We start from the raw sequence: 230686 nt of genomic DNA, 5'->3' as shown, positions 1-230686 counted from the left end.
GGTTGCCGCATGAATCAATGCAGAAACCGGAGTAGGACCTTCCATCGCATCGGCAAGCCATGTATGGAGTGGAAACTGCGCCGATTTACCCATCGCCCCGATAAAGAGGAAAATACCGATCCATGTTGTAACCACTAATGGAAGGTTTCCAATTTCAGCAAATACGACATCGTATTGGAGTGAGCCGGTATTCCAGTACAACAAGAAAATACCGATTAACATCCCAAGGTCAGCGATACGGTTCATAATAAACGCTTCATTCGCTGCCCACGTAGCCGACTCTTTGTGGTACCAAAAGCCGATGAGTCCCCATGAGCAAAGACCAACACCTTCCCATCCGATAAAGAGACCTGCAAAGTTATCACTCATAACCAGTACCATCATCGAGAAAACGAATGCTGAAAGCCATGAGAAGAAGCGGTTAAACCCTTTATCGTGATCCATATATCCAATAGAGTAGATATGAACAACGGTTGAAACGATGGTAACAACCATCATCATAACAACACTTACTTGATCGACCACAAATCCAAACGGGATATAAAGATCACCTGTCGCCATCCATGTCATCATTTCGGTATGAACAATATGTCCGCTCAAAACGTAAGAGAGCAAAATCGCACTACTCACAAAAGAGGTAAAGAGTAATCCCGATGCCACGATACCGACATGCTGCGATTTAGGTGATGCACTGAAAAGAGCCGCATAAAGCGACCCTACCAGTGGAGCAAAGAGTGCAATATATAAATAAAGTTCCATAGCCTATCCTCGCATTGAATTCATTTGATCTAGGTCGATCTTACCGGTACGTTTGTACCATACGATGAGCAGACCAAGCCCGATCGCTACTTCCGATGCCGCAATCGCGATAATGAAAAATGCAAACATTTGCCCGCTCAAATCACCGATATAGTGAGAAATCGCCGCAAATGCGATGTTGGTTGCATTAAGTAAAATCTCGGTTGCAAAAAAGAGCATCAAAAGATTTTTACGGCGCATGACCCCGATCAAACCGATTGCAAACAAAATAGTGGATAAAACAAGATAATGGGTGAGTGTAACTTCCATTAGTGGTGTCCCCCTGCTTGTATTTCTTCAAAACCATCGTCAATTGAACCGATATCTTCTTCTTTCATCAACGTTAATGATTTATCCATTTTTTTACCGGCCAAAACAATCCCGCCGATCATTGAAACCAACAACATAACCGCTGCAAGTTCAAACGGAACAAGATATTTCGTAAAGAGAATCATACCGACGGCTTGAGAATTACCGACACCTTCTTGGATCGGGTAAAGGGCTTGAATATTATTGGAAACGATCGGTGCTACGAAAATCGCTACCACCATGACTGCCGCTAACGTACCCAAAACAAATACGATTTGCGGATTAGTCCGTTTTTCAACCACATTACGAGTAGTGTCAAAAAACATCATACCAAATGCATACAACGCCATAACCGCTCCGGTATAAACAATAATTTGGATCGCACCCAAAAAGTCGGCACCCAAAATAAAGAAAAATGCCGAGATGAAAATCATCCCCGCCGCCATTGCGGTAATCGCATAAAGCGCTTGGCTCGTCATAACCGTGATGGTAAACATCACGATCGTGAGGGCCGCAAACAGATAAAAAGCGATTGCTTCAAACATACATTGACTCCTTAATACGCCAACGGGGTCTTTTTGACCGACGCGTCGCTTCCTGGGATGATGGCTCCGAAGCCTGGGTATTCTGCTTGTTCACCTGCTTTTAGCAAATCAAGCGGGGTTAACATATCGTCTTTGATAACGAAATGGGCGCGTTGTTCAGAGGCATTCTCATAACGCCCGCCATGAACGATAGCCAGCTCAGGACACACTTCAGCGCAATAACCGCAGAAAATACAACGACCGAGGTTGATGCTGTATTCGGTTACCTCTTTACGGCTGTTCTCATCGATACGGGTGTCCATACGGATACAATCGGAGATACAGATTTTTTCACACAATCCGCATCCGATACAACGCTCATATCCAGATTCCCACAAACGTAACAGTTTATGAACCGCACGGTAACGCGGTCCGATAGGGAGCTTTTCAAGTGGATATTGGAGCGTATGGATGTCAAATTTGATCATCTCGCGCAGTACTACCCAAAGACCTACGAAAAGCTCTCCGTTAAACGTACGTTTGACTACTTGTTTAAATTTATCCCATCCTGAAGTCGGATAGGTTTCGATATCAACATAATAATAAGCCGATGACTCGCTCACATTACGATTCGTAAATGGTTCTTCATGATGCATAACCCAACCTCCTTAGAACATCATCACGATACCGGTGACAACAATGTTGAGCACCGCGATCGGCATTAATACTTTCCAACACAACCACATCAATTGGTCAGGTCGAACATCCGGCCATGCAGCACGGGTCCAAAGGAAAAAGAAAAAGAAAAACGCTACTTTCATCAAGAGCTGAATTGCCCCTGCGATAGTCCCATCACCAAAACCGCCCAAGAAGATGATTGCAATTACAAACGAGATAAAGAACATATTCGCATATTCACCGATGAAGAAAAGACCCCAACGCATACCCGAATACTCCGTACCGAAACCGTCGATAATTTCATGGTCGTTTGCAACAAGGTGAAACGGAGTACGTCCTGTCTCAGCAAATGCGGCAATCCAAAAAAGGATAAACGCGACCGGCTGCGACCATACGATCCAGTGGGTGATCCCTCCTGCTTGATAGTTATTGATGTCGATTAATGACAATGAACCCACCATCATCAACGGTGCCAATAACGATAATCCCGAAATAACCTCATACGAAATGAAGATCGCGGCACTACGTGCTGCAGAGATCAATGACCATTTGTTCGCTGATGCCATCCCCCCAAGGAGCGGTCCGTACAATCCGATGGCCATAACCCCTAAAACGTAAAGAATACCGACATTGATATCGGCAACGATCGGATGCACTGTGTATCCAAATACCGTAAACTGCGGCCAAAACGGAATTGCCGCAGAAGCCATAAATGCCGTTGCCGCCGTAATAACCGGAGCGATTTTAAAAATCGGCTTAACGACATTTTGAGGGATAATATCCTCTTTGGTAAAGAGTTTGATCCCATCCGCTGCAACTTGAAGCAATCCGAACGGTCCGACGTGCATCGGTCCAAGTCGGCGTTGCATGAACGCCAGCACTTTACGCTCAAAATAGGTCCCAAGACCTGCGAGCGCTGAGAAGATCAACAAGATTACGACGATTTTAACAATCGTTTCGATGATAAATGCTACATCCATGCTTTACACCTTTTGAATTGATACGCACGTAAAACGGTAACCGTCAAACAGTGCCTCAGAATTGATAGCGGCATCAAATGTCGGAAGATAAGCGATATCTCCCTCGATTTTACCGTCTTTAATGATGCTAACGCTTAATTCACCGCGCGCGGTTTTAACGCTCACCGAGTCCCCTTCATTCCAGCCATTGGCTTCCATTGCCGAAGCGGATACATATAAACCTCCGCTTGCTTGAAGTTGATGCGATACTGCCGTGAACGGTGAAAATTGAAGTACCGGATTCGCCAAATAGACCACTTTATCGGTGATCGCTGCATTCGAATCAAATCCTTTAACACTTTCATCACCGCTTGTCGCACTATTTTGAACATCAAGGCAATAACCTCGAACCTCTTCACCGCTATTGGTATAGTGATTCGGAAGGGTATCGAAATCGATTCCTTTAAAACCAGCAGTAACCGGAAGCTGAGCCGTGTAATCGACCGTCAATTTTGCACTAACGCCTAAAGAAGAGGCAATATCATTAAGAACGTATCCACCGTATCCGAGAGCCGCATTGGTTGGATTGACCCGTTTGTCGATGCCGGTCAATGTCCCCTCTTGCTGATTCAGTGATGGCATATCCAAATCACCGTTACCTAATGCACTCAAGATAAAATCACCCGCTGTGTTATAACCGATAGTAAAACTACCGCGTGTACTGTCAAGATCACAAATCAGCGCTGCCCCGAGGGTATTGGAGAGATTCGGGATCATCGTTACACTGAAAGCTGTGTATTTTTCAATCAACGCAACAAGACGAGCACAATTATCACTGTGTGGATGGGTATAAAGGTCAGGTCCTACCATCAGGCTGAACGTCTCTTTTTTTGCCAAATATTTGGTCAAAGTATCACTAAATCCTGCCGGGGCATTCAAAAGAGCAAAGAGGGCATTCTCATCCACTTCCACCTCTTTCGAGACTTTTTTCTTGATCGTTTTGGTGACCTCTTCGCTCACCTCTTCTTCGATTCCACTCTCTTCGTTAAGCACTTTTTTCACAACGGTTTCGGTCACTTTTTCATCGACTGTCTCTTCCACTGTAATAGTTTTCGTCGAATGGAAACTTGCCAAATACTTCGTAATGGCTGCGGGTAATGAGTCTTTATCTCCGAAAAGATCGAGCATCAAATACAGTGCCGCCTCTTCCATCATCGGTGCGTGGTTGAACTGCGTGACGTTTTTGGACATATCGGCGATAACAGGATCGTTGATCGGGTGGAAATACAATCCCGCCCCTTTGTTCATCGACAATGCGTTGTTCATCGCGAAACGGGCATTCGGATTATCGGTTTTGAGCGCACTTCCGATCGAAACGACAAAATCGGATTCATGAACTTGTTTTAAATCTCCGCCGTAAAGCGATTTACCGCTCACACCGCTGTAGCTAGTCAAAAAGTTTTTGAGCGCTAACGCTTCGTTATTCACCAAGCGATAGCCGTACTTCTCGCTCAAACGTTGAAGGATCATCGCCTCTTCGTTCGTGATCGTCGACGTAAAGGCAATGGTGTCCGCTTTTTTGAATGCTTCGATTGCGGCATCAAAGGCTGGTTTATTTTTCACAACATCACGATTTTCAAAATCGTACCCGTAGCGTCCCGCACCGCAGAGAGAGACATAGTTCCACTCATTTTTGACACGGTAAATTTTAGCCTCCGGGTTTTCGATAGAGGTGTGTTTAATATCATAGCTGAGCTGACATCCCGCCGAACAGTGTGCACACGTCGCCGGAATCTGCTTATGTTCCCATGCGTTTGAGGTATACTGATAATCACTGCTCACAAGTGCACCGACCGGACATACCGATGAACACTCACCGCAATCGGTACAATCAAGGGTGTCACCGCCGTTTGGAGCGATCAACGATTTGTTGAGCTTGTTCCACATCGCATACGCGTCTTTCGGCATCGATTCTTTGAATTCAGCCTCAATCGCATCACTTCCGCGAGCTACCGTGGAGAGTGCCGCATCCCCGATCATGTCTTTACAAACGGTAATACAACGCTCACACATAATACACAATGCCGGGTCATAGTGAATCAATCCCCAATTCTGTGCCGGCTTATGGGTATCTTTGATCGAATACGTTTGTGAATCGACACCCACTTCCAATGTATAATTTTGAAGCTCGCACTCACCCGATTGGTCACACACGCCGCACTCTAACGGATGATTCACATCGTAAACTTCCATAATGGCTCTGCGCTCTGCCAAAATATTCGGAGTGGTAGTGGTAATCTCCATCCCGCTCTTAGCTTTTGCATTGCACGCATAAACTTGTTTGCCGTCGGCTTCAACCAAACAGATACGGCACGCCAATGTCGGCGAACATCGTGTAAGATAACAAATAGCCGGAATAAAGATCCCATTAGCACGTGCCGCATTGAGGATGTATTCACCCTCTTGCGTTTGGACCGCTCTACCGTCTATGGTTATCGTGATTTCATTCATGATCCACTCCCCATCTTCATAATTTTCACCTTTTCAAAACGATATTGTTCATTCAATGCACCAAATGCCGTATCATACGCCGGAACCAAAGCAATGGTCCCTTTGAGAAGCGAATCAAGTTTAAAGATGCGCTCTTGTGTCTCACCGGCAAATTCAATGCGAATTTTATCACCATCACCGATTTTTGCAGCAGCGGCAAACTGTGCTGAACCGCGCAATGCTGCCTCTTTTTCGAGCTGTGATGTACGGGCCGTGTAAGCGTTAAACTGGTTTACCGGATTACAGCGATAGACAACCGTGCCGTTAAATTCCGGCAAATCCTCAATCTCTTCCAAAGTACCGTCAGCTTCAACATCACAGGTTTCAAGCATATAGCCGCGATAATCTTCACCCAACGCGCCGAAAAAGTTTCCTAAATCATCGAATGATTTTTCGGCAAATCCCTTTGAAGCAGGGAGTTTAGCCGTATAATCAATGGTATTTTCTGCACGTAATCCAAGAGCATTCGCTAAATCATTCAGGGTATATCCCCCAAACGCTACCGCAACATTGGTTGGCAATACTTGATGATTGATACTGACAAATGTCCCCTCTTGGCTGTTGAGAGACGGCAGTGTAAGATTAACATCTCCAAGAGAACCCATCGTGTATGAACCCGAAGCATTGTAACCGACAACACTCTCACCGCCGTTATCAACATCCAGATCACAGATCAAAGAAACTCCGATTGTATTAACACTTGAAGCAACAACCACAACCGAGAACTCAGTATAAGTCTCAATCATCGCGCACAAGCGGGCGATGTTCTCTGCGCGCTTATGATTCAGGACATCGCTTCCGATTACGAGTGTTTTTCGTTTCGCTCTGGCAAATGATTTTGCGATGCGCGCATACTCTTCATCGCCTACATTGCTTTCGGCGCACAAATACCCCTCATCCAATCCATCAAAGAAGTTGCGGGTTTCATCACTCACATCAGCACTCTCAAGAAGGGTTTTTGCGAGCATTGCCACAACTCCCTCTTCCGTTCCCACTTCGTATTTCACAAACTGAGTTACAACATTTTGAAGCAATTCATCTTCGATCGGGTGCATATAAACAACTTTTGCCCCTTTATGACGAGCTGCCGTTGTCATAGCATAACGAACAGAGGGATTGTCAGTCGTAATGCGTCCGCCAAGTACAATGATCCCATCACTTTGAGCAATTGCATCGAGGCTTCCACCAAACGCTGTTTTGCCGCTGATCGAACTGTAAGCCGCCATAAAATTCTGATATGCACGTGCTTCTTCGTTGTAGAGTTTTAGCCCCATTTTTTCTTTGAGTTGCTGAAGAATCAGGGCCTCTTCGTTGGTAATCAGTGAATTAAAACGAATCGCACTGCCATTTGATAATGCACCGATTGCTTTAGCAAATTCGGATTCGTCTTTAGTTGCTTGAACCGCAAAGTCAAATCCAAATCGCCCTGCTCCGCAGAGAGTCGTGTGTTCAAAATCGTTTGTTACACGATAAATCTTCGGCGCAGCACCAATCGAATTTGACGTGTGACGCACTTCATACATCAATGAACATCCTGCCGAGCAATGAGCACATGTAGCGGGAATTTGTGTAAGTTCCCAAGCATTTGCACTGTATTGAAAATCACGACTCACCAGTGCACCAACCGGACATACCGCAATACACTCACCGCAGAACGTACAATCGAGTTGTTCAGAATTTTTTGGGATTACCGCCGATTTGTATCCGCCAAATTGGAGTTCAATCGCATCGTCTCCGATAATCTCATTACAAACATGAACACATTTTTCGCACAAGATACAAAGGGAAGGATCATAATTGATCAATCCCCAATGCTCGATCTTGCGGTGCTGATCTTTGGCGCTGAAATGTTGTGCAGAAACCCCAAATTCCAACGTTTTATTTTGGAGATCACATGCACCTGATTTGTCGCACACACCGCACTCTAACGGATGGTTGACATCATACAGACGCATGATATTGGTCCGTTCCTGCTTCAAACGATCCGAATCGACCGTAACGGCGAGCCCTTCGGTAGGAGGGGTTTGACAGCTAAGAATCAATCCATCCGTTTTGTCCGTTTCAACCACACACAAACGACATGATGCGCACGGAGTCGTTTTTTCCAAGTAACACATCGTCGGGATATAAAATCCCGCTTTACGTGCCGCTTGGAGGATACTCTCCCCTTTTTGCGCCGTAACGGGTTGATTGTTAATCGTAAAGTTAATCATCCATCCCCCCTTAATGTGCGACCATCGCAATGTAGTAACAGCGCATACAGCGCTCCGCCTCTGCGAGTGCCTCTTCTTGTGTAAAGCCGTATTTCACTTCACGGTTATTATCGCGTCGCTCATCCACGGTCAGAACTTCACTGTGTTGACGCGGCAAGCCCGGAAGCCATCCTTGGATCTTCTCTTTTTTATCATAGACTTTGAGTTTACGGAGGTGATCTTCCATAATCTCATCATCGGTGAGGCTAATCTCACCATTTACCACATAGCGTGACATCACCGATGCGGCACGTTTAGCTTGACCGACTGCATTGACGATCGTCATCGGACCGTATTCGCAGTCCCCTGCGGCAAAAATCCCTTTGCGTGAGGTCATGTAATCTTTTCCGTTGGTTTTGATCGTCGCCCATGAGGTACGCTCAATCTCCCACTCTTGCGGAAGAAGTTTCAAATCGGCGCTTTGGGAAACGGCAGGGATAAGATAATCACACTCCATCTCAAAACTTGCCCCTTCGATTTTCTCCAAATTCGGACGTCCGCCGTTTGGATCAGGGACCAGCTCATAACGATCGATGATCAACGATTTTAAAACATCGTTTTCATCTTTCATCTCCGCAACCGCCGAGTGGAAAATAAACTCTACACCCTCTTCGACCGCTTCGTGATACTCTTCATAGGTTGTATTTTTAATGATTGTTTTCTCATCACGGCGATACAACATCACTACTTTTTTAGCGTTTGCACGGATTGCACAGCGGACAACGTCCATTGAGGTAAATCCGCCCCCGACGCACACCAGCGTTTTGCCGGTCAAATCAACAAAGTCTGTCGATAACATATGACGTTTTTGATCGGCTTCAGGGACCATAATGTCGTATTTAACTTGGAGGTTGACCTTGTCCAAAAAGTCGATCGCTCCCCAGTATCCTTGAATCTCGGCACGTTCGTTATCACAATAAACTTTTTTCGAAATACGGGTTCCGGTAGCTACCAATGTTGCGTCGTACTCGTTTTCAAATGAACGCATCATGTCAGCGGTGACTTTGCTATTCGTGATAAAGTTCACCCCCAAAGAGCGAACCGCTTCGATATCTTGATTGTATTTATCAATCGGCATACGGTATTCAGGAACCCCGACTGCTACCTCACCGCCAAGAACCGGAAGTTCTTCGTAGACATCGACATCGATTCCGTCCAGTGCAAGGTAATACGCACCGGTAAGCCCCGCTGGACCGGCACCGATTACGGCTACTTTTTTACCTATTGAGGCTTTTTGCTCGCTCGGATGGAAGAACCCGAAACCGTGATCAGTCTCATAGTCGGCACCCAGACGTTTAAGCTCCATGATCGAAATCGGCTCATCCAGATTGCTGCGGCGGCACTCGGTCTCACACGGATGTGGACAAACACGTCCACAGGTATGGGCAAGCGGCATCGTTTGACGGGTCGCCATCAGTGAATCATCAAAACGCAAATCGCGAACACCCTCGATGTATGCTGGAATATCGACATGTGCCGGACAGGCATCCATACACGGAGCAGTGATTTTCGCGATATAGCTGGTATCTTCCAAATGATAATGTTTGGAAGGTTTTTGGTTCTCGATACACGCCATAAACTCCGACTCGAAGTGAGTCATAAGATCAAGCAGCGGATTCGGAACGGTTTTACCGATCTCACATTTGGAAGTCTCCTGCATTGTGCGAGAAACTTCTTTGAGATGCTCCATATCGGCAATTGAGCCCTCACCGCGAGCGATTTTATCGAGCAAATCGTATAAAATACGTCCACCCCATCGTCCCGGTGCACAGCGTCCGCACGCTTCAGAATAGACCTGATACTGCGCCGCGTATTCCGTTGCTAAACGAACGACATCGACATCAGGATTGAAAAGCGCCACACCGTCCCAGCCGATAAATGCTTTGGAATGGGCATGTTCGTTGTATTCCAACGGAAGGTTATAAGCAGAATTTTCCCAAGCATCGTCAGCTTTGCCGATGTTATTGATCTGCTCACCCCGCCACGTGGAGAAATAGACTTTACTCACAAGCATTCCTTATTTTTTGACCACAATGGTCCAGTCAGCTTCGTTGAATTTCAACGAGTTCATGAGCTCACACCCAAGTTCTTTAACCAAATCAGCGGACTGCTGTACGGGTGTAAAATCACCGATTTCAAATAAGAAAATCAACACTTCACCCTGTGCTGCTTCATTTTTGATAATTTCGGACATGCGGCCTGCAAAGTTCTCTTTCAAATGACGTAAATCGTAACGTTTCACTGCATGCTCCTTTTAGCGGTCAACTTCACCGAAGACGATGTTAGTCGTCCCGATGATAGATACAACGTCCGGGATATAGTGACCCGGCAATAAGTCGGTCAAAATTCCGGTGTGCCAGAATGACGGCGCACGAAGTTTTAGACGGTACGGATAAGCTCCGCCTTGAGAATTGATGTAATACCCAAGCTCACCTTTAGGCGATTCGGTCGCAACATAGACTTCTCCTACCGGAGGGCGCATCCCCTGTGTCACAAGGACAAAGTGTTGCATTAACGAGTAGTTTTGGGTCATAATATCGATTTTTGGTGCTGAAATGTATTGCGGTGCATGGGCCATCAGTGCCGGCTCAGTCCCCTCATACATATCGATCACTTGGTACAAGATTTTTGCCGATTCACGCATCTCTGCCATGTAGAGTTTATAACGGGCATAGTTGTCCCCTTTATCGGAAACCGGAACGTTGAACTCAACTTCGTCATACAGCTCATACGGCTCTTCTTTACGGATATCCCACTCGACGCCAGACGCACGGAGCATTACCCCTGAACATCCCCAACTCTGAGCCATCTCTTTAGAGATAACCCCGACATTTTCCATACGCATCAACCAGATACGGTTGCTGTCGAGAAGGTCTTCGTAGTCTTTGATGTTTTCCGGCAATTTATCGAGGAATTTACGCAAATCGGCGATAAAGTTATCCGGCAAATCAAGCGGTACACCACCGATGCGGATCGCTGCATGGGTTAATCGCGCCCCACAGTAATCCTCAATCAAGTCCATCAAATACTCACGCTCGCGGAATGCAAACAAGAACACCGTCATCGCACCGATATCGAGTGCTGTCGTCGCCAACCAGAAAAGGTGAGACATCAAACGGTTCGTCTCAAGAAGCATCATACGGATCACTTTTGCACGGCGCGGAACATCAAGCCCGATTAGCTCTTCTACTGCCAATGCAAATCCGTAGTTGTTTGAACTTGAAGCGATATAGTCCATACGGTCCGTTGTCGGCATGAACTCATTGTAGATCATGTTCTCCGCCATTTTTTCCATACCACGGTGGAGGTATCCGATATCCGGATGCGCTTTTGTGATCTGCTCTTGCTGCAAATGGAGCATCAAACGGAGCTGTCCGTGAGCGGAAGGATGCTGAGGCCCGAAGTTTAGGATCAGTTCATTATCGTGCCGGTCAAATGTAATGTTTTCGAAAAAGGGTCTAAGTCTATTGGATTGCTGCATACATGATCCTTAACGGTCGCGATCAGAGATCACGACACTTTTTTCTGCGTCAAATTTTTGGATGAGGAATACTCCCTCATTCTCTTGATAACATAACGGCGTATCCGGTTCACCTTGGCTGATGTCGGCACCGTGCGGTACTTCGTGACCCAAACGGGAAAAACGTTCGGTGTCGTAGCGATCCACACGGGCAGGATCACGGTTTTCAGGCCCGATAATCTCTCGTGCTTCTTTACCGAAAATTTTATCGACTTCATACCATTGAGCAAACTCATCCCCTTGGAGCGGATAGGTTTTACGAAGTGGGAATCCTTCCCAGTCATCCGGCATCAAGATACGTTTCATAAACGGATGGTTATTGACCACTACGCCGAACATGTCGTACATCTCACGCTCTGACCAGTCAGCTGAACGGAAAAGGGATGAAACACTTTGAATCGATTCTTTTTCAGAAATTTTACATTTGATACGAATACGTTTGCGTTTTGACATACTGAGCATTTGATAGAAAATCTCAAATTTCCCCTCTTGTGCCAACCAGTCGATCGCAGACATCTCCGAGAGTTGATTGTAACCCAACTCATTTTTAAGTAGTTCAATTACACTGTGGTTGTCTGCTGCATTAATCACGACAACCATTTGTTTGACTTGGATATACGCATCCAAAACGTCGAACGAAGCTTTAATCGCTTCGAGATCGTGAGCAAATACTGCATCTTCACTGACATCACTTTTCGCTACTTGAGGGGCAACCCAGTAACGGTCGGTGTAATAAGGTTTTTTCTGTACGTCGTCTTTAGGGGTGTAAGCTCTCATTACATCAACCTTTTTGGTTTTTGAGCGCGAGATGCACTCTCACGTCGGATTTTTTGCTGTAACAGCAATACGGCATATTGCAATGTCTCAGGACGAGGCGCACAGCCGGGAAGATACAAATCGACCGGAATAACACGATCAACCCCTTGAACCGTTGCATAGGTATTAAACATACCGCCCGTGTTGGCGCATGAACCCATTGAGATAACCCATTTAGGTTCCGTCATTTGATCGTACAAACGGCGAATAAACTCCGCATGTTTTTTCGTCAATGTTCCTGCAACGACCATCAGCTCTGCTTGACGCGGAGAAGCACGGAAAATCGTACCGAAACGGTCGAAGTCATAGCGTGATGCCCCTGAAGCCATCATCTCGATACCGCAACAGGCCAAACCGTAGGTCAATGCCCAGATAGAATTTGATCGACCCCAGTTGACTACTTTGTCGATTGTCGTCAATGCGACGGGAAGTCCACCGTCTTTGAGATAATTTACTTGATGTTGTGCCATTCGAGAGCCCCTTTCTTCCACGCATAAACAAAACCGATAGCCAGTAATAAGATGAACATCATCATCTCAACGAATCCGAACCACCCTAAAAGTTTAAAATCAATTGCCCATGGAAACATGAAAACGATTTCCACATCAAACAATAAAAACAACAACGCAAACAGATAAAACTGCGTTGAAATACGGTTCGGCTGCTTTGTCACTTCAGGTCCACATTCGTAAACCGAGAGTTTAATCTTTTCAGTATCTTTAGCCGCTAGCGCGCGACTCGCTAAGCGTGCAATGACTGTTGTGGCATAAAATGCACCAAACGTTAACACAAACAGTACAAATACCCCAAAATAGGGATTTGCTACGTTGTAATGCTCCATAGTTCCGACCTTCTTGTGGTTGATGGCATATCCCGCAGCAGAGGAATTCTCCGCCACGCTATACGGTTTTTATAAAAACAGTTATTGCACTATAACAAAAAGAGAATTAAACAAACCCTTATCAATCCCACATTTATATGGGTCTGTCACTATAAGAAACATTAGCATATTGGGTTTTGGAGATAAATGTTAAATTACGTAACACTTTTAGGAGATTATTCTAATTTCGTGTCAAATCGGAACAATCTAACGAATGCAAGTCAAAAAATTTGCATTTTTCCTAAAACTTTTTGTGCTACTTATTGAAGCAATGTTAATTTTTCTCTTGAAGCATACGATCCAATGTCGCAAATACGCCATCACTGGCGTGTTCCATCTCTTCAAACACTTTTACAAAGTGTTCTGAGCCGATCCCCTCTGTTTTCATCAAATCAAAAATCTTATGGGTTGAATTATGCACAATCGCATGCGGGCTCTCCAGTGACGAATAGCTGGCAGTTTTTTTGAAAAAATTGGCACCTTCTCCTTCATAATACCATTTACCCAAACGACAGTTATGATGATCGACGAACGCAAACTGCTCTTTATGCGTAATAGCGGAGAGATACGTATTTACTTTCCAGATAATATGATCAAGCTTTGCCAAACTCATAAATACGCGTTCCGCCGTATGCTCGGTACTGCTAAAAGTTTCACGCATCATCTGTGCGTTGCGATCCATATTGGCATTGAAACTTGTAATCGATTCATTCGATTCTTGAATGCTTTCTTGAACCTGCTCAAACTTCTCACCGATCGTGGTAACATCCTGCTTCATCGACTGCAATGAGATATTGATCTCACTGATCGCTTTGTCCGTTCTATCAGCAAGTTTACGTACTTCATCGGCAACTACAGCGAACCCTCGTCCGTGCTCGCCGGCACGAGCCGCTTCAATAGCTGCATTAAGGGCAAGTAAGTTGGTTTGATCGGAGATATCTTTTATCAGTACCAAAATGCTGGCAACATCCTGCGCCCGTTCTGATAACGCCCCTACTGTTTCCATCGATTCAAGGGCTAGATGGTTTAATCCCTCTAACGTATTGGATATGCTTGATGCTTTATGCCCTAGATCAACGATATTTTCCAACAATGCAGTGGATTGGGCAATATTATCTTTGGATGAAGAGACCGATGTGGCCATATTTCCCTGAACATCGATCAGATTTCTTTTGAGCTGTTCGTTTTGATAGGTCATCATTATCGATGCATTCTCACATTTGTTTTGATCATTTTGTTGTTGGAAAAGGAGTTCTTGTTCGCGTAAACGCTCTTCTAAGCGTCGGTTCTCCTCCTGAAGAGTAGTATTGTCTTGTTTAACACGTTCTAACTCATTTTTTAATGCAGTATCTTCACCAAACCAACCCACAGTATGCTCCCGTAATCACGCTTTTTTTTACTAGTCGTTGATTATACTCTGAGTGATGCAAAAATACAACATTTATGTAAAAATTAACAATGATAGTGATTATTTTTTGATAATTTTAATGATTGATGAATCCCATCGATTTTTCCCCTTCGAAACTGCCGGAACGCTCTTTCTTAATTTCGCCAATGAAATCTTCAAGTTTAAAGCTCCCCTCTTTGCGTGCAGCAACCTGATAGGCAGTATTTTTGACGATCAGATTGATCTGCCCGCCCGTAAGAGGATAAGAGGCGAGTTTCTCCACATCAAACCCTTCCTCATACGGTGCATTTTTCGGAAGCATCATCTTCCACAGTGTGACACGCTGTTTCTGATCCGGTTTTTTAAATTCGATTTTATAATTGAATCGGCGCGAAAAGGCCTGATCGATGTTTTCGAGGAGGTTGGTCGTCGCGATCAAAATCCCCTGAAACTTTTCGATTTGCTCCAAAAAGATATTTTGCATCTGATTGTGCATCTGATCGGCAGATGTCCCCGCACCTTGCGAACGTGATGAAAGAAACTGATCGGCTTCATTCAGGAGCAAAATCGGTTCTGTTTTCGTTTGCTTCGTGAGATCCGCATAGGTATCAAAAATCTTTCTCACATTTTTTTCCGACTCACCGACGTACATCGAGAGGATTTTGGAGCAGTCAAAACTCAAAACCTGCCGCTTCAATGAGCGTGACAGCGAGTGTGCCGTAAGGGTTTTCCCCGTACCCGGAGGGCCATAGAAAATAATCCGTGCATCGATCCCCGCTTTTTTATCTTTGACTCCCCACTCATGGAGGCGCGCGATCACTTCACGATCGAGCTGACGCATCAGGTTTTGAAGCGTCTGTTCGGTCGATGGGTTGAGAACAACATTTTCTAACGACGTTGTCGGCTCAATCAGCTCAAAAATCTCCTGCTCTTTGATTAGCATATCGAGTTTGAGCTTACGCACTTTTTTCTTTTTCTGCGGATGCATAATCGACTGAAGCACCTCATCGACGATGTAAAAAGCGCGGGAAATACCGCCGAACGGGTTGAGCATCTCCTCATAATCGATCACCTCTTCGTTGATGAGACGGGCACCGTCTTCAAGAAGTGCACGGTTTTTGATCCGCTCATAATCATCGAAACTGATCAGATCGATGAGGGTATTCATCTCTCGCAGATTTCCCTCGGTTGCACTGTACTCTTCTTTGAGAAGTGCGAGAAAAATGACCTGCTCTTTGGGTTCGAGTTTCTTTTGTTTGAAAAAACGATCGAGTACGACATCGAGCGAAGTTTGGGCAATCCGCTCATCAATCCGCTTTTCGAGAAGATCGAGTTTGTTTTGGATACGGTTGATCCCCAAAGAGTGTTCATTGCCGTTGTGACGGATAATCGACATCTTTTGATAAAGTTCGATACGAAAAAATTGGTCTTGAAGATATTCCAAATGATCGGCGTAGGGTTTAATGTCGGGGAGAGTCATCTCCAACGACCCCTCTTCGAGGAGCTTCATAAAGATCGACGTAAGTGCCACAGGCGTGTTATACAGTTCCAAATGAGAAAGTTCACTGATTTTAAGCGGGGTAAACGAGTGATGGGTCATCCATCCCAGTTCCAGTAATGTCTTCACTTCTCCGAAATGGCTGAGATACGTATAATCATCGGCTCCGTACAGTTCTTGCAGTAATTCTGCCACAATCACATCTTCTTGAGACTGCAAAAATTTACGGGTGAGAAGCTGTAAAATCTTCGCCTCTTCAACCGTACATTTGAGCTGCGAAAAAATATGGGTGGTTTCTATCGTTTTATTGTCTAAAAAATCAACTAAGTATTTCAATTCAATCCTTGTTTAAGAACCCGCTTGAGAACTTTGCCGGTTGCGGTTTTCGGTAATGATTCTACCACGGTTATGGTTTTAGGGATTTTAAATGCAGCCAAATGCTCTTTGAGCTGTGATTTGATAAAGGCTTGGGTCGTATCTTCATATCCCTCTTCCAGCTCAACAAAAGCGATAGGAACTTCCCCGCTGTGCGGATCATTCATGCCAATTACCGCAGCTAATTTAATCTGCGGCAACAGCATCATCTGCTCTTCGATCTGACGAGGATAAATGTTAATCCCTTTGGAAATAATCAAATCTTTGATCCGATCGACAATATAGATATACCCCTCTTTATCGACTTTGGCAATATCTCCGGTGCGAAGCCAGCCATTTTGAATCGTCTCTGCCGTCGCGTCTGGATTATTCAAATATCCCTGCATGACACAATCCCCTCGCACGATCAACTCACCTGCTTCACCGATCGGAAGTTCCAGCATCTCATCATTAACGATTTTTACCTCATACCCATAAAGCGGCAATCCGACCGAAAGGGTTTTTTGTTTCTCAAGGAGATTGATTGCTACGGCAGGGGAACATTCACTGAGTCCATACCCCTCTAGCATTGTAGCACGCTTGAAGGTGGAGCGGAATCGATTCAACGTGTCTTCGCTCAGTGCAGAACCGCCTGAAATAAAACAGCGGATAGAGTTAAACCATAAAAAATACCACGGCAATTTGGCACGAATCAAGGCGTTATATATATCAGGAACTCCCATAAAAATCGTTACCCGTTTCAGAAGCGTTTGTTTGATGATATTGCTAAAGGGTAAGATGGAGGGGATAATCACAAACGATGAACGGGTAAAAAACGGCAACATAACCATAATGGAAAAAGTAAACGAGTGAAACATCGGTAAATAGACGATAAAACGGTCACTCGAACATAAATCAAAACGCTCTTTGGCTCCAACGAGGTTAGAGAAAAGGTTGCGGTTACTGATCATCGCCCCTTTGGGGTGTCCCGTCGTACCGGAGGTGTAAAAAATAACGGCGGTATCGTCCAGCTTTGCGGGTGATGGTCTATGCGTATGCAAATGATCGGATAAAATCTCATCCAGTACCAAATGTTGCGAATCCTCAATCGGAGCCTGATCGATCCAAATGGTGTGTTCGATTGTCTCTACCGTTTCACTCAGATTACCCACCTCTTTGGCAAACTTAGAAGCCGTAATCAATATTTTTGCACCGCAATCGCCGAGAATATAGCGATACTCTTCATTTTTGAGCATCGTATTGAGCGGTACCGTAATGGCCCCGAGTTTACTGATCGCAAAAACACTTTGGACAAACTCGATACCGTTAGGACAAATCAGCGCAATACGCTCACCCTTGCTGATTCCGATAAGTTCCAATGCCCGTGCGAAACGGTCAACACTTTCTAAAAAACTCTGATAGCTAAAACTTTTGTCATCGATAAAAATCACTCTTTTCGAAGGATTTTCCTCTGTAACGCGCTCAAGCATCGCATAAAAATTCTCATACGGGTAGTGAATCAAAAGCGATACTCAATTCCGGCAGTCACTAAATAAGCACGGGCGTTGGAAAACTCACCGTTAATCGATGCATTGTGTACTTCACGCGATTTTTTAATATCCACCAAACCGGCTAAACCGATATTCCATTGATCATTGAGCTGATAACGTCCGCCCAGTGAGATAATCCATGCATCCGAATCGGGAAGTTCATATCCGAGTGTCGATTCCGGCACCGGAGATTCATCGTACGCTGCGCCTGCCATGGCTGTCCACTTATCGTATTTTTGGGTCAAACCAAGACGGTACGTATTTGAATCTTTATAATTTTTTGCAATTGCAGTACCAAAAGCAACTGTTGCCGCATTTGGTGTTCCACTGTAATCAAAATCCAATTTTTGATAAGCCGACCAAAAAGTTTTTTCAAATACAGCCTCAACCGTTGTTCCTGATCCAAATGTATAAGCAGCCGCTAGATTCAAAGCCGCAGGAACAGGAACAGTTACACTGGCTGGACCGTTATAAGTTGTCCCCAGATAATTTAAAGCTGCGTGACCTTCAACCGTTAAATCAATTTTTGAACGATACGTTGCCGCTAATGATACATTCGGATTTGGACGGTAGTTTAATGCTAAGTTATACCCAAAATCTATAGAATCACCTGTCAAATCTCTTGAAACCGGAGTAGGTGTAGCGTTACTCTTAACCACCCCGTCAGTTCGGACGATTCTAAAACCGACCCCCATACTTACTGTATCACTTAAGGGGACAGCCATAGAAGGATTCAGTTCGATTGTTTGAAGCGTAAACTCTTCTGCGCTTGATTTCGCCGGTTGATTATCCCATCGTTTTGAAAGCCCAGCCGGTGCTACAATACTCAGCCCGACACGCGCACCATTTTCACCCAATTTTTTAGAAGCAAAATGGAGAGTCGGAACCAAAAAATTCTCTTTTTTAGAACTGTAATCACTCGTTCCGTCAAAATCTATCGCACTAAGGCCGATATACGTCGCATCGACTTCGAGCAAATTCGCATCATCGTTATAGACCATCGCCGCAGGATTGTAATACGCCGCATCGGCTCCATGAGAAGCAGCCACATACGCCGCACTCAGCGCCATACCATTAATCGAACTCTCCGGGATTTTATATCCCCCTGCCATAAGTGTTGCTGATGCGATAATCGATAGTGTTAAAATTCTCATTTTTGCTCCATTCCATACAAAAGTTCAATCTCCTGAGCCCAAATCGTCTCATCGATTGTTTCAAGCACCAACGGGATATCATCCATGCGCGGATCGTTCATAATAAATCCAAATGCATCCAGCCCGATTTTTCCTTTTCCCAGTGAATCATGCCGGTCGACATGGCTCCCTAAATCGGGTTTGGAATCGTTGATGTGCATCCCTTTGAGATAGTTAAACCCGACTATTCTATCAAACTCTCCCCAAGTTGCATCATACGCCGCGCGGGTTCGGATATCGTAACCTGCGGTAAACATATGACACGTATCGATACAGACACCGACGCGCGATTTGTCCTCTATACGCTCTATGATGGCTCTCAGATGCTCAAATCTCCATCCCAGATTGGACCCCTGCCCCGCTGTATTTTCAATGACAAGAGTGACACCTTCGGTAACACTTATCGCTTCATTCATGCTTGAAGCGATACGGTCGATACACTCTTCCTCGCTGATTTGTTTCAAATGGCTCCCCGGATGAAAGTTCAAACGATCCAGTCCGAGCTGAGTGCAGCGATTCACCTCATCGATAAACGCTTCAAGCGATTTTTGCCGTTTATCCTCTTCGGGATGACCGAGATTGATCAGGTATGAATCGTGAGGTAGAATGTGTTTCGGGAGAATCCCGCTTTTGGCTAGGTTCTCTTTAAAAAGGGCAATTGTTTCCTCATCGAGAGGCTTTGCCGCCCACTGTTTTTGATTTTTAGTAAAAAGAGCAAATGCTTTAGCTCCGATTTTCATCGCGTTTAGGGGAGCATTAAAAACACCGCCCGAAGCGGAGACATGGGCTCCTACAAATTTAGACATATTAATTTCCTTGTGTATTTTTTAATATTTGAACTATTTCCAAAATGGAACTAACTTAGGCAATTATTGGGAAATTCCGAATAGTTCGATTTACGGAAAAAAGCGATACACTTCTTTGCGATGCAAAAATCGGGACAATACAACTGCATCGTCAACCAATGCAATCCCCATACGATACTGCCCTATACGAATTCGATAATAATTGTTATAGCCTTTGAGTTTTTTGAGATTTGAGAGTTCTTGTAACGAAGCAGAAGTTTCCAACAGTTCAATAATACGCACTATCTCTATTTTTATATTTTTAGGAACATTCTCAATGTCTTTTAAAAATTGCTTTTTGATTTCAAGACGCATTTAACGCCTTTAAAAGCTCCTCTTTACTGACATTTTCACTTTTTAGTCCCTGCTCGATTGCATGAGCGAACGCAAAATCTTCTTCATCTTCATCGATAATTGAAATCTCAACAGTTTTTTGTTTAAACAATGTTTTAATAGATTCCAAAAAATCGATTGTCAAATCATCGGTATTCAAATGATACGTGGCTTGCATCTCGTACCCTTTCCATAGAAATTCATAAGTTATGTATTATATCACAGTCGTCGAATTCTCTCCGCTATCCTCTTTTGCAGTAACCATACACTCTAATTTCGACTTTTACATCGCTATTGGGTGTTGTATAGAGTAGAAATTCGGTGAGGGAGTCTTTAATTGTTAGCTTGTTTATTCATTTATTTTCTTTTATCAGTTTTTCAATCACTGTATTATTATTGAGCCTAGCTTTTTGCATTGCATCTTCACAAATGGAAGAAAACGTACATAATCCATGGTCTACTAACAGTTTCATACCATCTATTTCATTCGTTGCAGCGTAATATCGAACCAGGTTTAAAAGACCGTGTTGATCCAAATCATTCAATGATTTTGCATCTAATATTGCGCTCAAATACTTCATATTATTTTCATGAATTGCTCTGTACGTTTTACTTTGTATAATTGCTTTTGTTTGACTAGACAAAGGTGTTTTTAAAAGGGCTTTAATGAACATGTATTTTTCTATTTCAAGACCGTAAGTTCCTACAATATTTTCTAAAAGGTCATATTCTCCAATGTTCACTAACGCGCCATGATCTAACAATGTTTTAAAAACTTCAAAATTATTGTATGTGTAACTGATCAAAAGTGCAGGATAGCTAGTCTCATCATCTTTTTTACTGCAATAATTGACATCTGCACCATGATCAAGCAATAATTCTGTGATCAAGCTTCCATTTTTTATATCATTACTCAATGCTATTGTCTGAAGTGGACTTAAATTCTTGTAATAGGGAAGTTGATAGTTTAATTCCGGCTGATACTCTAAAAAATACTTCAATAGATCGATTCGAACTACTTTTCCGAACAAAGACGCGTCTACAGCTCTCGCACCGTTTCTATCCGTTTTATTGATAAGACTTCGATCCTGTTCCAAATAGAATTTGACTTTCTTTGTATCCCCATCTTGTACAGCAGTGAGAAAATCATCCATCAACAGATTTGTTGCCTCTTTATCCCCTTTAGCAACATCTTTTTTTATCTCAGTATAAAATGCCTGATAATTACCGGAATCTGCTAATTGCTTTGCAGATGTGTAATCCTTATGAATCAACTGTTTTGCTGTCATCAAAACACCGAAGATTAATACAATACCTATGAGCACTTTTTTCATATTTTTTCTTTTTTAATCAAGTATCATATTATATCACAGTAGTCGAATTCTCTCCACCGCCTCTTCGAGTACATCCATGGGTTTAGAGTAGCAAAAGCGGACCATGTTTTTTCCGCTATCGTCGTGATAAAACGCCCGTCCCGGAACCGAAGCAACCCCTGTTTTTTCCAGTATCGCCATCGCTTTCTCAAAATCATCATTTCCCGCCACACTGCTGACATCGGTCATAACGTAATACGCTCCGCTAGGGATACTCGGGTTCAATCCCGCATCGCGTAGCGCATCGCAAAAAAGGTCACGCTTAACCTGATGGAGTCGGGCAAGTTCTATGTAATACTCATCCCCCAAACTCTCCAGCCCGACCGCCGCACCGATCTGAAGTGGTGCAGGGGCGCAGACGTAGATGAGATCGTTGAGCTGTGCCATCGCCTCGATAACGCTTACAGGAGCTATCGCGTATCCCAATCGCCATCCGGTGATGCTGAACACTTTTGAAAATCCGCTCAATACGACACATCGATCACGCAGACTCGGAATGCTGAGTGCCGTGATATGGATCGCATCGCCGTACACAAAGTGCTCGTACATCTCATCGGCAAATACGATCAAATCGTGTTTCTCGGCAAATGAACCAATCGCTTCGAGTTCCGTACGGGTATAAACTTTACCGCTCGGATTGGCAGGGTTACAGATTACCATCGCTCTCGTTTTCGGGGTCACAACCGCTTCGAGTGCTTCAATATCCAGTTTCCACTCCGGTGCTTCGAGACGAACAAACGTCGGCACGGCACCCAGTGATGTGAGGGTAGAGCGGTGATATCCATAATAAGGCTCGAACACTATCACCTCATCGAGCGGATTAAGGAGTGCCATACACGCCGTATAAAACGCCCCCGTAGCACCATCGCTGACCAATACCTGTTCAGGAACCATATCAACCTCGTAAAACCGTTTCATCTTATCGGCTATCGCTTGGCGCAAGCGGGGCAATCCCTCGGTAGGAGTGTAGATGTTAATCCCCTCATTCATCGCCCCATACGCCCCCTCGATCACGGCACGTGGGACTTCGAGATCACAGACCCCTTGCGCCATATTGATTCCGTTTATTGCGTTACACGCTCTCGTCATAGAGCGGATATGGGATTGTTCAATCGTACCGCTGCGTTGGCTCAGTTTCATATGTTATAGCTCCCTAATAAAGAGGGAATTATAACTTATCGCGCAAAAGCTTGATAAGAATTGCCAGTAAAACAATCCCCGACCCTGCCAAAAGGGCTGTTCCTATTTTCCACAGCACTGCATTCGCTAATCCTATCGCAATCGCTATGGCAACCAATCCGCTCACGGCCAACCCCCACTGCACACTTGCCCATTGCGTTGGTAGAAGCTGATGAAGCATCGGTACTTCTCGCTCATCGATGTAGGGGGCGTAGCGTTCAAACCATACCAAAAAGGGGACGATCTTATACAGGTGTGCCGTGATTAAAAAACCGAGAAATCCAGCCGTCAAAAACCAAAAGGAGAGGAGAACCGCTTTTTCGCTTCCTACTATAATCCCATAAACACCTAACCCCATTGAGATAACCAGAGCGATAAACGCCACTGCGAGTGAACGTTCCCAAATATCGGTATAGCCCCGTTTTTTCGAGGTGAATATCCGGTACACCTGCACCATATAAAAGCCAACCGATCCCATCCCAAAAAGGAGAGCAACCTTCTCTAGCCACTCTAGCTGTAATGCCGATGCGAGGATCATCCCGATAACTGAAACGATCATCGTAGTAAAACTGATGGTATGCTCTCGATCCGAGGGGCGGTTGCACGCGCCGAACATGGGAAGCAATACCGTACTCACCCCCATAATATTGAGCATCACATATCCGCCGAACACAGCAAAAATATGCCCCATCCGCCACTGCGTCGGATCGATAGGGATCATTCCTCCATACCCTAACGCCATCATCAGACCGATTCCCAATCCTACGCTTAAAAAAAGGGTACTCCACTGCATAGAGAGGGTAACACTGGTTCGGCGACGACTGCGGTGAAGCGTCATAAACAGATTAAACACAAAAAGACTCAATGCACCGAGGATAAAACCTCCCCCTACCCCGAGCAAAGAAGGATTACGAATAAATCCCATAGCCAAAAGGGCCGTCCCGATCATTAAAAGAGGCCAAATCCATCCGAACACTCTAGGGTAGCGATGATGCACCTCGCCGACAACCACGGAAAGCTGTCCTATCGCCCCGATAATCACCATCATCACAAAGCCGATCATGTAAAGATGGACCCACCCGATCACTCGGAAATCACGCAGTGTAATATCAGAGGGCAAAAAAAATAAGAAACTCATCGAGACGATATAAAAAATCACTGCCACTATAAAATAGGGGGCAATCCATCTGAGCGGAAGGGAAAAATCGGGGGAGACGTTCATAGAAACTCTTTTTAATAGCGATTGTAACTTAGAACATCACGGGATAGATTGATTGTTATCAAGATCCTCAATCTTGATAATCAGGCTATTGAGTCGATCTTTAAAATAGATCTCCCCTTTGCCACGCCGATAGACGATATCCATTTCATCATTTCGGATAAACTGCAAAAGCCTCCCGTCGCACATCTCCTCTTTCCCACGCCCTGCAAAGATATCTTTGCCCAGTAAAACATTGCGCATCGTGTCACGCGGATAATCAGGGTTGAGATACTCTTTGACAAACGCCTCTTCGCTCATACATCCCACACTCACACATACCTGATCGTCAATCGCAATTTTCTCAACCGCAACTCCGGCGGTAAAAAGCTCCACTTCGACCGAAGTATCATCATGGCGAATATAACCCGTATCGGCAAATTTGAGTTTCGGAGTTTTAAGGGTAATAATTTTGGGTTCACTGAGAGTGTAATGCTTGGTTGAACACCCTGTGATTAGAAAGAGAAGGATACTAACCCATAGGATAAAGAATTGCAGCATGTACCTCATCCAGTTTTTGGAGTATTTCTTTGCTCAGCGTCATATCCATTGCCGCCAAGCTCGCATCGAGCTGTTCTGGCGTTGTTGCACCGATAATCGTAGAGGCGACAAAATCAAACTGTTTGCTCCACGCAATTGCCATCGTTACCGGATTCAGCCCCGCTTCGGCTGCGATACCAAGATATCTCTGTGTCGACGCCAATGTTTTATCGTTCATAAAGCGTGCTGCCATCAGACGTTGACGCTTATTGGACGATTTGACGTAATCACTGAACCGTCCGTGTGCGTTGATATCTTGGTTGTATTTTCCGCTCAGCACCCCTCCGCCCAACGGCGAATAGGGGAGCAGTGATATTTTCTCTTCGCGGCACAGGGCACCAATCTCGGTCAAATCACGACGGTTTAGGAGCGAAAAGTTGTTTTGGATCGACTCGAAACGGGCTAACTTTTCGTATTTGGAAACCATCAGCGATTTCATTGTCCCCCGCGCACTGTCGTTGGAGGTTCCGATATAGCGTACTTTACCGCTTTGCACCAGCGCATCAAACGCCCTCATCGATTCCTCTATGGGGACAATCGTATCGGGCCAATGCATCTGATAAAGATCGATATAATCGGTACCGAGCCTTTTCAAAGAACCCTCAACTGCCCGCTCGATGTGAAACCGGTCAATCGCCGTCAATCCGTGACGGATAGGGGGGACAAACCATCCTGACGCCGCACCCGCTACTTTTGTCGCCAAAATAATACTTTCACGAGGTTTGGTTTTGAGCCATCGCCCGACCATCTCCTCGGTCACTCCGGCAAGGCTCTCTTCGGGAGGGACAGGATAGAGTTCTGCAGTATCGAAAAAATTCACCCCTGCTTCATAGGCTTTGTCCATAATCGCAAACGCATTTTTCTCATCACACTGACTTCCGAACGTCATCGTCCCCAACGTAATCGGCGATACGCGCAGCCCACTGCGCCCGATATAGCGATACTCCATAAATTCTCTTTTTAGTGTAATCAATTTGTTACGCTATTCTACCGTTTTTTGCGATACAATTAAGACAATACAATTCAAACGGGAGAGAACAATGGTAGATATTCTTCGTGAAGCACAAGGTCAATTTCAACAGGTTCATCAACTGCTCGATGAAAAAAATGTCCGAGACGGGAATTATTTCACACAACTCAGTATTGCAACCGAAGAGGCCTATGTCCTGATGAACGAAGGGATGTGCGCCAATACCTCCGTATGCCATGAATGTGCCGATCACCGCGATTTTATCCGCTCAATGCTGGATGTTCTGGGTGAGCTTGAAGTCAACGCATCTGCTGCCAATAACTATACCGATAAATTTGCCCAATATGCAGAACGTATCAACAAAATCTTAACCAATATAAAAACCGTTCTCGCTTCATAAGCCACTCTGTTACTATTTACCACAGTAGCGTACGAGTCAGTTATGCGTTATAATCTATCCAATGGATAGAAATCTTTTACACAATTTTTTTCAGCGCAATCTACCTCAGGATATGGAACAGTGCATAGAACTGTTCTCTATTTTCGGGGGATACGATGTATCGATCGATACCGATGAAAGGGTTGAATCGCTCATCACTCGCCACATACTCGAACACTTCGAAATCCATCGGGAGCATCTCCTCTCACCGCTTCATGACGATCCGCTCTATCTCAATCTTCTGCATGCGGTAGCCGTTGGTGATCGACGTCAAGGATCAGCCTATCGTCGTGCCCGTATCGGCAAAGAGCGAGGAGCCGAGGCCTTTGAATTTTTACGCTATAGCGGTTATCTCACACTGGAGCGTTCACGCGAAATGCCGCTGGAACGCGCCCATCCGAAACAGCGGTTTAAAAAAGAGATCGAGCATCATCGGATTTCTCATAAATACCGGTTTACTTCTCCGTTTTTACGTTTTTGGTTCGCTTTTGTAGAACCTTTCGCACCCTCAATCCGTGAAGGGAATTTTGAACGTTTTCTGGATCATTTTCAAGAACACTTCAATGCCTTTGTCGGCTTTACCTTTGAAGAATTATGCGATTTGTATATTCGCGAAATTTTGGCTCCTTCATTTCAAAACACTCTTCTCGATTCGGGAAGCTATTGGAATCGTGAAGTAGAGATTGATCTGTTTTGTGAAACGATGGAAGGGGAGATCTGGGTCGGAGAGTGTAAATGGACAAACCACAAAGTGAACAAAAAAGAGTTTCATAAACTCGAAGAAAAATGTACCAAACTCTCCATCACACCCGATAAAATTTTATTCTTTACCAAACGGGGCTTTTCAAATGAACTGCGGGATATGAAAGACAAACGGCTTTACCGTTTTTGTGCCGAGGATCTATTACCTTTAACTAACCGCTTGTAATGCACCGTATGCTTCTTGGAGAAGTTGGAATTTCTCGGTATATTTGTTGATAATATTAGGGCTTTTCTTTTGTACACGGTCGGGATGATACCGTTTTGCCAATGCGCGATACCGTTTTTTCAAATCTTCTAGGGGTGAACCCATCGGAATCTCGAAAATAGCATGGTAGCGAATCATTTTATCGATCGCATCGTTACCGTACCCCCATCCAGAGTAATTTCCGTACAACCTGCTCATAAACGCATCATCATAGCGATAATTGATTTGAAAATGGAGTACTTCACGACGATTGAGGGTTTTTTCAAGCCGTGCTTTGGCAACAGAGGTAGTAACATCGATGTACAAATCCGTTGCGGTTGCACTAACAACCAAAGAAGAGAGCTGTTGCTTAAGATAGCGCATCACCCATCGATTTTGTGTTCCAAAAGAGAGTTTAACCCGATCCGGACCATACGCATAAAGTGCAACATTGACGATTTCACTTTTACGATAGGGGACTTCGATACGAACGGCAGCGCTTTTGCATCGTTTCAATGATCGGCTGTAAAATGAGCCGGAAAGCTCATTCATTTTTGTATACCGCACACTTAGATTTTCTAAAAAATCCTCTTTTTGATCCGATGAATTTTCATTATTGAGTACCAGCACCCCATTATCGAGGAAAAGGGTGTTTTGAATATGATGGTCGAAAAACTCTTCCATCCACGGCTCTTCGAGGGTATTTGAGCTCCCTTGAACGAAGATAGCGTTATGGCGCAAAACAACTCTCACAGATACCCCCTGCTTAGCGATTATTACATTCACTAAAGCAAAATGGGTTCCAATTTATTCTTTAACGATTATTCCGTAACACTCCGGTCTGCGGTCTCGGATCAGTCCCCAGTAGTGGCGGTGTTCGCGGATAGATACCGGATCGAATTCGCTGTAGAGGATCTCCTCACGGTCGCGTGAGGCTTCAGCTACTTTTGCACCCGTGTGGTCAGTGATAAACGAGCTTCCATAAAACGTGAGACTACAACTCTCCCCTGCTTCCTCTCCGATACGATTCGCGGCAATGACAGGGACGATGTTCGCGGCAGAGTGCCCCATCTGTACCCGCTGCCAGTGGGATGCCGAATCGACACCGATCTCCGGCTCGCTTCCGATCGCAGTCGGATAAAAAATCATATCCGCACCCATGAGGGTTAGACTACGCGCCGTTTCGGGAAACCACTGATCCCAGCAGATACCGACCCCGACATTGCCGAATCTGGTTTGCCACACTTTGAATCCCGTGTCACCGGGAGCAAAATAAAACTTCTCTTCGTATCCGGGACCGTCAGGAATATGAGTCTTTCGGTAGTTTTCCATTACGGTGCCGTCCGCATCGATCATCACAAGAGAATTAAAATAGCGCTCACCCGAGCGCTCAAAATAGCTGATCGGCAATACAACACCGAGTTCTTTGGCCAAAGCGCTAAAGTGCGCGATGAGGGGGTTATCTTCGAGAGGTTGTGCCCAATCGAAATATTTTTTGTCCATATCCTTGCAAAAATAGTACCCCTCAAACAGTTCAGGGATCAAAATGATATTAGCTCCATTACGCGCCGCCTCACGCACCATCGATTCTGCTTTGAGAATATTAGAAGCTTTATCTTCACTCATCTGCATCTGTATTGCTGCTACTTTAACCATTCTCATTTCCTTACACCGTTCACAATGGCGAAATTATAGCATTGCTCCATTACACTTCTAACCAAATCTAGCCCAAAAATATTATTAACTTTTAATCTGTTCAGTGATATTCTGACTCTATGAGAGATTAAAAAGGGGATAAAATGAAATTAGATACCCAATTCAATCCGCTTCCTCAGATGACTTCTGAGATGAATAAGCGTGATAAAACACTCGAAAAAATAGCCGCAGCCGTAGAGTTAGGGATGCAAGATAGCGCTTCACGCTCAATCTCAGACATGCTGCAAAGTGAGATTTCTACCATGTCACAGGGGCTGATGAATGCCAATGACGGCGTTGCCATGATGCAAATTGCCGGAGGGACACTCAATTCTCTCAGTGATCAAACCCAAACTTTGAATGATCTCAGTGTCCGCTACAACAGCGCATCATTGAATTCATCTCAAAAACAAGAGTTGCAAGGTGAATTTAACCGTACCGTAGAATCGATGCAGCAAAGCATCGAGAGCAGTAGCTTTAACGGCAAAACTCTGTTTGGGAATAGTTCAACCCTCTCATTGGGAGAGAGTACGATCAGCGCATCACTCCCTGAACTATCCACGGTTTCACTGAGTATCGACAGCCAAGAGAGCATCGAGTCTTACAGAAATTCACTGATACAAGCAAATTCGACAGTCGGTTCCACGACCAACGGCTTAATCAGTGCTTCTAATACTCTGCTCGATCAAATCACAGCAACCTCAGCGGCAAAAAGTCAAATCGCCGATACCGACATGGCAAATGCAATCAAAGATTTTCAACAAAGCAATTTAAAATTGGATGTGGCTCAGATTGCGATGGCACATCGAAACGATATGCTTCAACAAAATGTTACGAGATTGTTGGGGTAAGATCGGATTTACATCCGATCTTTAGCTTGGATTCCGAGTAATGAAAGTCCTGTTTTGATGGAGAGGGCAACAACAAGTAGAAGTTTGAGTAGTTTCGCCTCATCTTCGGTGCCGATAATACGGGTATCGTAATAAAATTTATGCAAACGTCCCGCTAATACTTTTAGATAATCGGGAAGCTTTTGCGCTTGGCGCGATTCGAATGCATCCTCGATGATTTCCGGCAACAAAAGTGCTTCAAACAACAATCCGTCCGCATCGGCACTCAACCCGTGTAAATGGGAGAGCATAATCTCTTCAACCGTTTTTTCGCTTTTGGCAATCAATGTCTGAATACGGGCATGAGCGTATTGGATATAGTAGATCGGGTTAGAGCTGTCTTGACGCTTGAGCTCTTCGATATCAAATTCGAGTGCGGTATCACACTTTTTAGAGGCGAACATAAAGCGCAGTGCTTCCGCACCGATCTCTTCGACGACATCGCTCATGAGGATGACAGTTCCGGCACGTTTGGACATCTTGAACGGTTCACCCTCTTTGAGCAGACTTACCATTTGAGAGAGGAGTACTTCGAGCTTAGAGGAATCGTAACCCAAAAAGGTAATCGCCGCTTTGACACGGGCGATGTAACCGTGATGATCCGCTCCCCAGATGTTGATATAATCCTCGAATCCGCGCTCGAACTTTTGGTTATGGTAGATGATATCACCCGCAAGATACGTTGGACGACCGTCTTCACGAACCACTACTCGGTCATGATCATCGCCAAATTCGGAAGATCGGATAAAGGTTTTGCCTTCGTTGAGATAAACACCTTCACCCATTTTTGCCATAACACGATCCCACTCATTATAGAGGGACGCTTCCCCGACAAAGGTGTCAAAATGGACGTTAATCGCTGCCAAATCTTCCACGATAAGGGCTAAAATTTTATCTTTTGCCCAAAGAGCCAGCTCTTTTTGAGCGCTCTCATCACGAAGTGCCTCTTGACCGAAAAGCTCTACCGCCTCTTTAGCCAAATCGCTGAGATATTCGCCTCGATAGTATTTTTCCGGCCATTCTACCTCTTCGCCGAGCAGACTAGAACGCCCTTCAAGCTGCAAAGAGACCCCGAGAAGATCAATTTGATTGCCCGCGTCGTTGACGTAATATTCTGCCGTAATATCGTAGCCCAAATGACGACCTAGACGGAGCATTGTGTCACCGTAAACGGCTCCACGCGCATGTCCGATATGAAGCGGTCCGGTAGGGTTGGCACTGACAAATTCCAAAAGGATAGAACCTTGCTTATCGCCACTGCCAAACTCTTCGCCATGACTCAATGCCCACGAAGCGTATTCATCTAAAAACGACTCGGAGAGGCGGAAGTTGATATACCCCTTGACTGATTCAACGGCACCGAACATATCGTGATCGCTGAACGATGTTGCGATCTCTTCGGCAATCGCCATGGGTGATTTTCGAAGTTCTTTGGCAAGGGAAAAAGCGATAGGGGTAGCGAAGTGTCCGAAAGAGCGATCTTTCGGTTTTTCGAGGATAACATCACAATTGAATTTATCGCGCAACAGCGCACTGACTCGCTGTTTCAAGAATTACGCTTGTGTAGTAGTTTTAGGAGCTTCTACCGTTGTAGATGCTGTTGCATCGACTTGTTTTGGAGCTTCTGTCGGAGTAGTTGTTGCTACAGTCTCATCGTCTTTCATCTCTTTTTTGAAATTACGGATACCTTGTCCAATCCCTTTTGCAAGGTCAGGAATTTTTTTCGCACCGAATAACAAAATAACAATCCCGAAAATCAATAATAATTCGGTTCCGCTTGGCATACTCATGATTAGAGTCCCTTCTGTAGAAAATTAAGTGGGGAAGTATAACGTATTTCGATGAATACACCAAAAGTTTTTATTACGACGCTTCCCAAGTTTGGACAAATTCGTTGATTTGTAACGTCGGTATTTTCATCCGTGCCGCTTTAGCGATCGAAATTAAAATTTCAGATGCGTCTTCCAGTTTGTCGTTTACTACTAAAAAATCGTATTCGCTGATCCTCTGAACTTCTCTCTTTGCCATTTCAATGCGTCCGACGATCACCTCTTCACTATCGGTAGAGCGGTTATGTAAACGCCGTTTTAGCTCTTTGAGAGAAGGGGTTGTAATAAACACCGATGTCGTAATATCACTAAGCCGATTTTGAACCGCATCATGTCCTTGAACATCAATATCAAAAATAACGAGTTTTCCCTCTTTAAGCGCTTTTTTAACCGGGCCCAACGACGTTCCGTAATAGTTGCCGTGCACCACTGCGTATTCCAAAAACATCTCTTGCTCGATTTCACATTTAAACTCATCAACGCTGACGAAATGATAATGAACTCCATCCACTTCTCCCTCGCGTATGGGGCGTGTTGTTGTTGAAATCGAAAAATAGGTAGGACCGATATGATCGGTTATTTTATTAATCAAAGAACTCTTACCGGCACCGCTGGGACCGGATAAAACTAAAATTGCACCACTTCGACGATTCACTGTTCATTCCCGAAATTAATATTAATACTGATGTTAAGACCTTTTAGCGACTTGGCTACTTCTTCGTTTGAAAGTGCTTTTAGCAATGCTTGCAATGCTTCTACCCCTTCGGCATGAGAGGGTGTATGCGGCTGCGATACCTCCGCATTTTCTGCTTCATACACTACCGGCTCTTCGAAATCTTCACTCAATAATTCAACATCCGCAAAAGAGTCATCTTCCGTATCATCTGCTTCAGATTCTTCTTCCACCTCTTCTCCGATGGCAAGTTTTAGTTCGCGTTCATCAAGCATATCCAACTCATCAAATCCTTCAAGATCATCGCCATCAATCATCTCTTTCTCATCCAAATCCATTTCTTCGGATAAGGTATCGTCAAAATCGAGTTTAAAATCATCCAAATCTAACTCTTTATCGAGAGTTTCCGATTCTAGATCGTTCACCGCATCTTGGATCTGAGTTTCCAAATCGCCTAATTCGTCGTCGTCCAAAAGCATCTCATCGTCCAAATTCGGTAAAAGCATCTCATTATCGAGGTCAAAATCCAAATCACCGAGTTCAGATTCTTCTTCCGCTGAACCGACAGTTTCTTCGGTTTTAGCCTCAAAAGATTCTATCTCTCCAAACGGCTCTTCTTCTAACAAAAATTCATCGCTCAGTTCTTCTGCACTCTCTACAACCGGTTCATCGGCTACATTCAAAGCATCGTCTTCATGGATATCAGGTTCATCAATCCCTTTGATAATAATTTCCTCTTCCACATTCCAATCATCACTTTCGGTATCATCTAAAAGATTTTGAACCTCTTGAACCTCTTCCTTATCCAAAATAGCGGTTGGGAGGACGGCATCATCAAAATCTTCCAAAGAATCTATTTCATCACTAATATTTAGTGTCTCTCCCAGATCGATCTCATCATCCAAATCACCGAAATCAAACGAATCCATCTCGCCCGCTTCTTTCATATCCGGCAACGTTTCATCGAGATGAATGGCAAATGGAACTTCAGTTTTAACGAAAGGTTCTTCACTTCTGACACGCTCAGGAGCAATGGAAACCGACATGGTTTTTTTATCGATTTTGATAAACATATCAACCAAGTCGGTAGGGAGAAACGGCTTATTGATGACATTGTCAAATCCTGCCGGAACCGCTTTTCCACGGGTTGCCATGAGTAAAGTAGCTTTAAACGAAACCAACTCTTTCAGAGATTGAAACAGTTCGTCACTGTAAAGTGCATCATCGATAATCAACAAATCGTAATCGCTCTCTTGGATCTCATCTACGGACCAAATAACAATCAAATCATCTTTGGTTTTTTGTGCGCTGAGAGCTACCAGTTTTCGTACGACCGGATTATCGTTAAAAAGCAAAATTTTCATTGCTACCCCTCTTTAAATGCCCTTGTTCTATCAAAAGCTTCGTGGTATCATTGTAACTAAAAAAAAATTAAATGATAAAACTTCTTACCCTACTTTCTCTCTTTCTCCCCCTTTTTGGTGAAGAAAGAGTTTATCAGCTCCCCGATCATCACACACTTTTGACGTATGAATTAAACCGGCTGTGCAAAAAAAGTTCACATATTCATATCATTACTTCCTCTTTCAATCATTCCGTATTAAAAAAAGGGATTCTGAACGGTGCGCATAAAGGCTCTCTGGTCACATTAGTGGTAAATGATCCGAATGGAGATCCCCTCTCGATGGTTCAATATGAACGGGTCAATCTTTATACCTACCCTCACCCTTTAACGCAGAGTATTGTTATGATCGATGATTCGCTTGTCTGTACTTTGGATGGAGCTTTTGAAGAAGAAATCCTTACGTCCCAAAAACATCTCATTCGATGCAGTGACAATCAGCAGACAATCCGAGTACTTAAGCAATCGCAGTTGGCGATTTTCAAGCAGGCCAAACCCTATTTAGAATAATTTTTCGAGGAAGTTATACGCATTTTGTGTTTGTGAAGTGACGATCATCAACGTCGCGCCCAGTGTTACCATTAACACCACAAGCGATATACCGATTTTAATCGGCATCCCGATGACTAAAAGGTTAAATTGTGGCATGGTTTTCATCAACATGCCGAAAATGACATCGGCGAGCATCGTTAATGCCGTAATCGGAAAGGCGATCATAAATCCGACCACAAACATGTTGGTCATGGCGTGCATAATATACTGAAACAAAGAGGGAGTCATCATAAATCCCCCCAGTGGAACCGATGCAATCGATTCGGATGCGTAGAGCAGTATCCAGTGATGAAGATCAAAAACCAACAAGATCATGAGTGCTAACAATGCTAAAAACTGACTGATAATCGGCATTGATACACCCGATTGCGGATCGATCGCCGAGGCCAGTGAAAACCCCATCATAAATGAGATTTGTCCCCCTGCAAAGGTGATGACATGATAGGCTAGCTGCAAGACGATCCCCACTGCCAGTCCAAATAGCATTTCCCCTAAAATCGCGACCGTTAAACTAAGCGCATCGGTGGGGATATTAAGCGGCGGTACTGCACCAAAAAAGAATACCGTAAAGAAAAAAGCCATTGCCGCTTTAATCGAGATGGGAATATTCGCATGAGAAAAGATAGGTACCGCCATAAAAAGTGCGCTAAAGCGGGTGAAGAGTAATATAAAAGCGATGGTCCGGCCTTCGCTAAATATCTCTGCCAAATCCATAATTTAACCCTCGCTCAAACTACCGTTTTTCATACGATAGATATGATTACATCGTGCGGCTAACGACTCATCATGGGTAACCAAGACCATTGCCGCGCTGTGCTCAGCCAAATAGTCCTCAAAAATATCCATTACTTCAAGTGCCGTTGCGTGATCGAGATTACCGGTTGGCTCATCCGCGAAAATCAGACGAGGTTTTTTGGATAATACACGGGCAATCGATACCCTCTGCTGCTGCCCGCCTGAGAGTTCCGTCACTTTTTGGCGGATTACATTCTCAATCCCCAAACGCTCTAATAAATGCGGATCAATAGATTCACGAGCTAAAATTGCCGCTACTTCGAGATTCTCATAAGCGCTAAATCCTTTAAAGAGATAGTGACTTTGATAAATCATCCCTAAATCATTGCGGCGTAATTTAACAAGGGCTTTGTCATCCATTGCGTAAAGATCTTTTCCAAACAATTCGATCTTCCCATGATTTGGGCGAAGAAGTGAAGAGAGAATATGCATCAGCGTCGATTTCCCGCTGCCGCTTACACCGACAATGGCTATCGATTCTCCCGCATTAAGAGTGAGTGAAATATCCTCAAATAACGGATAATCAAAGGCATGAGATAAAGAGGTGGCTTGTAATAGTGTCATAGGGGAATTATAAAGGAAATTAAGTTAAAAAGAGCAGATTGAGGATCAAGTCCGCAATGACGAAACTTTTATCGTCATCCTGAACTTGATTCAGGACCTAAGGGTTACCCCTTACGCCATTTGAGCAGCGACTTCTTCGGCGAAGTTGTCAACTTTTTTCTCTAAACCTTCACCGACTTCGTATTTAACGAATTCAACGATTTCAGCAGTACCGCCAAATTTGGCAGCCTCTTTAGTAACCGCTTCGGCAACTGTCATAGAATCATCCATAACGTAGTTTTGATCCAAAAGTGCAAGCTCTTTATCCAACGTCGTGTTGTCCGCTACGAAGCGAGCCAATGATCCAGGGATGATGTTAGCCCAGATTTTTTCCGGTTTACCATCAGCAAGCAATTTCGCTTTGATCGCTTCTTCAGCAGCAGCCATAACTTCAGGAGTTAATTGTGATGCAGAGATGTACTGAGGAACGTTTTTCAACGGTTTTTTCAAACGCGCTAACTCTTCGTTCTCAGTTTTGATCGCTTCGATACGACCGATAGTTTCCGCTTCTACGAATGCAGGATCGAAATCTTTAGAGGTCAATGTTGTCGGTTTCATTGCCGCAGCGTGCATTGCAACGTTTTTAAGCATCGGAGCAAGTGCTTCCGCTACTTTCGCATCCGAACATGTTGCCGCAACAAGAACACCGACACGTCCGTTTGAGTGAACGTAACCGTTAACACATCCGTTTGCAGCCGCATTAAGGGTTGCAAAACGACGTACCACGATTTTTTCACCGATACGTGCTACTTGAGACGTAAAGTACTCTGAAAAAGTAGCCGTTTCGTATGATGTTTCGTTCAACTCTTCAACACTGCTTACACCCGTAGTAAATACGTGTGCCGCTGTATTGCCGACAAGGTTGATGAAACCGTCGTTTTTAGCAACGAAATCGGTTTCAGAGTTAACTTCTACCAAAGACGCTGATGCGAATGTTTCAGAAACTTTAAGACCCAAAAGTCCTTCAGCCGCTACGCGATCCGCTTTTTTAGCGGTTTGCGCCATACCACGGTCACGCAAAAATTCTTTTGCTTTTTCCATGTCGCCATCACATTCAGTGAGGGCTTTTTTACAATCCATCATCGGCGCATCAGTCGCTGCGCGGAGATCTTTTACCATCGCTGCTGTAACTTCTGCCATGATTACGCTTCCTCTGCTACTACTGCTACTTCTTCGCTAGCCGCTTCTGCTACTGCTTCCGCTGCAACTTCTTCATCTGCTACCGCTTCGTCGTTTCCGCCGTTGCGAAGTGCTTTACCTTCGTTGATCGCTTCTGCCATTTCTTTACAAAAAAGTTGGATAGAACGGATCGCATCGTCATTTCCAGGGATTGGAATGTCGATAACGTCCGGATCACAGTTGGTATCAAGAGGAGCAACAACTTGGATTCCAAGGTTACGCGCTTCTTGAACCGCGATGTGTTCTTTTACCGCATCGATAACGAACATCAAATCAGGCAAAGTTTTCATATGACGGATACCGCCGAGGTATGCAATCAATTTTTCTTTTTGACGATTCATCATCAACGCTTCTTTTTTAGTCAAAAGGTTGATTTGTCCGTTTGCTTGCATCTCTTCGATGATGTCAAGTTTACGGATTGATTTTTGGATCGTCGGGAAGTTTGTCAACATTCCACCCAACCAGCGGTTGTCAACGTATGGCATTCCACATTTTTCAGCTGCATCACGGATCGCAACACGAGCTTGTTTTTTAGTTCCTACGAAAAGGACAGTTTTGCCCTCAGCCGCAGCATCAACCACTTGTTGATACGCATTACGGAAATAACGCAATGTTTTTTGAAGATCGATGATGTAAATGTTTTTACGAACACCGAAAATGTATTTTTTCATTTTCGGATTCCAACGACGTGTTTGGTGACCGAAGTGTACACCGCATTCGAGAAGGTCTTTCATTGTTACCATAGTGATAACTCCTGTATAAAATATAGTTTGTTCTTCGTTGTCTTGGGCGAATGCTAACAGAGCCGATGAGACATCGGGTGCACGAGAACTGCGTGATCGCTTGCGAATTTTTTCCCACGTCTGCAAATAGAGGAGAGAAAATCGGGCGGATTATACTGAAATAGCTCTTAAATTTAGCTGTATTTAATATTACTCGCACCGTCACCTTTTTATCACACAAAATAGCCTTATTCAAATTACTTTTATATAATTTTTGTTAATATCAGTTCCAACAATGCACAGGCATTAAAAATAAGGAGAAATGATGACACAACGAATCCTAGGTTCTGTTGTCGCTGCCGCACTGCTCACTACGAGCGCATTCGCAGACGACGCATTGATGCAACGGTTTGAAAAGATGGAAAAAGAGATGGCAGCACTCAAAGCTGAGCTCAATGCCATCCGAGCCGAAAACTCTAAATTGAGTACTCAACTCTCTTCCCCTGTTGCTGTTGATGACAAAAAAGAGGTCGCAAGTGCCGGTAAACTTAACGAAACACTCGAAGAGATCCAAGATCAACTCGACGATTTAAACAAAAAAACCAATGGCAACAACCTCAAATTCGGAGTTGATTTCCGTACCAGCGTGGATAATCTCCACTACAAAATGGCCGATGGAAGCAAACAAGAAAACGATGCTCTACTCTCGAATCGCCTATGGTTAAATATGAACTATGCAGCTACCAAAAATCTTAGTTTTACAGGGCAACTTGCTTATAACAAAACATTCGGTCAGCGTTCTATGGTTGATTCCAATACGGCAGGAATGGAAGGTTTTGACTGGATCAGCAGCGAAGCGGCATACGATGACACCCTTCGTGTACGATCTGCCTATTTCTTTTACCAAGACGATGAGTTTATGGGAGCCGATGTTCCATGGACCGTCAGTATCGGTCGCCGTCCATCTACCGAGGGGCATCTCGTCAATTTGCGGGATGATGTAAAAGCTTCTTCTCCACTTGCGCACACCGTCAATGTCGAATTTGACGGTGCCAGTGCAAAATTCGGTACCGAAGAGCTGATCGGGCTGGATGGCTCCTACTTTAAACTCTGTCTTGGCCGAGGGATGAGCAATGCTGAACCGCGATTTGGGTCTTCACCTTACAGCGGAAATGATGCGACAACCAATGATGTTGATATGGCTGGAATTATTGTGGTTCCATACGACGATAAACAATACAGTACGGGATTCCAATATACCTATGCCAATAATTTAATTGATCAAATAACTGCCAGTACAACAGACTTTAGAATGAAAACCGTTGGAGGCCTCCACACAGCGACTGCTTTTGCGATGGTGAATGGAATCGGTGACGGTATTAATGATTTCTTGGATGAGACAATTTTCTTTGTCAGTGGTGCGATGTCAAAAACTGATCCTTATGAAGGCAAAGGGGGTATGCTGGGATCAACCGACAGTCAAACCGGATACAGCTACTGGATCGGTACTCAATTTCCATCACTCCTCACCGATGAGGGACGATGGGGAGCTGAGTTTAACCACGGTTCGAACTACTGGCGTCCGATTACGTACGGAGAAGACACTTTGATCGGATCTAAAATCGCCGCTCGCGGGGATGCCTATGAGCTTTATTTCACAGAACCGTTGGTTGATGACATCCTCACATTCCAACTCCGCTATACGTATATCGATTATGATTATGCCGGAAGTAACGGTTTCTTCGGAAGTACAACAGGAACTCCGATGAGTATGAGTGAAGCCATTGGAGCAGGTGCCGGCTCTATGGTTGTCGATAAAGCTCAAGATATTCGAGCTTATATTCGCTACAAATTCTAAATCTCTCGTCATCCTGAACTTGATTCAGGATCTAAGATTGCGGATCAAGTCCGCAATGACAGAAGTTATCCTACCAGTTTCGCCAATTCCTCTTTAACTTGTGCCACATGATCTTTTACTTTGACATTTGTCCATGCTGCTTTGATTATCCCTTTTGGATCAATGATGTACGTTGATCGGACAATCCCCATGTACTCTTTGCCGTAGTTCTTTTTCATTGCCCATACACCGTAATCTTGCATCATCTGCGTGGTCGGATCGCTAAGGAGGGTAATATCGAGGCTTTGTTTCTCGATAAAATTACGATGAGATTTCGTGCTGTCCGCACTCACCCCGAGGATAATCGCCCCCATATCATCATACGTATCCTGTGCAGCACTAAATTCACATGCTTCGGTAGTACAACCCGGAGTTGAGTCTTTCGGGTAAAAATAGAGGACAATCCATTTCCCGCGTAAATCGCGTGAGCAAATTTCTACATCGTCTTGGTTACTTAAACAAAAATCGGGGGCTACAGTTTCTAGTTCTAACATCATTACTACCTTTTTATAAAATTACTATGGATTTAATTTCGCTAAACTCTTCGATAGCAAACCGAGGTCCCTCACGTCCGACACCGCTCAGTTTCACACCGCCGTAGGGTTGAATGTCAAAACGTAACGTCGGCATATCATTGATCACCACACCCCCTGCTTCGAGTTCATCGATTGCTTGGGTCGCATGAGAGAGATTATTGGTGAAAACCGAGAATTGCAATCCGTACGGAGAATTATTCATCCGCTCTATTGCATCGCGGATTCCATCCACCCGTACCAGACTGACTATGGGAGCGAATACCTCTTCGCATACGATCTGCATCGACTCATGTACGTCTGCCATCACACACGGATAAAAAATCCGTCCTTCACGGTGTGGGGGAGTTAGCGGGCTCGCCCCCTCTTCCATCGCATTTTCTACCCAACTCATTGCACGTTCTGCCGCTTCATCGTTAATTAATGGACCTAAAAATGTATCCTCATTATACGGTGAACCGACAATAAGTTTCGTCGTTGCCTCTGCCATTTTGAGAGCAAATTCATTGTAGATAGAGCTATTTACGTAAATACGCTGGAGCGAAATACACACTTGCCCCGAGTTGACAAATGCCCCGATAGCACAACGCTCTGCCGCATAGTCGAGGTCGGCACTGGTATCGATGTACGTTGCCGCATTGCCGCCAAGTTCAAGCGAGACTTTTTTGATCCCCGCAGTGCGGGTAATGATATTGCCAACCCCCACCGATCCCGTAAAACTGATAACACGGGGAATATCACTGCCGACCAGCGCGCTTCCCACTTCCGCATCGCCGTACACGACACTCAGGGCATCAGGGATGGCATAAGGACTTTCGATAAAAAGTTTTGCCAGTTTATACGCACATAACGGCGCTTCGGGAGTTGGTTTGAGGACAACTGCATTTCCCGCAACCAGAGCAGGTGCCAGTTTATGGGCAACGAGATTGAGAGGAAAATTAAACGGAGTAATCGCTACGATAACGCCAACCGCTTCTCTGCGCCAATACGCGTGAGCCTTACGTCCGCTACTCATCGCGTCGGTGTTGATTGTCTCCCCATGCATGGTTCGCATCGTCTCGGCGGAGAGGGTGATCGTCTCGATACATCGATCCACTTCGATTCGGGCATACGTGATCGGTTTACCTACTTCGTCACACAATACTTTGGCAAACTCCTCACGCTGTTCACGGAGTTTAGAGGCAACATCCAACAGCCATGCGCATCGCTGATGGAGTGGAATTTTTTTAGCTTGTTTTGCCGCTTTTTGAGCAATCTTCAAAGCCTCGTTTGCATCTTCGGCACTGCACTGCGCCGCACGCGAAACGACACGCCCGTCATACGGGCTAAGACGCTCGGTGTAACTTTGCGGTACAACTTGACGTGATCCCATCCAAACGTGTGCATCCATCCTTCACTCCATTTAAAAAATATTGGAAATTATACAAATCATGACATAAAAAGCTTAGGTGTTATTTTTTCTTACTTCGAACCTTAGAGACCCTTTTAGGATTCGCTTTGTATTTTTTATCCTTGAGCTTTTCGACAATACCGACGGCTACGTTATGCATATCTTCAATAATTCCATCATTATTCTGTTCAAAAAAACCTCTATTGGTTTCAAATTTATCGATTAAGAGCGCAAAATCGATCTCTTTCAAAAACGGATAGTGATGTATCGATTTTTCCTCTTCAAGTATCCAATGACTTAAAATACAAATCACTAAAAATTCAGGGATAAAGGAAGGTTTGTCCGAAAAATGGCTCACCACTTTTTTCGCCATAGCATTGTAATAATCTTTCAACGGCTCTTCGAATTTGGCTAATTTTTTGAGGTGCGGATATTTATCGCCATATTTAGCCAAAGTCAACAAATAATCGACATTCACAACACTCTCTTGAAGTTTGTCTCTCAACTCTCTTAAGGTATCATAAACATACTCTGTATCGACCTTTGTTCCAACCGATAGCTCGCACGCACTCTCTTCAACTTGATAAAAATATCTCTCCAGCGCCGTTCGGGCAAAAACAAGTAATGCTTCTGTTTTTACATCTCTTAAAATCGTAGGCTTTACTCTGTTTGTGCAGTTCTCTTTCAAAAAAAGGTCAATTGAAAGAGCATTATCTTCAACCATTGAAAAATCTTGCAGCATACTCTTTCCTTGGTTTATGGTATTTTTATCTCGAAACTTTCATCTCTATATTAGAGTCTAGTTTCTATTCCTAACGAATCCGTCTCAACTTGTTGCGCTTTCGCAACTCTGTCTTCAAGAAGTTTTTGATGCAGTTCTTCATTTTGAAGCGCTAAAATTTGAATGGCCAAATAAGCTGAATTTATCGCTCCGGCTTTTCCGATAGCAACTGTGGCAACCGGCATTCCAGCAGGCATTTGTACTGTCGAAAGAAGAGCATCAATACCACTAAGTGCCGATGCACTCATCGGTACGCCGATAATAGGTTTAGTCGTTTTAGATGCCAATACTCCAGCCAAATGGGCTGCCATTCCGGCTGCTGCGATAAAAACCTGTGACCCTTTTTTTTCGGCATCTTCGATGTAATTCTTGGTTCGCTCAGGCGAGCGGTGAGCTGATGAAATAATCAATTCATAAGGAACACCGAAAGATTCCAAAGTTTCAGCACACGATTTCATCACTTCATAGTCACTCTTACTGCCCATAACAATCGAAACAAATTTCATTTTTACCCTTTATTTTTGGTTTTCACTTTTTTATTGATGATACTCTGATTACCTGTACTATACCATGCGCGGTACTTGAGAAGAGTGATGCTGCATAATTGGTCTTGACTTAGAAATATCTACAATATAACTAAACCGAGCTTCAAAATTCAGCATCTCTCCCTCAACATCAAAACGCCAGTTATAGATACCGCTCAATGCATACACACTCTCATTGATACGTTGAACGTGCAATGTTTTTTCATGCAGCGCAATACTTAACCCCTCACGACTTCCTAATTTTTCAAAATATTCACGAAGCTTATCCGGTGTATTCGGCAATTTATTGGAAAACGTCGGAATTAAAACAGCATGTTCATCATATAAAGACAAAAGAGCCTCAATGTCACCATGATTAACGGCATCCATCCATTCCGTAAGAATCTCTTTTGGAGTTCTCATCATCCTTCTCCCTTGTGTATAATTAAGTTATGCTATAATTTGGAAATTCAAAACTTTTGAAATTATGTTTCAATTATACTTATTATTACTAAAATAAATATCATAAAGATGTTTTTAAGCATTCTTTTTCCTCAATATCTTTAAAATATGTCCCAAAATTACACAGAGGATATCTTACATGGAACTTAAAATTACCGACGGTGTTTTAGGGGTACGCCCTCCCGTCACCAAACCCCACCCGGGATTCTACTTCCAAGTCGGCGAAGAGCGTTTTCGCCGCCTCATTGATGATCACTACGAGATGATCCGCAACAGTGATATCGCATTTTTATTTCCCGTTAACGATGATGAAGATTTTGAAGCTGCCAAAAAACACGCCGCCGACTTTCTCATCCAAATCTGCGGAGGACCCGACTTTTTTGCCCAAAGCCGTGGGGAACCTCGTATGGTAGGTCGCCACGCACCGTTTCGTATCGATGAGCACGGACGCCGCCGATGGCTTGAGTTTTATGCTGAACTCCTCCCTCCGCTCGAAGCAGAAGGGGTGAATCCTGAATACATCCAATCGTTTTGGGATTATCTCGATGTTTTCTCTATTTGGATGATCAATACACCCTCACATTAAATGCTTCCCGCGATTGCGGGAACTCCTCGCTCTTAATATACCTTAAATCACAACTGCGCTAAAATCTCCCAATTTTTCTTTTGGAGATCTTCCCTATGAATGAAGCCAAATATATTTGGATGAACGGCAAAATGCTTCCGTGGAGTGAAGCAAAGATTCACGTCCTTTCCCACACACTGCACTACGGTAACGGCGCAATCGAGGGGACCAAAGCGTATAAAACCCCAAAAGGGTATGCCATTTTTCGTCTGAACGACCACACAAAACGTCTGATCGAATCGGCAAAAATGACCCTTATTACGGTCCCTTACACTGTAGAGGAACTCAATGCGGCGCAAATCGAACTCTTGCGTGCCAACGAATTTACCGGAGAAAATGTCTATCTTCGTCCTATCGTTTACCTCGGTTACGGTGTTATGGGTGTCTATCACAAAGAAGCTCCGGTCGAAGTATCGGTTGCCGCATGGGAATGGGGCGCTTACCTCGGTGAAGAGGGGATGAAACGGGGAATCCGTTTGAAAATCTCATCGTTCAGCCGTCCGAATAACAAATCGAACATGGGTAAAGCCAAAGCGGTCGGAAACTACCTCAACTCTCAAATGGCGAAATTCGAAGCGGTTGAAGCAGGGTATGATGAAGCGTTGCTCCTCGATGATGAGGGATACGTTGCCGAAGCGAGCGGGGCATCGTTTTTCTTGATCAAAGACGGTGAACTAATCACCCCTCCAAATGACAACTCGCTCGTGTCGATTACCCAAAAAACCGTTATTGAGATGGCGGAAAACATGGGGATCAAAGTTACGCGCAGAAAAATCACCCGTGAAGAGATTTACGTAGCCGATGAAGCATTCCTCACCGGAACGGCGGCTGAGATTACTCCGATTCGCGAAGTCGATGCACGTGTACTCGGAGCAGGCGGACGCGGGCCATTGACCGAAAAAATCCAAAGCGCTTATTTCGACATCGTATGCGGTCGAAACCCAGATTACGATCACTATTTAACCTATATAAATTAAAAAAACACTGGGCTTACTGCCGAAGTAAACCCAGTGTTAACGTAGCTAATCGGGATGTATTCCGATAGCGTATAAATCATAGCAAAAGGAAAATCATGGCAAGTGATATGAACGACTATTTCAATAAAAAGAAAAAAGAAGAACAACGAGGGGGGGGCTTTCAGGCTCCAAAACCGCCAAAATTCGATTTTAATCTAAACAGCCAAAAAGCGGGAATGTTATGGGTTATCGGCGGATTTATTTTGCTCCTCGTTTTAGCCAAACCGTTCATCATTATCACCGAGGGGGAACGCGGTATCCTCTCCACCAACGGTAAATATGAAGATCAGGCACTCATGCCGGGGCTCCATTTCCTCATTCCTATGATCCAAAAAGTGTACGTTGTCGATACCAAAGTTCGTATCATCAACTATGCCGATAAAATTGATCGTGCTTCAACTGCAGGGGATGGAATCGTCCTCAAACCGGCGATTACCGTTTTGGATAAACGGGGACTTCCTGTCTCTATCGATATCACCGTCCAATATCGCTTAAACGCACAACTCGCGGCACAAACCATCTCCAACTGGGGCTTTAGCTGGGAAGATAAAATTATCGATCCGGTAGCCCGCGATGTCGTCCGTAACGTTGTCGGCCAATATGAAGCAGAAAATCTCCCGATTATGCGTAATGCTATTGCGACACAAATCGAAGCAGGGATTCGTAAAAATGTTGAAGGACAGAAAAATGCTCCGGCACAGCTTGAATCGATTCAACTGCGTGAAATTGGTCTTCCTCAAAAAGTAAAAGATCAAATTGAGCGGGTTCAAGTCGCGAAACAAGAAGTAGAGCGTGCACAGCAAGATGTTGAACGTGCGAAACAAGAGGCGTTCAAAAAAGAGACCGAAGCTCAAGGTACTGCGAACGCTATTACGATCCAAGCACAAGCACAAGCCAAAGCCAACCATCTTATCGGTGCTTCTCTAACCCCTGGCCTTTTAAAATTGGAGCAAATCCAAGTTCAAGGTAAATTTAACGAAGCCCTGAAAGAAAACAAAGACGCTAAAATTTTCCTCACCCCAGGGGGATCAACACCCAATATTTGGCTCGATACCAAAAGTGGCGACAACCAAAAAATAAGTTCTACAGGGAAATAACCAATGAATCTTGATCAAATCGACTGGGCAAAGGCAGAGCTTCTTCCCGTCATCGTCCAAGACTCGACTACTCTTGAAGTGCTTATGATGGCGTACGTGAACCGTGAAGCATTGGAGCTCTCCCTCTCGACGCGAATCGCCCACTATTATTCTCGATCCAAACAGCGCCTTTGGAAAAAAGGGGAGTCCAGCGGTCACCTACAGCACATCGATCGATTTTTGCTTGACTGTGATAACGATACGCTCCTCCTCCTCGTGCGTCAAGAGGGTGTGGCATGTCATACCGGACGTAAATCCTGTTTCTTTACCGATATCGAATTGGGTGAGTCTGTTAGTGAACCGCAAATCGATACAACCGCAACCTACGGCATTATTGATGAACTCTATCATACGATCCTAAGCCGAAAAAACGCTGACCCTGAAACTTCATGGACGGCTAAATTGTTGAGCAAAGGGGATAATACCATCCTCAAAAAAGTGGTCGAAGAGGCTGGAGAGTTTAGTTTTGCTATCAAAGACGGCAATGAAGATGAAATTATTTACGAATGTGCCGATTTAGTGTATCACGTCCTCGTTGCACTTGGGCATAAAAACATCTCTCCCGATCGTGTCAAACAAGAGCTTGCCCGCAGATTCGGGATGAGCGGGATTGCGGAGAAAAACGCTAGGAACAAATGAAAGCACGCATTCAAGATTTTATTCAACATCTGATTATTTACGATTACTTCCTCTTTGGAGGGGTGATTATCCTCTTTATTCTCCTTCTTATCATCGCTATCGTTTTACGTCATAAATTAGGTCTTGCCATATTCTTCGTTTTCATTGCCTTTGGGGTTTTAACAGCTGGACCTGTTGGGGGATATATCGCATTACATCACTATCTCTTTAAAAATAAAATTATTCTTCATGAGGTGAAAGCGCTTGAATTCACCGAAGCTCTCCTCATTAAAGGTGATATTAACAATACATCCAAACGCCCCTTTAGCGAATGTGCGATTCATGTCGGAGTTCATAAAGTGAGCCATAACCAATACCTTGATCGTCTTTATCCTTATATCCCTTTCAAAAAAAGTTCTCTACGGATAGAAGAGTCCATTTCACCCGGAGAATCAACCCCTTTTAAATTATTTGTCGAACCGTTCCGATATAGTAAAGATTACAATATTACCATTAAGGCAGATTGCAGATGAGTCCTTTAACTTCATGGCATTATTTTCTCATTACCGCTTTGGCGATTTTATTTGTATTGGGAACGATACTGGCCTTACGCTCGACATCTAAATTCTCAGTATTTACCACGATTACCTTGATTCTCGTTTTATTGGGGCTCTTCATATGGCCTCTCATAAACGAAACGGTTTACCAAGTTGAAGTTACCGATTTGGAAGATGAACGTTTTTATCAAACAGAACAAATCATGATTAAAGGGGTAGTTCGAAATATCGGAAAATATCCTGTAGCCAATGTTGTAGCAACCGTAAAAATGGTTAATATAAAAGGTTCAAGTCAATCAAAAGCGAGCCAGTTCGCACAACCAACGGCATTTGCAGAATTATTTGAAGGAGACAACCCCGACTTCAAGCGACAAAATGTTGTCGAGCAGCAAGTCGTTGCGGATTATATCAATCCGGGAAAGTCCAAAACCTTTAGCATCATGTTGAAGTATCCGCCGTATTTTAAAAATGCCTCTTACGACGTTACAGCAAAAGCCAATTAGTATTTTAGTCCTACCGCTTTCAGGGTCGCGTTAATAGTGCGTAGTTGAGCATTTTTGTCTTTGCACCACAAAGGGGCGATTAACGTCTCATCGTCAGTTCCTGCACTGATACGCTGTACACTGACATGTTTGGGCTTCAATAATATCGCTTCTTTAAGAACCTCTACATAAAGTTCTTCACTTATGGGATCAAAGTCGCCTCTGGCATATTCGTTGGCGAGTGCCGTGCGTTTTACGACATAGAGCGGATGGTATTTCACCGAATCAATCCCCAACGCATACGCCTCGTTCACCGTACCGAGCATCATCTCTTTGGTCTCCCCGGGAAGACCAAAAATCAGATGACCGCAAACCTTGAGTCCATACGATTTTGCTTTGAGTATTGCCTCTTTGACATTGGCACTGTCATGTCCGCGATTAATCCGCTCCAGTGTCTCATCGTAAATCGACTGAATACCGAACTCAATCCAAATCTCTGTTTTTTCTGAAAGGTGTGCAAGATACTCGAATGTTTCATCACTGATACTGTCCGAGCGTGTTCCGATGCTAAGACCGACCACGTTGTCAAAGGACAAAGCTTTTTCGTATAGAGATTTGAGTGTTTCGAATGGGGCATAGGTGTTGGTAAAGCTTTGAAAATAGACCATAAACTTCTCAGCACCGTGTGCCGCCTGCAAACGATTAGAAAGTGCATTAAACTGCCACTCTAACTGCTGAAGCTGTTTGTCTAAATGGGGGTTGCTTGAGGAGTTTAGGTTAAGGAAAAAACCTTTAAGCTCGCGGGCATGATCAAGGCTTGGGCTGAAAGAGTCATTTTCACAAAACGTACATCCCCCCTTGGCCACCGTTCCGTCAATATTGGGGCAGGTAAACCCGGAGATTGAGACGGGAACTTTAGAAATTTTTACCCCAAATTTATGGTGTAAATATTGCCCAAAGGTAAAAATCTGTTCCCGCATACAGCTCTCTTAGATAATATACTTGCCGGTGAAGCAAGCTGTACAATAATTCTCTTCTTTGCCGTTTACACTATCAAGCAATGCCTCATTACTCAAATACCCCAGCGAATCGGCTTCGATAAAGGCACAAATCTCCGCGTTGGTCATATTGGCCGCGATGAGTTTCTCTTTATCGGGAGTATCGACTCCGTAATAACACGGGTCGGTTGTCGGTGGGCTGGAGATACGCATATGCACCTCTGCTGCTCCGGCGGCTTTCAGCATCCGGACAATTTGGCGGCTGGTGGTTCCGCGAACGATTGAATCATCAACGACAATCAGACGTTTTCCGCGAATGAGATCATAGATCGGAGAAAGTTTCATTTTTACTTTTAAATCACGCATCTCTTGGGTTGGCTCAATAAACGTACGCCCAATGTAATGGTTACGCATAATCGCCATCTCGAAAGGGATACCGCTCTCTTGCGAATATCCGATCGCAGCAGGCACACCGCCATCAGGAACCGGAACAACCATATCGGCAACAACGGGCTGCTCACGTGCCAATGCTTTTCCCATCGCTTTACGCATTTCATAAACATTTTGTTTGTACACATTTGAATCAGGACGGGCAAAATAGACGTATTCAAAGATACAGTGTTTTGGTGTCGGTTCAAACACCTTTATTGATTTTGGCGCTTTCCCTTTTTCGAAAATCAGCAATTCTCCCGGTTCTACATCACGGATATACTCTGCGCCGATAAGATCAAACGCACAGGTTTCTGAAGCAACGACATAACCATCTCCAACCCGTCCGAGGCTCAAAGGACGGAAACCGTGCGGATCACGCATCGCAAACATTTTAGAACGGCTTAGGAATACGAGAGAATAAGCCCCTTCGATCTTTTTCACCGCATCGATGATACGGTCCGTCAAATGGTGCTGATCGCTTTTTGCGATCAGATGGATCAGATTCTCCGTATCCATAAACGTTTGAAAAATCGCCCCTTTTTTGATCAAAGCGTCACGAACTTCTTTGGCATTGGTCAAGTTACCGTTATGGACAATTGACATCTCTCCGAGATCATAACGGGCAAATACCGGCTGTGCATCGAGAATCGAATCATCTCCCGCCGTAGAGTATCGGGTATGTCCGATTGCCATATGCCCTTTGAGCGTATTGAGTTTTTGGGGATCAAATACTTGCGTTACTAAACCCCGATCTTTGATCGTATAGAGTTTTTCTCCATCGCTGGTACTGATTCCGGCCGCTTCTTGACCACGATGCTGCAGGGCATGAAGGGAGAAATAAGCAAGTTTTGACGCTTCTGGATGGTCGAAAATACCGACTACTGCACATTTTTCATTTAAGCTACGCACTTTTGTTTCCTTATGCTAGTTCTAAACAGTCTTGAATACTGTACAGACCGTTTGGTTTTCCGGCCAGCCATTTTGCGGCACGAATGGCACCTTTGGAGAAGGTATTGCGACTGGTTGCGGTATGGTGAAGTTCGATGAATTCACCCTCATTATAAAACCCGACCGTATGACGACCGACGATATCTCCGCCGCGCAATGCCATTACGGCGATTTCATCTTTGGTTCGCTCACCGATATTGCCGTTACGCCCGCTGACACGTACCGCATCGAGATCAAGATTTCGCCCCGCTGCTGCCGAGTGGGCAAGGGTGAGAGCCGTACCGCTCGGAGCATCTTTTTTATGACGATGATGCTGTTCGACGATTTCAATATCAAATCCGTCAAGAGTTTTAGCCGCCATGTGAACCAGTTGATTGAGCAGAGCAACGCCGAGTGACATATTGGTCGCATACAAAATCGGCATCGATTCACTCGCCGTTTTGAGGAGATTCATCTGATGCGTATCTAAACCCGTCGTTCCGATCACCAAAGGCTTAGGATGCTCAATCGCGCGCTCCAATAAAACCTGTGTCGCTTCGGGCAATGAAAAATCGATAATGACATCTGAGCTTTTGAGCAACGTCGCCATATCGTTCGTCACCATTACCGAAGGATCGATTGAGAAATTGAGTTCATTACGGACATACACCGCCCCTAGTGAAATCTCGTTCTCGTGGCGCAAATCTTCAATCAATAGCTTACCGACACGTCCGCCAGCGCCAAATACACCTGCTCTAATCATATGTAGCATCCCTATTCAAACATTAATAAGGATATTTTACCCTCTTCGTCTTTAAAAAGGGCGTAAACGCCATCATTAAAAAATGTTACTGGTGTCCATCCACATACGCGATGGCTTGCAACGCGGCTACGGCACCGTCACCTGCCGCACAAACCACTTGTTTCGGAGCTTCTGCGCGCATATCCCCTGCTGCATAAAGACCCGGAATGGATGTTTTCATGCTCAAATCAACTTTTACTTCACCCCAGGGGGTCATGTCACATAAAAACGAGCCGTCTTCTTGCATCAAAACTTGATTGTTGACATTGTTGCCAACGAATACGAAAACGCCCGGAACATCGATTTGACGAGATGAACCGTCTTGGAGTTTGACGCGGATACCATCGACACCCATTGAACCTCCGAATACCTCTTCGGGGATAGCGTTCAACACCAATTCGATATTAGCGGTCTCTTTCACTCTCGCAATCGTGTTGGGAGCAGAACGGAAGCTGTCACGACGGTGAATAAGGTACACTTTAGAGCAGATTTTTGCCAAATACAGAGCTTCTTCCAAAGCCGTATCACCCCCACCGATCACGGCGACCTCTTTGTTTTTGTAGAAAAACCCGTCACACGTCGCACATGTACTCACACCGCGCCCAAAAAATGTATCTTCACCCGTAAATCCGGCGCGTTTTGGTGTTGATCCCGTACACACGATAACGCTTTTCGCCTCATCGGATGAACCGTCTGATTTTTGGATTATAAACACACCCGCTTCACCTCGTGTGACTCGCGTCACTTCGGACATCTCATGTTTTAGACCAAAACGTTGGCATTGTTCCGGCCACGGGATCATCAGATCCATCCCTGTGATGTGACCGGTCACCCCCGGATAGTTTTCAATCTCCGAACTCATCGTAATCTGACCGCCCGGCATCCCTTTCTCATACATGATGACATTGTCCAACCCGCCACGCGTGGTGTATAAACCGGCAGTAAGCCCTGCCGGTCCCCCTCCAATGATCGCACAATCCAACATTCATAACTCCTGTTTTTTTCAAAAAAATTATTATGGAAGTATCATACTCTCTTGTAAATAAAGGGGTACTTTGGAGGGATGAGGGGGGGAATAATTAAGGTTCTATTTATAATAAAAATAAATTTATAGAATACCAAATAGAAGGCTGATTCTGGCCCGATAGGGTCTAGCTTCAGTGCTATATTTCGGCGAGTGCAGATGAGGAGATTTCCCCATCGTTTAAATTATAGCAACGCGTTTAGTTTGTCAGCGAATGCTTGTTTAGAAGCTGCGCCTACCATTTGCTCAACGACTTCACCGTTTTTAAAGAAAAGAATAGTAGGGATAGAACGGATACCGTATTTAACGGCGATATCTTGCTCTTCATCGGTATTAACTTTACAGATATTCGCTTTTCCTTCATATTCAGCCGCCAACTCTTCGATAACCGGAGCGATCATACGGCATGGTCCACACCAAGGAGCCCAAAAATCTACCAAAGAGACACCCTCTTTGGTTACTTCATCAAAATTTGAAACGGTTAATTCTACGTATTTAGCCATTGTAATTCCTTGCATTGCAATTGTTTGTGATGAGTCATTATAACGCCCCAATCTTTAAAATGACTTATTACAGAATACTCACATTTTTTCTCAGAACTCTTACGTTACTTTAAACAAATTTAGGACAAAATAGAACTAACAAGGATTCACAGATAAAAGAAGGGCAATGAAATTTATTCTCTATTTTTTTGCTATTGTCACTGCTTTAACACATGGGGCAGAGCCTATTGCCCCGATACCGGAAAGTATCCCTTATGACGCGGCAAAAGCAGCAGTGGGAGAAAAGCTTTTTTTCGATCCGATCCTCTCTCGCGATTACACTATTAGCTGTGCCACTTGCCATGATTTTTCCAAAGGTGGGGCTGATGCACGCAATGTATCCACCGGTATTCACCACCAAAAAGGTTCAATGAATGCCCCTACGGTTTTAAATTCCATTTTTAATTTCACCCAATTCTGGAACGGCAGAGCCAAAAATCTCACAGAGCAGGCCCTCGGCCCCATCCACAATCCTATCGAAATGGGGCTTACCCCCGCCGAATCGACGTTACGTCTCAAAGGCGATCCGGCATACAGCAATGCATTTGAAAAGATTACCGGTCGACGCACGATAACCGCTAACGATATCGCTATCATGATTGCCGAGTATGAAAAAACACTTATTACCCCCAATGGAAGATTTGATCTCTATTTACGCGGGGAAAAATCCCTTTCACCAAAAGAGATGGAAGGGTATCAGCTCTTTAAAACATTGGGCTGTATCAGTTGCCACAATGGTGTCAATGTAGGGGGAAACTCTTATCAAAAAATGGGAGCCATTCTTTCTATTGAGCGAAAAGCTAAAACCGATGACCGATATGCCATCACCCACCGCGAACGCGACAAGAACGTCTTTAAGGTGCCGACATTACGCAATATTGCCCTCACCGCACCCTATTTTCATGATGGGAGTGCCGCGACATTGCGCGAAGCCATCAATAAAATGTCCTATCATAATCTCGGCATTAAACTCTCCGAAAAAGAGATCGATTCCCTCCTCACTTTTTTAAATACCCTTACCGGTAAACTCGCCGGAAAAGAGCTGCGTCCATGAAGCTCTCAACCAAACTTCTTTTAACCGCTTTACTCGGTATTAGTGCCCTTATCGCACTCTTTTATTTCAAATCTGCTTCCAACGACTATTACACCCATCGTAATGCGATTGAACTTGCCTTTAAAGAACTGGATTCATCCCAACAAAAACTTAACCATGCTATCTTGACCAATGCTTTTTTTCTTTATACCAATCAAGATGATATTATCCAAGCCATTGAACATGTTCACTCTCATCTGAATCCTCTGTTAGAGAATCAACATTTTGTTCAAGAACACACAGAAACCTACCAAATATTACTTGAATACCAAAAAGCATTTGAGTCCAACACCAATGCTATTTATGATTTTCAAACCACCAATACCGTCATTAAAAATTCGACGGCGGCAATCCCCCGCTTACAAGAACAATTACTGACTTCAACTGAACCTCTGAGTGAAAACCAACGAAACGGTTTACGAAAAATCGCTCATCTTAGCGGCGCGCTTTTGGTTGCAAAAAATGCGATGGATACCCAGTTGATTGAATCTTTTCGTAACGATATTGATTCACTCGCATCCCTTCACTTCACGAATAAAGGGCAGGAAGAAGCCTTAAAACAGCTGATCTCACATTTCAATGTCATCCTTAACGCATTCCCCTTTTATTCCGAAGCACTCAACCAAATCCATAATCCTGCACTTAATCAACTGCTTGAAAAAGGGAAAAGCAGATTTATACAAGAATCGATAAACGAGTTGATGTTTGTTACCTATTTTTCGTATTTTTTAATGGCACTCTTTATTGCCAGTATTCTCCTTATCTCATTCTTTTTAATCCACAGCGAACAGGAAGCTCGAACCGATCGTTTAACCGGCTTGCAAAATCGCAAAGGGTATGAAGAGCGGATTAAACACGCAAAAGCAGATTTAGGGTTAGTCCTCATCAATATCCGAAAATTTAAACATTACAACGATTTTTACGGTGTATCCTCAGGAGACAGGCTCCTCATCGAAACGGCACATCGTATTCGAAACATCCCTTTTTTAGGGGTAAAACCCACCTATTATCGTTTGGGTGCCGATGATTTCGGTATCCTCTTCGAATTCTCCTCAAAACAACCTCTTGAAGTATTAGCCAAAGAGGTCTTGAGCGAATTTTCCAAAACCCCTATCATTATCGACACAGAAATACGAACCCCCTCTATCGTGGTTGCCGCATCAACCTTTAAACCTCTGCTGGAAACCGCAGATATGGCGCTTAAAAGCAATGCCCATACAAACCCTGTTATCTATCACGAAGGGCTCAATCTCCGACAGGTTATTCATGATAATGTCACAAAAGCAAAAGAACTCAAAGAAGCGCTTAATGAAGAGCGTGTCGTCCCTTATTTTCAGCCTATTGTCGATCTTTCAACGTGTAAAGCCGTTAAACATGAGGTACTTGCCCGAATCATTATGAAAAATGCTCAAGTACGTTCCATTTTCCCCTATCTTACTATCGCAAAAGAATCCAATCTCTATCCTCAGATCACCCGCACGATCATTGCCCAAAGCTTTATGATCATCGCAGAACACGCCGGAGATTTTTCCATTAATCTCTCAATCGAGGATATTGGTAATCATGAGACCGTTGAAATGTTAGAAATGATGCTGGAAAAGTATCCAAACATCGGAAAACGGATTATTTTTGAAATTTTAGAGTCCGAAGCAATCGAAGAGTATGAAGGGATTGTTAATTTCATTCTAAGAATGCGCCGCCATGGATGCCGCATTGCAATCGATGATTTCGGAAGCGGCTATTCTAATTTCTCACGTATTCTTAATCTCACCATCGATATTATCAAAATTGACGGTTCACTGATTCGACACCTCGATACCGATGATAAAGCGGTCACAATCGTACAAACGATTGTCAACTTTACCAAAAGTGCTTCAATCGAAACCGTCGCCGAATTCGTCCATAATAAAGCTATCGCCCATATTGTCTCAGAACTGGGAATCGACGCGGCACAAGGGTTTTACTTTTATGAACCGGCACCGCATCCGGTCGCGGTCATTTAACGCATCAGTGATAGCTAAAGCGTAATATTTTCAATCAATTCTAAAACGTCATCAGTGACAATCAATGCATCGATGCAGTAATCACGGTTCAATTTTTTCTTCTGAAGATAAAACTGGATGGTTCGACCCAGCTTTTGGAGTTTTGCGCGGGTAATGTTATTAACGGCTTGCTCATAGCTTTGGGCACTCTTGACTTCCACAAAATGGATGACATCCCCACGTACGGCAATAATATCGATCTCTCCGAACCGGTTGTAGACATTTCGATCGATAATTCGGTACCCACTATTGCGGAGGTATTCACACCCGCGCTCTTCGGCGATATTTCCCCGAGCGCGCGTGTTCACGACTTTTAATCCAAATAGTCGGGTTTAATCACCTCGACTTTGATCGATTTGAAACGTGCTGTTTTGATCAGCTCATCATGTTCATCGCCAAACAAAAAGTTAATATTGCTTTTGGCATGGTGGAAAGTTGAAAACAATGTCCCTTTTTTCACGGTCGAACTCACCTTGACCCGCAACGGTGCACTTTGCCCGTATTCACTGCGCAAGACAACAAAATCTTTAAATTCAAAAAACTCCTCATCCTCAACGCTGACTAAAAGAATATCTTCGCTGTGAGAACGGTGAAGCTTATCACACGCATTTGTCTGCGCCGCGTTGTTATAATGAACCAATACCCGTCCAGTCGTAAGGTAATAGCCGTCATGCGTTTGATTCTCAAGCAATTCGGCAACCTGTCCTCGCGATGAATATTGGTGATAATGAAACGTCCCGAATCCGTCTTTGGTTCGGAAAGTATCGATGTGCAATATCGGTAAATCTTCTTCCTGTACCGGCCATTGCAATCCGCGTAGACGATTAGCTTCGAGCTTTTCATAACTCGCCCCGCCAAAGCGGATCGGAGCGTCCACACGTACTCTTTCCCAAACATCACGGGAGTTTTTGAATCCGAAATCTGTTCCGTAGCGTTTGGAGATTTCGGCGATCACTTCCCAGTCATCGGGCATCATCACATTGATAAGAGGCTGAGAGAGGTGGAGACGCCGCTCCGCATTGACATAGACACCCGTTTTCTCATAGGCACTTTTTACCCCGAAGATTATGTCGGCAAATTTGGTAATCTCATTGTCGAACAGTTCATTGACCACTAAAAGGTCGAGATTGCCCAATGCGGCATGGATTTTGTTTTGATTCGGGTGGATATGGGCGATATCTTCGCTGATGTTGTAAAGGGCCTTGATTTTCCCATCAACCATTGCATTGATCAAATCAGGGGTCATCATCCCCACCTCTTTGGGCGGTTGATAATCAGGTGCGTAATACGGCAGCATCCCGACATCACATGTCCCTTGAACATTGTTCTGTCCCCGAAGCGGCATCAATCCAGCACCCCGTTTGCCAATGTTTCCGGTCAACATTGAGAGATGGGTAATCGCCATCACGGCATACGAACCATCTAGATGTTCAGTGATCCCTAATCCCCAGAAAAAGAGACTTTTACGCGTTGCGTATTTACGCGCAACCGTTCGAACTTCCTCTACCAGTGATTCATACCCAGGTATTTGAAGCAGATATTCAGGATTCGCATACGGATCATTGAGGATAGAATTTTTATACTCCTCATACCCTTTGGTACGGCTGTTCACAAAGTCTGTATTGACCAGATTTTCAGAGAGGATAACATAGGCCATCATGTTGAGAATCATCAGATTGGCTTCGTACGGGATGCTTAGATGATTGGTTGCCGATTTCGAGAGCTGTATACGGCGAACATCGAGTACAGCGAGTTCAATACCGTCATTTTTGATCACATCGAGTATACGGTTGGCGACGATGGGATGCCCTTCGGTTGTATTGGACCCCATCACCACGATGTACTCAGTCTCATAAATATCATCAAACGGGTTCGTCATTGCCCCCTCGCCGATCGTAGTACGCATCCCTTTGAGTGAAGGGGAGTGACACACACGGGCGCAGTTATCGACGTGCGGAGATCCTACTACATGACGGGTAAAGTGTTGAAAAAGATACGATCCCTCACAGCTGGTTCGTGCTCCGCCGATCGCCGCAAAACTGTGCGAACCGTGTTCATCCGTAATCGATCGAAGTTTACGGGCAACGAGCTCGTACGCACTCTCATAACTGATCTCGTAAAAATCGTGATCCACCGGTTCGAGATAGTCCATATCCAAATCGGCGAACAATGCACTGTTTTTAGCTAAAAAAGCTTTACGGACACGGGCATTGCGTAGACGTTTTGGGTGAGTCAGAAAATCCCATCCCTGTTTTCCTTTGATACACAAGCGCCCTTGAGAGACAAGACCCTCTTCTTTTGCAAAGATTTTTTGGATTTTGTTATCTTCCACCTCAGCGGAAATATCACATCCTACACCGCAATAGGTACAAACGCTGTCGATAACCATAGGATATTTCCTTGATAGTACGGGTTATGCACCCTTTTTAAAATTAGTGAAGTGTACAATTTTGTCTCTTAAGGACTGCGGAAGTAGCAAGACAATTCGAATCATTAAGGTGAATCTAAAAGGAAAAGCGTAACGTATTTTTTTCCGTTCAATCGCATGGGTGATCCGCGCTATTCCCTCCTCTGTTTTCATCAAGAATGGCATTTTAAAGCGATTCTTCTGCGTCATTTCCGATTTGATAAATCCGGGCATAATTGTCATAACAGTGATACCGTGCGGTTTTAACTGATAATAAAGCCCTTCAGCATAGGCGTTTAGCGCCCGTTTGGAACTGCTGTAGGCAATCGACGTCGGCATCGTAAAGAGCGAGGCGAGAGAAGAGATAAAAACGATCTCACCCGATTTTTGTGTCATTAGTTTAGGAATGATAGGTTCCAAAAGGGCATGAACACTCAAAAAATTGGTTTTAAAAACTCTCTCAAAATCTTCGAACGGCGTTACACCTGCGCTATGACCGACCGAAACTCCTGCATTGAGAATGATACGATCGATAGGATTTTCACACAGATGTTTGCCAATCTCTCTCATCCGCTCAAAATCATTGACATCAGCGATGATCGTCTCTACCTCGGCACCCTTCACTCGGCATCGAACCGCTACATCAGTTAAGCGATCTTCCCTGCGTGCGATCAATACAAGTTGATTTTTGTCTGACGCATAATATAGCGCAAGAGCTTCTCCTAAACCGCTGCTGGCTCCTGTGATAATTATACGCTTTTTCGTCATTTCAATCTCCCCAAAATCTCCAACGCATCCATCTCGAATTTCGAAAACGCAAACCATTTTTTACCCAAATCTTTAAGACTTGCTCCGATGTGATACATCTCCACCCCATCTAGTATGATAAATCTGTCGTGAGCGCTTTTGAACTCTAATAGTTCCATGTTTTGGTATTGCGCTTGGTATTTTTGATAGTCTAGTGAGAGTTGCTTGGTGATAATTTGAGTATAGATTTTTATTTTGAGATTGGGATATTTACTAAAAAGGGTAAAAACTGTGTCGTCTATGTAGTTGTCGATCAGCACTACTTCACTTTTTGCACTTTTAAGCAAATCATTTATAAAAACATACGCATCATAAATCTGTCCGTCGAAAAATATTCCTTCTTTTGTCTTAAGAGTGTCAACATTGACAAGCGCCTTAAACTCCCCCATTTGAGATTTAAGTGTTGCTACATCACTTTCCAAAGATACAAATCGCTCATTTGTGATTTTATCGCCATTAATAGCATAACCATTTTGGATGTAGCTTTTGAGTACCGATGTTGCCCATTGTCTGAATTTTATTGCTTTAGATGAATTTGTTCTGTATCCTACGGCTAAGACAATATCTAAACTGTAGAAATTTACAGGTTTATCTGAATTTGCAGTATGCATTTTTTGCATATTGCTTTTTTCATCCACCTCATTATCTTTAAAAATATTCTTAATATGTCTACTGATAACACTTTGATCTTTTTCAAAAATATCACTTAACTGCATTTGAGTGAGCCAAAGAGTATCTTCTGTAACTGAAATATTGAGTTCTATCTCACCGTCGTTATAAATGACTATATCTGAACCATTAACTTTGTTCATGATTTATTTCCTGCTCTCACTTTTCATTGCTTATAATTCCCAACTTGATTTATAGAGAAAATTCAATAACCTATTCTTTATACCCTTGAACACATTTCTTTTTGAAAAAATTATATTTTTCTCCATCCCATCTCCATACAGATGAACAATACCCAGGAATAGTCAAATCAATGTCAGGATATCCCTTAAATTTGTTTTTTAGAATGGAATAAGCTGTTACAGGATAATCGATATTTTTATTAAATTTTTTATTTTTGCCTTTGATCAGTAATATTAAATTCCCTTCCGCATTACCATATGCACCCGAATAATTATTTAATATCACAAATACCTCATCAATACCATCTCCATTTAAATCAACACGTTTTATGTTTGGCTCAACCTCAATATCTGTATTGTCTAAAAGATGAAATTTATCATTCTTTTTTTCAATCCCTGATGATTCATAAATTATTTCCATCTCAGATTGAGAAGTTTTATTTTTTTCTCCTGCCGCTACACTACTTGCCGCAATCATCAACATTAAACAAACTAACATCATTTTTTTCATTTATACTCCAAATTTTATTTACGATTTCATCATCCATTAATCCATTCTCTCTAATGCTGGATTCCCGATCAAGTCGGGGATGACGAAAAATCATAAAATTATACTGTTTTTAATTATACCAAAGTGTCACTTTTATATCTAACATCTCTGTCATTCCCAACTCGATTGGGAATCCATCCCCTGTATTTAGAACCACTGGATCCCCGATCAGGTCGGGGATAACGGGCGTAGCCAAAACCCGCTATAATTCCATCATGAATGAAACACTAAAAATCGGGGAAATTAATATCCTCACAATTGATCGCGATACCGTGCCGGGACTATTCTTGCGTGCACTGGATGAGAGCGATATATTACTGCCCAACCAATACGTCACCGACAAAATGCACATCGGTGATACCATCGATGTATTTGTCTATACCGACAGCGAAGATCGCCCCGTTGCTACGACGGCAATGCCTAAAGCGATGGTGAATGAAATCGCATTTGTCGAAGTGGTCGATACCACCCCTATCGGTGCGTTTGTAAACTGGGGGCTTCCTAAAGACCTTTTTATCCCCCGTGCGCTTCAAAAACGCCCGTTCGCCGTCGGTGAAAAGCGGCTCGTGCGAGTTATCTTGGACGAGCAAACCAACCGTCTGGTAGGAACGGAAAAAATCAGCGGTGCATTAGAGATGCCGCCGAAGAGTTTTTACCCCAACACTCCCGTAGCGTTTATGATTATCGCCAAAACCCCTATGGGGTATAAAGTGATCGTGGATCATAAATTTGAGGGGATGATTTACGCCAACGAGATTTTTGAAGAGGTTCGTGTCGGACAAATCAAAAACGGATTCGTAAAAGTTCTCCGTCCTGATGGTAAACTCGATCTCTCTCTTCAGATGGTCGGAAAAGCCAAAGCTTCCGGTGCCGCTGATAAAATCCTCTCGATGATAAAAGCCAATGGCGGGATGTTGCCGTACAACTACAAAAGTGATCCCGATTTGATTCAAAAAACCTTTGGACTCAGTAAAAAGAATTTTAAAAGTGCATTAACACAGCTCGTCGATAGTAAAAAAATAACAGTTCAGGAGAACGGAATTTATGGGATATAGACCACGTAAAAGCCCTTTTAGTCACCTAAAAGCGCGTAACCTCGTTTACAGTGAAAACGATCAGACGTTTACCCTCATCAGTTTTAACCGAGAGACGATGCTCTTAGAAGTTCATATCAAAGATGGGGATGTAACGAAGATTGTCACCGATTTTCCTTTCGCCCACTTGCCTAAAAAGATCAAGCAAGAACTCAATCCGCTATAATTGCACCATTATTTTTAGGAGAAATCTATGTCACAATTTACCAACGTCACCGCAGACAAAAAAGCGAATATCTATTTTGACGGTAAAGTTACCAGCCGTACCCTTCATTTTGCAGACGGCAGTATTAAAACTCTTGGGATCATGCTTCCGGGTGAATACACGTTTAACACCGGCGATAAAGAGATTATGGAGATTATGAGCGGAGAGATGGAGGTTCAGCTTCCGGGTTCAGAAGAGTGGATTATCGTTCAAGGACCGCAAAGCTTCGATGTACCTGCCAACAGTGCATTTCATTTAAAAGTTAAAATCGTGAGCGATTACTGCTGTAGTTTTATAAAATAACTCATTGTGCGGAGCTTAATCTCTCTGCACATCCTTTTCATGAATCCACCCCTCGCCGATATACGGCTGCCATCCGTTTTTCCCGCCAATACCGCTCACTTTATATCGTGAACCGCTTTTTATTTTAGATGTTATAGTCGTATTCGCTTTATAGCTTTTACAGGCCCCTTCCAACGAACAAATCTGTCCCCCTTCTATTGTTTTAAAACGAACGGGTGTGATTGTCTCAATCAGAGGAGACGCAATTTTTGCGTTTGCGTCTTTGGGCTTATCCCTGTCTAATTTTCCGTCTATTATTTCCAACAAAAGGGCTCTTGCCTCTTTATCCCCTTGTTTTGCTGCTTTCGTAAGCCATATCATCGCCCAATCAAGGTTTTTTTCTACTCCGCGCCCTGATGCATATAAGAGTGCAAGATTATACTGCGCATCCACATACCCTTGATGCGCTGCTTTTTCATACCATAGAGCCGCATGCGTTTGATTGACTTCTACACCGATACCGCGCTCGTAAATAACACCGGTTTGAAACTGTGCTATCTTATCTCCGCGCAATGCCGAGGTATAGGTATCCCAAAACGATTTTCGTTGTGTATCCTCTTTCAATCCATCTGCATTAAGCGCGTTTAACCATCCGATTATTAGAAATACTAGTATCCATTTCATATTCATCTCACAATGTATTGAAGGCTCGATCACCTGCATCGCCCAATCCAGGGACAATGAACTTATTTTCATCCAGCCGCTCATCAATCTGTGCTATTACAATTGTCACTTCGGGATATACCGATTCTACAGCCTTGATCCCTTCAGGCGAGGCAATGATATTCAGCGAAATCACTTTTGTTGCCCCTTTCTTCCGGACAATTTCAATAGCATCACATAAAGATCCTCCTGTTGCCACCATTGGATCGACCAAAATAACCGTTTTGCCGGTACACTCACCGACACGATCATAATAGAGATGACTTTTATGGGTCTCTTCATCTCTTTTTATCCCTAGAAAACCGGATATCGAATGATTTAACGTCTCAATAACCGCATCGTGCATCGGCAATGCAGCGCGAAGTACCGATACAACCATAATCTGCGACTCGTCAATACACTCAACGCTCTGTTCTCCTTGCCAAGAGATAATTTTTTTAGAGGATACCGGAATATTTTTAAGGGATTCATAGAGCAAAATTTTAGTAATCTCTTTCATGGTATGACGAAAAACCAAAGGGGAAAGTGTCGTATCACGAAGGGTATTAACTAAAGATTGGAGAAGGGGATGGGTTGGATGTATGTACATAATTTTTCTTTCAAAAAAGATATACCATTATAATACATAATGGGTGCCGACTGCCTAAGCAGCAGCACTCATTTATAGCGATAGGTAATTCGCCCTTTATCCAAGCTGTAGGGAGTCAGTTCGATTTTCACCGTATCACCCGGGAGAATTTTGATGTAGTGCATGCGCATTTTACCTGCGATATGACACAAAATAACATGACCATTCGGCAACTCAACACGAAACGTTGCATTGGGTAGTGCCTCAATAATCTTTCCGTCTACTTCAATGACATCATCTTTTGCCATATATATTCCTTTACGCGATTGATAATATTTCAGCTCTACCGTTGATAATCGCAACCGTATGCTCGTAATGAGAGCCTCTCAGCCCATCCGTACTCACCACATCCCAGCCATTTGCCAAAATTTTGGAGGTTCCCTCTTTGTGGCAAATCATTGGTTCCAGACAAAAAACCATTCCGTTTTTAATTTTTGGTCCTGCTTTCGCATTGGTTCCATCCATATAATTCGGGATTTCCGGTTCTTCATGCGGCTTTTTACCGATTCCATGACCGCAGAATCCACGCAAAGGGACAAATCCCCGACCGTGAATAAACTGCTCTATCTCATACGAAAGCTCTTTAAAGCGCATTCCGTCTTTGATAATGTCGATGGCAAAGTAAAGGGCATCTTTAGAACATGCAATCAATGCTTCGTCTTCAGGAGTGATCTTTCCGACTCCAAGCGAGATTGCTGCATCACCAAAATACCCCCCTTTTTTTGTCCCTACGTCAAATCCGACAATATCACCCTCACGCAAAGCGTAATCGGTTGGGATACCATGGATGATCACTTCATTAACAGAGGTACAAACGGCACTTGGAAAACCGTAAAGCCCTTTAAAAGAGGGAATGGCACCTTGGCTGCGGATATACTCCTCACCAATGGCATCAAGCTCTTTTAGGGTAATTCCCGGTTTAGTATGAGAAGCTAATAATTCCAACGTCGCACCTACGATTTGATTCGCAGCACGAAGTGAAGCTATTTCATCATTTTTGCGTAGCGCAATCGCCATTGTTACAGACCAACCGCGCTAAGGGTTTGATATTTTGACATATAAACCTGTGCTTCAATACGACGCATTGTGTCCAGAGCAACCTGAACCACGATCAATACTGCTGTCCCTCCAAAGAAGAACGGCACACCCATCGCTTTAACAATAACCCATGGCAAAGTTGCTACAAGCCCGAGATAGATGGCACCCGTAATGGTCAATCGTCCCGCCGTATCATTCAAAAACTCTTTGGTTGATTCGCCCGGACGAACACCCGGAATAAATCCACCCTGACGTTTGAGGTTATCGGAGATATCTTTTGCATTAAATACGATAGACGCATAAAAAAATGCAAAGAACACAACAAATACAAAGGTCAAAAAGTTAAAGAAATAGTGATTTGGATTAAGTACGTCCGCGATTGCTTGAACCGTCGGATTGGTACTCGATGACATAACCGTCATCGGGAACATTAAAATTGCCGAAGCAAAAATAACCGGAATAACCCCGGAGAGATTCACTTTAACCGGAATGTAATTCATAACCCGTTTGTTTTGATTTTGCATCATTGTCTTTTTCGCATAGGTAACCGGAATACGGCGTTCCCCCAGCTCAACATAAATAATGACCAAAATCGTCGCAATAATGAGGGCAATAATACCTACAAGGGATAAGAATCCCATCGCTCCGGTATTGACCATCGTTACTGCTTGAGAAATCGCACTCGGAATTGCCGAAACAATGCCGGCGAAGATGATCAAAGAGACACCGTTACCGATACCGCTTTGAGTAATCTGTTCACCGATCCACATCAACAACATAGTACCCGCCAACATCGAAACAACCGCAAGGAGCATAAAGGTTGAGTGATCAACCAAAATAGCACTGCTGCCGTCTTTTCCGGTCATACCTTGCAATCCGACACTCACACCGATCGCTTGTACAATCGTAATCGCAATAGTGGCATATCGGATAATTTGCATGTATTTCACCATACCGTCACGCTCTTTTTTCATTTGCGCTAAGTTCGGGAAAGTGGCTGCTAGGAGTTCCATAATAATTGAGGCTGTAATGTAGGGCATAATGCCAAGAGAGATAATAGATAAACGTTCTACGGCATTTCCGCTGAACATATTGAATAGACCTAACGCATCTGCCGCGTGATCATCAAAAAACGAAGCGATGACAGCTGTGTCAACACCCGGCACCGGCACGTATGCCAGTAGTCGGAAGATAAAGAGAAAACCGATCGTAATTAAGATCTTGTTTACAAGTTGTTGGTTCATTAGTTACCAGTTGTTGTAACGTTTTCGTCTTTAATTTTAGATGCTAAATCTTTAGCGCTCGCGCCAACAAGTTTAACACTTGTAACCGATTTAGCCAATCGGTGTACGCTACGGATTGTTTCCATTGTAATCTCTGAAAGTTCAGCAATTACATTTGTTTTTTCAACATTAATAATCGTTGGTTTTACAACACGTGATGTAAAACCGATTTTTGGCAAACGGCGAGCAAGTGGTTGTTGTCCACCCTCAAAGTTACGTTTTTCATTGTAACCTTTACGCGCTTTTTGACCTTTGTGACCTTTACCGGCTGTTTTACCTTGGCCACTTCCTTGGCCGCGACCAAGACGTTTTGTGCTGTGGGTTGATCCCTCAGCTGGGGTAAGATTTTCGAGTGCCATACCTTATCCTTTGATACGTGATAGTGCATCGATTGTTGCACGTACCACGGTGTTTGGATTGTTAGAACCCAAAGACTTCGTCAAGATGTCTTGGATACCAGCAAGCTCAAGTACCGGACGGGTAGCGCCACCGGCGATAACCCCTGTACCTTCAGATGCAGGTTTAAGCAAGATACGACTCGCGTTGTATTTAACTTCGATATCGTGAGCAATGGTAGTACCTTTGATCTTCACGTTAGTCAAGTTTTTGAACGCTTCGTCAACCGCTTTACGGATAGCATCGGGAACCTCTTTGGCTTTACCGACTCCGTAACCTACGGTTCCTTTTTTATTTCCTACAACTACGAGAGCAGTAAAACGAAAACGTCTACCACCCTTTACAACTTTAGTTACACGACCGATGTTTACAATCGCTTCTGAAAATTCTTCTCTATTAATCGGATTCATCCATCAGCCCTTAAAACTTGATTTCATTTGCACGAAGAGCTTCGGCAAACGCTTTTACAACACCGTGATACAAAAATCCGTTACGATCGAACGTAACTTCATTGATCCCAGCATCTTTTAGGGTTTTTGCGAATACTGCCGCTGCTTTTTCAGCATCAGCTTTATTTGCTTTAAGACCCAAAGTTTTTGAGTGAACCGCCGCCAACGTTACCGCTGATTCATCATTAATCGCTTGTGCGCTGATGTAGCGGTTTGAACGAAAAATTGAGACACGTGGCAAAGTCGCGCATCCTGAAATTTTAGAGCGAATACGGCGCTTACGTTGAATACGTTTAGCCGTTTTAATTTTAAGTGTTTTACCTGTCATATCATCGCTCCTTATTTCTTAGATGTCTTACCGGCTTTACGCAGGATAGTCTCATCAGAATATTTAACACCTTTACCTTTGTACGGCTCAGGTGGACGGAATGAACGGATTACAGCTGCAATTTGTCCAATTTGTTGTTTATCGACACCTTTGATGCTGATAACGTTTTTCTCAACTGCAATGGTAACACCCGCTGGAATATCGAAATTGATATCATGGCTGTAACCAAGTTGAAGATTCAAAACATCGCCTTGAACTGCTGCACGATAACCAACACCGTTGATCTCTAGTTTTTTCTCAAAACCAGTTACCAAACCTGTAATGATGTTTGCTGCTAGTGCACGGTAAGTACCCCAGAATGCACGATCAGCGCGTTGGTCAGAGTTTGTACTAAACGTCAAAGTGTTATCTTCAAGTACTACACCACAGTTACCAAGAGTATCCAAGGTTTGAGTTGTTGCACCTTTCGTAAACGTCAATAACGTTCCATCGAGTGTCGCTGTTACATCAGCTGGGATAGAAATAGGAAGTTTTCCAATACGTGACATCTTATCTCCTTACCAAATTGTACAAAGGACTTCTCCGCCTACGCCAAGCTCGAATGCTTTATCGTTAGGAAGAACCCCTTTTGAACTACTGACAATGATGGTACCGTAACCGTTTTTGAAACGTTTAAGTTCATCTTTACCTTTGTAAATACGACGTCCCGGTTTAGAGACACGTTTTACTTCATTGATAACTGTACGACCTTTTTCGTCGTATTTTAATACTACATTGATGGTTTTTTTAACGCCGTCTTCAACAACGTTAAAGCTCTCGATGTAGCCTTTATCAGCCAAAATTGCAACAACTGCTTCTACTACTTTTGAGTGAACCAATGTTGTTACATCTAATCTACGCATAGCCGCGTTACGGATACGAGTCAACGAATCCGCGATCAAATCATTAATCATTTATATTTCCTTATCTTAGTCGTAAGTAGTATCAGGCTGGGATTACCAGCTTGACTTTCTAACGCCTGGGATTAACCCTTCGTTTGCCATTTTACGGAAGCAAACGCGACAAATTCCAAAATCACTGATGACAGAGTGTGGACGACCACAAATCTGACAACGAGTATAAGCACGAACCGCATATTTAGGTGTACGCGCCGCTTTAGCGATCATTGACTTCTTAGCCATTATTCTCTCCCTTTAGCAAACGGCATACCGATCATTTCAAGAAGCTTGAAAGCATCCTTGTCTGCAGTAGCACTTGTTACCACGGTGATGTTCATCCCGTGGATTTGCATGATTGAATCGTAATCAACTTCCGGGAAAATCAATTGCTCTGTCAAACCGAAGTTATAGTTTCCGCGACCGTCAAAACCGTTACGTGGAATACCACGGAAGTCTTTAACACGTGGAAGTGATACAGAGATCAATTTATCCATGAAATCGTACATTTGAGCACCGCGTAGTGTAACTTTAACACCAACCGGCATCCCTTCACGTACTTTAAATCCTGCAACCGATTTACGCGCAACAACTACTGAAGCACGTTGACCAGCGATGTTGCTGATTGTATCTTGGATACTTTGGATCAATTTGTTGTCTTTCATAGCAAAACCACAACCGACAGAGATCACAACTTTTTCAAGTTTAGGGATCTGCATAGCGTTAGCAATGCCAAGAGCTGATTGAAGCTCAGGCTTAAGAGCCAAATATTTATCTTTTAGTCGTGCCATGATTACGCCTCAACTTTACGGACATTTGATGCATCTACAGGCATCTCTTTGCTCAAGAATCCGCCTTGTGGATTTTGCTCGCTTGGTTTGATCGCTTTTTTAGCAACACGAACACCCTTAACGATTACTTTGTTTTTCTTAGGCATAACTTGAAGCAATTCTGCTTTAGTACCTTTGTCATCACCGGCGATCACTTCAACAATGTCGCCTTTTTTGAAATTAAATTTTGCCATCATACAACCTCTGGAGCAAGTGATACGATTTTCATGAAACCTGCGTAACGAACTTCACGGCTTACTGGTCCGAAAATACGTGTACCGATTGGCTCACGTTTTTTATCAAGGATAACTGCTGCATTTTCGTCGAAACGGATCAAAGAACCGTTTTCACGGTGAACTTCTTTTTTCGTACGAACAACAACTGCTGTAACCACTTGACCTTTTTTGACCTTACCGGTTGGAGCCGCTTTTTTAACTGAAGCGATGATAACATCACCAACAGTTGCATAACGACGCTTTGAACCGCCAAGAACCTTAATACACATGATCTCTTTAGCCCCTGTGTTATCGGCTACTGCTAGACGAGTAAAACTTTGAATCATGCGTTCACCCCTTTAACAAGAGTTTTAAGACGGAACGATTTGCTTTTAGAAAGTGGACGACACTCGATCGCGATCACTTCATCACCAATGTTTAGTTGGTTGTTCTCATCATGAATCATGTATTTTTTGAAACGTTTTACCGTTTTGTGGTAACGTGGGTGCATAACACGGCGCTCAACAACGATAGTTGCTGTTTTTTCGCCGGCTTTTGTAACTACGATACCTTGAATTTCACGTTTATGTGTCATAGCTCTGCCCTTACTTCACTGCGTTCATAGCAGTGTTAATGCGTGCAATGTCTTTTTTCGCCGTGCGAAGTTCGCTCGTGTTAGTCAATTGCATCATTTTTTGCTTAATTTTCAAAGTGAAAAGCTCAATTTTTTTCTCTTTGAGCATACCTTGAAGTTCAGCAGCTGTTTTGTCGTTCAAATCAGTATATTTCATTGCTCATCTCCGCAGTTACAATTTTGGTTTTGAACGGAAGTTTTTGCATCGCAAGCGCTAATGCTTCACGTGCAAGAGTCTCTTCAACACCACCCATTTCAAAAATGATACGGCCTGGTTTGATGTTCATTACCCATTGGTCAACAGAACCTTTACCTTTACCCATACGCACTTCAAGTGGTTTGGCAGTCAATGGTTTAGCCGGGAACACGCGGATCCAGATTTTACCTTGACGTTTGATATGACGGTTTGCTGCAATACGAGCCGCTTCGATTTGGCGAGAGTTAATACGTCCCGCTTCCGTTGCTTTGAATCCGATAGAACCGAAATCAAGTTTGTTGGCATTCGTAGCGTAACCACGGTTACGCCCTTTCATCATTTTACGATATTTCGTACGTTTAGGCATCAACATGATTAGTTAGCCTTTCGTCGTGGACGACGTTGTTGATCTTCGCCACGCTCTTCTTTAGATTCTTTAGCTTCTGGTTGAATTCCTTTAGTGAGAACCTCACCTTTGAAAATCCAAACTTTGATACCGATTACACCGTAAGTGGTGTGCGCTTCTGCAAAACCGTAATCGATTTTTGCACGAAGAGTATGCAACGGTACGCGACCTTCAAGGTACCACTCAGTACGAGCGATCTCAGCACCGCCAAGACGACCTGCTACTGAAACTTTAATACCTTTAGCTCCTGCACGTTGTGCATTTTGCATAACTTTTTTCATCGCACGGCGGAAAGCAACACGTTTTTCAAGTTGAGTAGCCACGTTTTCTGCAACGAGTTGTGCAGAAGCTTGTGCTTTTTTCTCTTCTTTGATGTTAACGGCTACCGGTTTACCGATAAGGGTTTGAAGAGATTCTTTGATTTTTTCAATGTCAGAACCTTTCTTACCGATGATGATACCAGGACGAGCCGCGATGATAGTAACGCGAAGACGTTTCGCAGTACGCTCGATCACGATGTTGCTCACACCTGCGTAGTAGAGTTCTTTTTTCAAATAGGTACGGATTTTATGATCTTCACCAAGTGAAACCGCAGCTGTTTTAAAGTTAGGGAACCAACGAGATTCCCAGTTGCGGTTAATACCAAGACGAAGTCCGATAGGATTAACTTTATGACCCATAATTATTTACCCTCTACTTCTACCAAAATGTGTGCTGTCGGTTTACGGATACCAGAAGCGGTACCACGTGCACGTTGAGTGAAACGTTTCAAAACCGGACCGTTATCAACGCGGCATGATTTGATAATACAATCTTCCGCTTCGATACCGCTGTTAGCTACTGCTGACGCAACCACTTTAGCGATGATTTTTGCCGCTTTATTTGGAGTGAACTCCAACGCAGCCATTGCTTGCTCTGCATTCATTCCTTGAACTTCGCGAGCGATCAAACGAGATTTAGTCGGAGATACGCGAACGAATTTTAATAGTGCTCTTGCCATATCTCTTCCTTATTTCCCGATTTTCTTTTGTACAGAACCTTTATGGCCCTTAAACGTACGTGTTGGTGAAAATTCACCAAGTTTGTAACCAACATGGTTTTCCGTTACGAAAACCGGTACAAACTGACGGCCATTGTGGACGGTAAACGTTAAACCGATCATATCTGGCAAGATCACACTACGGCGTGACCAAGTTTTGATAGGTTTGTTGCTTTTCGTCTCTTTGGCAGCAATCACTTTTTTCATTAGGTGTCCATCAACAAATGGTCCTTTTTTTACTGATCTAGCCATTATCTACCTCTTCGGATTGGATTTACGGCGAGTAATAATAAGTCTATCACTTGCTTTCTTCTTACGTGTTTTAGCACCTTTAGTCGGTTTACCCCATGGAGTAACCGGGTGACGTCCTGAATTCGTTTTACCTTCACCACCACCATGCGGGTGATCGATAGGGTTCATCGCAGAACCACGCGTTTGAGGACGGATACCCATATGACGTGTACGACCTGCTTTACCAAGAACGATGTTGATGTACTCTTCGTTACCGACAGTACCGACAGTCGCCATACATTCACCCAAAACATAACGCATTTCACTTGATGGAAGACGTACAGATACATACTTACCTTCACGACCCATGATTTGCGCAGATGTTCCGGCTGAACGGACGATTTGTCCACCTTTACCCGGTTTAAGCTCGATATTGTGAACAGTTGTTCCCACAGGGATGTTCATCAATTTCATCGCATTTCCGACTTTAATATCCAAACCGCTCTCTGCAGCAGAGATAACATCACCTACTACCAAACCTTTAGGTTGGAGGATGTAACGTTTGTCACCGTCTACGTAGTTGATAAGAGCGATACGACAGTTACGGTACGGATCGTATTCGATTGCAGCAACAGTACCCGGAACACCGAATTTGTTACGTTTGAAATCGATAATACGGTAAAGCTTTTTAGCTCCCGCTTCTTTATGACGTGATGTGATACGACCGTTGTTGTTACGTCCCGCAGCTGCAGGGATTTTAATCAACAAAGAACGAACAGACGCTTTTGCCGTGATGTCCGAGTTATCAACGTTGGTATAGAAACGTCGGCTCGGGGTGGTTGGTTTATACGTTTTGATCGCCATATTACACCGCCAAACTATCGATTTGTGCGCCTTCTGGCAATTTCACATAAAACTTTTTAAAGTCATTTTGTTTGCCAGCAAGACCACGGAAACGTTTAACTTTTCCGCTTTGGTTTAGTGAGTTTACGCGAGCCGGAACGATTCCGAAATACTCTCTAAACACCTCTTTAAGAGCGTTCTTTGTCATACGTGGAGACGTTTGAACAACGATAACACCCTCTTCTTGAAGACCAAGGGTCTTCTCTGTATACAGGATTGATTTGATATCAGTAATATCTGCCATCTTAGCTCTCTTTAGTCAGATTTTCCCATACCGCTTTTTCGATAACCACCGAACGGTATGTCGCAGCCAAAAAGGCGTTGAGTTCATTCTCTTCTACAACATAAGTAGAAGCAATGTTACGGAATGCAAGATAGGTATTCTCATCGAGAATCTTTTTCACCAACAACGCATCACGAACATTCAATGCATTGAACAACGCCAATGCGTCTTTTGTTTTACCAGTTGGAACTTCAATCGAATCAACGATGAAAAGTTTTCCAGCTGTTGCCAAAGCATCCAACGCACATTTAAGCGCTAGTTTCTTTTGCTTTTTATTGATCTTCTGATCGTAGTTACGACCTGTGTTTGGACCATGTGCAACAGCACCGCCAACGAAGATCGGTGAACGACGTGAACCGGCACGTGCTCCACCTTTACCTTTTTGAGCCCATGGTTTTTTACCACCACCATTAATTGTCGAGCGAGTTTTAGCCGATGCAGTATCTGCACGGAGGCTCGCTTGATACGATTTAACGTACAAATAGAGGTTATGGGTATTGATACCGCTGAAGCTCTCAGGCAATGCCAATTCAGAGGCTTTTTCAAATTTTTCATTTAAGACAATAGCACTCATTGTTTAACAACCTTTACTCGACCTAATGCACCGTTTGCACCTGGGACAGCGCCCACGACAACCAATACACCGTTTTGTGCGTCAAAAGACATCACTTCGTTTTTAACAGTAACTAATTCGTTACCGTATTGACCAGACATTTTACGCCCTTTTTGGACTTTACCTGGCCATTCGCGGTTACCGATAGATCCACCAGTACGGTGAAAACGGTGACCGTGTGCGCCTGGTCCGCCGGCAAAATTCCAACGTTTCATAACGCCGGTAAAACCGCGACCTTTGGTTTTGAATGCACTTTTAACTTTTTTAGCATCCGCTAAAGGTGTCATGTCCAAATCACCGGCTTCGGTGTTAGCAACTTCCAATGTAGCGAATTTATTGAATTCAGCAGAAAGGTTATATTTCTTTTGCTGACCCTCAATCGGCTTATTGCGTGCTTTTCCTTGGCTATATGCTACGAGAGCAGTGCCATCTACTACTTCGCAAACTTTCACTTCTTTTACTTTTAAAAGAGTTACCGCTTTACTTGGTACGCCAATCGTTCGGCTCATGCCGATCTTTTCTACAATGTATTCCACACCCTACTCCTTACTTGTCCATAGAGCGAACTTCTACGTCCACTTCCGGAGCCAAGTCAAGCTTCATCAACGAATCAACTGTATCTGGCGTAGCCGACACGATGTCGATCAAACGTGCGTGCATACGGATCTCAAATTGCTCACGTGAGTCTTTATTGACGTGCGGAGATTTAAGAACCGTATATTTACGAATCTTGGTTGGCAAAGGGATCGGTCCGCGGATTTCCGCACCCGTTCGCTTTACAGCTTCAACGATAGAGGCAACTGAACGATCAAGTACACGATGATCGTACGCTCTAAGTTTTAAACGAATTTTTTCCATAATGTTTTCCTTAGATAAAAGAACTCGTCAGATCTTGTCTGACTATATAAGGCGGCGAAATTATACTGACATATCCCCTCTGGGTCAAGGATTTTAGGGGTAAAAATTGCTTTATCAGTAAAATTTACTTCCTTATAAGAAGGAAGCTATATTTTTTAGGGTATGATTTTAGGTATGAAAACTTTATTAGATGAGTACTATCGATACGATTTACATAATGTCGCCTTTATCGAACGTAAGCAATCAATCGGCGAAGAAAGTACCCTGATTTATGGGATTACCCAGTCAGGGAAAACCGCATTGATCAAAAATTATCTCCTTTCTCATAAAAAATCAACCTATCTGTATATTGATTGCAGAGACCTACGGCTGGATATTCATGAGTTGAACAGCTCCTTGGAACTATTTTGCCGCGAAAACAAGATTTCCATTTTGGCATTGGACAATTATAATGACGCTATCAAGCTCTTTGAGATCGACCAGATTATCCTCTCATCGGAGGCTTCACTTGAGCTTCCTTATTATCACATACATCTCGAGTTGCTCGACTATGAAGAGTTTTTAGCCTTTGAAAGCAAATATGACTCTACGGCATTGAACCATTTTTTTCAGCTCGGCGGATTTCCCTCTATGCACCGTATCGCCAGTGAAGATCGGGTTCTTTATTTGCAAAGCACTCTTATCCATGCATTGGAGCCGATCGAATTTTCGATCCTTTCCCAAGCCTCCAAGATGGTGACACAAAAGGTCTCTGCCTTCAACCTCTACGAACGGCTCAAAGGGGAACGGAAAATTTCCAAAGACAAACTCTATTTCCATCTGCAATCGATGTATGAGCGAGGCTATCTCAAAAGCTTATCCAAGTTTAATCACCCCAGCGCCGTCAAGAAACTCTATTTATGCGACATTGCGATCAAACATGCCCTCGTTGTCCAAAAACATTTCGGACGTCTTTTCGAGAATCTTGTTTTCTCGGAGTTGGATAAACACCATATCGAATGCTATTATGACGAGGGGATCGATTTTTATCTCCCGCAGCGGGGTCAAATCATCATCGCTTCACCGTTTGCGAATGAGCATGCCTTGTTTAAAAAAGTAGAAGCGCTGGAGGGATTTATCGTCTCAAACCGCGTTCGTGAGGTTATCGCAGTAACGATGAATCTGGAGAGTACCCTCTCTCACCCGATCTCCCGTATCGAGATGATCCCGTTTGAGAGATGGGCTTTAGGGGATGATACTTAGAAGCGGTAGTTAAAACCGACAAACGGTCCTTTAAAAGTAACATTGGTTTTGGTATCAAAACGGTCTTTGATATCGAGTGATTCATATCGATACCCTGCTTGAGCTCCTAAGCCGGCAGCAATTTTCCATAAAACTTTAATTCGGGCATCGGTTAGCGAATCTCCGTTATATCCGATGTATTTGACACTGCCCTCTATACTCAGCGGGGAGAGCGGAGGAGTCAGGGCCATCCCCAAATACCCCATCGGAATCACTTCGCTAAAACTATCATTGATCGCACCTTCGATCGTGGCATCGATAATTTTAAAACTGACCCCAAGATCAATATCAACAACATTATCAAGAATTTCATAATACGGAGTAATATCTGTCTGCTCAAATGAAACTTTATTTATACCGCCGAGCCCATCTGAACCGCTAAAGCTCGTATCCGGTGTGAAATCAACACGTACATTCGGAAGCAAAGGGATAGGATGTTCTAAATACAGCCCCACTTGGTATCCCGACTCGTCATCACTGTTAAAACGGGTCTGGGTATTTTTATAATCAAAATCTCCGCTTGCACTCGGTGTGTAGTAATCTGCCTCGGCACCGAATCCTAAAATTGTTGCCGCTGATGCGCTGGCGGACATCAAACATACGGCCAAAATGGCTGATCTAAACATATAAAGTCCTTTTTTCTAGAATGATACCCTATTTCCTATGAACGCTTGCGCTACAATATCAATCATTTTAACTATGGATAAACAATGCATCTTTGCGGAATCGATGAAGCGGGACGGGGACCTTTGGCCGGACCGCTGACTATTGCAGGAGTTATTTTACATCAACCGATATCGGGTCTAAACGACTCTAAAAAACTCACCGAAAAAAAGCGTGAAGCCCTCTTTGATATCATTTGCGAAAACTCGGCTTACCATATCGCCCGCTTTAGCGCGGCACAAATCGATGAACTGGGACTATCGGCATGTTTGGCGGCTGGATTGCGTGAAATCATGGCAGCGTTGGGGGAAGCCGATTATCTCTACGACGGAAACTCAAAATTTGGAGTCAGCGGACTGCGAACGATGGTCAAAGCCGATGCGACGATCCCTGAGGTGAGTGCCGCCTCTATCTTAGCGAAAGTGACACGGGACCGTGAGATGGTAGAACTCGCATCACTCTACCCGCAGTATGGGTTTGAAGGACATAAAGGGTATGGGAGTGCCGCTCATGTCGAAGCGATCCGCCAATACGGACATTGTGAAATTCATCGTAAAAGTTTTAAATTAAAATCGCTTCAGCCCTCGTTGTTTTAGAACCTCATCGTTATAATGTCTGGAAAAAGAGAATATTATGGTTTCACTCACCCACATAGAGGCGGCGCTCGCAGCCGTCGATGCTGAAGTTAAAGCGTTGCTGTACAATCAATCGATCTCCCTGAGCGAGAAAGACGAAAAGATGCTGCCGTTATTGCGGGAGAGCAAGGTGTTAAAACAGACGTATGAAGATTTATGCTATTTGAGAGACAATCCGCCGAGCAGCCCAAGCGGGTGCAAAGCGGGAAGTTATAGGGAAGAATAAGATGCATTCATGGTTCGACGCGCTCACCACGAACGGCGAGAATTAGGCGGCGGCGAGAATTTTTTCGACCGCTTCATCAAAGAGGTTTTGATTCATTCCGTACTCTTCGATAAGATCATGCGCATTTTTGAGAGTATCCTCGGTGATTTTGCCATCGAGCGTAATCGCTTCTTTGGCGACTTTGAGGAATTTTGCCATCTCTTGGGTTTCAGGATCAGACGCATCTTCAGGCTCGTTAGCAAAACGGATCAAATGAACCAAATCAGGATCAAAATTCCAACGGAAAAACAATGTTGCCGTAACGTCTTCAGATTTGCTGCCACAGGCTACAATCTCTGCTTGCTTGATCGAAATTCCTTTTTCTAGATTTCCGCTCAACAATGCACTTTGATTGGATTCAATCAAATAGCGGCTAATGACGACCTTACCCAGTTCCAATAAAAACGATGCCAATGAGAGATGGGCTAGTAATGTTCGATCTACTTTTGATACCCAGCGGCTGACGAGGGCATTTTGAAGTTGTGAACGTGCTAAATAAGTTTCTTTGCTCATGCCATATGGAGAAAGATCTAGTTCCATGCAGGAGTTTGCCGCTGATGCAATGGTGAAAGTACGAACCGCTTCTCTCCCCAATAATGAAACCGCCGTCGCAATATCATTTACCGTTCGACTCAAACCATATATGGGAGAGTTGGCTGTTTTAAGGATGTATGCCGTAATAATCGGGTCATTTTTAATTGCATTTGCCATATCGGCAACCGTAGCGTTCGAATCATTAAATACCGCTTCTACTTTTTGAACGGTTTCCGGTAACATCGGAACATGTTCAATCTGTTCCATTAATTCAATTCTCATCGCAATTCTCCAAAAATTATCTCTGTATCTGAAAAGATTATAGAGTATTGTAGATTAAATTTATTCTTTAAGTCGGTGTTTTAAGAGTAATTTGATAAATATGTGATAAAAAGGGGAAATAGAGGGACTCCCCCAGATACCTGCGGCACAAAACACGTCTAGGTGTGCTGCTGTATTCCTACCCTGACACGATGTCTAAACGCACCCTTGCACAGGTCTAGAGGAGAGGTGGAATTATAGCTAACTCTGGTTGTAAATGCAAGATGGTGTAATATCTGCAGGAACCGCTTCCTCCCTGCTCTCTATACTAACGTCAGATCGTTGCTTGGGTGTTACCGACTCAAACGGAACTTTTTTTGCTTTATCTCCAAAACTAAAGATTTGACCGATTTGGTCGATATGTATTCTTAAGAATTAAAGTAAAAGGGTTTGTGATGGCAGTTAGTTCACTTGGAGCAGGGTCGGGGGTACTTACATCAACTGTTATTGAACAGCTTAAAGCTGCGGATACAGCCGCAATAATTACTCCGCTTGACAATAAAATTTCTTTACAAAAACAAAAAGATAGTGCGCTAAGCCTTCTAAGCAGTCTTCTAACAACTTTTAAAACCAGTGCAAACAGTTTGGGGGATAGTGCTCTTTATCAAAAACGCAGTGTTAGTGGAAGTACTGCTTCGGTAAGTGTTACAGCAAATGCGGGGGTGGCAATACAATCGTTTTCGGTTTCCAATACTATCATGGCACTTAAGACCGTTAAAGAATCAGGACAGTTTAGTGCGACGACCAACAGTGTCGCTACCGGATCAGGAACGATGACTCTCACTGTTGGCGGTGTAGCATATGCCATTAACTACACATCATCAACTACACTGGAAGATCTTAAAGATTCGATCAATGATGCGGCCGAAAGCAGTGTGAAAGCATCTACTTTACAAGTAGGAACAAATGATTATCGTCTTGTTTTAACATCCGCACAAACAGGAGCGGCTCAGACTATTAGCCTGACCGATTCCGTTGGCGGGTCTCTCGATACCAAATTACTCGCCTATAATGCAACAACCAATCCGACCGGCATGCAAGAGATACAAGCCGCACGTGATGCATCGTTTAAATTCAATGGCATCAGTATGATTAGAAGCACCAATACAATTACCGATATTGTTTCCGGTATGACACTCAATCTACTGCAGGAGAGTGGAAGTGCAAATATTTCTATTGCTCAAGATACTCAAGCCATTAGTGACAACATGACTTCTTTTGTCGAAAATTACAACACCTTGACGTCTCAATTGACGAGTATGACGACAACCGATCTAACGGCCGGAAAAGTTGGTATTTTTAATGGAGACAATTCCATTAATGCTATCACACGTGAAATTAATCAACTCGTCACCTCTCTAAGTGATAGCGGTCTTTCATTACCTCAATTCGGAATCGATCTGAGTGAAAAAGGGACGATGAGTTTTAATTCCAGTACTTTTCTTACAAAATTTAATGCTGAATCCTCTGCTGCGGAAACTTTTTTTGCAGGAAGTACAACCGTAGATGGCTTATTTACATCAATCAATACTTTGCTCGCCAGATATACTGATAATAATGGTATTATGAGCACACTAACGAATGGATCAACAACCGATCTTAAAGCACTCAATACTAATAAAATCCGATCTCAAGCGTTATTAGATGCACGTTATGATGCTATGACCGCACGGTTTATTCAATATGATGCAATTATGACTAAACTAACCAATCAATTTGCTTCATTGAAAACGCAAATAAACATGGCAATCAACGGCACAAATACTTAAACTTGGTATTAATTTTGCTTTATCCTATCATCTAGGTTGATAGGATAAAGCATATGCTAAATGGAAAAAACATTCTTATAACCGGTGGGACCGGAAGTTTCGGCAAGCAATTTGTCAAAACGATTTTAAAACACTACAAACCGAACAAAATCATTATTTATTCCCGTGACGAACTCAAACAATACGAGATGGCTCAGCGGTTTAACGATCCGTGTATGCGTTATTTTATCGGTGATGTGCGTGATTTACCTCGTTTGGAAAATGCAATGAACGGTGTCGATTATGTGGTTCATGCAGCAGCTCTCAAACATGTTCCTATCGCAGAATACAATCCGATGGAATGTATTAAAACCAATATCAATGGGGCTCAAAATGTGATTGATGCCGCATTGCATTGCGGTGTAAGCCGTGTTATCGCCCTATCAACCGATAAAGCCGCCAGCCCTATCAACCTCTATGGTGCGACCAAGTTGGCAAGCGATAAGCTCTTTGTTGCCGCCAATAATATTCGAGGTGGACAAGACATCCGTTTCGCAGTTGTCCGCTACGGAAATGTTTTAGGTTCACGCGGTTCCGTTGTCCCTTTTTTCCAAAAGCTCATTTCCAAAGGAGCAACGGAGTTACCGATTACCGATGAACGGATGACGCGATTTTGGATTACCCTACAAGAGGGAGTTGATTTTGTCCTTAAAAACTTTCAACGTATGCATGGGGGGGAGACATTTATCCCTAAAATCCCTTCCATGAAAGTGGTAGATGTTGCCCATGCCATCGCTCCGCATCTCTCTCATAAAAATGTCGGTATTCGTCCGGGTGAAAAAATGCATGAAGTGATGTGTCCGCGTGATGACTCCCACCTCACATTAGAGTTTCACGACCATTATGTCATTAAACCGACCATTCAATTTACCGAAGCCGCCGATTTTTCGAAAAACAATTGCGGTGAAATAGGAAAAGCTGTCGAATACGGTTTTAAATACAGTTCTGAAACCAATACGGAATGGCTCACTCCCGAAGCGTTGCTCGAAAAAATTGCCCTAACTCAAGGCGAAGAGAAATGATTCCCTATTCGACTCAGTTTATTGAAGAGGATGATATTGCCGCCGTTGTTAAAATCCTAAAAAGTTCTCATTTGACGCAAGGAGCTAAAGTCGAGGAGTTCGAGGAATCCATTGCTCGATATGTGGGTGCTGCATATTGTGTCTCTTTCAACTCGGCAACGTCCGCTTTATTGGGTGCATATGCTGCCATCGGACTCACAGAAAACGATGAGATCATCACCACTCCCATCAGTTTTGTCGCAACCTCAAATATGGCAGTCGCACTGGGAGCAAAACCGATTTTTTGCGATATTAAAATGGACGGAAATATCGATGAATCTTTGATCGAATCGCTCATCACTCCACGAACCCGTGCACTCGTCCCTGTCGATTTTGCCGGAAAACCGGTCGCTATCGAAGCGATCAAAACCATCGCTAAAAAACACAATCTTCTCGTAATCGAAGATGCTTCCCACGCATTGGGAAGTGCCATCAACGATCATAAAATCGGCTCGTTTGCCGACATGAGTGTTTTTAGTTTTCATGCGATCAAGCCGATCACGACCGGAGAGGGGGGTGCGGTGGTGACGAACGACGAAGAGTTAGCAAAACGGCTAAAACTCTTTCGCTCTCACGGTATCATCAAAAAACAGCTGTGGAACTCCGATATGGTGAGTCTGGGGCATAATTTTCGTCTCACCGAGTTTGCCGCCGCACTGGGGCTGTCTCAGCTTCATAAACTGAATCGTTTTCTCCAAACGCGCAATGCAATTGCCAGTTATTACGATGAACGTTTTTCAGGGCATAAACTTTTTTCTACTATCGCAATCAATTCTAACGAACAAAGTGCGCGACATCTCTACCCCCTTTTACTCAATCCGACATTGCATTGTGCCAAAGAGGATATTTTCAGTGAACTGCAATCACGCGGTCTTGGGGTACAGGTTCACTATAAACCGATTTATCAAAATAGTTTTTACAAAGAGCGTTTTGGAGAAATCAGACTTCCCACTAGCGAACTGTTCTACAAAAGCGAGCTCTCTATTCCCTGCCATCAAAAGATGTCTCTGGAAGACGCAAAAATAGTTGCCGATACACTTCTCGAAGTGATTGAAAAATATTCTTATCGAGGATGCAGTTTCTAATGCGAATAGCAATAATCCCAGCCCGTGGCGGCAGCAAACGGATCCCACGCAAAAACATCAAACTTTTCGCAGGTCTGCCGATCATCGCATACAGTATCAAAGCGGCTCAGGAATCAGGATTGTTTGATCGGATTATTGTTACCACCGATGATGAAGAGATCGCTGATATCGCAAGGGCATTTGGCGCGGAAACTCCCTTTATGCGCCCAAAAGAACTGAGCGACGATCATACCGCCACCATCCCCGTCATCGCCCATGCCATCAAAACGATAGAACAAGAGGGGATCAAAATCGATGCTGCTTGCTGTATCTATGCTACCGCTCCGTTTGTCCGTGCCGAGGATATTAAAAGTGCGTATGATGCGATGATCTCCCATCATAAAAGCTATGCTTTCCCCGTTACCACATTTGGGTTTCCAATTTTTCGAGGGGTAAAGCGCAATGAAGAGGGAAGTATTGAGATGTTTTGGCCGGAGCATTTTTTGACCCGTTCTCAGGATTTACCCGAGGCGTATCATGATGTCGGACAATTCTATTGGGGTACACCACAAGCGTGGTTGAGCAGTACGCCGATCTTCTCAAATACAGCAACAACAATCGTCCTTCCTCGACATTTGGTGCAGGATATCGATACACCGGAAGACTGGATGCGTGCCGAGCTGATGTACAAAGTTCTCCAAGAGCTATGAACCTTTTGATTCGTACCGACGCTTCAAGCAGTATCGGATTAGGTCATATTATGCGTGATCTTGTCCTCGCGCAACACTATCCCGACGCGACAATCACGTTTGCTTGCCAAAATTTGATCGGCACTATCATGGATACTATCCCCTATCCCGTTCATTTCCTCACTTCAAACGATCCTGAAGAGCTGATTGATCTTATCCGCACCTGTTCTATTGATTTACTTATCATTGACCATTATGATATTGATGCAACCATCGAGAAGCAAATCAAAGAGCAAACAGGTGTTAGCCTTTTGTGTTTGGATGATACCTACGAAAAACACCACTGTGATATTCTCCTAAACCACAATATTTCGGCAGATGCAATACGCTACAAAGGGTTGGTTCCGGAACATTGTGAACTTCGATGCGGGGCTGAGTATACGCTGATCCGTGATGAATTTAAAACAGAAAAACAAATACGAAGAGAAAAACTTTACGATATTTTTATCGCTATGGGTGGGAGTGATCCGACCAATGCGACGCTTGGGATTCTCACAACATTGAGTGATAATTTGAGTGTTTGCGTCGCAACGACATCAGGGAACCCCCATCTGAGCGAACTGGAAACATTTATTCAAGATAAAAAAAATATCTCATTAAAGGTAAATTCAAACAGCATTGCTCAACTGCTAAATCAGAGCCGCTTAGCGATTATAACCCCCAGCGTCATGGTGCATGAAGTCCTTTTTATGGGAACCCCATTTATCGCGATTAAAACAGCTCCTAATCAAATAGATATGTTTGAGTATTTACGAAAAGAGAAGTATGTAGTTTTGGAGGAATGGAATGCTGATGCGATTACTCGATTTTACAACGCTTAATATAGAACAGCTAACAGTAGTGTTATCGTGGCGTAATCATCCGAATGTTCGCCAATGGATGCTCAATACGGATGAGATTTCGTCTGAGGATCATTTGGGTTTTATCGAATCGCTAAAACAATGCTCCGACAAACGCTACTTTTTAGTTCAACGTAGCAGTGAAAATGTCGGAGTGATTGATTTTACGAATATATCGGAAGATTCTGCCGAAATCGGAATTTATGCCAATCCCAACGTGCGCGGTGTCGGGGAGTCGCTGATGCGTACACTGCTCGATTATGCGTTCTCAACGCTCAAATTGACAACCCTGAGCGCCACTGTTTTTGCCGACAATCAGCGGGCTAAACATTTGTACGAAAAATTCGATTTTACCGAAACAAATCGAACTCTCTATAACGAGAGAGAAATGATCACAATGGAGCTGCATCAATGATAATCGGACACCATAATACAGAGGAAAAAGTATTCATCATCGCCGAGCTCTCCGCTAACCACAACGGCTCACTCGATACCGCTTTGCGCACCATTGACGCCATGAAAAAATCCGGTGCCGATGCAATCAAGCTCCAAACCTATACCCCCGATACGATTACCCTCGATTGTGACAGCGACATGTTCACCATTTCACAGGGGACACTCTGGGACAAACGAAAGTTTTACGATCTCTACGGCTCAGCAATGACGCCGTGGGAGTGGCATCCTATCCTTTTCGATCATGCCAAAAATTTGGGGATGGAAGCATTTTCTTCTCCGTTTGACCCAACTGCCGTCGATTTCCTCTTTGATCTTGATGTTCCGGCGTATAAAATTGCCAGCTTTGAGATCACCGATATTCCTCTCATCGAATACACTGCCTCAAAAGGTAAGCCCATCATCATCTCCACCGGTATCGCGACGCTAAGCGATATTGAAGAGGCATTGGATGCCTGCCGACGTGTCGGGAACAATCAGATCACCCTCCTCAAATGTACCTCGGCCTATCCTGCCGCGCTGGAAGAGATGAATCTTCTCACGATAGAGGATATGAAAAATCGGTTCGGAGTGGGTGTTGGGTTGAGCGATCACACGATGAGTCTCGCTGCCCCCGTTGCCGCTGTCACACTAGGCGCTCGTATCATCGAGAAACATTTTATTTTAGATCGCGGGATGGGGGGAGCCGACTGTGCATTTAGTCTGGAGCCTCATGAGTTCAAAGGAATGGTAGATGCTGTGCGTGATACCGAAAAACTTCTCGGGAAAGTAACCTACGAGTTAAGTCCGAAAAGTTTGGAATCACGTGAATTTTCGCGCAGTCTGTTTATCGCCGAAGATATAAAAGCAGGTGAAATAATCAGTGCTACTAACGTCCGCTCTGTCCGCCCAGGGTTTGGATTGTCGCCCAAATATCTCAAAGAAATTATGGGGAAAAGTTTTAAAACTGATGCAAAAAAAGGAACCCCCTTGTCATGGGATCATATCGGATGAACATCGCGGTCGTATCCTATGATGCAGGAAGTTCGGAGATACTCTGCGCATTAATACGCGAATATTTCGAGCACGCATCATGGCATATTTTTGCGATACCGCAAAGTCCTATGGGGCATATTTGTAAGCGATATAATCTCCCATTCACCCCTGTCGATGATCCTCAAAAACAGCTTCGCTCTATCAATCCCGATATGCTGTTATTCGGAACCGGATGGCAGGATAAGATTGAGCGACCGTACGTCACCTCTTGCAAAGAAAAAGGTATTCCAACGGTTGCCATTTTGGATCATTGGAGCAATTATCGTGAGCGGTTCGGATTTCCGGATATCGGTTGGGAGGAAAATTTAGGGGATTTTACGGCTGTTTCGGATGAAAAAGCACTCTCGCTTGCCCAGTCGTTTAATTTCCCAAACCCTATAGCGCTTCCGAACTTTTATTTACGCGATATGATCAATCAAGCTCGTCAAAAAGAGCCTCATCCAAACAACAACCTCCTCTTTTTGAGCGAACCGACTGATGTGGTAGCCCTTCAGACATATGGAGATAAAAACTACTGGGGGTTTACCCAATACAGTGCTCTAGAGGATATCCTCAAGAATTTTGATCGATTCAGGTGTGCAGGGCTCACGATTCGCCTCCACCCAAGTGACAACGGATCGGGGTATAAAAAGATTCTGAAATCCTATCCCCATATCCGCGTCCAAATCAATGAAGCGGCAGTGTTTGATCTTAACGATCAGCTTTTGAATGCAAAAATGATCATCGGATTCGATACGATGGCGCTTTATATCGCCGCACTTTTAGAGCGGCCTGTCCTCTCGTACCTCCCTTCAAAAAACAGAAATTTTTTACTTCCCATCCCTAGGGAGCGGCAAGTGCGTATCCTATCAAATATCCCTTCGGAAATTCTCTCCCCTTCACTGTTGCACATAGATGATTTCGGTATGGATTTTGCTTTATTTTTAAAAACTATTTATGTAAAAGAGCTATATGTATAAAGCACTGATTATAGGAGCAGGCAGTATCGGCGGACTCATCGATTTTCCATCATCAAACGTTATTGCCAGTCACGCCCATGCCTATATATTATGCCCCGATACGCAGCTAAAAGCTATATGTGAGCCCTCAGAACTCAATGTTGTCGCCTTTATGGAACGATGGGGAGGAGTTCAACGGTATTCTTCCGTCGATGATATCGGTGAGGATGAGCACTATGATATTGCCTCCATTGCCTCATCCACCTCAGCGCATTTTCACGATCTAGTAATGCTGATTCAACGAAGCGATTGCTCGATGATATTGTGTGAGAAACCGGTTGTCGCAAACAAAGAGGAGTTCCATTCTCTCGTTAACATGCTCCAACATACTCATAAAAAAGTTCTTATTCATCTCATGCGCCGATACAATAGCACATTTATTGCCCTCGCGTCACGAATAAAAAATGGGGAGTTTGGAAAAGTTCTCGGATTTCAAGGGGTATGCACCAAAGGATTACTCCATAACGGCTCGCATTTACTAGGTGTACTAAGCCACTTCTTAGGAAGTTTGAATGCCATTAAACCGCTTGGAGCATCGCATTGCAACGGCGATTTGTGCGGTGAGTTCGCAATATTCTTGAAAGAGGGCGGCGGAACCATATCGGTTTTACCTTCTCCGGAATATTCGTTATTTGAACTCACCCTTTGGTTTGAAAAAGGGGTTATTAAAATCCTAGAAGGGGGAGAAAAAATCGAAATACACGCTCGTGTTCCATCGAGTGTGTATGAGGGGTATTTTACCCTTGCTTTGCAAGAGAATATCGCAACCAAACTTTCTCACTATGCACTCGATTCTTTGGAATTTTTACTCCGTGAGAGCAACCAAACCTGCAGCGATATTTTCAAAGAACACCTCCATATCCATAAATTGATTTTTCAAACTTTCACAAAGGTATACCGATGATGAAACTCTCTATCAACGGCGGAGAAAAGCTCCGTTCTATTCCGTTCCCAGCCTATAACACGATCGGAATCGAAGAAGAAGAGGCGGTTCTTCGTGTCCTTCGCAGCGGAAAACTTTCTACTTTTTTAGGGACATGGCATGACGATTTTTACGGCGGTCCCGAAGTACGGACGCTCGAAGCGGAATGGGCAGAATATTTCGGAGTGAAACATGCTATCAGTGTCAATTCCGCAACATCGGGTCTTTATGCTGCTGTCGGAGCCTGCGGGATAAGCCCGGGAGATGAGATTATCGTCAGCGCCTACACAATGAGCGCGTCGGCGACAGCGGCTTTGGTATACGGTGCTATTCCGATCTTTGCCGATATCGAAGAGGATTTTTATTGTCTGGATGTCAAAAGTATCGAGTCTAAGATCACCAAAAAAACCAAAGCGATTATTGTCGTCGATATTTTTGGTCAACCCTATGATCGCGATGCGATCAATACCCTTGCCAAAAAATACAACCTTTTTGTAATCGAAGACACGGCTCAAGCTCCCGGTGCAATGTTGCATGGAAAATATGCGGGGACATTGGGCGATATTGGAGTATATTCGCTGAATTACCACAAACATATCCACAGTGGTGAGGGGGGAATTATCGTTACCGATGATAATGCCTTAGCCGATAAAATCCGTCTGATCCGCAACCATGCCGAAGCCGTTTTATCCGCACGAGGAATCAAAGATCGATCAGAGTTGATCAACATGGTCGGTTATAACTATCGGATGACTGAGATCGAAGCAGCTATTGCCCGTTGCCAGCTCAGAAAGCTCCCCTCTCTGCTGACACAAAGACTCGAAAATACTGCCTATCTGAATGAAAAATTGGCCCAAATCCCTTGCATGAAACCAACCAAAATCCGTGAGGGGGCAAAACACGCCTTTTACGTCCATCCGTTGCAGTTTGACGCCGAGATTGCCGGCATGCACCGCAACCGTTTTATCGATGCAGTAAAAGCTGAACTCCCTCCGACACTGCTGCGTGAAGAGTCGGTTGTCCTACTGGGCTACGGCTATGTCAAACCGCTCTACCTCCAACCCCTTTATCAGGAGAAGATTGCATTCGGACGGGATGGATACCCGTTTACCCTCAGCGATGTTACGTACCCCAAAGGGCTCTGTCCGATAACCGAAGAGATGCATTTTAATCGCCTCGTCACCCATGAGTTTATGCGTCCCGGGATGAGCGTAGCGGATATGGACGATGTGGTTCGTGCCTTTGCCAAAGTATGGGACAATCGAGCGGAGCTCTTATGAGATTAGAGGGTGAACGGATTTATTTACGACCGCTTGAACTGAGGGATGCGGAGGGGGCATACCCCGCATGGCTCAACGATCCTGAAGTGTGCCGCTATAACTCGCACGGTGATACCCTCTACACGCGAGAAATAGCGCAATCTTATATTGCGAATGTCATCGATAATCCGAGCCATGCCGTTTTTGCCATCTGTTTACGGGAAGGAGACCGTCATGTCGGAAATATCTCCCTTCAGCAGATTTCAGAAAAAAACCGTAGCGCAGAATTTGCCATTTTAATCGGTGAGCCTTCTGTTTTCGGCCAAGGTATCGGATATGAAGCGGGGAAGCTTTTAGTGGGTTACGCATTTGATACGTTGAACCTTCATCGCCTCTATTGCGGTACCCATGCGGAAAATATCAGTATGCAGTATCTTGCACTCAAACTCGGAATGAGCGAAGAGGGGCGTCGGCATGATGCTCTTTTCAAAAATGGACAATTTGCCGATATAGTGGAATATGGATTAATCAACTCTATTTCTAAACAAGGAGCCTAAATGACCAAGCAAATGACTTTTACCGATACTCCCCCCGATACGTATGGAGAACCTCTTTACAAAGATTATCTGCAATACTGTACCCGTTGCTGTATGCCGAGTTCTAATGAGGGGATGCAGTTTGACGAACTTGGAATCTGTTTAGCATGCCGTGCTCAAGAGCAAAAAATGCGGATCAACTGGAAAAAAAGCGAAGCGGTTCTGCGTGAAACGTTAGAGGAGTACAAAGAAAAAGCAGGGGATAACTATGACTGCATTATCCCTATCAGCGGAGGGAAAGACAGCGTTTTCCAGTTGCATGTCCTCAAAAAAGTATACGGGATGAAACCTCTCGCCGTTACCTTCAATCACAACTGGTATTCCGAAACCGGCAAATACAATCTCGAAAATGCCCTTGAAAAACTCGAAATCGACCATATTATGTTCACCCCTAACAAGGCATTGGTCAAAAAACTGTTTGTTAAATCGTTTTATAAAATCGGAGATTCATGCTGGCATTGTCACGCAGGTGTGGGGGCATTTCCTCTCCAAATCGCCGTTAAATTCAACATTCCGCTCCTCATCTGGGGAGAGTCGGTATGCGAAAGCAGCGGTCGTGCCGATTTTAGAGATAATGTCCAAAAATTCGATCGTGACTATTTCACCAAAGTCTCCGCGAAACTCTATCCGGAGCAGATGATTGACGAAGAAATCACCCGCAAAGATCTCAAACCGTTTGAACTTCCGAGTTTTGAGGATATCGAACGGGTCGGAGTGGTCGGTCTGCATCTGGGAGATTACCTTTTTTGGGATGATGAGCGGCAGATGGAATTTATCAAAAAAGAGTATGACTGGCGCGAAGAGCACCGTCCGGGACACTACAAAGGGTTCAAAGGGAACGAATGCAAATTCGAAACCCTCCATGACCATATGAAGTATGTTAAACGGGGATTCGGACGGGGAACCGATCAAGCCAGCGCCGATGTCCGTGCCGGATTGCTCACCCGCGAAGAGGGTTTTGAGATTGCCAAAAAATACGATCAACAGCGCCCTGCCTACCTAGACGAATTTTTAGATATGGCCAACATCACCGAAGAAGAATACACCAATGTCCTCAAAGCGATGCGCCAAGGAAAATTTAGAGAGAGCCGATGAAATTGACCGATTGTACTGCGACCGAATTATTAGAACAACTCAAATCAAATACCGTAACACCCGAAGAGATTGCTAAAGCTTGTATTCAACGAATACGCGAGATTGATCCCCTCGTAAATGCTTGGGAATATTTCGATGAAGAGGCGATTGAGACACAACTCATCAAAATCGCAACCTATACGCGAGAAGATCATCCCCTCTACGGCATCCCAGTCGGGGTCAAAGATATCTATAATACCTTTGATATGCCGACACAAATGGGCTCACCGCTGTGGAGTGATTTTACTCCCGGTAACGATGCTCGTCTTATCCATTATCTTCGTCGCGCCGGTGCCATTATGTTGGGGAAAACCGTAACTGCGGAATTTGCTGTCCATTATCAAGATAAGACTCGAAATCCGTACGATCTTTCTCGCTCTCCAGGTACCTCCTCAAGTGGTTCAGCTGTCGCTGTCGCTACAGGAATGGTTCCTCTTGCATTGGGTTCACAAACTGCCGGATCGATCAGCAGACCTGCTAGTTATTGCGGTATTTACGGATTTAAACCGACCTTCGGTGTACTTCCTCGCATCGGTGTTCTCAAAACGACCGATTCTCTAGATACCCTTGGATTTTTCAGCCGAAGTGTTGAAGATTTGAGCCTAATGTTTGATGCTTCGCGGGTTCACGGAGGAAACTACGAATTTGTTCATCAACATATTGATAATTACGTCTCTATTCCCGATAAAATTTACCGCATTGGTATTACTAAACATCCTCGCTGGGATGAAGCATCCCCCTATGCTAAAGAGCAATTTGCCCAATGGTGCAACCATTTGCAAGACCCGAGATTGCGAATAGAAGAAGTTACCCTTCCATCGTATTGCGATACTATTCACACAACCCATCAGAGTATTTATGACAAATCCCTCGCTTACTATTTTAAAGAGGAATACGCCAAACATGAGCTAATGAGTCCGATCTTTTACGATATCATCCAAGAGGGGCTTCGTATAACAAAAGAAGAGTACCAAGAAGCTCTTGAAAAACAATTCCGCGAAACACGCGAATTTGACACTTGGATGGAATCTTACGATATTCTAATCACTCTTGCAACAGCAGATGAAGCCCCTATCGGTTTAACAACGCCGGATATCCCTGATGCAAATTTGATATGGACCTATCTTGGATTGCCGATTGCTACACTCCCTGTTTTAAAAGGATCTAATGAATTACCGATCGGGGTTAGTGCCGTTGCACGTAAATATAATGATAAACTTCTCCTCGATTTCTTACATTATTTGCGAAATATCAACTTACTGAATAGTGTTAAACCCTATACGCCCATATTAAAAAAGGATTCCAATGAGTGAAATATCGATCTCTCTTCACCCCGTTTTTGAAAAAAATTTACAAGCGCTTTTTTCTGTCAATCCCCGTCTTGGAGGAAAACTTTTCCAAATACCAACCAATACCCGTTTTGAAGTATTTCAAGGAAAAGATTTAGCAGATATCAATGTACTTGATATTGAATTACAATCCTTTCTTTATGCCCATCCGCTAAGTGATACTATATTAAAAATAGAAGCACTCAGAGAAGGAAACCGCCTTCCCTATCGTTATTTTTACGGTATCGGAACAGGCGTTGTCATTCAAATGCTTCTTAGCGATGAATGGCTTGAATCCATGACCGTTATTGAACCAAATTTAGAATTGTTGTATATTGCAATCCATTTATTTGATTTTTCGGACGTTATAAGAAGTCGAAAATTAATTTTAGAACATAGCGATGATTTTGATTTCGTGAAAGCATCCTATCTAATTTCAAATTCTAATGCACAGCTTTTTGCAAAACTATTTAAACTTGAATTTGTTTCCAATTACTATGAGCATTTTTATCTACCGAATATCCTACAAGTAAATAAAATCCTTATCAAAGCGTTTGAAACAACGATTATCGGGTATGGTAATTCAGCGGAAGACACTCTCATGGGAATCGAACATCACATTCGAAATCTCCCTACCATGGTGGAAGGGCCACAACTTGACGCTCTCCTTTCTCAGAAGTATCCTAAAACGGCTATCGTTGTATCAACAGGGCCAAGTTTAACCAAACAAATTCCTCTTTTGAAAAAGATCAAAGATTATGTCACCATCATATGTGTCGATGCCAGCTTTCCGATTCTTGAGCTACACGGAATCAAACCGGACTTTGTAACCGTCCTGGAACGTATCCCGGAAACCGCAAATTTCTTTAAAAACAATGCCCTTGAATCTCAGGAAGGGGTCCATTTTATCTGTGTCTCAATTGCACATCAAGATGTTTTGGATGCCATTAGATCCGGTACTAAAATATTGCAAATGCGCCCACATAGCTACACTCATTTTTTTGAGCTTCACTCGTATGGATATCTAGGCATTGGAATGAGCGCAGCAAATTTAGCTCACGAACTAGCCATTGCCCTCAAATTCGAACAAGTCATTTTAATCGGACAGGACCTCGCTTTCGGTCGAGACAATACCTCTCATGCTAGCGATCACTTTTTCGGTATTAATGAAGAAAAGGTAGAGGGACATGATATTTATGTTGAAGCGTATGGCGGAGATGGAGAAATTCGGACGACCATGTACTGGAATATGTTTAAAAGCTATTTCGAACGGGCAATCAATATGAGTAAATCAGTAATTCAAACTATTAATTCTACCGAAGGGGGAGCACGAATTCCCGGAGCTACCGAGCTCCCTTTTGCAGATGCTATTGAACAGTATGTTGACTTTTCAGTACCGAAAAAATCATCTATTTCTATCCCTAACACTTCAGAAGAAGAGAGTGTCAAATATAAGCAACAAATTGTCGAAAAAATCAATTTGTGGCTACAAGACACAGTTAACCGTCAAGAGGTGATTGAAGAAGCTTTCATCTCTATTCAAGAGGCTTCAGAAAACTTTGTAAAACTCTTGGAAACAAATCAACTTGAAGAAATTACTTTTGAAATATTAATTCCTCTCATGGACAAAATCGATACCATAAAAGGATATTTAGCTGAACCGATTTTCAAACAACTCTACTATGATATCCTTCAATCAATGCTGCTCCATTTTGAACTTGACTTTGTTAAAATTGAAGTAATGCCGGTAGAAGATGAATACGATAAAAAAGCAAAAATGGTGAGTTGGCTACTCGCTCATCGATATTGGCTTTTCACCTTTGCCGGAGGGATCGATGCAGAGCGGGAAATTATTTTACGCGCAATAGAAACATGGCCTGAAAATCTTAAAAAGCAAATTATCGTTCCAACAAAAAAAGAGATAGTTCGGGATGAAGCAAAATATCAAGAGTTGATGGTTAAATTTCAAGAGCAGATGAATGAACGGTTTAAAATAGAGTTTTCTCAAGAAGAAAACTAGCAAGAAGAGAGAAAGATATTCCCCAACAGGCCAATATCTTTCTCTCTGGTTTACGCTAATGTACTGAAACTACTGCAGTAGTTTCAGTACATTTTGCTGTACCGCATTCGCTTGACTCATCGCGTATGAACCCGATTGAGCAAGGATGTTGTATTTAGAGAAATTTGCAGATTCTTCCGCAAAATCGACATCACGGATTTGTGATTCTGCCGCTTTTACATTAACTTGCGTAACAGTAATATTATTGACCGTCGATAAAAGTTGATTTTGAACCGAACCAAGGTCTGCACGAATTTTATCCAACAATTTTGTTGCCGATTCAGCGATATTCATGACTGCCATCGCACCACGAAGTGATGTTACCCCTGATCCAATACCTGTTGAAATATCAGTCAATGAAGAAGAGAATGCATTCGCACCGATTGCTTTTGCATCAGTAGACTCGATATTACCGCGAACATCTGAGAGGTTAAGAACCGCTGTAGCAAGAGTAGAAATACCTGCACCTGTCCCTGAAACAACGATTGCACGAGCATCCAGGCGAGAAAGGGTCAACTGACCGATATTTTCACTTTGAGCCATCCCTGTTGTCGAGATAGTGGCGGATACCAAAATAGCACGTCCGTCCATTGATTTCAAATGAATTTTTCCGCCTTCATCAATCGATGCTTCAACCCCTGTCAAATCTTTAACAGCATTGATCGCATTGACCACTTGTCCGTCTGAGTCATTCGCTTTTGCACTGGTGATAGTCCCCACCAAGATACCGTTGATGGTAAGACCTTCCATACTTCCCGCACCAACTGCTTCAGACATAACCGTCTCAACACGATACGATGCACGTACACCAGTCAAATCTGAAATATTATTGATAGCATCGGCTACTTTATTGATACCGTTTGCTGCACCGTTACTCACCGTAATTGCCGCCATAGTAATCGATTTCGTTCCGGTACTGAACACCAACGAAACAGAACCCTCAGCACTCATTGCAATACCGGTTGCATAACTCGTCGCACCAACTTTACTTGAACTGGTATTTCCGATAGAAGCTGTTACCGTTTGGTTACTGTAAGCACCGACTTGGAACTCTTTATTCGTAAATGAACCCGCAAGCAAGTTTTGACCATTGTATGAAGTAGTATTAGCGATATTGTCCAATGACTCCATCAAACGGGTAATGTCAGCTTGCAATGCTTTACGAGATGCTGTTGTTTGACCATCTTGCGCGGCTTGTGTCGCTTTCGTTTTAATCGTATCAAGAATTTTAATCTGCTCATCCATTGCTTTATCGGCAATCTGAACGATACTAATCCCGTCATTCGCATTGGCAATCGCTTGTCCCAATGCTGAAGACTGTGAACGAAGACTATCCGCAATCGCCATACCTGACGCATCGTCTGCTGCCGTATTAATACGAAGACCTGAAGACAATTTGGAAAGTGAACTGTCCAAATTACGGTTATTGGCATTTGCTGATGAATGTGCGTTCATTGCCGCAATGTTTGTGTTAATTCTGAAACCCATGATAAATCCTTTATCGTAAGAGCGCTTTTGGCTCTTTAGTTAGTTGAGCATCCTTGCTTCTACAACTATATCGGGAGATAAACAAAAATCTTTAACGGTTTTGCAATTTTTTTTGTTACACTTTCGAAACTCATCCATATATATAGGATTCACTTTTTGAAACTCATCATTGTAGAGTCTCCGGCCAAAGCCAAGACCATTAAAAACTTCCTCTCCAAAGATTACGAGGTAATCGCTTCCAAAGGGCATATCCGGGATCTCCCTAAAAACCGTTTCGGTATCAAAATCAATGACGAGAAAATCGTTGCCGAGTATCGTATCAGCGAAGACAGTACCGCTACCGTTAAACAAATCCAAGAGTTAGCCAAAAAAAGCGATACCATCTACATCGCGACCGACGAAGACCGCGAGGGTGAAGCCATCGGATGGCATATCGCCCATGCCATCGACAAAGACCCCGAGTCACTGCCGCGTATCGTGTTTCATGAGATTACGAAAAACGCTATTATCCATGCATTGGAAACGCCACGCACCATCGATATGGATCGGGTTAATGCACAGCAAGCCCGCCGTTTGCTCGATCGTATCGTAGGGTATAAACTCTCGCCGCTCCTCGCTTCTAAAATCCAAAAAGGGTTATCTGCAGGGCGCGTTCAATCCTCGACCCTCAAAATCGTCATCGATCGTGAGCGCGAAATCCGCGCTTTTATCCCTGAAGAGTATTGGACAATCGATACCCTTTTCAAAAAGGATATTGAAGCGACCCTCGTCAATTTTGAAAATGAGAAAATCGATAAACTCACCATCAAAACGGGTGATGAAGCCGCTCGGATCGTAGAGACTCTGAAAAAAGAGGCATTTAAAGTCGGTGAAATCGAAACCAAAGAGCGTAAAAGTTCTACCCCGCCACCATTTATGACTTCGACGCTACAGCAAACCGCCAGCTCACAGCTCGGATTCTCTCCAAAAAAGACGATGATGGTTGCACAAGCGTTGTATGAGGGGGTTAAAACTCCTGAGGGGACATCGGGAGTCATTACCTATATGCGTACCGACTCCCTCAACCTCGCAACGGAAGCGGTTGAAGCAGCACGTGAACTGATCTTAGAGCGTTACGGCAAAGAGTACCTCCCGAAAGAGCTAAAAGTTTATACGAAAAAATCGAAAGGGGCGCAAGAAGCGCATGAAGCGATTCGCCCGACGATGCTTGCCTTTACCCCTGAGGTAGCAGCAACGTATTTGAAACCTGACGAGATCAAACTCTATCGCCTTATCTACAACCGCTTTATCGCCTGTCAAATGAACGATGCACGATTTGAGCAACAAAGCATTACGTTTGAATCTCCCAAAGCACAGTTCCGTGCAACAGGACGTAAACTCTTGTTTGACGGTTTCTACCGTGTAATGGGGAGTGATGATAAAGATAAACTCCTCCCATCCCTCACAAGCGGTGACACTATCGATATTCAAAGCATATCGACCGAACAACATTTCACCGAACCGCCATCACGATACTCCGAAGCGAGTTTGATCAAAAAACTTGAAAGTGAGGGGATCGGTCGTCCATCAACGTATGCTCCGACCATCAGTACCCTCCAAGCACGTAATTACATCGAAATCGAAAAGCGCGCCATTCTCCCGACTGAGATTGCTTTCACCGTTACGGAGATGCTAGAGACCCATTTTAATGAAATTGTTGATGCCAGCTTCACCGCTACGATGGAAGAGACCCTCGATGAGATCAGCGAAAGTGGTAAATCGTGGCACAAAATTTTGCTCGATTTTTATTACCCGTTTCTTGAGCAAATTGAAGCAGGGAAAACGAATATCGTCAGCCTAAAAATGGCGAAACCACTCGGACGCAACTGTCCGCAATGCGGCAGCGAGCTCCTGCTTCGTTCAGGTCGTTTTGGAGAATTTATCGCTTGCAGCGGATTTCCGAAGTGCAAATACACCGAACAAACCGAAGAGAACCAAAAAGAGAACCCGACAACTCCAGATGAAGTGAGTGAAGAGGTATGTGAAAAATGCGGCAGTGCTATGGTGGTCAAAAATGGCCGAAACGGGAAATTTTTGGCGTGCAGCGGCTATCCAAAATGTAAAAACACGAAAACACTTAATCAAGAAACGAAATTTTCTGAAGTTCCTTGTCCTGAATGCGGCGGAAAACTTTTATGGAGACAATCACGACGCGGTGCATTTTGGGGATGCGAACATTATCCAAAATGTAAATTTATCTCAAAATTTGAGCCGAGTGACAAAAAATGTGAAGTCGAAGGATGCGGCGGAGCATTGGCACCGCGCACCTACCGCAACAAAGAAGTCTATGAGTGTGTCAAATGTAAAGATCGCACACCCCGAGAAGAGACGAATGAATAATGTTGGTTCCGTTCGTGGTGAGCTTGTCGAACCATGGACACAATACCCTTCGACAGGCTCAGGGCGAACGTTATGAAAATAGGTCTACTCTCTGATACCCATTCTAAAAAAGGTCGATCACAACGTGCGATTGACCACCTCAAAGCGCAGGGTGCCGAGTTTTTGATCCATGCCGGAGATATTGTCAAACCTGAAATTCTTGATCAACTTAAAAATAGCGGCTTACGTTATATTGCCGTATATGGTAATAATGACGCAAATTTGATTGAATATCATACCCAATACAATCTCGTCCAAGAACCCCATTATTTTAAACTCGGCGGGGTCAACTTTAAACTGATGCATCTCCCTTTTTACATGAACGCCGATGCCGAAGTGATCCTCTTCGGACATACGCACGTATTTGAGTGCGATTTTAAAAATCGCACCCTTTTTCTCAATCCGGGGGAAGCGTGCGCACGAGACAAACCTTTTTCTTCGTGTGCAATGCTTGAAATTACCAACGAGACCTTTAATGTGACACACTATTCCCGCGCAGTAGGAAACGATACATTTGATGAACGCCACTACTCTTTTGAAAGATCTTAATATGTCAAAAAAAATATTTCTCTGTTCTATCTGCAATATTAACAGCGGTACGTGCAACGAAGATTGTAAATTCTGTTCCCAAAGCGTGAAATACAAAGCGGATATCGAGCGGTACAAGCAAAAGCCTATGGATCAAATCTTGGAGGAAGCCCGCCGTCTCGAAGCTTTGGGGGCTTTGGGATTTTGCCTCGTTACCGCCCAAAAAGGGTTGGATGACAAAACCCTCGAATTTGTCTGTAACGTCGCTTCTACACTCAAACGTGAAGTTCCCCGTCTCCGTCTTATCGCCTGCAACGGGACAGCATCGCTGGAGCAGCTTAATGAACTCAAAGCCTCAGGGGTAAGTGCCTACAACCATAACCTCGAAACGAGCCGAAGCTTTTATCCGCAGGTGTGTACGACCCACCCGTGGGATGAACGTTATGAGACCTGTGAAAACGTCAACCGTTCAGGTTTAAAGCTCATCACCGGAGGAATCTTCGGGATGGGAGAGACACACGAAGATCGCCTCAGTATGCTCCATTCGCTTAAAGAGCTTAATCCCATTTCCGTACCACTCAACTTTTACCACCACAATCCGGCATTGCCGCTAAACCCCAATCCGCTCACCATTGATGAATGCTTAGCGCTTATTTCTCTTTCACGGAAAATTTTAGATCGTGCGGATCGAATTATGATCGCCGGAGGGCGAGAGGTTACCTTCAAAGAGCGTCAGCATGAAATTTTCGAAGCGGGAGCCAACAGCATCGTGATCGGAAATTATCTCACGACCGCCGGACGTGAAGCCCATACGGATCTGATGATGCTCCAAAATCTTGGATTTGATATTGCTTCTTCACCTGAGGATAAGTAAGTTATAATAACACCATCAAGAGAGTTAAAAAGGGGTTAATAGATGTCACAATCGCTGTTATTAACCATTGCCAGAGCCTCTATCGAAGAGGTGCTCCAAGCAGAAACATCGATTGAGCGTTCGAAACTTCTCGAAGAATATCCCATACTCTCTCAAGCTATGGAGTGTGAAATCACCCTCTATTTAGATAATAAACTTCGCGGTTCTGCACGCACAGAAAATCTGGGGCGCTCACTGCTCGAAGAGATCATCCATAATGCCAAAGTTGCCGCCTTTCAGGATGAAAATTTCGATCCTCTCGTCACTTCTGAATATCTCCATACCACTATCAAGCTCACTTTATTCACCGCCGATGGAGAGCTAAGTCATCAAAGTGAACCAATACTAAAGGCGTAACCTCCCTCGTTCCCAACGTCCTCGTTGGGAATGCATACAGTAAATAAATAATACAACTAAAATATACACTCCCAAGCAGGAGCTTGGGAGCGAGGGTCGCTGTACTCCCTTCGCGGGAATAACGAATTGTATTACAAAGATTGAATGTAATTTGCAATCGCGAAACCATGATTCAGTCCAAGAGCGATCGAACCGCCTGATTCTTGGGTAATGTCACCTGCGACGAATAACCCCTCCACATTGCTCTGATAATTCTCATCATGGACCGGTTTCCCGTCCTCTTCACGAATACCGCTGCTTTGCAAAAAACCGCTTGGGGTTGTGCCGCCAATCGCATACACAAGTCGGTCAAACAATTCCGATGTCCCATCACTAAACAATACTTTGACTTTTCCGCTCTCGCTCTCAAGCTCGATAATTTCTGTATTAAGCAAAGGCCGAACCGAGCCGTTTGCAACCGCTTTTTCGATATCCGTCTGATTCGTCGGATTCGCTCTGCGAAACGTTCCTCGACGATAGCAAATACTCACTTCATTTCGATCGCACAACTCTACGGCATACTCGATTGCCGAATCACCGCCTCCGACAACCATCACTTTTTCTCCCTGAGAACATCCATCTAATGTAAAATGAATCTGATTTTTAATCGAAAGGGGGATTTTATAATCGGGCTTATTCGGCTTACCCATTCGTCCGATTGTTACAACCACATAAGCGGCTTTGATACTTCCTCCGGCGATAAAAACTTCAAATCCACCCTCTATTTTCATTATCTTTTGCACTTCGGTATGGGTTTTGAGTTCCACCACTTCATTATCCAACAACTGATCAAAAAAATCTAACGTAGACTCTTTTGTACCGTCCATAAAATAGAGAGTTCCGTCCAGCTCAACTTTTTGCCCTTTCCAATCCTTGTCGACCCGCTTATTATCTTTGTAAAACTTCCGAATTGTTGCATTATGGTTTTCATCTTTTTCAAGAAGTACAATATCGCGCATCCCTAATACATAACTCTCAATCGCCGTTGCTATACCGGCAGGTCCTGCACCGATTATCGCTAATTGATAAAAATGTTCCATCCGTACTCCTAAATTATATATTGCAAATACTCTATCACAAAGAGGGATAAAATTCGATTTATGTTATCATTCTTAGATGTACTATGTTATACAACGTCACCATGGTGACCCAAAAAAGCATTATTTAGCCTACAGTGTCCCACGATATCTCAGTTCTGAAAAAAGTCAAAATATCATTTTTGAGTTTAAACACGATGGAAGCGTTAAACGAAAATGGGCTCCCAAAGAAGATATTGTTTTACTGACGGATGACCACGCACTTTTTCAATCAACACTTGAGAAACTTGAACTCCTTAAACGTTCCCATCTTGAAAAAATCGATACGGCGCAAGCACACTTAAACCATGAAATTTTTTCGATGTTAAACGCTATGCAGTCTGAATTTGAAACCATTAAAAAAAACGTTTAACTACATTTAGACAACATTCCAATCACATTTGTGTGTTATACTTTGAACATTCCAATCTGACTTAAGGAGATTTTGACGATGAAAAAATTAGCGTTTTCAGCAATTCTTGCTGCAACTTTACTCGGGGCAAGTGACTTTAATTATGAAGTTACGCCAGTTGTCGGTTACCTCTGGAACAGTACTTCAGACGAAACCAATCCTAGTGCAATGGGTGGTGTAGAAAACCATATGGTATACGGTTTGGAGATGCAAGCAAACGACCTTTACGATAGCGTTAAACCTGAGCTATCTGTTCTTTACGGGCGTAATCGTGTCCCAGGTGCAGGAGAGAAAACAGGGGTTTTGACAACCATGTTTAACGGTGTTTACGAAATGGAAACCGGTACAGTTGTTACTCCGTTTGCAAAAGCGGGTTTAGGGTATGAGTGGTATACCAATACCCATGAAAATGATTTTGATGGAATGCTCCTAGACGCTGGTCTTGGGTTGAAAGCCGATATTACCAAACATATTGCTCTCAAACTCGAAGGGCTTTACATGTACAAAATGAACCGCAGCGGTGCTATTGATTCAAGCAGCGGTGAAGTTCATAATGTAGCGGCGCTTGCCGGTTTGACATTCAGTTTTGATGAAAAAGAAAAAGCGGCTCCGGTTATTGCTGCGGTTGTAGCTCCGGTTGTTGCAGCCGTTGTTGCTCCGGAACCAAAACCGGAGCCAAAACCTGAACCGAAACCCGTAGTTGTCCCTGCACCAAAACCGGCAGCCGTTGCGGCTCCGATCGACAGTGATAAAGACGGTGTCTTTGATCCATATGACAAATGCCCGAATACTCCGGCCGGATTCAAAGTTGATACAGAGGGCTGCCCGCTTAAAGCGACATTGCACCTCAACTTTGCAACCGATTCAAACAAGGTCGATGCTGAAGGTACGGCTAAAGTTGCAACCTTCGCTGGCTTCTTGAAAGACAGCCCGGCCTATAAAGCAAACATTGTCGGTCATACTGACAGCACCGCATCAGACCAATACAATCAAAAACTCTCCGAAAAACGTGCAGAGACCGTTAAATCGATGCTGATTAAAGAGGGTATTGATGCTTCTCGTTTGACATCAGAAGGAATGGGTGAAAAAATGCCTGTAGCTTCCAATAAAACAAAAGTAGGACGTGCTGAAAATCGCCGTATCGAAGTAGAACTTTGCAAATAACCGGCATATTAGGTCAAAGGGAGCAATGCCCCCTTTGTCTCTACCGCTGAGTTCTCTTGTTTCACCATTTTACCTTATCTCCAAATTTAACCATAAATTTCTGAATCTTTGGCGCAATAACTGCGTAACAATACCCTTGCGTCGGATGTTCCGTGTAATAGTTTTGATGATACCCTTCTGCTGCGAAAAACTCAGGCGCAGATGAGAGTTCCGTAACGATCGGATCTTCCCATTCTTTTTGAGCTTTTGCAATCGATACAACCGCTTTTTCTTTTTGAACGTCATTATAATAGTAAATTACCGAACGGTATTGCGTTCCGCGATCAGCCCCTTGGCTATTCAATGTTGTCGGATTGTGAATGGCCCAAAAAATATCAAGTATCTCTTCATAGGTTATAAGTGCGGGATCATAGGTTATCTCTACTACTTCCGCATGTCCGGTTGCGCCGCTGCATACCTGCTCGTAACTCGGATCTCTTCGTGCTCCGCCCGCATAGCCGCTAATGGCACTTTGCACTCCATTCACACGATTATAAACTGCTTCGATGCACCAAAAGCATCCGCCCCCTAAAAGTGCCTTTTCCATTCATTTATCCTTTTTTAACTGATGTTACGCACTAAAGCTACCCACATGGATACGGGAGAATTATCCGTTTTCGAGGCTGTTATGCGCTTGAAGAATCTTTAGTGAGTGGATACTTTAAGTTGATTATTTTTTAATCAATTATTTGAATATTTTATAATTTAATGGCTTTATAATGTCATTGTTTCGTCAAAACACGTTATCGTACGGTAATCAAATACCGATACGATTCCGTTTAACTTTAATAAAGGAGAACCCAATGGACAAAATGACACCGTTAGAAAAAATGTTGGTCAAAAAATTACGTAAATCCAAACGTGCCAGCTGGATGGTAGACTAAAATCTTTTTTGCTCTTAAGAGCAAACAACTTCCTCTAATCCTCTTTTTTACCCTTTTCCCTTTTGTTAACATCGTTACGTCATACTTTCAGCAGAATACATAATGAGGACTCCTATGCTTCAAGCCCTGATGGTCGAAGACGACCCGGATATCACAACGCTGTTGGTTAACTATCTCAAAAACTACGGAATAGCGCTCAACGCCGTCTCAACACCATCTGCAGGATTAGAGCTGCTTGAGAATGAGCATTTTGATCTTATCATCTTGGATTTGACTCTACCACAGATGGATGGGCTGGAACTCTGTAAAAGAATCCGTCTTAAAACCGATATCCCGATACTGATCTCAAGTGCACGAAGCGACATCAATGATAAAGTACTCTCTTTAGAGTACGGGGCAGACGATTATCTCCCAAAACCTTATGAACCTCGTGAATTGATTGCTCGGATCAAAAGTGTTCTCCGCCGTTACCGTCCCACGCTGGAGAAAAAAAACAAGCTCTTTCTCCTGAATGAACAAGAGCAGAGCATTCTCTTTAATGGCTTATCTCTCGCTCTGACGCGGGCCGAATATGAGCTTTTGTCTCTTTTTATCCTCCATCCGAATCAAACGCTCAGTCGTGATTTCCTTTCCAACAATTCCGAAGCAATTTCATGGGAGAGTTCGGTGAGGACTATCGATGTTATCATCAGCCGTTTACGTCAAAAAATTGAAAAAGATCCCAAAAACCCCCGCTTTATCCACTCCATTCGCGGAAGCGGATACCGATTTTCAGGTTAAATGATGCGACATAGTATCTTTTTGCGTATTACCCTGTTTTTTATCATCACACTCATTGCCATGGGTATAGGATTTTATTTTTTAAACCAAAAACTCACCCAAGAGCATACCAAAAAGCTTGAGCTGGAAGCGGGAAATCTCCTTCTTGTTTTACGCAAAAGTATTGTCCTGGATCTCCCTGAACGGCGCTCTTTTTTGCAAGAACAAGGATACAGTGTTACCGAACCTCATCCTGATCTTATTAAAACACTGGATAATGCCCTCACTGCTGTCCCTGAGAATTATCCTGAAGCGATCAAAGACTCACTTAAAGAGGGGCGAATACGGATTTTAAAAGATGAGAATCATCTCTATGTTTATCTAACGAAAGCAGCTCCGCCTCTGCTGCTCATCAAAACCGATGTGGCCCATCAGTCCCTTTGGCCTGCAGCACTTTTCGCCACCCTGACACTGGCTCTTTTGCTTTTGTACTGGCTTATCATCCGAACTCTTTTCCCCCTTAAAACACTGATTCATTCGATTACTCATTATGGAAAAGAGGGGGTTTATATCCCGATCAAAAGCGATAAAAAAGACGAGATTTCTCTCGTTTCTCGTACACTCGACAGCGCAATGGATAAAAACCAAACCCTCCTTGAAGCACGCAGACTCTTTTTACGCAACATCATGCATGAGCTGAAAACGCCGATTACCGTTGGGAAGCTGGCGCTGCCTTTCCTCAAGAACAAAGAAGAAAAGTCTATTCTAGAACGCGCTTTTTTACGGATGGAGCATCTGATTGCGGAATTGGTAAAAGTAGAGCAGATCACGTCCGGAGCACTCGCCCCTCATTTGCAAGAATGTGATCCGAAAATCCTGATTGAAAAAGGACAAACCTTACTTTTTTTAAGCGATGATATTCTCGATCTTCAATTGAGCGGAATACCGATTTATGCCGATTGCGAGGTGTTGGTAACCGTCTTTAAAAATCTAATCGATAACGCGATTAAGTACAGTTCGGATGGAAAAGTTACCATTGTTCAAAACGAGAAAAATATCCTCTTTTATAATAGAGGAGAACCGTGGGAGAGCGGGTGTACACTGCAAACCCTCTGCGAACCGTTTTTTCATCACCATGAAAATACTCAAAGTTTCGGCTTAGGGCTCTACCTTGTAAAATCGATTCTCGATGCCCATAACTTTGCCCTTCATTATCGCTATGTTGAGGGAAGACACTGCTTTGAGGTAATCTGTTTTAACCCTCTTTTACCGCACGATTAAGCCGGATTTCGAAACAAGCCCCTTTTGAGGTATTGTAAACACTGAGCTTTCCTAAAAAGTGCTTTTCAATAATCATTTTGGCCATATACAAACCGATTCCCGTCCCTTGGGATTCAAATTTAGTCGTAAAATAGGGGTCAAAAATTTTATCGATGATCTCCGGAGGTATCCCTCCTCCGGTATCTTCGATTGCGATCGTACAATATTGCTCATCATTAAGACAGCGAATACGAATAACCCTCTCACGTCCGCGATGCTGTTCAATCGCTTCACGGGCATTATTGACGAGATTAATGACCACTTGTTTCAGTTCATTCGGATAGACCAAAACTTCAATCATCGGATCGATATCTCGCTCAATGATGATTTTTTTACGCATCAACAAAGGTCCCAAAAGGGCTTCAACATCATTGGCCAACATATCAATATTTACCCAAATTTGGCTTTTGTCTTGTTTGAAAAAATTACGGAAATCATCGATGGTCTGAGACATGTATTCGATTTGTGCTTCGGCAATCTCAATGACTTTAGTCGATTCACTGTTCCCCCCTATCGCACAACTCAAATTTAAACGGGTCATCGAAAGCCCCAAAATATTCAACGGTTGCCGCCACTGATGTGCAATCGACTCGAGCATGGAACCGATTTCCGCCATTTTGGCTTGCTGCATCAACAATTTTTCCTGTTTCCGATTTTTATCAACCGCTTTTTCAATCTCTTCTTGAAGCCGTTGATTAAACGTTTCAAGTTCATCGGTACGTTGACGTACCAATACATCAAGGCGGCGATTTTTATAGGCGATTAAAATAAATAATATCCCCATAAAGCCAACCACACCCCAAACCAGACGATAATTGATTGGATAATTACGTTCCATCACAAGCCAAGGTCCGTGAATCTCTTCGTATTCTGAGGGGGTAATGGAAGCGAGAACTTTATCTGAGATGGAAGCCAGCATCCCCCAATCGTTACGAAATGCAAATGCAAGTTCATACCGATACGGCGTTTCACCGACAACCTTGAGACGTTTTAGATTATGCCTCTCTATCAAATGGCTCACAACCCCAAGTCCTTCGATACAGGCATATGCTTCGCCTGAAACAACGCTCTGGAGAGCTTCCAGCGAGGTATCCGCAACTACCGGGATAATTTTGGGATAGTGTTCACGTAAAAATTCTTCCGTCGCATAAGAGCGGACAACGGCTACTTTTTTCCCGCCCAAATCATTTAAATCATTTACAAATCCAACATCCGAATGGGCAACAATAACAATCGATTGTTTCAAATAAGGGCGGCTAAAAAGAAGATTCTCCCGCCGTTTATCGGTAATGGCCGCACAAGAGAGCATATCAATCTCTTTGTTTTGAACCGATCGGATCGAATCACTCCAATGGCGGCGGCTGTAGTCAACCTCAAAATGGACCCCTAAGCGCTTTTCGAGAAGCTTCAAATACGATGCACTGACTCCAGAATGTCTCCCTTTTTCATCGATTGACTCGATAGGAGGCCAGTTTTGATCGATTCCGACTCGGATAACCGGATGATCACGCAACCATCCTTTCTCTTTTTCACTCAATTGCAATGCGCTGTGTTTATATCGTAAAGGTTCAAACGAAGGGATCGATTGAACGACACCCATTAGCCGATACCCTTGGGCAATCATTTCCAGACGCACCGGATCGATGGAGCCAAAAGCAATATTGGGACGGAAGGCAAATTCTTTTAACATTCGACCTTCGTAGATCAGTGCATCCAGTGATTTATGCTGAGGGTTGTAATCACGGTAAATCAGTTCAGCCGTCTCTTCAATATGATCAAATGCCCAAAGCCACCCCCGCATCGATGCATCGTAAAAGGCTTCGGCTCTTTGAGGATTTTTAGTGGTTTCATCCGTCGTGGTAAATAAGATATCACTGTAAAAATCGAATCCGTACTCTTTAGGGTGAATAGCACGTGTTTCGATTCCTGCTTTTTGAAGAACATAAGGTTCATTAGAGAGGTAGGCGACCATAGCATCGGTTTCACCTCTAGCCAATGACATCGGATCATACGAGTGTTTTTGCAGTATCAAATCACTGGTACGCAATCCGACACTTCGGAGCATCGCCTGCAGCTCGGCGCCCTCGATAGTATCCCCGGTCAACATAACCCGTTTGTTTTTGAGGTCCTTGGCATTATGGATATTAAAATCCTTACGGGTAAGGAGCATCATTGGAGAGGATTGGAATACTGCAGCCATGAGAACAAGGGGAGCACCTTTGATGTAATCAACAATCAAAGAAGAACGTCCGACACCGTATTGAGCTTTCCCGTTTATGACGGCTTTAAAAGGGTCTTGTCTATTGTGTGCATCTAAAATCGTAACATCTAATCCTGAATCCGAGTAATACCCTTTTTGCTTGGCAACGTAATACCCTGCAAACTGAAACTGATGGAGCCACGGCAATTGAAGGGTTACGGACTCTTTCGACCATGCAAGTGACATTAAAAAGAGTAATAAAAGAAACAGCTTTTTCATAGATTAGAGTGTATCAAAAGAATTATATTTTCATACTTAGAACCCTTTAGGCTACTCTTGGATAAAATCGTATTTTATTTTTATTGCGCAAGGTCTCTGTTATGTCCCTCAAACAAACGCTTCTTGAAACTATCTCTCGCCGAGCTCTTATAATCGATGGCGCTATGGGAACCCAGCTTCAAGAGCGTGCCGATAAAATACCTGAGAGTGCATGGGAGGGGTTAGAGGGGTGCAATGAGCTCCTAAACGTCACCTGCCCAGAGGTGATGAGCGATATTTTTCACGCCTACCTCGTCTCCGGTGCGGATCTCATCACGACCAACACTTTCGGTTCCTTTAGCTGGGTATTGGACGAATACGGGATCGGACATCGTGCCTATGAACTCTCCAAAGCGGGAGCCGCAGTCTGTAAAGCAGAGTGTGATAAATTTTCCACTCCTGAACACCGGCGTTATGTTTTGGGTTCTATCGGACCGGGAACCAAGCTCCCCTCTCTCGGACACATTCACTACGATGAGATGCTCGCAGGGTATCTAGAGTGTTGTTTGGGACTCATCGACGGCGGATGCGATATTTTCCTCCTTGAAACCTGCCAAGACCCACTCCAAATCAAAGCCGCACTCCATGCCTGCGAAGCGGCTAACCGCAAACGAGGTTCTGATCTTCCTATTATGGTGTCCGTTACGATCGAGTTGGCGGGGTCTATGCTCATCGGTACCGATGCGGCAACCATCGCCACGATTTTAGAGCCCTTCGATATCATCAGTCTGGGATTCAACTGCGGAACCGGACCGGAGCAATACGGGAAACACGTTAGAACCCTCAGTGAAGTGTGGGGAAAACCGATCTCGGTTCATGCCAATGCGGGCTTGCCTCAAAACCGAGGCGGCTATTCGTACTACCCGATGGGACCCGATGAGTTTGCTCAGCTGCAATGTGACTTTTTAAACTATGACGGCGTCAGTTTCCTCGGTGGATGCTGCGGAACAACCCCTCAGCATATCCGTGCACTGGTGAATAAAGTTTCTTCCATCACCCCCAAAAAACCAAGCGGAGAGACAACACCCTCTATCGCATCGTTGTTTAACACCGTCGAACTGATCCAAACACCCGCTCCGCTACTCATCGGAGAGCGCTCCAATTCGACCGGATCGAAAGCGTTTCGTGAACTGATCATCGCGAGCGATTACGAGGGGACACTCAGCGTCGGTCAAGCACAAGTACGAGATGGCGCCCACTGTCTCGATGTCAACGTCGAGTTTGCGGGGCGTGATGGTGCGGTGGATATGGCGCACGTCATGAGACTCTACAACCAAAAAATTTCCATCCCCCTTATGCCCGATGCGACCCGTGTCAACACAATGGAAGAGGCACTCAAATGCATCGGCGGCAAACCGATTATCAACTCCGTCAACCTCGAAGACGGTGAAGAGCGTCTCGATGCTATCTGTTCACTGGCTAAAAAATTCGGAACAGCCCTCGTATGTCTTGTCATTGACGAAAAGGGAATGGCAAAAACAACCGAAGATAAAATGCGCATTGCGGATCGGATTTATGATCTGTGTGTCAACCGCCACCATATCGATCCTCGCAATCTGATGTTTGACATGCTCACCTTTACCGTGGGAAGCGGGGATGTGGAGTACCGTGACGCCGCCATCCAAACCTTAGAAGCTATCCGCCAACTGCATACGAAATATCCTAACGTCGGCTCAACACTGGGGCTCTCCAACATCTCTTTTGGACTCAGCATGAATGCCAGAGTCTTTTTGAACAGTGTCTTTTTACACCACTGTATTGAAGCGGGTATGACATCGGTTATCATCAACGTCAAACATATCGTACCGCTTGCCAAAATGTCCGAAGAGGATCGTGCCGTCTGTGAAGAGTTGCTCTTTAACCCGGATGATCAGTCCCTCTTTAAATTTATCGAACATTTCAGTGATAAAACCATCGACAACACTAAAAACGACGAAGAATACGAGAGCTTGAGCGATGAAGAAAAAATTGCCAAACTCCTTATCGACGGGGATAAAGAGCGGATGATTCCTCTTGTTGAACGGGCACGGACACAGATCAATCCTGACACCATTGTCAATGAAATCCTCATCGATGCGATGAAAATCGTCGGAGAGCTTTTCGGATCGGGAAAAATGCAGCTTCCGTTTGTATTGCAAAGTGCCGAGACGATGAAAACCACCGTTGACTATCTCAACCCCTACCTCTCCAAACAGGAAAAAGAGACCGATACTACCCTCGTCATCGGGACGGTCAAAGGGGATGTTCATGATGTGGGGAAAAATCTCGTCGATATCATCCTCTCAAACAACGGATTCAAGGTGATCAATGTTGGGATCAAAACCGAACTCGAAGAGTATCTCGATGTGATGAAAGCCCAAGAGATTCACGCCATCGGGATGTCCGGGCTGCTCGTCAAATCGACCCAAGTGATGAGAGACAACTTAGAGACAATGGCCGGTATGGGAATCACCACACCGGTACTTCTCGGCGGTGCGGCACTCACCCGTAGTTTCGTGGACGATTTCTGCCGCCCGATCTATAACGGGGCGATCTTTTATTGCCGCGATGCCTTTGACGGGGTGATCGCCATGAGCCGAATTGAAAAATACAATGCCGATCCAAGCATAGGGCTCGACACCCGCCTCGGCGGAGATATGATTGAACGTGCCGCCAAAGAGGTTGTGGATGTTGTTATCCCACCGTTTCATGAGTTGAACATGCCAAGCGAGGTAAAAATTCCGACCCCTCCTTTTTGGGGGCGTCGGGTATTACGCAAAGAACAACTCGATTTTGACATGGTATGCGAATGGATCAACCGCCGCAGTCTCTTTAAATTGCATTGGGGATACAAACGTGCCGGAATGCCGGTGGATGAGTATAAAAAACTTCTCGAGACCAAAGTTTATCCGTCCTATGAGCGGATCAAACGAGAGATTGTCAAACGGGGACTGTTTGACCCGACGGTGATTTACGGATACTATCCTGTCCGAAGCAGCGATCAGGAACTTCTGATTTTTGATGAGAGTTACGGATGGAATATCGATGAAAACGCGAACCGTCAGAGCCTCGACGAAGTGATCGGGAACGCCAAATACGTGTTTGAGTTTCCGCGTCAGCGCAAAGCACCCCATCGCGCACTAAGCGACTTTTTCACCCATACCCGCGATGACGTATTACCGCTAACGTGTGTTAGCGTAGGGGATAAATTCAGCGAGTACGAAAAAGAGCTGTATGCCGCGAATGAATACCTCGAATACAACCTGGTACACGGGTTTGGGGTAGAGCTTGCCGAAGCGTTAGCCGAAGTGGCACACAAACAAATCCGACTTGACCTCAATATTGCACACAATGATGAAGGGTTTAGTCTCCGTGATGTCCGTCTCAACCGCTATGCGGGGGCACGATACAGCTTCGGGTATCCGGCGTGTCCTGATTTGGAACAGAGCCGTATCATCTTCGATTTATTACGCCCTGAAGAGTTTGGCATTACCCTCTCTGAGACGTTCCAAATTCACCCTGAGCAAAGTACCACGGCTCTCGTCGTCCATCATAAAGAGGCGACGTACTACAATATCTAGGAATTAAAACGTATTTCCTTTATGTTATAATAATTGATATCGCGAAAAAGTTGAGGCAAAATGATTGATTGATAACGAACAACGTATACTGGAACAGACGAAGCGTTTATCACTCCTTTTTGTCGAAGATAACGAGCCTTTTCGAACTCGGATATTCAGAGTATTAGAAGATTATTTTTACCGCGTTGATACTGCTATCGATGGAGTTGACGCTCTCGAGAAATACAACGATTACTATCGTTTAAAACAAAAAACCTACGATCTCGTCATCTCCGATATTCGGATGCCTCGGCTGAATGGGGTGGAATTAACCTCTGAGATTCGTGCCATCCATGAGGAACAGCCAATTATTATCTTATCCGCTCACACAGAGGCGGATTATCTCCTATCTCTTATTAATCTCGGTATCGCTCAGTTCATCACCAAACCGGTTCAATATCCGCAAATGTTTGATACACTTTACAAAGTGTGCTCCAAAATCAATACTTCCCCTCTCCCATCTATAGCACCGGAACATACCCTCTATCTTTCCCATGAACTTTTTTGGGATAAGGATAAAAAAATACTTTTTGAAAGTGACATTGCAATTGCATTAACCAAATACGAAATTCTGCTGATGGAGCTTTTAACGAAAAAATTTGAACAAGTATGCAGTACCGATGAAATCCTGAATCATTTTTATCTCAATACGATCGATGTAAGTTCGGATAATTTGCGGGGGATGATGATGCGTTTACGGAAAAAACTCCCCGAAAAAGCGCTAACGAGTATTTATGGGATGGGATATCGCTTATCGTCAGTACATTAAGGTTACCCTTTCTTCCACACCTTCTCTATCCATTCCCCCATCTTCGCTTCATAACCACTGTTTTTAAATTCAACAAATTTGAGCGGTTTAGAGAGATACTTTTGATCGACCCATCCCCCGAAGTCGTGCGGGTAAAGATACCCTTTGTGCTGTTGACGTAACGACTCGGGAATATCGAGGATAACCCCGTTTTTGACGGCACTTTGCGCGGCATTGATCGCATTGTATGCCGTGTTGGATTTGGGTGATGCGCACAGATAGATAACCGCTTGGGCGAGAATAATCCGCGATTCGGGGTAGCCGATCATTTTGACACTCGTCATAGCAGAGGTGCAAAGACTAAGAGCCTGAGGATTCGCATTCCCCACATCTTCACTCGCCAAAATTACAAGTCTACGAGCGATAAATTCCGGCGGTTCGCCCCCCTCAATCAAACGAGCAAGATAATAGATCGCCGCATCGGGGTCTGAGCCTCGGATACTTTTAATGAGGGCAGAGGCGAGATCATAATGAACCCCCGCTTCCGAACTTCCCAAGCTTTGCGCAGCAGGTCGGAGCGATTTGAGAAGAAGAAGGGTAATCGGTTTGTTCAATGCGGTGGAGACTTCGAGGAGTTTGAGCATCGCACGAGCATCGCCCCCCGAACTGGCGATCAAATATTCACGTGCCTCCTCATCCATTTCAACGGAAGTACGGACTAACAAATCCTCTAACGCTTCAAAACCGATGGAATGAAGCTCAAACAGTAATGAACGCGATCGCATCGCCGCAGTCAGGCTAAAATAGGGATTTTCCGTCGATGCGCCAATCACTAACACACTGTTTTTTTCCATAACCGGCAGTAACACCTCCTGCTGATTCTTTGCAAGGCGATGCACCTCATCGATAAAGATCAGAGGCTTAGTGAGGGAACCCTCGTATTGATCAAAAATCTTTCGCAAGTTTTCTATTTTGAGTGACGTTGCATTAAACTCATAAAAGGGGAGACCCATAACCTCGGCGATAATTCGGGCTAATGTCGTTTTACCGCAACCGGGGGGACCGTAAAAAAAAGAGTGGGTGAGATTACCCCCCTCACAGAGTGAACGCAGAGGAGAATCGGGAGAGCACAGATGATTTTGACCTACCACATCGTCAAATTTTTTCGGACGAAGCAGATAGGTAAAGTCCGCCACGATTAACCTGCGATGACTTTGATAATGACTTCACGCTCTTGACGAGGACCGTCAAATTCACCGAAGAAAACTCCTTGCCATTTTCCGAACATCGGACGACCCTCATGAACCGGAATACTTACCGATGCACCCATACGGGATGATTTGAGATGAGCAGCCGCATTGCTACCGACATGGGCGTATTGAACATCACTGGGAATAACTTTGGAGAGAGCCGCCAATAAATCCCGGCGAAGATTTTGGTCTGCATTTTCAAACAAAAAGACACTCCCTGTCGTATGCGGAGTAAAAACAATACAAATCCCTGATTTGATCCCTGATTTAATGACAGCTTCTTTCACTTCAGCGCTGATATCCATCAACTGTGTTTTATGACTGGTTGGGAATTTGAGTGTTTTCATTTTTTACCACCTTTTGAGAATTTAGAATCAGGTTTGTATTTATTGGTGCCGAATGGCTCATTGGAAGGTTTTGATTTCGATTTAGGTTTATCTTTTGAAGCACTTTTCGGCTTGAACTGTGGTTTTCCCTCAGCTCTTGGAGCTTTTTTCTCGCTCTTTTGTTTTTGTTTCTCCGCTTTTTCCACAGCATCCAAAAACTCACGTAAATTGGAATACTCATTTCGCTCCAAAAAGCGTACTTTTCCCGTTGGGAGATTATTAAGTTCAATCCCGCCGAAACTAAGCCGTTTGAGATCGACGATTTCAGCCCCGAAATGGGCGAAAAAACGACGAAGCTCCCGGTTTTGTCCCTCGCCAATGGCTACTTTTAAAATCGAATAGTCTCCTTGGTCTTTTTGGACTTGATAGGCATAAAAAGGGGCAAAACTCATCGGCCCCGCCTCCGCATGCTCATGGGCTCCGGCACTTGCATCTTCAAGCTCCAGCCCTTCGCCCATCGCGATTTTCATCCCTTCAGACACAGCCCCTTTGATCTTGATCTTATAAACCCGCTCCATTTTGGAGGTCATAAGTGCCGTTGCAACACGAGACGCATCGGTAAGAAGCAATAATCCCTCAGAGGCAAAGTCGAGCCGTCCGACAGGGATATAGTGGCGGTATTGTTTTGCTAATGAGTCATAAATCGTTTTACGCCCTTGCGGATCTTTTTTGGTTACCAATTCACCGCGCGGTTTGTTATAGACGATAACGGTAAATTGATCACTTGGGGTGATCTTGTTCCCGCTGATCATAACATTGGCATTACGCTCATCGACCTGAGTCGCGGGGTTAATCTCAACCTCACCATCGATTCGAACGTACCCATCAAGAATCGCCTGATCGGCTTCGCGACGCGAATAGGTTGAGTAGTGGGCAATATATTTGTTTAAACGCATCATGAGATACCTGCTTCTACGAGAGTATGAAGGTGCAACGCACCTTGGATTATGCCATCACGGTTCGTGACGACTAACAATTGAATTTTTTTCTCTTCGATCAATACGAGAGCATCACTGGCCAGCATCGTTGCATCATTAATAACAAGTGGGTTGAGTGTTGCATACTCTTTTGCGATAGCATCGAGCGAAAACGACTCCTTCAGAAGGGCACGACGAATATCACCGTCACTGAGTAAACCGGAGAGTTTCCCCTCTGCATTAATCAACATTACTGTCCCCAAACGCCCTTCGCTGAGTTTTAAAATCGCCTCTTTAAGCGGTGTATTTTCATCCACGATCGGAAGATCGGCTGTGCGCATCAAATCGGCTACTTTAACAAATAGCCGTTTGCCCAATGCCCCGCCGGGGTGAAACGAAGCAAAATCCTCTTTTTGAAAATTGCGCGCCTTCATCAGGCATACCGCCAATGCATCCCCCATCGCCAACGTCAACGTGGTTGAACTGGTCGGAGCGATATCGAGCGGACACGCTTCGGCTGAGACGTTGATGTTAATCACCTCATCACTGTAACGCCCAAGAGTTGACTCTGCATTGCGAGTCATCCCGATGAGGGGGATATCAAAACGTTTGATATGAGGGAGAATGGAGCTGAGTTCCGGGCTCTCACCGCTGTAACTGATGGCGAGAACCGCATCCTCTTTGCCGATCATCCCCAAATCGCCATGCAACGCTTCGGTCGGATGGAGGAAAAAACTCGGCGTTCCCGTCGATGCAAACGTCGCGGCGATTTTAGCCCCGATTAAACCTGATTTGCCTACACCCGTAATGACCAATTTACCCTTGCACGCGAGGATAATCTCTACGGCACGGATCATCTCCGCTCCCAGACGTTCTGAGCCCTCTCGAAGAGCCTGTGCTTCAATTTCAAGTGTGTTTTTGGCTATTGCGATATAATCGTTGTTCATAAATATAATTATAGCTGAAATGGACTTTATCCATGCAAAACCTTTACCGAGAAGTAAATACTCTGGATCATCGAGCCGTAGAACAATTCGCCCTCAGTGAACCCGTTATGATGGAGCACGCCGCTTTATCTATAGCCAATTACATTGGTGAATATTTCTTGCCAAATTCTTCCATTTTGATTGTGTGCGGCAGTGGAAATAACGGAGCGGATGGACGGATTCTCGCACGACAACTCGAAGGTGACTATCGTGTTTCACTCCATTATCAAAGCGAGACCCACTATGATGTGATTGTCGATGCCCTATTCGGTAGTGGCCTCAATAGAGCGATCAACGCTGAAACCGCAGAAATACTAGCGATGCTCAATGACTCCACCGCATTTAAAATAGCCTGTGATGTCCCCAGCGGTTTGTATGCAGACGGTACGCTCGATCCTCATACATTCAGAGCCGATATTACCATCACTATGGGAGCCCTTAAACGAAGCCTATTCAGTGATGCGGCTAAAGAATACGTCGGTGAAATCCGTGTCGCCAATCTGGGAATTTCACGTTCACGGTATGAGATACCCACAACATGGCACTTACTCGATCCATCCGATCTATCTCTACCGCATCGTACGTCCACTTCCGCCAATAAAGGATGCTATGGTCATTTAGCGGTTGTGTGCGGTGAGAAAATCGGAGCATCGGTTATCGCCGGTTCTGCTGCGATCCGTTTCGGAAGCGGATTAGTGAGCCTTATCAGTAACGAAAACGTCACTATCCCGTATGAACTGATGCAAAGCCATTCGCTCCCTTCCTCGACAACAGCTATTGCTCTGGGGATGGGGTTGGGGGTAGAGTTTTGCGATGATGAACTGACATGTTTGCTCGACAATAATCTCCCGCTCGTTTTAGATGCCGATATTTTTTACCATCCGATGTTTCCTCAACTACTCAAGCGTGAGTGTATCGTCCTCACCCCACATCCCAAAGAGTTCACTCAAATTTTACGCCTCTGCGGGATAGCCGATATCGATGTCACCACATTGCAAAACAACCGATTTACCTATGTGGAACAATTCTGTGCCGCTTATCCGAACACCGTATTGGTGCTTAAAGGCGCCAACGTTATCATAGGAAAAAATGATCGATTTTTTATCAATCCCCTCGGAACGGTGGCACTTGCCAAAGGGGGCAGCGGTGATGTCCTCAGCGGTCTTATCGGAGCCTTGTTGGCCCAAAAATATACTCCGTTAGATGCCGCCCTTCAAGGCTCTTTAGCTCACACTCTAGCTGCACGCGGCTTTGACAAAAACAACTATGCCCTCACCCCATTTGACCTTATAGAAAGAGTTACCGTTTTATGAAAAAAATCGTTGCCTTATTTAGCGGCGAGGGGACCAACCTCGCCAACTTGATTGAAAAAATCCACCACAAGCATGCCATCATCACCTGTGCCATTACGAACAATTCAGAGGCCGGAGGTATCGCCAAAGCACGTACAGCCGGCATACCCGTCGAAGTATGCGATCATCGGGAATATGAAAACCGCGAAGCCTACGATGCCGCACTGGTTGAGATGATCCGTGATTACGATCCTGATCTTGTAGTACTTTGCGGCTTTATGCGTATTCTCACTAGCGTATTTACCTCCAATATTCGCTCTATCAATCTCCACCCCTCACTCCTGCCCGCCTTTAAAGGCTCACGCGCCATTGAACGGAGTTTTGAAAGTGACGAGAAAATATGCGGAGTGAGTGTTCATTGGGTTACCGATGAACTCGACGGCGGTGAGATAATCTTGCAAAAAAGTTTTACTAAAAATTCCTCCGATACTTTAGAAGAATTTTCGGCTAAAATTCGCCAGATTGAGCATGAGATACTCCCCCTCAGCGTACTAAAAATTCTACATGATTGATTGAAAAGGATAGCAATGCATACATTACAAATCGGAAAATATACTCTCGGTAGCCGCCTCATCGTGGGAAGCGGTAAATATGATTCGTTTGAAACGACTAAAGCCGCTACATTAGCAAGCGGCTCGGAACTTATCACCGTAGCCGTTCGTCGTCTTAATATCACCAACCCGAATGAGCCGAATCTCCGTGATACTTTTGCGGGGACCAATGTCAAATTCCTCCCCAATTCGGCAGGATGTACGACAGCGGAAGAGGCGATCACCCTTTTCCGCCTCACCCGTGAAGCGACGGGAATCGATCTGATCAAACTCGAAGTAATCGGCGACACCCAAAAAACGCTCTATCCGGATGTCTTAGAGACGATCAAAGCGTGTGAAGTGTTAGCCAAAGACGGCTTTACCATCATGGCCTATACCAGCGATGATCCGATTATGGCACGCCGTCTCGAAGATGCAGGTGCCCACGCCATTATGCCGCTTGCCGCTCCGATCGGCTCAGGGCTCGGAGTCCAAAACCGTTATAACATTGTGTTTGTGCGTGAAGCGGTCAAAGTGCCGATTATCGTTGATGCAGGGATCGGATGTGCCAGTGATGCGGCGTTAGCAATGGAACTTGGAGCAGATGGGGTATTGACCAACACAGCGATTGCCCAAGCACAAAATCCGATGCTGATGGCGGAAGCGATGAAAAATGCGGTGATTGCAGGACGTTTGAGTTATCTTGCAGGACGTATACCTAAACGTCCGTATGCAACAGCTTCATCTCCGGTTGATGGAATGATCCAGTTTTAATCCCCCGTTCGCCCTGAGCCTGTCGAAGGGTTCTCCCGTTCATGGTTCGACAAAACAAGCGAAGCGCTCGCAAAGCGATGTTTCCTTGCGCTCACCACGAACGGAAGTTTTTTATGCTTCGATGTAGTCCAAATCCTCATGAAACGTCTCGCGGGTAAAATAGAGCGCGACCAAAGCGATCGTAAATACAACCGATCCCACCACTGCCGCTGAACCCAGAACCCCCATACTCTCTTTTAAAAGCATGAAGCTCGACGTAATCGGAACCACCGAACCGCGTACAAAATTTGGAACTGTTGTTGCGACAGTCGCTCGGATATTAGTACCGAACTGCTCTGCCGCCATTGTGATAAAAAGGGCCCAGTAACCGCAAAACACACCGAGTAAAAATACTGCTGCATAAAATGACCCAGCTGTTGCGCCCGATAGAGTAAAATAATAAAGGACACTAACCACCGAAAGAACCATAAAAATAGTGTAAGCCTTCTTTCGACTTTGCATCTGTTGGGAGAGATATCCACTCGCCAAATCACCGACCGAGAGTCCGATATACGTATACATAAGCGCCTGACCCGCCGTCACTTCTCCGCTAATCTCTAATGCTTTGGCAAATTCAGGGGAGAACATTACCAAAACACCAACGACATACCATAAGGGCATCCCGATAACAATCGCTTTGATGTATTTTGTGAATAGTTTTCTATGGGAAAAGAGGGCGAAAAAATGCCCCCGCTTCACATCATCAGACGCGTGGTGCTGAAACATTTCCGATTCTCGGACACGGAAACGTAAAATCAACAGCAAAAAGCCCAATACGCCCCCGATGATATAGGCATTTCGCCATGCAAAGTTTTCGGCGACGATATTAGCGGCAACGACTCCGAGGACACCGAACGCGGCGATACTCATCACGCCGTAGCCCCGTAGCTCTTTAGGGAGGATTTCAGCAACCAGAGTCACCCCCGCACCCAGCTCACCCGCCAAACCGATTCCGGCAATAAAACGAAGCAGTGCATACTGCTCAACATTGGTGACAAATGCATTCAGCAAATTTGCAACCGAATAGAGGATAATCGAGGCGAACAGCACGGAAAGCCGCCCTTTTTTATCTCCGAGAATTCCCCAGAGGATTCCGCCGATCAGCATCCCACCCATTTGTGCATTGAGAATAATCGATCCCCACAGGGTAATCCCCTCTTTATCAAGCCCCAATTCACTCAAACTCTCGACCCGCACCACTCCGAATAAAATCAGATCGTAAATATCAACAAAATACCCCATCGCGATGACGATAACGGGAAGTGTCAAGACTTGACGCCATACCGATATCGCCATTACTCGCCCTTTGAACGTTTTGCACCGTAAAAGGCGTAAATCAGCATCCCGATAATCGACCATCCGATAAATCGCAACCAGGTATCAAACGGCAATCCCGCCATCATAAAAATAATCAAAATGAAATTGAGCGGCATGAGGATTTTAAATGCAGGTACTTTAAAGATCGGTTGAATGACATTTTGGCGTCGTAACACGATAATCGCTACCGCCACCATCAGATAGGCGAACAAGGTTCCGATATTGACCAACTCTGCCAACGTTTTTAGGGGAATAAGTCCCGCCATAATACTCAGAATAACACCGCCGATAAGAGTCGCTTTATAAGGGGTATTGTATTTTGGATGGATTTCACTCAAAGTTTTCGGTAAAAGTCCGTCACGGGCAAGGGCAAAAAAGATACGGGTAAATCCCAGCCCCATAACGATCATAACCGTCGTAATTGTAATGACCGCACCCAATGCGATCACGTTTGCCGCAAACGGCTCATTCACTTGATAGAGGGCAAATGCCAACGCATCAGGAACATTGAGACTTTGATAAGGGACGATTGCAGTGAGGGTAAAGCTCACAAGGATGAAAAAGACGACACTAAGAGCCAATGAGAGGATCAGCCCCAATGGAATATTACGTTCAGGATTTTTGGTCTCTTCTGCGACCGTACTGATGGCATCAAACCCGAGATAGGCAAAAATAATCAGTGCGGCCCCGTGCCAAACCCCTTCCCATCCAAATGGCAAAAAGTTGGTGAGATTATTGAAATCAACGTGAGGAAGTCCTACCACCACAAATGTTACCAAAACGCCAAGCTTGATAAATACAATGGCCGTATTAACCTTGGCGCTCTCTTTGATTCCAATCGCAAGAAGGACAAAAATGGCCAAAATAATCCCGAATGCACTGATATCGATGTACGTTCCGGCACTTGGATTATACGCGCCGCTTAGCGCCTGCGGAATATGAATATTCATGCTGTTTTCTAAAAAACGGCGTAAATACCCCGACCATCCCGTAGCAACTGCGGCGGTAGCGACACCGTATTCGAGCAGCAAATTCCACCCGACAAACCACGCAAACACTTCTCCCAACGAGGCAAATGTAAAGCTATAAGCACTCCCCGCTACCGGATAGGCAGAACTAAGCTCCGCATAAATAAGAGCCGTAATTCCGATCATCACTGCACCGAGCAAAAATGACAATACGATAGCAGGACCCGCCATGGTGGCCGCCGCTTGCCCCGTAATAACAAATATCCCTGCACCGATTACCGCACCGACACCAATGAACGTTACATCCATTAGTCCCAGACTACGTTTAAATTCTCCAGATGCACCGGACATATCTTTTTTACGAAAAATACCTTTCATTTCCCCTCCAACACGCAATCTCACCGTATAGGGCAATCTTGCTTTCAATAAGACTCAATTATACATCATTTTCACCCTCTTTGTAATTTTTAGACCCTTCATGAGATCAATATGAATCGATTTCTTCACACTCTTACGCATGTCTCTTGACAATTATTGGATTTTCAACTATAATTTCGCCTCACTAATTAGCTCACTCGAGTTTAAATTAGATGAAGGTCGGGGCGTAGCTCAGTCTGGTTAGAGTACTTGGTTTGGGACCAAGGGGCCGGAGGTTCGAGTCCTCTCGCCCCGACCATGTTTTTTTCTTTTTTTTGTATTATTTCAAACAGATTCTTTATTACAGATGGTGGGTGTAGCTCAGTCGGTTAGAGCATCAGGTTGTGGTTCTGAGGGTCGTGGGTTCGATCCCCATCACCCACCCCATTTGTTTCTGGTTTGAAACACCTTTGATACACGATGTTTTAGAAGGCGATTGTGCGTTCGTAGCTCAACTGGATAGAGTAACGGACTTCGGATCCGTAGGTTATAGGTTCGAACCCTATCGGGCGCACCATATATACTCATGCGTCCTTAGCTCAGCTGGATAGAGCAATGCCCTTCTAAGGCATCGGTCAGAGGTTCGAATCCTCTAGGGCGTACCACCTTAGACTTTTTATACGTGCGCGGATGTGGTGAAATTGGTAGACACGCCAGACTTAGGATCTGGTGCCGCAAGGTGTGAAGGTTCAAGTCCTTTCATCCGCACCATCGATAAACCCCTATTTTTACGGGCTTCGATAGACTTACACAACAAATTCTTCCATTTTTACCAACCTTTTTCTCCAATTCAACAATCAATCTAAAGAACTTTCCAGTATGATCTATTTTATAACACAAAAAAAGCTCTTTTGTCGATATTAAGATAAAGTCCGCTCTTGAAATCAAATGCATTGAAGTGTATTATTAAAATCTGAGGAAAGGTTGCCAATGGATAGTTTAATCAATCAAAAAACACTTTCTAAGATATTTTTTTATGCCGTTGTAACATCTTTTGTCTACTTTTTCTCAGCAAAACTGGTTACACCTCTTTCTTTAAGTGAATCATCAAGTATCTTTGCCATTTGGCCCCCAACCGGTGTTGCTCTCTCATTTTTATTTTTTCGGGGCTATGTCGTTTTACCCGGTATTTTTATTGGTGCTTTCTTTTTAAATATGACTTTGAGTTCTCCGATGGTGGCATTTGAGATTGCAATCGGCAATACTATCGGTCCAGCAGTCGCGTATTGGTTTATCATGAAAAGTTCCAAAAATGTGATCAAAGATGATATTTTTTATGATACCGATACCATCATTTCATTTATTTTTTACAGTGTAATCGGTGCATTTATTACATCCAGTATGGGCACAACAATGTTGTATCTTAATGGCATGTTAGCCACAGAGCATCAGATGCTAGGTTGGGCAGTATGGTTTTTTGGTGATCTGATTGGATTCATTTTAATTGTTCCTATATTTGTAGCGTATGTTTTACAGCGTAATATCAGTATTGTTTCAAAAGAACATATTGTGGAAATTGCACTTATTCTTTCGGTGTTGGTTATTTCGGCAATCGTTATTTTTGGTTCAGGCTATTTTTTCGATAAACGCTACCCGATTGAATATCTAATTTTATTCCCGCTTATCTGGGCAAGTACTCGATTACAAAATGGAATCAACCTTATTTTTTTAGCCATTGTTGTTATTTTAGCTATATTGGGAACGGCATCAGGATACAGCCAATTTTCCTTTGAAGGTGACCATAGACTCTCGTTGATCATGCTTCAGGTATTTATTTTTACCGTCACATTTTCTATTTTAATGATGACCGCGCAACGTTGTTATACGATACGAATTCTTGAAGAGAAAGAGCATTTGAGCTTAATTGATTCATTAACGCAGATTGGTAATCGAAGATTTTTTACCAAAATATTCAAAGAAGAACTGGATAAAAGTCAGCGTTACAAACGTCCCCTATCCCTCATAATATTTGATATAGACTATTTTAAAAATATCAATGATTTACTAGGACATCATGCGGGAGATAGTGTGTTGGAAGAACTTTCATCATTAGTGAATGCACAGTTGCGTTCAAGCGACCATATCTCCAGATGGGGTGGAGAAGAGTTTACGATTATTCTTCCCGAAAGTGAACTCTCTCAAAGTGTTTTAACCGCTGAAAAATTGCGTAAGAAAATTGAAGTTTACCCATTTAGCATTCAACAAAATGTAACTTGTAGTTTTGGGGTCATCCAATGTACTTATGAGGAAACAATCGACAGTGCACTTCGTCGGGTTGATGAAAAATTATATGAGGCAAAAGAGCTAGGCCGCAATAAAGTAGTCTCATAAGCTCGTTTACCCCATTGCCTCATCAAACTGATTTACTTTTTCCATCGCTTCGGCTATCAACGGTTCCAAAACCGAAGAGTCTAAAGAGTGTTTTGCTAAAAACTTCTCAATCCCCTCCGAATCCAACATCTCGATAGAGCGCACCATCGTAAGCAATTCACCGTAAAAACCGTCTCCCTCAAACAGCGCCCGCTCGATATCAGGAGCAACATTGAGCCGCTTTAAAACATCTCTATGGGGAATATGAAAAAGCAGATGGATCAACGAGAGCATCCCGACAAAATAGGCGGCAGCACTCTGAGCCTTGGTCGGGTGCGGAACAATCAGGTTCAAAAGCTTTGTCATCAACTCTGTTCGATTGACCACCATTAGCAAAAGCGGAATATTGTTTTGATCCGATTCTTGCGATTCAGAGAACATCAACAGCATTATCCATCGCGACAGCGGCTCTCGCCCCATCAATGTCAGAACATGCCGGATGGAGGAAACAGGATTACGAAGCGAAAAAATGGCCGAATTGATAAAACGGATTAATTTCAGACTGACCATGTGATTGAGCTCAAAAGCCCGTACCAGTTCATCGATTTCCACTTCACACTGGAGCATATTCCACAACTGCATAACGGATTCTTGATTGAGCGAAAAAGAGGGATTTTCTAGCACTTTTGGCTTGGAGATAAAATAGCCCTGGAAATAGAAAAAACCTTTTGCTAGACACTCTGCATGGATATCATGCGATTCTATTTTCGATCCGATAACATTCAAGCCAAACTGCTTCAGCCGTTCGATATCATCACGCTTAATCCGTCCGCTCCGGGTAATATCAATTTTAACAAATTCCAGATAGGGGAAAATAGGGGAAAATTTTTCAATGTTTTCAGGAGTAAAGGCAAAATCATTCAGAGCGAAACGGTACCCTTGGGCAAAAAGTCTCTTCAAATGAGTACTCAATCGCTCATCAATCACACTCTCTTCGAGCAATGCATATACGACCCGCTCTTTCGGAAGTAATTCTAGCAATTCATGAAAAATAAAATGGTGATCGGCACGTATAAATCCAATCCGCTTCCCTAAAATACGATCAATTCCAAAGGCACTTTGCAGATCATTAATTAACGTGGCCGTCGTATGTGCATCACTGCTTTGCCCCGAATAAAAAAGATCATACGCTACGAGCGAACCTCTTTCGTTTACGATAGGCTGACGACCGATATAACTGCTTCCCATATTTATCTTTCTCTAACTCTTCTCACCGCCAATATAATGATTGATAGTAACACACAATTCATAATAAAACCGCTAAAACTAGTTTCAAACCCCTTAATGCTACAATAGCAGCACGAAAATTTATAGGGAGTTTTATGCGTCTTTTGGTCTGCTTATTGGGTAGTTTTCTTTCATTATCGGGAATTGAGGGGTACAATGGAAAAAGTCTCGTCCTCCCCCTCTCTTCCGCTTCAGGAACACTCCTAATGAATGAACGAAACATCAGCGTTCTTCCGCATCCCATTAATCCCGCTCAAGGGTTTGCTATTATTCCTACCGATTATCACTCACCGGCGCAAGAGATTGACATAAAATGGATTAATCCTCTGGGAGAGTTGAATATACCTATTGAGATCCGTTCCTTTGATTACCCTACTGAAGTTTTAAATGTCGAGAGTTCCAAAGTAACACCTCCCCCCGAAGCATTGCAGCGAATTGCACAGGAGAAAGCCGAAGCCGAAAAAATCTATAACACCCTTACCCCAACTCGTTATTGGAACAAACCCTTTATTCATCCAATGGAGAGCAATATCACGAGTCTTTACGGCTCCGCACGCACCTATAACGGTGTTTTAAAAAGCTATCACGGCGGAGTCGATTTTCGTGCCCGGACTCCCCTTCCCATACTCGCTAGCAATGATGGTATCGTTGTTCTGGTCAAAGATCGTTATTACGCCGGAGGTACCGTCATCATCGATCACGGGGAGGGGATTTACAGCTGCTATTTTCACATGAGCCGATTTGATGTCAAAGTAGGTGATGGTGTCAAACGGGGTCAAAGTATCGGGCTCACAGGTGCAACCGGACGTATCACCGGACCTCATCTGCATTTTGGGCTCATGGTTTTAGGGCTCCAGAGCGATCCGCTCGATCTGATTACACAAATCAATGCACTTTTTCCAAAGGAAATCGATGAAACACTTACTCTTCGCTAGTCTTCTCTTAGGATCTGGGCTCAATGCCTTTTCGACGACGAACATCCAGTATCTCTATGGTGACTTCGAGGGGGCGACCTTTATGGATACAACCGAAGGGACAAAACAGACCGTTACCGCTGAGCATTACCGGACGTTTGACTACGGTGATCTGTTTATGTTTGCCGATTATGCCTATACTCATGAGGGTCTCCAATTTACCCATAAAAAAAATGACCTCTACGGTGAAATATCTCCGCGACTGAGTTTGGATAAAATCGGTGGATTTTCAACCTCTAACGGAATACTCAAAGAGACTTATGCGGCGTTCCAATACAATCGCGGCGATAAGTATCACGCATGGCTTTACGGAGCAGGATGCGATTTGGCGCTTCCGGGATTTTCAGTATTTGGAGTCAATCTTTATCGAAAGCATCAAAATATCGGTGATCATACCTACCAGCTCTCCCTAAACTATTATGCTCCACTGGCAGATCGATGGCATTTCGAAGGATTTACCGACTGGACGGCACGCGATATTTTGAGTCAAAATCAACTGCTTTTTGACCTCACGCAAACAATAGGAATGAAAGAGGGGAAACTCGAAGTGGGAACCGAATGGCATTATTACCATGAAAACAGTTATCACACTGATAACGATGTGTTTCAGGCAATGCTAAAATATACGTTTTAATCTTTTTTCAGAGCGGCCCAAATAAAGCCGCCCAAACCAACACCGACAACGATCACTAAAAACCCGACTTGAAACCAATCCATACCCGACATTACACAACCTCACTTAATTCTTTTTCTTTTAGCTGACCGCACGCCGCACTGATGTCTAACCCTTTGGAATCACGGATGGTGCAGAGTACTCCATGTTTAATCAGATACTCTTGAAAAGCGACCATATCGGCACGGCTCGGGCGCTGATAATCAGATCCCTCATACGGATTAAAAAAGATCAGGTTCACTTTTGCCTTGATCCCATGAAGGAGTTTCACCAATTTTTTTGCCGAGACCAAATCATCATTTTTTCCTTTGATGACGAGATACTCAAACATTACCCGTTTACGGGTATCGATCGGAAACCGTTTCACCGCATCAATGATCGAAGCGATGTTATACGCTTTGTTCATCGGAATCAGTTCACTGCGCAATTCATCATCCACCGCATGAAGTGAAATAGCGATATGAACCCCCAAATCCATCTCACCCAGCTTATCGATCTTCGTACTTAGCCCGCTAGTCGATACGGTTTGACGTTTGCCTGAAATAGACAATCCCTCTTCATCTTTGAAAATCGTAATCGCCTTTGCGAGATTATCAAGATTATCGAGTGGTTCTCCCATCCCCATATAGACAATGTTAAGTCGGCGATGTGCGGCAAGATTGTTATCCATCTTCACCGCCAATACCTGCGCAACGATTTCCCCCGCGCTCAGATCACGGGTAAACCCCCCTTTGGCGGTGAGACAAAACGAACATCCCACTTTGCATCCCACCTGTGTCGAGACACACACCGTAAAGCGGGCTTCATGCTCGATATTTCCCTCTTCATCGATGGACTCATCTTTCATCTTGAGCCACACCGTCTCAACCGTCTTACCGTCACTCAGTTCGAAGAGATATTTGATCGTTCCATCCGTTGAACACTCTTTTCGGGCGATTTTGAGGGGCATGATCTCATATTCGCGTTCCAGCTCTTCGCGCATCGCTTTGGGGAGGTTTGCCATCGTGTCAAAATTTGTCGCATACTGATGATAAATCCATCCCCAAATTTGTTTAGCACGAAACGAGGGTTTCACCATTGAAGCGAGTTCCGCTTTGGTGTAATCCAAAATACATTTTTTACCCATGGATTAACCCTTTTTCTTTGAGATGTTCACGTAACAGCACTTTGGCGAATCCGTGATTAGCGATAAAGTCGCGGTGAGCGTTTGCGTCGCAGTAGTTCGTGATACAAAACACCCCACCCGCAGGAATACCGAACACCTGCGCCACCCGCATCACGCTGAAAAATTCCATGTTCTCAATCCCCATCCCGAGCGCTCTCATTTGCACCATTGCACGCTCACTCGTCGTGATGTAGTTCGAAGAGTTTACAATAACATCTTTGATCGCTTCCATTTGTGCCGAAACGACGTTATCGATAGGGGTATAGGCACTTTTATCCAAAAACCCTAACTCGATGTTAGCCGCCGTTTTAGACTCGATGATGTCATTGATTTTAGGTTCGCCGTAACTTCCCGCACTCCCGACGAAGAGGAGAAATTCAGGCTTGTGAACCAAACAGTGACGGGTGAGATTGATCGCACTGTCGATCAAACCCACACCTATCGGTATCGCAAAATCAAACGTCTCATTGTTCCCTGCGCAGAGTATCATAAGCGTACCGGAATCCCGTTAGCCGATAGATAGCGTTTGAGATCCATAATGTCGATCTCTTTGTAATGGAAAATACTCGCCGCCAATGCCGCATCGGCACCGTGTTCAAACGCCTCTTTGATATGTTCCATCGTCCCCGCACCGCCGCTGGCGATGACGGGAACATTCACAGCGCGGCTGATTTGTTCGGTGATGGAGAGATCAAATCCCGCTTTGGTTCCATCAGCGTCCATCGAGGTGAGGAGAATCTCCCCCGCTCCGCGATCTACGACCTCTTTTGCCCACTCCAGTGCATTAATCCCTGTATCGACTCGCCCGCCATTGAGATAAACGTTGTATTGATCGCCCGTTTTTTTCACATCGATAGCCACTACGATACACTGACTTCCGAACCGTTTTGAGCCTTCATTGATAAACTCAGGGCGTTTGATCGCCGCAGAGTTGATACTCACTTTGTCACACCCGACGGCAAGAAGTTTGTAAATATCATCCAGAACCCGTATTCCACCGCCGACGGTAAGGGGGATAAATACCTCTTTCGCGACCTGTTCGACGATATGAACAATCGTATCACGCTCTTCGTGTGAAGCGGTAATATCGAGAAAAGTTATCTCATCCGCCCCCTCTTCGTTGTACCGTTTTGCCACTTCGACGGGGTCTCCCGCATCTTTGAGCCCGACAAAATTAACACCTTTGACAACACGGCCATCTTTAACATCCAAACAAGGAATGATCCGTTTTGCAAAAAAATTATCCATGGAAACCCTTTAGCACTATCATTACGGAAGTATAGTGTGCATTACCAAAAGTAACGATAAAGGCTGTGAATTGATAACCTTCATTCAAATCACCTAAAAACGGACATTTTTGTGCTTTAATAAGCTATTAACACTTTATCGGGTACAATCAGGGCAATGCAAAAAGACCGTGCCGCTATCGCCAAGAAAAAATTTGGCCAGAACTTTTTAAAAGATGAAGCTGTTTTAGCACAAATCATCCAATCGATGCCCGATACACCTCATCGTATCGCAGAAATCGGGCCTGGATTAGGTGATTTAACTAAGTATTTAGTTGATGTCAAAAGTGTTACTGCTTTTGAGGTCGATACCGACTTGTGCAAGCATTTGAAGCACCAATTTGCCGATGCTATCAGTACCAATACTCTTGAACTCCGTTGCGGAGATGTGTTAGAGCATTGGAAGAGTGAGCTTTTGGATGAACCGTACGATTTAGTGGCAAATTTGCCCTATTACATCGCGACCAACATCATCCTAAAAGCCCTCGCCGATCCGGCGTGCCGAAACTTGCTTGTCATGATACAGCGTGAAGTAGCAGAGAAATTTTCTGCCTCACCTGGAGAGAGAGCTTTTGGAGCGCTCAGCGTAATTACGCAGAGTGTGGCTGAGGCGGAGATCGTGTTAAGCGTCCCCCCCAGCGCATTCGAGCCAGCTCCCAAAGTCGATTCATCCGTACTGCTCATTTCTAAACGGTCGAATCGTAATGATGAAGGGTTTGAAGAATTTTTACGAGCGGCCTTTACACAGCCCCGTAAAACCCTCCACAAAAATCTCTCCTCACGCTATGATGGTGTTCTTCTCGTTCAAGCCTTTGAAACGCTTGAACTGGAACGCTCCATCCGACCTCATCAGCTTGACACCTCTGACTTTCACCGGCTCTACGCCCTTATAAAATAACCTTTTCTGGGCATTTTAGAGCATCCAAACATACCTAAAAAACTATTACGCCAGAGCGTACAGAAGGAAATATTATGTCCGATGAACAAACAGAATCACCAGCACAACCCCAAGGGGAAAATCGCCAACGCCGCAGCAACCGCCGCCCTTTCCGTAGCCGAAATGCCAACCGTCCAGAAGGCTCAGAAGCAGCAACAGCTGAGCGTCCAAGCGCTGAACCTCGCGAAGACAATCGCCCACCGCGTCAAGACAACCGTCCGCCACGTACCGATAACAGACCTCCGCGTCATGATAATCGCCCACCGCGTACCGACAACCGTCCTCCACGCCAAGACAACCGCCCACCGCGCACGGATCGTGTAGAGGGATCAGAAAATGCGACCGATGCCGAACCAAATCGTTCAGGTCGCGACCGAGGACGTGGCGGACGCCGTGGGGCACCAAGTGCGCCGATAGATGGAAACTTACGTGATTTTGTTATGAAAAACCAAGACGCTCATAAAAATCGTCTCAATCCTCATTTCAAACTCGATCTTAATAACAACGATAAAGTCCGTATTACCCCTCTCGGAGGACTCGGAGAAATCGGTGGAAACATCACGGTCATCGAAACCGAAAATGAAGCAATCGTCATCGATATCGGAATGAGCTTCCCAGATGAAGAGATGCACGGTGTTGATATTCTTGTCCCTGATTTTACCTATTTACGTGAAATTCGTAAAAAAATCGTAGCCGTTATCATTACCCATGCTCACGAAGACCACATCGGAGGGGTACCGTACCTTTTCAAAGAGATGCAATTCCCGATTTACGGGACACCGCTTCCTTTAGCAATGATCGGTAATAAATTCGACGAGCATCACATGCGTGATTTCCGCCGTTATTTCAATCCGATCGTAAAACGTCAAGTGTACCGCATCGGAAACGATTTCGATATCGAATGGATGCACATGACCCACTCAATCATCGATTCTTCATCATTGGCGATCACGACCAAAGCGGGTACCATCATCCATACGGGTGACTTTAAAATCGACCATACTCCGGTAGATGGCTATACTGCTGATTTGCACCGTCTTGCCCATTATGGAGAAAAAGGGGTTCTATGTCTTCTCTCAGATTCGACTAACTCGTACAATAAAGAGTGGACACCGAGTGAGCTTACCGTAGCGCCTGGGTTTGATCGTATTTTCTCAAAATCTGAAGGTCGTATCATTATGTCGACCTTTAGCTCAAACATTCACCGCGTGTACCAAGCTATTTTAGCCGGTATTAAATACAACCGTAAAGTGTGTGTTATCGGTCGCTCCATGGAGCGTAACCTCGAAGTGTGTATGCAATACGATTACATCAAAATTCCAAAAAATATCTTCATCGATGCCGAAGAGGCAAACCGCATGAGCGATAAAGATGTTCTTATCGTTACCACAGGAAGTCAGGGAGAACCAAGCTCAGCCCTTTTCCGTATGGCAATCGGTGAACACCGCCACATCAAAATCAAACCGACCGATTTGATCGTCCTCTCTGCCCGTGCGATTCCGGGGAATGAGGGTTCTATTTCAGGAATGCTCAACTATCTCCAACGTGCCGGAGCTCGTGTCGCCAATGACCGCGATATCCACGTTTCAGGACATGCGAGTATGGAAGAGCAGAAATTAATGCTTCGCCTTACCAACCCTAAATTCTTCCTCCCTGTTCACGGTGAATATAATCACATTATGAAGCACAAAGATACCGCAATCACCTGTGGCGTTCCTGAGCGTAATATCCTCCTTATGAGTGATGGCGACTGCATCGAAGTGAACACCAAAATGATGCGTAAAGCCAAAACGGTTAAAACCGGTAAAACGTATATTGATAACCAGAATAACCACCAAATCGAAGACGATATTGTTATCGATCGCCAAAAAATGGCAAGTGAAGGGATGGTTATGCTGGTGGCGCAAGTCAGCGCCGCAGAATCACGCCTCCTTTCCAAACCGCTTGTCACCAGCTTTGGTATCGTAGCCGATCGTCACGATAAAGCATTCGCCCAAGAGATGGAAGATGTATTAGAACACTTTCTCATTAACCTCAAACCGGGTCTTATCGAGAACCCTAAAGCGTTGGAAAATGATTTACGCCAAGTTGTGCGCAAACACATCTATCGCAAAATGAAAAAATACCCGCTTATCGTTCCACACGTTTTCGTAATGTAACACCCTTCGACAAGCTCAGGGTGAACGGAAATTATCCGTTCGTAATGAGCCTGTCAAACCATGAACTGATTCTCTTTTAATCCCATCTTCGCTATACTCTCTCAAAACTACTTCCAAAGACACACCCATGAAAGTAACCCTGCACCACTATACACCTCTTGTAATCTGTTCCGATGCCATCCGTACGTGTTGGCAAAGCTTTGACAAAAGCGACAACGGAGGGGAAGCTGACCGTGCCCTTATCGATCGTGTCGGAAATAAATTCAAACACGCATCTACACTGGAGCATCTCGTCTATAATTTTTATTTAGAAGGGATTAGCCGTGCATTGCTCCAAGAGCTCGCACGTCACCGCATGGCGAGTCTCTCGGTTAAAAGTACCCGCTACACCCTCAAAGAGTTGAAAGATGAAGCCCCCTATGCTATTGATGATATCGAGCGGGCTTCAAAATATTTAGTTATGAGCGGTGTAGAGATGGTTGATCAAATGAGCATCAGAGCGCTCGAAAACCTCCGACTGGTACTCGTAGAAGGGATAAGTAACGATCGTGCCAAATACTGCCTTCCTGAGAGTTACAAAACAGAATTAACATGGACAATAAATGCACGAAGTCTACAGAACTTTATTTCGCTTCGTAGCGATAAAGCCGCACTTTGGGAAATCCGCGATTTAGCCAACGTGATCTATAACACTTTACCGATTGAACACCGCTATTTATTCGAAAATTCACTCAAAGAGGAACATTAATTATGAAAAAAGCTCTATTTCTTGCTACTGTCACTGTTACACTTTTAGTCAGCGGATGTGCTGAAAAACAAATTGCTGTGAATGGTGTTATATGCCCTGCAGGTAAAACCGAAGAGCGTATTAAAGCCGATTTTCAAGAGTGCCGCTATTATGATCTCAAAGCAGCTACTGAAGCTTCACGTGCTCCGATCACAGTTGAGTGTCAAAAATGTCTTGAGAACAAAGGGTATAGAATCGAGCAATAAATCGTTCTTTGAACGGTTTGTCGTTTTGAATTAGGTTTGGATGTATGAAAAAAGAGAAGAAGTCTTCGAGGAGTTACCCCCGAAGTGTTTAGAATTACAGCGCTGCTTTAGCTTGAGCGGTGAGGGCAGTAAATGCCGCTGCGTCGTTCATAGCGAAATCAGCAAGGATTTTGCGATCAAGTTCGATGTTGGCACGTTTAAGGCCGTTCATGAATACTGAATAGCTCATTCCGTTTAGGCGGCATGCCGCATTGATACGGATAATCCACAATTTGCGGAATTCACGTTTTTTCTGTTTACGATCACGAAACGCGTATACGAGTGAGCGCTCGAGTTGCTCTTTCGCTTTACGGAAATGTTTGTGGCGTGCACTGTAGAAACCACGTGCGAGTTTCAATACTTTTTTATGACGTCTGCGTCTTACGACACCAGTTTTTACTCTTGGCATTTTTTTCCTTTCTTGACCCGGTTCACTTCAAATATAAATGACGGGGTGCCGCTATGCGGACTTGCCCAACGTTACGCTGGAGGGTTAATAGGTTTTAGCCTACGATCATCTTTTTGATGTTTTTAGCATCAACAGCAGCAACAACTTTCGGTGTTTTTTGCCCGCGACGAGTTCCTGCATCTTGTTTAGTCAAAATATGACTACGGAATGCAGAACCACGTTTGAGCGTGCCGTTTTTCTTTACTTTGAAGCGTTTAACCGCCCCTTTTACTGATTTCATTTTTGGCATCGGCTTGATCCTTTCGCAAAAATTCTCTAAACGAGACGCGGATTATACCATAAAAAAGCTTTTACTGATGTTTTGTTATCGTTAGAAGTTAGATTCCGAATCGAGTTCAGGATGACGCTGACTCGTAACGCAGTCATTCCAAACTTGATTCAGGATCTAAATGTGAGAAGAATCTTTTATTTTTTATCTTCTTTTTTGATTGGATGGATCATCATATTGCAATAACGCCCTTCCATAGCAGGTGTTTTATACATCATACCGATATCTTCAACCATCGGCCAAACACGCTGTAAAACCGCAACAGCAGCTTCAGGGTGTGCCATCTCACGACCGCGTAAGAATACACGGAAATGGACATGTTTCCCCTCTTCGAGGAATTCACGCGCATGTTTTACTTTATAGCTAACATCATTTTCAGCGATTTTGACCGAAAGTTTGATCTCTTTGACTTCAACTTTGGTCTGCTTTTTGCGTGCCTCTTTTTTCTTTTTCTCTTCTTGATAATGAAACTTACCGTAGTCCATGATCTTTGCAACCGGCGGTTTCGCATCCGGAGAGATCAATACGAGGTCAAGCCCCAGTTCGTTGGCTTTAGCCATAGCCTCTTGAATCGTAATGATCCCTAATGCTTCACCACCATCTACTACACAACGTACCTCAGGAACGCGGATATCCTCGTTCATTTGGACTCGGTCTTGTTTCTTAATCAAAAATGTACCTCATTAATTTTTTGTTTAACCATTGCGAGGAAATTTTCTTCGCTTAGGTTGTATTGCTCACGTGACCTGCGATCACGCACTGCAATGCTTTTGTTGTTTACCTCTTCATCGCCTAAAACGATGATCATCGGTACACGACCTTTTTCCGCTGTACGGATACGTTTATTAAGACTTTCATTTTTATCGAAAATCTCAAAATCGGCACCCAAATCGATCAATTTATCGGCCAATTCACGTGCGTATGCTTCGTGTGAAGGGGCAATCGGAACGATTGCAACCTGCGTCGGAGCGATAAACATCGGGAACTCCCCAGCGTAATGCTCCGTCAATATACCAACAAATCGCTCAAAAGAACCTAAAATTGCGCGGTGAATCATTACAGGTTGAATTTTAACATTCTCTTCGCCGTTGTATTCGAGCTCAAACCGCGCCGGAAGATTGAAATCGAGCTGGATCGTTCCGCACTGCCATTCACGTCCGATAGCATCGGTAATTTTGATATCAATTTTAGGACCGTAAAACGCTCCGCCCCCCTCATCGATCTCATAGGTGAGGTTGTTTTTATCCATCGCGTTCTTGAGTGCGTTGGTTGAAATCTCCCAAACAGCGTCATCACCGACCGCTTTTTCAGGCTTGGTCGAGATCATCATTTTGTAGTTAAACTCAAATGTTTTCATGATCTTATCAACGAAATCGACAACTTCGATAATTTGCTGTTCGATCTGATCGGTCGTACAGAAAATATGTGCGTCGTCTTGGGTAAACTCACGAACACGGAACAACCCGTGAAGCGCTCCCGTCATTTCATGGCGGTGTACCACCCCGTATTCGAAATATTTGAGGGGAAGGTCACGGTACGAATGCAAATCATGTTCGTACACTTTGATATGACCAACACAGTTCATCGGTTTAACCCCGAACTCCAACTCGTCGATATGGGTGAAATACATGTTTTCACCGTAGTTTTGATAGTGACCCGATACTTTCCATAGATCGCTACGCAACATCTCTGGACCGCGTACCGGCTCATAGCCGCGCTTGCGGTGGGCTTTGAAAAGGAGTTGTTCCAAACGTGAACGCATACGCGCACCCGCAGGGAGCCAGATCGGGAATCCCGCACCGACCTCTTCACGGAAAGTGAAAAGTTTCATCTCGGCACCGATTTTGCGGTGGTCGCGTTTTTCGGCTTCCGCCATTTGATCAAGATACGCTTTGAGTGACTCTTTGTCAGCAAACGCGATACCGTAGATACGGGTCAACATTTCGTTTTTACTGTCGCCTCCGAGATACGCACCGGAGATTTTGGTAAGCTTAAAATAACGGATCAAACCGACACTCGGCAAGTGAGGCCCACGGCAAAGGTCTTCGAATTCACCTTGCTTATAGATCGTTACGGTTTCGGACGGGATACGATCCATAACCGCTTGTTTCAAATGGTCGTTTGCGAATTTAACGCGAGCTTCCTCTTTGGTAATTTCGTAACGGGTGATCTTCTCTTTGCCTTTGGCAATGTCGAGCATCTTTTTTTCGATCGTTTTCAAGTCTTCTTCATTGAGCGTTTCGTTTACTTTGAAATCGTAATAAAAACCCTCTTTTACCGTCGGTCCGACGAAAAATTTTGCATCGGTATAGAGTGCCTTGATCGCTTCAGCCATCAAGTGCGCACATGAGTGGCGAAGAACTTCGAGAGAATCGGGAGAGTTGTCGTAAACGATCTCTTCACCCGTAATTCCAAGTGCTTCTGCCGTTTGTAAATCGATTATTTGATCATCATGCTTGAGTGCAATAATATCCATAAGGGTGTCCCTCGTTGAGAAAATATCGCGGATTATACGGGATTGTTGATTGGTTTACGATTAAATAAATAAATTTTGAAGAAAATTAAAGAGAAATGGTGGTCCCAACAGGACTCGAACCTGTGACCACTACCTTGTCGAGGTAGTGCTCTACCAACTGAGCTATAAGACCATCAAAATTAATGCAAGAGCGAAATTATAGCCGCGTGGAAGTTAAAAGTCACTTAACCCTTACACGACTGCGGTCGGAAGTTTAAAATCAATAACCATACTACGGCAATATCGATCATCACATCGGCTGCGTTAAAAACGGCAAAATTAAATCCGTAATGCCAATAAACATAATCAACAACACCGCCATGCATAAAACGATCTGCTACATTCGAGAATCCTGCACCTGCCAAAATACCGACAGGGATCAGGTAGCATGTTCTTTTCAGCCAGAGAGTATAGCCGATGACACCGGCTAATAAAACGAGCTGTATCCATTTCAATGCTCCCTCTAAAAAAGCAAACATTGAAAAAGCAACCCCTTTATTAAAAACTAAAATCAGATCGATATAGGGAGAATAAAGTCGAAACCCGCCTAAAAAAATCGATTTTATCGCTTGATCGATGAGCAAAGCACTGCTCATTACCAACAATAAGATGACAATCGATCTAACCATTCAAGACCTTCTCAAAAAAGCCTACGAGTTTCTCCATCGCTTTTTCCATCACTTTGGCATCTTTGCCCTCTAATAAAATACGAAGTTTATTCTCTGTACCCGAATATCGGATCAGATGACGCATATGTGCAGCTTCGATTTCTTTCAGTTTTTCATCCAGCCCTTTGATTTGATCGAGCGGTTTTTTCGTTTTGACTTTAATATTCACCAGTTTTTGCGGATAAAGCTTAAATGGACGAAGCACTTTACTTGCTTTTTGCGCGGAGGTCAGCAGCAGTGCCAAAATCTGCAATGCGCTTACCAGTCCGTCACCCGTTTTAGCGTAATCGTGCAAAATGATATGACCGCTTTGCTCTCCACCGAAATTAATCCCGTTTTCACGCATTACTTCCAAAACGTATTTATCGCCGACATTAGAGCGGAAGAGTTTCAAACCGTTCTCATTCATCGTATCTTCTAACGCTTGATTACTCATGACGGTAGAGACAATCCCGCCCCCTTTAAGCTGTCCGGTGCGATGCAAAAACAGCCCCAGTGCTCCAAGAATCTGATCGCCGTCCACTTCATCACCATTTTCATCCACAACGATAAGGCGGTCAGCATCTCCATCGAGCGCCAAACCGATATCGGCACGGTACTGTTTGACCGCTTCACGCAAATCTTTGGTATGCAGTGCTCCGCACCCTTCATTGATATTAAATCCGTTGGGTTTATCGTGCAATACGATCACTTCGGCACCGAGTTCTTCAAGCACCGTCGGTCCCACTTTATACCCTGCTCCGTTAGCCGTATCCAAAACAATACGTAACCCTTGAAGGGTTAATTCTCGACTGAATGAGTTTTTGAGTTGAACAATGTAGCGGCCGATAACGTCATCGATCCGTTTTGCACTTCCGATTTTTTTGCCTGTGACCTGACCTTCTTCAAGGCGGGCTTTATCGTGGGCAATTGCTTCGATCTGAGCTTCAATCTCTTCGGAGAGTTTATTACCTTGGGCATCGAAAAATTTGATTCCGTTGTCTTCGTAGGGATTGTGGCTTGCTGAAATCATAATCCCAGCATCACACCGCATATTCAGCGTCAAAAAAGCAATTGCAGGAGTTGGCATCGGACCGATTTGAACGACGTCATATCCTACTGCGGTAAGGCCGGTCACAATCGCATTTTCAATCATATAGCCACTGCGCCGTGTATCTTTCCCCACTAAAATTTTTTTGGTTCGGGAATGCTCACTGAAATAAATCCCGGCCGCCATCGCTACACGCATCGCCAATTCTGCCGTTAAAAACGAGCCCGCTTCACCGCGTACTCCGTCGGTTCCAAAGAGTTTCATTATAATTTATTTCCTTTTTACCATAATTTTCAAGCTTTTGAGAGATAATCCATAAAATTTAACTTAAATTTAATTATCTTTAAGGTAGTATTCTACCCTAAAAAAAATTCGACAAGGATAAATGCCATGGCAAACCATAAGTCAGCATTGAAACGTATCCGTCAGACGGAAAAGCGTACAGAACGCAACCGATTCTATCGCACACGTATTAAAAACATTGTTAAAGCAGTTCGTACTGCCGTAGATGCAGGAAACAAAGAAGAAGCGAAAGCTGCTCTTGTTATCGCTAACGCTAACCTTCATAAATATGTAAGCAAAGGTGTCTTGAAAAAAGAGACTGCTGCACGTAAAGTTAGCCGTCTTCACCTCGCTGTTAACGCAATCGCAGCCTAATTTTTGCCCTCAGGGCAAAATTCCTTCTTTAATTTTCTCAAAACGCCTCTTTTAGGACACACTTATGTTATCCGACAAACTCACCCCTTTTATCAACCGTTATAACGAATTAACCGAACTTTTGAGTTCTCCCGATATCGGCAATGATATCAAACGAATGACCGATCTCTCGAAAGAGCAATCTTCTATCCAAGCCATTGTTAGCAAAGCGACTGAGTACAAAAAACTCCTCGATGATATTGAAGAGAACAAATCGCTCGCGTTTGATGCAGAACTCGGAGAGCTTGCCAAAGAGGAGTTACGATCATTAGAGCCGATGGTTGAACCTCTCGAGGACGAGATCAAAAAACTCCTCATCCCAAGCAACCCCAATGACAAACGAAACATTTATATCGAATTGCGTGCCGGAACGGGTGGAGATGAAGCGGCGATTTTTGTCGGGGATTTGTTCAATGCCTATGTCCGTTACGCCGATGTAAAGGGGTGGAAAATCGAGCTGATGAGTAGCAGTCCCTCCGATGCAGGCGGATTTAAAGAGATCATCGCCCTCATTAAAGGGGAACAGGTTTACTCACGTCTCAAATACGAGGCGGGAACTCACCGCGTTCAGCGCGTCCCGGCTACCGAGTCCCAAGGACGGGTTCATACCTCAGCCATTACCGTTGCCGTGATGCCGGAAGTCGATGATGTTGAAGTCATTATCAATGAAAATGATCTCAAAATCGACGTTATGCGCTCAAGCGGATCAGGAGGGCAAAGTGTCAATACGACCGACTCTGCCGTACGTATTACCCACCTCCCGACCGGTATCGTCGTCACTAACCAAGATCAAAAATCGCAGCATAAAAATAAAGATAAAGCGATGCAAATCCTCAAAGCGCGTATTTATGATATGCAAATGCAAGAGGCAAAAGAAAAAGAGATGTCGGAGCGTAAAGATCAAGTAGGAACCGGAGATCGCAGTGGACGTATCCGTACCTACAACTACCCTCAAAATCGCATCTCCGATCACCGTATTACCCTCACCCTTTATCGTCTCGAAGAGATTATGCAGGGGGGATTGATGGACGATATTATCGAACCGTTAATTGCCGATACTCAGGCGCAGATTATGGAGAGAGCGGGTTTATAAAAAAATCACAAGCGATTTTGGGCTTCCTGCCGAAGGAAACCCAGTGTTAACGTAGCCAATCGGGACGCGTTCCGATGGCGTTTAAAATCTCCAGTAGGTTTCAAAAACCCCTTTGACTTCCCCTTTGAACGTAATCGTTCCCTCATCAAACCCTAAATAGAGCGTTTCTCCGCTTTTAGGATAAACACGAGCATTATCCGCAACCAATCCCTCGATGGAAGCACGATAAAAACACGCTGCCATCCCTGTTCCGCACGCTAATGTCTCATCTTCAACACCGCGCTCATAGGTACGGACATGAATAGCACCGTTGCTCTCTACACGAGCAATATTGACATTAGCATTATATTTGTGGCGAAGCTCTCTCGCCATCGCAATATTAAAATGTTCCATATCCGCATCAAATGTCACGAGATGAGGAACGCCGGTATCGATCAGCCACCATCTCATCTCATGCTCTGAAATCGCGTCATTAATCACCAGCGGAGGGGTTAGATCACTCTGAACCATATCCCCCTCCACAGTAGCTTTTATCACCCCTGCACCCGTTAAAAATTCCATTGACTCATGAGCTAATCCAAAACGATACGCGTAATGAGCGCATGCGCGGCTTCCGTTTCCGCACATTGATGCGGTAGAACCGTCTGCATTGTAAAATTCCCACTCGAAATCATACTGTTCATGAGGAAGAACAACAATTAAGCCATCCGCTCCAATACCGTTTTGACGATCACAGAGAGTTCGTGCAAGCCCTGAGCGATCTGCCCCGTGAAAGGCATGAAAGATGACAAAATCGTTGCCGCTGGCACAGTATTTAGCAATTTGGAGCATGAAGATATCCTCTTGATAAGTCTTTATTGAATTATATAATAGGAAACCTAGATCCTGAATCAAGTTCAGGATGACAAAAATCAAACAACCTTGTTAGATGACAAAAGCTCAACATCCTCGTCATTCCGAACTCGATTCGGAATCTAATTTAGAAGTTATACAAGAAAGTTAATTTATTTTTGGAGCGGGATAAAGCAATTTAATACTATCAACAAACTGCTCACACTCTTTCTGCAAATGTTTAAGATTAGAGGAGTTATCGATTACCCATGTCGCGCGCGATTTTTTCTCATCGATATCCATCTGACTTTCGATGCGGCGCAAAGACTCCTCTTCGGAGAAACCGTTGCGTTTCATAAATCGCTCTAACTGCAATGTTTTAGGAGTATAGACGACCACTGAGTTTTTGATCGGATACGAAGATGTCTCAAAAAAGAGGGGGATATCGATCAGATACGGGTATTTGAGGCGGTCTTGTTTTTCGCTTTGCTCTTCGATGGCGGCACGGATTTTCGGATGGAGAAAACTTTCGAGCTCTTTTTTCGCTTTAGGATCGGCAAAAACTATTTTGCCCAAGGCAGGACGATCCACTTTAGAGTTTTTGACAAATTCTGACCCAAATCGTTCCGCTACCCAAGAACTGTTTTCATCCAAAATACGGTGAGCAATCGTATCAGCATCGATGATGCGAAGACCGTTTAACCCGAGCAATGAAGCAACGGTACTTTTCCCCGTTGCAATCCCTCCCGTGAGTGCGATAGCATATTCAAAAGCCATAATTATCTCGAATAGCGCGGTTTTACTGCGCGTGGGCTCTCCGCCGAGGAGAACTTAGTGTTAGAGTAGCTATCGGGACGGGTTCCGATGGCGTGATAAAAAAAATGATATTCAAATGCCATTAGTTACGAATAATTCCGAGGTAATTTTTTCGAACATATTGCGGCATAGCAAAAGCAGCGATATGGACATCGCAGTTGTAATACTGATGACCCTCTAGCAAATCACTGCGTTGTAAAATTAAATCAGCCGTCGGATGATACTCTTTTGAGCAAAGCAAGAGGGTAGAACCATCTTCGAGATGATACGGCATAATAATTTTAAAATAGTTTCCTAAAATCTGCATGAGTTTGGTATTAGCACTCACATCATCCAGCGCAGGATGCTTACACACCATCAAAGCATCTTCTTTTAAAATACGGTTAGCATGGGCGAATACAGCACTATCATCGCTCAGCGTATCCAAAAGTAACACATCGATACTTTTATCCGCTTGCTCGCGGAGTCCGTTCAATAGATTATTGGTATCGACATACACCGATTCTGTGTCACGATAACGTGCCATTTCTGTTTTAAGAAGATCGCTTTGAGTGCTCAGCACCATCACCGTACGGGGATTTTTATGGGTACACATCGCAACATGGGTCATCATTTCAGGATAGATAAATGTTTTCATTAAGGGTTTCTCTTCTTATGGTAACAGAAATTTTTCAGCGATTGTAACACGCGGAGATTAAAAAGGTTTGAATATTCCATTTATACTCAGAGGTTAAAGGTTAACACGATCTGATTTGCTATAATTTCAAACAATTATTCTTATTAATTCAGGAGCTACAATGTGTGCTGAAAAAATTCAACGCTTTTTAATGGCTATCGTCTTAATCGCAGCAATGCTTTTGTTTGCCAATAACCAATTGCTCTACGCTATGATTCTTCAAACTCTCGTTATTGTGATGGTTATCGTATGGGCCATCACCGATTTTTGCCCTTCATTATGGACATTCAAAAAAGTTTTCGGATCTTGTTACGAAAAATAAACTTCTCCTAACTCTCCCTTCGTTATAATTCCCTCATTACAACAGATGAGGGACTTAATGAGCCAAATCAGCTACAAAGACGCCGGTGTCGATATCGATGCAGGTAACAGTTTTGTCGAAAATATCAAGCCACTCGTTAAATCGACTGCAATAGCCGGTGTACTCGGTGGAATCGGATCATTTGCCGGTGCGTTTGAACTACCTTCTGGATACCGAGAACCGGTAATGCTCGCCGCAACAGACGGTGTCGGAACAAAACTCAAACTCGCTATTGATTCAGGTATTCATAACACGGTCGGAATCGATTTAGTCGCGATGTGTGTCAATGACTTAATTTGTAATTTTGGAACCCCTTCATTTTTCCTCGACTATTACGCAACCGGTAAACTCGATGTCACTGCCGCTACTGCCGTCGTTAGCGGTATTGCTGAGGGGTGCCGTCAAGCCGAATGTGCCCTTATCGGCGGTGAAACGGCTGAGATGCCGGGGATGTACCACTCAGATGATTACGACTTGGCCGGCTTTGCCGTCGGTATCGGAGAAAAAAGCGAACTTGACCGTTCAAACAAAGTAGCTGCGGGAGACATCCTCATCGCATTACCAAGTTCGGGTCTTCACTCAAACGGATTCTCATTGGCACGCAAAGTGTTGTTTGAAAAAATGGGAATGAAATTCGAAGACGAATTTGAGGGAAAACCTCTCATCGAAACGCTTCTTACTCCGACACGTATCTATGTCAAAACATTTAAAGCACTCAAAGATAAGATTCAAGCCCTTGCGCACATCACGGGGGGCGGAATTGTTGAGAACTTCCCACGTGTCCTTCCAGAGGGATTACGTGCCGTTATCTCCGAATCTTCTATCCGTGTTCTACCTATCTTCGAATTGATCGGTCAACACGTTGAACGTACCGAGATGTTCCGCGCATTCAATATGGGTGTGGGGATGATTTTGGTTGTTAAAGAAGGGGATGTAGCGGATGTTCTCTCTTCAACGGATGGATACGTTATCGGTCATCTCGAAGTAGGTCAACGCGAAGCAGTTCTCGTATAATTTCTATTCTTTCTTTTGGTACTTTTCTGACTAAACAGAAAAGTACATTAGACTCTTATTTGAGCATATCCGCTCGCGGGAAAGTAAACGTCGACTGACGTGTTACCGCCACTTTATCTTTCGCATCCACCGCATACGCATTAATCGTGATCGGAATAACCGTATCTTTACGATCATCATTCACAAGCACTTCATCCGTATAAAGAACCACTACTTTTTTCTTAACGACGCCCGGTTTAACTTTGAACGGTTTTTCCGGCTGAGCGATTTTAATTTTTCCTTCCATTCCCTCAGGAGCAACGATATTGAAATAGTATTCATGATCTTCGTTTAGCGTATTTTGCAACAAAAAGGTATAGGCGTTATCAACCTGCACTTTACCCTCATCATTTTGATGAACAGAATACAAACGGTTCTCTTTGTTGATGTTGAGGAGCATATACTCTTTTTCACTTCCCATCATTCCCAATATAACACTAACAATAATTAAGATAGCAACATAACCCAAGATTTTCGGACGGAAATAGTCCGTTTTACCTTTCATATAAAGGGTCTCTTTTTCACTTGACCACTCTACAAGGCTCGCTTTACCGAGTTTACCCATAACTTCAGTACACGCATCAACACACTCCAGACAGTTGATACACTCTAACTGAAGCCCTTTACGAATATCAATATGGGTAGGACAAACGCTCACACAACTCTCACAGGTAGTGCATTCCGCATGGCTATTTACCGCAAGCAGATCTTTTTGTTTGATAAACATTTTCTCTTTATGCTCGTCGTAGATATCTCCACCGCGATTCGGGTTATAAATTGCCATAACGGTATCATCATCGTATAAAACCGATTGGATACGTGAATAAGGGCAGACGTAGACACAAAAATTCTCTTGCAAGAAAATAATGTCATAGACCAAGAATAAAACAATCCCGATAATCGATCCCATCAATACCGTATGTTCCATCGGATTTTGAATATAGGCAAAGAAATCTTCCGGCGGTACAAAATACCACATCAGATCGGCCGCAGCAATAAATGACAATCCTGTCCAAAGGAGAATGCCTACTAATCGTTTTACTTTATTTTCAAACTTAGAATAATCCGGTTCTTGTTGTTTGTTTTTAATACGTTTGCGAAGACCCAGCAATTTTGTTTCGATCAAATCACGGTAAACGACACGGAAAATGGTTTGGGGACACATCCATCCGCAGAAAACCCGCCCGCCCAATACGGTAATTCCGAATACCCCGATAAACAAGATCATGAGCAAAAACGGCATCAAATAAAGCTCTTGCATATCAAATTGAATAAACATCAAATGGAGTTTCAATTTATCAAAGCTAAGTAAGAAAAGGTGATTTCCCTCGATGGTAATCCATGGCACTGCCAATGCAAAAATGGTTACAAGGCCATAAAACCAATACCGCATAATACGCCACGGGGTCCACCCCGACAAATACTCTTTTCCTTTTGGGGACACTGTCTCTTCACTCATCATACGACCTCCATCATATAGTTGATTCATCGATTGGACACTGAATCGTTCCAATCACCGTTGCTTCCGCATCCGTATCGTCTCCGATACCGATGACACCACTCACTACCTCTTTAAGTTCACGCGATTCGATGTAATCTTTGAGAGAGCTTCGACTCACTCCTAAGATACGTGCGATCTCACTTACACTGCGCCGTTTTTTCAACAAATCGATAATCTGCTCCAAATACCTATCAAATTTTGACGATGATTTAGATCCGCGCGGACGGCCGATCCCTTTTTTGGCATCATCTTGAAGCACCTGACGGAGCTGATCGATAAGACCTAAGACAACCATTGTATCACTTTTGCGGTCGATTATCACGCCCGGTTTGACAAAATGGATTGTATTATTATTTTTAAGGAGACAACTAAACATTTGAACGACATCTTCGATGTAGCTGCTCAATGTCCATGTATCATAAACGATCAAAGTATCGCCATCCAAGGATCGGAAAAAACGGACTACTTCATGCCGTTCACTGAGCCGTTTATTTTGAGATGTTTGATCCACAAACTCTTCTTGAATCGCAATCTTTTTTTGATCAGCATAACCATTAATCAATTTAAGCTGTTCATAAACACCATCGAAATCTTTATCGGGACGGATATAACTAACGGTCATTGTATGTTTAAATCCTTTTCAATCTAGAATTTCATCGTCATTTTAACACCTGTGACGACTAAAGTCAATAGAATAGATTATTTTTTCGTCATATTTTCACAATCAATGATCACAACTTCACATTGTAAGTCCAGGTCAAATGCTGTTTTTGCCCGTGTTTGCGCTTCATGTATTAAAGACAAGGCATCCGCAAAAGTACCTCCGCCCATATTGACGAGAAAATTGGCATGAACTTCACTAAAAGCCATAGCACCGACACGCTGACCTTTTAACCCCACCGCTTCGATAAGGCGTCCGGCATAATCACCCGGAGGATTTTTAAAACAGCTTCCGGCACTCGGATCATTCGGTTGATTGGAACGCATCTGTGCGAACATCTCATATCGCTCGGCAGAATATCCGTTTTGTGCTTCGAAAACCGCTTCGAATACCACTTCATCGATAGAAGTTTTACGATAGCCGTATTCGATTTCGCTTTTTTGTTTCCAGCCGCTCTGGGTACGGATTGCAATGAGATAATTAAATATCTCATACTCTTTGAGTCCTGCATTCATTTTAAGCATACCGCCGAGGGTTCCCGGGAGTTTAGAGAGGTACTCAAAATGGGCAATATCATTCTTTTTGCAAAACGACACAACACGTCCCCCCGGCGTAGCGGCACCGATATGGAGACCATCTGTTTCAAGAGCGATAAAATCGTACTCTTTAGAGAGGGTCATAAGCGGTGGCGGGGTTGGGGAAATAAGAACATTATTAGCAGAACCGACGATAAAATGCCCCTGCGGAACAACATCATTTTCGATGAGTGCAACTTCGACTATTGGGCCGATACGAATAGAACTGAATTTGGAAAAATCTATACGCTTCGTATTCATTGCATAAAGGTCGGAATCATATTAAAGATACGAATCGTGAAGTCCTGCATTTCGTTCATCATCCACGGCATAGTCAGAATAATGACGACAACAATCCCGATAATTTTAGGGATAAAGCTGAGGGTCATCTCATTGATCTGTGTTGTTGCCTGAAAAATACTGACCGCAAGCCCCAAAAACATCCCGACCAGCAGTGCGGGCAGCGATAAAATGAGAGCAATTTTAAACGTCTCAATCCCCAAACCGATCAACTCCGACTGCATCATTTACGAGTACCTCAATTCGGTGTATTCGAGTGGGATCATAAAATCTCTCGGATTAATTGCAGCGTCAAAAAAGCCGTGTTTATATCCAAGGTTAAATAAGAGTTCGATTGCCTTATATTGTGTTTCATTGAGGGTAATAGATTCGTCATTGGCGTAAAGTTCGAGATATTTTTCCAGTGTCGGAGCATCAATGCGGACGAGATTACGTTCCATCAACATTTTAGAAAGGTTCTCTTTGTGATCACGAGCAATTTGTACCGCTTTGGTTAAAAGATTCTCATACGAAATAGCCGAAGTAATCGGAAGTGATCGGCGAATGGCCATCCCTCCCAAAGGAAGTGGTAAATCACCGCCGGAGAGTTCACACCATATATCCCAAAGCTCGCGCTCCACTTCGAGTGACTCATCGTATCCCAAAATAGATTCATGGATTAAAACACCCGCATCGACGACCCCGTCTAATACCGCTTGCTCAATCTCTAAAAAATTCATATAAACGATTTTCGCATCGGGATAGGCTATCCGAAAGAGCAACGCATTAGTGGTATATTTTCCGCTGAGAGCAACTTTGAAGCGCTTTTTTAGAACCGTTTCACGTTTGCGGATCAGTTTAGGGCCATAACCTTGACCAAAACTCACCGCTGTTCGAAGCAATGCGTAATCATTCCGGATATGAGGGTAGAGTCCGAAACTAATCGCACTGATATCGTATGTCCCTTTTAACGCTTCGGTGTTAAGGGTTTCAATATCCAAAGCGATATTGTCAAAAAAAGTATTTTCTTTCGTCACCCAACCGAATTTGATGGCGTAATACATAAAGATATCATCAGCATCGGGGGAGTGGGCAATCACCATTTTTTTCACTTAAAATCCTATTCATAATGACAAATCAATTAAATTTTAACCAAATAACGCTAAAATATCTCTATTCCAGAATGCGAATTATTAATATTGCAATTTGCCATATATTTTAAATATATTTCAATTTGTCATATTATGACGTAATTTTAAAACATATTAGTCTCAGGAGAGCACAGCATGATGGATCCAAACAAACTTAAATCGCTTGAACTTGCGATGAAACAAATTGACAAAACGTTCGGAAAAGGGACGTTGATGCGTCTTGGGGACAAAGAGATTGAACCTATTAATTCCATCAGTACAGGTTCCATCGGGTTGGATTTGGCCCTTGGTATCGGCGGAATACCGGAAGGACGTGTTATCGAAATTTACGGGCCTGAAAGCTCAGGGAAAACGACACTCAGCCTTCAAATCACCGCTGAATGTCAAAAAAACGGCGGGATCTGTGCTTTTATCGATGCAGAACATGCGCTTGATATCGGATACGCTAAAAATCTCGGTGTTGATGTCGAAAATCTCCTCGTATCACAACCCGATTACGGTGAACAAGCACTCGATATCGTCGAAACCATCGTCCGAAGCGGGGCAGTTGATTTGATCGTCATCGACTCGGTTGCGGCATTGACTCCGAAAGTGGAGATCGAAGGGGAGATGAACGACCAGCAAGTGGGAGTTCAAGCGCGCTTAATGTCGAAAGCATTGCGTAAACTGACCGGTATCATGCATAAAATGAACTGTACGATTATTTTCATCAACCAAATCCGTATGAAAATCGGAACAATGGGATACGGTTCACCGGAGACAACAACGGGGGGGAATGCGCTAAAATTCTACGCATCGGTTCGTATCGATGTTCGTAAAATTGCTACCCTCAAACAAGGGGAAAGCCAAATCGGCAACCGCGTTAAAGCGAAAGTCATTAAAAATAAAGTGGCACCGCCGTTTCGTCAAGCAGAATTTGATATCATGTTCGGTGAAGGTATCTCCAAAGAGGGAGAACTCGTCGATTACGGTGTTAAACTCGACATTATTGATAAAAGCGGAGCATGGTTCAGTTTCGAGGATACCAAACTGGGTCAAGGACGTGAAAACGTAAAACAAAAATTCAAAGATGAGCCGGAATTGGCTCGCAGAGTCGAAGAAAAAATTAAATCAGCAATGGGTGTAACAGGCATCATTGCTATGGATGAATCTGATATAGGTGAGGTAGACGAATGATTTTTATTGATGAAGTAAGTGCAATCGAGGTAATGGATTCTCGAGGGAATCCTACCGTAAAAGCAACGGTACAACTAAGTGACGGAACACGTGAAAGCGCGATCGTTCCAAGCGGTGCAAGTACCGGTAAACGTGAGGCATTAGAACTGCGTGATGGCGATTCTCGCTACATGGGTAAAGGGGTTCTAAAAGCAGTTGAACATGTCAATACTGATATCGCAGATGCGATCATGGGCCTCAGCCCGTTTAACCAAGCGATGGTTGATGCGGTCATGAAAGAGCTTGACGGAACGGAAAACTACGGAAATCTCGGTGCAAATGCCGTTCTCGGTGTATCCATGGCGGTAGCACGTGCGGCGGCAAAAAGTCTCGGAATTCCTCTCTATCGCTACCTCGGCGGTGCCAATGCAATGGTTCTTCCGGTACCGATGCTCAACATCATCAATGGAGGAAGCCACGCCGATAACAGCGTTGATTTCCAAGAGTATATGATTATGCCAATCGGATTTAATGATTTTTCCGAAGGTCTTCGTGCTTCTGCAGAGGTCTATCACAATCTCAAATCAATCCTAAAAAATCGCGGTGCTAACACGGCACTCGGCGATGAGGGTGGCTTTGCACCGGATTTGAGCTCGAATGAAGAACCGATCCAAGTGATCATGGAAGCGATTGCTAAAGCGGGATACAAAGCGGGTGAACAAATCGCTATCGCTCTTGACGTTGCCGCATCTGAACTCGTAACAGAGGGTGGATACCGTCTCGATTCTGAAAACCGAACCGTTACGTCTGCGCAACTCGTCGATTATTACGCTGACCTTTGCTCTAAATACCCTATCGTATCGATCGAAGACGGTTTGAGCGAAGATGACTGGGCGGGATGGAAAATCTTGACTGAGCGTTTAGGAAACAAAGTACAGCTTGTTGGCGATGATTTGTTCGTAACAAATGCCAATATTTTGGCAGAGGGGATCGAAAAAGGGATCGCAAATGCAATTTTGATCAAACCAAACCAAATCGGATCAGTATCAGAAACGATGCTCACGGTTCGTCTTGCACAGCGCAACGGCTACAAATGTGTTATGTCTCACCGCTCCGGCGAAAGTGAAGATGCATTTATCGCTGATTTTGCAGTAGCACTCAACTGCGGTGAGATCAAAACAGGCTCAACAGCGCGCGGTGAACGAACGGCTAAATACAACCGTTTGTTGGAAATTGAAACCGAAGTAATGTACGGCGAATATTTAGGGAGTGCCCTCTTTAACTAATGCAACACGATGATCAATTACTGATAGGCGAGGAAAAAGAGAGCTTAAGTGAGCGTTATTTCGGTCTCCCAACGCACAAGTTTCTCCTTGCTTCAGGGATTGTTCTCGTTGTCGGTGTTTATATGGGATTCATCTTTTTCGGGAACAACTCACTGAGTGTTCTTCTCGATTTAGAAGAGCACCAAGATTATTTGAGTGAAGATATCGAACGCCTTAAAGCTGAAAATGCTGCTTTGCAAAAGCAATATTTTGAGCTTAAAGAGCTAGATGCTGATTCACAGTAACCATGGGAGATTATATGAAACGTTCACTTTTCCTCTCTCTTTTGCTCCTTTCCCCCTTAGTTGCGCGTGAAAATCCTTTTTTTGCGGCAAAGCCCTCTGAAATGCAAACAGTATCCTCCAACATCCCCGATACCAAACCCAAGCTAAGCAGTGTCAGTTATACCCTGCCCAATCAGGCCCGTATTTTAAAAGAGGTCACGTTTACCATTCAAAACATCGATGGAAGTATCGAAAAGCAAAAAATGCAGATAGATCAAAGTATCGACTGGCACCGTTCTCTTACCATATCTCAATCCAGTAACGCTGCTACAACACCTTCATTCAGTCATAATAGTGCTTCCTCGGCTAACTTTGGATTTATACGCTTTGATACCAAAGGAAAATACCTTGCCATCAAAACAACCGATCCTTTGGTACGCCATTTTGTTTTAAGCAGTCCAAACCGTATTGTCCTAGATTTCAAACATGATGCGGTTTTTCAATCGACGCAACAAGAACTTAATTCAGCCCCCTATCTCAGTGTATCATTAGGAAATCACGGCAAATTCGCCCGTGCGACGATTACCCTTGATGGTCGTTACAATTATGCGCTCAATAAAACGGGTGAGTTGATTAGTATTACGTGTAAATAGAAGAAGATTTGAGAAGGAAGAAAATTCTCTCCATAGGGAGAGAATAAGAACTTATGCTACGGCAGCCAATGCAGCTTCGTAGTTTGGCTCTTCAGTGATTTCAGGGACGATTTCTTTGTAAGTAACAACACCCTCTTCGTTTACTGCGAAGATTGCGCGGCATGTTACACCTGCAAGAACAGAACCGCCAAGTAATACACCATACGCGTTTGCGAAATCTTTGTTACGGAAATCTGAACATACTGTCAAATTGTCAATTCCTTCTGCTTGGCAAAAACGCCCTGCTGCGAACGGAAGGTCAAGAGATACGATTGTAGTGATAACGTCTTTAAGACCAGCAGCTTTTGCATTGAAGTTACGTGTTTCAGTCGCACATACACCTGTATCCAATGACGGAACAACAATAATAAGTTGTTTTTTACCTTGTGCGCCACCTACGGTAACATCACCAAGACCTGCTGAATTAACAACCGTAACTTCAGGTGCTTTATCCCCTACATTTACAGTGTTTCCTAAAAGTTCTACGTCAGTACCCTTGAATTTAGTCGTTGCCATATTGGCTCCTTCTTTTGTGTTGTTTTATTTTATGTGGGAAGTATATTTTAAATCGGATAATTTGACTCTGAATTATGAAAGAGGTGTTTTGACTTAAGCTATTTCACAGTTTACAACGGGGATTGATCGCAATGCTATTATAAGGTTGCATTGCTCCTAAGACATATGCCTCAATTGCCGCGCGTCCGATCATAGCTGCATTATCGGAACAAAATTTTAATTCTGCAAGGAGTAATTCGGCTTTATAGGGGGCGAGTATTTTTGTGATATTCTCTCTGAGGTAAAGATTTGCACTCGCCCCTCCGACAATCGCAAAACGTTTTGGCGGATGGGATTTAAAATACTTTTTGAGTTTTTGAAGCAGGTGTTCGGTTGCCGTTTTCTGAAAAGCGCTCGCGATATCGGGATAGGCAGCAACACCATTGGCTTCTATCGCAAGGCGCACTTGATTTTTGAGTCCTGAATAGCTGAACGCTATCAGCGGAGATTGCCATAATGGGACGGTAAAGCTCACTTTACTCGAATCACCACTGTGGGCCAACTGTTCAATCAACGGCCCTCCTGGATACCCTAACGCCATCATTTTCGCCACTTTATCGAAACTCTCCCCGTAACTGTCATCCATAGTAGTAGCGATCGTCTCCATCTCAGTATACGATTTAACTTCTATTAACTGAGTATGACCACCGGAAACGAGTAAAACGGTGATCGGTAAAATCGCCTCTTTCTCTATAAAGAGGGAATAAATATGCCCTTTGAGATGGTTGATCGGAAGTATCGGGATATCCAAAGAGATACTAAGCGCTTTTGCCATCGTAACCCCCTCGATCAGCGTTACACCCAATCCCGGTTCATTGGTGACGGCAATCGCTTTGAGCTGATCGAACCACGGCTCGCACTCCGCCAAAATACGGGGCAATGCTTCAGCGTGCAAACGGCTGGCGAGTTCGGGGACGACTCCACCGTACACTGAATGTTCTAACTCTTGAGAAATTTTCTTATGATAGACCAGTTTTTTGGTTGCAATCTCTGTTATTGCAATTGAACTGTCATCACAGCTGCTTTCAATACTGAGGATCATTGCAATACCCACTCTTTGACCCAGGGCCACTCTCCAAACCCTGAAGCAGTGTTAATGTGTCCGGCATCCTCAATCACCCTCATCTCTATCCCCAGAGCCTTTTGAAGCGATAAAGCCTCTTCTGTGCTCATATAGGGATCATTGGTCGATGTGACCAATAGTGCCTCTTCGGCAAACAGGTTTTTAGGGGCTTCGAGCGGGAAAAAAGTTTTGAGTGTCTCGATTTCACACGTCAGCTTCGGAGGAGCAACCAATAAAAGCCGTTTTACTGAAGCAATCTCGCCTTCATTGCATAGATGAAACCAAGCAATATTAGCAAGTGAATGACAAATAACGACGTCGGGCTGAAAATCACTCAGGATCGATTTGATCTGTTTCATCCAGCGATTTTTACTCGGGAAATGGGGGTTATCCAGAAGAGGGAAGCTGACGGTGCCATAGTTTTTCGCGATCTCACCAGAGAGCCATGCCTGCCAATGAGGGTCATCCGATCCGCCCCATCCGTGTAACATTAGGACTTTTAACATTGTATCCCTCGGACAAATGCGCGTACTTCATGATCAAGATCGAAAATAGCATCGATGGATTCAGGTGCTGTGCTAAACGTCTCATACGCACGAAGGATCATTGTAGAAATATCGATAAAGCGGATATCGCCCGCGACAAAACGCTCAATCGCCGCTTCATTCGCCGCATTAACGATAACACCTCGTGCAGGGTTACGGAGCAAATCTTCTTTGATTTGCCAAATCGGATACCGTACGCTCTCAATAGGACGAAATTCCAATGCTCCTACGCGGGTTAAATCAATCCGATCCACAATCGGAGTATCCACATGACCCATAAGCGCGTACGCGATCGGAAGACGCATATCGGCATGGGCAAAATGGGCCGTTGTAGAGCCGTCCGCATAATCGATCATGGCATGAATGAGGGATTTGGTCTCAATCACGGCATCGTATTTCCCCTCGCCGAACAGCCACCTCGCTTCGAGAAGTTCAAACAGTTTGTTGACCATGGAGGCACTGTCAATGGTGATTTTTTGCCCCATGGACCAGTTGGGATGTTTGAGAGCATCTGCCAGAGTGGCGGAGGAGAGTTGCTCCAGCGGCCAGTCTCGGAATGCTCCGCCGCTGGCGGTAATCATCATCCGATCAATTTTTCGGCTTCCTTGGTTGAGATACCATAATCCGAAGTGTTCGCTATCGATAGGGACAACGCTGGAAGTATCGACAAACGCTCCACCAACCACCAAAGACTCTTTGTTAGCCAAAGCGATTCTTTTACCGCATTCCAGCGCTTTGAGAGTCGGTCGAAAACCTGCAAATCCAACCAAAGCATTAACGACATGTTGTGAAGCGGATTCTTCGATCGCATCAAGAATCGCCGCTTCTCCCGAGCGAACATCAGGATGATTGACACGAGAACAATCATCCTGATCCATGACAACGACACGTTTGGGAGAATGTTTCAGGATTTGTTGGTTGAGAAGATCAATATTACGCCCGGCAACCAAAGTATCGACGCTCAGATTAAACTGTTGCGCGATATTGAGGGCATTGACTCCGATCGAACCGGTGGAGCCCAGTAGGATCAAACAAGGCCCCGAAGGAGAACAAGCATAATAACAGAGGCAAAAAGATAACCGTCAATTCGATCTAAAACACCGCCGTGACCCGGAAGGATTGAACCGCTGTCTTTTACCCCCGCTTGACGCTTAAGATAACTCTCAAATAAATCACCGAAAACCGCACCGATTGCCGCCGCCATAGAGATGATAATCGCTTGGGTAATATCAACGATCGTGATGCCGATAAAAAATCCCGCACCCGTCGCAACGGCGATACCGCCATACACACCCTCACGGGTTTTGCTCGGACTGGAGACGCTAAAGGGAGTTCTGCCTATGCTGCGTCCGACCACATACGCCCCCACATCTGCCGAAGCTACAACCACGAGAAGCCATAACATAGCTCCCATCCCGTACTCTTGGTACATACTGAGCATAAAAAGCATCCCAGCCGTCGGGTAAATAAAGGGGAGAAAGTTTTTAGGGGGAATATTCTGAGTATACGCCACAGCCCCTGCAAAAATAAGCCCCGCAATAACAAACAAATCTTCACCGTACGGATAAAGTGCCGCAGCAAGCCACAAAATAGCCGCATACGCATACAAAGAATTGTTGTTAATCCCAAACAAACGGGTCGCTTCATGAAATGCCAGAAGATAGACAATACCCATCACTGCCCACATGAGCCAAAAGTTGTTAATAAGCCCGACGATCAAGACGCCGATGACCAGAAATACCGCAGTAACAATACGTTCTTGCGTTGAATTTTTTGCAGTTTGCATAGTTTGGTTAACCAATGGTTTTAGAATTTTGAAATTATAGCGAAAATCACACTTTTATATCCAAAATATGGACCGGTTTTGGCGACGGAGGCTCCTCCTCCTTTTCCTCATGATGCGAGGAACGCCGTTCTTCTTGTTCCGCCTGTTCTTTGGTATGCTCACGATCGGCATCAACTCCCTGATTTTCTTCGGTCGGGCGCACCTCTTGGATCTCTTTTTGTGTCTCTTGCGAAGCGGAGGCAGCAGCGAGTGTTTGAAGTTCGAATCGGTTTAAAATAGCGTTCTTTTCACTTGCCACGCTTGCCATTTGCTGATTGACGTAAATCGTATTGCCAATGGGTCCGATTGCCATAAGATTACCCTTTTTGGATATTTATCGTTTTAAAATTCGTATAGAGGACATTTGCGCCCTCCCCCATTTTCACTTCTCTTCGGGGAGTATAATCGACCAAATAACGCCCTTTCTCAAATACCGAAAAATCAACACACAGTTTTGCTGCTGCTTCGAGAAGCCGCTCAGGGAGCTGCTGTTTATCGGTACTGATGAGCACATGGGCCGAAGGTCGATCTTTGAGATGCATCCAAATATCACGGGCTTTGGAATTTTTGAGCAGTTCGATATTTCCTTTTTCACTTTTGCCGAGGGAGACTTTTACCCCCTCAATCCAAAACTCGGCAATCGAATCAGAGGTTTTGAGTTTTGATTTGGATGTTTTTGCGGGGAATAAAAGGGCTATCTCTTCAGGAGAGGAGGCCTCAGATACCGTCTGGATAAAAAGCTCTAAATGACGGATTTTACCCTCAAGGTTCTCTCTCTCTTGATGCAATCCGATCGCTTTTTGTTTCGCTTTTTTGGAACGTTTAAAAAAACTCTCCGCACATCCTGAAGCACTGCTGCAGCCGCTTGGAAGTTCTAGATGAATGATCATCCCGTCAAAATCACTCAAATCGACGCTCTTCTCATACGGTTTTATAATTTCTAAATTTGCCAGAACCAGATGCCCTGAATTTTGTAACTTTTGAGACTCTTCCTTTAACACTGATTCGCTCTCAAGGGTATCCAGATGTTTTCTCAGCGTTGCTAAGCGTTTAGTTAAAAGGGCTTTCTTCTCATTTTTCAGCCGATCAAGCCGATCACGATTTCGATGACGAAACTCTTCGAGCAAAAATGCTCTCACATCCGCCAACGGGTAATGCTGCGGTTCGTAATGAGGTTTGGGAATCTCTCCTAGTTTTTGACCAACGCGAACACTGCGGGTAGAAACGTCATCATCGATATGGCGCAACGCTTCCAATACGATCTCATCTTTGTCCATAATAATGACATTCGTATGTTTACCGGTAAATTCAAACTGTAAAATCGTGGTTTCCGATTTGTACGAACCGCTGGTGCTTGCGGTGAGGCGGATAATTTTATCGCTATTATAAAGCTCGACGGTGTGTAGGGTTGAGCGGTTAAAGCGTTTCGCGAGCAAAACATCAAACGGAGCTTGATACATTTTCCCGCGATTGGCTGCTTCACCGATACTGATCGTCGAATTCCCCCTCTGCATCTCGAAATTCCAACTGTTCTCTCGATCGAAAATCAGGCGTATCCCGGTGTCATCATAACGGTATGCAGCAACGATATGGGTGAAGCGTTCCATATACTTCGCAATTTGTTCTAAATAAGAAAATCTCATATTTTACCTTCGCTTTAGAAAAAGAAAACTACAATGACATCATCTAACCAATAATGGATATTAAAAATGCCTCTTTTTAACACGATTAAAGCCAAATTTATTGTCAATCTTGTGGCAGCCATAAGTGCCATCCTCGTAAGTGTCATTGTAGCATACTTCATTGCGGTAGGGTCGATCAAAACGATCATGATCAGCGATCTCAATACGGTTGCCGATGTTCTCGAAAAAAATGTTGTCTTTGTCGCAGAACTCAAACCGAAAGGGTATGAAGATGAAAAATTTAAAGATGAAATCAAAAGTATCAAGATCGGTAAAAGCGGCTACGTCTATTTTATCAACGCCGAGGGGGTAATGACCATTCACCCGAAGGATGAAGGGCAGAACAAAGCGGGACATGATTACATCGATCACATCCGTGCCGACAAAGCGGGCGGTGTTTACGAGTATGTCTCTGCAACAACAGGTCAAGACAAAATTGCCGCCTACCGATATATCCCTGCATGGGATATGTGGGTTATTCCCGGAATCAATAAAGCCGATTATTTTGATGAGCTGCAAGCCAGTTTTTTCAAATGGTTCTTGATTTTAGGAACCGTTTTAACCGCGATTTTGATCGCTATCAACTATTTTTCGGGCACCAGTATCCTCCGCCCTATTGAAGAACTCGATAATGTTTCCAGCGATTTAGCGCACGGAAACGGTGATCTCACAAAACGTCTTCCGATTCTCAATAAAAATGATGAAATCGGTATCGCCAGCAACTATCTCAACCAATTTATTGCCAAAATCCAGAATACGATCAACGATACCAAGCAAATCACCACTTCAGCTGTCGGTTCTACCTCAACACTCAACTCGGCGGCCACAAACCTCTCTGCCCAATCAGAAAAAACCAATATGATTGCACAAACGACTAACAAAACTGCCGCTGAGATCGGTGCAACATTAGAGCAAAGCGTTGATATGGCTAAAACGACACTCAAAAATAGCCAATCCACTGAAAAAGAGCTTTCTCACGTACGTGAGATTGCCAACGCTATTACCCGTGAAATTCACAGTGCAACGCAAATGAGTAATGAGTTGGGTGAGCGTTTTACCCAGCTCTCATCCGATGCGGCCAGTGTCAGCGGCGTATTAAGCATCATCTCTGATATCGCCGATCAAACCAACCTACTCGCCCTCAATGCCGCGATCGAAGCAGCACGTGCAGGGGAACACGGACGCGGATTTGCCGTTGTTGCCGATGAAGTACGTAAACTCGCCGAACGTACCCAAAAAAGTCTCACCGAAATCAACTCTACAATCTCTATCGTTATCCAGTCAATCTCCGATTCTTCCGATATGATGAGCAGCAACAGCGACAATATCGAGCGTCTCGCGGAGCGAAGTGAAGAGATCGACGTCAAAATTGATTCCGCTTCAACTTCACTGCGCTCAAACGTAGATGCAAGCCAACAAAGTGTTCAAGAAGCCGAAAACATGGCGCATAAAATTCATGAAATTATCAGCAGGGTCTCTGAAATGTCCGATCTCTCCCAAAGCAATCAAGAGGAGATCAAACAAATTTCTAAAATTACTGCCGAACTCTACAATGCCGCAACAAGCCTAAACGCACAACTGAATCAATTCAAATCCTAAATTACTACCCTCCCTTTTTCGCTATAATTCCCAAAAAAATTGGGGAGGATAGTGATGCGTTCACCACGCGGATTCGGTAAAAGCTACTTTTCACTGGTCGCTATCCAAGCCTACGCTTCTGAGGTTCGCCTCCTCCAAAACATCACCCGCATAGAGCTCGTCGCTCCTGTTTGCCCCATCTACATCTATTCAGCTGTTTCTCCTCCTAAGAGTGTCCTCCTCTCATCCATTATTACGACTATTAATCAAGGACACTCATGTTTAAACACACCCTATCACTTGTTGCCGCAGCAACATTAGTCGCCTCAGCACAGGCCAATGACCTCACACTTGATCCAATTGTAGTTTCTGCTTCCAAAACTGAACAATCCCTCAAAGACATTACGGCTAACATCGATGTTATTACGGCCGAAGAACTCGAAGAAAAACACATAACCTCAGTTATTGATGCGCTCAAAACACTCAGCAATATTCCAATGGCCCAAAATGGAGGCATAGGGAATCAAAGTTCCTTTTTTCTTCGCGGATTTAGTTCTGAAAATGCCATTGTTTTGGTTGATGGCATTCGCTATAACGATCCGACTACCACCAAAGGACAGGCACAGCTAGAGCACCTCATGGTAAATGATATTGAACGGATTGAAATTTTAAAAGGGGCTCAAAGCGGGATTTGGGGAGCAAATGCCGTTTCCGGTGTTATTAATATCATTACCAAAAAAGCAACCGAGCAACTCAAAATAAGTGGTACCGCTGAGTACGGCAGCTATGCTACAACCAAATTAGGGGCTAATATCTCTCAAAAAATCGGAGCCTTATCGTACTATTTCGGGGCCAATCAAATCAAATCAAATGGATTCTCAGCCACAACCCCAAAAGGGGGAAATCCTGAAGATTACGAAGATGACGGCTATAAAAATGAGACTCTCAACACCAAACTCAGCTACGATGTGACCTCATCAGATACGCTTGGTGCTCAATTTACTTTTATCGATGCAAAAACACAATACGATGCATACGCCCAACCAAACAGTGAATCCAATGAGATCCATCAAATCAACCGTTTAGGGAGCATCTCTTACGAGCACCGTCTCAATAAAGAAGATTCGATCAGCGCCGCTTACAGTATCTCCAGCTTCGACAAAAAAGATCCGCTCGGATACACCAAAGCTTTTAGCGGAACGCACAAAGAAGCTTCGCTCCAAGGAAACTATCACTATGCTCCAGACGGATTTTTGGTTGTAGGGGGCAATGCTCTTCATTCGAAAGATACCGTTAGCAGCAAAGAGCTTGATTCCAAAGGAGTTTTCCTCACCAATACAAACCGTTTCGAAAATCTCATCCTTACCGAATCGATCCGCCATGATGCGTACGATACATTTAAGGATAAAACAACCGGCAAGATTGGGGCAAAATATGATTTTACAAATGATATTTCACTCAGCACCAATTACGGAACCGCCTATCGGACCCCTTCACTCTTTGAACTCTATGCTGGCTATTACGGAAATGCCAACCTCCAGCCTGAAACCACCAAAAGTTTTGATATTACCGGAACCTACAAACATCTAAGTGCTACCTATTACAATAACTTGGTCGACAACCTCATCGGATCCAATCCATCAACCTACGTCTACGAGCAAGTCACCGGTAAATCACGACTCAAAGGGTTTGAACTCTCTTATAAAAATACCATCGCAAGCGATCTGGTATTAGACCTCGGGTATAACCGTCTCTGGGCTAAAAATCAAAACAATCAAGACCTTCAACGACGGGCAAAAAATACGTTTCGAAGTGGATTAGACTATTATGGAATCAACAAATTGCATTTAGGAATCAACACCCATTATATTGGAACACGCTATGATGATCTGGCACAAACCAAACAGACCGGACGTTATACGCTCTGGGGAGCGGTCGTCAACTATGATGCGACTGAACATATCGGCTTTTATCTAAAAGGGGAGAACTTGGGCGACAAACTCTATCAGGAAGTAGACGGATACGGGAGCGCCGGACGAAGTCTCTATCTCGGGCTAAACGCAAAATTTTAAATGCTTAAACTCTCTTTTCGCCCCTACCTCCGCTACAAATTTTTTAACGCCCTCTTCACCGGTATGGTGGGGGGATCGGTTTTTACCATCTACAGTTCCCTGAGCCCCTCAACGTTCTCGATCGGAGGAATACTCCTTGCGTTGGGGATGATGGGAATGGCATACCTCTACCATCGGCTGATGAATCTAAAATACTTTTTTCGCTTTACTCTCGCCACCGAACTTATCATGCTCCTCATGGTGGGTTATTACCTCCTCTTTTCATCCAATATTATGAGTGCATTGATCATCTACGCTGCCTATCAACTCTCCTTTATCTTCGGAGGGTATCTGGTACGAGCCGAAACCCATTTCGCCCGACATGCACGGGTGATGGGGTGGATCGATGTTGCCAAACAGCAGGGTTCGCTGGCGGGATTGGCACTCTCCTATGGATTTTACAAACTCATAGAGCATTATGGGATTACCAACGCCACAGAACAGGTCTATGATTTGCATTTTGTACTCTTTGCGCTGGAGGGGATGATTATTATTGCTCTGCTCCGTGCTTTTAGGAGAAAATAGATGAAATCCATCTCCATTTTCGGCACCTCATCCGATGCAGGGAAATCGACCCTGACATTTGTCATCGGAAGACTCCTTCAAGAGCGGGGGATCAACGTCGGGGTGTTCAAAGCACAAAACGTCTCCAACAACTCCCATGTATGTGATGACGGGTCGGAGATTGCCATCGCCCAGTATTTTCAAGCCGAAGTGCTGGCTCTTCCGACGAGTTATCATCTCAATCCGATTCTCCTCAAATCAGGGCATGGAAACAGCGCCTCAATGATCGTGAAAGGGCATGTCGTCGAGGAGAAAGAGGTGCGGGAATACTACCGCGATCTCGATCTCCTTAAACCTGCCGTCGATGAGTGTTTCGAATATCTGAGAAATCGTTATGAATGTGTACTATGCGAGGGGGCGGGGAGCCCCGTCGAACTCAATCTCATGGACAAAGACCTCTCCAATATTTACATCGCACAAACGTACGACACTAAGATTATCCTCGTTGCTGACATCGAACGCGGAGGGGTTTTTGCCTCGATCTGGGGGGTCTACAATCTCCTCCCTGAAAAGCTGCGTGAAAATGTCATCGGGGTGATCGTCAATAAATTTAGAGGTGATAGAACCCTGTTTGACGATGGGATAAGAATCATCGAGGAGCGATTCGGTATTCCCGTCCTCGGTGTCCTCCCCTATCTCCCCCTTAACCTCGGGTTTGAAGATAGCCAAAGTCTCAAAAATTTCGTCCAAAACAAACCACATCCTCTCAGAAAAATCGGGATTATCAACTATCCCACGATGAGCAACTACAACGATTTCGAACCTCTCATCGCCGATGAAACAATCTTTGTCGAGTTTATCACCTCCAATGTTTCGCTGGAGAGCTATGACCTCGTCATCCTCCCCGGCAGCAAACGGGTGATAGAGGATCTGCGGTGGCTCAAAAAAGTGGGACTGTTCGACGCACTCCTAAAAAGAGAAAAAGAGATACTGGGAATTTGCGGAGGGTATCAAATGATGTTTGAGACCATCATCGATGAAGAATGCGTCGAAACCGCTCTCCCCAGTCGCGAAAGTGCTCTGGGATTTATCGACGACGTTATTGTGTTTCAAAAAGATAAAGTGCTGAACAAGGGTGAATATGAGATTTTTGGCACAACGGTGAGAGGATTTGAGATTCATCACGGGGTGAGTGAAAAATATCCGCTTGTTTATGAGAAAGGGAACATCAAAGGGACGTTCGTTCATGGGCTTTTCGACGATGATAAATTTGAGCATTACAAAAAAACGACCATCGACAGTTTTCTTGCGACGATGAGAGAGGAGATCGATATGGAGCGCGTAATTGAGAGTATAAACGCGGTATAATAAACGACCGTTTTGAATAGGATTTTTATAACGAACAGACAATGATTAAATCCAAATACCTCCTTTATACTTTTAAAACTACCCATAATACCCCTATCCAATATTGGTACGAAACAGATACACGATACTTCAAATCAACGAAGCCACCAAAAAATATTCTCGATAAAGTGAACCTGGAATGTAACGAATTAATCTCTGAACACATTATCTCAAACCCGTGGAATCATTGGGAGAGCAATGACATTCAAAAGATCATGACTGCCAACGGGGTATGTATCAACTATCTCAAATCTACCGATAGCGATTTGATCCAAAAGCACGAGGATTTAAAACTGCTCGAACTTTACAGCAATTTGGTCGTAAATTTCGATATTTCGAGATCATTCGGTTTCAATACCGTCAAAAAATGGCATAAGAACGTTTTTGAATCGATTTATCCCTTTGCGGGAGAGATTAGAACAGTCGAAATGAGCAAAGGAGATTGCCTCGAAGCGTGGACATGGAGACTTGAATTTCTCAATGGACTACCCGATTTGAACATTCTAATCAAAGAAGTTTCTAAAAAACGATATGAGGATATAGAATCGATCACAGCGGATTTATCCCTTTTGTTGAGCGAGTTTTTGTTTATCCACCCTTTTCGAGAGGGAAACGGACGAATTAGCCGACTTTTAGGCGATATTATTTTGGCAAAAAACGGATTGCCCATGATCGGGCTAAACCTCAAAAGCGGTGATAATTATATTCAGAAAGTACATGAAGGGTATCACTGCAACTATGAACCGTTGCAGCAATTATTGATTGATAAAATCGAAAAAGAGATTAGGAATGGATAAGTCGATAATGTTCTTTCAACTCTTTTTTGGTGGTTTTAGAACCTTCCGCTTTGGCAGAGGTATAAACCGAATTGACGATCATCGTTTCCCGCTTTTTAGCGGTAGAGAAAAATTTATTGGTATTGGCGATAGTTTTTTTCATAAAAATCCCTTTTTGCACCCTACAAAACGTACTATTAGTTTCACTGGTTCAACGAACGAAAATAGTACCATGTTTTTGTTATATCGGCGTTAATAAAGTTAAATTAATCAAGGATACTTTCTATGTCTTATAAACAATGGTTTGATGCCCACGGTCTCAAACATGCGAAAGTGATGGAAAAATTAACGCACTTAAGCGACAACGACGTGATCGTCTATTTTCGATTTGAAAATATGGTTATCCATGAAAACGATTTTTGTCCTCTCTATACAGAAAATAAAAAATGCCATGATACCGAAACACTAAACTGCTACCTCTGTGCCTGCCCCAACTTCCGCTTCAACGATGCAGGGTTTCAGCAAGAGGAGGCTAAAACACTTTTTAGCACCTGCTCGATAGAGAGTCCCGACGGGGATCGCTTTCTCACCGATACGGCCATCCACCAAAACTGTTCCGGATGTCTCGTCCCCCATCAGGAGAGTTATATCCGCAAAATTTTCGATCGTAACTGGTTTGTCATGATGAAAAAAGTACCGTGTGAAGCGGGCCAAGAATCCTCTGGTTATCCAGAGTAGACCAATGTTACGGTAAAATAGGGGATACTATTTTGAGGAGGGGCAATGCGTATCATTATTGTGTTGATGACATTTGCCCTTCTTACCCTCGCCACACCCCTATCCATCACATTTAGCGGCAATGAAGAAATTAAATCCGATGCCCTGTACGGTGTATTAGGCTTACGGAAACCCTACGGTATCGAGGTGTGGGAAGATCAGCCTTCAATCGAGCCCATCGCCATTGCTCAAAGCGTCTCGGCGCTGAGCAGTTTTTACCGTTCCAAAGGTTTTTACCACGCCAAAATCACCTCAGAAAACACTGAAAAAGAGGTGGTCTTCAAAATTCAGGAGAATTCTCCTATACGCATCGGGGACATCAAAATCAACAGTCCTCTCGATATCACATCGGCCATTACTCTTCATGAAGACGAACTCTTCGACCAAGAAGCTTTTTCCGCTTCCAAATCGGCCATTAAAAAACGCTACGGTGAAGCAGGCTATTGCAATGCGCAGTTCAATACCAAAGCATGGGTCGATATCGAAACCGATCACGCCTATTTGCTGTTTGAGGCTACACCGGGTGAACCGTGTACTTTTGGCCCAATCCGTGTCGAATCAACCCCAAACATCGACGGAGAGCTCACGGCGTCAATGCTGCGATTCGAAGAAGGAGACCCTTACAGCGTCGAAGCAATCCGCATGAGCTACGAAGCCCTCTATGCCCAAGAGGGAATTACCCGTGTCCTCATAAACGATAACGAACGTAACGGCAGTATCGTTCCTATCAGCCTCAGCATCGAAGAGGCGGAACGTCCTATCCGATTTACCGCCGGTTTGGGATACAGCAGTGATGAGGGATTTAGAGCGCAAACCGGTTTAAAACATCGCAATTTTTTCGGTGATCTTAAAACCCTCGCACTTGATTTGCGCTATTCACAAATCAAACAAGAGGCTTCGGGAACTGTTGGCATGCCGCTGCGCAATCGGGGACTACTCGGAGGTGAAATCGGTTATACGAACGAAATTTTTGACGGGTATAAAACCGAAAGTATTTATGAGAAAATAACGGCAAAATATCAAGACAATCCTGCTTCTGCAATGGTTGGAGTGCTGTTTGATCGGGCAAAAACCTATGAATCAAAAGATATCAGTACTTTCCCCGATTCGATTTTATTTATCGCCTCTCCATTGGGTGAACTCAATTTTGACACCCGTGACAAACCTCTGGAACCGACGGAAGGATACTGGCTCAACGCCAAACTGACCGGATCGATCCGCTCTAGTGTGTTTTCCGATGCGACCTATTTTAAAAGCCTCGTCTCGGGTGCTTATATCACCCATATCGGGGATCATATTTTTGGAGCTAAACTCAAATGGGGAACGCTGCGTCTTTACGATGGAGAAGTTCCATCGTCATACCGTTTTTATGCAGGGGGGATGAATTCAAACCGTGCCTACACCTACCGTGATCTTGGTCCCAAAAACAGCGACGGCGACCCCGTCGGTTTTTCAGCGCTCACCGAAGGGACACTTGAATATCGATTCCCGATTTATCAGGAGTTTCGAGGGGTATTATTCAGCGATACCACCTTTGCATCTCAAAACACCCTCCCCGATTACGTCAATAATGCCTATTGGGGGGTGGGAGCAGGTATCCGTTATGTAACACCGGTGGGACCCATCGCAATCGATTTCGGAATCGATCCGAACGACAGCAGCCAATACGCCATCCATTTTCGTATCGGAGAACTCTTTTGAAGCGTCTGCGATCCCTCCCTTGGCTAAGATGGCTCAAACATTTGTTTGTAACGTTTCATTTTCTCCTCTATAGCGCCATTTTACTCGCATCTGCGGCTTTGTATATCGCTTTTCGCCCTGACAGTTTGGAAATCGTCAATACCTATTTTCTCGAACCCTTCGATATCCACTACAGCCATGCAGAGGGATCAATCGTAGAAGGGTTTGTCCTCCATAACGTCCGCAGTGACAAAATGGAAGCCAAAACCCTCGTACTAAAATACAATCTGGTCAAAATGCTGGAGGGGGAGCATACGATCGATTCGATCAAAATCGATGGTTTACGCCTCCATCTGGATGATTTTATCAGCGATGACGACTCCATCTGGCCGTTTCCAACTTTCCGCCTCCGTGACGTATCGATCACCAATCTCCAACTTATAAGTTCCTATCCGATTGAACTTGATCTTAGCGGTAAAAATGGCACCTATGACGGAGATAATCTGAATTTTGCCTCCTTTCGTGCTACCTTGAAATCACGCTATGCGAGCGGTGCAATACACGGTGTGGTCCGAAACAATTCCCTCAAAGGGTTATGTGATCTCTACCCCAATACCGCTGAACTCGCCCCTTATAGCGGGCGCTTCACGACATTGCCGCGCGTATTGAGGGTAAAAATCAACGAGCTCTCTGCCAATCAGGCACTCTTACAAACCGCAATCGCGCGGTTAGAGTCTAAACAAGATGCCCGTGTTCAAGCCGAAGCAATTACCCTGAATTTTCGTTATCTTTATGACAATGACTATTTCGATATCGATGCACTCTATAAACTCATACGTGAAAATGACTCGATACACACCAAACAACACCTCCGTTATGCGTTGGAAGGGATTACTACCTCGGAATTTGACGGAATTATTACCTCAGAGCATCCGCTCCCATCCAACACGCTGCACGGAGAGTTCACCGATTCGCTCAAAGGTCTCACCGGAACGCTTCAACTCGATAGAAGCATCCTCCAGCTCTTCAGCAGTGATTACGACCGTTTCAACTTGACACTCCGCAGTAAAGATCAAAATCTCTCCTTTATCCCAGCATTGCCGGAACATATCCGTTCTTCCACACTTCAGCTCGATGCTAAAGGATCGTATCTCCTAAGCACCGCTGGATTACGTGGAGAGATCAAAGCGCTCCACGATCATGCACGCTTTGAGGGAACTTTTTCGACCCTAAACGGCCATCATTCCCTGGATGGAAACCTCATCCTCCCCCAAGATGCCGCGATGTGGAGAAATTGGGCCCATAAACCACCTGAACATCTCCTCCTCTCCCTCGATGATGAGGCCAATGCAACACGTTTGCAGCTAAGCGGAGCTTCTTTAGCCCTTAATGCCACCCTAAAAGGGGAACAGCTTAAAGGTTCCGGCAATTATTTAGGGGGCTTTTTTGATATCGTAGGCTCCCTTTCACCGTCTCAAAACAGTGTTGACATCGATCTTCTTATCCCCTCATTGTTCACTACCCTCTCCAAATTGGAACCGATCGAACTGCATCAGGGTGAGTACTACGATGCGGAAATACGGGCCCGTACCCACATCGATTTTACCGATACCCTCACCATCAAAAGTGAACTCAAAATTCCATGGTACGCCGCCGTACTCGATTCTCAACGCGCCTATGCCGGTACAGAGGGAAGTATGAATATCGATTATCGGGATGGAAATATCACCCTCAATCGTTACCGCTTCGAAGTGGCCGATCATCCTATCTTTAGCGACAAGAGATCGCACATGCATCTAGATGGTGTAGGTGGCATTATCGTCGATGAGTTGTGGGTTTATGATAGCTTGCTCCTCACAGGAAGTATCCAAAATGATCTTAGCGCTGCTTTACGGCTCCGATCAGAGCGTTTTAGCTATAAAGGCCCCGAGGGAGAAGCGCACGCACGGGCCGATATCATCTTTACACGCGACAACAATGCCAACCAAAATCTCTCCGGTGAGCTCACAATACTCGATGCGACCATAACCTACTTGCCGCTGCAGCAGTTCAAAGTAATGGATGATGACATTATCATCATTCAAGACGTCCGCCCTCCAAGCAGTGCTAAGCTCTCTACAAATCTTCATATCACGGCACGCGAACCGATCCATTTCAAAACCAAAGAGCTCGATTTACGTCTCAACCCTGATATTACTCTCTGGAAAGAACCGACCGATCCTATGCAAATTTTAGGGATGGTGAGTATCCCAACCGGCAGTGCGACGACAGCGGGAAAACACTTTACCATCAAACCTTCCGAGATCTATTTCGGCGGAGATGTCCCACTCAATCCGTATCTGAATCTCACAATCGGACATGAGGTTGATTACCATAAAATCCTCATCTATGTCACACATACGCTCGATTCACCGATTTTCCTCTTTAGCTCCGATCCGGTTATGAGCCAAAACGATATTATGAGTTATATCCTCTTCGGCTCACCGGCAAATGCTGTAAGCGGAGGGGATACGTCAACAACAACCGTTCGCGCCGATGCGACCAACTTCATGCTCGGTGCAGGGCTTAAAGGGCTTATCAGCGGTGCAACAAAACTCCAGATCGACACCATGAATATTCTCACCACCGCTGAGGGGGGAATGGGGTTTGAAGTGGGAGCACGTCTCAACAAAGACCTCCGAATTCTCTATAAAAACGATACGGTATCGAGTGTTTTACTCCAATATACCGTGAACCGATGGCTGCGGCTTGATGCCGATATACACGAGTTGGGGCAGGGGATCAACGCGATCTATATCAAAGATTTTCGTGATTTCCTGCCGCACAATAAAAAAGTCATTCAAAAATAATTCTTGATATTCGTCAAGAACGATACGCTTTGATCCTTTTATACTGTCGTACTTAAAATGATAAAGGAATAACCATGATTTTCGAGTTTATGCGTGACGATCACAGAGCATGCGATCATCTTTACACCGAAGCGGAAAATGCACTTGCAGACAAAAAAACTGACGAAGCCAAAACATTGTTCGAATCGTTTTACCAAGCGACCAATCACCATTTCGATATGGAAGAACGTGAACTCTTTCTCACCTTTGAACAACGGACAGGGATGATGGGGGGACCGACGCAAATGATGCGATATGAACATCAGCAGTTACGCAGTCTCCTCGAATCGATGCGTCTTGCTCTGGGTGAAAACCGCAATGATGATTTTTTCGGAATCGGAGAGTCGATGATGATTATGCTCCAGCAGCACAACATGAAAGAGGAACAAATGCTCTATCCGATGATCGACCGCGCTTTAGGCGACGATGCAGAGTCAATGATTCAAACACTTAAGGATATGGCGTAATGATCCTCCTCGACACCCGAGAATTCGACCATCCGATCCCATTGGAAATGGCGGTAGATCGTTTTAAAAAACTGAAGGGTGAAGAGGTGATTCATATGATCCACCGACGTGAACCGATCCCGCTTTTTGAGATCATTACCAAAAACGGCGGTCGATATCTCAGTGTCATGGAGAGAGATGATCTTTGGCATATTTACATTACCCGCAGTCCCACACTCGCACTGGAGCACACCGATGTATAATGGTCTTTCCCTCGATCAAGCCCCTCCTCTTTCGGTGGTCATGCGCTTTTTTCTCACCGTTCCCCTCTTTGGGTTAGTCCTGTGCGCAATCATCTTTTTTAACCCTCACACGGTTCTAATCCCCAATCATCCCTTTTCTCTTGCAGCGATTCATCTGATGTTTTTAGGAATCATCACCATGAGTATGATCGGTGCCCTGTTTCAGATGCAGAGTGTTTTGGGGGGACGCCCTATCCCGTCGGCTCCAGGGAATGCTTTTTTGATTCATCTGTTTTTCGTGATCGGAATCCTCTCCCTGAGCGGAGCTTTTATCACTACCCTTCCTCTCCTCTTTGTGATTGCATCCCTCTTTTTGGGTGCCTCGATCCTCTATAGTGCGAATCTTATCCTTCCGCTTCTCTTTGGCGGAGTTACGCATGACACGCTTCGGGGGATGCGGCTAGCCCTCATCGCCCTCTCTCTTACCGCGATTTTAGGGATTATCATGGCGAGCGAATACGCTAACAGCGCGTTTAGCGCTTCCCACGATGCCCTCCGCAGTATCCACTACTCCTTCGGTCTGATCGGATGGGTCGGGGCCCTGATCATTGCGGTAGCGTTTCAAGTCGTCGAGATGTTTTACGTCACAACCGCGTACAGTTCATGGTGCAAACGAAATGCTTTTAAAGTGATTGCCGCTTCTTTGGTTTTAAAAACAATCTGGCTGATCGGAGCATTACCGTTTGTTTGGATGTTTGATCTCGTTATGGGGGCGTTATTGGTCGGGTTTATCGTTACTACGGTAAAACGGCTCAAAGAGCGCAAACGCCGTGTTAGTGATGTGAGTATTTTGTTTTGGGGATTTGGAATGGCTTTGCTTATGATTTCCATTATCGCATACGCTCTATTTTCCTACAACGACTACCCGCCGTTTCAAAGTATGGCCTTAATCTCTTTTGCCCTGTTTGCATTATCAATCATATTGGCAATGATGGGGAAAATCGTCCCTTTTTTGGTGTGGTTCCACCTCAGTTCATCCGGATACATGGATGCTCCGATTATGTCGAATATTATCCCTCACTCTCGTGCCAAAGGGTTATTTTGGCTCTTTGGATTGACGGCTGTTCTCACTTTAAGCGGCGTATTTTTCCCTGAGTTACTAAGACTTAGCGCCTTTAGCGGAGCCACTATGTTCATACTGCTGCTAATCAATCAGACCAAAGCGCTGCGGCTCTACCGCCATACCCTCATTCACGGAACACGCTTCGAGCAGATATAACTTAGCGAGATTGCAAAATTTTCAAGTGCTTATCGCTATAATCAATCAACGTTCATAAAGGGATGATGATATGGAGCCGCTATTTATTCAAAACAGTATTCTCTCGCTTGTCTTGGGCTTTGTGATCGGCTTACAACGTGAAATGCACACCATCTATTCGAACAAAACCCAAGATTTCGGAGGAGCCAGAACCTTTTCGATGATCTCTCTTTTTGGGTATTTATCGGCGTGGTTTAGTACCTTTTTTCCCTACTTTTTTTTGATTGCCGCAGTGCTGATGGGATTATTGCTCATCGCTGCGTATATCGTCAATAGTGTCTCCATCGCCGAAAAAGGGGCGACAACCGAGTTCGCGGCCCTCGTCACATTTGTCATCGGTGGGATGTTAAACTACTCCCTCCCCATCTTTTCCGTCTTTATCACGATTATTGTCCTCTTTGTCCTCAACATTAAAGATACCGTCCGAGAGTATGAGCAAACCATCACCAAAAAAGACCTCAGTGCCGCTATTTTATTTATGATTATGACCTTTGTCATTCTCCCGGTTTTACCCGATAAAACCATCGATCCTATGGGACTGGTGAATCTCTACCGTATCTGGATTATGGTCGTTTTGGTGGCAGGAATCTCTTTTTTCGGCTACATTGCCATCCGTATTTTAGGCTCTACACACGGTATCGGTGTGGCTGGACTTTTTGGGGGATTGGTCTCATCAACCGCTGTGGCGATGAGTATGGCACGACGCGTCCATGAAAACGGTTTTTTAGCCAAAAATCTGGCACTAGGTATCGCTCTGGCTTCCTCCATGATGCTTATTCGCGCCGGCATAGAGATGTGGGTCATTAATCCCGGTATCACCCGTCTCTTTATCATCCCCATTGTGGTAGGTTCACTCTTTGGATACGGATATATCGCGATGCTCTATTTCACTTCGAAACGAGAGAATATCCCTCAAAACATCGAATTTAAAAACCCGTTTGATCTCAAAGAAGCACTGGTAATGGGACTGATTTTTGGTGCAACGCTCGCTTTGATCACACTCTCGAACCGCTACATCGGGGATATGGGGGTCTATGCGGTCGCTCTGGTCTCAGGAATCGCCGATGTCGACGCCATTATTCTCTCCCTCTCTTCATTGGCCAAAAACGGTCTCAACCCCACTACCGCTCAATACGCTATTCTCATCGCTATTATCAGCAATACGTTCGCCAAAGCGGCTCTTGTCCTCTTTTTTGGAAAAATGCCCCTCTTTCGATTCGTATTGATGTACTATCTCATATCGATCGGTGCATTTACGATAACAGCGCTGATAATGCTATAGATAAAGAAAAATATGATTTGATTAATAGAAAGAGTATGGGTACAGAAAGAAAAATCGTCTTTTGGAAGTCCGTAAATAGGGGTTTCATAGGGGTATGGCGGACAGCTAGGGGTTCGAACCCTAGATAGGTTGCCCTATACACGCGTTCCAGGCGTGCGCCTTCGACCACTCGGCCAGCTGTCCAGTTAAATGGAAGAGCGAAATTATACCCAAGTGTGCTTTGGGTTAGCCTTAATAGCCAAACTTCTTCGTTGGCGATTTTTTGCGTGCTTGCTCTTTATTCCAACGATTGTTGATATGTTTGATCCATACGACAAAAATACCAATCAAAAGCAAGGCGGCACATACCTCATATCCGATTGCCCAGATAACAAAGAAAGAGGCTAATTCAAACTGTAAAAAATACTCATAGCTCGCTTCCGCGACAAATAAAAATAAGAATAACAACCCCATCAGATACGGGAGTATCAGAATATAAAGGGCTAAGACGATTCCCTCATACCCCTCCGGCGAAAAAACAAAATCACGGTAATCGAGCGACTTTTGAAAAAAGTCATCTTCCATTTTACGACGGGATTTGAGGTTTTGGTTCTGATACTCTCGAGCGCTGTTTCGGGCGCTGTCTGAGATCAATGCCGACTGTATCCGTTTCTCTTTATTTGTACTCATAACTGACTACCTTAAACGCGTGATGATAAATTATATCTTGTTTTATAAAAAATGTTGATTGATTGGCAAAAGAATTCTATAATATTAATAAATTATAGATAACCGAAACACGAAGGAGATGCATTTCGGTCAAACTATCGAAGGAGAATCGAATCACCATTGTAGAAAAGAAGTGTTAATTTTGTGTAAAAAAAATATTATTTTTGAATGACCATTAGGTTGATATAATGCCATGACTCTATAAAAAGGCTTTTTGTGCTCCCAAATCAACGTTTTTACTCCATCAGTGACGATTTTCGCTCCCCTTATGCCCGTGATCGCGATCGTATTATCCATTCAGGGAGTTTTCGACGACTTGAGTACAAAACACAGGTCTTTTTGAACTCTCAGGGGGATTTTTTTCGTACCCGTCTCACCCACAGCATCGAAGTGAGCCAAATTGCCCGCTCTATCGCATCGCATTTAGGGCTGGAGGAATCGCTCGCTGAGAGTATTGCTCTCTCGCATGATTTGGGACATACCCCTTTCGGACACATCGGCGGAGATACTCTCGATGTGTGTTTACGCGAACGTGGATTTAAGTGTGGATTTGAGCACAATTTCCAGAGCTTTCGGGTCGTAACCAAACTCGAACAGCGCTATAAAGCATTTTTAGGCCTCAACCTCACCTACGCGACATTGGAGGGGATTTTAAAACACTCCTACCCTTATAACAAACCATTTTTGCCCAATGAAATCAGGGAATCCTTTGCTCTCGACACCCACCCCAGCATCGAAGCAATGATTGTCGACCGTGCCGATGAAATCGCTTACATCAGTCACGATATCGATGATGGAGTCGCATCAGGACTTATCAGCTTTGAAACCCTGCGTTCCAGCGAACTGATACAAACCATTTTAGAAAAAGTATACGATGAAGGTATCCACGAAGACGAGGACGAAATGTTCCGCTACCGTTTCAGCTCCCATCTTATCAACCATTTAGTCTATTCACTCCTCGAATATTCCCGAGACAAAATCGATAACACCCGTGTGTTAGCTTCGGTCATACCCGCATCCGAGCCGATTGTTATCGGATTTGAGCCGGAGTTGGAGACGCAGATCAAAAAACTCAAAAAGCTTCTTTATCAAGAACTCTATCAACACAAACACATTATGCGCAAAATGTTTGCCGGAAAACAGGCGATTATAGGATTATTTAATGCATTGATGGAAGAACCGAAGATGCTGCCACGCTATTACCTCGAACAGTGTGATCGGCGCAATCCGCACCGTGTTATCAGCGACTATATCGCCAGTATGTCCGATCGATACGCTATGGAACTGTATAACGAACTGTATGGGAGGGAGGGGTAATTTTGAATAAAATAGCAATTATCGGTGGCGGTGCAAGCGGACTTATGGCGGCACTCTTTGCAGCGCGTACAGGTGCGGATGTCACGATTTACGAACATAACGCCTCCGTCGGTAAAAAGATATTAGCCTCCGGTAACGGACGGTGCAATATCATCAATACGACTGCAACTCACGATGACTACGCAGGAAATGACCCCCATTTTGTCACTTATGCACTCAAACAACTCTCATTCGGCTATTTTGAAAAGTTCTGTAACTCTATCGGGTTGATTCTCGACATCAAAGAAGATGGCAGATGCTATCCTCTCTCCAATGAGGCGAAATCGGTATTGATTGCCCTCAAAAGTGCCGTAAGCGAAGCGGGGGTCAACATCATCACCGATTCACACGTAAGTAGTGTCACAAAAAAAGAGAACCGTTTTATCATCGAAACCCCTTCGGGTAAAAATCACTTTGACAAAGTATTGATTGCAACCGGAAGCGAAGCCGCGCCCCAACTCGGTGCGACAAACGACGGTTATACTTTCGCCCGCTCCTTTGGACATGAGATCATCCCGACCTATCCCAGCCTCGTGCAGCTGCATCTAAACTCCAAAAATCACCCCAAGATGGCAGGAGTCAAAACACTCGCCGAAGTGACTTTGCTTATTGATGGAAAAAGTAACACAAAAGTAACAGGGGATATCCTCTTTGCGGCGTACGGTATCTCAGGACTAGCGATCCTCGATATTAGTCAAAGAGCCTCATACGCTCTTCTCAATAAACAACGCGTTAGTATCTCCCTCAATCTCCTCCCTCGTTATGATAGAGTAGCGCTTGTGAGTGTCATCGAAAAACTATTCGCTTCTGTCCCTAAACACACCGTGCATACCGCTCTGTGCGGAGTGATCCCTGCGAAAATAGCAACCTACCTCCTCGAAGACGCCGCTATAGCGCTCTCTGCGAGCGTATCCACCCTAACCCCCAAAGAGATCAAAAAACTCGCTCAACTGATCGGTGAATGGAAATTTGACGTTACCGATACCCACGGATTCAAACACGCCGAAGTAAGCGGCGGCGGCGTCAGTACGGCACAGATTAATAACAAAACGATGGAATCAAAATTGATAGAAGGACTTTATTTTTCGGGTGAAGTTCTGGATATTGTAGGGAAGCGTGGGGGATATAATTTTAACTTTGCATGGGCCAGCGGTATGATCGCCGGCAAGGAGATGGCTAAAAAGTAAAGATTACTTCTTAGCTCCGTAACGTTTACGATCACTAGGATCCAACCAACGTTTACGGATACGGATACTAATCGGAGTAACTTCGAGAAGTTCATCGTCTTCGATCCACTCTAGTGCACGCTCAAGGTTCATATCACGTGGTGGAACGAGTTTGATCGCTTCGTCTGCACCTGATGAACGTACGTTTGATTGTGCTTTACCTTTGATCGGGTTAACGTCAAGGTCGTTTGAACGACTGTGCTCACCGATGATCATACCTTTGTACACTTTCGTTTGAGGCGCTGTGAAAAGAACACCGCGATCTTGAAGGTTGAACAATGAGTACGCCAACGCAACACCGTCTTCCATAGAGATCAATGCTCCGTACTGGCGGCTCTCAACGTTACCGGTATAAGGACGGAATTCAAGGAACGAGTGATTCATTACACCCTCACCTTTGGTATCCGTCAAAAATTGACCACGGAAACCGATCAAACCACGTGCAGGAATTTCGAACTCTACGCGGGTAAAGCCCTCACCCATCGGTACCATCGCTTTCATTTCCGCTTTACGGCGGCCAAGACGCTCGATGATCGTACCTGCATTGTCTGCCGGAAGGTCAACAACAAGGTGCTCGAACGGTTCACATTTGACCCCTTCGATCTCTTTTACGATAACTTCAGGACGTCCGATACCGAACTCAAATCCTTCACGACGCATATTTTCAGCAAGAATCGTGATTTGAAGCTCACCACGACCGGAAACGATAAATTTACCTTCTCCAACCGTTTCGTAACGCATCGCTACGTTGGTGTTCATCTCAGAATCAAGACGCTCACGGATTTTGTTTGCGGTAACGTGTTTACCCTCTTGACCTGCAAGTGGAGAATCATTAACCGAGAAAACAACGGTCAATGTAGGCTCTTCAATGTGCATAGGGTCAAGTGGCATAGGGTTTGCTGGATCACAGATAGTATCCCCAACATCTACCGTTTCGATACCGGCAACGGCAACGATATCACCCGCTTCCGCTTCTTGGATTTCCATACGGTTCAATCCGAGGAATCCGATCAATTTAGAAATTTTACCTTTGACCATTTCACCGTCAGCTTTTGCAAGGAGGATGTTATCCCCTTTTGCAATTTTACCGTTGAAGATACGGGCAATACCGATTTTACCGACATAGTTATCGTAGTCAAGGGTGAAAACTTGCAACTGAGTCGAGTTTTCTGCATCACCGGTAGGCTCAGGTACTTTGTCCAAGATCGTATCAAACAAACATTTGAAATCGCCATCAGGCTCAGACATGTCCATTTTCGCGATACCATCACGCGCCGCAGCATAAACGATCGGGAAATCGAGTTGATCTTCCGTCGCATCCATCGCTACGAAGAGGTCGAATACTTCATCTACTACACGCTCAGGGTCAGCGGATGGTTTATCGATTTTGTTGATAACAACGATTGGCTTGATCCCAAGGGCAAGCATTTTCTTAACAACGAATTTCGTTTGAGGCATAACACCCTCATACGCATCGACGAGAATCAACGCTCCGTCAACCATTTTCAAAACACGCTCAACCTCACCGCCGAAGTCGGCGTGGCCCGGAGTGTCGATAATGTTAATCTTGTGATCGCCGTAGCGAACCGCAGTGTTTTTAGAGAGAATGGTGATCCCGCGCTCTTTTTCAAGGGCGTTAGAGTCCATCGCTCTTTCATTCACTTGTTCGTGGCTTCCATATGTACCAGATTGCTTGAGCAATCCGTCAACTAGAGTCGTTTTACCGTGGTCAACGTGCGCGATTACGGCGATATTACGAATTTTTTGCATTGCTGTCCTTCATGAATAGGGCAAAGATTTTCGCGGATTATATCTCACATAAGGTTAAGGTAGTGTTAAGGCATGAGAGTATTATTACAGAAAGATTACTTTTATGAAGTGGAATATTTTTTGCTTTAAGTTATCTACTTTAAACAAAAAGAGTGTCTAATGTACACTCACCTAAGGATCATCCATGATCATTCACAGCAAAGGGGACAAAGCGCAAAGCTCGCTCATCGATTTGTTGGGGGGGAATGCCAAAAAAACCTCTACGACGAAATCGAATGACTTGTTTTCAAAGCTTTTAAACTCGTTTGGAATGCAAGTCAAAGATAGTGAGATGAACATCACTGCTTCCAATGATTTCAAAACGGTTATCGACCCTAAAAATCTACCAACCAATCCTTCCGTAAAAAAGGATGACCTAAAACCTTCTCTCATTAAAGAGCTTCAGTCTTTATTAAGCGGAAGTGATGAAAAAGAATCGCTACTCGTTTCCAAAGAGCTCATAGGGACTCTCTCTAGTGATCAGGTACGTACTCTCATTTATCGGGCAAAAGAGTATCTTAAAAATGAGATTACTACCAAAGTTCCTGAGTATCAAGCGGAGACAAAGAGCCTGCCAAAAACCTTGTTAGGGCTCGTTCAATTGGCTGAAAAGATGGGGTTGGAACCTCAGAGCATCTCTTTATCTACCCTTATTAGTGATGAACAAGAGCGCTCTGCTTTTACCCCTGAGATCCTAACAAAACCTCTTTTAGAGACAAAAATGGTTGCAGCTTTACCGATAGCGGCTCCGGAAGAAACCACGTTTGAAGCAATTACGCAGCTGTTGCGTGAGATAAAAGGCAAAGAGCAAAAAAATACCGATAGACCTCTCACAGAACCTTTAGACGATAAAGAGACAAAGAAAACATCCGAATCTCAGCCGTTAAAAGCACTTCTGCAAAATATCGACAAACGGGAAACCATTGCACCGACTGTTGCAGCGGAAAAGACTCCGGTAACAGCCACGCCGGCAGCAACAGTTTTAGTCGCTCTAGCTACTTCACCCTCAGCAAACACTCCTGAAACCGAAAAAGCGGTTCAACATACGACCATCAATCCAAAAGCAGAGAGTTTACTCACTCTTTTACAAGGGAGCAATGAGTCCAACGACTCCAAGAGTGAAGGTTCCCATACCGTAAAAATCGAGGGAGACTCATCCAAAGCGATGCATGTTCCCAAAGCCGATTCAATCGAAGTGAAATCAAAAGAAGCGCAGCAGAGTATGCGTATTTTTGCCGGTGAGCTTAAAGAGGCCGTCCAAGAGTATAAACCGCCTTTTACCCGGCTAACCATGAAACTCAATCCCGAAAAGCTGGGAGAGGTCGAAGTAACGCTCGTTCAACGGGGCAATAATGTTCATGTCAATATCCAATCCAACAATACCTCCAGCATCGCTTTTTTAGCGCACAATGCGACGGAGCTTAAAGCCCAATTGGCACAATTGGGAATCACTAACGCTACGATGAACTTTATGTCCGGCGGAGAGAATCAACAACAAAGCAATGCTCAAAATCAACAGCATCAACAAGAGCAGCGTCAAAATGCTTTCCAATCGTATGAGTCGTTCGAAGAACTCACCCTGAACGAAGAGCAATTATCAGCTCTTGAAATCATCATTCCGCATTACGCGTAACCAGAGGAGACTATTATGGCTATCGACGCATACGGCAACACGCTAGGTGCTGCTTCAACAACAACGACCGCTTCTACAAGTACAACAAACCCTAACAGCGTTTTAGGAAAAGACGATTTTCTAAAGTTGCTCCTTTTGGAACTCAAATATCAAGATCCAACCGCACCAATGGACAGTGAGAAAATTTTGTCTCAAACTTCTCAACTCGCGGCACTTGAAGCATCTGAAAATACCAATAAAGCTCTTTCAGAGCTTGCCACTTCATTGAGCTCCTCTCTACAATACTCTGGTATTGCTGCAATCGGCAAAATCGCTGATACGGGGAGCAATGCTATCGTTTTGAGCAAAGGGGAGGATGTTGATTTTGAACTCTATTTCCCGGATGATGTCAGCACCGGCACTGTCAATATTTTAGACAAAAACGGTAATAAACTCCGCGCAATGAATATCGGAGCAACCGATGCAGGTATCGCTAAATACACCTGGGACGGAACCAATGACAGCGGCCTTACTCTCGATGAAGGAGTCTATTATGTCGAATCTGAATACACTAAAACAGATGGTACCACCGCTACGGCACGAGTAGGTTTATATCCAATCGAATCGATCAAATTTGACAGCGGTAAAACCTATGCCAAACTCGGATCAAGCTATATAGACTTTAGCACGATCAAAGAAGTGACAGGTAATTAATCATGACACAGGGATACTACGCAGGAATCATGGGGATACAAACCCATCAATATGGATTGGATGTCGTTGCGGACAATTTGGCCAATTCCGGTACTACTGCCTATAAAAGTACAACAACCGAATTTGCCGATCTATTTAGTAAAGTCATTAATTCTCACTCTTCAACACCTACAAGCGATGACATCGGTTATGGCGTTAAACTTCAGGCTACCAGCTTTCAGTTCGCACAGGGTGCGCTTATGCCTTCCGATCGTTATACTGATTTGGCACTTGAAGGGAATGGATGGTTTGGGGTTATGACCACCAATGACAAATATTACTATTCCCGCGATGGAAGTTTCTCTTTTGATACCTATCAGAAAAATGAAGGGGATGTAAACTCTTCCGCTGCACGTTTAGTTACCGCCGATGGTATGTTTGTTCGAGGGACAATGCTGAGCAATTTTGCCTACAACAGCGCATTTGATTATGGCGATACCGCCTCTAATGCAACTCCGGGAGCGTATGTTATCAGTAATCCTACCAGCGAAGCTGAATTGAGTACAGCCGGTGAACAAGGGATTCTAGAGTTTCCAACTCGTATAGCCTATCCGGTTGTTCCTACGACAGAAACAAGTTTTTTCGGGAATCTCGGTGTCGAAAATACCTCTCGCACCATCAGTGCCGATGTTGTCAGTGCCGCGAATGAGGTTAACCGTCTCAAACTCTCCTTTAGTATGAGTGCTACACAGCCCTCAGAAGGGGTTGCATGGGATGTTGTTGCCACCGTTACCTCAAATGATGGAAGTATTACTTACGATACCAAAAACGGGCAAGCGATTTTTGGTCAATCCGGAGCACTTTCGAGCTTTGACATCACATCGATGAACAACGACGGAACAGAGGTTTCCGTTGATTTGGGAACCGGTTACAGCGGTGTCATTTCGATTGACGGTGTTGGAACCAGCGGATCATCACGTTCCGACGGTGTTTCGGGGGGAACCCTTACCAAATACGGTATTAATCTTAACGGCGTTATCGTCGCTGATTTCTCGAACGGCCGTCAAAGCGCCATCGGAAGAGTTGCGGTCTTTCATTTTCAAAATGATCAAGGATTGAATCGTGAAGGGGGTACCTACTTTCAAGAGAGTTCCGATAGCGGGGAACCTATCTTTTGGACCGATGAAAACGGTAATGCCATCAATGGTGCACTGGTACGAAGCGGAAATCTTGAAGCCTCTAACGTCCGTGTCGATGTGGGTCTAACCGATATGATTATCATGCAGCGTGCCTATCAGGCCAACTCAAAAACCATTACGACCGTAGATGAGATGATCCAAAAAGCCCTCTCAATGCACCGTTAAAAATGGACCATTTTTTGCTTATGTATTTTACTTTGTCATAAAGGACATATTATGTTACGATCACTTTTCGCAGGTGTTACCGGATTGCAATCGCATCAGATCGCAATGGACGTTGAGTCTAATAATATTGCTAACGTTAATACCATCGGGTATAAATACTCTCGTGCAAACTTTTCGGATTTGTTGGCTCAAACCAATCAAATCGCGACGGCTCCGCAGGGAGAACTCGGTGGTAAAAATGCCGTTCAAATCGGTCTAGGGGCTTCGGTGACTTCGGTTACTCGTATCCATTCTCAAGGATCGATCCAAAATACCGATAAAAATACCGACGTTGCGATCCAAGGTGACGGCTTCTTTATCGTCAGCTCGGATGGGGGAAATACCTATAAATACTCTCGTTCCGGAGACTTTAAATTCGACGCATCGGGTAACTTCGTCGACAATAACGGCTTTATCGTCCAAGGATGGGTACGTGATGAAGATACCGGCCTCGTCGATTCAACCGCACCGATCGCCAACATCCAAATCCCGCCCGGACTTACAACTCCGGCAAATGCGAGTACACAGGTGGTTGTCAAAGCCAATCTCAGTTCCAGTGGAACGGTCGAACAATACAGCCCAACCTATACACTCGACTCAACCGCAGGGGTTGGAGCAAGTGAAACAACCGAAGATATGGGTGTTATGTTCAATGCCAGCGGCGAAGCATTCCAGTTAGCTGCCTCAACAACGGCAAGCCCATATACAGGACAAGGTATTGTTGTCTCATTTGACGGGGGAACTACTACCCAAAACTTTCGCTATACCAATGATGCGACCTTAGCCGGTACCACTGATGCAACGACAACGCCGGATACCTATTATTTCCAAACAACAGAAAATCTAAGAGCCGGGTTGCAAACTATGGCTGTAGCCCAATCAGCAGGTGCTACGGTTACGGTGAATGATCAGGGTAAGTTTATTGTCAGCAACACAGCTGGATCAGCAATAACCCTTTCTGTATCAGCGATTACCGATGTAAATACGGTTGAAAATACCCGTTTTACCCAAAATTTTGCCACTATGGCAGGTGCTTTACCGGTCGGAACATCGGTTAAACAATCGCAAGCGGTCAATGCGGCAACCCACTCAGCCAGTATCGACATTTATGATTCACTTGGGTCTAAACATACCGTTAAGATGGACTTCCGTAAACAAACGGTCAATACTATCAATGGTGTAACCGAATGGGGTTATACCATTACGGTTCCTCAGCCGGGTTCAATCGGCGGTATCGCTCCCAACCAAAATATTTTAGAGGGGGGAATTATCCAGTTTGGAAGTAACGGGGAACTTGCCGGCTATAATCTTCCAAGTATCGATTTTTCCCCAAATAACGGTGCGGCGCCCAACCAAGCAGTTGCACTAGATTTTGGATCAATCGGTGCATTCGACGGTATTACCAGTTTTGATAATGACTCTGCTACCAGCGGTATCTCTCAAGACGGTTTCCCGGGCGGGGATTTGGTCGGTATCCGAATTGACCAAAGCGGTACGTTAGTCGGATCTTTCTCAAACGGACGTTCATTTGGTTTGGCACAAATCGGAATGGCGAAGTTCTCGAATAACGAAGGGTTAGTAAGCGATGGCGGAAACGTTTATCTGCAATCAGCCAACTCCGGCGATCCGATTATCGGTACGGCGGCAACGGCAGGACGAGGATTTATGCAATCTTCGGCACTCGAAGCATCCAACGTCGATTTATCTAAATCACTAACCAACCTTATCATTATCCAGCGCGGTTATCAAGCTAACGGTAAAACGATTACCACCTCTGATACCCTTCTCGAAACCCTTATCGGGCTCAAACGTTAACACGCATAGCGTGTTAACCAATCTCTTAATCATCATCTATTTGTTTTTTTTGTTTTAGAATTGTTTGTCGGGAGTATAGAGGCTCGACGAGTAAGGAGTCTCGCCGAGGCTTTGAAACTTAAGGAGTGAGTGATGAATGAAAAAAATCTCTATTGACTTGCTGCTGTCAATCGGGATAAAAGAATTATGAACCAAATTGGTAAACGAATGGTAATAACGTTATAATTGCGTTATGAGATGGCGCACCCTTAAAACTAAAAAACAATCTTATCCGCAACTGCAAAAAGCAAAAACACTGTTTGCCCCTTTTTGGCCTCGTGCAGCTGGATTTGTGACCGATATCTTTATGATCGGCTTACCGATCTCCCTCCTCACTATGGCGATTTTCGGATACGATCAGATGCACACTGCCAGCGGTTTGGACGTATTGGTTCATGACCCAAAAGCGCAGAGCAATCCTCCAAATCCCATCGCTTCCATCACCCAGATAAGCTTATTTCTGATTACCTACGTTTGGCTTTGGCATGTCAGCGGTCAAACACCGGGGAAAAAGCTCTCCCGTATCCGAGTTGTCGATGCACAAACACTCCAAAATGCCTCTATAGGGAAGCTAACACTCCGTTTTATCGGTTATTTTATCTCCCTTATCACCCTGATCGGATTTTTTATCGGTCTCTTTCGTAAAGACAAGCGCGCCCTTCATGATCTTCTAAGCGGCACTGCCGTAATACGTGTCCCCTAACGTGGCTGTTTTAATTTCCTCTTTTTATTTTTTCTATTTTGCCCTGATCGGGGTGCACATTATTTTCATCCCAAAAATCCTCTCTGAGGTTGGATATGATCCGCTCCAAATCGGAATTATTTTTGCCTCGGCACCCCTTGTCCGCTTTGCTCTGCCGTTTTTATTTTTAAAAGGGTTTCGACTGGATCAAAAAACGTTTTTTACCGCACTCCTGCTGATGGGACTTAGTGCGGTTGGTTTTTATCCTACTCTGGAGCATTTCTGGCCTCTGCTGCTTGTTAACATCTCCTTTGGTATCGGTATCGCCCTCATCCTCCCCTACATCGAAGTCATCGCGCTGGAACATATCGGACGAGAGCGTTATGGCCGTATTCGCCTTTTTGGCTCACTGGGATTTATCGCTGTTTCACTCGTGCTGGTTAAATTTCTGAGCACTCCGTATGTAGGGATCAGCTTTTTAATCGCAATGGCCCTTATTACACTGATATACGGAGCACTGATCGGAAGAACTCAGCACGGAACAACGTCAAGTGAATGCGGGGAAAAGGACGATCTTTGCCTCTTCTCAATACGTGAGCATATACCGCTGTGGATCGGGTTTTTCCTGATGCAGGTGAGCTTTGGTCCTTTTTACAATTTTTTTACCATCTATACAACCGATCACGGTATCTCTTTGGAAACTACCGTATGGTTGTGGAGCTTTGGAGTTATCGCAGAGATTTTGATGTTCTATTTTCAAGGGCCGTTATTGCGGGGAAATTTACAAAAGATTCTCGTGATCACCGCATTTATGACCGCACTGCGATGGATGATTGTCGCACTGTTCCCTGACACCACGACACTCTTATTTGCGGCTCAAAGTCTCCATGCCTTTAGTTTTGCCCTGTTCCATACGGCCGCAATCGCAATGCTTTTTGAACTCTATCATGCACGCCGGCTGTCTCAACAGTTTTTCTTTGGAATTTCGTATGGTCTTGGGGGATTTATCGGGGCTATCGGAGCAGGGGCACTTTATCAGTATACCCCGAAATGGTTGTTTGTAGGGGGAGCAATTGCCGCATTGGGCGCAGCCGTTGCGTTCAAAATCGCTAGAAAGAGAACTGACGCTTAATCAGTTATCCCTTTTTTTAAGGTGCAAATCCATTTGCGGAAACGGAACGGTAATGTGGTGCTTATCAAATTCAAGCTTTACCGATTCAGTGATTTCGAACGATACATTCCAATAATCCTCTACGATTACCCACGGGCGGACAATCAACTGTACCCCATCCCGTTCCAAAGCACCCACGGCCACAATCGGTTCCGGCTCTTTGAGTACCTTTTCGTGCGATTGAAGGACGTTCATGACCACTTCTTTCGCCACCCTCAAATCATCTTTATAATCGATTACAAATGTCATATCGATCCGGCGGGTTTGATTTCCGGTGTAGTTTATAATGTTACCGGCGATCAATGCCCCATTGGGGATAATGATGGAGCGGTTATCCGTCGTTGTAAGGGTCGTCGAGAAAAGATTAATCGATTTAACATTACCCATAACCCCTGATGCTTCGATAAAATCTCCCACTTTAAACGGACGAAAAAAGATAATAAGAACTGCCGCCCCGACATTGGCAAGGGTATCTTTTAGTGCCAAACCGATTGCTAAACCTGCGGCACCAAAAATGGCCATAAACGAGGTCGTCTCAACCCCGACGTTGCTGATGGCAGCAACAATGATCATAATGATCAAAACGACATAAAGGGCATTGCTTGCAAAGGAGATCAATGTCGGATCGACTCCGGCACGCTCCATACCTCGCCGCATCAACGCGATAATTTTACGAGCTACCCATTTTCCGATAAAGAAAATGAGGAGCGCACCGAGGATTTTCAACCCGTACTCGGTTGAATATTCTAATACGATATCACTGTAGTGAGCCACTTTGTCTTCTACGTGTTCAATCTTGCTTAGCATGTGATGATTCCTTAGCGGTATTCAACGATCTGTTTGATGCTTAATCGTTTTTGCTCACTTTGAGCTTTAACACGATATCCAAACGCGCAGATAACGGCTACGCTGTGACCATATTCCAGATCCAGAATCGCTTCGACTTCCTCTTTCTCAAAACCCTCGATTGGACAACTGTCGATCTCTAGTGTTGCCGCATAGGTCATCATGTTCGCCATCGCGATGTAACACTGTTTTGCCGTCCAGTTCTCCAACAGCACTTCATCCTCCTCAATGGGTTCTAAATAGTTTTTATAGACCTCCATGTAGGTATCGACCGCTTCGGGAGAGAGACCTCGACGTTCAAACATTTTACGGACATAAGGCGTAGCGCTGCGAACCGTATCATTATCGGTGGTAAACACCACAAGTTCGGAACATTCGGTAATCTGATTTTGATTCCAACAGGCACTTTTAAGTGCTTTGCGCAGATTCGGATTGCGTACCACAATCACTCTCCACGGCTCCATCCCGAATGATGAGGGGGAGGAACGCACCACCTCCAGCATCGATTCAAACTGCTCGGCCGGAATCTGTTTTTCAGCATCAAATACTTTACACGCATGACGAAATGCCATCGCATTTAAAAATTCAGACATAATGCCCCTTTGTAGTTTCAATAAGTTCTCTTATTCTAACGTAGAGTTGTTTATGGGGAGTCATAAGATTCTCCAAAAGAGGGGAATATTTGAGATAGGTTTGCCATGCAACTTCTGCGGGGTTTGGACGTCCCCGTTTAATAAGTTCAAAACAGACCGCCGCATTGATAAACCCTTTCCAGAGCTTTACCTCATCGTCATCTTCAAAACGGCGCGGATACCATAGGTGTTCCAAATCCGCATGGGCATCGTAAAAACGCTCCTCCCTCATCGAACACTCATACGCGGCAAATGCGGTGGTTATACTCTCAAATTCTTGCGCCAATACCCTCGCCCTCCTCGTAAACTGATACACACATGATTCGGAAATTTGGATCGAAACTCATGCAACCGCTCTTTAGAGGATTTGCCACTGTCGCAGTAGAAAACAAATACGCTCCCCTCCGACTCCGATTTCAGCAGCGGCGGAGCATAAAGAGTGGTTTCTATCCCATCGATAGGATTGAGAATCGTATCGATCAACAGTACTTTGATCCCTTCTGCCTCTAACGCCTTTTTGTTCCGTAAAAATTCTTCTTGCGTCCATTCATCGACACTTAAATCGACCATTGTCTCGTCCCGTCTATTATTTTATGAGAGTTTATCAAAGCAATAAATGCTTTAGCCTTAGGATTTTAGGCTACACTTACACTATGGCAAAGAAAAAGAAAAAAATGATCAAACTTAACCAATCCATCCGCCATTTTTTCGGCGATGAAGGGTTCGATGAGGGGATAGAGAGAGTTCCGACCGAGGCACTTATCGCCCTCGCCCATACGCTGGGTATCTTTAACGGCACAACCGATAAAACAGGCTTAATTAAAACTTTCCGCCGTTTATGGTCAGAAGGGGAAAGCGACAACCGCGAAATGATCGTCGCTTTTTTCAAACAAGAGGGGAAAATTTACCCCAATCCAAAACCCAAAGAGAAGCCGCATGAGAGAGAAGAAAAGATCGATGAACTTCTCGAAGCATTTGAGCTGAGCGACGCTGAGCGACGCGATCTTCATGCCTCGTTTATCGATATACGTACCCGCAAAATCACCCCGGATAAAATCGCCTCCAAGTTAGAGCATATCCGCTACACCCGAAAACGGGAATCCCTTGAAAAAGCGGTAGAAGGGAAATTCAATTTTGACGATTCGCTAGAGTATTACGCTCCGATCACCTACCGACTCGACGGTGAGAGTTTTACCAAAATCCATGTCCTTAAAACAGCGCCGTTGAATGAAAAACGGCTCCATGAAGAGGCTTTGGAGATCTTGGCCCCTGAGATCACTGAACTTAAAAATGGACTAACACAACAAAAACAGGCCCAAACGGATCTGTTTTTATCCTCCCTTAACCTCACGGCTCACCGTTATCTTAGCCGTGAGCAGATTATTGCTTCGCTCAAAAGTGCACCCCCTTCGACCCAAACCTACGGTTCACTCAACATCGATATTTTACGAGATGTTTTGGCACGCCATCTGCATACTCCACTCACATCGATTACCTCCGATGATCTGATCATCGAAATAGATAAACAGCTTCCGCTTCCACATCGTGCACAGGCGCTTAAATATACGCTGTCCCTCCATCTGGATGCAAATGAGCTGAGCCGACAAATCTGGAACGAAGAAGAGCTCACCATCACCACAATGGTAGAAGAACAAAGCATCCACGAAGAGAGAGCCTTTTTAAATGAGTTAGAGCATTTGATGAATGAGTGCCGAGAACGCTCCAAACTTTTGGAAATGAACGAAGAGTCACTTTATGCTATCGTATATGAGTTACTTCTGCCCTATCTTACCCTTACACCCCACATCAGTTCTAAAACGTCACGGCGGGTATTGTTTTCCTACGATCAACGAATCGCGAGTGAACTGCTCAAACGTCAGCGCCAAGCATTGTTAGCGCGAACCGTACGCGATTTTAAAAATCTTTTTCCCCTCGCTCGCTCACTCCGCCGCCGTCTCATTTTTAACACGGGTCCCACAAACAGCGGTAAAACCTATACGGCATTTCAACAGCTCAAAAAAGCAGGGACAGGATACTATCTCGCACCTCTGCGTTTGTTAGCATTGGAGGGGTACGAGACTCTTCGGGATGAGGGTGTCAGCGCGTCGCTCATCACCGGAGAAGAACAGCTCCTGGATGAAGATGCGACCCATATCAGCTCCACCATCGAAATGTTAAGCTTCGAGGTTGAGGTCGATTGCTGTGTCATCGATGAGGTACAGATGATCGACGATCGAGACCGTGGATGGGCCTGGGCAAATGCCATTATCGGCGCTCCGGCTAAAACGGTCATTATGACGGGTTCACCCAATGCCCGTGAAGCTGTTATCGCGTTAGCCGAATATTTGGGTGAACCGCTTGAGATTGTTGAGTTTGAGCGGAAAAACCCTCTCGAACTCCTCAAATCTGCTACCCCTATCGACGCAATCGAACCTAAAACAGCTGTTATCGCCTTTACCCGTTCCAATGCCCTGCGGCTCAAACAACAACTCTCCAAAACGTACCGTACCAGCGTCATCTATGGGAATCTCAGTCCTGAAGTACGCCGCGAGGAAGCGCGCCGTTTCCGTGAAGGGGAGACCGATATCCTCGTTGCGACCGACGCCATCAGCATGGGATTAAACCTTCCCATTAAAACGCTCCTTTTCTCTAAAGCCGATAAATTTGACGGGCAAAACCAACGAAACCTCACTTCAACCGAAGTACGGCAAATTTCAGGTCGGGCAGGACGGTACGGGCTAAGTGAAAAAGGGTATGTCGGAGCGCTCACCAACGATGTCCTTAAAACCGTTTCGACCCTGTTTACCAAAAACATCGAACCTATTACTCTGCCGTTTAACGTTATGGCAAACTTCGATCACATTATGCTCGTCTCGAATATTTTAGAGGAGAGATCCCTTTCCAACATCGTCGATTTTTTTGTCCAAAACATGAAATTTGAAGGACCGTTCCGTGCCGCAAACCTCGAATCGATGCAGGAGGCCTCGGCTATCGTCGATCGATATGATTTGGACATGCGTACCAAATACACCCTCGCTACCGCACCGTTATCGACCTCATCTCCACTGGTGATGGCGGCATTCGAGCGTTACGTGAGGGCTCTGGAGCAAAAAAAACCGATCGCCTACATTCCTCCGCAGCGTTTGGGGAATCATGCCCTCTCCATGGAGGAGCTTCAGGAGGCAGAAGACCGAATCAAAGAGATCAGTCTCTATTTATGGCTGTCGTATCGGATGGGAGAGTTTTTCGTAGATGCGGAAAAAGCGCGAACATTTCGGGGAGAGCTGAACCGATTTATCGAAAACTCACTCCAACAAAGCCATTTTGTACCGCGATGCAAAACATGCGGAAAACCGTTAGCGCCAAATGCAGAATTTGCCATCTGCCAAAGTTGTTTTAACAACCTCAACCGCTCCAAAGCACGGCAATCGCCCCCGTCCAACTTTCACCCAAGAGAGAAAAAGCGCTCCTACAGAGGCTGATCTCTCCGCTGCATTTGGATAAATGAATCCACCATATGTATATCCAAATGATTTTTCATCGTCTCTTTCATCAAATAAAGAGCATCGTACGAACTTAATCTCTCTTTATAAGGCCGTTTTGTCGATAAGGCATCAAACACATCACAAACCCCTATAATACGGGCAAAAAGGGTAATTTTACTCTCTGATAAGCCATCAGGGTATCCGCTTCCGTCGAGTTTTTCATGATGATGACGGATTCCATCGAGAACAAGGGTATCCTTAATACCGATTTTCAAAGCAATCGCATAACCATAAGCAGGATGATGTTTCATTTGCTCATACTCATCATGGGTCAATATCCCTTTTTTGTTAGTAATGGCACGATCCACTTTACTTTTCCCTAAATCATGCAACAATGCCGACATACCGAGTTCTTCGAGCATATGAGCGTTCAACCCCAGATATGAGCCTAAACTCAAGGCATACACACAAACATTGATCGAATGGGTATGGGTGTAATAATCATACGCCGTAATCTTAATCAACGATTCAATCGCATGCTTGTCGCTGAAAATTGTCTCTACAAAAACATTAACCACTTTTCTTGATTTGGGTACATTTTCCAACGCTTCAGGATTATCAAACATCTCATCCAAGATGATGGATGCCTGCCGATAAATCACAGCTGCTTTTTTCGTGATAGCAATATGGCTGTTTTGAGCTACGGTTTGAACAATAATATCGATAAATTTATTGTATATCGGGAGATCTTCTTCTCGGATATAAAGAACGTGTGTCTGATCGATCCTCGCTTTAGTCTCCTTATCAAGCGGCTCATTTTTGCCTAAAAGAAGCTCCTTTTCCTCACGATCCCCTACCGCGACGTACAAATCGCACTCCAACATATCCCCAACATCCAAAATCCATTTTTCGATCTGAACGTATCGCTGCATTTCGGTTGAGGGAATAGCATGCTGAATACGAATCTGTTTCATCATTACATCTTATTAAAGTAAATCGGTATAATCGTATTGAGAAGGGTTCAAAAAAATCTTCCCGTCTCTCAGGCTTAAACGTTTATCCCCATTCTCTACTGCCGATCCAAAACGACTTTTAACCCTTTTTTTCTCTTTGTCTTTGATCCGTTTGAGTTTTAAAAATGATTTGAGAGAAATCCATTCATCGATCTCTGTATCAACTACATCAGCATTAATGGCATCTGCTTCTTGCATTATTGCTTCTTCATTGGCATGAGAGAGAAATTTCGTGGCAACAACGTGTAAAACACTGCGCAACTGAGCATCTCGCTCTTTATAAATCTGTTCGACTTTAACCCTCTCATCGATTAACATCTGCTCTCGCTGGTCACGTAAACGGGTCGTCTCTTTTTCGAGGACGTCCACTTTTTCACGGAGCCGCTCATTCTCCTGCTCAATGTAGTGGGTATAACGGTTATCGCTTGCAACATTAGTCGCTGGGCTAGCTTTTGCTGACTCAACGGCAACGTATTTAACCCCATTCTCAACAATGCAATTTAAACTTCCGCGACGAATCCGGTTATGAATGGCCTCTTTGGAAACATTAAAATATTCTGCGGCATCTGCAATGGTCATCTTCTTCATTTTTGTCCTTGTTTATTTAACATACGGATAAACGCATCCACCATATTCATATCCAAATGTCCGACCATCTGCTGCTTCATCAACGAAAGCGATTCAAAAGAGCTCATCGGATCTTTATAAGAGCGTTTGGTAGAGAGAGCGTCAAACACATCACAAACACCAATAATACGAGCGAATTGACTGATTTTATCCCCCTTAAGATTATCGGGATAACCGCCCCCTTCTATCTTCTCATGATGATGTCGGATAGCGGTCAAAATCCGCTCATCGATAAGATTTAACTTCAATGCTAGTTCATGCCCAAAGGCAGGATGATGTTTCATCTGGGCGAACTCTTCATCCGTGAGCTTCCCATTTTTATTGATAATCTCATAATCGATTTTACTTTTCCCCAAATCATGCAAAATCGCCGCCATTCCCAACACTTCCAGATCTTTCCCATCGATCCCGAGAAAGGAGCCTAAACTAAGGGTGTAAATACTCACATTAATCGAGTGGGTATGCGTGTAATAATCGTGTGCCGTAATCTTCATCAGCGACTCAACCGCACAGCGGTCGCGCAAAATAATATCAATGAAATTATTGACAATCGGCTGCGCATTTTTAACATTTTCGAGAGATTCGGGATTTTTAAACATCAAATCCATCGATTCAGATGCTTTTTCGTAGACTAAACGGGCTTTTTGTTCGGTGGGTATATCACTATTTTTTGCGATACTTTGCAAATGCCGCTCTACGTAGGCTTTATAGCGGGCTTCATCTTCTTCAGAAACATATACCGACTCAATTTCGCGGAGTTTTACTTTTGCATTGCCATCGACTGCGGTATCGCTTTGCAAAAAGAGACTCATTGCCGTTTTGGCCTCATTGGTCAAAAAAAGGTTAAAATCGAGTTGAGACCCCTCCGTTATGAGTCGTTTATCAATCGCTTTATACCGTTTTTTGTTCATCAGAATATCTTAGCGAAAATTTTCAAATACGAGCGGAGCATCCCACTCCTGAGCTTTGATGTGCGCCATAATCTTTTGAAGTTCATCAATCTGTTTGGATTTCACACGTATGTAATCGCCCTCGATCGCCGCGCTTGCTTTTGTTTTGAGGTTTTTAATCTCTGCCATAATCTTTTTGGCTTCTTTGGACTCGATGCTGTCCACGATTTTATAAGTCGCTTTTCGCGCTCCCCCGCTTGCATCTTCGGTTTTCAATTCTTCCAATGCCTTGGAAGAGAGCCCCCGTTTAATAAGTCGTGCGATGACAATATCTTTGAGTGCGTCGAGCTTGTTATCGCTGGAAGCGAGGAGAATGAGCTGTTTCTCTTTTTCACGGTAATTGATTTCGTAGGTAATCCCTTTGAAGTCATAACGACCGATTGCCTCTTTTTCAGCTTGGGCAATCGCATCTTTGAAAGCTTGAAGATCAATTTTTGCGGAGATGTCGAGAGAGTGTTCTGATGCCATTGTATCTATCCTGTACAAACTTTATATTTATAACAGTTAGTATAACACACCAAAACCTTAATGTTTTAAAATCGCAAGCGATTTTCAGAGAAACATTTTTGCTAAAAACAAAAAGCGGTTCCCTTGTTTTGAGCCTACTGCTGAAGTAAACTCAGCGTTAGCGTAGCGCATTGGAGCTTTGCTTCGATGGCGTTTAAAATAATAGTATTAAAAATTCCATCCTCCCAAATCAAAACCTCCCCCAAAATTCATCGTCGGATCAGGATACCCCATCATACCGCTTTTGGTTCGTAACATTCGGATATCCTGTGCAGGTGCGATGTTCTGCGGACAAACAGGAACACATGCTCCACAGAGAGTACAATCCCAAATCCCGTTGGTTTGGATCGCCGCAATTTTGCTATCATAGTTTTCTTCACGAGGATCATTCACATAACGCCAAACACGAGTGAGTGCAAAGGGGCCGATAAAATCCGGATTCACCGCATAAACAGGACAGGCGCTGAAACACGACGTACACAAAATACAATCGCTTTGCGTCTCAATCCTCTCCATCTCATCGCTACTCACACTCTCGTTTGCACTCTCCTCGCTCCATGCCATCCCAACACGGTTAAAACGTTCGACAGATGAATTATCGACAACTAAATCTCGAATCACACGGGCGTTACGGATCGGCTCAACACAATCCCCATCGCTGGGTTTGTATTCGCACATCAGCTGCTCACGTCCATTCACCCGCACGGCACAACTACCGCAGACACCGCTGCGGCATCCATGCGAATAGGTGAGGGTCGGATCGATTTTGGTTTTAATGTGATTGAGAAGCGTAAGCAAAGTTACGTTTTCTAACTCGATGTTATACGTTTGTGATTCCTCGCCGCGAACAATAGCTATTTCCATCAGTCACACCACTCCCGCTCATTCTCTTCATCGTCGTCATATTCATCATCTTGATCATTTAAACGCGTAAGCGTCGGGCTTACAGCTAGAGCAAACCCAGTGTTAACGTAGCCGAACGGGACGCGTTCCGTCGGCGTATTTATCGTAAAAAATCCGCGCATAGCACTCCATCCTCTTTCCATGTAATTGTGTGGGCTCCGAACATTCGGTCATTACGTGCAGGTGCATCAATACGATAATGTGCCCCTCGGCTCTCGACACGGCTGATCGCACTCACCACGATAATCTCCGCTAACTCGATTTTGTTCCCAAACTCGATAAATTCAACCAAATTGGTATTGCAGATTTTAGACTTGTCGCGCGGCCCCATAAACGGTAACTCTTTTTGCATTTGGCGAATCGCCCCCAGAACTGCTTTGAGCCCCATATCATCCCTCACGAGTCCCACATTGTTATAGAAGATATTAGCGAGCATCTCCTGTTTTTGGTAAAAATCGATCTGATTGGTGAAATACATCACCCCACGGACAAAGTTCGTATCTTTGGCTAACTGGGTGTTTTCTAAAACGGGAGCAGGGTGTTTTACGCCGTATTCAACCGCATTTTTCCCGCATTCACGTCCAAAAACAACCAACTCCAAAAGCGAATTTCCCCCTAACCGGTTTGCTCCGTGTGTTTTATGGTTCGCACATTCACCGACGGCAAACAGCCCATTTACACTGCTCATACACTGGGCGTTTACTTCAATCCCCCCCATACTGTAATGGGCAGAAGGCTTGATCGGTATTAACTCTGACACCGGATCTATCCCCTCATAAATTTGCGCTAACTTTCTCTCCTGAGGAAGTTCATGGTTGATAAACGCTTCTCCGAGATGGCGGATATCGAGATAGACTGCACCGCTTTTATTGATTTCATCATGAATCGCACGTGCTACTATATCGCGAGAAGCGAGTTCATCGGTAAAGCGATCACCCTCCGCATCCACCAAATACCCTCCAGCGCCTCGAGCACTCTCAGAGATCAAAATTGAAGAGCTTTTAAGCGCGGTGGGATGGAACTGGATAAACTCCATATCGGCTAAGTGCGCCCCGGCACGTACCGCCGCCGCTAAACCATCACCGCTTGCTTGTACCGAGTTCGTCGAGTGTTTGCCATACAATGCTCCGTATCCGCCGGTTGCCAAAATCACCGCATCGGCGCGGATCTCTTCGACTTCGCCCGTTTCAATGTGTAAAAACGTCGCACCTAACACACGGTTAGTCTCTTCGTCTACGATAAGATTGAGTAAAAAACGCTCGTTCTTAAACTCAATCCCCGCTTTAAGACATTGGTCGTAGAGAGTATGGAGGAGTTTTAGCCCTGTGTAATCTTGTGCATAACAAGCACGCGGAGCCGATGCACCCCCCAGACGACGTCTTGCAATCTCACCCGATTCATTACGGCTAAACGGTAATCCGATAGAGTTACACCAACGAACCGCAGCAGGAGCCTTCTCGCACATCTGCGCAATTCGTGCTTCGTCCCCCAACCCTGCAGAGGAGCGTAGAGTATCGGCGATATGATTTTCGATGGTGTCATCGGAACCTAAAACGGCGTTCATCCCCCCCTGAGCCATCGAGGTTTGTGATCTTGTAGGAAGTGTTTTGGAAGCTACAATCACTTCTGCACCCGCTTCACGAGCCGAAAGTGCACTGACCAATCCTGCACCACCGCTCCCGATTATCAATACTTTTGCCATAATGATTGACTCCTTATTGTTGCGATTTTACCTGATGGAGTGTTAGCTCTAACTCAAAAAGATTGACTAATTTTTTGGATAAAATAAACTATGCAAACTTTATTCTCAATTATGGGTATCTACCTCTTTATCGCAGTCGGTTTCGGTGCCAAATGGGCGTTCAAAGAGAAAATTGACGACCGTACCATCACATTGCTCAGTGTCTATTTTTTACAAATTTTTCTTACCTTTTGGGGACTTCTCAAACGTCCTATCGATACAGAACTTCTCTTTGCTCCATCGCTCTATCTGGCGATCACCATCATTTCATTGCTGTTAATGATCCCTCTGTCAAAAATGCTCTTTCATAATCCCAAAGAGCGTTCCATCGCCACCGTTGCCGCTCTTATCGGTAATACGGGGAACCTCGGAATCCCTCTAGGAATCGCACTTTTTGGGGAACAAAGCGTCCCTTATCTCACCCTCATCAACCTCGTTAATGTTTTCGTGGTCTATACCATCGGAGTATTCTACTATTCACGAGGTGAGTTCAGCATGCGTGATTCTCTGATGAATATTCTCAAACTTCCCGTACTCTGGGCAGCACTGGTAGCGATCACACTAAACCTCATCGGTTACGTCCCAAGCCCTGCGGTGGATAAAACATTGATGATGGGAGCCTATGCCTCGATGACAATGCAGCTGGTGTTGTTTGGGATTTATCTATACGGCATTAAACTGGGCGAAATAAACGTTAGGCTCACGGTATGGGTCAATGGGACAAAGTTTATCCTGATCCCGCTGATCGCATTTGTCGTATTAGGGATGGTGGAGATGGATCCAATGGTGAAGGGGATTTTATTTTTGGAACTGATTGTTCCTCTGGCGGTGGCCAATGTCAATCTCGCATCGCTCTACAATTGCTCGCCCCGCACCGTTACAGTGGAGGTGTTTACGACATCGGTCGTTTTTTTGGGGATTGCGCTCGTATTGCCTACGCTGTTGCATCTATTTTAAAACGCCAAAGGAATATAATCCCTTTGGCTACGCTAGCCGCTGAGGCACTGAAGCTTGCCTCATACGAGGCAGAATTTTTTAATGTTTTGTATCGTAGCCGCAATAAGCCGTTCACGCGCTTCACGGGATGTCCATGCGATATGGGGAGTGATATAGAGGCGTTCAGGGTGTTTGATCGCTAACAACGGGTGTGGCGTTTTCATCGGCTCTTTGACTAACACATCCAAACCGACAAAGATTGGTTTCACATCGATGATAACCGAGAGAGCATCCTCATCGACGATTCCACCGCGTCCGAGGTTCAAAAGTACCGCTCCGTCTTTCATCTGCAACAGCTCAGAGTGAGAGATCAGATTTTCGGTCGAGGAATTAAGCGGTGCATGGATGGAGATAATATCGCTGTTTTCGATCAAACGGCTCAGTGTCGTTTTCTCATACTCGGCATTCTCATTTTTCCCCGATGTCGAGGTGTAACAAACGTTAGCACCGAAAGCTTTCGCTACATTTGCCACACCGCGACCGATTTCACCCAGTCCGATAATTCCCCACGTTTTTCCGCGAAGCTCGCTGAACGAAGGTCCGATATGGGCGAATACCGCCTCCTTCTGCCACTCACCGCTTTTGACATACTCGTCATAATAACGGCTGTGTCCCATCAGGTAAAACAACATCGAAAAGGTATGTTGAACGACCGCATCGGTCGAATATCCTGCCACATTTTTGACGGTAATTCCGCGACGCGTGGCCGCATCATGGTCGATGTTATTCATCCCCGTCGCCGCTACGCAAATGAGTTTGAGATTCGGAGCACTTTCCATCACAGTGTCACTAATCACCACTTTGTTCGTAACGATCACTTCCGCCTCTCGAACACGCTCTATCGTTTCATCGACAGATGTTGTCTGATAAACCACCACATCACCGAGAGCTTCAAACCCCGCTAACGAAGTATCGCCATACGTTAGTGCATCTAAAATGACGATTTTCATGCGTCTTGAATCTTTTTGATCAATTTTTTCGCTTTTTTGAGCGCTTTGTTCACTTTATCAAATACCAACACGACCGCCATACGTCGTCCGACGTGCGCTTCGGGTTTACCAAACACACGAACGAAACTGTTATCATCGAACAGCTCATCGGCGACATCAATCACCGGTTCATGCGATTCTACGCCCGATTTAAACGCCGCACTTGCCCCGTCGCCGTAGAACGTAAATCCAAGAGGAAGTCCTAGAACGGCACGTACATGAAGGGCAAATTCGCTTTGGCTTTGGGTAATCAATGTTACCATCCCCGTATCATGCGGACGCGGGCTCACTTCACTGAAATAAACTTCATCGCCTGCCACAAACAGCTCAACACCGAACAACCCTTTTCCGCCCAAACCGTCGGTAATCGCTTTGGCAATTTTTTGAGAACGCTTCAATGCCTTTTTCGACATCTCCATCGGCTGCCAGCTGTAGATGTAGTCGCCGTCTTTTTGGATATGCCCGATCGGCTCACAAAATACCGTCTCTACTCCGTTACGAGCAGTGAGCAAGGTGATCTCATAATCAAACCGGATAAACTCTTCGACGATCAGCTCGCTCGCATCCCCGCGTGCCTCTTTGGCAACTTCCCAAGAGTTTTCCAAATCAAATGGACTGTGAGCGATACTTTGTCCGTGACCGGAAGAGCTCATCACCGGTTTAATTACACACGGAAACCCGACATCCTCAGCCGCAGCGCACATATCTTCATAGGTACTCACAAAATGATAACGGCTTGTTTTAAGTCCTAACTCTTCGCTCGCGAAACGGCGGATATTTTTACGGTTCATCGTTTTGTTGACCGCTTCGGCATTGGGGATAACACAAAATCCTTCCGCTTCTGCCGCGAACAGTGCGTCGATACTGATCGCTTCGATTTCAGGGAGAATATAGTCCGGTTTCTCTTTTCGAATGATTTTCAATACCGCTTCTTGGTCTTGCATGTTAACGACATGAGATCGATTTGCGACTAAGTGTGCCGGAGCATGTTTATAACGGTCAACCGCGATCACTTCAATGCCGAGACGCTGTGCCTCGATCGCCACTTCTTTACCGAGTTCGCCGGAACCCAACAACATGATTTTTTTGGAATTGGTTTTGAGAGGTGCGCTAAAGAGCATAATGTAGCCTTGTGCAAAAATTGTTACACGAAGTTTATCATAGGGTTAGTAAAGGTTTTGTTACAAAGGGAAAAGTTGAGAGGGAAGAGGGTTGTAACCCAAGCGCCGAAGCGCAAGGAATTACAGGCGAGATTCGTAACGTCGCATCATATACAAACGTTTTAACATCTTTTTGCGAGCGCTGATTTTGAACTGTTTACGTTTTTCAGTCTCTGTAACATGGTTACGACGAGCACGGGCTTCAGTAACAATCAGATTACGATCTGTTTGTTTCTTGAAACGGCGGTAAGCAGCATCAAAGTTATCATCTTGTCTAAGAACGATACCAGGCATTCACATCACCTACTTTCTATTTAAAATTTTTCGAATTGGAATTATAGCATAGATGTATCCAAAATAACATATAACCAAAGCCCCATTACGCTAAAATATCCTTATGATTACCCAAGACTCCATTGAGGCTCTCAAAGCCCGACTTGATATTGTCGATATCGTCGGCTCGTACATCGAGCTCAAACGTGCCGGAAGCAGCTTCAAAGCGCCCTGCCCGTTTCATGATGAGAAGTCCCCCAGCTTTGTCGTCAATCCCTCACGCCAAAGCTACCACTGTTTCGGATGCGGAGCACACGGTGATGGGATTAAATTTATCATGGAATACGAGAAACTCAACTATCCCGAAGCAATCGAGAAGTTAGCCGCATCAAGCAATTTCAGCCTCCACTACACCGACGACACCAAACAAAAAAAACGTTCCAACCTTCTCGAAACCCTCAACGACTGGTATCAAAAACTCCTCGAAGAGAAACGAGATGCGATGGAATATCTCCATGAACGGGGAATTTATGCCTCCAGCATTGAGCGGTTCGGGATCGGCTACGCCCCCACCTCACCTGAGACACTTCGATTTTTAGACCAGCGCAAACTCCCAACTGCTGAAGCACTTGAGCAAGGAGCCATCGGACGGGGGGATGATGGACGCCTTTTTGCCCGTTTTATCGAGCGGATCACATTCCCCATCCACTCCACCAGCGGAGCTATCGTTGGATTTGGCGGACGTACGATTACGGGACATCAAGCGAAATACGTCAACTCCTCCCAAAGTGCCATTTTTAACAAATCGCGTCTATTGTATGCCTATCACCTCGCCCGAGAAGCGATCTACCGCCGCCGAGAGATCATCGTCACCGAAGGGTATCTCGATGTTGTAATGCTCCATCAGGCGGGATTCACCCATGCCGTCGCGACACTGGGGACCGCTCTTACCGCTGAACATCTCCCGCTATTGCGAAAAGGTGAGCCGAAAATATTCCTCGCATATGATGGGGATAAAGCCGGACGTGCCGCCGCATATAAAGCATCCAAGCTTTTGAGTATGTCGGGTTTTGATGGAGGAGTAGTTTTATTTGAGGGGGGACTTGACCCCGCCGATATGATCAAAAATGGTCAAATCGAACAGCTTAATGCCCTATTGCACCGACCGATCCCTTTTATCGAATTTGTAATCTCCGAGATGATTGACGCTTACGATCTGCAAGACCCAAAAGCCAAAGAGACGGCACTGCATGAGAATATCGCATTCCTCAAAACCCTCTCTCCACTTCTCCAAGAAGAGTATCGCCCTTTTGTCGCTTCAAGATTAGGGATATCACCCTCTCTGATCCAAGTGGGACGCACCAACAAAACCGCAAGCGCGCAACCGATCAATTTTTCCCATCACGATATTTGGGAACTTAGCTTTATCAAAACTCTATTGGAACGTCCATATATCACCAATACCCTCCTCGATTTTATCGACGGAAGTCTCTTGCAATACCACAGCAGTGAGTTTGAAGCAGCACTCCAAGGACGCCATGACGATCCCCGTCTCAGTGCATTGATGATGGATGATCGAATACGTACTTTTGAGGGGGATGAGGGACTGCGAGCAGAGCTTATGACTTTCTTGAGTGCCCATTATAACCGTGAACTCAAAAAAGTAACAACGCAAAATACGATATCATTCGATCAAAAATCGTACCTAATACGTCAATTTCGTGAGAAAATCGAACGCCTCAAACGGGGCGAACTCGTCCCACTCAGCTAATCTCCCGTTCGCCCTGAGCCTGTCGAAGGGTGAACCCGCTCATGGTTCGACAAACTCACCACGAACGGGAATGACAATCATAATATAGGAATACTCCATGAAAGCTATCGCATTATTTAGCGGCGGTCTCGACTCAACTATCGCGGCGAAACTCATTATCGATCAGGGGATTGAAGTAATCGCCTGCAACATCAATACCGGTTTCGGTTCCACCAAAGACCGACTTGCTCACATGAAAAATATGTGCGAACAAGTAGGAGCTGAATTTCGAAGCGTCGATATCCGCGATGAGTATATCAAAGAGGTCCTCTTTTCCCCCAAATACGGCTACGGAAAAAACTTCAATCCCTGCATCGACTGCCATGCTAAAATGTTTGAGGTGGCCAAACGTCTCATGGAAGAGTGGGGAGCGAGCTTTCTGATCAGCGGTGAAGTTCTGGGGCAACGCCCAATGAGCCAAAATCGTGAATCGCTCGATAAAGTGCTCAATCTCAGTAACTGCGGCGGGTTGCTTTTACGTCCCATGAGTGCCAAATCACTTGAGCTGACAATTCCCGAAATCAACGGTTGGGTAGATCGTGAAAAACTCGAAAACATCAGCGGACGCAATCGTGAACGTCAAATGGAACTTGCTCAGCAGTTCGGGCTTAAAGATTACGAGGCACCGGGAGGAGGATGTCTCCTCACCGATGAGAAGTTCTCCAATAAAATTCGTGATTTTATCGCCCATGATACCTTTAGTGTTGAAGATATCCCGACACTCAAATACGGTCGCCAGCTCCGTCTTAGCGAGGGGGCAAAACTCATCATCGGACGTAATGCCGAGGATAATGAGATACTGGAGAGAATTGAGAATTCCAAATACCTTCATATCACAACCGAACTCTTCGGGCCTCACTCACTTATCTCACGCAATGCAAGTGATAACGACCGTGTGTTAGCGGCAAAACTGGTGTTAGCGTATTGTAAACAGGATTTTGAAGGGGAACAAACATTAATGTTTGGGGAGACAGGAGTAACCACCGTTAGCGACATGAGTCGCAATGATGCTCAAAAATACTTTATCTGATTTCGTCATTCCCGTGAAGACGGAAATCTAGCTGGATACAGTGACATCGGTGCTACACACACATCGATGCCCCGCTCCAAGCTAAAAACGATAAGCAGTTATCATTTTTTTAACGCTTTACGCCCTACGAGGTTATGACGTTAAATTATTTTGCTACCGTACAGCCATAACCCGCTTTTTTAACCGCATCACACATTGTTTCGGCTTTGGTGCCGTCTGATACTTTTACTTCCGCTTTACCCTCTTTGAGATAAACGCTCGATTCTTTAACTCCGAGCACGTCGTTCAATGACTCTTTTACATTTTTTGCACACGAAGGACAGGTCATACCGCTTACATTGAGTTTAACCAGCTGATCGGCACTCGAAACCGCAACCAATACCACTAAAGAGAGGAAAACTTTTTTCATTCACGAAGCCTTTAAATAATTTCATGCTATTGTTTCATAGAACTGTTAAATTTGTGTTAAGTCTTAACACTGTTGTAACAAAAATTATTTAGAATATTGATATTGTTTAGAAGGTTGATTTATGTATTCAATCGAATGGTGGTTGATCGTTTCCATCGCGTTCGCAGGAAGTTTTGGTCACTGTGTCGGGATGTGCGGAGGGTTTATTGTCGCCTACAGCTCGACCAAAATCGATGCTTCTATGGGTAAAGGCGCGCAACTCATCCGCCACAGTGCCTACAACATCGGACGTGTCAGTTCGTATGTTATTTTAGGGATGATTTTCGGCGGTATCGGTGCACTGGTGAGCCTAAGCATGGAGATGCACGGAGTATTGTTTATCTTTGCCGGCATCATTATGATTATCACGGCGCTGGGAATGTTCGGACTGTCCAGAGTGATTCATCTTCTGGAGAGGGGGTTTTCAAGCAACCCTTTGTTCAAATCCCTCTTTTCCCGCCTTATCAAAAGCAAAACCATCGGAAGTTTTTTCGCCCTTGGGGTTATGAACGGCTTTTTTCCCTGCGGATTTGTCTTTTTCTTCGCCGCCAAAGCGGCGGCATCTGCGTCGATTATCGACGGAGGCTTGATCATGGCGGCATTCGGTCTCGCTACCGTTCCGACTCTCCTCGCACTGGGTCAATCGGTCAGTTTTTTTAAAGAGATCGCATTTCGTCAAACGATGAACCGGATCGCCGCATTGGCGATCCTCATTTATGGCCTTTACAGTATGTATTACGGGTTCGCATACTTCTTCGACTTGCCGATTTGACCCGAAATTAAAACTTTACGTTATACTATACTCAAATGAATTAAGGAGTCAAAATGGCGGGAGTGTTGTTTTCGTTTTATAATTTTGCATCGTTAATCGATCTCAATATCGGAATCTCCGATCGGTTGGATGAAAACCGTTCGGAAAGTTTTACGATACTGTTTTGCGATTTTTCAAAAATCTCACAAGAGTTGATCGATACGAATCTCCCCAGCCTTCTGCGCACTTCCGATTCCATCGTCCATAACGAACATCACTATTTTTTCGTTATGCCTTATACGGACCGATACGGATGCGGTATTGTTAAAAAAATGATTGAAGATTTATTTGCTGAATCTATCCCCTCCGCAGCGGTCTGTTACCCCTCAAACGGAGAAAATGCACTCGAATTGCTCGAATCGCTCCACGTGGAAGCGAAAAAATTGCATAAATTAGATTTGGATTGTCTCTACAGTGCGATAAACAAAGAGCCCTAAAGCTTTATTTACTGCTTTGAAGGGCTACAGGGCGGAAAGAGTGATATGGTGAGTGTTTGTAAAATTCGATAGCTTCATGGATATCGCTTTTACGTCCAAGGTTACGGTCATAGAGATAGACGTTATTGGAGACTTTCTCGCAGGGCTGAACTTTGCACGGTATTTCAGCTTTTGGCTCCGCAACTGCTGCAACAGGCGCGGGAGTTACCGAGACTGTAGGAGCCGGTTCTGCCGCTTTTGGCTCTTCATGTTTTACTGCCGCAACTGCCGCTTCGCTTTTGTTCGGAACGACAACGGATGTATTCACATCTTTCATCGCCGTTTTCGGTGCTTCGCTTTTACTCGCGCATACGTTCGGGGTAGTACGATTTACGGTACGGACAAAAGCATCTGCACTGATTGCTTTCGCTTTTTTGAGATCATGATGTGCCGCTTTGGTTGAGTGATACTTTCCAACCGTCACAATATTGCATTCTCCCTCTTTTTTCTTTACCGAGGGGAGTGCACTTTTATGCACCTTTTTTTCAAAAGCGGGAGTGATCGAAGCCTCTTTTTTGGCACTGATCGTCTGAATTGTAAATTCCTCCGCACTCAACACTACACTGGATATACCGAAGATGATAATTAGGGCTAACTTTTTCATACCTTCTATATCGACACGATGAGAATAAAACTTTACCGTCTCCCTCATTTTTTTCCTCATTGACTTTTAAGAGCCCTAATCGTATAATGGCGCTCCAATATCTTTGGGCCCTTAGCTCAGCTGGGAGAGCGCGTCGCTGGCAGCGACGAGGTCAGCGGTTCGATCCCGCTAGGGTCCACCATTCTTCACTCTTTTATCCTCTTTATTAACATTTACGTAATCAAACCTCACTATAATGTCTCTAATTATTTTCCAAAAGGAACCTTATGAAACTCTCCCATACACTTGCCGCACTTGTTTTAAGCTCTTCATTTATGTATGCCGCTCCCGCTACCCTCGCTACCGTAAACGGAAAAGCGATCACCACAAACGATGCTAACACGTTCGTTAGCAAAGCGATGGGTGGGATGAGTTATGACAAACTCGATGCCAAAATGAAGCGCCAAGTGGTTGAACAACTGGTTAACCAAGAGCTTATTAAAGCTCAAGTGGCTAAAAGCGGTATCCAAAACACTGCGGCCTTCAAAGCACAATACGCAGCGATCAAAAACGATTTAGCGGTCGATATGTGGATGAAACAGCAAATGGCTAAAATCAGCGTTACCGACAAAGAGGCGCAAACATTTTACGATGCGAACAAAGACAAAATGAAACAAGGGGATAAAATCGTCCCTTTCGAAGCCGCAAAAAAAGAGATTACCCAATTTATCAAATTGGAAAAGTTTAAAGCACTCATGAACAAAACAACCGATACGCTTCGTAAATCATCCAAAGTAGAAATTAAACTCTAATACACTTTGGATCACGTGCGCGCAACTAACCCTTTTCTGATCTCGGTAGGTATTCACCTAACACTCTTTGCCCTGGTGATCGGAGCATTGAGCGTGCTCCATAAAACCATGCCGATGCCGAGCGAAAAGATTAAACTCAAAATTTTAATGCAACCGGATGAGGCGACCCTCTCGACTCCTGCTATTCAGCCGCCACAGCCTAGCCCTAAAACGCTCGAACCGACTCCGACACCCAAAGCGACAGAACCTCGCGTTGTAACACCGCTTGCACCACGTGTCGTCACAGAGAATAAACCGATCATCCCAAGCGTTCAACACACGATCCCTGCGCCGGTACCGATTCCTGTGACCAAAACTCCAGACGTGATACCCGTTGCCACGCCGAAAACTCCGCCGCCGACACCGGTAAAAGAAGAGTATAAATATCCCCACAAAGAAACCGTTGATTCGATACTGTCCCGCAAGATCAAATGTACCAGAGAGATGAATCGTTTTAGTCTAAGAGGGACAGTCATTCTCTCTTTTGATTTGACCCAAAATGGAGAAGCGATCAATATAAAAATTGATGAAAGTTCAGGGAGTGAGCGACTTGACCATGCAGTAGAACAACAAATCAAGTCCATCGCTCCTATGTTTCCAAAACCCGATGAGACGGTCTCATTTAGGAAAAATGAATTCGAATTCAAAGGATGCGGGAACTAGCCTCTAGAAGCTAATCCTAGAGCAAGCGATTGTTCGATCTCATGCGCATGGGTTGGATTATTGGTCCGTAGTGTTTTTTCAAACCGCAGTATCAATTTCGAATCGGTTTTAGGGTGTGTACAGAGAGCTTCCAGCAAATGTTTATAAGAGTTTGAGGTATGAGAAGTGATCGTTCCAAAACGACTCAGTATCGTATCCACAGCATGGGTGAGTTCGACGCTGCTCGAAGAGCGGTTTTTGATGATCGCACTGAGCGATTCAAACGTTTCAATCGTTGAAGAAACTTCTTGAGGAACTGTTTTACTCTTACTGCTCCAAACGTACAGTGCCACCAAGCCGATGAGAAGAAACAGCAGTCCCACTATCGTGAGGATTAAGTTTACAGGGATCATAGTTAGGTTTCTTTATTAAGTGATATGGGGTGTATTGTAGCGAAAAATTGAGGTTTACTGTGTCTTCCTGAACTTGATTCAGGAGCCCAGATTGCGGATCAAGTCCGCAATGACTGGGAGAAGAAGAGAATGAAAGGTTAAACGATTACCATTTCAATTCGGTAGTTAACATGTAAACATCTTTTGAATTACCATTATCTGTTCCAGCTGCGCTTTCTTCATCAAGATATTTTGCTGTACCGATAAAGCTTACATTTTTATTGTATTTATACGCAAGAGCAAGGATCTTTTTATCCCCTTCATACGAAACTGTTTTTACACCTGCTGCTGTTTTGTTCTCTTTTTTGTAATCATCGTAACGTCCGATGATAGTCCAGTCTGTAAAGGGACGAATTTCAGCATTGATAGAGATCAAATCGTATTCAGAGTCTGTTCCTGTCTCCAAACGAACATCATCTTTTGCTTTTACGTACTGTGCTGCAAGCAAAAATTCAGGTTGGTTATAGACGGCATGGATACCGTAGAAAGTACGATCGTATTCAGCCGCATCACCGATAGCGATATTATCATCTTTGTGATTGTGTGAAACAATACCCATCGTTGAAACGTTCAAATAAGTATCTTTTGTACGGTCATTTTTACCAACTTTTTCACCGCTTCCGATCAAGTGACCCGTTAAACGCCACTCAACAGAGAGTTTAGAGTCATTTTGTTGGTTACCAGCTTTTTTATCTCCATGGTAACCTTCACCGTTGAAAATACCGATTTCAGAACTGAACATATCCGTTTTAGTTTTGAAATTTACCCCGAAATCCGCTGAATTGATAAGATCAACACCGGTTTCCGTTGGAGTTGCTTTTTCTTCTAAAGCAACTTTATTGAATGAGCGGTAATGCCATGCATTGTGCTCTTCATAATCGATCCATGGACGGTGAACGATACCCATCTCTACACCGGTATATGGAAGCACTTTATCCAAATAAAGATACGCATATTTTACGAATACATCCGCATAACCGCCACCTTGTGATGTTTTCAAACTGGTGTCATCATCCAAAGATGTCCCTACTGAACTTGCCAATTCTTTTGTTGTATCCATTGTTACACGTGCATAGTCTTTATCGTTAAAAAATGCTTTTACTTGAACGTAGTTACGACGCATTTCAAAGCCTGATGAACGCCCTTTTGTAGAACTTTCTGTTTCAGGTTCAGCTGTTGTAAATCCAAGATAATGCGTTCCGCTAAATTCGATTTTTTTCGCTTTAGACGTTACATTGGTGTATTTTTTCATATTTTCTTTATACTCAGAAAATGCAGACTCACCTTCACGTTGTGCCATATCAACTTCTTTAGCACTAATGAAATCACCCATCTCCACACGCCCTTCGCCAGCAGTGGTATAGACTTGTCCTGTTTTTGGATCACTGTAAAGGGTCAACGCATCGGCTGATGCGATACCGCTAATCATCGCCGCAGCAAGGGCAGATAATGCAACTTTTTTCATAAGAATCACTCCTGTTTTTTAGTGGTGTCATTGTAGAAAAAATAGATTACGTCAATGTTACATTACAATATGATTACGATAAGAAAAATGAATGAAAAACAGATGGGTATACAATTGTAAAAACGCCCATATCAACGCATACGCAAGGAGAGATGGGCCAAACTTAAGGAATTGAAGAAGGAGAAATGAATATTGGGTCTGATTAGGACACCTTTAAAAACATCGAGATGTGTTTAGAGGTGGCTTGAAATCGTAATTTTTCATCCGTTCACCCTGAGCCTGTCGAAGGGTGTTCATGGTTCGACAGGCTCACCACGAACGGCATCGGGTGAAGCGGGAATGACAAAAAAAACTTATTTATTCTCTGCCCAGTATTCGCGGACAAGGTTTGTTGTTTCAACCGGAAGTGGGATATATCCCAATTTTTGAGCTGCTTTATCACCGTTACGGAATGAGTAGTCAAAGAATTGGATTGTTTCTTGGTTGATATCAGCTGTTTCACGTGGCATCAAGATATACGTTGCCGCTACGATCGGATAGGTAGAATCCCCTTTTTCCACAACAAGTGAGCCATAGAAATGGTCTTTTTTAGACCATGATGCTTGTTTAATCGCGTTTTGGAAGTTTGCTTGACGAGCGGCAACCCATTTACCGCTAGCCGTTTGCAAAGTAGCCGCTGAGAGATTATTTTTCTCTTTATACGCATTTTCGATGTATCCGATAGAGTATGGTGTTTGTTTGATGATGTTCGTTACACCCTCATTCCCTTTTCCGCCGACACCGGTTGCCCAGCCGATCGCTTTACCGGTTCCGAATTTGCTTTTCCACATCGGAGAAACGTTGCTCAAATAATCGGTAAATACGTGAGTCGTTCCTGATCCGTCAGAGCGGTGTGCAACGATGATTTTTTTCGCCGGAAGATCGATCCCCGCATTGTCCGCAACGATAGCAGGATCATTCCACATTGTGATTTTACCCGCGAAGATATCCGCTACAACACTGTTTTTGAGTTTTAGTTTTTCATCTGCAACACCCGGAAGATTATGCGCTACCGCAAGTGATCCGAAAACCGCTGGAAACTGTAAAAGTTTCGCCGCTGCAAGCTCTTTTGGAGTCAATGGTGCATCCGTTGCACCAAACTGTACAACACGTTCAGTGATTTGTTTGATACCGCCGCCTGAACCGATTGATTGGTAGTTGACACGAGTTTTTGTCGCTTTTTGGTAGTTGTATGCCCAGTCATAATAACATGGAGCCGGGAACGTTGCACCCGCACCGTTGATTTTGTCCGCCGCGATCATCGATGTTGCCGCGATAGCTGCGATCACCAAACCTTGTGTTGCTTTTTTGAACATAGTAGAATCCTTTTGGAATTTTTGATGGCGGCATTGTAGAAGTATCGGGTAACAAAACGATTACAAAGCGCTACTTGTGTTTGTAATCTCTCGGTTATAAATCATGGTTATAATCGCGCACATCATTTATTCAAAGGCACACCAATGCTACCACGCTATGAAAACAAACTCAACGAAATCCGCAGCATGATTTCGCTTATGCTCTCTCAGATCATCCAATCGAGCGAAGAGACGCTTAAGGCATTTGAAACCGATAATGCCGAACTGTATGAAATCTCACGCTCGTATATTAAAAATCTCCAGAGCGATGCTAACAAAATCGATAACGAAATCATCAAAACATTTGCCCTCTTCGGACCTGAAGCCGATGAATTGCGCTTGCTCGTTGCCTATCTTAAAATGACCAATGAAATCGATCGTATCGGTGACGGTCTCAAAAAATACAGCAAGCGTCTCCACGATCACTGCATGGGCGGGTGCGACATGTCTGTTTTAACCAATGCTATCGTTCAGTTGCACAAAACGACGATCAATGCGTTACAATACATTACTGAATGTTTGAATGATATTGGAACATGTGATGCGGACGATGTGTACCGTAAAGTCATGGTGGAAGAGTCGAAAAATGACGATCTTTTCTCGATTATGGAAAAAGAGCTTTTGACACTTATCATTGACGCGAACGAGCTTGCCGTTGAATATGTCAGAGTATTAGGGACCTTGCGCAAGTTAGAGCGTATCGGTGATCGTACGGTCAATATTGCCTCATTAATGGTCTTTGCACAAAAAGGCGGAGAACTAAATCTGCACAATTAGTCTGCAGATGTTTACCTACTCAAAATCTACCCTAAAGAGGTTACTGGTGGAAACGCTGATACTGATTGTCGAAGATGAACAGGATATTTTGGAACTGATGGAGTATCACTTAGGAAAAGAGGGGTACGAGACCATCGGATTTCTCAATACTAAACACGTCGTCAATGTCCTCGAAGAAGAGAAAGTCGATCTCATCCTCATGGATCGTAATCTCCCCGGTGCCGAGGGGAGCGAGTTTGTCGAATCACTTCGCAAACGGGGTATCCAAACTCCCGTCATTTTCGTCAGTGCAAAGCACAAAGACGAAGAGATAGAGCAGGGATTTGAGCGGGGCGGGGATGATTACATCACCAAACCTTTCAGTATGAAAGAGCTGATTTTACGGGTCAAAGCGATTTTGCGCCGTACGAAAAAACTCTCTGCCGAGGGGAATCTCACCTACCGTGACATCTCTCTCAACCTCGCAGCTCGTACCGTAGCTATCAACGCAACCCCTGTTGAACTCACCAAACTCGAATTTGATCTCCTCCATGCTCTGATCGTGAATGAAAACGTCGTACTTGAGCGCGATTACCTCTTAGAACACGTCTGGGGCGGGGATGAAGTATACCAAGATCGTACCGTCAACGTCGCGATCAATCGCCTCAAAGAAAAAATCGATCCAGACAAAACAAAAGAATACATAAAAACCGTACGGGGAGTTGGTTACACACTGTGCTAAGAATTCATCAGCTCTTTTTCCTCAATGTTTTAGGTCTCTTTCTTGCCGCACTTTTTGTTGCCTCGCTGATTAGCTACTTTACCCTCAAATCGATGATTATTCACGACGGAGAAGAACGGCTGATCGAAAATATCAATCTCCTCGAACCACTGCTCACAACAACTCAAGACTTTGACCGTTTTGTCGCACAGGCAGCGGGAAGAACCTTTCTCCGTGTTACCGTAATCGATGAATCAGGAGAGGTCATCGCTGAAAGCGATGCCGATAAAGAGACGATGGAAAACCACGCGGGTCGCGTCGAAGTGATGCATGCAATGACTGAACCTTATGGGGTAGCAGTTCGCTATTCAAACACCATTAAAACCGATTTTATCTACGTTGCCCATAAAATCAATACTCCCGATAAAACATTTTATATCCGTCTGGCTATGAGTTTAGAGGGGGTAATGGACCATTTTTATGCGCTTTGGATTCAACTCGTGGGGGCATTTGGCGCTTTAATCATCCTTGCCCTCATTATCGCCTATAAAATCTCCAAAAAAGCGCGCTTTGATATTCTGCAAATTACCAATTATCTCGATCAGATATCGGCTAAAAACTATCGTGCAGTTCTGAAGCCCGAATATTTTAGAGAGTTCCTGCAAATTTCCATCATGCTCAAAAACTTGGTTAAAAAGCTCAATAACCGAGACAAACAAAAGCGCAAACACACCGCCAAACTTCGTCTCATCAACAAACAGCAAAACGATATCCTCTCCGCCATCAGCCATGAGTTTAAAAACCCGATCGCCGCGATTATGGGCTACGCCGAAACCCTCCATGATGATCTCTCGCTCGATCCGAAAATTCGAGAGAAGTTTTTGGACAAAATCCTCTCCAATACCCATCGTGTAACTCTGATGTTAGACCGTCTCGCCCTCTCGGTGAAATTGGAAAACAACGATCTCTCCATTAAACCTACCTTGTTTGAACTTTCCGATGTTTGCTTGGACTCCATTTCAATTTTACAGGCCAAATATTCCGATCGATCCATCCGTTATGTCGGGATATCCAAAACCGTATTTGCCGATAAAACGATGATAGAGCTGATCCTTACTAATTTGATCGACAACGCTTTGAAATACTCCGAGGAAGAGGTTACCGTTACCCTTACCGATACAACAGTCAGTATCAGCGATAAGGGGATCGGTATCGCTTCATCCGAACTGGACAAAATTACCTCTAAATTTTACCGCGTCCAAAAAAATCGCTGGGATAATTCCATGGGATTAGGACTCTCCATCGTCAGCTATATCCTCAAACTGCATGATTCTGAACTGCGTATCGAAAGTACGCAAGGGGTCGGTTCAACCTTTAGTTTTTCTCTCGCCAATCTGATCCAACAAAAGAAAATAACCAAAAAATGATCCCGATATCTCCCCCCTTGATGCAGTTGGTAGAGCATCTCTCATCCAAGGGGATCAAACCTATTATTGTCGGAGGATTTGTCCGCGATCATTTTAGTGGACACCCCACGCATGATCTGGATATCGAGCTCTACGGTGTCACCTCCCTCGATTCACTCGAAACACTCCTCAAACCGTTTGGAAAGCTCGGGGTTTACGGTAAAAGCTTCGGTGTTCTTAAGCTCACCTATGCGGGATATTCGATCGATTTTTCACCGCCGCGTACCGAATCCAAATCAGGATTTGGTCACAAAGGGTTTGAGACGACATGGTTTAGTGATCTTGATTTTGCCACTGCCGCTCGCCGTCGTGACTTTACCATCAATGCCATCGGTTACGACCCCATCACCCAAACATTACTCGACCCTTATCGCGGGGTTGAGGATTTAAAGTACAAACAGCTCCGATGTGTCGATCCTCAAACCTTTGTAGATGACCCTCTGCGAATATTACGCGCCGTTCAGTTTGCTGCCCGCTTTGAACTCACATGTGACAAACAACTGTTAGCCCTATGTCAGAAGATGATCACCGAAGGCGCTCTCCAAGAACTCCCCAAAGAGCGGATTTTTGAAGAGTTCAAAAAGCTCCTTCTACGGAGTAACCGCCCCTCTATCGGAATGACGTTATTAAAAGAGATGGGGGGACTCCCGTTTTTCTCTCTATTGGATCGTTTTGAATCTACCCCTCAAGAGACCTCTTCGCATCCTGAGGGTTCCGTTTGGAACCATACGCTGATGGCACTCGATACGATGGCTTCAATGCGTCTGGGAGAATGGCGGAGTGACCTTATATTGATGTTAGCGATGTTATTGCACGATATTGGCAAACCCGATACCACCATTACCGTCGAGGGGGTTTTAAACGCTCCAAAACACGCTGAAATCGGTGTCGATATCGCTCGTCATTGGTTGGAAAAAATTACGGAAGACAAAACCCTGATTGAAGCTATTTTACCTTTGATTCGCTACCACGGTTGGCCTCGTAAACTCTATCGATGTAAGGCCAACGACACCGATATACTCCATCTCAGTACCCATGTTTGCATCGATGACTTGATAAAAATTGCCAAAGCCGATTTTTTCGGACGCTCGTTTAACGGTACAATACCCAAAACATTTGAAGCGGGAGAATGGCTTTATGAACGTTCATCCGCTCTGGGAGTTTTACACTCCGCCCCCCCTCCTTTAGTTTTAGGGCGAGATCTTATCGCTCTGGGGTTAGCTCCCTCGGAAGCATTTAAAACGATTTTAGAATCCGCCTACGAGGCACAATTGAGTCAACTCTTTTTCACTCGGGAAGAGGCTATTTCATGGACAAAAGTCCACTTGGTAACAATGTTGTAATCATCCTGCACTAAAATTGCGCATATTTTCTAGGTAAGGCTTGGCATGATTGATAAAATCTTCTTAAACATGACCCGACTCAGCGCTTTGTTGATCCTTTTCATCGTTGCGTGGATATTTGTGGTCCTTTTTAATCAGTCGACCGAAGCAATGCAGACGTTTGGACTCGATTTTATTACCAAAGACGAGTGGGCACCGAACCTCGATAAATTCGGTGCATACGCAGCGATTTTCGGCTCCGTCGCTTCCACTTTTTTGGCAATGCTTCTCGCAATTCCTGTCGCAATCGGTGTCGCAATTTTCCTGAGTGAAATTGCCCATGACAAAATCAAAGGGTTCTTCGGTGTCAGCGTTGAACTCCTTGCCGCGATCCCATCGGTCATCTACGGTATGTGGGGTCTGTTTTTCTTTGTCCCTATCTTGCGCGATATCTTCGGAGGAATGGGGATCGGTCTATTGGCAGCTGGGATCGTTTTAGCGATCATGATTCTTCCGTTTATGGCAGCCGTTACCCGTGATGCGATGAACACCACCCCCGATATCCTTAAAGAGTCCGCTTACGCGCTCGGCGGCACCCAATGGGATGTTATCAAAGACGTTATCATCCCTTACGCTAAGGCGGGGATTATCGGTTCACTCATTTTGGCACTCGGTCGTGCGATCGGTGAGACGATGGCGGTAACCTTTGTTATGGGGAATGTTCACCACACCCCAAGCTCCATCATGGATCCAACCACCTCGATTCCGGTTACCCTCGCAAATGAGTTTACCGAAGCCGATAGTTCACTTTATTTCTCCAGCCTCTTTGGATTGGCGCTCACATTGCTCATTATGAGCTTCGTTGTCATCGCTATCGCAAAGTTTTACTTTTTACGTAAAGTGAGAAAAGCCTAATGACTGCCGTTCAAAAACGTATAATCATCAATAAATTGGCACTTGGATTCTCCACCCTTAGTGCTGTCATTGCCATAGGATTTTTATTTTGGATTCTCGGAATCCTAATGATGAAAGGGATCGATGCGCTGAACTGGAATATCTTCATCTACGAAGGTTCACCTCCGGGATACGAAGATAGCGGTCTCAAACATGCCCTTGTCGGTCAGCTGATCCTTGTCGGTCTAGCTACCCTCATAGGAGTTCCTCTGGGGATTATGGCGGGTACATACTTGAGCGAATACGGTAAAAACTCTAAACTCGCCCATACGATCCGCGATATATCCGATATCATGATGTCGGCACCCTCTATCGTCATCGGTGCTTTCGTCTATGCGGTTGTCGTCATGCCGATGGGGCATTTTAGTGCTTGGGCGGGAGCTATCGCATTGGCGATCATTATGATCCCGATCATCTTGCGAACCACAGATGATATGCTTCAGCTCGTCCCCGGAACATTGCGCGAAGCGGCGTTCGCTCTGGGTGCTCCGAAATACAAAGTGATTATGGACGTCGTATACCGAGGTGCAAAAGCGGGGATTTTGACGGGGGTGCTCCTCGGGGTTGCCCGCGTAGCAGGGGAAACTGCACCCTTGCTCTTTACCTCGTTCAACGATAACTTTTTCACGACGGACCTGAACGAAGCGATGCCTTCACTGACGGTTACCATGTTTAACTATGCGATCAGTCCCTATGATGACTGGCAGCAGCTTGGATGGGCAGCCGCCTTTATCCTCTCGATGTTTATTTTGGGTCTGAATATCATCGGACGACTTATTTTATTAGCCGGAAAAAGGAAATAACTATGGCAAGTATTATCGATATCAAAGAAGAGTGCGCACTCCAGGTTCGCAATTTTGACTTTACCTATAAAGGTGCCGCTGCACCGAGCTTGAAAAAAGTGACCATGCCGATTGCCAAACATTCCGTTACGGCTCTCATCGGACCATCCGGTTGCGGGAAAACAACGTTACTTCGTTCATTCAACCGTATGCATGATCTCTATCCGGGAAATAAATATGAGGGTGAAATCGAATTCGAAGGACGCAATATCCTCGATCCAAAAGAAGATTTGATCCATCTGCGCACCAAGATCGGGATGATTTTCCAAAAACCGACCGCATTCCCGATGTCAATTTATGACAACGTCGCGTACGGTATGCGTTTGCAAGGGATTAAAAATAAAACTGAGCTGGATGGACGTGTAGAAAAAGCGCTCCAAGATGCCGCTATCTGGAAAGAAGTCAGCGATCGTCTTAAACACGATGCAAACGGTCTCTCAGGGGGTCAGCAACAACGTCTTTGTATCGCTCGTGCGATCGCGGTAGAGCCCGAAGTATTGCTTTTTGACGAACCGACCTCTGCACTCGATCCGATCTCGACTCAGGGGATCGAAAAACTCGTAATCGAGCTCAAAGAGCGCGTATCGATCATCATCGTTACCCATAACATGCAGCAAGCCGCGCGTGTGAGTGATTACACCGGATTTATGTATCTGGGAGATTTGGTAGAACTCGGGCATACCGAAGAACTCTTCGTCACCCCGAAAGAGAAGCTCACCCAAGAGTACATCACCGGCAAATTCGGTTGATTTGGAGCTTTTGCTCCACCTTTTCCTCTCTTCATCTTCTCCTGTAATCTTTTAGTAATTCCTCTGTATCTTTTGGGTAATTCTCCTTCTTTACACTTTCTCTTATGAATGAATTGCACTATCGAAGCGTTTTTATCTCGGATCTCCATCTCGGAACACGCGACGCACAATCGGATCGACTTTTAGAGTTTATCCGAAATATCGAATGTGAAAACCTCTATCTCGTCGGCGACATCATCGACGGATGGGAACTGCGCCGCAACTGGCGATGGAGCCAAGCACAATCCGATGTCCTCCAAAAAATCCTCCGCAAAGCCCGAAAAGGGACCAAAGTCCACTACATCATCGGCAATCATGATGAGTTCTTACGCTCATTTTTGCCGATGGTGATGGGGGATAATATCACGATCACCCACGAAAAAGTACATTTCGCTCTCAACGGGAAACGCTATCTTGTAGTGCATGGGGATATGTTTGATGCCGTAACGATGACCAAAAAATGGGTTGCCCATCTAGGAGATCGCTGCTACCTCTTTATGCTTCGTCTGAATCGCCCGATCAATACCATACGCCGATGGTTCGGAAAATACCACTATTGGTCCCTTTCAAAAATGGCCAAACAAAGTGTCAAACAAGCGGTGAGCTTTATAACCGATTATGAGGAGATACTTTCGTCTCACGCCGATGATGGCGGTTATGACGGGGTTATCTGCGGGCATATCCATCACGCCGAGATGCGTCTTATCAACAACATAGAATATCTCAACTGTGGCGATTGGGTTGAATCCTGCACCGCTATCGTCGAACATTATGATGGAAGATTTGAGATTTATGAACACGACCAAAACCATTAATATCGTCTTTTACAAAGGTCCGGGGAATTTTAGGGATCAGCTTGTGAGAATGTGGACAAAAAGTCCCTATTCGCACTCTGAGTTTGGTCGAAGCGACGGTTTTTATCACTCCAATGATCGCTCCAGTCTGATATCTCGGCTCGATGCCCTAGAGATATCCCAAAACGATTGGGAGATGTGTCGAATCGTTTTACCCACAGAGATTGTTGAACGGCTAGAACGACGGCAAATCAAAAAAAATGGGACGACGTATGATTGGATGGGAATTATCTTTTCGCAAGTATTTCGTTTGGGATTGCATGATAGCAAACGGTGGTTTTGCTCCAAAAGCAATGCGGATGATTTAGGGTATGCCCAAAAACTGATGCAGCGAAGCCGAAAATCGTGTTTTGAGCACTATATCACTGCCCTGCAGCCGATACAAAAGTTCAAACCCAATGAACTATCCCCCTATGATCTTTTCAAAATAGTGCGAGAAATAGAACACATTCAACAACAATCCCGTTAATTTATTTACAGCACCACGATTACGAAAATAGATCAGAGGAAAAGGAGATTACGCGCCGGAGACAATCTGCAACCCTCTAAAGGGAAGGGAGCATCTGAAGTTCGGTTTTAATCGCGTAGCTGTTTTGACGCACTCGATGGACGCGCTCCATTCCCGCTTGTTGATAATTTTTGCTTACCGTCTCAAAATAGTTTTTATGATTATCAATGTAAGCATACAAAGGGTCTTCAATCGCATCATCAAGATACAACTCTTGGATCATCTGCGTCAAAGCCTTTGCACCCAATCGATATTTTTCTTCTAACTCGGCTGAGGGTTCTTTAAGATAATCAAGCCGTATTCGGCACAGTTTATTGTAATCGGTTTTAAGCTCATAAAGGCCGATTTGTTTGATTGCAATGAAAAATTTTTCTTCATTCTCTTCTTCATATGTATCGTACACGTGAAGTTTGTCCGATAACGGTCGCGCTGTTTGGCTCAGAACCCTGCTGTCCTCTTTATACGTCACTATCAATCTCTCAAGCTTATCGATATTAAGCCCTTGTTTTTCGTATTTCGGCAATACTTTTTCTAATTCTTCCGTAGATGATTCAAGAGTAGAAATTGCTTTATTATCTCCATGCCGTAAAATGAGACTCAATGAGTTTTGACTTAACGAAAACAACTGTTCCGGCGTTTTTGACGTTACCTCCATCGCTTTTGGAATGCTTTGTTGCGCACTGCTTTGCGAGCTCAATAACATAAAACCGCCCACAGCGATCAAACCCACAGGTATGAGTAAAAACATTTTTTTCATTTTTAATCCTGAATAGAGATTTTTACGTACTATAAATCATTCTGATTACCGTGAAATTACCGTTCAAACCATCCATGGAACCTATTTGTAACCGATTTGAAATCCTTAAATTCTATACTTGTCGAATGGAACCTCTACACCCCTTTTACGAACGTTATTTTGATGTCTTGGATATCGCCTTTCAACCGATTGTCGATATCCATTCCGGAATCAGTTTTGGTGTTGAAGCCCTTTTACGGGGAAGCGATGTTTTAGGATTTGTCACGATCGAAGCTTTTTTTGATCACCTTTACGAAGAAAACATCCTCTATACCTTCGATCTTCGTTTGCGTGAAAAAGTGATTGAAAAATTTTGCAGTATTGCGGGCTTTGAGAATCTGAAACTTTTTTACAATCTCGATAATCGAGTATTGGAGATGACCGACTTTTCAAAAGGAAATACCTCCCGAATTCTCAGACGTTACGGACTCGATCAAAAGAGTATTGTTTTTGAGCTCTCCGAACATAACGAAATCGTCAATTTAGACCATTTTACCAAATTGATGAACCACTATGGCGATGAAGGCTTTTGTATTGCGATCGATGATTTCGGAATCGGCCAATCAGGGTATAAACTCCTCTATCACTGTACGCCGAACATTATCAAAATCGACCGCTTTTTTTTGAGTTCGATTAACAAAGACCCTAAAAAGAAACTACTGGCCCACAATATGGTTCAACTGGCAACTCTCATGGGATGCAGAGTTATTGCTGAAGGGGTGGAAAACAATCAGGAACTTTTCGTTTGCAAAGAGATAGGTGCTCACATGGTACAAGGTTATTTCGTTCAACACCCTACAATTGACGCTTCCAAAATAGAGATCAAATATCCTCATATTATGGAATCTTCCACACGAGATCTTCGACACAAAGAAGATCAAAACATTATTCTTAAACGTCTCGAATCCCTCAAACCGATTATTATTGGTGATTCGATGGAGGCGCTCCTTGATCTGCTCAAAGAAGATGATAAGCTTTTCTTGGTGCCGGTTGTTGATTCGATGCACCATCCTCAGGGTATTATTCATGAGCATCGCCTTAAATCGGTCATTTATTCCCCTTTCGGACGTTCTCTGATCCAAAACCGCTCTTCCAACCTCTCTGTATTAGAGACCTATATCGAACCGATCCCCGTCGTTGATATCAAAATGCCATTGGAAACCATAATAGAACTTTTCTCCCTTTCTGAAAATGCACCGGGTGTTTTAGTTGTCGAATCATCCCGTTATATCGGCTATCTCAGTGCACGCGATATGATCGATGTTATCCATGAACGCAATCTTATCCGTGCTCGTGATGAAAATCCTCTGACAAGACTTCCGGGCAACTTTAGAATCAACGAATACATCGCTAATATCCTCGAAAATCCTGAGGAAGCTATTGTTGTCTATTTCGATTTTGACCATTTTAAACCCTATAACGACCATTACGGTTTTCGCAACGGGGATCGTGTTATCTTGCTTTTTGCCGAACTGATGCACAAAGTCCTCTCACCCGAATTTTTTAAAGGACACATAGGTGGGGATGACTTTTTTATGGGAGCATTGTTAAATGAGTCTACAACCTTTAAATCCGTATGCACTCAGGTGGAACTGCTCATTCATAAATTTATTGACAATGTCCGTGATTTTTACGAAACTAAAGATCGCGAGAGAGGGTGTATCATTGCCGAAGACCGGGAAGGCAATAGTAAAGAGTATAAACTTCTCTCCGTCAGTGCGGTTGTGATCCGAATTCAAAAAAACTCCGATCTTCTCAGCGGCGAACATCTTCAGCGACTTTTTGCCCAAGAGAAGAAAATAGCAAAAAAATCACCCGATCATCTAAGTATCGTAGAGCTTTAACCTGTACACTTTGTGAAGAAAGACTATTTTTTTCCCGCTTTCTTTAATTCTGTATTATAATGTGCTATTATTTTAATAAAAGAAAATTGAATTAAAAAAAGAGGGAAAAAGAATGTCGGATGATGAACTTTTATTCGCCCCCGAAGAAGAAGAGGCATTATCCGAAACACCCTGGACGGTAATGATCGTCGATGACGATGCCGAAGTTCACTCCTTTACAAAATTAGCCCTTCACGATTTTACCTATGAACGCAAACCGCTCCGTTTTCTCTCCGCCTACAGTGCCGCTGAAGCAGCTGAAATTATAAAGAAGCATGATGATATTGCAATCATTTTGCTTGATGTCGTCATGGAGAGCGAAACGGCCGGTCTGGATCTTGTCGAAACCATCCGCTATAACTTCAATAATACGATGGTACGGATTATCATCCGAACGGGACAACCCGGTGTGGCACCGGAGCGGTACGTCATCGATCATTATGACATCAATGACTACAAAGAAAAAACAGAGCTGACAACCGATCGGCTCTACACCACGGTCCGAAGTGCCCTCTCGCAATACAAACAGATTATTGAGCTTCTGAATAAAAAGAATGAGATTTATGCTGCCCTTATAACCGACAGCCTGACCGGACTGGGAAATCGCGTCAAGCTCAACTACGATCTCGATACTGACGAACCTATGTCGCTGATTTTGCTGAATATTGATGCGTTCAGTATGATCAATGACGTATACGGGTTTGATGTAGGGGATCAGATGCTGTTGCAGTTTGGAAAAATTTTACACAATTCTTCCTGTCCCGCATGTAGTGTTTATCGCCTTGAAGCTGATATATTTGCCGTATTAACAGCCCATAAAGAGATTCAGGATGTCCAAAAAGAGGTTATGCGCATCCAAAATACCATCACCAAACACTCTTTTCTCATCAATGCCATTGAGCATCGGGTCAATGTTACCATGGGTGTCGTTGAACGAGACATGGGGAATATGATCCAAAAAGCTGAAATCGCGCTGCGCGAAGCACGAAAAATGAGCCGAAACCGGATACAGGTTTACTCAGACGGTTTGGCTGTTATCCAGCAAATCAAAGATAATACCAAATGGACAAAATGGCTCAAAGACGCTCTTGATAACGACAAGCTGATTGCCTATTATCAACCTATCATTGATTGTAAAAGCGGAGAGATTACCAAGTATGAAGCACTCGTGCGACTCGAACATGACGGGGTTATCTATGCCCCCTTTCACTTTCTCTCTACTGCCAGATATGCCGGTCTCCTCTACCAAATAACCCAACGGGTATTTGAACAGGCCTGCGCACGTTTTAGTACCAATACCCTCCATTTTTCGGTTAATATCACCGATCAGGATCTCGTCGAATCCGATTTTATCCGCTTTATCGAACAAACACGTACCCAATACGGAATCGATGTCGATCGAATTTATTTTGAGATTCTCGAAGACAGCAGCATTTTAGCCAATCCGGTCGCCGAAAAACATCTCAACGAGCTCACTGCACTGGGATACCATCTGTGTCTGGACGATTTTGGGGTTCAATGTTCGAATTTCGCCCAACTCGGAAATTTGGACCTTGATATTGTGAAAATCGACGGAACCTATATCAAAGATATCGATGTTAATACGAAATCTCAGGTAGTGACTGAATCGATTCTCTTTTTTACCCATAAAATAGGGGTAAAAACCGTAGCCGAATTTGTCCACAGTTCTCAGGTGTACGAAATCGTCAAATCAATGGGGATCGATTACGCGCAAGGGTACTTTATAGGTGAACCCAAACCTGACTTGGTTCAATGAAACAATTTTTCGTCGCCCTTTTTTGCTTTTTCTACGGCTCCTCGTTGCTCGCCGTTTCGGAAGAGAGTATCAAAGCCGCTTATTTGGAGCGTTTTACCATGTTTATCCAGTGGCCGAAACCGATCGAGTCCTATACGATCTGCGTCTATGATGATGATTCATTTGCCCAAACCCTGCAAAAAAGCTACTCATCACGCCTCTTTAACAACCATCCTCTCAAGGTAATCCCTCTTAAGGTCGGAACCCCTTCCGAAGAGATGATAAAGTGCCATATTCTCTATTTTCGCGGTTCAAAGCCTCATCAGAATGAAGCCCTATTGAATACTTTGCGTAAAAACAATGTTTTGATGATCAGCGATGATGATGACGATGTGAAACGGGGGGCGATGATCGGATTTTATTTGCAAAACAACTCCTTTCGATTCCTTATCAATCAGCGTAACTTGGAAAATGCCGATTTGAGCGTTAGCTATAAACTTCTCAATTTCGCCACGGTTATCGAACCGACCGGAGGATCAAAATGAGAGTAATTTGCACCTCCATAGCTTCGCAAATGACCCGTTCTTTGGTCATTACAAGCCTTTTCATCATTGTTTTCGGAACCATATTCCTATCGTGGTACAACATTAACCATGAAAAAGAATCCTATCTTCACGAAAGCCAATTGCAGGCTGATTTGGTCGTCGATTTGGTAACCGCTCCATTGGCATTTTTTGATGTTCAGGGGATCAGTACCAACATTAACCCACTCCGTAAAAACAGCCATGTTCTTTTGGCTGTCGTCTACAGCGCAGACCAAACACCGCTCACTTCTTTTAATCCCCACCATCGCCCTATTCCACAACTCAATCTCCCTTTGGGAACACGTTATGATAACACCGGCTGGTTCCCATGGGATGTTGAAAAACTCTCAACCACACTTGAAATTAAACAAAATTCTCAACTCTTAGGCTACCTCTATATCGAGAGAAAAACAGATCGTATCACCTCTTTTGTTATGGATTTAGTGAAATCGGTCACGATTTTTTCATTCGGATTACTCCTTTTTGTCTACATGGTGTCACGTATGTTGAGCAAAAAAATCCTCCAGCCGATACTTACATTAACCGAAGCGGCCAAAGAGGTAGCACAAAACAACAACTACTCGCTTCGTGTCACCCATGATAAGGACGATGAAATTGCTTATTTGTACGATGCCTTTAACCATCTCTTAAGTGATACCGAATCGTTGACAACCCATTTGGAATCGAGGGTGGCATCACGAACCCAAGAGCTTCAAGACTCCCTTGAAACACTGAAAAAAGCACAGCTTCAGCTGGTAGAATCTGAGAAAATGGCCGCACTGGGGAATCTTGTCAGCGGTGTTGCCCATGAGGTCAATACCCCTTTGGGCAATGCAATTACCGGGGGATCTATTATCGTCAGAGAGACTCAGCAGCTCCTGCGGCAAATAGAGGAGGGAACCCTCAAAAAATCGTTTATGGAGCAAAAACTCAACATATTGAACGAAACAGCAGACCTGCTCCTCAAAAGTGTTAATCAAGCGGCCAATCTCATTCGCAGTTTCAAACGTATTTCTGTCGACCAAAGCGTGGAAGATAAACAAACCTTCAATCTGTACGAGTATCTCGAAGAGATTCTCCTTACATTCCATAACAAACTTAAAAAAATACCGGTAACCGTACATATCGAAGGGGATACTAAACTGGTTATCAAATCTTACCCCGGTGTATACGCCCAAATTATCAGCAATTTCATCCAAAATTCCTTACTGCACGGGTTTAATGAATCAACTCTTGATGCAACTATCACGATCCGTTTTCAAATAGACGAAAACAATCTGATCCTCACCTATGCCGACAACGGAGCAGGGATGGATGAAAAAATTAAAAAAACTGCTTTCGAGCCGTTTACTACCACCAAACGCAATGCCGGGGGGACTGGTCTTGGACTTAATATCGTCTACAATCTTATCACCCAAAAACTGCTGGGGAAAATTATCCTGAATTCTGAGACCCAAAAAGGTGCATCATTCACCCTCACCCTCCCATTGGAACAGAGTGTGTCGGGTGAACATTTACAGGCTTAATGAATTTTAAGATGTCAATGTTATTATTAGATTATATTATCCAAAAAGGTTGGTCATGAAAAATATCTTTTTAACGGCAGTGCTTTCTTGCTCTCTTCTCCAAGCAGATGACCAATCCGAATTAGCCCCTCTTTCGCTGGAGGACCTTCTCAATATTCAAGTCACCAGTACTTCGCGCCGCGATGAAAGCCAGCACTTGGCCCCCGGAGTCATTACCGTAGTCTCCGCTCAAGAGATTCATCAATACGGTGCCAGACATTTACGCGATGTCATTGATCGCCTTGTCGGGATGCAGGTACTCAGTTCCCACCAGCGCCCCCATAATAAAACCTCGATTCGCGGCATGAACGGAGCCCATCAGGAAGGGTGGGAAGTGGTTCTCCTTAACGGACGCCCGATACACGATGGAACCGACGGCGGATTTAACTTCGATATTTATCTCGGATTTCCGTTAGAGATGATCGATCATATCGAAGTGATACGAGGTCCGGGATCGGTTATTTACGGCACCAATGCGATGGCTGGGGTCATCAACATTGTCACCAAAGACGCACAAAAATCGATCAATGAAACCCGTATCGATATCGGGGCTGGGAGCTTTAATCGCACTCAACTTCAACTCTCAACATTGATTGGAGGTGCTGATTACAGTCTTAACATCGGTCTCAATGCCATCCGCGCCAATGGCGACAGTATTAATGGAGTTCTCGATAAGGACCACATCGCGGGAACCTATGATTCTGGTGAAAACAGCGATAACCTTGTCATTAACGGCAAATACAAAGGATTCACCCTCAACGCAATGGTAATGAATAACGATGCGGACAGCGGAGGTTCCTCTTTTCAGCTCCCCTCATCGCCGATGGAAAAGAAAAGAGGGTATCTCGACGTCGGATATCTCTACGATATCACGAGCGGATGGGATGCCTCTTTTAACTATACCGTTAATTTGGGCGAGTTTGATTGGCAAATCAGCGAAACAGGCGGACGCAACCATTATAAAGACCGCTACGATATGGCGGAAATGATTGTTCGCGGCAATATCGCCACCGATCTCAATCTCCTCTTCGGCGCCAACTCTTCAAATTACGAAACCGAGTTCAAGAGCGGGTTCCCTTATTCTGAAATGAACAGTAAAAGTGCCTATACTCAAATCGACTATATGCTCTCTCCGAAACAAAAAATCATCGCCGGAATTCAGTTAAACAAACCCGAGGATACCCAAACCGATCTCTCCAAGAGAGCCGGATTCATTCAGGGATTCGGAAATAACTGGTGGCTCAAACTCCTCTACAGTGAAGCGTACCGTTCCCCAAACCTCCAAGAAGCAAAAATCAATGCGCCGACATTGAGAGGAAATCCCTTACTGAATCCCGAAAAAGTGGCAACGTATGACGCTCAGCTCATTTATCAAACGCCGAAACAATACTATGCGATTGCCCTGTATGATACGGTACTTGATAATTTGATTGTAAGGGTTTCGGGAACGCCGACAACATTTGCTAATCAGGGAAATGTCCATTTTCAGGGGATAGAGATGGAGGGGCGTGTAGAAGTAAATGAGGATTTCAACATCCTCGGCAATTTCAGCTATCAGATCAACAAAACAAACAGCGGAGTAAAAGACACCACGTTTGCCCCCAATATGATGGCTAAGCTGGGCGGTTCTTATAGCGGATTTCATGGGATGAATATCGCGGTATTTAACAGTTATATCGGCAGCTCAAACGATCAAAGCATAGCAAATTCAGCGCTTAATCCTGAGCCGGATGCTTATAATCTTTTAACCGCCAACGTATCGGTCGATACGGCTCAAACGTGGGGGATAGGAAAACGGGGCCACTCCTTATTGTCACTCTATTTGGACAATCTTTTGGATGAAGATGTGTACAGTCCCAATCTCAACTACACCAATGGAACCAATACCATCCCCCATCATTGGGGACGCAGCGCCAATCTCACCTATACCTATAAGTTTTAACTGATGCCACGCACATCTTCCGGATGCGGGAGAAAACTCCACCGTTTCTAACGTGAGCGTTCCATCTTTTCGCTGTCGATCTCAACGACCGTATGTACATTTCCTCGAGGAAAATAGTCTGCAACCACTTTTAAACGCTTAGGAGCGATTTTTGACTCGAAAGTGCTATAGATCTCGTTTGCACTGTTTTCGTGAGAAATATGGCGGTTTCTGAACGAATTAATGTACAGTTTGATGGCTTTGAGTTCAGCTACCCATTTATCCGGCGTATATTCGACATAAATCGTTGCGAAATCGGGGTATCCGCTGCGAGGACAAAGGCAGGTAAACTCCGGCAGGGTTACTTTGATTACATAATCGCGTTCATGTTGATTCGGCCAAATTTCAAAATCTTTTTCGATATCGAAATTTTCGACGATTTGTTCTCCGTATTTCATATTTTTCCTTATTACTTTTATTTTAAATATCGACAGTTTTATAACTGTTCCGGTGTTAAAATTCTACCCAGATAATTTCCCTGCCGATAGTTGATTTTTAGTGACTGAACGAGATTATAGGTATATTCATCTTCGATCATCGATACCCAGGTTTTAGCTCCGCACAAGTGAGCACTCAGGTTAAGCCCCTGAATGATGTTTTGGTATCCCGCTTCTTTGATATGGCGGGTATAAAGAGGATCAAAACGGACGATATCGACTTCAAGCTCTTTGAGATACAAAAGGGTCGTGTGATGTCCCCCTAAACGATCGAGTGCGATTTTATATCCCGCTTTTCGATAATGGGCAATTTGATGGGCAAAACGCTCCAACTGATGGCAATATTCTTTCTCTTCAAACATCAACGTTATTTTATATCGAGCCTGCGGATAACGTTCAAACAGGGTGAGTGCATGCTCAAAAAAGTGAGGATTACGTAAGGTAACGGAAGAAATCGTTACCACAAAGTTTCGTTTCTGATCATCGCACAAAGAACCGATTTTTTCCAATACATCGCTCTCGAAATGACGCATCTTATTCAAACGGTTCAATACGGGGATATAACGGCTTTGGTGGATAAAGCGTCCTTCGGTATCAATCAGTTTAACGGTTGTATCAAACACGGCATATTCATCACAGCATACCGGCCAAAATCCGATCGAAAAGCGTCTTTTTTCAACGGCTTGTATGATCTCATTTTCAAGTTCGTTAATCGAATAAATGTCCTCTTTTTCCGAACTGACCCGATCATGATGCAGTTCATACAAACGGCTTACTAACAACTCGATATCATCGGAGAGCCGTGAATCGATCATCACCGCTTCAAGCCGTATCTCAATGTCATCATTAATATAATTTTGATACTTGCTCAAAAGAAGTTCGATAAGAGGAACATATTGCTCTTTTTCGCCCGGTAAAAAAACTAAAAAATCACCGCCCTTATAACGGCATATCGGAAGTTTTTCGATTCTCTTATCACGAAAGAAATCGTCCAGTTTTATGACGGTATTTTGCAATGACTTATCGCCGTTTTTAACCCCGTACCGTTCATTGATCGACCATAAATTTTCAACACTGATTAAAACAAGGGTTTGTGTTTTTTTGGAAATTGATTTTTTAAACAGCCGAAAAAAATATTCCGGGGTAAAAGTATGGGTAATCGTATCGGTAATATTTTCATTGGTACTTTGATAAATCAAATAGAAAATAAAATAGACCATTATCCCCAATAACGCAATTGATAAAATGATTAAAGAAGAAACAGTGGTGTAGTTTCGTGTTAATAGTGCAAAAAGGGTTATGGTACTGAGAGAAAAGATCGGCAACCCCATCCGCAAAGCTAATGCGAAACGGTGTTCCCTCTCTTTTTGCTCAGTGTAAGTCATAATTTAAAACGCTACGGGAGCAAAGCTCCCCTTCGCTACGTTAACACTAGGTTCTCTTTGGCAGAGTGCCCACGTGCAGTAAACCGCACTTATTTTATTCCACATCATTCTATTCTTATATATCCAAGTGTTTCACGTCTTTAGCGTGTGTTTCGATGTAGTTACGGCGCGGTTCGACATCATCACCCATAAAGAGATTAAACGACTCACCGGCAGATTCAGAATCTTCAACCGTAATGCGTAGCAATACACGGTTTTCCGGTGTCATTGTTGTTTCCCAAAGCTGTTCAGGATTCATTTCCCCGAGACCTTTGTAGCGTTGAATGTATGAACCCTTCTTCGCATAATCGGTAATTTGGGTCAACAATTCGAGTAAATCTCCCTTGAGAGGCAAATTCCAATCTTGGATTTTTTGGTAGATATAGTTTGCTTCGGCAAAATGCGGCGATGCAAACAGATCATCGTTGACGTGAAGTTCTTCAAGTCCCTCTTTGGTTTGGACAAATAGGTGCATATCATCGTCATTGACGCTTTTAGAGAGGATATTATAGCCTTTAGAATTCAAGAAGGTTTCAACGTGGGTATAAAGATCACTAAGAGACGATGCAATCAAATCCGGATTTTCAATGAAATAACGAATCAAATCAACAAGCGCATAACGGCGTTCCAATGCATCGAGAGTACTACGGTAATGATCGACCATTTTAAAGAACGATACAAGATCATTCACCCCGACATTTAACTCTTCCGCTTCCAGCGCTTCGATACCGTTTTCGATCAAAAAGGCATTCATAACGCGATCGTCTTTAAAGTAAATCTCTTTTTTCCCTTTTTTGTAGCGATACAATGGCGGTTGTGCCAAATAAAGATAGCCGTTTTCCACAATTTTTGGTAAATATCGGAAAAAGAACGTCAATAACAGTGTTTGAATATGGCTACCGTCGACGTCAGCATCGGTCATGATAATGATCTTATGGTAACGGAGTTTGTCTTCGTTAAACTCTTCACCGATTCCGCAACCGAGTGCGGTAATCATATTGGTGATCTCTTCAGATTTGAGAATTTTGTCCAAACGGGCTTTTTCGACGTTGAGAATTTTACCCTTCAGCGGCAAAATCGCTTGGAAAACACGGTCACGCCCCTGTTTTGCCGAACCGCCCGCAGAGTCCCCTTCCACCAGATAGAGTTCACTGATTGCAGGGTCTTTGCTTTGGCAGTCTGCGAGTTTACCCGGCAATGTTCCCACTGTCATCGCGTCTTTACGACGAGTAAGCTCACGCGCTTTTTTCGCCGCTTCACGTCCGCGCGCCGCCATTAGCGCTTTTTGGATGATTGCTTTGGCTTGGATCGGATTCTCTTCGAAATATTTGGTCAGTTTCTCATAAGTTACTTTTTGAACCAATGGGCGAACGTAGGTATTTCCGAGTTTCCCTTTGGTTTGACCTTCGAACTGCGGTTCCGGTACACGTACCGATACAACACAAATTAGACCCTCAGAAACATCTTCTCCCGATAAAGGGATATCTTTCTCTTTGGCATTACCGTTTTGTTTGTTGTAGTTAGAGATAACACGGGTCAATCCGGCACGGAATCCGGCTTCGTGTGTACCGCCGTTAGGGGTATTGATGTTATTGACGAACGTAAACATTTTTTCGTCGTAACTGTCGTTATACATGATGGCAATATCCATCTCGATATCTTCGATTTTTTCACTGAATGCAAACGGAGCAGCAACCACCACTTTTTTATTGACATCGGTAACAAATTGGCTGATACCGCCCTCGTAGTGATAGGTATTACTCGCACCGTTACGATCATCTTTGAAAACAATTGTAATACGAGGATTGAGGTAGGCGAGTTCACGGAAACGTTTTGCCAAATAGTCGTAATCGAAAATAATAGTTTCGGTAAAGATTGAAGGATCCGGAAAAAACTCGATGGTTGTTCCACGTTTACGTGTTGTCCCCGTTACGGCTAACGGCTCTTGAGGGATACCGCATTTGAAATTTTGTTCAAAGCTTTGACCTTCACGGAAAATGGTCATTTTCAAATCAGAACTAAGGGCATTTACAACCGATACCCCTACCCCGTGCAAACCGCCCGAGACTTTGTAGGTATCTTTATCAAATTTTCCTCCGGCGTGCAATACGGTCAAAACAACCGTAGCCGCAGATATCCCCTCACCCGGATGAATATCCGTCGGAATACCGCGACCGTTATCGCTAACCATTGCTGTACCGGTTTTCGTTAGGGTTACAGTGATCGTATCACAATGCCCTGCCATCGCTTCATCGATCGAGTTGTCAACGACTTCGTAGATGAGATGGTGAAGCCCGCGATGACCGGTATCGCCGATGTACATACCCGGTCGTTTTCGAACGGCTTCGAGACCTTTTAGGACTTTAATATTACTAGCACCGTAATTTTCCATAGTTTCTCCAGCTTTTAAGCGTGTTTAATGCTTTATTTTAGCGAAGATAAACTAAAAAGAAGGTTTTATAAAGAATTAGAAGAAAGAAGGATTGTCATCCCGTACTTGATACGGGATCTATATTATATTTTAGATTCCGTGTCGTAGCACGGAATGACGAGGTATTTTTTAGATAACGATCGGCATAACAATCGTTTTAAAATTTGCATCTTTGAGAACAAACGGCTGATTCGATTCATTGGCTTCGAGGGTAAATTCAGTTGTATTGACTTGAGATAAGAAATCCAAAATATAGCGGCTGTTGATTGCGAGAATAAATGGAGTATCAAATCCATTTTCGATTTCAACGGCTGTTTTTGCTTCGATGTTGTCATCACTTAAACTCTCAAACAAAATAGCATCGCTTTGGAAAGTGAGTTTAAGATCATTGGAAATAGTCGTTATTTGCTTAATAGCGGTCACTATAGCGCTTTTAGGCAAGATAATGGAGCGTTGAGCCTCTCTTGGAATAATACGGCTGTAATCAGGGAATTTACCGTTGATCAGTTTGGTATAAAACAAAGAGTCCTCGGATTTGATAATCAGGTGTGTATTGTCGTAATAAATCTCGATGTTATCCGAAAAGAGTTTTTGAATTTCTATAATCGCTTTTTTAGGGACAATGATAGAGAGTTCAGCATCGTTTTGGCTGTCAATATGAACCAGTGCAAGACGACGGGTATCGGTAGCAACAAAATTGATTTGATTGCTTTTAATATCGATCAATGCACCGTTGAGTTCAAACTTAGGATTATTGGTGTCGGCTGCTGGGGTGATTTTTTTCAACGATTCAATTAATACGTGAGAGTTAATAACGATATTAGGTTTTCCATCGGTTGTTGGAAAAGAAGGAAATTCTGAACTTTTGTAAGTAGGGAGTTTAAAGTTTGACCGTTTTTGTCGAATATGAAGGGTATCTTTATCCAAAGTCAGTTCAACTTCTTCATCTTTTAGTATACGGATAATATCCAAAAGTTTTTTACCGTTTGCGGTGAGTGAACCGGGTTCTTCTACACTTACAGAGTTAGTGTGAATAGAGAGTCCGATTTCATAATCGGTTGCTTTGGCTGTTAGGGTTCTACCATCGGTAGAGAGAAGTATATGAGAAGTGATTTGTGATGTATCTTTTTTTTCTAAAAAAGGTTGAAGGTGTAGAAGGATATTTTCTAAAACCGACTTATCAACGGTGATTTTCATAAACGACTCCTATTATTATTTATAAGCATTAATTGTAATAGTTAGTAATAAGGGGGTGTGAATGGGTGAAAACAGCCCATAAACTCCCATCTCTCTTGAGTTTTGAATGTGATGAAACGATTTGCTTTCATTCACATCTATTCACTTGTGTACGAATTATAGCTTTTTTAAAAGGGCTTTACAAACACAAAAAGATTATTCAGGTGTTGCGATGGATACTTTATTAGACAACTCTTCGACTTTGACCCGAAAATCTTCATCATTTTTCATGAGTTCTTGGATTTTTTTCATCGTATGACTGACAGCGGTGTGATCTTTCATCCCGAAATATTGAGCCAATTGAGGCATTGAATTGGGTGTAAGTGAACGTGAGAGATAAATAGCGATACGGCGGGCATAAACGATGTTACTGTTACGGCTTTTGGAACGGATTTCACTTGGTTTAATGTTAAGCTCTTTAGCAACAATTTCCATAATAAGATCGATGGTGATATTGCTCCGTTTTTCGGCCATTTGTTCTTTAAGAACGTTGCGGGCAAATTCGATGGTGATATCAACTCCCATCAGTTGTGAATAGGCATTGAGTTTGGAGAGGATGCCTTCGATTTCACGTGTGTTGTTTTCGATGATGGTGGCGACGTAGTTAATCACTTCACGATCAAGTTTTACGCGGTTGATTTCACATTTTTTCTTGATAATTTCGATTTTCGTTTCGAGTTCAGGAGGCTGAATATCGGCAACTAAACCCGATTCAAAACGGCTTTTGAGACGCTCTTCGAGTCCTCCGATTTTTTTAGGAGGTTTATCGGAGGTGATAATGATTTGCTTGTTTTCATTGCGCAGTGCATCAAACGTGTGAAAAAATTCCTCTTGAATCTGATTTTTATTGCTGAGAAACTGGATATCATCGATCAAGAGCAAATCGCATTTGCGGTATTTATCTTTGAAGCGATCCATTGTTCGGTTGCTGAGATGGCGGGTAAAATCATTAAGAAACTGTTCTACCGAGGTATAAATAACGGTTTTTCCCTGCGCGAGCATTACATTACCGACCGATTGCATCAAGTGGGTTTTCCCCAATCCGACCCCGCCGTAAATAAAGAGAGGGTTATAAACAATTCCCGGTTTTTCACTTACATTTTTAGCGGCAATAAAGGCAAAATTATTGGAATCTCCGACGACAAAGTTTTGAAAAGTATAAGATGGATTGAGTAATGAACCGCTGGGACGTTCCACGTTTTGAGGAACGGTTGTACTTTGAGTTGATGAGGGTGCTGACGAAGATTGGAGCAAAATCGTAACGGTCGGTTTGATATTGGTTTTGATTTCGAAAAGATGAGCTATCTTATCGGCAAATTTGGTACGTACCCAGTTTGCGATGAGCGCGTTTGGGGCACGAAAAATAGCGAGATTGCTTTTGGATTCCGTTTCATCATAGGTGAGCTGTTTAATGTAGCGCTGATAGTCAATCTCATTGATCTCCCCTTTGAGAGCATTTAATACTTGTTTGCCGATCGAATTCAT

243 protein-coding genes, 8 tRNA genes and 1 other RNA gene (1 of these 252 cut by a window edge) are annotated in these 230686 nt (G+C 44.2%); 110 read left to right on the top strand and 142 right to left on the bottom strand.

Features of this window, described 5'->3' with window-relative positions:
- From nuoL to B649_RS01120, 25 genes are all read right to left on the bottom strand, one after another.
- A protein-coding gene (gene nuoL, locus B649_RS01240; protein WP_015652680.1) for an NADH-quinone oxidoreductase subunit L crosses the window boundary here: on the bottom strand, positions 1–759 show its 5' end (the start). 1128 nt of this gene lie to the left of the window's left edge; only the first 759 of its 1887 coding nucleotides appear in the window; the start codon lies at positions 757–759; the stop codon falls past the left edge of the window.
- 3 nt (positions 760–762) lie between these two features.
- Positions 763–1068 (bottom strand): NADH-quinone oxidoreductase subunit NuoK, encoded by a 306-nt coding sequence (gene nuoK / locus B649_RS01235; protein WP_015652679.1) that lies wholly within the window; start codon positions 1066–1068, stop codon positions 763–765.
- Positions 1068–1652: an NADH-quinone oxidoreductase subunit J gene (locus B649_RS01230; protein WP_015652678.1), complete on the bottom strand. Its 585-nt coding sequence runs from the start codon at positions 1650–1652 to the stop codon at positions 1068–1070. The genes nuoK and B649_RS01230 overlap by 1 nt, the downstream gene beginning before the upstream one ends.
- Before the next feature lie 11 nt (positions 1653–1663).
- On the bottom strand, positions 1664–2287 hold the full coding sequence (gene nuoI / locus B649_RS01225) for an NADH-quinone oxidoreductase subunit NuoI (protein WP_015652677.1): 624 nt from the start codon (positions 2285–2287) through the stop codon (positions 1664–1666).
- A 12-nt stretch (positions 2288–2299) separates the two neighbouring features.
- Positions 2300–3289, bottom strand: coding sequence for an NADH-quinone oxidoreductase subunit NuoH (nuoH, locus tag B649_RS01220; protein WP_015652676.1), 990 nt, complete (start codon positions 3287–3289; stop codon positions 2300–2302).
- A gap of 3 nt (positions 3290–3292) precedes the next feature.
- A complete protein-coding gene (locus B649_RS01215; RefSeq protein ID WP_015652675.1) occupies positions 3293–5779 on the bottom strand; it encodes an NADH-quinone oxidoreductase subunit G in 2487 nt (828 codons plus the stop codon).
- Positions 5776–8031, bottom strand: coding sequence for a 2Fe-2S iron-sulfur cluster-binding protein (locus tag B649_RS01210; RefSeq protein WP_015652674.1), 2256 nt, complete (start codon positions 8029–8031; stop codon positions 5776–5778). Before B649_RS01210 ends, B649_RS01215 begins: the two co-directional genes overlap by 4 nt.
- A 10-nt stretch (positions 8032–8041) precedes the next feature.
- Entirely contained in the window at positions 8042–10078 is a 2037-nt protein-coding gene (locus B649_RS01205) for an FAD-dependent oxidoreductase (RefSeq protein ID WP_015652673.1), read from the bottom strand.
- A 9-nt stretch (positions 10079–10087) separates the two neighbouring features.
- The gene (locus B649_RS01200) at positions 10088–10312 is read right to left on the bottom strand and encodes an NADH-ubiquinone oxidoreductase subunit E family protein (protein WP_015652672.1); all 225 of its coding nucleotides are present in this window, start codon (positions 10310–10312) and stop codon (positions 10088–10090) included.
- 12 nt (positions 10313–10324) lie between these two features.
- Positions 10325–11551 (bottom strand): NADH dehydrogenase (quinone) subunit D, encoded by a 1227-nt coding sequence (nuoD, locus tag B649_RS01195; RefSeq protein WP_015652671.1) that lies wholly within the window; start codon positions 11549–11551, stop codon positions 10325–10327.
- A gap of 9 nt (positions 11552–11560) precedes the next feature.
- Positions 11561–12367, bottom strand: coding sequence for an NADH-quinone oxidoreductase subunit C (locus B649_RS01190; protein WP_015652670.1), 807 nt, complete (start codon positions 12365–12367; stop codon positions 11561–11563).
- Positions 12367–12876: an NADH-quinone oxidoreductase subunit B gene (locus B649_RS01185; RefSeq protein ID WP_015652669.1), complete on the bottom strand. Its 510-nt coding sequence runs from the start codon at positions 12874–12876 to the stop codon at positions 12367–12369. Before B649_RS01185 ends, B649_RS01190 begins: the two co-directional genes overlap by 1 nt.
- Positions 12858–13247, bottom strand: coding sequence for an NAD(P)H-quinone oxidoreductase subunit 3 (locus B649_RS01180; protein WP_015652668.1), 390 nt, complete (start codon positions 13245–13247; stop codon positions 12858–12860). Before B649_RS01180 ends, B649_RS01185 begins: the two co-directional genes overlap by 19 nt.
- A gap of 313 nt (positions 13248–13560) precedes the next feature.
- Positions 13561–14655 (bottom strand): methyl-accepting chemotaxis protein, encoded by a 1095-nt coding sequence (locus B649_RS01175; protein ID WP_015652667.1) that lies wholly within the window; start codon positions 14653–14655, stop codon positions 13561–13563.
- 115 nt (positions 14656–14770) lie between these two features.
- Positions 14771–16507: an ATP-binding protein gene (locus tag B649_RS01170; protein WP_015652666.1), complete on the bottom strand. Its 1737-nt coding sequence runs from the start codon at positions 16505–16507 to the stop codon at positions 14771–14773.
- A complete protein-coding gene (locus B649_RS01165) occupies positions 16504–18048 on the bottom strand; it encodes a long-chain-fatty-acid--CoA ligase (protein ID WP_015652665.1) in 1545 nt (514 codons plus the stop codon). The genes B649_RS01170 and B649_RS01165 overlap by 4 nt, the downstream gene beginning before the upstream one ends.
- A complete protein-coding gene (locus B649_RS01160) occupies positions 18045–19229 on the bottom strand; it encodes an outer membrane protein transport protein (protein WP_015652664.1) in 1185 nt (394 codons plus the stop codon). The genes B649_RS01165 and B649_RS01160 overlap by 4 nt, the downstream gene beginning before the upstream one ends.
- Positions 19226–20074: a deoxyribonuclease IV gene (gene nfo / locus B649_RS01155; RefSeq protein ID WP_015652663.1), complete on the bottom strand. Its 849-nt coding sequence runs from the start codon at positions 20072–20074 to the stop codon at positions 19226–19228. Before nfo ends, B649_RS01160 begins: the two co-directional genes overlap by 4 nt.
- A 90-nt stretch (positions 20075–20164) precedes the next feature.
- Complete coding sequence (locus tag B649_RS01150; RefSeq protein ID WP_015652662.1) at positions 20165–20428, bottom strand: type II toxin-antitoxin system RelE/ParE family toxin; 264 nt, start codon at positions 20426–20428, stop codon at positions 20165–20167.
- A complete protein-coding gene (locus tag B649_RS01145; protein ID WP_015652661.1) occupies positions 20418–20624 on the bottom strand; it encodes a hypothetical protein in 207 nt (68 codons plus the stop codon). The genes B649_RS01150 and B649_RS01145 overlap by 11 nt, the downstream gene beginning before the upstream one ends.
- A gap of 175 nt (positions 20625–20799) precedes the next feature.
- Positions 20800–21780, bottom strand: a complete 981-nt coding sequence (locus B649_RS01140; RefSeq protein ID WP_015652660.1) for a hypothetical protein — start codon at positions 21778–21780, stop codon at positions 20800–20802.
- A 33-nt stretch (positions 21781–21813) separates the two neighbouring features.
- Complete coding sequence (locus B649_RS01135; protein ID WP_015652659.1) at positions 21814–22959, bottom strand: aminotransferase class I/II-fold pyridoxal phosphate-dependent enzyme; 1146 nt, start codon at positions 22957–22959, stop codon at positions 21814–21816.
- A 28-nt stretch (positions 22960–22987) separates the two neighbouring features.
- Entirely contained in the window at positions 22988–24220 is a 1233-nt protein-coding gene (locus B649_RS01130) for a hypothetical protein (RefSeq protein WP_015652658.1), read from the bottom strand.
- 36 nt (positions 24221–24256) lie between these two features.
- Positions 24257–24757 (bottom strand): hypothetical protein, encoded by a 501-nt coding sequence (locus B649_RS01125; protein WP_015652657.1) that lies wholly within the window; start codon positions 24755–24757, stop codon positions 24257–24259.
- Positions 24729–25745 carry an aldo/keto reductase gene (locus tag B649_RS01120; protein ID WP_015652656.1) on the bottom strand — a complete coding sequence of 339 codons (1017 nt, stop codon included), beginning with the start codon at positions 25743–25745 and terminating at the stop codon, positions 24729–24731. The genes B649_RS01125 and B649_RS01120 overlap by 29 nt, the downstream gene beginning before the upstream one ends.
- A gap of 91 nt (positions 25746–25836) precedes the next feature.
- Here B649_RS01120 and B649_RS01115 point away from each other — a divergent pair, with 91 nt between their 5' ends.
- The gene (locus B649_RS01115; RefSeq protein ID WP_015652655.1) at positions 25837–26166 is read left to right on the top strand and encodes a hypothetical protein; all 330 of its coding nucleotides are present in this window, start codon (positions 25837–25839) and stop codon (positions 26164–26166) included.
- A 61-nt stretch (positions 26167–26227) separates the two neighbouring features.
- On the top strand, positions 26228–27133 hold the full coding sequence (locus B649_RS01110; RefSeq protein ID WP_015652654.1) for a DUF234 domain-containing protein: 906 nt from the start codon (positions 26228–26230) through the stop codon (positions 27131–27133).
- Here the strand turns inward: B649_RS01110 and B649_RS01105 are convergent.
- Both B649_RS01105 and aguB read right to left on the bottom strand, forming a co-directional pair.
- Positions 27116–27904, bottom strand: a complete 789-nt coding sequence (locus tag B649_RS01105) for a J domain-containing protein (protein WP_015652653.1) — start codon at positions 27902–27904, stop codon at positions 27116–27118. The genes B649_RS01110 and B649_RS01105 overlap by 18 nt on opposite strands.
- 54 nt (positions 27905–27958) lie before the next feature.
- On the bottom strand, positions 27959–28813 hold the full coding sequence (aguB, locus tag B649_RS01100; RefSeq protein WP_366216100.1) for an N-carbamoylputrescine amidase: 855 nt from the start codon (positions 28811–28813) through the stop codon (positions 27959–27961).
- 137 nt (positions 28814–28950) lie between these two features.
- Here aguB and B649_RS01095 point away from each other — a divergent pair, with 137 nt between their 5' ends.
- Positions 28951–29697, top strand: a complete 747-nt coding sequence (locus B649_RS01095; protein ID WP_015652651.1) for a flagellin — start codon at positions 28951–28953, stop codon at positions 29695–29697.
- An 8-nt stretch (positions 29698–29705) separates the two neighbouring features.
- Here the strand turns inward: B649_RS01095 and argS are convergent, their stop codons facing one another.
- The 4 genes from argS to B649_RS01075 form a co-directional block, all read right to left on the bottom strand.
- Positions 29706–31286: an arginine--tRNA ligase gene (gene argS, locus B649_RS01090; protein ID WP_015652650.1), complete on the bottom strand. Its 1581-nt coding sequence runs from the start codon at positions 31284–31286 to the stop codon at positions 29706–29708.
- A 3-nt stretch (positions 31287–31289) separates the two neighbouring features.
- On the bottom strand, positions 31290–31526 hold the full coding sequence (locus B649_RS01085; RefSeq protein WP_015652649.1) for a twin-arginine translocase TatA/TatE family subunit: 237 nt from the start codon (positions 31524–31526) through the stop codon (positions 31290–31292).
- A 73-nt stretch (positions 31527–31599) separates the two neighbouring features.
- Positions 31600–32220 (bottom strand): guanylate kinase, encoded by a 621-nt coding sequence (gene gmk, locus B649_RS01080; protein ID WP_015652648.1) that lies wholly within the window; start codon positions 32218–32220, stop codon positions 31600–31602.
- Complete coding sequence (locus B649_RS01075) at positions 32217–33602, bottom strand: hypothetical protein (RefSeq protein ID WP_015652647.1); 1386 nt, start codon at positions 33600–33602, stop codon at positions 32217–32219. The genes gmk and B649_RS01075 overlap by 4 nt, the downstream gene beginning before the upstream one ends.
- Before the next feature lie 71 nt (positions 33603–33673).
- Between B649_RS01075 and B649_RS01070 the strand changes: the two genes are divergently transcribed.
- Positions 33674–34150, top strand: coding sequence for a hypothetical protein (locus B649_RS01070; RefSeq protein ID WP_015652646.1), 477 nt, complete (start codon positions 33674–33676; stop codon positions 34148–34150).
- Here the strand turns inward: B649_RS01070 and fliR are convergent.
- The 4 genes from fliR to rpsB form a co-directional block, all read right to left on the bottom strand.
- Positions 34142–34906, bottom strand: coding sequence for a flagellar biosynthetic protein FliR (gene fliR / locus B649_RS01065; RefSeq protein ID WP_015652645.1), 765 nt, complete (start codon positions 34904–34906; stop codon positions 34142–34144). The genes B649_RS01070 and fliR overlap by 9 nt on opposite strands.
- 3 nt (positions 34907–34909) lie before the next feature.
- Positions 34910–35551: an ABC transporter ATP-binding protein gene (locus B649_RS01060; protein WP_015652644.1), complete on the bottom strand. Its 642-nt coding sequence runs from the start codon at positions 35549–35551 to the stop codon at positions 34910–34912.
- A 111-nt stretch (positions 35552–35662) separates the two neighbouring features.
- Positions 35663–36730: a translation elongation factor Ts gene (gene tsf / locus B649_RS01055; protein WP_015652643.1), complete on the bottom strand. Its 1068-nt coding sequence runs from the start codon at positions 36728–36730 to the stop codon at positions 35663–35665.
- Between the two features lie 2 nt (positions 36731–36732).
- Positions 36733–37512, bottom strand: coding sequence for a 30S ribosomal protein S2 (gene rpsB, locus B649_RS01050; RefSeq protein WP_015652642.1), 780 nt, complete (start codon positions 37510–37512; stop codon positions 36733–36735).
- A 304-nt stretch (positions 37513–37816) separates the two neighbouring features.
- Between rpsB and B649_RS01045 the strand changes: the two genes are divergently transcribed.
- On the top strand, positions 37817–39349 hold the full coding sequence (locus tag B649_RS01045; protein ID WP_015652641.1) for a DUF3373 family protein: 1533 nt from the start codon (positions 37817–37819) through the stop codon (positions 39347–39349).
- Between the two features lie 65 nt (positions 39350–39414).
- On the opposite strand, the gene B649_RS01040 is transcribed toward B649_RS01045, so the two are convergent.
- The 5 genes from B649_RS01040 to B649_RS01020 all read right to left on the bottom strand — a co-directional run bounded on the left by B649_RS01040 (position 39415) and on the right by B649_RS01020 (position 43042).
- Positions 39415–39882, bottom strand: a complete 468-nt coding sequence (locus B649_RS01040) for a peroxiredoxin (protein ID WP_015652640.1) — start codon at positions 39880–39882, stop codon at positions 39415–39417.
- Between the two features lie 13 nt (positions 39883–39895).
- On the bottom strand, positions 39896–41311 hold the full coding sequence (locus tag B649_RS01035) for an aldehyde dehydrogenase family protein (RefSeq protein WP_015652639.1): 1416 nt from the start codon (positions 41309–41311) through the stop codon (positions 39896–39898).
- A 61-nt stretch (positions 41312–41372) separates the two neighbouring features.
- A complete protein-coding gene (locus tag B649_RS01030) occupies positions 41373–42053 on the bottom strand; it encodes a hypothetical protein (protein ID WP_015652638.1) in 681 nt (226 codons plus the stop codon).
- A gap of 50 nt (positions 42054–42103) precedes the next feature.
- Positions 42104–42598, bottom strand: a complete 495-nt coding sequence (purE, locus tag B649_RS01025; RefSeq protein WP_015652637.1) for a 5-(carboxyamino)imidazole ribonucleotide mutase — start codon at positions 42596–42598, stop codon at positions 42104–42106.
- A 57-nt stretch (positions 42599–42655) separates the two neighbouring features.
- Positions 42656–43042 carry a nuclear transport factor 2 family protein gene (locus tag B649_RS01020; RefSeq protein WP_041192364.1) on the bottom strand — a complete coding sequence of 129 codons (387 nt, stop codon included), beginning with the start codon at positions 43040–43042 and terminating at the stop codon, positions 42656–42658.
- A 175-nt stretch (positions 43043–43217) separates the two neighbouring features.
- On the opposite strand from B649_RS01020, the gene B649_RS01015 reads away from it, so the two are divergent.
- The 6 genes from B649_RS01015 (at position 43218) to B649_RS00990 (ending at position 47533) form a co-directional block, all read left to right on the top strand.
- Entirely contained in the window at positions 43218–43664 is a 447-nt protein-coding gene (locus tag B649_RS01015; RefSeq protein WP_015652635.1) for a hypothetical protein, read from the top strand.
- Between the two features lie 95 nt (positions 43665–43759).
- Complete coding sequence (locus B649_RS01010; protein ID WP_015652634.1) at positions 43760–44680, top strand: branched-chain amino acid transaminase; 921 nt, start codon at positions 43760–43762, stop codon at positions 44678–44680.
- A gap of 95 nt (positions 44681–44775) precedes the next feature.
- Complete coding sequence (locus B649_RS01005; protein WP_015652633.1) at positions 44776–45816, top strand: prohibitin family protein; 1041 nt, start codon at positions 44776–44778, stop codon at positions 45814–45816.
- Between the two features lie 3 nt (positions 45817–45819).
- A complete protein-coding gene (gene hisIE / locus B649_RS01000) occupies positions 45820–46494 on the top strand; it encodes a bifunctional phosphoribosyl-AMP cyclohydrolase/phosphoribosyl-ATP diphosphatase HisIE (RefSeq protein ID WP_015652632.1) in 675 nt (224 codons plus the stop codon).
- Positions 46491–47006 carry a DUF2393 domain-containing protein gene (locus B649_RS00995; protein ID WP_015652631.1) on the top strand — a complete coding sequence of 172 codons (516 nt, stop codon included), beginning with the start codon at positions 46491–46493 and terminating at the stop codon, positions 47004–47006. The genes hisIE and B649_RS00995 overlap by 4 nt, the downstream gene beginning before the upstream one ends.
- Positions 47003–47533 carry a DUF2393 family protein gene (locus B649_RS00990; RefSeq protein ID WP_015652630.1) on the top strand — a complete coding sequence of 177 codons (531 nt, stop codon included), beginning with the start codon at positions 47003–47005 and terminating at the stop codon, positions 47531–47533. The genes B649_RS00995 and B649_RS00990 overlap by 4 nt, the downstream gene beginning before the upstream one ends.
- Here B649_RS00990 and B649_RS00985 read toward each other — a convergent pair.
- The 5 genes from B649_RS00985 to trxA form a co-directional block, all read right to left on the bottom strand.
- On the bottom strand, positions 47530–48492 hold the full coding sequence (locus B649_RS00985; protein WP_015652629.1) for a TIGR01212 family radical SAM protein: 963 nt from the start codon (positions 48490–48492) through the stop codon (positions 47530–47532). The two genes, B649_RS00990 and B649_RS00985, sit on opposite strands and share 4 nt — an antisense overlap.
- A 9-nt stretch (positions 48493–48501) precedes the next feature.
- Complete coding sequence (gene purF, locus B649_RS00980; RefSeq protein WP_015652628.1) at positions 48502–49851, bottom strand: amidophosphoribosyltransferase; 1350 nt, start codon at positions 49849–49851, stop codon at positions 48502–48504.
- A 10-nt stretch (positions 49852–49861) separates the two neighbouring features.
- On the bottom strand, positions 49862–50632 hold the full coding sequence (dapB, locus tag B649_RS00975; RefSeq protein WP_015652627.1) for a 4-hydroxy-tetrahydrodipicolinate reductase: 771 nt from the start codon (positions 50630–50632) through the stop codon (positions 49862–49864).
- Between the two features lie 85 nt (positions 50633–50717).
- The gene (locus B649_RS00970; RefSeq protein ID WP_015652626.1) at positions 50718–51656 is read right to left on the bottom strand and encodes an FAD-dependent oxidoreductase; all 939 of its coding nucleotides are present in this window, start codon (positions 51654–51656) and stop codon (positions 50718–50720) included.
- A gap of 224 nt (positions 51657–51880) precedes the next feature.
- Positions 51881–52198 (bottom strand): thioredoxin, encoded by a 318-nt coding sequence (gene trxA, locus B649_RS00965; RefSeq protein WP_015652625.1) that lies wholly within the window; start codon positions 52196–52198, stop codon positions 51881–51883.
- Positions 52199–52364: 166 nt separating this feature from the next.
- On the opposite strand from trxA, the gene B649_RS00960 reads away from it, so the two are divergent.
- A complete protein-coding gene (locus B649_RS00960) occupies positions 52365–53291 on the top strand; it encodes a cytochrome c peroxidase (RefSeq protein ID WP_015652624.1) in 927 nt (308 codons plus the stop codon).
- Positions 53288–55333 (top strand): EAL domain-containing protein, encoded by a 2046-nt coding sequence (locus tag B649_RS12020; protein ID WP_015652623.1) that lies wholly within the window; start codon positions 53288–53290, stop codon positions 55331–55333. The genes B649_RS00960 and B649_RS12020 overlap by 4 nt, the downstream gene beginning before the upstream one ends.
- Before the next feature lie 14 nt (positions 55334–55347).
- Here the strand turns inward: B649_RS12020 and B649_RS00950 are convergent, their stop codons facing one another.
- From B649_RS00950 to B649_RS00930, 5 genes are all read right to left on the bottom strand, one after another.
- On the bottom strand, positions 55348–55680 hold the full coding sequence (locus tag B649_RS00950; protein WP_015652622.1) for a YraN family protein: 333 nt from the start codon (positions 55678–55680) through the stop codon (positions 55348–55350).
- Positions 55681–55685: 5 nt separating this feature from the next.
- The gene (locus tag B649_RS00945) at positions 55686–57761 is read right to left on the bottom strand and encodes a molybdopterin-dependent oxidoreductase (protein WP_015652621.1); all 2076 of its coding nucleotides are present in this window, start codon (positions 57759–57761) and stop codon (positions 55686–55688) included.
- 24 nt (positions 57762–57785) lie between these two features.
- Positions 57786–58547, bottom strand: coding sequence for an SDR family NAD(P)-dependent oxidoreductase (locus B649_RS00940; protein WP_015652620.1), 762 nt, complete (start codon positions 58545–58547; stop codon positions 57786–57788).
- Complete coding sequence (gene rhuM, locus B649_RS00935; protein ID WP_015652619.1) at positions 58544–59398, bottom strand: RhuM family protein; 855 nt, start codon at positions 59396–59398, stop codon at positions 58544–58546. The genes B649_RS00940 and rhuM overlap by 4 nt, the downstream gene beginning before the upstream one ends.
- A 70-nt stretch (positions 59399–59468) precedes the next feature.
- Positions 59469–59948, bottom strand: a complete 480-nt coding sequence (locus B649_RS00930) for a hypothetical protein (RefSeq protein WP_015652618.1) — start codon at positions 59946–59948, stop codon at positions 59469–59471.
- 254 nt (positions 59949–60202) lie between these two features.
- Here B649_RS00930 and B649_RS00925 point away from each other — a divergent pair, with 254 nt between their 5' ends.
- The 3 genes from B649_RS00925 to B649_RS00915 are packed head-to-tail and all read left to right on the top strand — an operon-like array spanning position 60203 to position 61589.
- Complete coding sequence (locus tag B649_RS00925; RefSeq protein WP_015652617.1) at positions 60203–61042, top strand: S1-like domain-containing RNA-binding protein; 840 nt, start codon at positions 60203–60205, stop codon at positions 61040–61042.
- A complete protein-coding gene (locus B649_RS00920; RefSeq protein WP_015652616.1) occupies positions 61032–61247 on the top strand; it encodes a hypothetical protein in 216 nt (71 codons plus the stop codon). Before B649_RS00925 ends, B649_RS00920 begins: the two co-directional genes overlap by 11 nt.
- A gap of 27 nt (positions 61248–61274) precedes the next feature.
- On the top strand, positions 61275–61589 hold the full coding sequence (locus B649_RS00915; RefSeq protein ID WP_015652615.1) for a pyrimidine/purine nucleoside phosphorylase: 315 nt from the start codon (positions 61275–61277) through the stop codon (positions 61587–61589).
- A gap of 15 nt (positions 61590–61604) precedes the next feature.
- On the opposite strand, the gene B649_RS12015 is transcribed toward B649_RS00915, so the two are convergent.
- The 25 genes from B649_RS12015 to rpsJ form a co-directional block, all read right to left on the bottom strand.
- Positions 61605–62252 carry a tetratricopeptide repeat protein gene (locus tag B649_RS12015; RefSeq protein WP_015652614.1) on the bottom strand — a complete coding sequence of 216 codons (648 nt, stop codon included), beginning with the start codon at positions 62250–62252 and terminating at the stop codon, positions 61605–61607.
- 7 nt (positions 62253–62259) lie between these two features.
- Complete coding sequence (upp, locus tag B649_RS00905; RefSeq protein WP_015652613.1) at positions 62260–62880, bottom strand: uracil phosphoribosyltransferase; 621 nt, start codon at positions 62878–62880, stop codon at positions 62260–62262.
- A 68-nt stretch (positions 62881–62948) separates the two neighbouring features.
- Positions 62949–63167 (bottom strand): translation initiation factor IF-1, encoded by a 219-nt coding sequence (gene infA / locus B649_RS00900; protein WP_013459075.1) that lies wholly within the window; start codon positions 63165–63167, stop codon positions 62949–62951.
- A 10-nt stretch (positions 63168–63177) separates the two neighbouring features.
- Positions 63178–63936 carry a type I methionyl aminopeptidase gene (gene map / locus B649_RS00895; protein WP_015652612.1) on the bottom strand — a complete coding sequence of 253 codons (759 nt, stop codon included), beginning with the start codon at positions 63934–63936 and terminating at the stop codon, positions 63178–63180.
- A gap of 2 nt (positions 63937–63938) precedes the next feature.
- Positions 63939–65201 carry a preprotein translocase subunit SecY gene (secY, locus tag B649_RS00890; RefSeq protein WP_015652611.1) on the bottom strand — a complete coding sequence of 421 codons (1263 nt, stop codon included), beginning with the start codon at positions 65199–65201 and terminating at the stop codon, positions 63939–63941.
- Positions 65201–65599 (bottom strand): 50S ribosomal protein L15, encoded by a 399-nt coding sequence (gene rplO, locus B649_RS00885; protein ID WP_015652610.1) that lies wholly within the window; start codon positions 65597–65599, stop codon positions 65201–65203. Before rplO ends, secY begins: the two co-directional genes overlap by 1 nt.
- Before the next feature lie 3 nt (positions 65600–65602).
- On the bottom strand, positions 65603–66046 hold the full coding sequence (gene rpsE / locus B649_RS00880; RefSeq protein WP_015652609.1) for a 30S ribosomal protein S5: 444 nt from the start codon (positions 66044–66046) through the stop codon (positions 65603–65605).
- 10 nt (positions 66047–66056) lie between these two features.
- A complete protein-coding gene (rplR, locus tag B649_RS00875) occupies positions 66057–66413 on the bottom strand; it encodes a 50S ribosomal protein L18 (protein ID WP_015652608.1) in 357 nt (118 codons plus the stop codon).
- 11 nt (positions 66414–66424) lie between these two features.
- Positions 66425–66961, bottom strand: coding sequence for a 50S ribosomal protein L6 (gene rplF / locus B649_RS00870; protein WP_015652607.1), 537 nt, complete (start codon positions 66959–66961; stop codon positions 66425–66427).
- A gap of 9 nt (positions 66962–66970) precedes the next feature.
- Positions 66971–67366 (bottom strand): 30S ribosomal protein S8, encoded by a 396-nt coding sequence (gene rpsH, locus B649_RS00865; RefSeq protein ID WP_015652606.1) that lies wholly within the window; start codon positions 67364–67366, stop codon positions 66971–66973.
- Positions 67367–67408: 42 nt separating this feature from the next.
- Complete coding sequence (locus B649_RS12405; RefSeq protein ID WP_015652605.1) at positions 67409–67594, bottom strand: type Z 30S ribosomal protein S14; 186 nt, start codon at positions 67592–67594, stop codon at positions 67409–67411.
- Positions 67594–68139, bottom strand: coding sequence for a 50S ribosomal protein L5 (rplE, locus tag B649_RS00860; RefSeq protein WP_015652604.1), 546 nt, complete (start codon positions 68137–68139; stop codon positions 67594–67596). Before rplE ends, B649_RS12405 begins: the two co-directional genes overlap by 1 nt.
- 2 nt (positions 68140–68141) lie before the next feature.
- Positions 68142–68372, bottom strand: a complete 231-nt coding sequence (gene rplX, locus B649_RS00855; RefSeq protein WP_015652603.1) for a 50S ribosomal protein L24 — start codon at positions 68370–68372, stop codon at positions 68142–68144.
- Positions 68372–68740, bottom strand: coding sequence for a 50S ribosomal protein L14 (gene rplN, locus B649_RS00850; protein ID WP_015652602.1), 369 nt, complete (start codon positions 68738–68740; stop codon positions 68372–68374). The genes rplX and rplN overlap by 1 nt, the downstream gene beginning before the upstream one ends.
- Positions 68737–68988, bottom strand: a complete 252-nt coding sequence (gene rpsQ / locus B649_RS00845) for a 30S ribosomal protein S17 (RefSeq protein ID WP_013459063.1) — start codon at positions 68986–68988, stop codon at positions 68737–68739. Before rpsQ ends, rplN begins: the two co-directional genes overlap by 4 nt.
- A 10-nt stretch (positions 68989–68998) precedes the next feature.
- Positions 68999–69184, bottom strand: coding sequence for a 50S ribosomal protein L29 (gene rpmC, locus B649_RS00840; RefSeq protein WP_015652601.1), 186 nt, complete (start codon positions 69182–69184; stop codon positions 68999–69001).
- Positions 69171–69596: a 50S ribosomal protein L16 gene (gene rplP, locus B649_RS00835; RefSeq protein ID WP_015652600.1), complete on the bottom strand. Its 426-nt coding sequence runs from the start codon at positions 69594–69596 to the stop codon at positions 69171–69173. Before rplP ends, rpmC begins: the two co-directional genes overlap by 14 nt.
- A gap of 2 nt (positions 69597–69598) precedes the next feature.
- A complete protein-coding gene (rpsC, locus tag B649_RS00830) occupies positions 69599–70309 on the bottom strand; it encodes a 30S ribosomal protein S3 (protein ID WP_015652599.1) in 711 nt (236 codons plus the stop codon).
- Between the two features lie 2 nt (positions 70310–70311).
- Entirely contained in the window at positions 70312–70629 is a 318-nt protein-coding gene (gene rplV / locus B649_RS00825; RefSeq protein ID WP_015652598.1) for a 50S ribosomal protein L22, read from the bottom strand.
- Between the two features lie 9 nt (positions 70630–70638).
- Entirely contained in the window at positions 70639–70920 is a 282-nt protein-coding gene (gene rpsS, locus B649_RS00820; protein ID WP_015652597.1) for a 30S ribosomal protein S19, read from the bottom strand.
- A gap of 3 nt (positions 70921–70923) precedes the next feature.
- Complete coding sequence (rplB, locus tag B649_RS00815; RefSeq protein ID WP_015652596.1) at positions 70924–71763, bottom strand: 50S ribosomal protein L2; 840 nt, start codon at positions 71761–71763, stop codon at positions 70924–70926.
- Position 71764: 1 nt separating this feature from the next.
- On the bottom strand, positions 71765–72046 hold the full coding sequence (locus B649_RS00810) for a 50S ribosomal protein L23 (protein WP_015652595.1): 282 nt from the start codon (positions 72044–72046) through the stop codon (positions 71765–71767).
- Between the two features lies 1 nt (position 72047).
- Positions 72048–72659: a 50S ribosomal protein L4 gene (gene rplD, locus B649_RS00805; protein ID WP_015652594.1), complete on the bottom strand. Its 612-nt coding sequence runs from the start codon at positions 72657–72659 to the stop codon at positions 72048–72050.
- Positions 72656–73234 carry a 50S ribosomal protein L3 gene (rplC, locus tag B649_RS00800; RefSeq protein ID WP_015652593.1) on the bottom strand — a complete coding sequence of 193 codons (579 nt, stop codon included), beginning with the start codon at positions 73232–73234 and terminating at the stop codon, positions 72656–72658. Before rplC ends, rplD begins: the two co-directional genes overlap by 4 nt.
- A 10-nt stretch (positions 73235–73244) precedes the next feature.
- Positions 73245–73556 carry a 30S ribosomal protein S10 gene (rpsJ, locus tag B649_RS00795; protein ID WP_013459053.1) on the bottom strand — a complete coding sequence of 104 codons (312 nt, stop codon included), beginning with the start codon at positions 73554–73556 and terminating at the stop codon, positions 73245–73247.
- A 174-nt stretch (positions 73557–73730) separates the two neighbouring features.
- Between rpsJ and B649_RS00790 the strand changes: the two genes are divergently transcribed.
- Complete coding sequence (locus B649_RS00790) at positions 73731–74798, top strand: ATP-binding protein (RefSeq protein ID WP_041192362.1); 1068 nt, start codon at positions 73731–73733, stop codon at positions 74796–74798.
- On the opposite strand, the gene B649_RS00785 is transcribed toward B649_RS00790, so the two are convergent.
- Positions 74795–75463 (bottom strand): TIGR04219 family outer membrane beta-barrel protein, encoded by a 669-nt coding sequence (locus tag B649_RS00785; protein ID WP_015652591.1) that lies wholly within the window; start codon positions 75461–75463, stop codon positions 74795–74797. The two genes, B649_RS00790 and B649_RS00785, sit on opposite strands and share 4 nt — an antisense overlap.
- An 84-nt stretch (positions 75464–75547) precedes the next feature.
- On the opposite strand from B649_RS00785, the gene B649_RS00780 reads away from it, so the two are divergent.
- Complete coding sequence (locus tag B649_RS00780; RefSeq protein ID WP_015652590.1) at positions 75548–76096, top strand: ribonuclease HII; 549 nt, start codon at positions 75548–75550, stop codon at positions 76094–76096.
- Positions 76097–76133: 37 nt separating this feature from the next.
- Positions 76134–76361 carry a hypothetical protein gene (locus B649_RS00775; RefSeq protein WP_015652589.1) on the top strand — a complete coding sequence of 76 codons (228 nt, stop codon included), beginning with the start codon at positions 76134–76136 and terminating at the stop codon, positions 76359–76361.
- A gap of 42 nt (positions 76362–76403) precedes the next feature.
- Here the strand turns inward: B649_RS00775 and B649_RS00770 are convergent, their stop codons facing one another.
- A complete protein-coding gene (locus B649_RS00770) occupies positions 76404–77216 on the bottom strand; it encodes an HDOD domain-containing protein (RefSeq protein ID WP_041192361.1) in 813 nt (270 codons plus the stop codon).
- Positions 77217–77342: 126 nt separating this feature from the next.
- Positions 77343–77440: signal recognition particle sRNA small type (gene ffs / locus B649_RS12400), an RNA gene on the bottom strand.
- Between the two features lie 210 nt (positions 77441–77650).
- On the opposite strand from ffs, the gene fliD reads away from it, so the two are divergent.
- The 14 genes from fliD to B649_RS00700 are packed head-to-tail and all read left to right on the top strand — an operon-like array spanning position 77651 to position 92521.
- The gene (gene fliD, locus B649_RS00765; RefSeq protein ID WP_015652587.1) at positions 77651–79024 is read left to right on the top strand and encodes a flagellar filament capping protein FliD; all 1374 of its coding nucleotides are present in this window, start codon (positions 77651–77653) and stop codon (positions 79022–79024) included.
- A gap of 53 nt (positions 79025–79077) precedes the next feature.
- Positions 79078–80085, top strand: coding sequence for a UDP-N-acetylglucosamine 4,6-dehydratase (inverting) (gene pseB, locus B649_RS00760; RefSeq protein WP_015652586.1), 1008 nt, complete (start codon positions 79078–79080; stop codon positions 80083–80085).
- Positions 80082–81209, top strand: a complete 1128-nt coding sequence (gene pseC, locus B649_RS00755; protein WP_015652585.1) for a UDP-4-amino-4,6-dideoxy-N-acetyl-beta-L-altrosamine transaminase — start codon at positions 80082–80084, stop codon at positions 81207–81209. Before pseB ends, pseC begins: the two co-directional genes overlap by 4 nt.
- Positions 81209–81898, top strand: coding sequence for a pseudaminic acid cytidylyltransferase (gene pseF, locus B649_RS00750; protein ID WP_015652584.1), 690 nt, complete (start codon positions 81209–81211; stop codon positions 81896–81898). The genes pseC and pseF overlap by 1 nt, the downstream gene beginning before the upstream one ends.
- The gene (pseG, locus tag B649_RS00745) at positions 81895–82758 is read left to right on the top strand and encodes a UDP-2,4-diacetamido-2,4,6-trideoxy-beta-L-altropyranose hydrolase (RefSeq protein WP_015652583.1); all 864 of its coding nucleotides are present in this window, start codon (positions 81895–81897) and stop codon (positions 82756–82758) included. The genes pseF and pseG overlap by 4 nt, the downstream gene beginning before the upstream one ends.
- The gene (pseH, locus tag B649_RS00740) at positions 82730–83191 is read left to right on the top strand and encodes a UDP-4-amino-4,6-dideoxy-N-acetyl-beta-L-altrosamine N-acetyltransferase (protein ID WP_015652582.1); all 462 of its coding nucleotides are present in this window, start codon (positions 82730–82732) and stop codon (positions 83189–83191) included. The genes pseG and pseH overlap by 29 nt, the downstream gene beginning before the upstream one ends.
- A complete protein-coding gene (pseI, locus tag B649_RS00735) occupies positions 83188–84222 on the top strand; it encodes a pseudaminic acid synthase (protein ID WP_015652581.1) in 1035 nt (344 codons plus the stop codon). The genes pseH and pseI overlap by 4 nt, the downstream gene beginning before the upstream one ends.
- Positions 84204–85223 carry a hypothetical protein gene (locus B649_RS00730; RefSeq protein ID WP_015652580.1) on the top strand — a complete coding sequence of 340 codons (1020 nt, stop codon included), beginning with the start codon at positions 84204–84206 and terminating at the stop codon, positions 85221–85223. The genes pseI and B649_RS00730 overlap by 19 nt, the downstream gene beginning before the upstream one ends.
- A complete protein-coding gene (locus tag B649_RS00725) occupies positions 85216–86166 on the top strand; it encodes a Gfo/Idh/MocA family oxidoreductase (RefSeq protein ID WP_015652579.1) in 951 nt (316 codons plus the stop codon). Before B649_RS00730 ends, B649_RS00725 begins: the two co-directional genes overlap by 8 nt.
- Positions 86163–87464, top strand: coding sequence for a DegT/DnrJ/EryC1/StrS family aminotransferase (locus tag B649_RS00720; RefSeq protein ID WP_015652578.1), 1302 nt, complete (start codon positions 86163–86165; stop codon positions 87462–87464). Before B649_RS00725 ends, B649_RS00720 begins: the two co-directional genes overlap by 4 nt.
- Positions 87461–88000, top strand: coding sequence for a GNAT family protein (locus tag B649_RS00715; RefSeq protein ID WP_015652577.1), 540 nt, complete (start codon positions 87461–87463; stop codon positions 87998–88000). Before B649_RS00720 ends, B649_RS00715 begins: the two co-directional genes overlap by 4 nt.
- Complete coding sequence (locus tag B649_RS00710; RefSeq protein ID WP_015652576.1) at positions 88001–89134, top strand: N-acetyl sugar amidotransferase; 1134 nt, start codon at positions 88001–88003, stop codon at positions 89132–89134.
- A complete protein-coding gene (locus B649_RS00705; protein WP_015652575.1) occupies positions 89131–90486 on the top strand; it encodes an amidase in 1356 nt (451 codons plus the stop codon). The genes B649_RS00710 and B649_RS00705 overlap by 4 nt, the downstream gene beginning before the upstream one ends.
- Positions 90479–92521 carry a 6-hydroxymethylpterin diphosphokinase MptE-like protein gene (locus tag B649_RS00700; protein WP_015652574.1) on the top strand — a complete coding sequence of 681 codons (2043 nt, stop codon included), beginning with the start codon at positions 90479–90481 and terminating at the stop codon, positions 92519–92521. The genes B649_RS00705 and B649_RS00700 overlap by 8 nt, the downstream gene beginning before the upstream one ends.
- A 69-nt stretch (positions 92522–92590) precedes the next feature.
- Here B649_RS00700 and B649_RS00695 read toward each other — a convergent pair whose 3' ends face one another.
- Positions 92591–94048, bottom strand: coding sequence for a flagellin (locus B649_RS00695; protein ID WP_015652573.1), 1458 nt, complete (start codon positions 94046–94048; stop codon positions 92591–92593).
- A 156-nt stretch (positions 94049–94204) separates the two neighbouring features.
- On the opposite strand from B649_RS00695, the gene topA reads away from it, so the two are divergent.
- From topA to B649_RS00675, 4 genes are all read left to right on the top strand, one after another.
- Positions 94205–96427 (top strand): type I DNA topoisomerase, encoded by a 2223-nt coding sequence (topA, locus tag B649_RS00690; RefSeq protein ID WP_015652572.1) that lies wholly within the window; start codon positions 94205–94207, stop codon positions 96425–96427.
- A gap of 72 nt (positions 96428–96499) precedes the next feature.
- Positions 96500–97015 carry a YfcE family phosphodiesterase gene (locus tag B649_RS00685; RefSeq protein WP_015652571.1) on the top strand — a complete coding sequence of 172 codons (516 nt, stop codon included), beginning with the start codon at positions 96500–96502 and terminating at the stop codon, positions 97013–97015.
- Position 97016: 1 nt separating this feature from the next.
- Positions 97017–97868, top strand: coding sequence for a biotin synthase (locus tag B649_RS00680; protein WP_015652570.1), 852 nt, complete (start codon positions 97017–97019; stop codon positions 97866–97868).
- 42 nt (positions 97869–97910) lie between these two features.
- Positions 97911–98264 (top strand): AMMECR1 domain-containing protein, encoded by a 354-nt coding sequence (locus tag B649_RS00675; protein WP_015652569.1) that lies wholly within the window; start codon positions 97911–97913, stop codon positions 98262–98264.
- A gap of 131 nt (positions 98265–98395) precedes the next feature.
- Here B649_RS00675 and B649_RS00670 read toward each other — a convergent pair whose 3' ends face one another.
- On the bottom strand, positions 98396–99343 hold the full coding sequence (locus B649_RS00670) for an NAD(P)-binding domain-containing protein (RefSeq protein ID WP_015652568.1): 948 nt from the start codon (positions 99341–99343) through the stop codon (positions 98396–98398).
- A gap of 76 nt (positions 99344–99419) precedes the next feature.
- On the opposite strand from B649_RS00670, the gene B649_RS00665 reads away from it, so the two are divergent.
- Complete coding sequence (locus tag B649_RS00665) at positions 99420–99752, top strand: hypothetical protein (RefSeq protein ID WP_015652567.1); 333 nt, start codon at positions 99420–99422, stop codon at positions 99750–99752.
- Positions 99753–99830: 78 nt separating this feature from the next.
- Positions 99831–100955, top strand: coding sequence for an OmpA family protein (locus tag B649_RS12010; RefSeq protein ID WP_015652566.1), 1125 nt, complete (start codon positions 99831–99833; stop codon positions 100953–100955).
- A gap of 61 nt (positions 100956–101016) precedes the next feature.
- Here B649_RS12010 and msrA read toward each other — a convergent pair whose 3' ends face one another.
- Positions 101017–101541: a peptide-methionine (S)-S-oxide reductase MsrA gene (gene msrA, locus B649_RS00655; protein ID WP_015652565.1), complete on the bottom strand. Its 525-nt coding sequence runs from the start codon at positions 101539–101541 to the stop codon at positions 101017–101019.
- A gap of 451 nt (positions 101542–101992) precedes the next feature.
- Between msrA and B649_RS00650 the strand changes: the two genes are divergently transcribed.
- Together B649_RS00650 and B649_RS00645 are read left to right on the top strand one after the other, a co-directional pair.
- Complete coding sequence (locus B649_RS00650; RefSeq protein WP_015652564.1) at positions 101993–102658, top strand: response regulator transcription factor; 666 nt, start codon at positions 101993–101995, stop codon at positions 102656–102658.
- Between the two features lie 3 nt (positions 102659–102661).
- Complete coding sequence (locus B649_RS00645; RefSeq protein WP_015652563.1) at positions 102662–103918, top strand: ArsS family sensor histidine kinase; 1257 nt, start codon at positions 102662–102664, stop codon at positions 103916–103918.
- On the opposite strand, the gene B649_RS00640 is transcribed toward B649_RS00645, so the two are convergent.
- Positions 103893–106436, bottom strand: a complete 2544-nt coding sequence (locus B649_RS00640; protein WP_291750914.1) for an ABC transporter substrate-binding protein — start codon at positions 106434–106436, stop codon at positions 103893–103895. The two genes, B649_RS00645 and B649_RS00640, sit on opposite strands and share 26 nt — an antisense overlap.
- Before the next feature lie 101 nt (positions 106437–106537).
- On the opposite strand from B649_RS00640, the gene metH reads away from it, so the two are divergent.
- Together metH and B649_RS00630 are read left to right on the top strand one after the other, a co-directional pair.
- Positions 106538–110035, top strand: a complete 3498-nt coding sequence (gene metH / locus B649_RS00635) for a methionine synthase (RefSeq protein WP_015652561.1) — start codon at positions 106538–106540, stop codon at positions 110033–110035.
- Between the two features lie 64 nt (positions 110036–110099).
- Positions 110100–110843, top strand: coding sequence for a response regulator transcription factor (locus B649_RS00630; RefSeq protein WP_015652560.1), 744 nt, complete (start codon positions 110100–110102; stop codon positions 110841–110843).
- A 2-nt stretch (positions 110844–110845) separates the two neighbouring features.
- On the opposite strand, the gene B649_RS00625 is transcribed toward B649_RS00630, so the two are convergent.
- From B649_RS00625 to B649_RS00610, 4 genes are read right to left on the bottom strand one after another with little or no spacing between them, the layout of a single operon-like run.
- On the bottom strand, positions 110846–112018 hold the full coding sequence (locus B649_RS00625; RefSeq protein WP_015652559.1) for a replication-associated recombination protein A: 1173 nt from the start codon (positions 112016–112018) through the stop codon (positions 110846–110848).
- A gap of 2 nt (positions 112019–112020) precedes the next feature.
- Entirely contained in the window at positions 112021–112419 is a 399-nt protein-coding gene (locus B649_RS00620) for a secondary thiamine-phosphate synthase enzyme YjbQ (RefSeq protein ID WP_015652558.1), read from the bottom strand.
- Positions 112416–113357, bottom strand: a complete 942-nt coding sequence (locus B649_RS00615) for a pseudouridine synthase (protein ID WP_015652557.1) — start codon at positions 113355–113357, stop codon at positions 112416–112418. The genes B649_RS00620 and B649_RS00615 overlap by 4 nt, the downstream gene beginning before the upstream one ends.
- Positions 113354–114322 carry a KpsF/GutQ family sugar-phosphate isomerase gene (locus B649_RS00610; protein ID WP_015652556.1) on the bottom strand — a complete coding sequence of 323 codons (969 nt, stop codon included), beginning with the start codon at positions 114320–114322 and terminating at the stop codon, positions 113354–113356. The genes B649_RS00615 and B649_RS00610 overlap by 4 nt, the downstream gene beginning before the upstream one ends.
- Before the next feature lie 32 nt (positions 114323–114354).
- Here B649_RS00610 and B649_RS00605 point away from each other — a divergent pair, with 32 nt between their 5' ends.
- Genes B649_RS00605 through B649_RS00595 form a run of 3 tightly spaced genes read left to right on the top strand, consistent with a single transcriptional unit; the run spans position 114355 to position 117017 of the window.
- Complete coding sequence (locus tag B649_RS00605; RefSeq protein ID WP_015652555.1) at positions 114355–115674, top strand: NAD(P)H-hydrate dehydratase; 1320 nt, start codon at positions 114355–114357, stop codon at positions 115672–115674.
- Positions 115671–116225, top strand: coding sequence for a phosphoribosylglycinamide formyltransferase (gene purN, locus B649_RS00600; RefSeq protein WP_015652554.1), 555 nt, complete (start codon positions 115671–115673; stop codon positions 116223–116225). Before B649_RS00605 ends, purN begins: the two co-directional genes overlap by 4 nt.
- Before the next feature lie 15 nt (positions 116226–116240).
- Positions 116241–117017 carry a thiazole synthase gene (locus tag B649_RS00595; protein ID WP_015652553.1) on the top strand — a complete coding sequence of 259 codons (777 nt, stop codon included), beginning with the start codon at positions 116241–116243 and terminating at the stop codon, positions 117015–117017.
- A gap of 111 nt (positions 117018–117128) precedes the next feature.
- Here the strand turns inward: B649_RS00595 and B649_RS00590 are convergent, their stop codons facing one another.
- A complete protein-coding gene (locus tag B649_RS00590; RefSeq protein ID WP_291750913.1) occupies positions 117129–118415 on the bottom strand; it encodes an MFS transporter in 1287 nt (428 codons plus the stop codon).
- On the bottom strand, positions 118352–119719 hold the full coding sequence (locus tag B649_RS00585; protein ID WP_015652551.1) for an amino acid permease: 1368 nt from the start codon (positions 119717–119719) through the stop codon (positions 118352–118354). Before B649_RS00585 ends, B649_RS00590 begins: the two co-directional genes overlap by 64 nt.
- A 220-nt stretch (positions 119720–119939) precedes the next feature.
- On the opposite strand from B649_RS00585, the gene B649_RS00580 reads away from it, so the two are divergent.
- From B649_RS00580 to B649_RS12005, 6 genes are all read left to right on the top strand, one after another.
- Positions 119940–120017, top strand: a tRNA-Pro gene (locus tag B649_RS00580).
- Positions 120018–120068: 51 nt separating this feature from the next.
- A tRNA-His gene (locus tag B649_RS00575) sits at positions 120069–120145 on the top strand.
- A gap of 53 nt (positions 120146–120198) precedes the next feature.
- A tRNA-Arg gene (locus B649_RS00570) sits at positions 120199–120275 on the top strand.
- 11 nt (positions 120276–120286) lie between these two features.
- Positions 120287–120363 (top strand) — tRNA-Arg (locus B649_RS00565).
- Positions 120364–120384: 21 nt separating this feature from the next.
- A tRNA-Leu gene (locus B649_RS00560) sits at positions 120385–120469 on the top strand.
- Positions 120470–120688: 219 nt separating this feature from the next.
- Positions 120689–122089: a diguanylate cyclase gene (locus tag B649_RS12005; protein ID WP_015652550.1), complete on the top strand. Its 1401-nt coding sequence runs from the start codon at positions 120689–120691 to the stop codon at positions 122087–122089.
- A 6-nt stretch (positions 122090–122095) separates the two neighbouring features.
- Here B649_RS12005 and B649_RS00550 read toward each other — a convergent pair whose 3' ends face one another.
- Entirely contained in the window at positions 122096–123316 is a 1221-nt protein-coding gene (locus tag B649_RS00550) for an HDOD domain-containing protein (RefSeq protein WP_015652549.1), read from the bottom strand.
- A 134-nt stretch (positions 123317–123450) separates the two neighbouring features.
- Here B649_RS00550 and B649_RS00545 point away from each other — a divergent pair, with 134 nt between their 5' ends.
- Both B649_RS00545 and B649_RS00540 read left to right on the top strand, forming a co-directional pair.
- Positions 123451–124290, top strand: a complete 840-nt coding sequence (locus B649_RS00545) for a M23 family metallopeptidase (protein ID WP_015652548.1) — start codon at positions 123451–123453, stop codon at positions 124288–124290.
- Positions 124268–124963, top strand: coding sequence for an outer membrane protein OmpK (locus B649_RS00540; protein WP_015652547.1), 696 nt, complete (start codon positions 124268–124270; stop codon positions 124961–124963). The genes B649_RS00545 and B649_RS00540 overlap by 23 nt, the downstream gene beginning before the upstream one ends.
- 91 nt (positions 124964–125054) lie before the next feature.
- Here the strand turns inward: B649_RS00540 and rlmN are convergent, their stop codons facing one another.
- The 3 genes from rlmN to hisF are packed head-to-tail and all read right to left on the bottom strand — an operon-like array spanning position 125055 to position 127415.
- The gene (gene rlmN / locus B649_RS00535) at positions 125055–126128 is read right to left on the bottom strand and encodes a 23S rRNA (adenine(2503)-C(2))-methyltransferase RlmN (protein ID WP_015652546.1); all 1074 of its coding nucleotides are present in this window, start codon (positions 126126–126128) and stop codon (positions 125055–125057) included.
- Entirely contained in the window at positions 126121–126657 is a 537-nt protein-coding gene (locus B649_RS00530; RefSeq protein ID WP_015652545.1) for a hypothetical protein, read from the bottom strand. The genes rlmN and B649_RS00530 overlap by 8 nt, the downstream gene beginning before the upstream one ends.
- On the bottom strand, positions 126654–127415 hold the full coding sequence (gene hisF, locus B649_RS00525) for an imidazole glycerol phosphate synthase subunit HisF (protein WP_015652544.1): 762 nt from the start codon (positions 127413–127415) through the stop codon (positions 126654–126656). The genes B649_RS00530 and hisF overlap by 4 nt, the downstream gene beginning before the upstream one ends.
- Positions 127416–127571: 156 nt before the next feature.
- On the opposite strand from hisF, the gene rsmA reads away from it, so the two are divergent.
- From rsmA to B649_RS00505, 4 genes are all read left to right on the top strand, one after another.
- Positions 127572–128351 carry a 16S rRNA (adenine(1518)-N(6)/adenine(1519)-N(6))-dimethyltransferase RsmA gene (gene rsmA / locus B649_RS00520; RefSeq protein WP_015652543.1) on the top strand — a complete coding sequence of 260 codons (780 nt, stop codon included), beginning with the start codon at positions 127572–127574 and terminating at the stop codon, positions 128349–128351.
- A 74-nt stretch (positions 128352–128425) separates the two neighbouring features.
- On the top strand, positions 128426–130549 hold the full coding sequence (locus tag B649_RS00515; RefSeq protein WP_015652542.1) for a ribonuclease J: 2124 nt from the start codon (positions 128426–128428) through the stop codon (positions 130547–130549).
- A 127-nt stretch (positions 130550–130676) separates the two neighbouring features.
- Positions 130677–131297, top strand: coding sequence for an FAD-dependent thymidylate synthase (gene thyX, locus B649_RS00510; RefSeq protein ID WP_015652541.1), 621 nt, complete (start codon positions 130677–130679; stop codon positions 131295–131297).
- Between the two features lie 2 nt (positions 131298–131299).
- A complete protein-coding gene (locus tag B649_RS00505; protein ID WP_015652540.1) occupies positions 131300–131542 on the top strand; it encodes a hypothetical protein in 243 nt (80 codons plus the stop codon).
- 94 nt (positions 131543–131636) lie between these two features.
- Here the strand turns inward: B649_RS00505 and rplT are convergent, their stop codons facing one another.
- The 7 genes from rplT to glmM form a co-directional block, all read right to left on the bottom strand.
- Positions 131637–131990, bottom strand: coding sequence for a 50S ribosomal protein L20 (gene rplT, locus B649_RS00500; protein ID WP_015652539.1), 354 nt, complete (start codon positions 131988–131990; stop codon positions 131637–131639).
- A gap of 94 nt (positions 131991–132084) precedes the next feature.
- Positions 132085–132279: a 50S ribosomal protein L35 gene (rpmI, locus tag B649_RS00495; protein WP_015652538.1), complete on the bottom strand. Its 195-nt coding sequence runs from the start codon at positions 132277–132279 to the stop codon at positions 132085–132087.
- Positions 132280–132455: 176 nt separating this feature from the next.
- Entirely contained in the window at positions 132456–132962 is a 507-nt protein-coding gene (gene infC / locus B649_RS00490) for a translation initiation factor IF-3 (RefSeq protein WP_041192473.1), read from the bottom strand.
- Positions 132963–132985: 23 nt separating this feature from the next.
- Positions 132986–134794, bottom strand: a complete 1809-nt coding sequence (gene thrS, locus B649_RS00485; protein WP_015652536.1) for a threonine--tRNA ligase — start codon at positions 134792–134794, stop codon at positions 132986–132988.
- 96 nt (positions 134795–134890) lie between these two features.
- Positions 134891–134966 (bottom strand) — tRNA-Val (locus tag B649_RS00480).
- A 52-nt stretch (positions 134967–135018) separates the two neighbouring features.
- Positions 135019–135462, bottom strand: a complete 444-nt coding sequence (lspA, locus tag B649_RS00475; RefSeq protein WP_015652535.1) for a signal peptidase II — start codon at positions 135460–135462, stop codon at positions 135019–135021.
- Positions 135455–136795, bottom strand: coding sequence for a phosphoglucosamine mutase (glmM, locus tag B649_RS00470; protein WP_015652534.1), 1341 nt, complete (start codon positions 136793–136795; stop codon positions 135455–135457). The genes lspA and glmM overlap by 8 nt, the downstream gene beginning before the upstream one ends.
- Positions 136796–136921: 126 nt before the next feature.
- On the opposite strand from glmM, the gene rpsT reads away from it, so the two are divergent.
- Positions 136922–137188, top strand: a complete 267-nt coding sequence (rpsT, locus tag B649_RS00465) for a 30S ribosomal protein S20 (protein ID WP_015652533.1) — start codon at positions 136922–136924, stop codon at positions 137186–137188.
- Between the two features lie 64 nt (positions 137189–137252).
- Entirely contained in the window at positions 137253–138320 is a 1068-nt protein-coding gene (prfA, locus tag B649_RS00460; RefSeq protein WP_015652532.1) for a peptide chain release factor 1, read from the top strand.
- Between the two features lie 81 nt (positions 138321–138401).
- Here the strand turns inward: prfA and dapF are convergent, their stop codons facing one another.
- From dapF to B649_RS00445, 3 genes are all read right to left on the bottom strand, one after another.
- Positions 138402–139151: a diaminopimelate epimerase gene (gene dapF / locus B649_RS00455; RefSeq protein ID WP_015652531.1), complete on the bottom strand. Its 750-nt coding sequence runs from the start codon at positions 139149–139151 to the stop codon at positions 138402–138404.
- A gap of 168 nt (positions 139152–139319) precedes the next feature.
- The gene (gene coaE / locus B649_RS00450) at positions 139320–139928 is read right to left on the bottom strand and encodes a dephospho-CoA kinase (protein ID WP_015652530.1); all 609 of its coding nucleotides are present in this window, start codon (positions 139926–139928) and stop codon (positions 139320–139322) included.
- Positions 139929–140049: 121 nt separating this feature from the next.
- Positions 140050–140604: a hypothetical protein gene (locus B649_RS00445; protein ID WP_015652529.1), complete on the bottom strand. Its 555-nt coding sequence runs from the start codon at positions 140602–140604 to the stop codon at positions 140050–140052.
- 160 nt (positions 140605–140764) lie between these two features.
- Here B649_RS00445 and B649_RS00440 point away from each other — a divergent pair, with 160 nt between their 5' ends.
- Positions 140765–140965: a hypothetical protein gene (locus B649_RS00440; protein WP_015652528.1), complete on the top strand. Its 201-nt coding sequence runs from the start codon at positions 140765–140767 to the stop codon at positions 140963–140965.
- 57 nt (positions 140966–141022) lie between these two features.
- Positions 141023–142018 (top strand): phosphoribosylformylglycinamidine cyclo-ligase, encoded by a 996-nt coding sequence (gene purM, locus B649_RS00435; protein WP_015652527.1) that lies wholly within the window; start codon positions 141023–141025, stop codon positions 142016–142018.
- Between the two features lie 55 nt (positions 142019–142073).
- Here the strand turns inward: purM and ccoG are convergent, their stop codons facing one another.
- The 5 genes from ccoG to B649_RS00410 form a co-directional block, all read right to left on the bottom strand.
- The gene (gene ccoG / locus B649_RS00430; RefSeq protein WP_041192472.1) at positions 142074–143516 is read right to left on the bottom strand and encodes a cytochrome c oxidase accessory protein CcoG; all 1443 of its coding nucleotides are present in this window, start codon (positions 143514–143516) and stop codon (positions 142074–142076) included.
- A gap of 13 nt (positions 143517–143529) precedes the next feature.
- The gene (locus tag B649_RS00425) at positions 143530–144180 is read right to left on the bottom strand and encodes a recombinase family protein (RefSeq protein WP_015652525.1); all 651 of its coding nucleotides are present in this window, start codon (positions 144178–144180) and stop codon (positions 143530–143532) included.
- Positions 144181–144257: 77 nt separating this feature from the next.
- Positions 144258–145055, bottom strand: coding sequence for a UDP-N-acetylmuramate dehydrogenase (locus tag B649_RS00420; RefSeq protein ID WP_015652524.1), 798 nt, complete (start codon positions 145053–145055; stop codon positions 144258–144260).
- Entirely contained in the window at positions 145052–145318 is a 267-nt protein-coding gene (gene fliQ / locus B649_RS00415) for a flagellar biosynthesis protein FliQ (RefSeq protein WP_015652523.1), read from the bottom strand. Before fliQ ends, B649_RS00420 begins: the two co-directional genes overlap by 4 nt.
- A 3-nt stretch (positions 145319–145321) precedes the next feature.
- Positions 145322–146185 carry a menaquinone biosynthesis family protein gene (locus B649_RS00410; RefSeq protein WP_015652522.1) on the bottom strand — a complete coding sequence of 288 codons (864 nt, stop codon included), beginning with the start codon at positions 146183–146185 and terminating at the stop codon, positions 145322–145324.
- 177 nt (positions 146186–146362) lie between these two features.
- Between B649_RS00410 and recA the strand changes: the two genes are divergently transcribed.
- The 4 genes from recA to B649_RS00390 are packed head-to-tail and all read left to right on the top strand — an operon-like array spanning position 146363 to position 149581.
- Entirely contained in the window at positions 146363–147400 is a 1038-nt protein-coding gene (gene recA / locus B649_RS00405) for a recombinase RecA (protein ID WP_015652521.1), read from the top strand.
- The gene (eno, locus tag B649_RS00400; protein ID WP_015652520.1) at positions 147397–148665 is read left to right on the top strand and encodes a phosphopyruvate hydratase; all 1269 of its coding nucleotides are present in this window, start codon (positions 147397–147399) and stop codon (positions 148663–148665) included. Before recA ends, eno begins: the two co-directional genes overlap by 4 nt.
- Positions 148665–148949 carry a hypothetical protein gene (locus B649_RS00395; RefSeq protein WP_015652519.1) on the top strand — a complete coding sequence of 95 codons (285 nt, stop codon included), beginning with the start codon at positions 148665–148667 and terminating at the stop codon, positions 148947–148949. The genes eno and B649_RS00395 overlap by 1 nt, the downstream gene beginning before the upstream one ends.
- 14 nt (positions 148950–148963) lie before the next feature.
- Entirely contained in the window at positions 148964–149581 is a 618-nt protein-coding gene (locus B649_RS00390) for an AMIN domain-containing protein (protein ID WP_015652518.1), read from the top strand.
- A gap of 51 nt (positions 149582–149632) precedes the next feature.
- On the opposite strand, the gene tpx is transcribed toward B649_RS00390, so the two are convergent.
- The 7 genes from tpx to B649_RS00355 all read right to left on the bottom strand — a co-directional run bounded on the left by tpx (position 149633) and on the right by B649_RS00355 (position 155251).
- Positions 149633–150136: a thiol peroxidase gene (tpx, locus tag B649_RS00385; protein WP_015652517.1), complete on the bottom strand. Its 504-nt coding sequence runs from the start codon at positions 150134–150136 to the stop codon at positions 149633–149635.
- A gap of 103 nt (positions 150137–150239) precedes the next feature.
- Complete coding sequence (gene tsaD / locus B649_RS00380) at positions 150240–151217, bottom strand: tRNA (adenosine(37)-N6)-threonylcarbamoyltransferase complex transferase subunit TsaD (RefSeq protein WP_015652516.1); 978 nt, start codon at positions 151215–151217, stop codon at positions 150240–150242.
- Positions 151214–151744 carry an alpha/beta hydrolase gene (locus tag B649_RS00375; RefSeq protein ID WP_015652515.1) on the bottom strand — a complete coding sequence of 177 codons (531 nt, stop codon included), beginning with the start codon at positions 151742–151744 and terminating at the stop codon, positions 151214–151216. The genes tsaD and B649_RS00375 overlap by 4 nt, the downstream gene beginning before the upstream one ends.
- Positions 151738–152814, bottom strand: a complete 1077-nt coding sequence (gene dxr / locus B649_RS00370) for a 1-deoxy-D-xylulose-5-phosphate reductoisomerase (RefSeq protein ID WP_015652514.1) — start codon at positions 152812–152814, stop codon at positions 151738–151740. The genes B649_RS00375 and dxr overlap by 7 nt, the downstream gene beginning before the upstream one ends.
- The gene (locus tag B649_RS00365) at positions 152811–153569 is read right to left on the bottom strand and encodes a phosphatidate cytidylyltransferase (RefSeq protein ID WP_015652513.1); all 759 of its coding nucleotides are present in this window, start codon (positions 153567–153569) and stop codon (positions 152811–152813) included. The genes dxr and B649_RS00365 overlap by 4 nt, the downstream gene beginning before the upstream one ends.
- Before the next feature lie 46 nt (positions 153570–153615).
- On the bottom strand, positions 153616–153921 hold the full coding sequence (locus B649_RS00360) for a hypothetical protein (RefSeq protein ID WP_015652512.1): 306 nt from the start codon (positions 153919–153921) through the stop codon (positions 153616–153618).
- Between the two features lie 4 nt (positions 153922–153925).
- Positions 153926–155251, bottom strand: coding sequence for an NFACT family protein (locus B649_RS00355; protein WP_015652511.1), 1326 nt, complete (start codon positions 155249–155251; stop codon positions 153926–153928).
- Between the two features lie 66 nt (positions 155252–155317).
- Between B649_RS00355 and B649_RS00350 the strand changes: the two genes are divergently transcribed.
- From B649_RS00350 to B649_RS00330, 6 genes are read left to right on the top strand one after another with little or no spacing between them, the layout of a single operon-like run.
- Complete coding sequence (locus B649_RS00350; RefSeq protein ID WP_015652510.1) at positions 155318–156889, top strand: methyl-accepting chemotaxis protein; 1572 nt, start codon at positions 155318–155320, stop codon at positions 156887–156889.
- A 54-nt stretch (positions 156890–156943) separates the two neighbouring features.
- Positions 156944–157189 (top strand): hypothetical protein, encoded by a 246-nt coding sequence (locus B649_RS12395; protein ID WP_291750912.1) that lies wholly within the window; start codon positions 156944–156946, stop codon positions 157187–157189.
- Entirely contained in the window at positions 157147–158940 is a 1794-nt protein-coding gene (locus B649_RS00345; protein WP_015652509.1) for a TonB-dependent receptor, read from the top strand. Before B649_RS12395 ends, B649_RS00345 begins: the two co-directional genes overlap by 43 nt.
- Entirely contained in the window at positions 158941–159504 is a 564-nt protein-coding gene (locus B649_RS00340; RefSeq protein ID WP_015652508.1) for a hypothetical protein, read from the top strand. It abuts the gene before it with no gap.
- Positions 159505–160851, top strand: a complete 1347-nt coding sequence (locus tag B649_RS00335) for a cobyric acid synthase (protein ID WP_015652507.1) — start codon at positions 159505–159507, stop codon at positions 160849–160851. It begins immediately after the preceding gene.
- 41 nt (positions 160852–160892) lie between these two features.
- Positions 160893–161687 carry a Fic family protein gene (locus B649_RS00330; RefSeq protein ID WP_015652506.1) on the top strand — a complete coding sequence of 265 codons (795 nt, stop codon included), beginning with the start codon at positions 160893–160895 and terminating at the stop codon, positions 161685–161687.
- Here B649_RS00330 and B649_RS12390 read toward each other — a convergent pair.
- Complete coding sequence (locus B649_RS12390; protein WP_291750911.1) at positions 161674–161829, bottom strand: hypothetical protein; 156 nt, start codon at positions 161827–161829, stop codon at positions 161674–161676. The two genes, B649_RS00330 and B649_RS12390, sit on opposite strands and share 14 nt — an antisense overlap.
- 122 nt (positions 161830–161951) lie before the next feature.
- Here B649_RS12390 and B649_RS00325 point away from each other — a divergent pair, with 122 nt between their 5' ends.
- The 7 genes from B649_RS00325 to B649_RS00295 all read left to right on the top strand — a co-directional run bounded on the left by B649_RS00325 (position 161952) and on the right by B649_RS00295 (position 170299).
- Positions 161952–162404: a hypothetical protein gene (locus tag B649_RS00325; RefSeq protein ID WP_041192359.1), complete on the top strand. Its 453-nt coding sequence runs from the start codon at positions 161952–161954 to the stop codon at positions 162402–162404.
- Between the two features lie 45 nt (positions 162405–162449).
- Entirely contained in the window at positions 162450–164144 is a 1695-nt protein-coding gene (locus B649_RS00320) for an outer membrane protein assembly factor (RefSeq protein WP_015652505.1), read from the top strand.
- A complete protein-coding gene (locus B649_RS00315; RefSeq protein ID WP_015652504.1) occupies positions 164141–166972 on the top strand; it encodes a translocation/assembly module TamB domain-containing protein in 2832 nt (943 codons plus the stop codon). The genes B649_RS00320 and B649_RS00315 overlap by 4 nt, the downstream gene beginning before the upstream one ends.
- 74 nt (positions 166973–167046) lie before the next feature.
- Positions 167047–167478, top strand: a complete 432-nt coding sequence (locus B649_RS00310) for a hemerythrin domain-containing protein (RefSeq protein WP_015652503.1) — start codon at positions 167047–167049, stop codon at positions 167476–167478.
- Positions 167478–167720, top strand: a complete 243-nt coding sequence (locus B649_RS00305) for a DUF2249 domain-containing protein (protein ID WP_015652502.1) — start codon at positions 167478–167480, stop codon at positions 167718–167720. Before B649_RS00310 ends, B649_RS00305 begins: the two co-directional genes overlap by 1 nt.
- Positions 167713–168978, top strand: a complete 1266-nt coding sequence (locus B649_RS00300; protein WP_015652501.1) for a hypothetical protein — start codon at positions 167713–167715, stop codon at positions 168976–168978. The genes B649_RS00305 and B649_RS00300 overlap by 8 nt, the downstream gene beginning before the upstream one ends.
- Positions 168979–169048: 70 nt before the next feature.
- Entirely contained in the window at positions 169049–170299 is a 1251-nt protein-coding gene (locus B649_RS00295; protein ID WP_015652500.1) for an MgtC/SapB family protein, read from the top strand.
- Positions 170300–170394: 95 nt separating this feature from the next.
- On the opposite strand, the gene B649_RS00290 is transcribed toward B649_RS00295, so the two are convergent.
- Positions 170395–170482: transfer RNA gene (locus B649_RS00290), tRNA-Ser, on the bottom strand.
- A 48-nt stretch (positions 170483–170530) separates the two neighbouring features.
- Positions 170531–170968 (bottom strand): hypothetical protein, encoded by a 438-nt coding sequence (locus B649_RS00285; protein ID WP_015652499.1) that lies wholly within the window; start codon positions 170966–170968, stop codon positions 170531–170533.
- Between the two features lie 255 nt (positions 170969–171223).
- Between B649_RS00285 and B649_RS00280 the strand changes: the two genes are divergently transcribed.
- The gene (locus tag B649_RS00280; protein WP_015652498.1) at positions 171224–172324 is read left to right on the top strand and encodes a deoxyguanosinetriphosphate triphosphohydrolase; all 1101 of its coding nucleotides are present in this window, start codon (positions 171224–171226) and stop codon (positions 172322–172324) included.
- A 2-nt stretch (positions 172325–172326) separates the two neighbouring features.
- Positions 172327–173550 (top strand): NAD(P)/FAD-dependent oxidoreductase, encoded by a 1224-nt coding sequence (locus B649_RS00275; RefSeq protein WP_015652497.1) that lies wholly within the window; start codon positions 172327–172329, stop codon positions 173548–173550.
- Positions 173551–173553: 3 nt separating this feature from the next.
- Here the strand turns inward: B649_RS00275 and typA are convergent, their stop codons facing one another.
- Positions 173554–175359: a translational GTPase TypA gene (gene typA, locus B649_RS00270; RefSeq protein WP_015652496.1), complete on the bottom strand. Its 1806-nt coding sequence runs from the start codon at positions 175357–175359 to the stop codon at positions 173554–173556.
- A gap of 184 nt (positions 175360–175543) precedes the next feature.
- Between typA and B649_RS00265 the strand changes: the two genes are divergently transcribed.
- From B649_RS00265 to B649_RS00240, 6 genes are all read left to right on the top strand, one after another.
- Entirely contained in the window at positions 175544–177031 is a 1488-nt protein-coding gene (locus tag B649_RS00265) for a flagellar hook-length control protein FliK (protein WP_015652495.1), read from the top strand.
- A 15-nt stretch (positions 177032–177046) separates the two neighbouring features.
- Complete coding sequence (locus B649_RS00260; protein ID WP_015652494.1) at positions 177047–177724, top strand: flagellar hook capping FlgD N-terminal domain-containing protein; 678 nt, start codon at positions 177047–177049, stop codon at positions 177722–177724.
- Positions 177725–177726: 2 nt separating this feature from the next.
- Complete coding sequence (locus B649_RS00255) at positions 177727–179067, top strand: flagellar hook-basal body complex protein (RefSeq protein ID WP_015652493.1); 1341 nt, start codon at positions 177727–177729, stop codon at positions 179065–179067.
- 51 nt (positions 179068–179118) lie between these two features.
- Complete coding sequence (locus B649_RS00250) at positions 179119–180921, top strand: flagellar hook-basal body complex protein (RefSeq protein WP_015652492.1); 1803 nt, start codon at positions 179119–179121, stop codon at positions 180919–180921.
- Positions 180922–181153: 232 nt separating this feature from the next.
- Positions 181154–181663: an RDD family protein gene (locus B649_RS12000; protein WP_015652491.1), complete on the top strand. Its 510-nt coding sequence runs from the start codon at positions 181154–181156 to the stop codon at positions 181661–181663.
- A 1-nt stretch (position 181664) separates the two neighbouring features.
- Positions 181665–182774 (top strand): MFS transporter, encoded by a 1110-nt coding sequence (locus tag B649_RS00240; protein WP_015652490.1) that lies wholly within the window; start codon positions 181665–181667, stop codon positions 182772–182774.
- Here the strand turns inward: B649_RS00240 and B649_RS00235 are convergent, their stop codons facing one another.
- The 4 genes from B649_RS00235 to B649_RS00220 are packed head-to-tail and all read right to left on the bottom strand — an operon-like array spanning position 182775 to position 184861.
- Positions 182775–183620: a mechanosensitive ion channel domain-containing protein gene (locus B649_RS00235; RefSeq protein WP_015652489.1), complete on the bottom strand. Its 846-nt coding sequence runs from the start codon at positions 183618–183620 to the stop codon at positions 182775–182777. It abuts the gene before it with no gap.
- Between the two features lie 11 nt (positions 183621–183631).
- The gene (locus tag B649_RS00230) at positions 183632–184252 is read right to left on the bottom strand and encodes an NAD(P)H-dependent oxidoreductase (RefSeq protein ID WP_015652488.1); all 621 of its coding nucleotides are present in this window, start codon (positions 184250–184252) and stop codon (positions 183632–183634) included.
- Positions 184245–184577, bottom strand: coding sequence for a DUF309 domain-containing protein (locus B649_RS00225; protein ID WP_291750910.1), 333 nt, complete (start codon positions 184575–184577; stop codon positions 184245–184247). The genes B649_RS00230 and B649_RS00225 overlap by 8 nt, the downstream gene beginning before the upstream one ends.
- Positions 184553–184861: a hypothetical protein gene (locus B649_RS00220; protein ID WP_015652486.1), complete on the bottom strand. Its 309-nt coding sequence runs from the start codon at positions 184859–184861 to the stop codon at positions 184553–184555. The genes B649_RS00225 and B649_RS00220 overlap by 25 nt, the downstream gene beginning before the upstream one ends.
- Before the next feature lie 83 nt (positions 184862–184944).
- On the opposite strand from B649_RS00220, the gene B649_RS00215 reads away from it, so the two are divergent.
- Positions 184945–187773 (top strand): helicase-related protein, encoded by a 2829-nt coding sequence (locus B649_RS00215; RefSeq protein WP_015652485.1) that lies wholly within the window; start codon positions 184945–184947, stop codon positions 187771–187773.
- Here B649_RS00215 and B649_RS00210 read toward each other — a convergent pair.
- The 6 genes from B649_RS00210 to B649_RS00185 all read right to left on the bottom strand — a co-directional run bounded on the left by B649_RS00210 (position 187761) and on the right by B649_RS00185 (position 193478).
- The gene (locus tag B649_RS00210; protein WP_015652484.1) at positions 187761–188750 is read right to left on the bottom strand and encodes an HD-GYP domain-containing protein; all 990 of its coding nucleotides are present in this window, start codon (positions 188748–188750) and stop codon (positions 187761–187763) included. The genes B649_RS00215 and B649_RS00210 overlap by 13 nt on opposite strands.
- A gap of 12 nt (positions 188751–188762) precedes the next feature.
- A complete protein-coding gene (locus B649_RS00205) occupies positions 188763–189377 on the bottom strand; it encodes a hypothetical protein (protein WP_015652483.1) in 615 nt (204 codons plus the stop codon).
- Positions 189374–190327, bottom strand: a complete 954-nt coding sequence (locus B649_RS00200) for an HD-GYP domain-containing protein (RefSeq protein WP_015652482.1) — start codon at positions 190325–190327, stop codon at positions 189374–189376. Before B649_RS00200 ends, B649_RS00205 begins: the two co-directional genes overlap by 4 nt.
- Positions 190328–190336: 9 nt before the next feature.
- Positions 190337–190834 (bottom strand): YajQ family cyclic di-GMP-binding protein, encoded by a 498-nt coding sequence (locus B649_RS00195; RefSeq protein ID WP_015652481.1) that lies wholly within the window; start codon positions 190832–190834, stop codon positions 190337–190339.
- A 207-nt stretch (positions 190835–191041) separates the two neighbouring features.
- Entirely contained in the window at positions 191042–191737 is a 696-nt protein-coding gene (locus B649_RS00190) for a 2Fe-2S iron-sulfur cluster-binding protein (protein WP_015652480.1), read from the bottom strand.
- A gap of 139 nt (positions 191738–191876) precedes the next feature.
- Complete coding sequence (locus tag B649_RS00185; RefSeq protein WP_015652479.1) at positions 191877–193478, bottom strand: FAD-dependent oxidoreductase; 1602 nt, start codon at positions 193476–193478, stop codon at positions 191877–191879.
- A 90-nt stretch (positions 193479–193568) separates the two neighbouring features.
- Between B649_RS00185 and B649_RS00180 the strand changes: the two genes are divergently transcribed.
- The gene (locus tag B649_RS00180) at positions 193569–194474 is read left to right on the top strand and encodes an AEC family transporter (RefSeq protein WP_015652478.1); all 906 of its coding nucleotides are present in this window, start codon (positions 193569–193571) and stop codon (positions 194472–194474) included.
- Positions 194475–194533: 59 nt separating this feature from the next.
- On the opposite strand, the gene B649_RS00175 is transcribed toward B649_RS00180, so the two are convergent.
- The 3 genes from B649_RS00175 to rpsU all read right to left on the bottom strand — a co-directional run bounded on the left by B649_RS00175 (position 194534) and on the right by rpsU (position 196956).
- The gene (locus B649_RS00175) at positions 194534–195463 is read right to left on the bottom strand and encodes a D-2-hydroxyacid dehydrogenase (RefSeq protein WP_015652477.1); all 930 of its coding nucleotides are present in this window, start codon (positions 195461–195463) and stop codon (positions 194534–194536) included.
- Complete coding sequence (purT, locus tag B649_RS00170; protein ID WP_015652476.1) at positions 195460–196623, bottom strand: formate-dependent phosphoribosylglycinamide formyltransferase; 1164 nt, start codon at positions 196621–196623, stop codon at positions 195460–195462. The genes B649_RS00175 and purT overlap by 4 nt, the downstream gene beginning before the upstream one ends.
- A 120-nt stretch (positions 196624–196743) precedes the next feature.
- Positions 196744–196956, bottom strand: coding sequence for a 30S ribosomal protein S21 (gene rpsU, locus B649_RS00165; protein WP_015652475.1), 213 nt, complete (start codon positions 196954–196956; stop codon positions 196744–196746).
- A gap of 103 nt (positions 196957–197059) precedes the next feature.
- On the opposite strand from rpsU, the gene dnaG reads away from it, so the two are divergent.
- On the top strand, positions 197060–198706 hold the full coding sequence (gene dnaG, locus B649_RS00160) for a DNA primase (protein WP_015652474.1): 1647 nt from the start codon (positions 197060–197062) through the stop codon (positions 198704–198706).
- 97 nt (positions 198707–198803) lie between these two features.
- On the top strand, positions 198804–199775 hold the full coding sequence (locus B649_RS00155; protein ID WP_015652473.1) for an argininosuccinate synthase domain-containing protein: 972 nt from the start codon (positions 198804–198806) through the stop codon (positions 199773–199775).
- A gap of 145 nt (positions 199776–199920) precedes the next feature.
- Here the strand turns inward: B649_RS00155 and B649_RS00150 are convergent, their stop codons facing one another.
- Positions 199921–200184 carry a cation transporter gene (locus B649_RS00150; RefSeq protein ID WP_015652472.1) on the bottom strand — a complete coding sequence of 88 codons (264 nt, stop codon included), beginning with the start codon at positions 200182–200184 and terminating at the stop codon, positions 199921–199923.
- Between the two features lie 121 nt (positions 200185–200305).
- On the opposite strand from B649_RS00150, the gene B649_RS00145 reads away from it, so the two are divergent.
- Complete coding sequence (locus tag B649_RS00145) at positions 200306–200995, top strand: sulfite exporter TauE/SafE family protein (RefSeq protein ID WP_015652471.1); 690 nt, start codon at positions 200306–200308, stop codon at positions 200993–200995.
- A gap of 53 nt (positions 200996–201048) precedes the next feature.
- Positions 201049–201471 carry a hypothetical protein gene (locus tag B649_RS00140; protein ID WP_015652470.1) on the top strand — a complete coding sequence of 141 codons (423 nt, stop codon included), beginning with the start codon at positions 201049–201051 and terminating at the stop codon, positions 201469–201471.
- A gap of 4 nt (positions 201472–201475) precedes the next feature.
- On the opposite strand, the gene B649_RS00135 is transcribed toward B649_RS00140, so the two are convergent.
- A complete protein-coding gene (locus B649_RS00135; RefSeq protein ID WP_015652469.1) occupies positions 201476–202162 on the bottom strand; it encodes a hypothetical protein in 687 nt (228 codons plus the stop codon).
- A gap of 57 nt (positions 202163–202219) precedes the next feature.
- Between B649_RS00135 and B649_RS00130 the strand changes: the two genes are divergently transcribed.
- The 3 genes from B649_RS00130 (at position 202220) to B649_RS00120 (ending at position 203607) form a co-directional block, all read left to right on the top strand.
- Positions 202220–202295: transfer RNA gene (locus B649_RS00130), tRNA-Ala, on the top strand.
- A gap of 85 nt (positions 202296–202380) precedes the next feature.
- Positions 202381–202905, top strand: a complete 525-nt coding sequence (locus B649_RS00125) for a SurA N-terminal domain-containing protein (RefSeq protein WP_015652468.1) — start codon at positions 202381–202383, stop codon at positions 202903–202905.
- A gap of 15 nt (positions 202906–202920) precedes the next feature.
- Positions 202921–203607, top strand: coding sequence for a TonB family protein (locus tag B649_RS00120; protein ID WP_041192354.1), 687 nt, complete (start codon positions 202921–202923; stop codon positions 203605–203607).
- On the opposite strand, the gene B649_RS00115 is transcribed toward B649_RS00120, so the two are convergent.
- The 3 genes from B649_RS00115 to pstS form a co-directional block, all read right to left on the bottom strand.
- A complete protein-coding gene (locus tag B649_RS00115) occupies positions 203604–203999 on the bottom strand; it encodes a hypothetical protein (RefSeq protein ID WP_015652466.1) in 396 nt (131 codons plus the stop codon). The genes B649_RS00120 and B649_RS00115 overlap by 4 nt on opposite strands.
- 145 nt (positions 204000–204144) lie before the next feature.
- Positions 204145–205503 (bottom strand): hypothetical protein, encoded by a 1359-nt coding sequence (locus tag B649_RS00110; protein ID WP_015652465.1) that lies wholly within the window; start codon positions 205501–205503, stop codon positions 204145–204147.
- Positions 205504–205856: 353 nt separating this feature from the next.
- Entirely contained in the window at positions 205857–206858 is a 1002-nt protein-coding gene (gene pstS, locus B649_RS00105) for a phosphate ABC transporter substrate-binding protein PstS (protein WP_015652464.1), read from the bottom strand.
- 144 nt (positions 206859–207002) lie between these two features.
- On the opposite strand from pstS, the gene B649_RS00100 reads away from it, so the two are divergent.
- The 9 genes from B649_RS00100 to B649_RS00060 all read left to right on the top strand — a co-directional run bounded on the left by B649_RS00100 (position 207003) and on the right by B649_RS00060 (position 215069).
- Positions 207003–207674, top strand: coding sequence for a PhoU domain-containing protein (locus B649_RS00100; RefSeq protein WP_015652463.1), 672 nt, complete (start codon positions 207003–207005; stop codon positions 207672–207674).
- A gap of 46 nt (positions 207675–207720) precedes the next feature.
- The gene (locus B649_RS00095) at positions 207721–208395 is read left to right on the top strand and encodes a response regulator transcription factor (RefSeq protein ID WP_015652462.1); all 675 of its coding nucleotides are present in this window, start codon (positions 207721–207723) and stop codon (positions 208393–208395) included.
- A complete protein-coding gene (locus B649_RS00090; protein WP_015652461.1) occupies positions 208389–209801 on the top strand; it encodes a HAMP domain-containing sensor histidine kinase in 1413 nt (470 codons plus the stop codon). Before B649_RS00095 ends, B649_RS00090 begins: the two co-directional genes overlap by 7 nt.
- On the top strand, positions 209798–211183 hold the full coding sequence (locus B649_RS00085; protein ID WP_015652460.1) for an HD domain-containing protein: 1386 nt from the start codon (positions 209798–209800) through the stop codon (positions 211181–211183). The genes B649_RS00090 and B649_RS00085 overlap by 4 nt, the downstream gene beginning before the upstream one ends.
- A gap of 45 nt (positions 211184–211228) precedes the next feature.
- Complete coding sequence (gene pstC / locus B649_RS00080; RefSeq protein WP_015652459.1) at positions 211229–212077, top strand: phosphate ABC transporter permease subunit PstC; 849 nt, start codon at positions 211229–211231, stop codon at positions 212075–212077.
- Positions 212077–212919: a phosphate ABC transporter permease PstA gene (gene pstA / locus B649_RS00075; RefSeq protein ID WP_015652458.1), complete on the top strand. Its 843-nt coding sequence runs from the start codon at positions 212077–212079 to the stop codon at positions 212917–212919. Before pstC ends, pstA begins: the two co-directional genes overlap by 1 nt.
- Before the next feature lie 2 nt (positions 212920–212921).
- On the top strand, positions 212922–213707 hold the full coding sequence (pstB, locus tag B649_RS00070; RefSeq protein ID WP_015652457.1) for a phosphate ABC transporter ATP-binding protein PstB: 786 nt from the start codon (positions 212922–212924) through the stop codon (positions 213705–213707).
- A 104-nt stretch (positions 213708–213811) separates the two neighbouring features.
- Entirely contained in the window at positions 213812–214561 is a 750-nt protein-coding gene (locus tag B649_RS00065) for a UDP-2,3-diacylglucosamine diphosphatase (RefSeq protein WP_041192353.1), read from the top strand.
- Positions 214539–215069, top strand: a complete 531-nt coding sequence (locus tag B649_RS00060; protein WP_015652455.1) for a hypothetical protein — start codon at positions 214539–214541, stop codon at positions 215067–215069. The genes B649_RS00065 and B649_RS00060 overlap by 23 nt, the downstream gene beginning before the upstream one ends.
- A 76-nt stretch (positions 215070–215145) precedes the next feature.
- Here B649_RS00060 and B649_RS00055 read toward each other — a convergent pair whose 3' ends face one another.
- Positions 215146–215865: a hypothetical protein gene (locus B649_RS00055; protein WP_015652454.1), complete on the bottom strand. Its 720-nt coding sequence runs from the start codon at positions 215863–215865 to the stop codon at positions 215146–215148.
- A 125-nt stretch (positions 215866–215990) separates the two neighbouring features.
- Between B649_RS00055 and B649_RS00050 the strand changes: the two genes are divergently transcribed.
- The 5 genes from B649_RS00050 to B649_RS00030 all read left to right on the top strand — a co-directional run bounded on the left by B649_RS00050 (position 215991) and on the right by B649_RS00030 (position 223634).
- Positions 215991–217748, top strand: a complete 1758-nt coding sequence (locus B649_RS00050) for a GGDEF domain-containing protein (RefSeq protein ID WP_015652453.1) — start codon at positions 215991–215993, stop codon at positions 217746–217748.
- Positions 217749–217860: 112 nt separating this feature from the next.
- Positions 217861–219564 (top strand): EAL domain-containing protein, encoded by a 1704-nt coding sequence (locus tag B649_RS00045; RefSeq protein WP_015652452.1) that lies wholly within the window; start codon positions 217861–217863, stop codon positions 219562–219564.
- Positions 219561–220088 carry a YfiR family protein gene (locus B649_RS00040; protein ID WP_015652451.1) on the top strand — a complete coding sequence of 176 codons (528 nt, stop codon included), beginning with the start codon at positions 219561–219563 and terminating at the stop codon, positions 220086–220088. Before B649_RS00045 ends, B649_RS00040 begins: the two co-directional genes overlap by 4 nt.
- Positions 220085–221653, top strand: a complete 1569-nt coding sequence (locus tag B649_RS11995; RefSeq protein WP_015652450.1) for an ATP-binding protein — start codon at positions 220085–220087, stop codon at positions 221651–221653. The genes B649_RS00040 and B649_RS11995 overlap by 4 nt, the downstream gene beginning before the upstream one ends.
- Before the next feature lie 55 nt (positions 221654–221708).
- Positions 221709–223634, top strand: coding sequence for a TonB-dependent receptor (locus tag B649_RS00030; RefSeq protein ID WP_015652449.1), 1926 nt, complete (start codon positions 221709–221711; stop codon positions 223632–223634).
- A gap of 47 nt (positions 223635–223681) precedes the next feature.
- Here the strand turns inward: B649_RS00030 and queF are convergent, their stop codons facing one another.
- The 5 genes from queF to dnaA form a co-directional block, all read right to left on the bottom strand.
- The gene (gene queF, locus B649_RS00025) at positions 223682–224071 is read right to left on the bottom strand and encodes a preQ(1) synthase (protein WP_015652448.1); all 390 of its coding nucleotides are present in this window, start codon (positions 224069–224071) and stop codon (positions 223682–223684) included.
- Between the two features lie 38 nt (positions 224072–224109).
- Positions 224110–225495, bottom strand: a complete 1386-nt coding sequence (locus tag B649_RS00020; RefSeq protein ID WP_015652447.1) for an EAL domain-containing protein — start codon at positions 225493–225495, stop codon at positions 224110–224112.
- A 115-nt stretch (positions 225496–225610) separates the two neighbouring features.
- Positions 225611–227926 carry a DNA topoisomerase (ATP-hydrolyzing) subunit B gene (gene gyrB, locus B649_RS00015; RefSeq protein ID WP_015652446.1) on the bottom strand — a complete coding sequence of 772 codons (2316 nt, stop codon included), beginning with the start codon at positions 227924–227926 and terminating at the stop codon, positions 225611–225613.
- Between the two features lie 168 nt (positions 227927–228094).
- Positions 228095–229162: a DNA polymerase III subunit beta gene (dnaN, locus tag B649_RS00010; protein WP_015652445.1), complete on the bottom strand. Its 1068-nt coding sequence runs from the start codon at positions 229160–229162 to the stop codon at positions 228095–228097.
- Between the two features lie 195 nt (positions 229163–229357).
- Positions 229358–230686: a chromosomal replication initiator protein DnaA gene (gene dnaA, locus B649_RS00005; protein ID WP_015652444.1), complete on the bottom strand. Its 1329-nt coding sequence runs from the start codon at positions 230684–230686 to the stop codon at positions 229358–229360.

It is taken from the genome of Candidatus Sulfuricurvum sp. RIFRC-1 (genome assembly GCF_000310245.1).
Taxonomy (GTDB): Bacteria; Campylobacterota; Campylobacteria; order Campylobacterales; family Sulfurimonadaceae; genus Sulfuricurvum.
This window is presented reverse-complemented; position numbering and strand designations above follow the sequence as displayed.

Bases quoted from the DNA above. Each gene is read 5' to 3' on its own strand.
- tpx (WP_015652517.1), bottom strand. From the start codon at position 150,136: ATGGCAACGACTAAATTCAAGGGTACTGACGTAGAACTTTTAGGAAAC.
- B649_RS00210 (WP_015652484.1), bottom strand. From the start codon at position 188,750: ATGAAACAGATTCGTATTCAGCATGCTATTCCCTCAACCGAAATGCAG.
- rpsH (WP_015652606.1), bottom strand. From the start codon at position 67,366: ATGATTAATGATTTGATCGCGGATTCGTTGACTCGTATCCGTAACGCG.
- rlmN (WP_015652546.1), bottom strand. From the start codon at position 126,128: ATGGGTAAAAAATGTATTTTGGATTACACCAAAGCGGAACTCGCTTCA.
- B649_RS01070 (WP_015652646.1), top strand. From the start codon at position 33,674: ATGATAAAACTTCTTACCCTACTTTCTCTCTTTCTCCCCCTTTTTGGT.
- B649_RS00595 (WP_015652553.1), top strand. From the start codon at position 116,241: ATGCATACATTACAAATCGGAAAATATACTCTCGGTAGCCGCCTCATC.
- B649_RS00255 (WP_015652493.1), top strand. From the start codon at position 177,727: ATGACACAGGGATACTACGCAGGAATCATGGGGATACAAACCCATCAA.
- trxA (WP_015652625.1), bottom strand. From the start codon at position 52,198: ATGGCTAAATACGTAGAATTAACCGTTTCAAATTTTGATGAAGTAACC.
- B649_RS00060 (WP_015652455.1), top strand. From the start codon at position 214,539: ATGAACACGACCAAAACCATTAATATCGTCTTTTACAAAGGTCCGGGG.
- rplD (WP_015652594.1), bottom strand. From the start codon at position 72,659: ATGAGTGCTATTGTCTTAAATGAAAAATTTGAAAAAGCCTCTGAATTG.
- B649_RS00295 (WP_015652500.1), top strand. From the start codon at position 169,049: ATGGAGCCGCTATTTATTCAAAACAGTATTCTCTCGCTTGTCTTGGGC.
- dnaN (WP_015652445.1), bottom strand. From the start codon at position 229,162: ATGAAAATCACCGTTGATAAGTCGGTTTTAGAAAATATCCTTCTACAC.
- pstC (WP_015652459.1), top strand. From the start codon at position 211,229: ATGATTGATAAAATCTTCTTAAACATGACCCGACTCAGCGCTTTGTTG.
- B649_RS01075 (WP_015652647.1), bottom strand. From the start codon at position 33,602: ATGAAAATTTTGCTTTTTAACGATAATCCGGTCGTACGAAAACTGGTA.
- B649_RS00335 (WP_015652507.1), top strand. From the start codon at position 159,505: ATGAAATCCATCTCCATTTTCGGCACCTCATCCGATGCAGGGAAATCG.
- B649_RS01140 (WP_015652660.1), bottom strand. From the start codon at position 21,780: ATGAAAAAAGTGCTCATAGGTATTGTATTAATCTTCGGTGTTTTGATG.
- B649_RS01095 (WP_015652651.1), top strand. From the start codon at position 28,951: ATGAAATTAGATACCCAATTCAATCCGCTTCCTCAGATGACTTCTGAG.
- B649_RS01145 (WP_015652661.1), bottom strand. From the start codon at position 20,624: ATGCAAGCCACGTATCATTTGAATACCGATGATTTGACAATCGATTTT.
- B649_RS01045 (WP_015652641.1), top strand. From the start codon at position 37,817: ATGACACAACGAATCCTAGGTTCTGTTGTCGCTGCCGCACTGCTCACT.
- B649_RS01130 (WP_015652658.1), bottom strand. From the start codon at position 24,220: ATGAACGTCTCCCCCGATTTTTCCCTTCCGCTCAGATGGATTGCCCCC.
- B649_RS00375 (WP_015652515.1), bottom strand. From the start codon at position 151,744: ATGTTAAAAGTCCTAATGTTACACGGATGGGGCGGATCGGATGACCCT.
- B649_RS00205 (WP_015652483.1), bottom strand. From the start codon at position 189,377: ATGAAGAAGATGACCATTGCAGATGCCGCAGAATATTTTAATGTTTCC.
- B649_RS00355 (WP_015652511.1), bottom strand. From the start codon at position 155,251: ATGAGATTTTCTTATTTAGAACAAATTGCGAAGTATATGGAACGCTTC.
- B649_RS00250 (WP_015652492.1), top strand. From the start codon at position 179,119: ATGTTACGATCACTTTTCGCAGGTGTTACCGGATTGCAATCGCATCAG.
- B649_RS00925 (WP_015652617.1), top strand. From the start codon at position 60,203: ATGAATGAAACACTAAAAATCGGGGAAATTAATATCCTCACAATTGAT.
- B649_RS01215 (WP_015652675.1), bottom strand. From the start codon at position 5,779: ATGAATGAAATCACGATAACCATAGACGGTAGAGCGGTCCAAACGCAA.
- pstS (WP_015652464.1), bottom strand. From the start codon at position 206,858: ATGTTCAAAAAAGCAACACAAGGTTTGGTGATCGCAGCTATCGCGGCA.
- pseI (WP_015652581.1), top strand. From the start codon at position 83,188: ATGATAATCGGACACCATAATACAGAGGAAAAAGTATTCATCATCGCC.
- B649_RS00440 (WP_015652528.1), top strand. From the start codon at position 140,765: ATGTGTGCTGAAAAAATTCAACGCTTTTTAATGGCTATCGTCTTAATC.
- msrA (WP_015652565.1), bottom strand. From the start codon at position 101,541: ATGGAAAAGGCACTTTTAGGGGGCGGATGCTTTTGGTGCATCGAAGCA.
- B649_RS01120 (WP_015652656.1), bottom strand. From the start codon at position 25,745: ATGGAGTATCGCTATATCGGGCGCAGTGGGCTGCGCGTATCGCCGATT.
- B649_RS12405 (WP_015652605.1), bottom strand. From the start codon at position 67,594: ATGGCTAAGAAGTCAATGATCGCTAAAGCGGCGCGTACACCTAAATAT.
- queF (WP_015652448.1), bottom strand. From the start codon at position 224,071: ATGAAATACGGAGAACAAATCGTCGAAAATTTCGATATCGAAAAAGAT.
- B649_RS00235 (WP_015652489.1), bottom strand. From the start codon at position 183,620: ATGCTAAGCAAGATTGAACACGTAGAAGACAAAGTGGCTCACTACAGT.
- B649_RS00670 (WP_015652568.1), bottom strand. From the start codon at position 99,343: ATGGAACATTTTTATCAATTAGCGATAATCGGTGCAGGACCTGCCGGT.
- B649_RS12020 (WP_015652623.1), top strand. From the start codon at position 53,288: ATGAAGCTCTCAACCAAACTTCTTTTAACCGCTTTACTCGGTATTAGT.
- B649_RS00065 (WP_041192353.1), top strand. From the start codon at position 213,812: ATGAATGAATTGCACTATCGAAGCGTTTTTATCTCGGATCTCCATCTC.
- B649_RS00610 (WP_015652556.1), bottom strand. From the start codon at position 114,322: ATGAACAACGATTATATCGCAATAGCCAAAAACACACTTGAAATTGAA.
- rpsE (WP_015652609.1), bottom strand. From the start codon at position 66,046: ATGAATCCGATTAATAGAGAAGAATTTTCAGAAGCGATTGTAAACATC.
- B649_RS00050 (WP_015652453.1), top strand. From the start codon at position 215,991: ATGGAACCTCTACACCCCTTTTACGAACGTTATTTTGATGTCTTGGAT.
- B649_RS00730 (WP_015652580.1), top strand. From the start codon at position 84,204: ATGGGATCATATCGGATGAACATCGCGGTCGTATCCTATGATGCAGGA.
- glmM (WP_015652534.1), bottom strand. From the start codon at position 136,795: ATGAAACTCTTTGGAACCGACGGAGTACGCGGTGAAGCGGGCTCGTTT.
- B649_RS00190 (WP_015652480.1), bottom strand. From the start codon at position 191,737: ATGGAAATAGCTATTGTTCGCGGCGAGGAATCACAAACGTATAACATC.
- ccoG (WP_041192472.1), bottom strand. From the start codon at position 143,516: ATGAGTGAAGAGACAGTGTCCCCAAAAGGAAAAGAGTATTTGTCGGGG.
- rplR (WP_015652608.1), bottom strand. From the start codon at position 66,413: ATGACAGGTAAAACACTTAAAATTAAAACGGCTAAACGTATTCAACGT.
- B649_RS00140 (WP_015652470.1), top strand. From the start codon at position 201,049: ATGGCGGGAGTGTTGTTTTCGTTTTATAATTTTGCATCGTTAATCGAT.
- B649_RS00350 (WP_015652510.1), top strand. From the start codon at position 155,318: ATGCCTCTTTTTAACACGATTAAAGCCAAATTTATTGTCAATCTTGTG.
- pstA (WP_015652458.1), top strand. From the start codon at position 212,077: ATGACTGCCGTTCAAAAACGTATAATCATCAATAAATTGGCACTTGGA.
- B649_RS01085 (WP_015652649.1), bottom strand. From the start codon at position 31,526: ATGAGTATGCCAAGCGGAACCGAATTATTATTGATTTTCGGGATTGTT.
- B649_RS00220 (WP_015652486.1), bottom strand. From the start codon at position 184,861: ATGGTCGATTTAAGTGTCGATGAATGGACGCAAGAAGAATTTTTACGG.
- B649_RS00700 (WP_015652574.1), top strand. From the start codon at position 90,479: ATGAGTGAAATATCGATCTCTCTTCACCCCGTTTTTGAAAAAAATTTA.
- rpsQ (WP_013459063.1), bottom strand. From the start codon at position 68,988: ATGACACATAAACGTGAAATTCAAGGTATCGTAGTTACAAAAGCCGGC.
- B649_RS00940 (WP_015652620.1), bottom strand. From the start codon at position 58,547: ATGACGAAAAAGCGTATAATTATCACAGGAGCCAGCAGCGGTTTAGGA.
- B649_RS00195 (WP_015652481.1), bottom strand. From the start codon at position 190,834: ATGGCATCAGAACACTCTCTCGACATCTCCGCAAAAATTGATCTTCAA.
- dnaG (WP_015652474.1), top strand. From the start codon at position 197,060: ATGATTACCCAAGACTCCATTGAGGCTCTCAAAGCCCGACTTGATATT.
- B649_RS01135 (WP_015652659.1), bottom strand. From the start codon at position 22,959: ATGAAACTGAGCCAACGCAGCGGTACGATTGAACAATCCCATATCCGC.
- rpsS (WP_015652597.1), bottom strand. From the start codon at position 70,920: ATGGCTAGATCAGTAAAAAAAGGACCATTTGTTGATGGACACCTAATG.
- B649_RS00125 (WP_015652468.1), top strand. From the start codon at position 202,381: ATGAAACTCTCCCATACACTTGCCGCACTTGTTTTAAGCTCTTCATTT.
- upp (WP_015652613.1), bottom strand. From the start codon at position 62,880: ATGTACATACATCCAACCCATCCCCTTCTCCAATCTTTAGTTAATACC.
- coaE (WP_015652530.1), bottom strand. From the start codon at position 139,928: ATGGCTTTTGAATATGCTATCGCACTCACGGGAGGGATTGCAACGGGG.
- purM (WP_015652527.1), top strand. From the start codon at position 141,023: ATGAGCCAAATCAGCTACAAAGACGCCGGTGTCGATATCGATGCAGGT.
- B649_RS00790 (WP_041192362.1), top strand. From the start codon at position 73,731: ATGAAAACTTTATTAGATGAGTACTATCGATACGATTTACATAATGTC.
- tsaD (WP_015652516.1), bottom strand. From the start codon at position 151,217: ATGATCCTCAGTATTGAAAGCAGCTGTGATGACAGTTCAATTGCAATA.
- B649_RS00605 (WP_015652555.1), top strand. From the start codon at position 114,355: ATGCAAAACCTTTACCGAGAAGTAAATACTCTGGATCATCGAGCCGTA.
- B649_RS00155 (WP_015652473.1), top strand. From the start codon at position 198,804: ATGAAAGCTATCGCATTATTTAGCGGCGGTCTCGACTCAACTATCGCG.
- B649_RS01005 (WP_015652633.1), top strand. From the start codon at position 44,776: ATGGCAAGTGATATGAACGACTATTTCAATAAAAAGAAAAAAGAAGAA.
- eno (WP_015652520.1), top strand. From the start codon at position 147,397: ATGATTTTTATTGATGAAGTAAGTGCAATCGAGGTAATGGATTCTCGA.
- rplT (WP_015652539.1), bottom strand. From the start codon at position 131,990: ATGCCAAGAGTAAAAACTGGTGTCGTAAGACGCAGACGTCATAAAAAA.
- rpsC (WP_015652599.1), bottom strand. From the start codon at position 70,309: ATGGGTCATAAAGTTAATCCTATCGGACTTCGTCTTGGTATTAACCGC.
- B649_RS00640 (WP_291750914.1), bottom strand. From the start codon at position 106,436: ATGAAAAAGCTGTTTCTTTTATTACTCTTTTTAATGTCACTTGCATGG.
- B649_RS00085 (WP_015652460.1), top strand. From the start codon at position 209,798: ATGATCCCGATATCTCCCCCCTTGATGCAGTTGGTAGAGCATCTCTCA.
- B649_RS00960 (WP_015652624.1), top strand. From the start codon at position 52,365: ATGAAATTTATTCTCTATTTTTTTGCTATTGTCACTGCTTTAACACAT.
- infA (WP_013459075.1), bottom strand. From the start codon at position 63,167: ATGGCAAAAGATGATGTCATTGAAGTAGACGGAAAGATTATTGAGGCA.
- B649_RS00780 (WP_015652590.1), top strand. From the start codon at position 75,548: ATGCATCTTTGCGGAATCGATGAAGCGGGACGGGGACCTTTGGCCGGA.
- B649_RS00200 (WP_015652482.1), bottom strand. From the start codon at position 190,327: ATGAACAAAAAACGGTATAAAGCGATTGATAAACGACTCATAACGGAG.
- B649_RS00705 (WP_015652575.1), top strand. From the start codon at position 89,131: ATGAAATTGACCGATTGTACTGCGACCGAATTATTAGAACAACTCAAA.
- B649_RS00150 (WP_015652472.1), bottom strand. From the start codon at position 200,184: ATGAAAAAAGTTTTCCTCTCTTTAGTGGTATTGGTTGCGGTTTCGAGT.
- map (WP_015652612.1), bottom strand. From the start codon at position 63,936: ATGGCGATTGCGCTACGCAAAAATGATGAAATAGCTTCACTTCGTGCT.
- B649_RS00545 (WP_015652548.1), top strand. From the start codon at position 123,451: ATGCGTCTTTTGGTCTGCTTATTGGGTAGTTTTCTTTCATTATCGGGA.
- rplE (WP_015652604.1), bottom strand. From the start codon at position 68,139: ATGGCACGACTAAAAGATAAATATTTGGCTCTTAAGCCTGAGCTTCAA.
- B649_RS01125 (WP_015652657.1), bottom strand. From the start codon at position 24,757: ATGCTGCAATTCTTTATCCTATGGGTTAGTATCCTTCTCTTTCTAATC.
- pseC (WP_015652585.1), top strand. From the start codon at position 80,082: ATGATTCCCTATTCGACTCAGTTTATTGAAGAGGATGATATTGCCGCC.
- B649_RS00425 (WP_015652525.1), bottom strand. From the start codon at position 144,180: ATGACCGTTAGTTATATCCGTCCCGATAAAGATTTCGATGGTGTTTAT.
- nuoD (WP_015652671.1), bottom strand. From the start codon at position 11,551: ATGCAGCAATCCAATAGACTTAGACCCTTTTTCGAAAACATTACATTT.
- rplB (WP_015652596.1), bottom strand. From the start codon at position 71,763: ATGGCGATCAAAACGTATAAACCAACCACCCCGAGCCGACGTTTCTAT.
- B649_RS00995 (WP_015652631.1), top strand. From the start codon at position 46,491: ATGAAAGCACGCATTCAAGATTTTATTCAACATCTGATTATTTACGAT.
- B649_RS00175 (WP_015652477.1), bottom strand. From the start codon at position 195,463: ATGAAAATCGTCATTTTAGATGCACTAACGTATGGCGATACTTCGTTA.
- B649_RS01020 (WP_041192364.1), bottom strand. From the start codon at position 43,042: ATGATGAGAACTCCAAAAGAGATTCTTACGGAATGGATGGATGCCGTT.
- pseF (WP_015652584.1), top strand. From the start codon at position 81,209: ATGCGAATAGCAATAATCCCAGCCCGTGGCGGCAGCAAACGGATCCCA.
- fliR (WP_015652645.1), bottom strand. From the start codon at position 34,906: ATGGATTTGGCAGAGATATTTAGCGAAGGCCGGACCATCGCTTTTATA.
- B649_RS00775 (WP_015652589.1), top strand. From the start codon at position 76,134: ATGGTTTCACTCACCCACATAGAGGCGGCGCTCGCAGCCGTCGATGCT.
- pseH (WP_015652582.1), top strand. From the start codon at position 82,730: ATGCGATTACTCGATTTTACAACGCTTAATATAGAACAGCTAACAGTA.
- aguB (WP_366216100.1), bottom strand. From the start codon at position 28,813: ATGAGAATGGTTAAAGTAGCAGCAATACAGATGCAGATGAGTGAAGAT.
- B649_RS12015 (WP_015652614.1), bottom strand. From the start codon at position 62,252: ATGAAATGGATACTAGTATTTCTAATAATCGGATGGTTAAACGCGCTT.
- rplN (WP_015652602.1), bottom strand. From the start codon at position 68,740: ATGATTCAAAGTTTTACTCGTCTAGCAGTAGCCGATAACACAGGGGCT.
- B649_RS01185 (WP_015652669.1), bottom strand. From the start codon at position 12,876: ATGGCACAACATCAAGTAAATTATCTCAAAGACGGTGGACTTCCCGTC.
- B649_RS00810 (WP_015652595.1), bottom strand. From the start codon at position 72,046: ATGGCAGATATTACTGATATCAAATCAATCCTGTATACAGAGAAGACC.
- B649_RS12010 (WP_015652566.1), top strand. From the start codon at position 99,831: ATGAAAAAATTAGCGTTTTCAGCAATTCTTGCTGCAACTTTACTCGGG.
- B649_RS00920 (WP_015652616.1), top strand. From the start codon at position 61,032: ATGGGATATAGACCACGTAAAAGCCCTTTTAGTCACCTAAAAGCGCGT.
- B649_RS00310 (WP_015652503.1), top strand. From the start codon at position 167,047: ATGATTTTCGAGTTTATGCGTGACGATCACAGAGCATGCGATCATCTT.
- dapF (WP_015652531.1), bottom strand. From the start codon at position 139,151: ATGCTCCAAATTGCTAAATACTGTGCCAGCGGCAACGATTTTGTCATC.
- B649_RS00665 (WP_015652567.1), top strand. From the start codon at position 99,420: ATGTACTATGTTATACAACGTCACCATGGTGACCCAAAAAAGCATTAT.
- B649_RS00265 (WP_015652495.1), top strand. From the start codon at position 175,544: ATGATCATTCACAGCAAAGGGGACAAAGCGCAAAGCTCGCTCATCGAT.
- dnaA (WP_015652444.1), bottom strand. From the start codon at position 230,686: ATGAATTCGATCGGCAAACAAGTATTAAATGCTCTCAAAGGGGAGATC.
- B649_RS00785 (WP_015652591.1), bottom strand. From the start codon at position 75,463: ATGTTTAGATCAGCCATTTTGGCCGTATGTTTGATGTCCGCCAGCGCA.
- B649_RS00685 (WP_015652571.1), top strand. From the start codon at position 96,500: ATGAAAATAGGTCTACTCTCTGATACCCATTCTAAAAAAGGTCGATCA.
- B649_RS00260 (WP_015652494.1), top strand. From the start codon at position 177,047: ATGGCTATCGACGCATACGGCAACACGCTAGGTGCTGCTTCAACAACA.
- rplX (WP_015652603.1), bottom strand. From the start codon at position 68,372: ATGGCAAAATTTAATTTCAAAAAAGGCGACATTGTTGAAGTGATCGCC.
- B649_RS00725 (WP_015652579.1), top strand. From the start codon at position 85,216: ATGTATAAAGCACTGATTATAGGAGCAGGCAGTATCGGCGGACTCATC.
- nuoH (WP_015652676.1), bottom strand. From the start codon at position 3,289: ATGGATGTAGCATTTATCATCGAAACGATTGTTAAAATCGTCGTAATC.
- B649_RS01030 (WP_015652638.1), bottom strand. From the start codon at position 42,053: ATGCTGCAAGATTTTTCAATGGTTGAAGATAATGCTCTTTCAATTGAC.
- B649_RS01010 (WP_015652634.1), top strand. From the start codon at position 43,760: ATGAATGAAGCCAAATATATTTGGATGAACGGCAAAATGCTTCCGTGG.
- B649_RS00330 (WP_015652506.1), top strand. From the start codon at position 160,893: ATGATTAAATCCAAATACCTCCTTTATACTTTTAAAACTACCCATAAT.
- B649_RS00615 (WP_015652557.1), bottom strand. From the start codon at position 113,357: ATGATGCGTTTAAACAAATATATTGCCCACTACTCAACCTATTCGCGT.
- B649_RS00390 (WP_015652518.1), top strand. From the start codon at position 148,964: ATGAAACGTTCACTTTTCCTCTCTCTTTTGCTCCTTTCCCCCTTAGTT.
- B649_RS00990 (WP_015652630.1), top strand. From the start codon at position 47,003: ATGAGTCCTTTAACTTCATGGCATTATTTTCTCATTACCGCTTTGGCG.
- rpmI (WP_015652538.1), bottom strand. From the start codon at position 132,279: ATGCCAAAAATGAAATCAGTAAAAGGGGCGGTTAAACGCTTCAAAGTA.
- B649_RS00445 (WP_015652529.1), bottom strand. From the start codon at position 140,604: ATGAAAACATTTATCTATCCTGAAATGATGACCCATGTTGCGATGTGT.
- B649_RS00100 (WP_015652463.1), top strand. From the start codon at position 207,003: ATGCTACCACGCTATGAAAACAAACTCAACGAAATCCGCAGCATGATT.
- B649_RS00360 (WP_015652512.1), bottom strand. From the start codon at position 153,921: ATGGCAATCGGACCCATTGGCAATACGATTTACGTCAATCAGCAAATG.
- thyX (WP_015652541.1), top strand. From the start codon at position 130,677: ATGAAAGTAACCCTGCACCACTATACACCTCTTGTAATCTGTTCCGAT.
- B649_RS01115 (WP_015652655.1), top strand. From the start codon at position 25,837: ATGGTAGATATTCTTCGTGAAGCACAAGGTCAATTTCAACAGGTTCAT.
- B649_RS01150 (WP_015652662.1), bottom strand. From the start codon at position 20,428: ATGCGTCTTGAAATCAAAAAGCAATTTTTAAAAGACATTGAGAATGTT.
- B649_RS01015 (WP_015652635.1), top strand. From the start codon at position 43,218: ATGGAACTTAAAATTACCGACGGTGTTTTAGGGGTACGCCCTCCCGTC.
- B649_RS00710 (WP_015652576.1), top strand. From the start codon at position 88,001: ATGACCAAGCAAATGACTTTTACCGATACTCCCCCCGATACGTATGGA.
- B649_RS00530 (WP_015652545.1), bottom strand. From the start codon at position 126,657: ATGATACTCTGCGCAGGGAACAATGAGACGTTTGATTTTGCGATACCG.
- rplV (WP_015652598.1), bottom strand. From the start codon at position 70,629: ATGGCAAGAGCACTATTAAAATTCGTTCGCGTATCTCCGACTAAATCT.
- rhuM (WP_015652619.1), bottom strand. From the start codon at position 59,398: ATGAACAAAGTTAATGGTTCAGATATAGTCATTTATAACGACGGTGAG.
- B649_RS00720 (WP_015652578.1), top strand. From the start codon at position 86,163: ATGATGAAACTCTCTATCAACGGCGGAGAAAAGCTCCGTTCTATTCCG.
- B649_RS00215 (WP_015652485.1), top strand. From the start codon at position 184,945: ATGGCAAAGAAAAAGAAAAAAATGATCAAACTTAACCAATCCATCCGC.
- metH (WP_015652561.1), top strand. From the start codon at position 106,538: ATGTCCCTCAAACAAACGCTTCTTGAAACTATCTCTCGCCGAGCTCTT.
- pstB (WP_015652457.1), top strand. From the start codon at position 212,922: ATGGCAAGTATTATCGATATCAAAGAAGAGTGCGCACTCCAGGTTCGC.
- B649_RS12390 (WP_291750911.1), bottom strand. From the start codon at position 161,829: ATGAAAAAAACTATCGCCAATACCAATAAATTTTTCTCTACCGCTAAA.
- hisIE (WP_015652632.1), top strand. From the start codon at position 45,820: ATGAATCTTGATCAAATCGACTGGGCAAAGGCAGAGCTTCTTCCCGTC.
- B649_RS12395 (WP_291750912.1), top strand. From the start codon at position 156,944: ATGCGTTCACCACGCGGATTCGGTAAAAGCTACTTTTCACTGGTCGCT.
- thrS (WP_015652536.1), bottom strand. From the start codon at position 134,794: ATGGATATTATTGCACTCAAGCATGATGATCAAATAATCGATTTACAA.
- fliD (WP_015652587.1), top strand. From the start codon at position 77,651: ATGGCAGTTAGTTCACTTGGAGCAGGGTCGGGGGTACTTACATCAACT.
- B649_RS00300 (WP_015652501.1), top strand. From the start codon at position 167,713: ATGTATAATGGTCTTTCCCTCGATCAAGCCCCTCCTCTTTCGGTGGTC.
- rpsJ (WP_013459053.1), bottom strand. From the start codon at position 73,556: ATGGAAAAAATTCGTTTAAAACTTAGAGCGTACGATCATCGTGTACTT.
- rsmA (WP_015652543.1), top strand. From the start codon at position 127,572: ATGCAAAAAGACCGTGCCGCTATCGCCAAGAAAAAATTTGGCCAGAAC.
- B649_RS00115 (WP_015652466.1), bottom strand. From the start codon at position 203,999: ATGATCCCTGTAAACTTAATCCTCACGATAGTGGGACTGCTGTTTCTT.
- B649_RS00770 (WP_041192361.1), bottom strand. From the start codon at position 77,216: ATGAGAATTGAATTAATGGAACAGATTGAACATGTTCCGATGTTACCG.
- gyrB (WP_015652446.1), bottom strand. From the start codon at position 227,926: ATGGAAAATTACGGTGCTAGTAATATTAAAGTCCTAAAAGGTCTCGAA.
- B649_RS00585 (WP_015652551.1), bottom strand. From the start codon at position 119,719: ATGAAAGGTATTTTTCGTAAAAAAGATATGTCCGGTGCATCTGGAGAA.
- B649_RS00420 (WP_015652524.1), bottom strand. From the start codon at position 145,055: ATGAATACGAAGCGTATAGATTTTTCCAAATTCAGTTCTATTCGTATC.
- pseG (WP_015652583.1), top strand. From the start codon at position 81,895: ATGAACCTTTTGATTCGTACCGACGCTTCAAGCAGTATCGGATTAGGT.
- B649_RS00135 (WP_015652469.1), bottom strand. From the start codon at position 202,162: ATGAGGGAGACGGTAAAGTTTTATTCTCATCGTGTCGATATAGAAGGT.
- B649_RS00675 (WP_015652569.1), top strand. From the start codon at position 97,911: ATGTCACAATCGCTGTTATTAACCATTGCCAGAGCCTCTATCGAAGAG.
- rplO (WP_015652610.1), bottom strand. From the start codon at position 65,599: ATGGCACTCGAAAATCTTACCCCAGCTGAGGGATCAACCCACAGCACA.
- B649_RS00395 (WP_015652519.1), top strand. From the start codon at position 148,665: ATGCAACACGATGATCAATTACTGATAGGCGAGGAAAAAGAGAGCTTA.
- B649_RS12000 (WP_015652491.1), top strand. From the start codon at position 181,154: ATGAGATGGCGCACCCTTAAAACTAAAAAACAATCTTATCCGCAACTG.
- tsf (WP_015652643.1), bottom strand. From the start codon at position 36,730: ATGGCAGAAGTTACAGCAGCGATGGTAAAAGATCTCCGCGCAGCGACT.
- pseB (WP_015652586.1), top strand. From the start codon at position 79,078: ATGCTAAATGGAAAAAACATTCTTATAACCGGTGGGACCGGAAGTTTC.
- B649_RS00915 (WP_015652615.1), top strand. From the start codon at position 61,275: ATGTCACAATTTACCAACGTCACCGCAGACAAAAAAGCGAATATCTAT.
- recA (WP_015652521.1), top strand. From the start codon at position 146,363: ATGGATCCAAACAAACTTAAATCGCTTGAACTTGCGATGAAACAAATT.
- B649_RS00970 (WP_015652626.1), bottom strand. From the start codon at position 51,656: ATGTTGGATTGTGCGATCATTGGAGGGGGACCGGCAGGGCTTACTGCC.
- infC (WP_041192473.1), bottom strand. From the start codon at position 132,962: ATGAACGAGGATATCCGCGTTCCTGAGGTACGTTGTGTAGTAGATGGT.
- B649_RS00180 (WP_015652478.1), top strand. From the start codon at position 193,569: ATGCAAACTTTATTCTCAATTATGGGTATCTACCTCTTTATCGCAGTC.
- B649_RS00305 (WP_015652502.1), top strand. From the start codon at position 167,478: ATGATCCTCCTCGACACCCGAGAATTCGACCATCCGATCCCATTGGAA.
- B649_RS00045 (WP_015652452.1), top strand. From the start codon at position 217,861: ATGTCGGATGATGAACTTTTATTCGCCCCCGAAGAAGAAGAGGCATTA.
- B649_RS00055 (WP_015652454.1), bottom strand. From the start codon at position 215,865: ATGAAAAAAATGTTTTTACTCATACCTGTGGGTTTGATCGCTGTGGGC.
- rpsT (WP_015652533.1), top strand. From the start codon at position 136,922: ATGGCAAACCATAAGTCAGCATTGAAACGTATCCGTCAGACGGAAAAG.
- B649_RS01230 (WP_015652678.1), bottom strand. From the start codon at position 1,652: ATGTTTGAAGCAATCGCTTTTTATCTGTTTGCGGCCCTCACGATCGTG.
- B649_RS00550 (WP_015652549.1), bottom strand. From the start codon at position 123,316: ATGGGAAGCAGTTATATCGGTCGTCAGCCTATCGTAAACGAAAGAGGT.
- B649_RS00340 (WP_015652508.1), top strand. From the start codon at position 158,941: ATGCTTAAACTCTCTTTTCGCCCCTACCTCCGCTACAAATTTTTTAAC.
- B649_RS00345 (WP_015652509.1), top strand. From the start codon at position 157,147: ATGTTTAAACACACCCTATCACTTGTTGCCGCAGCAACATTAGTCGCC.
- B649_RS00985 (WP_015652629.1), bottom strand. From the start codon at position 48,492: ATGCGGGAACAGATTTTTACCTTTGGGCAATATTTACACCATAAATTT.
- nfo (WP_015652663.1), bottom strand. From the start codon at position 20,074: ATGTCTAAATTTGTAGGAGCCCATGTCTCCGCTTCGGGCGGTGTTTTT.
- typA (WP_015652496.1), bottom strand. From the start codon at position 175,359: ATGCAAAAAATTCGTAATATCGCCGTAATCGCGCACGTTGACCACGGT.
- B649_RS01035 (WP_015652639.1), bottom strand. From the start codon at position 41,311: ATGGATGCACACGTTTGGATGGGATCACGTCAAGTTGTACCGCAAAGT.
- B649_RS01160 (WP_015652664.1), bottom strand. From the start codon at position 19,229: ATGAGAATTTTAACACTATCGATTATCGCATCAGCAACACTTATGGCA.
- secY (WP_015652611.1), bottom strand. From the start codon at position 65,201: ATGAACCAACAACTTGTAAACAAGATCTTAATTACGATCGGTTTTCTC.
- purE (WP_015652637.1), bottom strand. From the start codon at position 42,598: ATGAAATTTGTTTCGATTGTTATGGGCAGTAAGAGTGACTATGAAGTG.
- B649_RS00365 (WP_015652513.1), bottom strand. From the start codon at position 153,569: ATGCAAACTGCAAAAAATTCAACGCAAGAACGTATTGTTACTGCGGTA.
- lspA (WP_015652535.1), bottom strand. From the start codon at position 135,462: ATGGTTAGATCGATTGTCATCTTATTGTTGGTAATGAGCAGTGCTTTG.
- B649_RS00645 (WP_015652563.1), top strand. From the start codon at position 102,662: ATGCGACATAGTATCTTTTTGCGTATTACCCTGTTTTTTATCATCACA.
- B649_RS01040 (WP_015652640.1), bottom strand. From the start codon at position 39,882: ATGTTAGAACTAGAAACTGTAGCCCCCGATTTTTGTTTAAGTAACCAA.
- fliQ (WP_015652523.1), bottom strand. From the start codon at position 145,318: ATGCAGTCGGAGTTGATCGGTTTGGGGATTGAGACGTTTAAAATTGCT.
- B649_RS00930 (WP_015652618.1), bottom strand. From the start codon at position 59,948: ATGAAAAAAATGATGTTAGTTTGTTTAATGTTGATGATTGCGGCAAGT.
- B649_RS00285 (WP_015652499.1), bottom strand. From the start codon at position 170,968: ATGAGTACAAATAAAGAGAAACGGATACAGTCGGCATTGATCTCAGAC.
- B649_RS00185 (WP_015652479.1), bottom strand. From the start codon at position 193,478: ATGGCAAAAGTATTGATAATCGGGAGCGGTGGTGCAGGATTGGTCAGT.
- B649_RS00695 (WP_015652573.1), bottom strand. From the start codon at position 94,048: ATGGGTTTCAGAATTAACACAAACATTGCGGCAATGAACGCACATTCA.
- prfA (WP_015652532.1), top strand. From the start codon at position 137,253: ATGTTATCCGACAAACTCACCCCTTTTATCAACCGTTATAACGAATTA.
- B649_RS00945 (WP_015652621.1), bottom strand. From the start codon at position 57,761: ATGGTTATCGACAGCGTTTGTACCTATTGCGGTGTAGGATGTGATATT.
- B649_RS00650 (WP_015652564.1), top strand. From the start codon at position 101,993: ATGCTTCAAGCCCTGATGGTCGAAGACGACCCGGATATCACAACGCTG.
- B649_RS00030 (WP_015652449.1), top strand. From the start codon at position 221,709: ATGAAAAATATCTTTTTAACGGCAGTGCTTTCTTGCTCTCTTCTCCAA.
- B649_RS00325 (WP_041192359.1), top strand. From the start codon at position 161,952: ATGTCTTATAAACAATGGTTTGATGCCCACGGTCTCAAACATGCGAAA.
- B649_RS00620 (WP_015652558.1), bottom strand. From the start codon at position 112,419: ATGAAAACACTCAAATTCCCAACCAGTCATAAAACACAGTTGATGGAT.
- B649_RS11995 (WP_015652450.1), top strand. From the start codon at position 220,085: ATGAGAGTAATTTGCACCTCCATAGCTTCGCAAATGACCCGTTCTTTG.
- B649_RS01060 (WP_015652644.1), bottom strand. From the start codon at position 35,551: ATGACACTATTACAAGCCACCTCTTTATCTCATGCCTTTGATTATCCG.
- dapB (WP_015652627.1), bottom strand. From the start codon at position 50,632: ATGATTAGAGCAGGTGTATTTGGCGCTGGCGGACGTGTCGGTAAGCTA.
- rpsU (WP_015652475.1), bottom strand. From the start codon at position 196,956: ATGCCTGGTATCGTTCTTAGACAAGATGATAACTTTGATGCTGCTTAC.
- B649_RS01210 (WP_015652674.1), bottom strand. From the start codon at position 8,031: ATGATTAACTTTACGATTAACAATCAACCCGTTACGGCGCAAAAAGGG.
- B649_RS00040 (WP_015652451.1), top strand. From the start codon at position 219,561: ATGAAACAATTTTTCGTCGCCCTTTTTTGCTTTTTCTACGGCTCCTCG.
- nuoI (WP_015652677.1), bottom strand. From the start codon at position 2,287: ATGCATCATGAAGAACCATTTACGAATCGTAATGTGAGCGAGTCATCG.
- B649_RS00540 (WP_015652547.1), top strand. From the start codon at position 124,268: ATGAAACACTTACTCTTCGCTAGTCTTCTCTTAGGATCTGGGCTCAAT.
- hisF (WP_015652544.1), bottom strand. From the start codon at position 127,415: ATGGATAATTTTTTTGCAAAACGGATCATTCCTTGTTTGGATGTTAAA.
- B649_RS01190 (WP_015652670.1), bottom strand. From the start codon at position 12,367: ATGAGAGCTTACACCCCTAAAGACGACGTACAGAAAAAACCTTATTAC.
- rpmC (WP_015652601.1), bottom strand. From the start codon at position 69,184: ATGAAATATACTGATTTGAACGACAAAACAGCTGCTGAACTTCAAGGT.
- B649_RS00715 (WP_015652577.1), top strand. From the start codon at position 87,461: ATGAGATTAGAGGGTGAACGGATTTATTTACGACCGCTTGAACTGAGG.
- B649_RS00020 (WP_015652447.1), bottom strand. From the start codon at position 225,495: ATGACTTACACTGAGCAAAAAGAGAGGGAACACCGTTTCGCATTAGCT.
- B649_RS00320 (WP_015652505.1), top strand. From the start codon at position 162,450: ATGCGTATCATTATTGTGTTGATGACATTTGCCCTTCTTACCCTCGCC.
- B649_RS00110 (WP_015652465.1), bottom strand. From the start codon at position 205,503: ATGAAAAAAGTTGCATTATCTGCCCTTGCTGCGGCGATGATTAGCGGT.
- B649_RS00515 (WP_015652542.1), top strand. From the start codon at position 128,426: ATGTCCGATGAACAAACAGAATCACCAGCACAACCCCAAGGGGAAAAT.
- B649_RS00505 (WP_015652540.1), top strand. From the start codon at position 131,300: ATGAAAAAAGCTCTATTTCTTGCTACTGTCACTGTTACACTTTTAGTC.
- nuoK (WP_015652679.1), bottom strand. From the start codon at position 1,068: ATGGAAGTTACACTCACCCATTATCTTGTTTTATCCACTATTTTGTTT.
- B649_RS01180 (WP_015652668.1), bottom strand. From the start codon at position 13,247: ATGGAGCATTACAACGTAGCAAATCCCTATTTTGGGGTATTTGTACTG.
- B649_RS01110 (WP_015652654.1), top strand. From the start codon at position 26,228: ATGGATAGAAATCTTTTACACAATTTTTTTCAGCGCAATCTACCTCAG.
- B649_RS00680 (WP_015652570.1), top strand. From the start codon at position 97,017: ATGTCAAAAAAAATATTTCTCTGTTCTATCTGCAATATTAACAGCGGT.
- rpsB (WP_015652642.1), bottom strand. From the start codon at position 37,512: ATGGTAACAATGAAAGACCTTCTCGAATGCGGTGTACACTTCGGTCAC.
- rplF (WP_015652607.1), bottom strand. From the start codon at position 66,961: ATGTCACGTATTGGAAAACTTCCTATTTCTATCCCAGCTGATGTAACA.
- B649_RS00145 (WP_015652471.1), top strand. From the start codon at position 200,306: ATGTATTCAATCGAATGGTGGTTGATCGTTTCCATCGCGTTCGCAGGA.
- rplP (WP_015652600.1), bottom strand. From the start codon at position 69,596: ATGTTGATGCCTAAACGTACGAAATATCGTAAAATGATGAAAGGGCGT.
- B649_RS12005 (WP_015652550.1), top strand. From the start codon at position 120,689: ATGGATAGTTTAATCAATCAAAAAACACTTTCTAAGATATTTTTTTAT.
- purT (WP_015652476.1), bottom strand. From the start codon at position 196,623: ATGCTCTTTAGCGCACCTCTCAAAACCAATTCCAAAAAAATCATGTTG.
- purN (WP_015652554.1), top strand. From the start codon at position 115,671: ATGAAAAAAATCGTTGCCTTATTTAGCGGCGAGGGGACCAACCTCGCC.
- B649_RS00590 (WP_291750913.1), bottom strand. From the start codon at position 118,415: ATGGTCGATTATCGGGATGCTGATTTACGCCTTTTACGGTGCAAAACG.
- B649_RS00230 (WP_015652488.1), bottom strand. From the start codon at position 184,252: ATGTCTGAATTTTTAAATGCGATGGCATTTCGTCATGCGTGTAAAGTA.